The following is a 216823-nucleotide window of genomic DNA, read 5'->3' as shown; positions in this document are numbered from 1 at the left end:
TACAACGAATCAAGAAGACAATGGAATCTAAAAAAGATGACTCCGATTGAATATCGAAGCCATCTTATAGCTGCCTAAAAAGCAGCCGGTCTTTTATTAAACTGTCCGAAATTTAGGGCGCAGTTCAGTGAGGGGTGGATTTTTTAGATAGCTATTCAAGAAACTTACATTCGTTTATCATTCTGAAAGTTTAGGTAGAAATGATTGGCTTCATCGTAGACGACGAACTTATAGCCTTGTTTTTTGTAAAACTTAATGATTTCCGGCAGTGCTGCCAAGGTTTGTGGCTTTTCGTGCATCAACACAACTTCTGTGTCAGCATTTGTTCCTTTTTTAATGTTCTCTGTAATTTGGGCTGGATTATCTTTTAACGCCCAGTCACTCGAATCGATGGTCCAATCCCAAACATACATGCCTGCGTCTACAATTTGGTTGCGAATCTGTTCGCTTTTCAATCCTGGTGCAGAACCATAAGGTGGGCGAACTAAATTTGGGTTCGTACCTGTAATCTCATGAATGAGTGCTAATGTTTCATTCATCTCAGGTACAAACTGATACTCCTTATATAATGTATTGAATTCATGCGTCATGCTATGGCCACCGATATAATGTCCTTCTTTTGTTGCGCGCTTGACGCTATCTTGTAGATGCTCTTTTTTCAAGTTACTGCCTTGCATGAAAAAGGTTGCTTTGACACCATGCTCGTCTAATACATCTAGAAATTGGTCTGTTAGTAAACTAGGGCCATCGTCAAAAGTTAAGTAGACGACTTTTTCTAAGGGCTCTTCTTCCTTTTCTGCTAGTGTTTCAGTTTTTTCCTTCTCTTGGTTGACGGGGACTTCTACCTCGTCTGTCGAATCTTCTTGGGTGCTTTTGTTTTCTTCAGAACCTGGATGCTCTATAGGTTCTTCCTTTACATTTTCTCGTTCTTTGTCTTCGCTAATAGAAGGCTTTACTTTTTCAATGACACCTTGCTGGCTATTTTTTTCATTGGCGGCATATGATTTCCCTACAACAAAACCAGTAAAAAAAGCAGGGATTAGCGCCACCAATATAACAATCAAAACTTTTACTTTTAATTTTATTCTTCTTTTGGGATTCATATTTTGTCGTACTTTCATGATTATAAAATCCTCCTGCTGTAATTTTGGATGTTACTTATGTAGAAGTAGCAGACATATGACTATGTTTGCTACTTGGATTGTAATGAAATTATTTTATATAGGTGTTACTTACCAATAAATCACTTAGGATTTCCGACGGGATCTCGAACGTTACAACCCCCATGCTACCAGGCGCCACTTCATATTTGTCGAATGAAATCACTAGCTTATGATTCGAAGTAATATAGAAGTTTTGATAGGATTTAATGCCTTCGAAGTTATCTGTAAAAGGATCATCTAAGAAATAAGAAACCTCTTCATCTTCCGCCATCTGCCGTTTCATTTCACCTACTATATATGAACTAATGACATCGATATATTGATCATCTTTGAATAGAATTGGTAATGTGATTAATATATTTTCCTGTTTATCGATTGTGTCGTACTTCATAGTTGTTGAAGAGGAGCCCGCGGTATTTACCTTGAAACGTGCAATCGATAGAATACGGTCGGTTTCTGTCATGACTTCGTAGCCGGTATCAATTCCAAGGTGACCGCCTCCTGCTTTTTTCATTTCATCAACTTCTTCTTCGAATTGCTCGAATTGGGTTTTGTTTTCTTCAATATACTTTTCATTTAATGAAGCTTGTAGTTCTTCATTCTCCAGACCCTCAATTGCTGGGGTGGCAAGATCGGCTTGATATGTCTTTTCATCCAAGGTCAACTTTTGAACAGTCAAAACTTCTACAATGGCGCCTAATACGGGAATATTCACCATCGATTGTGCCATAGCTGGGCTCATGTTGATGCTACCGATAAACAATGCAGCTGCCGCAGCGGCGCCAATCGACCATTGTTTTAGGAAGGGACGTTTTTTCTTAGTTGCTGTTGCCTGTCGAATTGAATCCTTTACGACGTCTTCCAACTCTGACGGAATTTCTATCGCTTCATAATCTTTTTTTAACTTGTTCAACTTTTTCATAATCTAAAATCCTCTCCAACTTCAATGCGTAGTCTTTTTAAGGCCCTATACAACCTTGTTTTAGTCGTATTGATATTCTCATCAGTTATCGCAGCTATTTCTTCAATTTTTAAATCCTCAAAAAAACGAAGAATAATAAGTGTTTTATCTGTTGAAGGTAGTTGGTCAATCGCGTCTTGCAAATCCATATCGGTCATTTCATCTTCTAACTGTGGCAAATGCACACTTAGAATCTCATCATCCATTACCGTGACTCGTTGATGTTTTCGAATAAAATCAATGGATGTGTTGACGATGATTCGATAAAACCACGTTTTCATATAAGCGATTTCGTCAAGACGATCAATAGAGTTGAGCGCTTTTAATATAGACTCTTGTACAATGTCGAGCGCGGTGTCTTTATTTCTAACGTAGCTGTATGCTAGGCGATAATGCGCTTCCCGATTTTCAAGAATAAATTTTTCTACGAGTTTAAATTTTTCTTTTTTTGTCATGACAAACTATTCACCTTTTCTAAATTTCAACATGTCGCGAACATGTACTAATTATTTGACGGACTAGGTACTTAAAAAGTTTTGATAAGTGATCAATAAAATGATTGGAGGATAGGAAAGTTAATTCCACTTGTGTATATAAGCATATGGTTATATGATGATGGAGGAATGGAGGGATCATTTATGATTAAAACAACAATTGATTTGCAACGGGCCTCACAACTATTAAAGTTGCTTGGCGATCCTACGCGATTGACAATGATGAAGTTACTCAAGTCACATGAATGTTGTGTATGTGAATTTGTTGAAATTTTTAAGATGAGTCAGCCGGCAATCAGTCAGCACTTACGTAAACTTAGAGATATTGAATTAGTAAAAGAAGAACGCAGAGGGCAATGGATTTTCTTCTCGATAAATGAAAATCATGGAGACTATCCATTCATTAAAAGTATCCTTGAGCATCTTCCAGAGCAGAATGAGTCAATCACTGAACTGGAGGCACAAGGACTTCGTGTTTGTTGTCAATAAGGAGGAGAAGGAATTTTGGTTTCAGTTATTACCGCATCATTGATTTTCATTGTTACGCTTATTTTTGTTATTTGGCAACCTAAAAATTTATCGATTGGTTGGTCGGCTTGTATTGGTGCGGTGGTCGCTTTATTAGTAGGCGTCGTTAATTTTCAAGACGTGATCGATGTTACAGGGATTGTCTGGAATGCTACACTGGCTTTTATTGCTATTATAATTATTTCACTCATCTTAGATGAAATTGGGTTCTTCGAGTGGTCTGCGCTACATATGGCGAGATTGGCTAAAGGTAGCGGACTACGCATGTTTGTTTACGTCAGTCTTTTAGGGGCTATCGTAGCGGCTTTATTTGCTAACGATGGTGCTGCACTCATACTGACACCGATTGTGTTGGCCATGGTACGAAATTTGAATTTCAATGAGAAGATGATTTTTCCATTTATTATTGCCAGTGGATTTATAGCAGATACCACTTCGTTACCATTAGTCGTAAGTAACTTGGTTAATATTGTGTCGGCAGACTTTTTTGGCATAGGATTTGTTGAGTATGCCTCTAGGATGATTGTACCGAATTTGTTTGCGCTAGTCGCAAGTATTTTAGTATTGTTGCTATTTTTCCGTAAGAGTATTCCCAAAAACTATGAAGTCTCAGATTTAAAAGAACCCAAGGATGCGATTAAAGACATCAAGTTGTTTCGCCTGGCATGGGTGATTTTAAGTATATTACTCGTAGGGTATTTCACGAGTGGATTCACAGGATTGCCGGTTTCTATTATTGCTGGAATTACAGCCATATTCTTTATGCTTATGGCACAAAGAAGTCCTGCCGTCCACACGAAGCAAGTACTTAAAGGGGCACCATGGGCAATTGTATTCTTTTCAATTGGGATGTACGTGGTCGTTTATGGACTCCGTAATGCAGGGTTGACAAGTGTCTTGGCAGATGTGATTCAAATGGCGGCCAATCAAGGACTTTTTGTTGCAACGATTTCAATGGGCTTTATTGCGGCGCTATTATCATCCATTATGAATAATATGCCGACTGTAATGATTAACGCCCTTGCAATATCAGAAACGAATACAACAGAACCGATTCGCGAAGCTTTGATATATGCGAATGTCATTGGATCAGATTTAGGGCCGAAAATCACGCCAATAGGATCTTTAGCGACGTTATTATGGTTGCATGTTTTGTCTCAAAAAGGTGTAAAAATATCGTGGGGAACCTATTTTAAAGTCGGCATCATCTTAACAATTCCTACACTCTTGATCACGCTCATCGGACTTTATGTATGGCTTACCTTCCTACACTAAGGTGGAATTATTCTAGCTGATAAAAACACTTAAAAGGAGCTTTTCAATATGTCGAAAAAAACATTATATTTCTTATGTACGGGTAACTCATGTCGTAGCCAAATGGCTGAAGGTTGGGGCAAAAAATATCTTGGTGAAGAATGGGAAGTTTACAGTGCAGGAATTGAAGCGCATGGCGTTAATCCAAGTGCTGTGAAAGTAATGGAGGAGGCTGGAGTCGATATTACGGATCAAACTTCGGATATTATTGATACTGAAATCTTGAATCATGCTGATTTTGTTGTAACGTTATGTGGAGATGCAGCGGATAAGTGCCCGATGACACCACCTCATGTCAAACGTGCTCATTGGGGCTTTGATGACCCTGCCAAAGCAGAAGGAACGGATGAGGAAAAGTGGGCATTCTTCGAACGTGTTCGCGATGAAATTGGATCTAGGATTGAACGCTTCGCTAAAACTGGTGAATAAGTATCATGCAACGATCATTTTATAAGGAGTTATCATATTGGCTACATTATTAAATATACTTGATTATTCACCAATAGATGAGGGATCGAATGCGCGGCAAGCGTTACTGGAAACAACAGAATTGGTGAAGCGTGCGGAAGAACTGGGTTACCATCGATTTTGGGTAGCAGAACATCATCATGTATTATCTGTCGCAGGCAGTAGCCCGGAGATGCTGATGATGCATTTAGCTGCATCGACGAAGCGCATACGAATTGGTTCTGGCGGCGTCATGCTTCCACATTACAGTCCTTATAAAGTGGCGGAAAACTTTCGCACGCTTGAAGCGCTTCACCCGAATCGAATTGACCTTGGAATAGGTAGATCACCTAGCTACCGAATCGTGAATCGCGCGTTAAATGAAACAAAGGGAAAACAATTATCCTATGAACAGCAAGTACAGGATGTCTATAAATTTTTAACTGATGGTACTTCGGAAGATCACCGATTCAATCGCTTGATTGCGACGCCGGTCATAGAGACTGTGCCTGAAATGTGGATGTTGGGAACTGGTACGGGCAGCGCTAAAATTGCTGCTGCTAATGGGACTGCGTATGCATTTGCGCATTTCGCTAAACCATCTTCGGAAGGTTTAGATGCCGTAGCCCTTTACCGAAAACATTTTGAGCCTTCATTAGTACTGGATAAACCAAGAGTCATGATTGCAGTTTTTGCGATTGTCGCGGAAACAGCTGAAAAAGCAGAGGAACTCGCAAAGGCATTTGACTTATGGTTATTATTTGTTGAATCTGACAACCCACCACCTTATTATCCATCCGTGCAAACCGCAATAAAACGGGGATTTAGTTCTGTTGAAAAAGAAACAGTCATAAAAAACCGAAAGCGTATGATTATTGGAGACGCGGAGCAGGTCGGTGAGGAAATTAAACGGGTAGCTGAGTTGTATGAGGCAGATGAGGTTACGATTATTCCTAATTTCTTCGGGGCTGATAATCGAATCGAAGGAATAGAGTTATTGGCACAGGCTTTTGGAATGCATTGAAATAAATAGTTAGGGGCTGTCCAAAAGAATCAAAAACCGCCAGAACAGCTCCCTTCCCACGCTGCGCTCAGTCCAGGGTCTGGGCTTTATCGCTTTCCCGCGGGAGTGTCGCTTTTTCTGTCCTGTCTATCAAAATCCTACTGGCACAAAAATGTCTTTGGAACGTCGTAAGAGAATATTGGAATTATCGTCAAAGTACGGTATTCCCATAATAAAGGATGATCCTAATAATTTGACGTCATTCAATGGACGATAATGAAAATGTTGTATACATTAATTCTTTCGGATTACGCATTGGTTGGGTTATTGGACCAGAAAAAGTGATTAATTGTTTGTCAGATGGCAAACAGCAATTTGACTTTGGTCACAGTGTTTTTCCCCTAAGACTCGATAAAAACATGTGCTTTTTCACTGGTTCGGAACCGGCCTCTGTTGTTAGTAAAATATAAATATAGCTATAAGTGTCACTATAACAATAAATGGGATTGATAAAACATAAATCCACAGCATATTAGAAAGGCTTTTTTCACTACTGTAATTTTTATTCATAGAATTAGCAGCGGATATTGTCAAAATAACTCCGATAGCTAAAACAATGACCACGAAAATCATTGATACAATAAGGGCTATTCCCATGCCTTCCTCCTTTTTAAAAATAAATATCTTCATACTATACGTTATAATTCTATAATATAAAACATTTTTCGGTATCAATTATTCACTATGTGTTAATAGTGTCTGATTGGATAATTGTATAAACCCGATATACGGGGAAGCCTAAATCTATACCCCTGTATAGATTTATAAGGGGATATATATTGTTTAACGAGAAAAGAAGCAACTTAATCGCAACTTAATCTCTGTCTCTAGCTATCTGGGTATCTCTAACATTCTTCTGAACTGTTATCGCAGCAAATATACTTAGAACATAAGCCATGCCGTAAAATCCTTTTTCGCTTAAACTAATACTGCCCGCGTTGTATAAACCGATGCCCATTAATAAAATTGCTATCATTAGTGCAAACCAGCTAATACCATAGTAAATATTCGTAACGGGTATACCTTCATCTTTGTCTCTGACCGCTTTTTGTAAAGATACAGATGCATAGAGTCCGAATATTAGAATCGCAAAATAATACCCTTTTTCATTCAGTTCCATCGCTGCATTGAACAAACCGATGAGATAAGCTGAGACGCCTATTAGCAATGCTGCCAAAGAAGCTCCTTTGAAAGCTGGAGTAGGTTCTCCATCTTTTCTATCCATTTTCGTCTTTAAATCAATTTGATTATCTCTATTAAATAAACCTTCATTATCACTAGTCATTGGTATTCTCCTCCCCTTTTAACAATCATATCCAAGTGAGTGTAAATCAGCAATATTTTTAAATAATCTGTCTACTAATAATGATAAAGTCATTATGGTTTGGTAGGTTCACGAAGATGACTTCTTTTCACTTTCGCAGCAATATCCGGTTTATCGGTGAATATACCATCAGCGCCCATATTCAAAAGTGCTTGAATATCGTCTGCGTCGTTTACGACGAACGGGTGAATTGCGAGCCCTTTATCATGTAATCGGTTGACAAAGTCAATCGTAACTAGGCTATGATTTACCCCGACCCCTGATGCATACTTTTCTAAGTCGCGAATTTCGCCTTTGGAAATAGAAGTTGTATCTTGACTATAAAGTTTAACGAGAGGGATCGATGGTGCTAATTCAAACACTTTTTTTAGGCTATCCGCATTGTAAGATTGAATAATTACTTTCGGAAACCGATCAGATCTATTTAGTAACTGATATGACTCAAGTTGATGAATAAGTTCTTTTTCAATACCAGGTGTAGCTGTTGGCGATTTAATTTCAATATAGTAATTCACTTGATCTTTAAAATGTAAGAAAATATCTTCGAGTGTGGGTACGAATAGTGATTCGAAGGATTTCGATGCCATGACGGGTAGCTGCTCATTAAAAATTCTACCAGGTAAAAAGTTTTGAAGTTCCTTGAGTGTTAAGTTGGCAATTGCATGTTCTTCTCCTTCTAAGATGATTGATCTGTCATGAAAAGCGACGAGTTGTCTATCTCTTGTCATGTGTAAATCAATTTCAATGTAGTCTGCGCCCATTGCTACCGCAAGTTCATAAGATGGAAATGTGTGATCCGGCGCGTAAGCAGATGCGCCGCGATGAGCGATGATAAGAAAATCATTTCCAGGAAGGGATGCCCGTTCTACAGTTTTCATTGAACAACCTCCTAGTATAAATATGAGCGTAATTAAAATAAACTTTTTTATCATCTAAATCTCCTTCCTTCATAAATAGTAATGTTAAATGTTAAGTAATTGTAAAATTTCATAAATAGAAGGGAATTGCGGGCTCGTTCACGAACAAGTTTAACAGAGTATTATAAAATATGGAAAAATTGCAACTAGAAGAGGAGTGTGAAAGATGAAGAGAGTAGAATTGATTGATCTATCGAAATCCTATGATAAACAGGTTAATGTCATTTCGAATATTAACGTCACGATTGAACCTGGCGAGTTTTTTGTTCTTGTCGGACCATCGGGATGCGGTAAGAGTACGATGCTCCGGATGATTGCAGGATTGGAAGAAATCACGAGTGGAACACTTAAAATTGGTGACGACATAGCCAATCATTTTCCACCGAGTAAACGTGAACTGTCCATGGTCTTTCAAAACTATGCCCTCTATCCGCATTTGACGGTTGAGCAAAATATCGCCTTTGGACTCAATGTTAAAAAGATAAAAAAGAATGTTCAACAGCAACGTGTGAAAGATGTTGCGGCCATGCTTGGTTTATCTGATTTCTTAAAAAGAAAGCCTAGAGAATTATCGGGTGGGCAGCGACAGCGTGTTGCATTAGCTAGGGCCATTGTTAGTGAAGCGCCTATTTGTTTAATGGATGAACCGCTTTCTAACTTAGACGCGAAATTGCGCACGCAGATGCGCTCAGAAATCAGACGTATCCAGCGAGAGCTTAATATTACGATGATTTACGTAACCCATGATCAAGTCGAGGCAATGACAATGGGAGATCGGATTATGATTTTACATGAAGGTAAAATCCAGCAAATTGGAAAACCCATCGACATATATAATAATCCGGCCAACCCATTCGTTGCGACATTTATCGGAGCACCCGCTATGAATCTAGCAGATGCGAGAATTGACCAGGAGACATCTGAGTTGGTCATTGGAGAAACGATTCGTTTGCCGGTTCCGACAATCGAGCGCATAGATTTGGCGGATCACTCACTGATTGTAGGAATTCGTCCAGAACATTTACGTATTGCGAAAAAAGAAACAGTAGAGGCGCAAAGGATTTATGTGAACGTAACGAATGTTGAAGTTTTGGGGAATGAAACCATCTTTTCTTTCATGATTAATAACGCTGAGTGGTTGGTGAAGTGGAGTGGTCAATGGCATATTGAAATAGGTGACACGGTTCCGCTTGAACTTGATTTCGCATCGCTTTGCATCTTCAGTGGTGATACGGAACAGTTGATTAAAAAGCCGACAAATATAGGTAGTTTTGTATTACATAAAGAGGTGCTTTTATGATTCCAAAAGTCGGACTATGGAGAAGAACAATTAATGGTAGAACCGCGATACTTTATTTATTGCCTTCTGTTATCTTATTTTCAGTCTTCGTCTTTTATCCGATGTTTCGAACGATTTATTTAAGTTTCTACTTAACTGATCAGACTGGAAATGCGGCTTTAAACGTTGGCTTTGAAAACTATAGTTATTTACTCCAGTCCTCAGAGTTTTTAAATAGTATGAAGGCAACGGTGCTGTTTGTTTTATATACAGTACCCATTGGCATTATCATTGCACTGTCATTAGCGCTAATGGCGAATGAAAAGTTGCGGGGAATCGGCTTTTTCCGGACAATTTATTCATCGACTATGGGTATATCTGTCGCGGCCTCATCGGTTATCTGGCTTTTTCTATTTCATCCGAGCGTTGGGATGTTTAACCGATTGTTAAGCATCGTAAATTTACCTCAAGTTCAGTGGTTACTTGATCCGGAATGGGCTTTACTATCTGTTTCGATGTCTACTGTGTGGATGAATATTGGCTTTTCCTTTTTAATATTGCTTGGCGGTTTACAAAATATCGACGAGCATCTTTATGAGAGTGCGCGTATTGACGGTGCGGGTTATTTTCACAGACTACGGAGAATCACGATTCCGATGCTGTCGCCAACGCTGTTCTTTATTATTACGATTTCGCTCATTAATGCATTTCAATCTTTTGGTCAAATTGATATTTTAACGAAAGGTGGACCGTCTCAATCGACGAACTTAATTGTTTACTCTATTTATCGTGAGGCGTTTATTAACTATCAATTTGGTACGGCAAGTGCCCAGGCGGTCTTTCTCTTCATTGTCATTTTAATTGTAACAATTCTACAATTTAAATTAGGAGAAAAGAAGGTGCATTATCAATGACAATGAGTCGACTGAAAAAGATAGGATTGTACTTTCTTTTAATAACGACTTCGTTTTTCGTGTTTTTTCCGGTTCTGTACGCTTTCCTGATTTCCTTTATGACAGGATCAGAAGTTATGCAAGGCAATTTCTTACCGAGTGCACTCCGATTAGATAACTATATTAAAGTGTTTGATCGCTTACCTTTAATGAAGTATTTATTGAATAGCTTCATCGTTTCAGGGGGGGTAATGGTAGGTCAGCTCATTGTTTGTAGTCTAGCCGCTTATGCTTTCGTTTTTCTTCCATTTAGGGGAAGCAACTTTGTGTTCTATTTATTCATATCAACAATGATGATTCCATGGGAAGCGACGATGATTCCGAACTTCTTTATTATTCAAAAGTTGGATTGGCTCAATACGTATCAGGGACTTACGTTTCCGTTTTTCGCCCTTGCATTTGGAACTTTTCTTTTGCGCCAACATTTTAAAACGATTCCGAATGAGTTACACGAAGCTTCGAGAATCGCGGGATTAAGTAGGTTTGCTTTTTTCTGGCGCGTCATTTTGCCAGTTTCCAAAACAAGCCTTGTTACATTGGGCGCTTATGGTTTCTTAACAACTTGGAATATGTACCTATGGCCACTACTCATCACGACGAATAGTTCTGTCCGAACGGTTCAAATTGGCTTGAAACAGTTGCAATCACAAGAAACTGCAACAGATTGGGGGGTGGTCATGGCCGGGGTTATCGTTGTTATTATTCCAACGCTGCTATTGCTTTTTATTGGGCAGAAGCAGTTGCAAAAGGGTCTTTCGCAAGGTGCATTAAAGTAAAAAAACTACTAAGGGGTGTCGGAAGAATGAAGAAAATATTGAGGTTTTCTCTATTGTTACTCTTAATGTTTAGTTTAGTTGCTCTTGCTGCTTGTACTAATAGTGATAGTTCAAAAGAAGAGGAGAAACCGGACACAGATGCAACTGACGATGAGAAAAGTGATGATGGTAAAGTTGAAATTGAATTTTGGCACGCGATGTCTGGTTCAGGCCAGGAATCATTGGATTCAATTGTGAATGGTTTTAACGAATCGCAGGATAAGTATACGGTAAACGCAGAATTCCAAGGGACATATGAAGAATCATTAACGAAGTTGCGAAGTGTTGGTGGAACGAAAGATGCACCGGCTATAACACAAGTTTTTGAAGTCGGGACGAAATATATGATTGATAGTGGCTTTGTCGAGCCAATGAACACATTTATCGATAAATACGACTATGATTTATCACAACTGGAGGAAAACATTTTAAATTATTATAAAGTGGATGGTGAGCTTTATTCTATGCCATTTAACTCCTCAACACCTGTCATGATTTATAATAAGGATGCTTTTAAAGAAGCGGGACTTGATCCTAAAAAGGCACCTGAGACATTCCAAGAAGTAATCGATGCAGCAGCGAAATTAAAGACAGATACGATGGCTGGATTTTCAATATTAACTTATGGCTGGTTCTTTGAACAACTCGTTGCGACACAAGGCGGGCTTTACGTGAACGAAGACAATGGTCGTTCGGGCGATGCGACAGAAGCGCTTTTTAATGGAAAAGAAGGATTGAAAGTTTTTAACTTCTTAGACACGATGAATAAAGCGGGGACGTTCGGAAACTTTGGAACGAATTGGGACGACATTCGTGCTGCATTCTCAACAGAGAAAGTGGCGATGTATTTGGATTCATCTGCCGGCGTTGCAGATATGATTGCAAATTCCCCATTTGAAGTAGGGGTTGCTTATATTCCATACGCAGACGATGTTGATCGCAATGGCGTAGTCATCGGTGGGGCATCGCTTTGGATGTCTAAAGGGATTGCTGAAAAAGAACAAGAAGCAGCTTGGGAGTTTATGAAATACTTAACAACGCCGGAAATTCAAGCCAAGTGGCATCTTGAAACTGGATACTTTGCCATCAATCCAGCTGCTTATGAAGAAGAAAGTGTGAAAAAGGCGTGGGATGAAACACCTCAAATCAAAGTAACAGTTGATCAGCTCCAAGATACTGTGCCGGGACTTGCGACCCAAGGCGCACTGATTTCTGTATTTCCGGAATCCCGTCAGCAAGTTGTCACGGCGTTGGAGGAACTTTATCAAGGGAAAGATCCGCAAAAAGCACTTGATGAAGCAGTCAAAGGTACAAATCGTGCCATCGAAATTGCGAATAAAACGAAGTAAATACTAAGGTAACATTAAACACCTCCATAAATGTCCCGTTGGAAAAGGACATTTATGGAGGTGTTTTTGAATGGATAAAAGCGACAGAACATTGCTAAGTTAGTATACTTACTAAGCTTTTCTATCATGCGATTTATTTGTTAAATATCACCAAGGATGTTGCTTAAGTGACTCAATCATTTAAAACAAGAACTTTATGTACTTGTTGCTTTTAACAGTTAATGGTTATCTAACTCATCGGAATATTCATTAATTGAGAAACTTGATACGTCAAACGAGAATTGAATGATGTATTGTAAAGCATAACTCTTTATTTTTTGAGCTGTAAGGATAGAATTAGGTTAAGGGTTTCTTAGTTGTAGTGAGCGCCACGACGGTGAGTCGAAGTGTTATGGTTGACAAACAGCAACACTTATATGATAATTAGTACTTAATTAGAATTATTATCGTTTGGCGGTAGTAATTTAATTATTACTTCGGTTTAGGTTTTGATTATCTAGCCTAAACTAACTGTAATAAAATATCTTTAGGAGGAATTTATCTATGTCACAAATCGGTAAAACAGTAGAAGCATTCAAAGCTTCAGCTTACAATGCGGGTAACGGGGAGTTCATCGACGTTACAGATGAAAATATGAAAGGTCAGTGGAGCGTTGTTTGCTTCTATCCAGCAGACTTTACATTCGTTTGCCCAACTGAACTTGAAGACCTTCAAAATCAATATGCAACATTAAAAGAGCTAGGCGTAGAAGTGTATTCTGTTTCAACAGACACGCACTTTACACATAAAGCATGGCACGACCATTCAGACGCGATCAGCAGCATTCGTTATATCATGATTGGTGACCCTTCACAAAGAATTTCACGTAACTTCGATGTGTTGGATGAAGAATCAGGTCTTGCACAACGCGGTACGTTCATCATTGATCCAGATGGTGTAATCCAAGCAGCAGAAATCAATGCGGATGGCATCGGTCGTGACGCAAGCACGCTTGTAGGAAAAGTTAAAGCAGCTCAATATGTTCGTAACAATCCAGGCGAGGTTTGCCCAGCGAAATGGGAAGAAGGCTCAGCAACACTTAAGCCAAGCCTTGACCTAGTAGGTAAAATTTAATTTGGAATAGCGGGGGTGACTCCGCTATTTTTTTAAAGCCCTTCGGGGGATGCTTCAGATTTTGAGTTGGAAAATGAATTCAAAATCTGGCGCAATCTCGCCGAAATATATATGTTGAAGAATAGTTAAGGAGTATGATAAATCTTGTTAGAACCAGATATAAAAGCACAATTAGCCCAGTATCTTGAAATGATGGAGAACGATGTGCTGCTAAAAGTTAGCACGGGATCTGATAATGTTTCGAATGTCATGAACGGATTAATGGACGAGTTATCCAGCATGTCACCACGCATTAAAGTTGAAAAAACTGAATTAGAAAGAACACCAAGTTTTAGTGTAAACCGTATCGGCGAGGATACCGGCGTCACTTTTGCTGGAATTCCACTCGGACATGAATTTACATCATTAGTACTTGCTTTGTTACAAGTAAGTGGTCGCGCTCCGAAAGTCGATCAAAATCTTATCGACCAAGTGAAAAATCTTGAAGGCGAATATCATTTTGAATCATACATCAGCTTAAGCTGTCAAAACTGTCCTGAAGTTGTCCAAGCACTTAACGTGATGAGTGTTCTTAACCCAAACATTACGCATACGATGATTGATGGGGCGGCATTTAAAGAAGAAGTCGAAAGTAAAAAGATCATGGCTGTTCCAACAGTATTTTTAAATGGCGAAGAATTCTCAGGTGGTCGTATATCACTGGCAGAAATCCTAGCTAAAATGGGAAGTGCGCCAGATGCTTCGGAATTTGAAAATAAAGAACCATATGACGTCCTCGTTGTCGGCGGAGGACCTGCAGGTGCAAGTGCGGCAATTTATGCAGCACGTAAAGGCATCCGTACAGGAATTGTTGCAGATCGTTTTGGTGGACAGATTTTAGATACAGCTACAATTGAAAACTTTATCAGTGTGAATCGCACGGAAGGTCCTAAATTGGCTGCAAACCTAGAAGAACACGTGAAAGAGTATGACGTCGATGTGATGAACTTACAGCGTGCGAAACGTTTGGAAAAGAATGACATGATTGAAATCGAATTGGAAAACGGTGCTGTTTTAAAGAGTAAATCCGTTATTCTATCAACAGGTGCACGTTGGAGAGATATTGGCGTCCCTGGCGAAGCTGAATTTAGAAACAAAGGCGTCGCATACTGTCCGCACTGTGATGGGCCGTTGTTTGAAGGCAAAGATATTGCTGTCGTTGGTGGCGGTAACTCTGGTATTGAAGCAGCGATTGACCTTGCTGGAATTGTAAAACATGTGACTGTTCTTGAGTTTGCGTCTGAGTTGAAAGCCGATTCTGTACTACAAGATCGTCTTCACAGCCTGCCAAACGTCACTGTTTTGAAAAATGTTCAAACGAAAGAAATTACGGGTACGGATAGTGTGAATGGTGTGACGTATATTGACCGTGAAACAAACGAAGAACATCATATCGAAATATCGGGTATATTTATCCAAATCGGTCTTGTACCAAATACAGACTGGTTAGGCGACTCAGTTGAACGCAATAAATTCGGTGAGATTGTTGCCGATAAACGCGGTGCAACAAATGTCCCTGGCGTATTTGCGGCAGGAGATTGCTCGGATAGTGCCCACAAACAAATCATTATTTCTATGGGGTCAGGTGCAACAGCTGCTTTGAGTGCGTTTGATTATCTTGTACGCAACTAAATAAATGAATCTAGTCTAGTCTAACTGTTGATCAAACAGTTAGACTAGATTTTTTTGTTTGAATGACTATTATTGGTGGTATAATATTTATATTTGATATACTTTGTATACCTGTGTATACTTAAATTAATCGTTGGAGGTGGTCACTATTAAAGTATGTCCCTATTTAGAATCTTGCTTTGAGATATTAGGAAGACGGTGGAACGGACTTATCATTCATTATTTATCGAATTGTTCCGACTATACCGCTCACTTTTCAGACATGAAGCGCGATCTGAATGCTATAACGCCCCGGTCGCTTTCGTTGAAATTGACCGAACTTGCAGCGTATGACTTGGTCGAAAAAAAGGTGTCAAAAGGAACGCCCATCACAATAACTTATCATCTATCCGAAAAAGGACAGCAACTAGCCTCGGCTTTACAACCAATACAAGCGTGGGCGCAACAACATATAGAAATAGATTTAGCCAACCATAAATAATGAAAAGAGGAATTAATATGGAATCAAAGAATAATATGATTTGTGATTTAGAAACAGGCGTCTGTGGTCCAGCTGAAGACAATGCCAATACAATGGAGTTCATCGATTTTTCAGCACGGAAAAAATCAGTCGAGCTTTATTATGTAACTGATCCAATTTGTTCGCATTGCTGGGCATTAGAACCAGTTCTTCGGAAGTTTGTCGATCAATACGGGCAATACTTTAATATGCATACGTTAATGGGGGGCCTACTTGAAAAATGGGATGGCTTCGCAGACGTAAGCAACGGCATTTCTAGTCCTGCGGATGTTGCGGGTCACTGGAGAGAAGTTGGCGAACATTCGCGCATGCCAATCGACGGGACGGTTTGGTACGATAATCCAATCGAATCCTCTTTTATTCCATCTCGCGTTTATAAAGTCATTCAAGAAAAAAGTCCTGAACTGGCCAATACATTTTTACGCCGTGCTCGAGAAGAACTTTTCGCTTTCAATCAAAACATTGCACAAGATGATATATTGATCGATCTTGTCAATCAGGTTGGACTTAACGGAGAAGAAATTGTTCATCAATCAATGCTTCCTGAAGCAAATACTTCATTACACGAAGACTTTCAACTTGTGCGTGAGTTAGGTGTTCGCGGATTCCCAACAATCGTCATGGTCAACAAAGAACAAAAAGGGGTTCGGATTGTTGGTGCACTAACTTTAGAAGATTACACGAATGCACTTCAACAATTACTACCAGGTGAAACGTTAAAATCAAAGAAACTTTCCGACTTAGAACCATTACTGCAACAGGAAAGGTTATTATTTTCACGTGAAATTGAAGAATACTTTTCAATCGAAAAAGATGGGGTAGACGAATTTATACAGAAAAAATTACCGCAAGATGCTTACGAAGTCAAAAGCATACTTGGTGAAAAATATATTCAGGTAAAATAATTGATAACAAACATCGACTTTCTCTTGTAAAGTCGATTTTGTTATAAAGGGAGTGTTTGTCTTGATAAAAAAACTTGAAGCTAGCAATCATGCACAACCATTCAGGGGTCCATTCACAATTACACGCATCCAACCAGGTGAAATCTTAGGGGATGAAACCGAAGATACTGCATTCGGACCGCTAGCGATCATTGATCATGCGGTTATGAAAAAAGGGCTAACGATTAAAATGCATGAACATGTCAACGATGAAATTTTAAGCTATATCTCCTCAGGGGTGACACACCATAAGGATTCTGCAGGTTTTGAAGCGCCGATTGCACGCGGAAAGTTAATGATGATGAATGCAGGAGAAAGTTTTTGGCATGAGGAAAAAGTAAAAGAAGATGAGGTAGAGATGCTTCAAATTTTCGTCCGTCCAAGTGAAACAAATCTTCCACCCAAAATTCAATTCCATGACAAGCCGACAAAGAACCAAGATTGGTATGTCATGGTGGGGCCTGTTGGAAGTCATGCACCACTTTCCGTTAGACAAAATGTCTTTATTTTGGACGCGCACCCTAAAATCGGAGAAGCGTTGGAAATCCCAACGTATGATGGCTTTGCCCCTTTTTTATATGTGATGAACGGAGAAATTAGAATCCAGAATCTCACAGTTGGTAAACAAGAAGCTGTAACCGATTTAGTCAATCCACTACCACCATTAGTTGCAAACGAAGACACGACACTTGTCTTGTTTTTTGTCAATCTGGAAGCAACAATGTCGATGGATGGGACAATTAGTGGACTTAAGAAATGAAAAAAACGGATTAAACATGGAATGTCAAACCCCGTGTCTAATCCGTTTTTTATTCGTTCATATCGTGATTTCAGCCGTTATTCTTTTGGAATTGAGTCATAAACTCGCTTAGTGCAAGACATGCCTCAACAGGCACGGAGTTATAAGTAGATGCTCTGCATCCGCCAACAGAACGATGTCCATTTAAACCGACAAAGCCTGCTTCTTTAGCTTCTTCTAAGAACTTCTTTTCCAACAACTCATCAGCGAGTTTGAAAGTGATGTTCATGAGTGAACGGCTTTCAGGTTCTGCGTGACCGCGGTAGAAGCCATCGCTGCCATCAATCACATCATAAATTAGTTGTGCTTTATCCTCATTTCGTTTCGCTACAGCCTCTAATCCGCCAATTTCTTCAATCCAAGCGAGCACTTCGCCTAACATATAGATGCCGAAAGTGGGTGGTGTGTGGTAGAGCGAATTGCTTTTAGCGTGCGTGTTATAGTTCAATATGGTTGGAATTTCTGTATTGGACTTTACGAGCAAATCCTTGCGAATAATGACGACGGTTACCCCGGAAGGTCCAAGGTTCTTTTGGGCTCCTGCGTAAATTAAGTCGAACTTAGCCACGTCAATTGGTTTGGACATAATATCACTGGACATATCGGAAATGAGTGGAACGTTTCCAGTGTCAGGGAACTCTTTCCACTGCGTGCCGTAAATCGTGTTGTTTGAAGTGAGATGGACATAAGCATCATCTTCATTAAATTGCAGGTCGTTTAGCTTAGGTATTGTGCTGTGATTATACTCTTTAGTATTCGCAACATGGTAAGGTTCACCAAATAGTTTCGCTTCATCGAATGCCTTATCTGACCAAACGCCGGTCGTGAGATAGCCCGCTCTTTGTCCAGGGTTTAAAAAGTTCATCGGAATCATTGAAAATTGAAGACTCGCACCACCTTGCAGGAAGAGCACCTCATAGTTTTCAGGAATCGAAAATAGTCTTTTTAAACGTGCAATCGCTTCGTTATGTACATCGTCATAAGCTTTACTGCGGTGACTAAGCTCCATGATCGACATGCCAGTGCCGCGGAAATTGACCAGTTCTTGTTGCGCTTTCTCTAGAACTGGTAGCGGCAGCGCGGATGGACCGGCATTAAAGTTATAGACAGGTTGAATATTTCGTTTCAAATTAACCACACCTTTCAATCGAAATTGACCTCACGAACTCTTGTGATTTCCGGAATTGCTTCTAATTCCTCGACAACTGTTTTGGAAGCTTTATTATCGACTTCTAAAATCATGACTGCCGATCCACCTATTTCTTGGCGACCTACTTGCATACTCGCAATATTTACGTCGTTAACCCCAAGTGTGGTTCCAACACGCCCGATTAAGCCAGGTTTGTCCGTATGTGAGATTAACAATATTAGTCCTTTTGGCTCGATATCTACAGGATAAGGTCCGACTTTAATGAGACGTTCTCCTATGCCCGAAACCGCAGATCCAGTTACCCAACGTTCTTCCTCCGTTGTTTTCAAGCGAATTGTAATCTTGCTAGAAGCATTTTGGTTGAAAAGTGACTTTTGAAAAACGAGTTGGATGTCACGTTGTTTAGCCAAATGAATCGCATTTACAATATTGACTTGTTCTGCACCTAGGTGGTGAGACAGTATGCCTTTGAGTACATATGGACTTAATGGAGAAGTATCTAAATCCGCCAATTCGCCTTCGCACTCGATTGTAATTTGTCGCACTGCACCGTCAGTCATCTGTGCTAGTGATTTTCCAAGATGTTCACATAACTTGAAGTATGGTTGTAATTTATTTAATAATTCAGGTGAAATCGAAGGCATATTCACTGCGTTTTTGAATGGTTCATTTCTTAGAATATGGATGACTTGCTCAGAAACGTCAATTGCTACATTCTCTTGTGCCTCCATTGTAGATGCACCTAAGTGTGGTGTGACGATAATCTTCGGATGTCCAAAGAAAGGATGATCCGATGCTGGTGGTTCATTTTCGAATACATCAAATGCTGCACCTGCCACAATGCCTTCATCAATTGCTTCGATGAGTGCCATTTCGTCGATGATACCGCCGCGTGCACAGTTTACGATGCGCATACCTGGTTTCATCATTTCGAATTGTGGCTTACTAATCATATGATGTGTTTCGCTTGTAAGTGGCGTATGGACAGTCATAAAATCTGCTGTTCGTACAATTTCGTCACGACTTGCCAACTTGATGCCCAATTGTTTCGCGCGTTCTTCGGACATGAACGGGTCATATCCTAGAATCGTCATGCCAAACGCCATTGCTCGTTTTGCAACTTCAATCCCAATGCGGCCAAGTCCGAATACTCCAAGTGTCTTGTTGCGTAATTCAACGCCAATAAATGATTTACGATCCCATTCGCCGTCAATTGTTTTCGCGTAAGCTTGCGGGATATGTCGTGCTAATGACATCATCATTGCAAAAGTATGCTCGCATGTAGTGATTGTGTTTCCGTCTGGTGCATTTATCACAACAATTCCTTGGTTCGTTGCGGCATTTAAATCGATATTGTCAACGCCGACGCCCGCACGACCGATTACTTTCAGTTTAACAGCGGCTTCCATTATTCGTTCAGTTACTTTTGTTTGAGAACGGACAAGCAGTGCATCGAAATCACCAATAATCGAAACCAGTTCATCTTCGCTTAATCCTGTTTGTTTAATTACTTCCACATCATCAGCATTCATCAGCTGTTGCAGTCCAAAATCACTAATCGGATCCGACACTAAAACTTTAAACACAAGCATTCCTCCTCATTTATGTAAAGGGCGATAATTGCAGGTTTTGCCACTACTATCTTATCAGCGACAGATTAATTACTTTACGTTTGGTATGTATTATCCAATCGTATATTCTTTACATATTAACACTTATCGCTTCAGCGAGTCAATTTCAAAACAGAGAAATTAGTAGTTAAATCCGAACAAACTTCATTTCGCGTATAATTGGCAGAACTAAAACGGCTGTATTTACGAATAATGGATACCCATTACATATAAATGTTCGGTAAAGTCGATATCCGACAGTTCTGAGGTTATATTCGACGATACGAGATGTATATCCGCAAAACAGGACTTTTTGGTTAGGTAGTATTCGATAGCCTATCTTCATTATGTTAAAATTAGGGGATTATAGGGTCGTGGATTGATTTTTTGTATGTTTTTTATACAAATTATCATCCGGTAAACGGAGGTGCTTGATTGATTGTATCTGTAAATAAATTCAAAAAAATCTTTTTGTACATCCTATTAGCGCTTTGTTTTGTCATATCTCTACTTTTTGTAAATCACAATCACTCATTTTATGACCGTACAATTGCTGAAGTTATCGAAACGAATCTTGAAGACACGGCCAAAGTGGTGGACATGCATAATAATGAAGACCAATTATTCACACAGTATTTAACAGCAGAAATAAAAAACGGAGAAGAAAAAGGGCAGCTAATTCATCTCATAAACGAATATTCAACTTCCGGGGCTTACGATCAACAATACCATGTTGGAAATGAATTATTTGTATCGATTGATGCGAATGAGAAAACAGGTTTAACGGGAACTATAAAGGATGTAAAACGCGATAAAAGTATTTTAATCGTCACATGGATTTTCATCTTTGTTTTACTAATTGTTGGGAAAAAACAGGGGTTGTTTTCGATAATCAGTTTGGCGGTAAATGCTGTCATATTATCCTATGCACTCGATATTTATATAAAAAACCCACATATAAGTTTGTTATGGATCTGCGGTGTCTGCGTGATTTTATTTACAGTACTTTCCTTGTTGCTTGTTAACGGCAATAATGAAAAAACCTATGCGGCAATTGTTGCGACTTTACTCGGAACTTTTATTTCGCTATTCATCGCGTACGTTGTTTTGTTGTTGACTGCTGAGAATGGCCTTCGTTACGAGGAGATGCAATTTCTGACGCATCCTTATCGAATGGTGTTTATGGCCGGGTTATTCATCGGGTCATTGGGGGCTGTCATGGATGTTGCCATTACAATGTCTTCGTCTATTTTCGAGCTATATGAAAAGAATAATGATATTCCAGTAAAAGCACTCAAAAAGTCAGGGTTAGATATCGGAAAAGATATTATGGGAACGATGACAAACATTTTGTTCTTTGCTTATATTAGTGGGTCGATTCCAGTTATTATTTTGTATTTGAAGAATATCACGCCAATGTCGTTTGTACTTTCCATCAATCTTTCATTGGAATTAGCGCGCGCTTTGGCTGGGGGAATTGGAATTGTATTAGCGATTCCCATCGGTTTGTATACGTCTATTTTCTTCGTTAACAGAAAGAAGGCGAAGTTATGAATGTATTGCTATGGTTGGCGGCTATTTTATTGATATTGATGGTTCTGATCGGCGGAAAAAAAGGTGCGCGGTCATTTATTTCCTTGTTTTTCAACTTCGGAGTCATCATGCTTACGATCTTTTTCATGATGGATCCGCATGCGAATCCGATTATAATTACATTGATCGCATGTACATTGATTAGTTGTATCAATCTCTTTTTCATAAATGAAGTAAATAGTAAAACGAAAACTGCATTTTTGGCTTCAATGATTACGATTGCGGTTATGTTATTATTCATTGCGATTGTTACGAAAAAGGCGATGATACAAGGATTTGGGGAGGAGGAAATTGACGAGCTAACTATATTTTCCCTTTATATTGGTGTCGACTTTGTTAAGATTGGCGCTTCCGTCATTATTATGAGTACAGTCGGTGCCATAACGGATGTAGCGATATCGATTACTTCGCCTATGCGTGAAGTTCTTAATCATCATCCATCCATTAGCCGTAAAGATTTATTTGCCTCTGGTATTAGTATTGGGAAGGACATTTTGGGATCTAATACAAATACGTTATTTTTCGCCTTTATCGGCGGTTATCTGGCACTTCTTTTATGGTTTAAAGACTTATCCTATTCGTTCGGGGAAATCATTAATTCAAAAGTGTTTGGCGCAGAGATGATTGTTATACTATGTGCGGGTATCGGTATCGCGCTTGTCATACCAATTGCCTCCGGGATTAATGCTTATTTTCTCGTGAGAAAAAACATCGAAAAATCATAACATCAAGGGAGCCGTTTAGGTTTCCTTTTTTATTTGGAAACAGATAAATTGCACGATTAAAATAAAAAGCGCTATAATAGGGGTACAGGGTATATGTATGTGCGAAGGAGGGAAAGTTATGGAGGAAACAACAAAAACAACAGTCCAGCCGAATAAACAACAGCTTTTAAACCGGTTAAAGCGGGTTGAAGGGCAGGTTCGCGGTGTTCATCAAATGGTTGAGAATGATCGTTATTGTGTAGATATATTACATCAAATCAGCGCCATTCAGTCAGCGATGAATAAAGTTTCCCTTGCTTTACTAGAAGATCATACCCACCATTGTGTCGTGAAAGCGATTAAAGGGCAAGATGGTGAAGAGGCGATTAAAGAATTAATGAGCGTCATGAAAACCATGACGAAGTAAATTGTATCCATTATTGAACAAACAATCATACAACTGGAGGTTTTAGACATGAAAGAAGTTTTAAAAGTAGAAGGTATGTCGTGCAATCATTGTGTAAATTCAATCGAAACAAGCGTTGGTGCACTAACGGGTGTTTCAGCCGTCCAAGTAGATCTTGGGAAAAATGAGGTTGCAGTGGAATATAGTAACGAAGCGACATTAGCTAAGGTGAAAGAAACAATTGAAGACCAAGGATTTGACCTTGCTTAAATAAAAGGGTTTATATGATGGGACGATTATGCTTACAAGTGTAATCTCCCTTTATGGAATAAATATACCCCCCACACGTATCGGAGGAGATACAAATGTCAACAAAAGAACAAACGTTAAAAATTAGTGGCATGACATGTTCTGCTTGTGCAAACCGAATTGAGAAAGGTCTTTCCAGAATCGAAGGGGTCGAGAAGGCGAACGTAAACTATGCTTTGGAAAGTTCTTCGATTGTTTATGATCCCACGAAAACAAATGTAAATGAGTTCAGAGAAAGAGTTGAAAGGCTTGGTTTCGGTGTTGTCCTAGAAAAAGTAGATTTTGACATAACGGGAATGACTTGCGCAGCATGTGCGACAAGAATTGAGAAAAGAATTAACAAAGTGGAAGGCGTTACCAAAGCAAATGTAAATTTTGCGCTTGAATCGATTGCGGTTGAGTATGACAATAGCCAGGTCGAAACGAGCGATATGGTGAATGTGGTTAAAAAAATGGGTTACGAATTAATTCCGAAGCAAGATGGCGAAGAAAAGATGGATCATAAAGAACAAGAGATTAAGAAGCAACAAAGAAAGTTCATCTTTTCGCTAATTTTAACCCTACCATTGTTATGGACGATGGTCGCGCATTTTAGTTTTTTATCGTTTATTTACTTGCCGGCTATTTTTATGAATCCGTGGCTGCAATTAGCGCTTGCGACGCCAGTTCAATTCATTGTAGGAGCGCAATTTTATAAAGGGGCATTCAATGCGCTTAGAAATAAAAGTGCCAATATGGATGTCTTGGTGGCACTGGGCACCAGTGCGGCCTATTTCTACAGTCTCTATTTGTCGATTGAATGGTTGAATGCGGGTAGTGTAGGGAGCCCTGAATTATACTTTGAGGCTTCAGCGGTTATTATTACGCTAATTGTTCTCGGAAAACTATTTGAGGTTCGCGCGAAAGGGAAAACAAGTCAGGCGATTCAAAAACTGCTTGGTTTACAAGCGAAAACTGCGCGTATTCTACAAGACGGGATTGAAAAAGAAGTTCCGATTGAACAAGTGGTTGCAGGGGATGTCATCGTTGTGAAGCCGGGTGAAAAAATTCCGGTAGATGGTAAAATTATCGATGGACGTTCTGCGATTGATGAATCGATGATTACGGGAGAAAGTATTCCGATTGATAAAGTTGCAGGTGATGTGGTCATCGGTGCAACGATCAATAAAAATGGTTCTTTGCAAATTGAAGCGACAAAAGTTGGAAAAGATACAGCGTTAGCACAAATTGTTAAAGTTGTTGAAGAGGCGCAAGGGTCGAAAGCGGATATTCAACGATTAGCAGATAGAATTTCAGGCGTATTCGTGCCGGTTGTTGTGGTAATTGCGGTTGTGACGTTTTTCATCTGGTATTTGGCTGTTACACCTGGTGATTTCCGTTCGGCATTGATCCCAACGATTTCGATATTGGTCATTGCTTGTCCTTGTGCACTGGGATTGGCTACACCGACATCGATTATGGCAGGGTCGGGAAGAGCTGCTGAAATGGGCATGCTCTTTAAAGGTGGAGAGCATTTGGAAAATACACGTGCCGTTGATACAGTTGTTTTGGATAAAACAGGAACGGTTACAAAAGGTGAACCGGCTTTAACAGATATTACTGTGACAGAAGGCTATTCTGAAGATGAAGTTTTACAACTAATTGCGACAGCGGAAAACCAATCGGAGCATCCGTTGGCCAGGGCGATTGTTCGTGGGGGAGAAGAAAAAGGTCTAACCCTACTTGATGTCACTGATTTCGAAGCTCTACCGGGTTACGGCATTCAAGCGAACGTTCGTGGTAAAAACGTGTTAGTTGGTACAAGAAAACTGATGAGAGAACGCGAAGTTTCAATTTTGGATTCCGAAGTTGCGATGGAAAAACTGGAGGCTGAGGGGAAAACTGCGATGCTGATTGCGGTGGACCAGAAGCTTGCAGGTGTCGTGGCAGTTGCGGATACGGTTAAAGAAACGTCTAAAGAAGCGGTTGCCCGTATGCTGGAATTAGGTCTTGATGTGATTATGTTGACAGGTGACAACCAACGAACGGCAGAGGCAATTGCCAAACAAGTCGGTATAGCTCATGTTATAGCGGAAGTCTTACCGGAACAGAAAAGTGAAGAAGTGAAAAAGTTACAAGATCAAGGCAAGAAAGTCGCCATGGTCGGCGATGGGATTAATGATGCTCCTGCACTTGCGACAGCTGATATCGGGATGGCAGTGGGAACGGGAACGGATATTGCGATTGAAGCGGCAGATATTACACTGATGCGCGGCGATTTGAACAGTGTTGCGGATGCGATCATCATGAGTCGAAAAACGATGCGCAATATTAAGCAAAACTTGTTTTTCGCTTTCTTCTACAACACAATCGGCATTCCAATTGCAGCAATTGGTTTGTTAGCGCCTTGGGTTGCAGGCACAGCGATGGCATTTAGTTCAGTTTCAGTTGTTTTGAATGCATTGCGGTTACAAAAAGTTAAACTTTAATAGGATTGGAAAAGGTATTTCATTCGCAGCTAAATTGGCGGGTGAAATGCCTTTTTTTATTGGAATTAAACCGTAAGTATTTGTTGTAGTTTTCGAATGTTGGGTTAAATTAGAAGGTTGAGGTAACGATAATGGTATGATATACTTTTTTCCAAGTAACCGGTTTCTCGAACTCTTCATATTGTGTAACCGGTTTCATAGAGCGAGGAGGCATAGGGAATATGAAGGTAACGATCATGGATGTGGCAAATCATGCAAATGTTTCAAAAGCAACCGTATCTCGAGTTATCAACGATAATCCAAAAGTTGCAAATGAAATTCGGCAAAGGGTTCTTCTATCCATTAAGGAACTAGGTTATCGTCCTAATGCCTTTGCTAGAAATTTAGCTAATAACAGCTCTAATGTGATTGGGCTGATTTTGCCTGACATTACGAATCCATACTTTCCTGTCATTGCGAGAGGAATTGAGGATGCTGCACATCAGGAAGGCTTTTCGTTGTTTATTAGTAACACGGATAATAGCTCGAGTATTGAACAAGAATATATCCAGAAAATGGTGGGGCAGCAAGTTGGCGGTATTATATTAATCGCCTCCATTTTGGACGAGGATAAAGTAAACGAATTAGATAAATTAAACATTCCTTTTGTTCTATGCGATCGATTTTTAACAAATACGCCATTTGATACGGTATCGATTGACCATTATAAAGCTTCGTATGAGGCAGTTTTGCACTTAATTGAGAAAGGGCATCGAAAGATTTGTCATCTTTCAGGACCGGGTCTCGTTCAGTCAGCAGAAATGCGGAGGCAGGCGTATAGCGATGCCATGCAGGCGCATAATCTCGAACCGTGCATTCGGATTGGAGACTTCAGTTATGCGTCTGGTTATCAGCTGATGACCTCGATTTTGAAGGAATCAATGCCGACAGCAGTATTTGCGGCAAATGACCTAATCGCATTGGGCGCCATGAATGCCATTCAAGAACAAAATTTGAAGATTCCACAAGATATTTCTGTGATTGGTTGCGATGATATTTTATTCGCACAAATGAGCACGCCTAAGTTAAGCACTATTTCTGTTCCGGCCTATCAAATCGGTGTCACAGCTGTTGATATGCTCGTTGAGCGGATTTTGGGAGACAGATCCGTAGCCAAGAACTTGATTATGGCGCATGAGTTTATACAAAGAGAATCATAGTCGGGAGGGCTAAATGTAATGAGTTCAGATATTGTCGTTGTAGGAAGTATAAATATGGATATGGTAGTGACTGTTAGTCGGCAACCTAAGTGGGGAGAAACCATACTGGGTAGTAATTCATTTATGAGTCCGGGTGGAAAAGGTGGAAACCAAGCGTATGCTGCGGGCAAACTAGGGGCATCGGTCGCAATGATTGGTCGGGTTGGAAACGATATTTTTGCCGATCAGCTCCTCCAAAACTTGGAGCAAGTCGGAGTAGATGTCGCTTGTGTTGAACGAGTTGAAGACGAATCCACAGGAATGGCATTGATCAATATTAACGCAGACGGTGATAACAGTATCGTTGTAGCTCCGGGGGCTAATACACTTGTAACGCCTGACTTTATCAGAAAGCATGAGGGAGTTATCAGTCAGGCGAAGCTTGTTATGGCGCAGCTGGAAATTCCATTGGAATCTGTGCTAGAGGTTGCGAAGATTGCAAAGAAATATGACATTCCATTCATGCTTGATCCAGCGCCGTCTATGGAATTGCCAGATGAGCTTTATGAATTGGTGCAATATATTGTGCCGAACGAAAGTGAAATCGCTGAGCTAACGGGTATCGGAGTTTCCGATAAGCGTTCGGCAAGAGTTGCTAGCGTAGCGCTTTTAAACAAAGGGGTTCACACGGTATTTTCAAAGCTCGGTGCTGGGGGTGTTGTCGTGACTAATAAAAACAGGACCTTCCTAATCGAGGGATATGATGTCGATGTTGTGGATACAACCGCTGCAGGCGACGCATTTGCTGGTGCTTTAGCGACTGCGCTTGTAGGCGGCAAAGATTTATGGTCAGCAACCGGTTTTGCGAATGCGGTTGGCGCTTTAACTGTGACGCGTTCAGGCGCTCAAGTATCTATGCCAGATATGGATGAAACAGAACAATTTATAACAAGTTCAACAAAGTAAAATACAGAGAAAAAGGATGGTATCATAAAATGCTAGAAAATAAGAAACGTAAAATTATTCTTGATTGTGACCCGGGACATGATGACGCGATTGCCATTTTACTTGCAGCAGGAAATCCAAACATTGAATTAGTTGGAATTACAACTGTAGCCGGAAATGCAGAAATTGAAAAAACAACGACGAATGCGCTACAGGTGTGTGAAATCGCAGGCGTTTATGATATTCCAGTTTTACAAGGTGCTGGCCAACCACTGGTTAGAAAACGTGAAACGGCGCCTGATATTCACGGGGATTCGGGAATGGATGGTCCGGAACTGCCAGCGCCTACTAGAACAATAGGGGAAGAGCATGCAGTTGATTTTATTATTCGAGAGCTGATGGAATCAGATGGGGATATTACACTTGTTCCGACGGGTCCATTAACGAACATTGCGATGGCAATGAGACGTGAGCCAGCTATTTTATCTAAAATCCAAGAAATTGTCATTATGGGCGGCGGCACTTTCGGTAACTGGACACCAGCGGCTGAATTCAATATTTACGTTGATGCAGACGCGGCGAAGGTTGTTTTTGAAAGTGGCGTGCCGATTACAATGATGGGCCTTGACTTAACTCATCAAGCTTTGGCAACAGAAGAGGTTTGCGCGCGTATTGAAACTATTGAGAATCCCGCTGCGAAATTTGTAAGCGAATTACTGGTGTTTTTCCGTAAAACCTATTTAGAGTTTTTCGGATTTGAACATCCGCCAGTTCATGATGTTTGTTGTGTCGCTTATTGTATCGATCCATCAGTTGTTGAAACGCAGAAAGTAAGAGTAGACGTGGAAACAAAAGGAGAGCTCACATACGGAATGACGCTTGTGGATGTACACGGCGTAACGGGACTTGAACCGAATGTAAATGTGGCGATGCAATTAGACCACGCCAAGTTTTGGGATATGGTGGTCAATGCACTCGAAAGTTATCAAGACGTTTACAACGCAAAATAATGATGATGAATTGAGACGGAGTGAAACGATTTGAAACCGATTATATTTGACGTAGATACAGGAATTGATGACGCTTTGGCGATGGCTTATGCATTAAATTCTCCGGAGCTAGAGGTGCTTGGCTTTACGACTTGTTTCGGAAATGTACCTGTAGTGGATGCTACGCGAAATACGCTGACAGTGTTAGAAAAAGTAGCGAAGCCTATTCCGGTTTACCAGGGCGCGGCTCAAACATTCTTGGGCCGTGATAAGAAAACTTGGCCGAAACAAGTCCACGGAGAAGGTGGTTTAGGAGATCGCTTTATGAGTGACCCGATTACCGAGGCAGAAAGTCAATTCGCACCCGATTTCATCATCGAACAGGTGAAAAAACGTCCGCATGAAATAACAGTGATTGCGGTTGGTCCGTTGACGAACTTGGCGCTCGCAATTAAAAAGTCTCCGGAAATCATCCCGCTTGTTAAAGAAGTTATTGTGATGGGCGGAGCTGTAAACGTTCCAGGCAATGTGAATGAATACAGTGAAGCTAACATCATAGCCGATCCTGAAGCCGCTGAATATGTTCTTTCTTCGGGTATAGCGCTAACGCTTGTCGGACTTGATGTCACGATGCAAACATTATTGCCAAAATCAAAGCTTGAAAAATGGCGCACCGATGGCAACGAAAAAGGACAATTCTTTGCAGATATGACCGAGTTTTATATTGGGTATTATGAAAAAGTATCTCCTGGAATTGAAGGCTGTGCGCTTCATGATCCACTAGCGGTTGGTGTTGCCATCGATTCAGGTTTTGTGAAAACCGAGACGATGAACGTTAAAGTTGTGACAAAAGGGGAAGAGGCTGGAAGGACGGTCGGTACCCATGATGAAAAGGCGACAACCCGTGTATGTACAGAAGTCGATGCGAATCGTTTTTTAGAACATTTTCTAAATAGGGTTATATAAGTTTTGTTGCTAAAAAGGAAGCACAGTACATAGATTTGTATTGTGCTTCCTTTTGATACTTAAAGCACACGTGCATAATGATGCAACTTTTCTTGATCAATTTCCATGCCAAATCCGGGTCCATTCGGTATGATGACTTCAAAGTTTTCATATTGAATGTGATTCACTGTAATCGTGTCTTTGAATAATAATGGACCAAATATCTCTGTTCCGAATTTCATTTCTGGAATGGTGGCGTATAGTTGCGCACAAATTGCCGTTCCAAGACTGGATTCAATCATCGTTCCGCCGTACAAACCGATTCCGGCAGCCTCCGCGATGGCCGCAACTTTCTTTGTTTGTGTTAAACCGCCAGCTTTACAAGGTTTTAAAGCAATGCAATTACCTGCCCGGTGCTTTGAAATTTGGAAGACGTCTTGAATGCTATTTGCAGCTTCATCTGCCATGATAGGCACTTTGAATCTGGCTGTCAGTCTGGACATGCCTTCATAATTCCATATTGGGAGCGGTTGCTCAATCATTGAAACCCCACCGTCCTCTAAAGCTTCGATGCAATAGTTGGCTGTGTCTTCATCCCATGCCTGATTGACATCAACGGTGATTCTTGCTTGATCGCCCACCGCTTTTTTAATCTGCCGAACATGTTCCACATTCTTTAAGGGATCGCCAGCGCCGATTTTTAACTTGAAGATATTATGCCGTTTTTGATGTAAAAGCGCTTTAGCTTCTTCAATATCTTTTTCTGTATTTCCGCTAGCGAGCGTCCAAGCAATGGGGAGTGAAGTATGGATTTGTCCGCCGAATAACTCATAGGCGGGGACGCCTTTGCTTCTCGCAGCCAGATCGATAATGGCTGCTTCAACTACGGTTTTAGCGAAATGATTTCCGCGTACTAACTGCGACACTTCAAACATGATCTTGTCGAAATGAATCGGATTTTTACCGATAACCAATGGCGTAATATAGGTGTCAATATTGACCTTAATCGCTTCTGGTGTTGACTCCCCATAAGACGCGCCTCCGATTGTTGCCACTTCGGACCAACCTTCACGTCCTTCTTCATCCGTGACACAGCCAACAACAATCGTTTGTGAAACAATGGTATGCATGGCCAGTTGATGCGGACGAATGGTCGGCAAATCTATAATATATACATCAAAGGAACGTATTTTCATGGTTGTCCCTCAATAAAATCGGCTTCTGTTTTCTCTCTAACTTCTTCGATAGTGACACCTGGCATGAGTTCTACAAGTTCTAATTGTTTATCTTCAATCTTAAAAACTGCTAATTCGGTAAAAATCATATCCACACTTCTGGTAGAAGTAATCGGATAGGTGCATTCCTTTACGAGTTTGCTACGGCCATCTTTAGAGGTGTGGCTCATCGTCGCAAATACTTTTTTCGCGCCGACCAATAAATCCATCGCGCCGCCGACCCCCATAATATTTTTTCCGGGCACTGCCCAGTTTGCGATAATGCCGTTTTCATCGACTTGGAGTGCGCCTAAGATCGCGACATCGACATGACCTCCGCGAATCATAGCGAACGAATCTGAGCTATTAAAGTAGGCAGCTCCGATTGCTTCTCCAACCGGTAATTTTCCGGCGTTAACCAGGTTCGGATCCACGTCCGCATCTTCCACATCTGTCACACCAAGCAAGCCGTTTTCCGTATGCAAATAAATATTATCTGCGGCTAAGTACTCTGCCACTAGAGTAGGGATTCCAATGCCTAAGTTCACGACACAGGGTCCCTCTAATTCCTGGGCCACCCGCTTCGCAATCGTATGCTGCATATTCTCTCTGTTTACCTTTATAGTCATTTGGCCACAACCCCTTCCTTCGTCAACACTAGGTTTGCCTCGACAATGACATCGACGAATAGAAATGGCGTTACGATTTCTTCTGGGTTCAACATGCCCGGTTCCACAATTTCATCCACTTCTACAATTACTTTTTTTGCAGCTGTCGCCATCAATGGATTAAAGTTACGCGCTGTTTTGTAATAGGCGAGATTCCCAAGGGTATCGGCCTTATGCGCCCGAATAAGTGCCACATCAGCACGAATAGCTTTTTCCAATATATACTTCACACCATCAATCTCGCGTTCTTCTTTCCCTTTTGCGAGATCCGTTCCAACACCAGTCGTCGTATAATAACCGCCAAGTCCAGCTCCTCCCGCACGTAACGACTCTGCTAATGTCCCTTGAGGAAGCAGTTCCAACTCAATTTCACCTTTTTGATATTTATCACCTACATCGCGATTACTGGTAAAATAAGAGCCGATACCTTTTTTGATTTTGTTTTGATTCAATAAAATCCCGAGTCCTTTTCCTGATTCCCCAAGATTATTACTGACAATCGTTAGATTCTTAACGTCTATTTCTGTTAATCCATCAATTAACGAAAGGGGAGCGCCTATCAAACCGAAGCCGCCGACTAGAACGGTGTGCCCACTTTTTACAAAAGAGAGAGCATCTTGAATGTTATTCATAACCTTTGTCATCTATGATTCTCCTTATTCACGCTATTTCGCCCAGAAAAACTTCTATATATTTATTAATATCATCGCGGTTTTCAAAGACCATCGTGTAGTGATTGCAGTCGGATATCACTGTCTCAATGAATTTAGTAGATTGTCTAGTTTGCTCATAATCCGTTAAATAAAATAATGGCGGCATTGAGCCAATATCGCCTTTAGCATAAACAAGCAAGACGGGGCAGTCGATTTGTGAACAAATTTCCTCAGGATCAAACGTAAAGAAACTCTCAAAGTCAGCTATAATACGGGACTCTGTAGATTTATTTTCCCAGTGGTCACCGACAAACTCTACTTCGTATTCAACTGTCTTTTGCAACACATTATTCCATTCAATGCCTAAGTTCGTGTAAATTTTTTGTATCTCACTTACATAATGTTCCTTTGACGTAAACTCTTTGCTAAGTCTGCTTAAAGAAGGCTTTACAATGCTTCTTTGATGATCAGATGCTTTCGCTGCACCATCTAATAAAATGACAGCTTTTGTAGATGTTAATTTACTAGCTACAATCGCTGCGATAAAAGCACCCATCGAGTAGCCCAATAGAATAGGATTGTCGATTTTGAGTGCTTTAATTAATCCCAGAATGTCTTCTGCATGCTTAAAAATCGATGGTTCAGCATCTGTTTCGGCACTGTTTCCTCGACCACGCAAATCGACTGCTAAAAATCGGTAGTTTCCTTTGAACTTTTCCGCATAGTAATGCATATTTTTATGTGTTCCAGTTAACCCGTGCATGGCGATAATCGTTCCATTTACCCCAGGATAGTCTGCTATTTGAATGTCATGACCATTGATATTCATCTTATAAAAATCCAATTACACCACTCCTTTGAACGCTTTGCGTACAGATGGTGATTTTTCGTACAAGACCATCATAGCATAATACACAATATGTTTGTCTATGTGGAATATTATAAATAATTTAAATTCTAGTCTTGGCAAATAAAAAAATCCTGTCAATAAATAGACAGGATTCTTAAGAAATTCAACTTATAATACGGGTTGCATTTGGTTCATTAATAATTGTTCGATGTGCAATTTAACCATAGGCCATTCTGGACGAATAACGCTAAAGATTACAGTGTTTCGAGGGGTGCCGTCTTTACGCACCATATGATCACGTAAAATTCCTTCTTGTGTGGCACCAATACGAGCAATTGCATTTCTTGAGCGTTCGTTTCTTTCATCCGCCTGGATCTGAATGCGGTTAAGATTGAGCACTTCGAAGCAATATTGCATTAACAGATACTTGCAATTTGAGTTGATTGGGCTTCGCCAATAAGTGGGAGAGAGCCATGAAAAACCAATTTCAATTCGATTATGATAGGGATCGGGATTCATAAGTTTTGTACTCCCGATAATGCGATTTGTTTTATTGTCGATAATGACAAATGGATGTTCTTTACCTAATTCTTGATTCAACAATGATTGTTCTACGAATCTCGCAGCATCGTCACGACTTTGAATCGTCACCACCAAATGCGTCCATATTTCACTATAATTACCGGCTTCGAAAATCGCATCGATATCAGTAAGTTGCATGGATCGAATTGTAACAATGTCATTCACAAGCTCAATATTTTTCATCACAGGGCCCCTTTTTGTGTTCTGTATTTTTAAATCTATCCCAATCAGTTATCGAACCTCTGGATTAACATCTAGAGGGGAATGGGCTTCATCATAACGTGCACCAACAATCTATCTTGTTGTATATTATGTTGAATTATTTTTAGTGTAATGTAATTATAAGCGGTATCGACGAAAAAATGAAGTGAAACTTTTCGTATTATATATATATTCTTTCTACGTCATATTTGACCGTGAAAAAGCAAAAAAAGTCATGCAAATAATTACATTTTGCATGACTCTTTTTTTGGAATACTACTTAAAATCATTTTGCGGTTAGGCCGCCGTCGACAGGAAGTTCAATACCTGAAATATGGTTTGCTTCGTCTGATGCTAGGAATAGGATAGCCGATGCTACATCTTCTGCAATTCCTAATTCTGGCGTAGCGACTTGTGATAGGAAGTAATCTTTATACTGATCCATATGCGGTGCACTCATTGGCGTGATGATATAGCCTGGGTGTATCGAGTTCACACGAATCCCTCTTTTACCATAGTCAACTGCTGCTGCCTTCGTAATAGAGCGAACAGCCCCTTTGGAAGCCGTGTAACCACCAGCGCCTGCCATGCCCGTTAATGCAGCAGTCGATGAAATATTGACGATTGAACCGCCATTATTTTCTATCATTAAAGGAATTGCTAGTTGCATGCCGAACATGACGCTGTTTACGTTGATCTCGTATAGGCGCGCCCAATCAGCTTCTGTTTGCTCAAGGAAATCTTTTGCAAATGAAATACCCGCGTTGTTGACAAGGATATCAAGTTTATTAAATTTTTCTGTTGTTTGTGCATATACTGTTTCCCAATCTTCTTTCTTCGCTACGTTTTGTTTAACTGCAATTGCTTCACCACCGGCATCTATAATCTTAGCAACGACAGCTTGGACAGCTTCCTCATTGATATCAGTTGCGACTACTTTCGCTCCCTGACGTGCAAATAATAATGCTGTTGCTTCTCCCATTCCACTTCCGGCACCAGTTACGACAGCTACTTTATCTTGAAGTCTCATTTGAAAATCCCTCCAGTTCACATTATGATAGTTGGACTATCACTTTATTTAATTTTAACTGAATGAAAGAAAGATTGCAAAGAAAAGCGACGCGCTATAAAACTGTTATAATAAAAACGAACGGAGGTAGAACGATGACGGGGATTCAGCAAAAAAATAAAAATAAACGCTTTAGGAGTATTATCCAAACAGCAGAGGCGTTATTTATCGAACACGGACTTGATCACGTGCAAATGCAGCATATCGCAGATGCGGAAGGGATAGGCATTGCCACGTTATTCCGTTATTTTCCAAAGAAAAACAAACTCATCGTAGCTGTTGCCATTCACAATTTAGAACGCAGTATTCCTTATTTTGAAGATATTGCTTCGGCAGATCATCCGGCATATGAACGATTGAAGATGGTGCTTGATCAGTTAACGGTGAAAGATACGTCAGAACTAAAACATTCGACGAAGTTCCGTGAAGCATTTGAAAGCTATGCTTCCTTTGCGAAAGAACCATTAGATGATATTGAAGACTACATAAATGTTCAAAAAAGAATTGCGGACATCCTGCTACGTATTGTAGAAGATGGAAAAGTGGATGGTTCGATACGCACAGATATCCCGGTTAAGGAAGCGATTATTACGATTATTAATGTCTATGGCACATTTGGGGGCAATATCGCTTTAAAGTCGTCCATTTCCTATTTAGAAGATGATATCGCGCCAAATATTCAACAGCGAATGCTAATGGAGATGCTTCTCTCTTTCATTCGTCCGTGAAATGTATTGAAGGACAGTAAAAACTCTGCCCTAAAGCTGGGTTATCAACTTTAGGGCAGAGTTTAGTATTTGTATTTATAGTTTCTTAACAAATTCAGTTTTCAACTGCATCGCGCCAATACCATCAATTTTACAATTAATATCATGGTCTTCATCGACTAATTGGATGTCCTTAACCTTCGTACCTTTTTTTACGACAGCTGAGCTACCTTTTACTTTCAGGTCTTTGATGACAGTAACGGCATCTCCATCATTTAAAATATTTCCATGCGCATCTTTGTAAACTTTTTCTACTTCTATTTCTTCGGATTCTGATTCTAACGTCCATTCATGTGCACATTCCGGGCAAACAAAAAGATTCCCGTCTTCATACGTGTATTCAGAATTACATTTTGGACAATTCGGCAATTCATTCATTAAATAAGTCCCTCCAAGTCTTCATGATTACCACCACTTAAATTGATCGGATTGCAATAGCTGATTCGCTGCTTCTGGACCAGTTGAGCCCGCAGTATAAGGGTGTAAAGGTAGCATGTCCGCCTCAAAAGCTTCTAGTAACGGTTGAATCCATTTCCACGAAAGTTCGACTTCTTCCCAATGCGCAAAGAATGTCGCATTCCCTAGCATCGCGTCAAACAGCAGGAGTTCATAGGCTTCTGATTGGTCATCCGAATCAGTCGTGAAGTTAATGCAGGCAGGTTCGAAACGATTGCTTGATGGATCTTTTATATTCAGTCTTAAAGAAATCCCTTCATTTGGATTAATGTCGAGTATCAATAAGTTCGGGATAATCCCTTCATCCGGAAGCACATCAATTTGCTTTGCCTTATTTTTAAATTCAATAACAATGCGTGTAGATTTTTTATTGAGCCGTTTCCCCGTGCGAATATAGAAGGGGATACCTTGCCATAACGGATTATCAATATATAAGCGTGCTGCAAAATAAGTGTCGATATTTGAACCAGCCTTTACACCAGGTTCCTCTTGATAACCTTCAACGGGTGTTCCAAGGACTTCACCTGTTTCGTATTGACCACGGACCACGTCGCGGTGTGCATCTTCTTTTGAGATGGGACGGAGCGCATCGATAACTTCAATTTTTTTAAGGCTAACTTCTTTTGCAGTTACTTTTTCAGGCATATGCAAGGCAGTCATCATCACCAATTGGAGCAGGTGATTCTGAACCATATCGCGTATAGCTCCAGCTTGGTCGTAATAGGCGGCGCGGGTTTCAACACCCACTGTTTCACTTGCGGTGATTTGAACATTGGCAATTTGTTTAAGATCCAATAAGGATCCTAAAGCCGGATTGGCATATACTAATGACTCTAGATTTTGGACCATCGGTTTACCAAGATAATGGTCGATTCGATAAATTTCTACTTCGTTGAAGGCTTCACTCAATTTCTTATTTAATTGTTGAGCTGACGCTAGATCGCTGCCAAATGGTTTTTCAACGACTAATCGTCTCCAGCCTTTGGTTCGGTTAATTCCATTTTTGTTAAGATTTGTTGTAATGACATCGACTAACTGAGGCGCAACGGATAAATAGAAAAGGCGGTTTCCCGGTATGCCTAGTTCGCTTTCTCTGTTTTCAATGAGTTCATGCAAAAGTCGATAGGAATTTTGGTCTGTCGCATCGAATATACAGTATTGAAAACAGGTTAAAAAGTCTTGCAAACCGTCTGATTGAACAGCCCTCCTTGAATGGGCTCTAATCGATTCTTCTACTTTGGATTGGAAAAATTCGTTAGACCACTCTCGCCTTCCTAACCCGATCACAGAGAATGACTCTGGTAATTTTCCTTCTAGAAAGAGATTATACATCGCAGGAAATAACTTGCGCTGCGCTAAGTCTCCTGTCGCTCCAAATAAAACAAAAGTCAGGTCTTCCATAATCCGATTTTCTTGGACATCTATTAAAGAACTTTTCGTGTTGAATTCGTCCAAAAGGCTTTCGTTCTCCATCTTTAATTCGCTCCTATTTTTTACATTCAGTATTTTTATGCCAGGTATAATAATAAGGATAACCCTTAGTATACTATTGTCTGGCATAATGAAAAAGAAATGATGACTAATTTGTAAAAAGTAATTAATTTCAAAGGATGAAAAAATCATCTTTTCGAACAATTAGCTTTCAACTAAAGTAGCTATACTAGACAAAAACACAGCTAACATGCGAACATAGTGTGTATAAGCATATATTTAATACTTAATGAATGGGATGATAATATGAAAATGTATGATGTCACAGGAACAGTTTACGAAGGCATGACAGTTTATAAGGATAACCCCAAAAAACAACCGAAATTTAATACAGTAACGAATGGTTACGTCACTGAAACACGGGTGGAGTTAGATGTACATACGGGAACGCATATTGATGCGCCGCGCCACATGGTTGTAGATGGTGACACGTTTGAATCTGTTCCAATGGATGATCTAGTAGGTCAATGTAAACTATTCGATTTAACAAAAGTTGAAGACGGCATAACGAAAAAGGACTTAGAACAATTTGATATTCAAAAAGGCGACTTTGTCTTTTTGAAAACGAAAAACTCATATGAAGATGCTTTTAACTTTAAATTTATTTATCTTGCTAAAGACGGCGCAGAGTATCTTGCTGAATTAGGTGTTAGAGGTGTTGGAATCGACACACTCGGTATCGAACGGGATCAAGAGGGCCATCCTACGCATAAAACATTATTTGCAGAAAAAATCATTATTATTGAAGGACTTCGTTTGAAGGAAGTTGAGCAAGGAGAGTACTTCATGGTTGCAGCACCACTTAAATTAACGGGTACAGATGGATCGCCTGCAAGAGTGTTATTGTTTGAAGGGTTAAAATAATCTAAGCAAGTAAATAGAGGCTGTCATAGATAATCAGTATTTTACTGACTTTCTTGACAGCTTTTTTAATACCGTTAAATTCATTTCAAGTTTTGTCATTCAGAAAAAATTTAGTCAAACACTGCATAATGAAACCTTAATCGTCCATACTCTTAACGATAGAACTTTGCAAAATATCAACAGGAGGAATGTTAGTTATGGGCATTATGGATGGAAATCCGAAAAAGGATCCAATGCATTACGGCGAAGTGATTGGCGTATGGGCATATATTGGGGCAAGTAATGGTTTAATCAGCGGTTATGAAGCATTCGTTAACCACGCAGCGGATAAAGATCTAATAAAACTTCTGGAAGAAGCAATTGAAACGATGAAATCAGAAGTTAAAGAGCTTGAAGGTGTTTTACAAGAGAACGGAATTACGCCTCCTCCCGCATTACCTGGTCGAGCAAAAGCCAATGCAGAAGACATTCCAGTTGGCGCAAGATTTATGGATCCAGAAATTAGTGGCGCTATATCGATAAATGTCGGGCAAGGAATGGTGTCGATTTGTCAGGTAATGGGGCAGTGCCTAAGAGAAGATATTGCTGCGATGTTCGCTAAATATCTGAAGGATAAAATCATGTTTGGCGCAAAATTATTGCGCATGAATAAGGAAAAGGGATGGATTATTCCACCGCCGCTTCATACCTCAAGTTAGCAATTGAATCGAAGAGTTGTTATAATTGTGGAAAATCTTAGAAGTGGCCAAGTAAATAAGAAATGTGAAACAGAAAGTATAGCGAAAGATGAGAGCTATATCACCGAATCTTATCGAAACCTACCACTGAGATGTTATGCCAACATAACCGATTCGTTTTCGTTACCAAACGTTTAGAGGGCTTTAACGTTAAGCTAAACTAAGGTGGTACCACGTCTATCCAGCACAAAGACGTCCTTTCATTAGGACAACTTTGTGCTTTTTATTATTTAAGGAGGGGAATTCTATGACCAATCTACAGAAAAATGATTTTTCAAAGTGGTATATCGATACGATTCAAAAAGCGGACTTAATGGATTACACGCCAGTTCGCGGGTGTATTGCTTTTAAACCGGACGGCTATGAAATATGGGAACATATTCAGGCCGAAATGGACCGACGCTTTAAAGAAACGGGGCATCGTAATGCGTATTTTCCGATGTTAATACCGGAGTCCTTTTTTGAAAAAGAAAAGGATCATATCGAAGGTTTCTCACCAGAGCTTCCTTGGGTGACTGAGGCAGCCGGGGAGAAGTTGGAGGAACGATTGGCACTTCGACCAACATCTGAAACAATGATTGGCTATCTGTATTCAGATTGGATCAAAAGCTATCGTGACCTACCCGTCCTAATTAATCAATGGGCGAACGTCTTCCGCTGGGAGAAGAAAACACTTCCTTTCATTCGCACTTCTGAGTTTTTATGGCAGGAAGGACATACCGCGCATGTAGATGAGGAAGAAGCTCGCGCGGAAACGATGCAAATGCTGAACATTTATAAAGAAGTGGTGGAGGAGCTACTGGCAGTACCGGTTTACGATGGACAAAAAACCCCTTCCGAACGTTTTGCGGGTGCGGTTGATACATATTCGATTGAAGCGATGATGAAGGACGGGAAAGCAGTTCAAGCGGGCACTTCGCATTATTTGGGGACGAAATTTGCCGAGGCCTTTGATATTAAATATTTAACGAAAGAGAATAAGCATGAATTCGTTCATACAACTTCTTGGGGGACGTCGACCCGTTTAATCGGTTCGGTCATTATGACACATGGTGACGAACAAGGTCTTGTCTTACCACCACGGATTGCGCCGACACAAGTGGTTTTAATACCAGTTGGACCGTGGAAGAAAAACCCTGAAATCATGGAAAAATTAGATGAAGTTTTTGTAGAATTAAAAGGCCGAGGAATTCGCGTACGCCTAGATGATTCCGATCAATCACCAGGCTACAAATTCAATGAATGGGAGTTGAAAGGTGTTCCGATTCGAGTCGAATTAGGGCCACGTGATTTAGCGAAAAGCGAAGCACTGATTAAAGCACGTGATGAAGAAGAGAAAGTTGCTGCCCCGCTTTCAACAATAGCGGATTACGTTGAATGTGCATTAAATACGATGCAAACTCGTTTACTTGAAAAGGCACGCGCATTCCGTGAAAAACATTCCCATACGCATGTCGATTCACTCGAACAATTAGCGAAACATATTGCTGAGTCTGCGGAAAATGGAGAAATCCCTGGATGGGTGCTTGCTGGTTGGTGCGGGAAAGATGCGTGTGAAGAACAAGTAAAAGAAGAAACGAAATTTACAACACGTAATATCCCGTTTAATCCACCGACGACTAAATCGACTTGCATTAATTGTGAGAAAGAGTCGAAGCATACTGTTTGGTTTGCCAGAGCTTATTAATGATGATTATAAAAGTGGGGCTGTCTCAAAAAAACGAAAATCGCCAGAACGGCTCGCTTTCCACGGGCATCGCCTCAGTCTCCTCGTCGCAAGCTCCTGCGGGGCCTTCGGTCGACGCTATTCCCGTAGGAGTCTCGCCTTTTCTGGCAATTTTCTAGAGATTTCATATGAAATAAAGAGTAGTAAAAAAGGTTGAGGAAATAATGACAATTTCCTTAACCTTTTTTTAGGTGCTAATTAAACGGCTCTTTTTTGTTTATCAATATGTTAGTTTTTTATTCTCTAGTGTGTAAACGCCGTCTACTCTAGTTGAAAGAATTAGATTTAACATCCCCATGAAGAAAACCCCTTTTAAAGTAGTATAACTAATATTCTATTCCGGCTACTTTGAACGGTGGAAATAAAGTTTAAAGTTTATGTTGTGAAACATCCCACGTCGTCTATCCGTGTAAGCAATAGAAATGTATTTGGGGGAGAGAGTTCTATGCCTACGATAAAAATAGAAGGATTAAATAAATCTTACCGTAAAACTCAAGTATTAAAAGATGTTCATCTTGAAATTGATACAGGGTTATTTGGGTTACTGGGACCGAATGGTGCAGGGAAGACCACTTTAATGAAAGTGCTGAGTACGATTCTACCTTGGGAAGATGGAGACGTAACGATATATGATCAAAACCTTTTAAAAGAAGGAGACAAAGTTCGGGAATTGCTTGGTTATTTACCGCAACATTTCCATGCGCCAGGGCAATTTACCGGTAAAGAATTTTTACATTATGTTGGGTCGATGAAAGGTGTTATTGATAAAAAAGAACGAGCCGAACAAGTCGAACGGCTTTTGGATGAGGTGAATCTTCAACTGCATGCGAATAAGAAAATCAAAAGCTATTCAGGCGGCATGAAACGGCGTCTTGGCATTGCGCAAGCATTGTTGGGCAATCCCAAATTAATCATTCTTGACGAACCGACTGCGGGACTAGATCCATCCGAGCGTATTCGATTTCGTAATGTCATTGAAAAATTGAGTAAAAATCATACCATTATTTTATCCACTCATATTATTAGCGATATTGAATCGAGCTGTGAAAAAGTTGCTGTGTTGAATAATGGGGAAGTGCTTTTTCATGGTACGACCGAATCACTAGCGACCCAAGCTGTAAACTATGTTTGGGAGTTATCCGTGCCTTATTCCGACTACGACATTGTGGAAAAAGAATACGCCATTATTTCAAGTCGAAGGGAAAAAAGTAATGTTGTTTTTAGGATAATTGCAGAAACCTCGCCGAATGAGCATGCCGTAGCGGTGCAGCCGACGATTGAAGATGGGTATATGGCGGTTATTAATGGGGTGAATAAATGAGTGTGTTAAAAACGATTTTCTGCACTGAATTATTGCTGCTACTCCGTAATAAATTTATCGCCCTACCTTTGATTGTAAATTTATTGGGTTGGGGATACATCGTAGTTTCTTATGAAATTCAAGGGTTGCATTTTAGGGAGCGAGCAGCAGCATTTTATAGTGGATTTATCTGGATGACCATGTTGAATTTATTAATCATAGGCTTACTAGCTGTTTATATGGCGGGGAAAGATCGGGAAAGTGAATTTGAACATTTAGTCGCAACTTATCAGGTGAAAAATGTCGAATGGATATTGGGGAAATGGTTGGTTGCGCAATTGTATGGTCTTTCTATTACACTCATCACCATACTTATTCAAGCGGGTTGGTTTTTGAGTGGAAAGATGGCAGTCGGTGATTTAGCTAAAAATGTCTTCTATTTATTTGTTCAAATGGAAGGTGCATTCTTTTTATTGATTTCATTTGGTTTTTTATTTGGAATCTTCATGAAAAACATGTTTGCTTATCTCGCTATTCCAGCTATTTTAGTCCTCTCTTTGGGGCTACCTTTTGATTATACTGGCGTTGCTTTAACGTTTGATAATCCAAGGTTACACTTATTGACACCGTTTGACTATATGTTTATCGAGTCGCCTTATGAAGGAATTTGGGGAATTGATCGGGTGTTTGGAAGTGCGATATTGCATCAAGCCGTCGTTTTACTTTTTGGAGTTATCCTAATTCTTTTGACATTATTGATCTTCCGTTCAAACCGGAGGATACAGAAGGAAAAAAAGGTCGTTCCTATTTTAATAATAATCCTTGTGATTCCGACACTTCTGTTAGGCGGTATTCGCTATGGGCAATACAATCAAGCGTTGGAACAGTTTATCACCACTGGCCAGAAGTATGCGAAAGAGTTTGAAGGGGATGAAGAAGATTATTGGAAGTGGGCGAATTCCTATTATGATGCCTATCTTGATCATACGAAATATGAATTTTCAATGAAGCGTACTGATTTAGCTATTCAACTACAACCTGATAATCAAATCGATGTGAAGAGCAATTTGACTATCAAGCATAATGGCGATGAACCAACAAATGAGGTCTACCTGACTTTGTATCATGAACTTGAAGTGTCAAACTGCAGTAGTGAATTTGCAGAAGTTACATGTTCACGTGAAGGGGATTTGGTTACTGTACATCATGAAAAATTGCTTGAACCAGGCGATGAATTCAATTTAAGTTTAAATTATCACGGGAACATACTGCAATACCGTGACGATGGCTACATTGAACATTCATTTATTCAAAACAATAGAGTGTACCTTCCGAAAGAAGCGGGCTGGTATCCACTTATTGGAGAACGGCAATTGGTGATTGCGCATGAGCATGATAAGCGCTTTGTGCAATTTGAACAAAGGAATGGAAGACTTGTAGAGGGTTTTCCTACAGAATTCACTGTAGAAATTATAAATGAGAATCATGAAATTCCGCTTTCTTTATCAATTCCAAATGTTGAAGCTGGCCTCTATCAAGGAACTTCTCAATATGGTTTGTCTTTAGTCGGTGGAAATATAAAAGAAACGATGGTCGACCAAATTCGAGTTGTTGGACACCCGGAAATAGTAAGAGGTGCTAGAGAAACAATCCGTGAATATCAAAAAACTTGGAAGTTTGTTGAGGATTGGTTGGAAGTTCCAATCACTCCTGAAGTGATTTATATTTTAAATGATGGGCATTCCCATCTTGCGCAGTATACGCCTAGTCAGGAATTTCTTGTGTGGGGAACTGATTTCCTTGGGGATATGAGGGAGTCGACGATTGCCTATCAGGCACTCGAATATCTTATGAAAGAAAATTTGAGATGGGATAGAAGCACTGATTTACATCTACTGAATGAACTAGTTGAATGGTCCATTTTAAGTTCAATTTCAGATGAGGGCAGTTTTAAGAAGTGGTACAGCCCGATGGTTACGCCGATGGAAGAGACGGAGCTGGTGGAAGCTCTGGCTAATTATGATGAACGAGGGAAATTGAACGATGTCATTAAATTTTTGTATCGCCAATATGCCCAATTAGAAGACAAAACCGAATTCGACATCGAAAAAGCTTTGCGATTATACGAAAGAGATTCAAGTTTATGAGCGGGGGCTTGATTCGACTTCGACTGATTTTGAAGCTATGGTTTACATCAGTATATTCAATTTGTGTGATGCTACTGATTCCAATTGTAGCGATAGTGATTTATAATCAAGGGTCCTATACAGTTGAAGACTTATTGAGTATTTTTTATGAAGAGGCGGCACCGATTTGGTTCGTGGTCATTTTACAGTGGTGCTTGTCGATTGATTTTGATTCGAAGTTTCATATGCAGGTAATTACTTATCCAATTGCTAGGTGGAAGTTTCTTTTAGAAAGGCTCCTATTTTCAACGGTTATTTTTATCGGTTTACTAATTGTCGTAACATTAAGTTTGACTTCAATCATGGGGTTTTTTATTTGGCAGAGCCTGGCGTTTACAATTCCCATTTATATCGCAGTTGCTGGATTAGTAGTTGCAGGCACAGTCATTGCCAATCATTCAGTTGGTGGTTTATTGGCGGGGATTCTATTTTGGATGTTTTATGAATTTGGTGGGCTGTTTTTAGGGGATTTAAATGTGATATTAATTAAGTATGGTAGTGTTTATACGTTTGTGAAGGGTGAAACTGGATTTTTCGCGAATGAAAATCATTGGATTCTTTACAATCGATTATTTTATATGGGGATTGGCGTTTTATTAACGGGGATCGCAATACTACAATTTAATCGGAAGACGGTATAAGAATACGGAGGGATAGGAATGCAAGATGAAGATTATATGCGCCAATTATCATTCGGGAATGACACGGCATTAGACACGCTTGTTTTCCGGTATCATAAACCTCTGTATGGCTATGTGTACCGATTGCTGAAGGATGAAAAACTAGCCGAAGACATTGTTCAGGATACGTTTATGAAGATTTATCAGCAGGGGCAAAAAGGGTATATTCCTGATTCCTTTAAACCTTGGATGTATAAAATCGCGACAAATTGTTGTCGGGATTATTGGCGTAAAGCTTCTACAAAAAAAGAGTATTCTACAGATAGAATCGTGGAAGGACATGGGAAGATTCATCATATTATTGATCGTCAGCTTGAACGTCAATGGATGATTGACTCTTTGGAACAATTGTCGCCTGATTATCGAATGGTTTTGTATTTACGCTTTTACCAAGACTTGCAGTACGCGGAAATTGCTTTAGCGTTGGAAATCCCTCTGGGTACGGTGAAAACTTGGATCTCAAGGGGTTTAAAACAACTCGAGAAAATATTGCTAGAAGATGAGCGGAAGGGGGCGGGCGTCAATGAATGAAGACCATGAATTATCACGTTTAGAAAAAGAATGGAAAAACAGTTTCGAACGTTTTACCGCCCCTGAACCTTCAAGAGAACAAACGCTGAATTTAATTCAAAAAATAAAGGCAGCAGATGAAAGTAAGCCAGTTGATATGCGGGCAGCGCTGGAGGCGCAACAAGAAACGCAAACAATTTCATCCAAAGTGGCCAGTTTGTTTTTATCCCAATGGAATTTTCACGGCGCACGTAGCTGGCTTCTTACAGGCATTGTACTACTCATTTTGACGATTACGATTAGCCAAAACGGCGGGAACACGGCAACTGATTTCCTAATATGGATTAAGTGGATCACATTAATCATAATCGCGGGGATGGGCTATGCATTTCGTTCGAAAAATGAGGGCAATGAAATCATTGAAACGTTAAGTTATTATCCATTGGGCCAACAGATGTTTACGCGATTTATGATAGTAATGGCCATACAATTGGCGATTACATTGCCACTTAGCTTTATCGTACTAGGTAGTGTAAGCTCGGTTTTGTATTTATTGAGTTCATTTACGCCGATTCTATTCTTCGGAGTCGTTGGATTTGTTGCAACTATGTGGCTCGGTCAAAAAGTCGGCATACTCCTTGCGCTTTTTGTTTGGTTTGCTCAAGTTCTTTTGGGGAAGCAATTAAAATTCGCGGCATTATTTCAGTTGCCAGGAAATGATTACTTTGTACTGACGAATATTGTTGTAATCGGAATTTCTGTCCTTTTACTTTGCAGTGTTCCTTTGAAAAACCGTCAGGGGAAATTGGCATGAGAATTGCACTTAATAACGTAGGAGCGACAATTCATAATGTCAAAGTTCTAAATGAAATCACTTGCTCATTTAAATCAGGAATTACGTACGTTGTCGGAAAAAATGGGGCGGGAAAAAGTACACTTCTAAAACTGATTGCTACCGCCACATCACCAAATAATGGAACGATAAACTATACAAGATTAATGCGCGATGAAAAAGTAGGAACACATCGCTTGCCGTTAAGGATTGAAGAAGTAAGAAGAGTCATCGGTTTTATGCCCCAGGACTTTACGGGTCATGCTGAAATGACGATTGAAAGATATTTAACGTATATGGCTTTTCATAAAGGAATTCCGCATACACGGGTTAAGGATTTACTGAATGCATGGTTAAATGATGCGAACTTATTAAAGCTTAAACGAAAAACACTTCGAAACCTTTCAGGCGGGCAACTACAAAAAGTGGGGTTGATACAAGCGCTTCTTAATCAACCGCGAATTTGTGTTTTGGATGAACCTTTTGAGGGTCTAGACACCGAGGAAAAAATGTTTTTTAAACGGGTCCTCCAACGGCTTTCATTTCATAGTGTTATCATCATTAGTACGCATTTACTTGAAGAAATTGATCCATCCGAAGATAACAGCGTCCTTTACATCGAAGAAGGTGAACTGTGTTTTTACGGCGGTGTAGATGAACTTGATAAAGTAGTAAAAGAAATATTGTTACTAAAAGAAAAATAACGCTCCCTCCATTATCGAAGAGGAGCGTTTTTTATTTGTATTTACACCAAAGAATTTTCCATAATCTGTAGCAACTCAGTCCCTGTCATACTGCGTTGTCCTCCACCTTGGACGAATGCATCGCTGCCACCGCCTTTTCCTTCAATGAAGGGAAGTGTTACAGCCGCCGAAACTTGTTTCATACTCTTTTCCACAGAAGCCCCACGTGCCGCGACAAATTGTAACCGATCTTCATTTTCAGCGACTAGGAGTACGGCGGTATCCTCAGCTTCCGCGACAAGCAATCGAGCCATTTTCTGCAACTCTTGAACAGTCCGTCCGGAATACACGGCCTTTACGAGTCCTTGACTTTTAGTTTGTAATAAACCTTTTACCTCAAATGTCAATAACTGTTCTTCTTTCTCATTCAATGACTTGACTAGCGTGTGATTTGCGTCGAGCAGCTTTTTAGTTGCGTCAATCACACCTTCTTCAGGCGCACTTAGTAATTTAGATGCTTCGGATAATATATGATTTTTCTGATGCAATTGCTGTAATATCCGACCGCCACAAACGAAATGGACGCGAACTTTCCCGCGATGTTTTTCCGTTGATAAAACTTTTATTCCAAGAACTTGTCCAGTCGAACTCGGATGGGTCCCTCCGCAGCCGTTATAGTCAAAATCAGGGATAATAACAAGACGAATTTCACCTGTCACTGCCAATTGCTTGCGAAGTGAATAATGATCTAGTTCATCTTCCGTAACCCATTTGGTTTCAATTAGTCGATTTTCCAAAATGATGTCATTCGCTAATTTTTCAACTGCTTCCAATTGCTTTGGTGAAACATCATCCGTGTCTAAATCAATCGTCAAAATTTCTTTCCCTAGGTGAAAACTCATAGTCGCAAATCCATATAGTTCAACGAATGACGCTGAAAGAATATGTTGACCTGCGTGTTGTTGCATATGATCAAAACGACGTGACCAATCAATAATTCCTGTTACCTCAAGCGGGGATCCGAGACTTTCCGCCAGGGTATGACGAATTTCGCCATCTACTTCTTCCACATTTAGTACCGGAACATCGTTCAAAGTTCCCGTGTCATACGGCTGGCCTCCGCCAGTTGGATAAAAGGCGGTGTTTTCTAATACAGCGTAAAACTGTCCTTCTGAATTCACTGATTCTTTACGCACGCGAGTGTTAAAAGTTTTACAATACGGATCTGAATAATAAAGGCGCTCACTTAACATTCCGGCAACTCCTAATACTTATTTTCCCCATCTTACCACGAAAAATATGTGAAAAGAAAAAACTTCTGATAGGTTTTTAATGCGCCCAGTCTTACAAAACAACTATGATTAGATAAACATTATTTTTGTGTTTTTATAGGGATAACACTTTAATTACGACCGATATTGGTTCCGTGTGACCATGAGTAAAGTAACGTAATTTAGTCTTTGTGCTTAATCCATGCGTGACTATATTCTTTCGATTGATATTATAGTCTCATTTTATTGATATATATGCCAATTTGTTATTAAAAAAATGATGTATCTAATATTTGATGCTTAAAGCATAGAACCAAATGACTGTTTACTAGCTTATGTCATAATGTTCGTTGACGGTGGAAAATTTATCATTTACTATAATGGTGAATAATGGAATGAGATAATTGTGTAAAATGGATAAGAAATTAATAAGAAAAGTTAAAAGGAGATGGGGAAACATGTCAGGACAAATTCGTATGAGTCCAGCTGAATTAGCGGACAAAGCAAAACGCTACGGACGTAGTGGGGACCAAATTGATCAAATCTTAAAGGATCTAACAATCCTGCAATCTGATTTGCAAAGTCAGTGGGAAGGTAAAGCATTTACGCAATTTCAAGCTCAGTTTGATGAACTATCCCCTAAAGTGCAAAACTTCTCTCACCTTATGCGTGAAATTGAAGGGCAATTAACGAAGACAGCAGATGCAGTAGCTCGACAAGACGAAGAGTTATCACGTAACTTTGGGCTTCGCTAAGTAAATTTAGGTAGAAAAATATACGAAGATTTAAAGGCATTTTACGAAGTTAGTCTAACAACGAGCCACGCAACTATTGTTGTGTGGCTTTTGTTCATTATAATCCAAGAAAAAGAAGAATAAGCGGGGGTAAATTGGAAATGAAAAGAATTGAGCGTAAGGTTTTATTGTTTCTTGTTATGGTGCTCGTCCTCTCCGGAGGAATTACATACTTAGCTCTCCACCAATCAACTGCCGGTAAAGCTGACAATGAGGTTTTGAAAATGACCGTGGCCATTGTCAATGAAGATCAAGGCGCAACATTCGATGGTGAAGCAGTTGATTTTGGTCGTGAATTCATTAAAAGTATCGAAAGTGATCCAACACACGATTGGTATGTCGTGAGCCGGGGCGTTGCTGAAAACGGTTTTGGGAATAATGCCTATAATATGATGATTGTTATTCCAAAAGACTTCTCCGAAAAGGCCTTATCAATAGAAGATGAATTTCCTGAAAAAATCAATCTAAATTATAAAATTAACGCAACTGGAAATAAAGATGTCGTAGCAGAAGCGGAAAAAACCGCAGGCGCTATTTTAGGGGACTTTAACCGTCGTATTATTGATGTCTATTTTGCTAGTGTCATTGGTAATTTACAAGATGCGCAGAAAAATATTGGTACAATCGTGGAGAAAGAAGCAGTTTATACGAGTACTTATAAAAAAGCGGTACATAGTCCTCTAATGCAATATACTTCGCAATTTGAAAACATCCAAGATAATACACAAGTATCAAAAGACAGTTTTGATGGTCTAAAAGAAATCTTGCTTGCATTTGAAGATGCCTTACAGGATGACGTGAATTCAAATGAAGACTATTTGACTGTTTTTAATGACTTATCGAACATGCATGAACTAAATACGGTTTCACTAAAAGATTTTTCAAATCAACTTCACAGCTTGGATAGTGGCATGCATAATCATGAACTTCTTCAACAACTACAAAACTTGGAACTAGCGAATAAAGCGATTTATGATCAATTTCAAAAAAGAAATGAAGAGAGCGGAAAAGCTACTATCCTTTCAGAAGCTTCCGCAATTCAACAATATTTTAAAGCGACAAATGAAAAGTTAAGTGGATTTAATGCAGATTTAAAAGAGACGCTAGAGTCTGAGTTAGATAAAAAAGTAGCTGGACGTTTAAAAACTGCCTTTGCCGATTCATTTGATGGCAAGGATATAAATTTAACTAATCTTTTTCAGCAACCCGATAATAATTTGCATGAAACTTTGAGGCGGCAAATCGCTAAATTGCCAACGCTAACTCCTAAAGACCTTGAAGGCTTAGGTTTATCTGAAACAAGCTTGACGCAATTGAATAACGTTATTGCTGTCACAAATAAGTATAATAAAGAATTTGTCGAGACACCGGTTCAACCTAAAAATAGTGTGCCGCTTGCCAATCAAATACAAGAAATCAAAAAACATTTGATGGAAAAGGGCGTAGTGGTGACGGACTCCGTTCAAATACCAGCAACCAAAAAATGGGGACAAGAATTTACACTAGCCATTCCTGACGCCTATGAAGTTGCAGGCGTATTTTTAACATTACCCGGTAAAAGTGAACGTAACTATACGAGAACCTATCAAAAATATAAAAGAATTAGGCTACAAGCCACCTCCGCAGATAAATTTGCTGTTCGAGTCGTTCTTAAATTAAAGGGAGATGCGGGCAGTGACATTGATGTTTTCCAACCGGTTACATGGAGTTGGAAGTTGCATCAAATGGATACTGGAGAGCTCGACCTGCCAGAGCCAGAGCCGGAACCCGAGCCAGAACCCGAACCAGATCCTGAGGACCCAGTAGAGCCAGGGGATCCAATAAAACCGGAAGAACCTGTAACTCCGGCTCCGGACTCTACCGAAGAAACGGCCGGCACTGAAAATAATGACGAAGGTCAAATCGAAGAAAATATTGTTCCGGAAAATAAAGATACTGATGAAAGTATTGGAACGGATTCAGCGGATCAGGAGGTTTTAACGGAAACAGAGGAACCAGCAGTTCCGTTAGTTCCATTAGTTCCAGCAACGCCAATAAAACCGGAGCCAGTAACAATCAAAGACAACTACATCACCCATAAAGTTCTGTCGCCACTTACAGATGATGCTACTAAAAAAGTGATTGGGGCTACTGCAAATACAGTTAGGGAATATCAAAAAACGCTCATGTTATATGGTGTTTACTTTGGTCTTGATATGGAAAGTCCAAAACTGATTCAGGACCTGGCAGAAAATAGTTTAGAGAAATTAGCAGCGAATAAAGATGCGTCACTCTATTATTTGTTCAATAAAAAAGACATCGTTGAATTATTAACAGATTACGTAGTAGGAAATATTAAAGGACACATCACAGCTCAAGTTCGCGAACAAGTAGAAGGACTACAAAGTGGAATTAACGCGTATAGCGCTCTCGTAGCGGATGCCGATCGTAATTCGCAAGAGATGACAGCTATTTTAAATGACACGACAGAACAGGCGCATGTGATGAATGGCGCGTTGGAAAAAACACTAGGTGAATTGATGGAATGGCGTGAAGCAAGTATTGCGTTGCTAGAAGAACAAGAAGCCATTGCTTCAAATAAAAACGAAGAGCAGGCGACACTTATTTCATTAGATGGCCAGTTCTCGTCCTTATTATCAGGAAGCCAATCGCTAGCCGAACAAGCAAAAGGTAATCTACAATCTGCGGATGGGGTATACCAAACATTTGACACGATTGATAATCAGGCAAAACTTATCCAAGAGAGCGGTGCGACTTTGGTTACCGAAGCCGACACATTGGCTACGAATATGACGGATAAGTTAATCGAAAATCAGAGCTTTGCAGATAACTTTGCAGGCGTGCTTGAAAACAGCCGAATCGGGGACAGGCCAAACGAAAATCTTTATAGCTTTTTGTCAAACCCTGTTGAATCAAAAAATGCCGGGGTGATTTCGACCGGGAATTCATTACCACCCTACTTCCTCGTCTTAATTTGCTTTATCGTGTCGTTATTTACTGCGTATGCAATTTCGACGAATGATAGAAAACGTATGCAAAAGGATTCATTTGAAGGGGAAAACACGTTAGTTGGCGGGAACATGCCAATCACTTTGATTACCGCAAGTATTGGCCTTGTGGAAGGTTTAGTCATAGGGATTGTATCAGGTAACTTATTAAATATTGCTTCGGATAAGTTTTTATTGTGGGTTGCGATCGTCGTACTGGCTATGCTTGCAATGCTCTTAGTAGCGACTTATCTATTAAGACAATTAAAAATGGTTGGGATGTTCTTGTTATTAATCGTGCTGAGTTTGTATTTGTTTTCAACAGAAGCACTTGGATCCGACTTTAATAAGTTATCGTTAGCATCCACAATACGTAAGTATTCACCACTGCAATATATTGAATCGCTATTCACAGGTCTGACTGAATACCAGGGAATTATTTTCATCCTCATTGCTTTGGCCGTACTGGCACTAGTTGCTAATTTATTTGTTGTGCGCTTTGCAAAGAAAGAGGGGATTATTGATGAGGGAGTTGCTGAAGGACTGTAGTATGTTCGTCGTTCTACTTGTAGGGTTCTTTGTGATGTTGCCGATCAGTTCTCCTGCCGAGGAGCCGTCCAGTCCTAGTGGTAAATTACGGTTTCAAACCGAGCGCATCGGGAAAGATGGAAAGTCGAAATCGCAGGTGGATAAAATGACGGAACTTGAGAAAAGTCTTCCTCACTTGTTTAGTGAAGAAACACAAACAGTGATTGAAGAAAGGCAAAAAGAATTAGATCAGGAAGCTGATGACTTAAGGCAAATGATTTTTGCTACTGAGCAAGAGCCCGACATCTCGACGCAAGAAATAATGAAAACATTATTCGCCAGTGATTACACAGTCCCTAAGGCGTCTGTGGCTAATGGCGATCTACATGAAAGTGACAGTGGAATAATGGGTAACACATTGTTTTCTTCATTAATCGGGATGGTCGTTCTCCTATGCGGCGGCATATTTGCTGTTATGAGAAAAATGGTGGAGTGAAAGGGAGTTAAACATGCCAAACGATACGCATATAAATGTGACTGTTGATTTTGGCAATTGGGGCGAGCCGGAATACGATTTACGTATTCCGGTGCACCAACCAATCAAACAGTTATTGATGAATTTAGTTGATACATTAAAGCTGGACCCTGCAAAGGCCTCGCTATGTGCCATTAAAATACCAACAAAAAACTTACTATTAACGGATGATGATCGGTTATTAGACTATCAAGTGACAGACGGCGATATATTAATCGTTTTATAACTGCTTAATTATCATAAAGGGGTTTTGGAAATGAACGAAAAAACAATCGAACTTGAGTCGATGACTTATCAGTTTGAAATAGAAAAAGATATTTGGAAGTTACGTCTCGCGAAATCGCAGACGTCTATTAAGGATTTTCGACAACTAGCGCTAATGACAGAACGAACAGATTTTTTTGTGCCTGCTGCAGTAGAAGAAGAACAGGATTCATATGTTTTTTCATATACAGTAAATGAAAAACTGAAGAAGTGGGCAGATATAGAAAAGCTTGGGCGCAACGACAAATTGCGTGCATTATGCAATGTAGGTAGATTTCAAGAATGTTTGCCTACGCGAACGACATTTTTTCTTCACCCAGAAAATCTAGTATTTAATGATAATCTTATTCCCTCTATCATTTATCGGGGCATTCGCGATTTAGTGCCGCCGTATACAAATGACTCTTCAAAATTTCTTCATCAGTATAAATGTCTGGCGATTGCACTTTTTTCAAAAAAGTATACTTTTGACGAACTGTACAATGGCTCAATAAGCAATGCGATTGAAACTGAATTCGAGCGCAAAGTTGTTGGAATTGCAGATGTTTCCGCACTTATAAGGTTTTTAGAAGAAAATTATGAAATTGAACAAAAGACAACCGAACAAACCATGCAACTTGTGCCGAAAAAACAGTTTCGTCTTTTTAAGCAACTTTCAATTATGATGATTGCATTATCGCTCATACTTACCGCTCCACTCGCTTATTTCAGCTTTGTTAAAATGCCATATCAAAACAAACTATTAGCCGCGCATCATGATTTTCTTGCATCGGATTATGGAAAAGTAATTAGTGATTTAGAAGGGCAAAAAGCTGAGAAATTACCGAACTCTACAAAATACATACTTGCTTATTCCTACATTGATGTAGAGGATTTAAATGATGCTGAAAAGTCAGTCATTATGAAAAATATTAGTTTGAAGAGCGACAGTAATTATTTATTGTACTGGATTTACAATGGTCGCGGAAAACTTGAAGAATCCATGGATTTGGCAAAATATATGGATGATCCAGTCTTGATTATATATGGTCTATTCAAACAAACCGAGCAAGTCAATAGTAATCCGAATATAACGGGTTCTGAACGTGAAGAGCAGGTTAAAGCATTAAAAGAGCAACGTGAAAATTACCAAGAACAATATAATCTGAAACCTGAAGAAAACTTAGCTAATCCAGAGTCTGACTATGAACCGGGGGATGTTGAAGAAGAAACTGAACCAGACAAGCCTGAATCAGACGATATAGACAAGACAGATGAGTAATGATTTGGTTGAGGAGGAAGAGCAAGATGGCACAACACATATTAATGCTTAACTATAAAAAAGAACTTCATAAAATCCAACTGCCATCAGGCGAATCAAAGTCGGTGACAGTTGGCGGTAATTGGTCCGACACTGTGACCTTTTTAGGTATGGAAACTCAACTTTCGATAAAATGGGACGGGGAATCTTGTTTTCTTGGAGAAGAACTATTGAAGCCGAACGACCAGGTAACAAAAGATGTTTCAAGTTATGATATGAACTTTTATTTACTTGAAGCAAATGAGTGGGCAATTTATGACATTGCTTCAACTTATAATTTAACGTTCGGTCCAAATGATTATGATGAAGTGAAAATCCAGAACAGCACTGTCGATTTCTTATTCAGTCGTACACAACTTGAAGAGGCATATGAACTAAAAGTATTCAGCGGCCGAGTATATCATAACCACTCTCTTGTAATTGGAAGTGTGATGCTTGAACCAGGCGACCAGCTTTATGTAGATGGTGTGCTCATTCAAATCGGTAGCGATGACATACAATTTCTTGCAGGCGAAAATCACGTGACAACAAAATTAGCCCGACTGATGGAAAAAGCAAACGAGTTTGGTGAGGATTATCCCGATTTTCATCGCTCTCCGCGGATTATATACCGTGAGCCTGAAGAGAAAATCGCTATTGCAAAACCGTCTAGCAAGCCGTCCAAGCCGAGTGAACAGCTTGGACGCATGATTGTTCCGCCACTTGTTATGATCGCTGCAATGATACTTGTGTCGTTTTTTAGAGCGAATGGAATTTTTATACTGGTTATGCTTTCGATGACGGTCGTTACGGTCATTTATTCAATAATGGCCTATGTGAAAAGTTTGAAACAATACCGTATCGATACAAAGGAACGCGATGTTAAATACCGTGAATATATAAAGACAAAAACAAAGGAATTATATAGCGCGAGTGAAGAGCAACGTCACGCGCTGAACTATCACTATCCTAAAATCGAAAAAATACGAGACATGGCATTAAGCGTCCATGCGCGAACGTATGAAAAGACAATGTTTCATCATGATTTTTTAACGTATCGTGTGGGTTTAGGTCAAATCGATTCGAGTTTTGAACTCGATTTCAGTGATGAGGAATTTACGCTAGAAAAAGATGAACTGGTGGATGCGGCACGTGATCTTCGTTCGCAATATTTGAGATTAGTAGATGTTCCCATCGTGACGGATTTAGTGAATGGTCCGGTTGGTTATATCGGCCAACGCGGTCTTGTATTGGAACAATTACAATTATTGGTTATGCAAACGGCGTTATTCCATAGTTACCACGACCTACAATTCATCACGATATTTCCAGAAGAAGAGAAGGCGGAATGGGATTGGATGCGCTGGTTGCCTCATGCAAGCATTCAGGCGACTAATGTTCGAGGATTTGTTTACCATGAACGTTCCCGTGATCAAGTACTAAACTCATTCTATCAAATCCTGAAAGAACGAAAGCAAGGCATTGATGAAAAAGGGAATAAAAACGAAAAAATGTATTTTTCACCTCATTATGTAGTCTTGATAACAGATGAAAAAATGATATTAGATCATATTGTCATGGAGTTTTTCAATGAAGACCCGACCGAACTTGGTGTTTCACTGGTGTTTGTTCAAGAAGTAATGCAATCACTGCCGGAGCATGTGAAGACCGTGATCGATATTCGTGATGCGAAAAACGGGAATATCATTTTAGAACAAGCCGAACTCGTCAATCGTAATTTCACGCTCGACCATTTTCCTACAGGTTTCAATAAAGAAGACGTTTCAAGAGCATTAGCACCGCTGAATCATTTACAAAGCCTGAAAAACTCGATTCCAGAAAGCGTGACATTCCTTGAAATGTACGGCGTAGAAAAAGTAGAAGAACTTGGACTAGCCGTGCGCTGGGCACGAAACGAAACCTATAAAAGTCTAGCGGTTCCATTAGGGTTACGCGGAAAAAATGATCTTGTCAACTTGAATTTACACGAAAAAGCCCATGGACCACATGGTTTGGTGGCAGGGACAACTGGATCCGGTAAATCAGAAATCATTCAAAGTTATATTATTTCTCTCGCGGTGAACTTCCACCCTTATGAAGTCGGGTTTCTCCTTATTGACTATAAAGGCGGCGGAATGGCGAACTTATTTAAAGATTTACCGCATTTAATGGGAACGATTACGAACCTGGACGGCGCACAATCGATGCGTGCATTAGCGTCTATTAAAGCGGAATTGCAAAAGCGACAACGCCTATTTGGAGAACATGACGTCAACCATATCAATCAATACCAGAAGCTCTTTAAACAAGGCGAAGCGAGCGAACCAATGCCGCATTTATTTTTAATCTCCGATGAATTCGCCGAACTTAAATCAGAGCAACCCGATTTCATGAAAGAGCTTGTCTCAACAGCCCGTATTGGTCGTTCACTTGGGATTCACTTAATTCTAGCGACACAAAAGCCAAGCGGTGTCGTCGATGACCAAATATGGTCGAACTCTAAGTTCAAACTGGCACTTAAAGTTCAAGACGCGAGCGACTCCAATGAAATATTAAAAACACCCGATGCAGCAGAAATTACATTGCCTGGCCGGGCCTATTTACAAGTCGGGAATAACGAAATCTATGAACTATTTCAAAGCGCATGGAGCGGGGCAGATTATATTCCTGAAAAAGAAGACCAAGAGTTAGTAGATACAACTGTCTACGCCATTAATGATTTGGGTCAATATGATATTTTGTCAGAAGACTTAAGTGGTTTTGGGAATAAAAAAGAAATTGAAATGATTCCAACAGAGCTTGATGCTGTCATTGACTATATCGACCAATATACAACGGCACAGAAAATTGAGCAGCTACCGAAACCTTGGTTACCTCCATTGGAAGAAAAAATCTTTCTTCCAGACTTGCACGAGGTCAGTTATGTGACGGCTTGGTACGAGGAGAAAAAACCGCTTGATGCAACAATAGGATTACTAGACATACCGGAAATGCAAGCACAAGAACCACTTTCCATAAACTTTTCTAAAGACGGTCATTTGGCGGTATTTGCAAGCCCAGGATTCGGAAAGTCAACCTTCCTTCAGTCAATTACGATGGATTTAGCAAGACAACACAGCCCAGAGAGATTACATATTTATTTAATCGATTTAGGCACAAACGGATTGCTTCCGTTAAAAGATTTACCGCATGTTGCTGATACGATAATGGTAGATGAAGAAGTTAAATTGAGAAAACTGATTCGTCGCTTAGGAAAAGATTTAAAAGAACGGAAGCAAAAACTAAGTCAATATGGTGTAGCAAACATTCATATGTATGAGCGTGCAAGTGGAGAAGAAGTTCCGACCATATTGTTAATCATCGATACGATAGATTCAGCGAGAGATGCCTCGTTTAATGAAGAATTCGAACAAATTACCGCTCAAATCGCTAGAGAAGGTGGAAGTGTCGGCATCCATTTGTCAATTAGTGCAGGTCGTCAAAATGCGATGCGACTCCCATTGCTTTCAAATATAAAAAATCAAATTTCACTCTACATGATTGATGAAACGGAACCGAGAAGCATAGTTGGTAGAACCTCATTAACGATTGAAGAAGTACCGGGACGGGGATTAGTAAAAATCGAACAACCGACAGTTTTTCAAACAGCATTACCTGTAAAAGGCGAGGAAACTTTAGAAATTATTGAAGAAATTCAACGCGAAAGCAGGGAGATGGTAAGCGCTTGGAAAGGCAAATTACCATTACCAATTCCGATGGTACCTGAGATTATCTCCTTCACTGAATTTATGGAAAAGCAGAAGACAAAAGCGATGATTGCAAGTGGTGGAATCCCATTTGCGGTGGATATGGAAGATGTAGAGCCGGTCGAGCTAAGTGTTGTAAAAGATCAAACTACATTAATATTAGGCGATTTACTCGATACTGTTGAAAACACTTTTGTAACACTCATTGGAAGTATCGCCAGTAACGAACTTATTGACATAGGCCTGATTGATAATGCATCAACAAGATTTGGCGCATTTAAAGAGAATGTGGATTTATATGCAAAAGATAGTGGAGAAATAGATGTTTTCTTAGAACGGTTACAAAATCTTTTTGAAACGAGAGAAGATGCATTTCGCGAAGTTCAGGCAGCAACTGACGGTCACGCAACCATCAATGATTTTCTAAAAGAAGTACGCCCAATGATTACTTTTATTACGGATGTCTCGTTTGTCATTGACGAAGTCTCACTTACAAGTCAAGAAACATTAGCGAAGTTAATTGAAGGTGGAGCAAGAATGGGCATTTACTTTGTTATAGGTGCTGCGCATGGTGCAATCGATAGACTATACGATGATATTTCAACGGTGTTGAAAAAACAAAAAGTTGGTGTGTTAATTGGTAGAATTGCGGATCAAAACATACTAGAAGTGATGAATCGATCGTACAAAGAGAAACACTTAGAACCATATGAAGCCTATTACATTAAACATGGAAATGCAGAGGAAATTAAAATTGTAGCGCCATTTTAATTTGAAAGAAAGAAGTGAGCACTTGTGTTCAGTTGGCTTTTTAGAACGGAAACTGAGAAGAAAAGAGATAACTATTACGATTTATACAAAAGCTTGCAAGATGCGTTAAAGGAACATAATAAAAAGGTTGCTCAAGCTGAATCCTCCTATTCAAGTTATATTAGCTCTGTTCCAAGTCTATCTAATTTCAAAATACCATCGAATGATTTTGATCCAAAACGCGAGGAATTGAATAGAAAGTTAAATAAACACTTTAGCGAAGAAAAACAAAAAAGAAGTGAACTAAATAGTGCTAGTAACCAAGCCTATCAGCGGTATGTATATTATAAGAATCTAGCTATCAGAGAAGCCGAAGCAAAGGCGGAAAAAGAACGTAAAGAAAGAGAGGAGCGACGCGATGGAGGCCGTTAAAATAGATGGCGCTAAATTAAATGAAGCACAGGTTGCGGCGAAAGCAATAGAAGCCTCTGTGAAAAAGACTTATGAAAGTTGTGAAAAACTTGCTGGTTACGTCCACTCCGCCAAATGGAGCGGAAAATCCAGGGATAATTTTTTAACTTACCTAGAAATTATTCAACTGTATCATAAGGACATAACTTCCGCAGTTGAAAAACAAACAAAAGCATTAAATAACTTAGAGCGCTATGTCGACGATTTTAAACGGGATAGTGCCGTACAGGAAGTGAGAAATTTATAATGCAAACGTCAACGGATACGTTTAACGTAGTTGAATTATATTTACTCGCTGCAGCATTTGGGGGGAATGTACTTTTCGGATTGCCTGAGAAACAAGTATTTCAATTAAAAGGTGAAGAGGTATTCGAAGAAGCGCATAACCGATTAATAGAAAAAGGAATATTATCCGCGGATGGAAAAATAACAGACGGCGGGGCACCAGTTATTCAGGCAATTGAGTATTACCATCAAAGCAAAAAATATGTGCGGATTAATAACTTAATGTTTGCGTTTCGAGAACAGGATGTTGATGAGTTGATTGTTTTATTAGAATTAGAGGAAAACAGAACTTATCAATTATTCGTTGTCTCAAAAGCACTTGTGTTAAGCATGTTGGGTGAAAAGTTTCCTGTTGTACTTAGAGAACCTGAAGAAGTAGAAAAGTCTTTTTTGAAAGAAAAGCTGTCCAATCATGAAAGGCGAGAAATAGAGAAATTTGAACCGGAAAGTATGTTCATGAATCTGGAGTATTTTCATTTAGACGAGGAACCTAGAGACATCTCCAATCCAGCTTATTATCAGCAATGGCTTATCTTCACGAAAAATGAAAAGTTAATTATGGTAGATCCCGTTAATAAAAACTATTATCATGCAAGTCAGTATTGGTTTTTGAAAATATTATTTGATGAGATGGAATTCCCTTACAAGGAGGCACGATAATATGGCTAATGCAATGGTTATGAGTAACGGAGGCGGCTCATCCTCATTAATTAACATCAATTCTGATGAGATGATTACAATCTTTAATTATCTGCAAGAGATTATTACTGAATTGGAAAGTAATGTGACACCTAATACAGAAAAATTAGGACAGATAAAATATTATTCTGAGGGAAAAGCTAAAAAAGCTATGGAAGTATACGCAGAAGCAAATGCAAAAGTGATGGATCTTCAAGATAATTATGTTCGTGCCCAGACATTGGTCATTGATATATTGAATACGATGATGGAGGCTGACGCCGCTATAGCCCAACAAATCTTCGCTAAACTGGAGCTGTGATGTGATGGATGTAAAATATGTCCCGGCAGACTGGGAAAAGATGAAATCAAGTATCGGTAATCTTATTGGGCTAGGCGTGTATGGAAAAGGTATGATTGACGATTTAAAAGATATTAGTTCCAATTTAGAGGACGCTGAATCGGCGATCGCAAAATATGACAGTGACGGCGTCATATCATTCAAACATACGGATAGGGCAAAAACCTATCAAAGTTTATTTGAAGATTTTAAGGTCCTGCATCGGTTTACCGGGAAGGTCGGCGATATCGTTGACCGGACAATTGATCAGCCGTTCTATGAAGATATTGACGCGTTCGTTGCAGAAGTGCAGCAATTATCCATTTCGAATTACAAGACAAAAAATCGAATTGGTGTCACGAAAATCGTTCATCTTCCAGGCTCGTATGAATCAACGGAAGTACTCAAAACAGAGGTTGGTTTGGATGATTTGTTTAGTGGTGATAGCTTTTACGCTGAACAAATGAAATTGGAATACGAAGCGTGGAAACAACTGAATGCTGATCAGGATATCACGCGAGAAGAGTACCAAATGGGAATATTAAACACGCGAGCTTTTGGCTATGAATCAATTCGGGACACACAAGAAAACAAAGAGTTTTGGGTAAATATTGCGGCACTCGTAGTCATTGTAGGCGTCGCAATCGTTTGTCCGCCAGCTGGATTGGCTTTGGGCGCAGTGTATGGTTCATTAGAATTGAAATCCGCCATATCCGGGGAAGACTGGGTATCTGGTCGAGAGTTAGGAACAACAGAACGTTGGTTAAGGGGTGCGCTCAGTCCGTTAGATCTTGTTCCCGGGGCTGTGGGAATTAAACGATTTAGTGGTGCAGTTAGAACCGCCAACCTAGGTGGAGACCTTGGACAGCTGGGGGTAAAGTCCAGTGTGAAAGCCAGTCTCCAAACTAGCCTGAAACATGTGGATGACATGGTCGTAACTGCGGGGAAACAAGCGACTACACGTTTGAAAAGTGCGGGAGCAGCGATAAAAGATACATCCAAAGAAGTGCAAGTCCAATTGTTAAAACGTGGGGTAGATGCTGGAAAACTAGCAGATACCAGCGTAACCGCTGTCAAAAACATTTTCCCGAACCGCCAAATGGGACTAGCAACAGACCAACTCGGTACCGTGCATATTCCCGCTGAGAACACGCATTTCTTGGAGAATGCCATAAAGGATAAGTTACGCAAGATTGAGGGCTTGAATGTTGATGGTAAGGTAGGAAGCGGAACTGGGAGGCATTTGGATGATCTGTTGAAACAAACAAAATGCTCTAGTACGGACTTGCATAACTATTTAAAGAATATTGACGCTAAATTAGCAGATGAATATGTAAAAACAGGAAAATGGCCTGTCGAAGTACAAGTTCCGAAGGATTCGAGAGTTTTAACATCTGATGGTAAAATAGATTGGTCTCAAGTGCCTAACGACGGGTTTAAACTAGATAAATTAAGTGAACCAATTAAGGATTCATACGTTCCAAAAGTTGGGGAAGTTATTGATAGATATGGTCCATCTGATGGCAGATTTACCTCACCAGTTGATGGTGGTACTCCATTTTCATATGACCAGCGCTCCTTGCCATATATAGAAGACGCTTCTAAATACCATCAATATGAAATTACAGGAGATTTTAGCAACATAAAAAGTTATTATGATGCGAGTCCGAGGATTGAACTTCGGAATGACATTGATGACTATATGAATTTTTGGGGTTTATCATTCGATGACCTGAAGATACAAAAAGGAGAAATTGCACCAGGGTTCGGTGCTGTAGGTGGAGGAATTCAATATCAATTACCTTTACCAACAAGTATGTTAGAGGGTCTGGGGTTATTAAAATCACTTTAGGAGGACATTCAATGAAATACGAAGAAGTGAAAAGAATTCTTGTTGAAAAAGGACTAACAAATTATAAACTTTTTGAAGCACCAAATTATGAGCCGAATAATGTTGGAATTATAAAAAATGGATCTGATTACGAAGTGTTTGCGACATCGGAGCGTGGAACTCCAGCGGGGATTAAGAAGTTTAAAACTCAAGAAGAAGCATTAGATAATTTCATTTCAAGAGTAGAATCATTAAATAGGTTAATAGCAAAAAATCCAAACTTATTTTTGTAGGTATTATCTTGGTGGATATTCATTTATTTTTTTCGATTATTTGATTATATGGTTCATTGTATTTTATAAGTCAATTAGGTAGTTCGATTTATTAAAAGAAATCGTATATAGATTTTTAGGAAAGAACCAACAAAGCCGCAACAAATAGTATGGGATTGTTGGGATTTATTTACTTTTTTATATTTTAGTTCTTAGGATTGTTGAAACATTGTTAATCACAAACCAAGAATGTTTACTGTTGACACTAAAGGATACTTTCGATTGCAAAGTAAGGGGTTCGAAATAATAAAAGATGAGGTCAAAAATGCACTTAAAGGACATTTTCAGGATAGAGTAGGAAGTTTTTCAGTCTTCGGACAAACGGATACTTCTTATACGATGTTTAGTATGCAATTTACATTGTATAACTACTTCAATATTATTCTAAATTATAATAGAGGGGCATTCGGCTGTTCAATTATCAATGGTGACGTAGGAATTAGTTTGGAAAATAGCCAAGAGTGGTACGATAAGGCGGATTTGGATGTATTTTTAAAAGAACTCGAACAGCAAATCGAATTAAGAATACCAGATAAATTTCTAGAGTTTAATGGTTGGAAATAACTTTTTGAATACAGGCATTAAAATTAAGGTGTTAGAGTCTTTGTTTTAATGCCTTTATACTTGGAAATTGAAATTGTTGGGAAATTTGTTATTACTACAGAAAATACAAAGGGGGAGCAAAATGAGTATACGTGTAAAGAGATCGACAGGAATGATGGGGGGAACTACCAAAGTAGCCTTAGAGGTGGATAATCAACTAGTGAAGAAATTGAAAAATAATGAGGAATATACCATTACTTCAGATGCGGAACAAGTAACGATGAAAGCAAAACAATTGATTTTTGGTAGCGAAGATAGGCAAGTAGAACGAGGGAGTACAGTTAATATTAAAATTAACAATAATGCTGTACTTCTTTACATCGTCTCTCTACTAGCGATGTTATTCGGTACAATGATTACACCCGTCATTACTATAATTGGTTTAATAGGAGCCGTAGTGACGGTCGTCTATTCAACTAAAAGATGGTTTAAATTAGAGGTCGAGTAATTATAGTTCGTAAATTTCAAAAGGAGATGCCTACAAAATGAAGAAAGTACTAATTTCCCTTATGTTAATTGCTTTATCACTCGCCATTGTGGCCTGTAGCAATAAAGAAGGCGTAGTTACAGAGGAAAAGTTCAATGCATTGGAAGATGGGATGACGAAAGACGAAGTTATTGAGTTGTTTGGTGAGCCATTAGAAGAAAAGGGTAATCAGTGGACTTACGATCTTTTGAAGGATGATAGAACTAGTGCGTTGAACATCTTTTTTAATGGAGATGAGCTAGCGGGATATACCACTGGATCAAAATAACAGGGAAATATCCAGGTTTACATCTAGCTTATGTTTTTTGGTTAGACCTACTCAGAGTAGTACCTACGGTGAGTGGCGCAAACGCCATCATCACCGAACAAATCATCGCGAAACTGGAGCTGTGATGTAATGGATGTAAAATATGTCCCGGCAGACTGGGAAAAGATGAAATCAGGTATCGGTAACCTTATTGGGCTAGGTGTGTATGGAAAAGGTATGATTGACGATTTAAAAGACATTAGTTCCAATCTAGAAGACGCTGAATCGGCGGTCGAAAGATATGATAGTGACGGCGTCATCTCATTTAAACATACGGACAGGAAAAACACCTATCAAAATTTGTTTGAAGACTTTAAAGTCCTACATAGGTTTACTGGGAAGGTCGGCGATATCGTTGACCGGACAATTGATCAGCCGTTCTATGAAGATATTGACGCATTCGTGGCAGAAGTGCAGCAATTATCCATTTCGAATTACAAGACAAAAAATCGAATTGGTGTTACAAGAATCGTACATCTTCCCGGCTCGTATGAATCAACGGAAGTACTCAAAACAGAGGTTGGTTTGGATGATTTGTTTAGCGGAGATAGTTTCTACGCAGAACAGATGAAATTGGAATTCGAAGCGTGGAAACAACTGAATGCTGATCAGGATATCACGCGAGAAGAATACCAAATGGGAATATTAAACACGCGAGCTTTTGGTTATGAATCGATTCGAAATCAACAAGAAAACAAAGAGTTTTGGGTAAATATTGCGGCACTCGTAGTCATTGTAGGCGTCGCAATCGTTTGTCCGCCAGCTGGATTGGCTTTGGGCGCAGTGTATGGTTCATTAGAATTGAAATCCGCCATATCCGGGGAAGACTGGGTATCTGGTCGAGAGTTAGGAACAACAGAACGTTGGTTAAGGGGTGCGCTCAGTCCGTTAGATCTCGTTCCCGGGGCTGTGGGAATTAAACGATTTAGTGGTGCAGTTAGAACCGCCAACCTAGGTGGAGACCTTGGACAGCTGGGGGTAAAGTCCAGTGTGAAAGCCAGTCTCCAAACTAGCCTGAAACATGTGGATGACATGGTCGTAACTGCGGGGAAACAAGCGACTACACGGTTGAAAAGTGCGGGAGCAGCGGTAAAAGATACATCCAAAGAAGTGCAAATCCAATTGTTAAAACGTGGAGTAGAAGCTGGAAAACTAGCAGACACCACTATAACCGCAGCCAAAAACATTCTCCCAAGCCGACAAATGGGATTGGCGACAGACCAACTCGGTACTGTGCATATTCCCGCAGAGAATACGCATTTCTATGGGAATGCCATGAAGGATAGGTTAAGCAAGATTGAGGGCCTTAATGTTGGTGGTAAGGGTGTTGGGACTGTTGGAGGTGCCGGATCAAAGTATAAAGATACACTTAAATACGAATATAATATGATTGAAAATCCCGGACCTTTAGCTAAGCTAGATAGCAAACCAATAAATAATTTTTATGGTGGTAAATATAATGCTAAAGAATTGCAAGAAGATCTAATTCTGTATCGCGCTGGAGAGAGTGGAGGTTTGACTATTGCGGGTAAAGAAAAAAATGCACTTGGACAGTGGTTTACAAATGATCGGGCAGAATCAGTAGCGAAGGTTCGTATTGATTTAGCGGTTAAATCCCAATGGGTTGATCCAAAAACGGGAGTGCTGACGGGCACTTCGCCGCTTAATGCGACTTATAAGATAAAAATACCTAAAGGGACGACGATATATGAGGGGCCTGTTGGATTTCAAGGGGGAGCATTCTCGGGTGGAATGGATATTAATCAAACATTTGTACATGAACCTTGGAAAATAAAAGGATTAGAGGTTTTAGAGGAAATACCATTGAAATAGGAGTGATTTGGATGGCGAATAAATTTGAGGATTTAAAAAGGTTGTATTTAAATTTACTTGAAATACTTGAAAAGTATGGAAGGGGTGAAATTGATATACAAATTCGACAAGTAAAGCAGATACTTGATTTTTTAATCAATCTTCCTTCTGTTGAAATTGAAGAGAAGTATATTAGTGAAGTAAGAAAAATGCACGAATCCCTGTTTCCACCAAGAGGCGGGTTATCAGACTTTTTCATTTGGTCTAATGACTATGACGAAAGAATTCGACTTAACGAACCATTGGAAAATGTAAGAAAAGAAATTTACGACATATTAAATCATTAATGATTACTTAAGAAAAGTGGGGATAAACGTTATCATCCCTGAACAAATCATCGCTAAAGCTGGTTTGTTGGCATTCTTTGTTTATTTTAAGCTCATTCCTACAATCGATGATCCTGGTAACCATATGCTGCGATTTATTTTTCTAGATCCGTTCATATGGTTCACCATAGGGATTATTAATATGTATATCATGCGAATATTTGGTTCAGGTTTTCGCAATAAACTGCTTACATACATCCCTAAAAAGAATGACGTTGTTATTAATAGAATAGCAACTTCTTGGGTTATTGATTTGGCGGGTATCGCCGCTACGATTTGGGGATGGTCCTATCTTCCTTGGTTTGTCACGATTATATTTTCATGGAATCCCTTTAATCCGACAATTACACAGGCATTTTTCCTTCTATGGACACTTTTGCCCATCATTCATTACTTTTCTCGATATTTTATGTAATGACGTTGGATCAAGACAATAATAGTTAGCTAGGCAGGGTTATGTTACTTTAGTTCTGGATTTAGTTTATATGATAATTAGTAGGGGAATTTTATTCGATGAAAATAACTTCAAGGACTATGGTGCCGTATTACTACCAATAGGATTGTCGAAAGACGGATATAAATTATTTGATGCAACTGATATTGAGATAGTTAAATTCCGTGGTTATGTAAATCGAACAGAGTCAGAATTCGAAGAGAAGTTCAAGATTTGGAGAAATGACTTTGCAAAAAGAGTGGACGAAGTAAGAGAGAATAGCCCCGAATAAAATAATATAGAGGTGGAAAAGTATGCAAGATTTTTTAAAAAGATATGATGCTTTAAGTTATATTTTGTTGGTAGTTAATGTTGTGGTATATCTTTTCCTTCCTTTTATTCTTTACGAAATGAATCTCGTATTGGTTGGAGTAGCTAGTGTCATATTTTTCACTAGCTTTATTTTGTCTATGGTAGGGCTTTTTAAAACGAAAAGAAAAAAAGAATTGTTATGGATATCTTTAGCAATTAGCGGAATATACATATTTTTCTTTTTTGCGATGTTGCTAGTTATTTTATTTATATACCTAATTAATAGCTAACGTTTTGGTAGCTTGGAGGTTGAAAAGTGGAAAGAAATAGTAAGGTTGCAAGTATACTTGCCTTAATTGGTGGCGTCATATCAATACTGTGGACTTTATTTGGTTTAATTTGGATGTTGTTAATGGGTGAGTCTGATTCCGTACTGCTTCTCATCTGGGGAGTCGGCGCTGTATTCCAATTTGCTTTTGCAATTATAGCAATCCTTTTAAGTATTAGAATCAAGAAGAAAGCAACGAAGTTACAGGGGATAATCCTTTTAGTCATGGGCATAACGACCATTATATTTCAATTTTTTATTAGCATATTATTTATTATTGCGGGGATTTTTGTTCTAATGCCTGATAAAAACGAGGTCAAATAAAATAATGATAGGTGCGGGTTGGCATAAGAAAAACCTTTCTAACGTTTTACAAGCAGTAGAAACAAAAAGCCTTATATGAACGCATAAGTAATTGAGAAGAAATATACATAAATGGGATATTAAAAGATAGTTGGAGGGGATATGTTACCTGAATTTTGGATTTCAAAATTAGGTTCAACATATCCCTGTCTTGTTTAAGCAGTAATAGATGGAATTAGTTAGCATCACTCATAATCGAGGTGAAATTAATGGGTAAATTAACGGAAGAAAGTTTTTCCGCCATCAAAGGAGAATTAATAGATGGTAGATTGACGATGTCTGGGATGAGGAGCTATCTTATTGGTCTTTTTTTTATGTCGGCTTTTTTTGTAGGGGTGTCATTAGCTGTAGCCAATGCGAATACAGTCGGCTGGGATACACTGTCTACTGGTTGGCATAGGATTTACTACGCTGAAGCGGTTTTATTCGGTATCCATTTGCTTGTACTCTTACTTTGTTGGTGGAATAACGCTTTTAGCCAAAAGCTGTTGAGTGTTGGTATGGTGATTTTCACGTATAAGGCAGCATTGGATCCTTATCTTACGTTCTTAATGTTCAGTAAAGATGAAGGTAATTATCATTTATACTTGCCGTTTATTCTTATTATTTTAGTTAGTGGATTGATACTACATATAGTTGTTTTAGTTAAATGGATCAACAGCTTAAGACCGAAAAATGGGCATGGAAGAAAGTCAAATGTGAAAAAAGGTTCGAAGCATCTCATATTATTTCCAGTAATCTTTCTATTAACCTCACTAACAACTCTGGTCATCAAAAACGGTATACTAGGGGATTACGAACTTGTTTTTGGTGTGTTTATAGTCACTGTAGTGTATCTGGGCCTGCTAATCGGCGCTTGTGAATTTATTATTGCGATGTATTGCGTTTTTAGATATCCCTCGTTTTCTGTGAAAAACTTTAATCTTAAGGAGTGAGTGATAAAGGGAAAGATACATAGGTTACAACTGTTCAGTTTTAAAGGAATGTAATGTTAGGTGGTTAACTTTCATTTGGTTTTCCGTAGGAGTTATTAATATGTATATCATGCGAGTATTTGGTTCAGGTTTTCGCAACAAACTCCTTTCATACATCCCTGAAAAGAATGACGTGGTTGTTAATAGAATAGCAACTTCCTGGATTATTGATTTGGCGGGTATCGCCATTACGATTTGGGGATGGTCCTATCTTCCTTGGTTTGTCTTGATAATATTTTCATGGGATCCACTTAATCCGACAATTACACAGGCTTTTTTCCTCCTATTAACAGTTTTTCCCATCATTCATTACTTATTACAAATGTACTTTCATCTTCATAATCACTTAAGAAATGTTCCAATTATAGTGCTTTCAGATGATAAGCTCAGAACGGATAATGCCGCGTACTCTTGGAAGGATATCGGAGAAATTAATCGACCAAGTAGGGAATATTTAGAAGTCAATCTTAAAGAAGAGGCTATGGAAAAATACAATACACAATTTTCTCCTATTATTTCATTGCATCAAGAAGAGATTTCAGAACATATATTTGATTTGTTTAAAAAGATTGAAGCCTTAAAGCAAGGAAAGCCAAAAAGCTAGATATAATGGCGCTAATAGTAGGGCAGGAAAAAATACATAAATTAAGAAATGACAGAGTTAATTTAGGAAATTGACAGAGACGATGATTATAGTGATTCTAGCAATGCTCGTCTTAACAGGATGCAACACTTTAAGAGACGCAGAGGCTGAATCTAAGGTAGAAAAGAAAGGTCCGCAACCATTAACGCTTCAAGTATTAAAAATGGATGAAGAAGAAGGCATCACGCTGGATAATAATGATGTCTATAAAGAAATTAATGGAATCGACACGGAAAACCCTGATTTCAGTATTCAAACTGGGGATATGTTACCTTGAATTTGGATTTCACTCGAAATTAGGTGGGCATATCCCTGTTTATCGGTAAAGAATTCAATTGCAGGGGGATTGATTGACATGAAAATTTTAAACGGTTCATTTTCGCAAGTTAAAGATGCGATCAGTGAAAACTTTGCAACGATTGCTTATAAAGAGGTGCAAAACTCGAATTTTGGTAGGGTACTATTATCAGGCGGATTTTTTATTGGCAGCATGTATGTATTATTTGCTTTTGGCTGGTTCTTGTCGGGTGATTTTGAAGAGCCGGCTGTTCCGTTAGACGTTAATAATGAATTCAGAGATATAGCATCGAGCATTTGGTATATTCACGCCATAGCTATATTTCTAATCATTGGTTTCCTTACATCTTTAGGCTATAGACGAAAAAATAATATAAAAAGTTATTTTGTTATAAATATTACACTTACGACCTTAACTTTCTTCTTTGTTCTTTACGCTTTCAAACTTAGTCAATTAATTGTTTATAACTTTTCCCTTCGGATTATTTACAATGTGATTTTTATAGCAACGCTCACATTTGTGATCAATAAAATCTACCGCAACGGAATGGAAATGGTTTATGGGACTAAGAAAAAAAGATCTTTACTAGTAGAGTGGGCGAGTGCTAATCAAAAGATGATAATTGGATTGTTAGTTGGAATATGGGGAATTAATGCGGCCTTCGGATCAACTAACAGTGACTTTGAAACGAGAATGATTGGTGCAATGATTGATTTCATGCCGCTCATTGTGTGCGGAATTAGTTTTGTTTTACTCTATATGTTCGGAAATTTGATTAGAAGTTATTATCTTTATAAATATTCCGAGGAATTTAGGTTAATGTTCGGTGTTGAAAAGGATAGCTGGTATGGAAGATTGATTTCGGGATCGTAGAAATAGAAAGCATGAGGTACCTAGAATGGTTAATTCCAAGTCTGTTTCATTTGTAAATACCTTATCGCTTGAAGATTTCTGCACTAGTTACTAATAACTAATCCTGTGCCTGCCGTCTAACTATTCTACCTATTTTGCACGTTTAAAAGAGTTTTTTCGTTGAATAAATGCCAATACTATCCATTTGTACTAATATAGTGAGTAAAGAATAATCCATTGGAGGATTTTTATGAGCCATCTAAAGGGACTTGCGGTATTGACGCTTTGCACTTCATTGATACTAGGGGGTTGTTCAATTTTGAATTCCGCAGAAGAGGAACAAGATTATAAGTTGGTTGACGGGAAAAACGGTGCAAAGGAAATTAGAATTTCGGAAAAAGAAAAGGAAAGACTAAAAAAAGTAGGGGAAGCATATCGGGAAGAGAATTTTGTGCCTGTTCAAGAATACATTGGCGAAGGATTTACATTAGCACCCGATAACGGCACGGATGCCATTGCAGAAAGCCATAGAGATGAAGTGGAACAGGCAGTTAAGAAGTTTTTTAAAGAAAACTACAAGACTGACATTAAAGTTCATAACATCGTCGGAACTGCAGACGCAGCTTCCGTTTTTGTAGAATCAGTTGGGGAACCTCATTTTTATACGTTGGCAATTATTCCTGTAGATGGAGAGAATGAAACGGTTGAGACTGATGGCGTTTGGTCTTTAGAAGGTGAAATCGAACAGGCAATTGTTACGGGTTTGTTTGCGATGATTTTTGATAAAGAATTTGCTGTGCTAGATGATTATTTAAAGAGGATTGTAAATAAATATCCAATCACGGGTAATAGGGGGGAAGCGTTAGCGAATGTGGGAGCGAATAATTATGCTACATCATATTATCGTCTTAGCGCAATTACAGACCCATTCCAAATGATACTTGATGCATATCTAGAGAATCCAGACATAAGTAAAGAGGATTTGCAGACATTCGAGAAGAACTTATCTTATGATCCAGAGGAATTTATTGTTGCAATCGAATTATTTATGTCAGGGGACGATATGGAACCTGATGAAGAGTTAATTGACCAAATTGCCTTAGATATTGAAAATATAGAAGGGCTTCCAAGGGCTAAATATGCTATTTATATGCATGATAACCTTATTGACAAAACGTCGGGGAGAGGTAGTAAAGAAAACTCAATTAAACGGGGAAATCCTGAATTAATTATTAAGGAATGAGAGTTGATAGCGATGGTCCAAAAAGATAATGAAAAGTCTTAAAATAATCAGCAGTTGAATGATATTGATCTAGTTGAGCTTGCAGGGTTTCATGCATATAGAATTGTAGTCGAATCTAGATTCATTCCTGTCAATGGAAAGAAATTTGAGGTAATCAACGTAATTAAAGACTCGGAAACCGGACTTGATGCGTTTACTGTTCAAAACACAATTACCAAAGACTACACTGTTGTCTATGTAGGAACGGATACTGGTAGTATTGTGGACATTAAGACGGACCTAAAGCTACTTAGAGATACAATTAAAAGAGTCACCCTACCTTGTGCTGACACTGCGAATGAAGGAAATTCAAGTGAATACAGGCTATGGTGCACTTCAAGTTGCTGCGAATACTTATTAATGCGAGTCTAAAAGGCCAGTCGGGGTCAATAAATAAAATAATAAACAAAGAAAAAATTGTGTTTTTATCGGATATTCTGTTTTCTAAAGACTTGTTCCCATTAGCTACTTTGCCATAGATTAAGAACAAAATGATTAGAATAATACCGAGAAAAAATATAGAAGAAGGTCATCTTTGTAGTAGGATAATATTAAGATGCCGCCAACTAAAATGAATAAGATCTCCGTGAATAAAAGATAGGGAATTACTTTCCTGATAATGGTCATCCCCATTAACTTCTCCTAGTTATTCTTAAATTATAGTAATTAACTTTCCAGCATTATTCTTAAAAAATGCCGGACCCTACAATGGGGAATCCGGCAAAACTCATTCAGTTTTCTTCCACAATCTCAAAGCTCTCTAGCATATAGTGGAACCTAGCGCCGTGACCTTCCGCTGCCTCAAGGAAATAGTCTTCCCTAATAACATAACTTCCTTCGTTTCCGTTGCTAATCACATACAAATGAACAACATTTGAGTCCCATTCACTGCCGTTTATGCCGTGGAGTAAATAGCCCTCGACTGGTTCGGTTACATGTTCAATTTCCCGTAGTTCAGGAAAATCTACTTTCAATTCGGCTTCGATTTTCTCAACAAGGTCTTCCGGTTTTTCATCTGACAGTTGTGTAATTTCCATTTTAACTTCTGGAAAATCTTCTGGAAGAGGATCGATTGTCGTAATCACATCCGAATTTTCACCTTTTACCATCTTATAGCGGGTTTCGTCGATATAGATAATGTACTTGGAATCTATGCCTTCCTTTAAATGGACTTCGGTTTCTTCGTCTTGCCCTTCAATCCCTTGCGTAATTTCTTTTTCGGGTACGAACATATCTTTCACGCTTTGGATAAATGCGCTACCCGTGTCAGTTTGCAAACTAAATGCAATCAGAAGGCCAGCTGCAATGAGGCCGATCACTGAAATAATACGACCTTTCTTTTTCAATTTCTGCACGTCTCCTCTATCTTCATTAAATAATTCCTGTTCAAGCTCATTCCATATTTCATCCTGCAATCCGTGTGACTCTTCTGCAGTCCGTTTATGGAGTTCATCTTTTACTCGCTTTTCAAAATCGCTCATTGCATCGAGTCCTCCTTTCCGGTTGGGTTCAACTGTTCTTTTAGTCGTTTCCTGCCCTTAAACAGCCGTGATTTTACTGTGTTTTGATTCAACGAAAGAATCTCTGCGATTTCTTTTTCACTGAATCCTTTAATATATTTTAAGATGAGTGGGATTCGGTGTGCATCATCTAGCGATTGGATTATGGCGTATAAATCGGATAGATGATCAAAGGATTCTTCCGACAATGCCGGATTATTTTCTAAGTCTGGATGTTCGTATTTTGAAAGAGGTGACTCTTTCTTCAACAACCGCAGACATTCATTGGTCAATATCCGATAAAACCAGGGATCGAATGGCAATTTCGAATTATAGCTTCTGATCTGACGATAGACGCGTATGAAAGTCTCTTGTACAGCATCTTTAGCCATTTCGCGATTGCGTGTAATGGCGGTGGCTATACGGATGGCAGATTCCGAATATGCGTTATAAAAATGGCGGAATGATTCCTTGTCGCCTTTTTTTATCATGACAATCCATTCGTCTTTTTCCATGCGATACGCACTCCTTTCGGAACAACCGAACTTTGTTGCTCTTACTATATATACCCTTGGAAAGCCTGAAAAGTTTTCGGTAATAAATATTATTTTTACTACACCAATGAATTATTGTACATACTGATGTTAAATCGGGTGAAAAAGGAGATAGGTTATGAAGATTGTAGCACTTGTTGGAAGCCTGCGAAAAGATTCATTCAATATGCAGTTGGTGAAGACGATTAAAGAAAGATATAGCACGCTCTTTGATCTTGATATTGCGGATATTGGTATTCTGCCTTATTACAATGAGGATACTGAAGTCGCTCCGCCCAGGGAAGTCGAACAATTTAAGAAGGCAATCGAAAAAGCGGATGCGGTACTTATAAGTACACCCGAATATAATTGGTCCACTTCTGGTGTTTTAAAAAATGCGTTGGAATGGTTATCTAGGATGGAAAAGCCGATTGCAGGGAAGCCGGTAATTCCGATGGGGGTCACTCAAGGCGGGCTCGGAACCGTTCGAGCGCAATTGCATTTGAGACAAGTGCTATTAAGTGTGGAAGCCAAAACATTGCCTCCCGCGGGAAATGAAATCCTGATTGGGTTTGCCAATAAGAAATTTGAAAACGGTGAACTTAAACATGAAGTAACGCTACAGTTTTTGGATGAAGTAATGGAGCGCTTTGTTTATTTTGTGAAGGAGCTAAGTGATAAAGAGGAATGACAAGTAAAAAAACCACACATTTGTGTGGTTTTTTTATTGAACAATCTTCACCATATGATGAAACGGTTCACCGATAATTGTCCATGGCGAGACGATTTCATAGCCACTTCGCTTATACAGTCGGATAGCTGCTTCTTTTTCCGTTTCTACGTTTAAAGATAGTTTTGCAATGTTTTCCTGCTTGGCAATGTCTTCGGCAAATGTGAGCAATTGTGAACCAATCCCTTTTCCACGAAAGTTCGGATCGACACAAATTGTATTGACATATAGTTCGTCAGGAAGTGATTCAGGGTCAATCTCTGAAACCTTAGCACCTTTTTCGCTTAGCCATTTACTCAAGTTCCTGTCGAGTTGGGGTGCGATTTCTCCCGAATACAACACCATTGTTCCTGCAATATTGCCGTCGATTTCCGCAACATACGTATATAGATAGGAATGTGGATTGTCATCGCGTCTAAATAGTTCACATAAACTTTGTTCGATGGCTAAAGGTTCAGCTTCGCCCGTCATCCGCTCAGCGATATCACCAATCGCATCGATGATCAGCGGTACTACTTTTTCTGCATCCGCTGGGGTTGAATTTCTAATAACTACCACTTCGTTCACCTACAATCTTATTTCTTTTACGTCTATGAATAAATGTGGGCAATGTCATCCCGATTAGAATAATGATAATCCCAATAACTTGAAGGAAACTCAATGGTTCGCTCAATAATATGACTGAAACTGTCACAGCAACTGGTAGTTCCGCTGCGCTCAATATCGATGCAGTGGCTGTTCCGACTTTCGGAACGGCGATTGAGAATAAGTAAATAGGAATAACAATTCCGAATACACCTAAGATCAGGCCGTAAATCCAGAGTCCACTGCCAATTAGTGTTCCATTCCAAACAATTTCAGGTGATTGGAAGAAGAAGATTGCGACCGCTGCAAAAAATGATGTAAATAATAAGCGCGTTGTTGTATCCATGCCCTTCACTTGTTTTTGATTGATCAAAACGAATAGTGAAAAACTTAACGCAGATGCCATCCCCCACGCCCAACCTTGCCATGGAATCCCACTAATATCTGCATCTATGACGCCTGCTGCAAAAATCGTTCCACCGAATAGCAGAACAAGTGAAATGACTTCAATTCTTTTCGGTAAACGGCGACTCACGATGCAATCCAATAACATGCCAATCCAAGTGAATTGAAAGAGCATGACGACTGCAATCGATGCAGGCATATACGTGACGGCTTGTCCGTAAACGGTCCCAGTCGTCGCAGTAAATAATCCAGCGAGAAGTAATGTCATGCCACCGCTAAATTTAGGGATTGAACGATTTACTATTATATAGATTAGGGCCGCTAGAATAAAACCCGTAAAGTATTGACTAGTTACCGCCTCAGATGCCGTAAATCCATCATGAATGGCTAGCTTAATAATTGTTGAAAGAATCCCGTAAGAGCTCGCCGCAAAGATAATCATAAACGGATACATCCATTGTTTCATTTGAAAAACCTCCTGTTCCATCATGACAGTATACCACGAAATATAAACAATGACTTACTGGATGTTTTGAATCTCATCATTTACCAACCATAGCGCTTGTAGTCACTTCCCAAAGGGGTGGGGGAAATTGGGAATTTTGTTTTCTTTAAAATAATGATAGGTTTTAAAATAAATCACCACAGTTTGTTATACTTCCTCTAGAACAGTGGTGATAGCTATCGAGCATAAATCTACTCTTGGAACTGCAAGCAGAAACAACAATTCTCTATTCCACACATATACTAAATGACGCGGAAGAGATGACTGACCAATTTCTGTTTTTACGCCAAGGAACACTTGTTGAACAGGGCTCGCTCGAAGACGTCCGTACACGCTATGAAAAATCAAGAATCCTTATTGAATTTGAAAATCTTGCTGAAAAAAGAATGTCTATAGCAGACGAGAAACTTTAAATTATTATGGATTCCGCTTGTCTTTACTATTTTGGTGGAGTATTTGTGTCTCCGTTATTACCGTTTTAATCTTGGGATTCATTGGCGTCAGGATGTCTAATAGGAACGCAGCCAAAACGACTGTCTAAAATATTCTAATCTATACCAATTCTTAACCTTCAGTTGTTATGGTTGTGAAAGGAACTTTAGTTTACTTGATTGGGGGTGTAGGTTATGGAAGCGGTCGAGCAGGTCAACAATACACGTGTGTCAAAGCAAATTGCCCCTCAAATGTCCATCGGAAGTTGGATTATTACATTCATATTACTAGCCATTCCACTTGTCAATCTTATTATGCTATTCATCTGGGCTTTTGATGCGCTGAGTGAGCGGCGGAACTTTGCGCGCGCGTATTTAATTATCCTTGGAATTGTATTGGTGTTATGGATTCTCATTGTTATTCTGATGCTTATTCTGGGAGCTTCATCCGGGCTATTCTCGAATTTTGTTCATCTATTTTAAAGCTTTTTCAATTGAAAAACTACAACCCATAATTCTAAGTGGGTTGTAGTTTTTTGATTAGCGATCATCTTTTTCAGATCCGGGTGACATTTCTTCACTAGAAGAATTACTTTTTGTATCCCGGTGAGCTTCTTCCTCTTGCCACTCCATTCGCGCATCTTCTAATGGAATCGCGTCAACGAACTTCATATCTTCGTGCATATCGTAAATGCTCTCTTTATCTGTTTTTAGGTGTTCTGGATTGTCCATAAACGAGCCATCTGCATCTTTTCGGTCACGTTCAGTAAAGGGTTTCTTTTTTGTCATACAAGTCATCCTCCTTACTTATATGATTCACGCTTATTGGCAAGGCTAAACATGCAAAACCTACAACATGTTTCCAATAATCTTTTAAGGGGTAAAATAATAGAAACAATAGTCATTAGGAGGAGTGGTTGTGACGATGTTACATAGGAAGTTTATCGGGATATTCCATTCAATCGATACTGTCCTTTATAAACTAACGGAGATGAAAGCGAACGGCTATGAAGAAGATAGTATCCATGTATTTTCATGTGAACAAGATAATATTTCAATGCTTGAGGGCCAGACAAAGATGGATTTAACCGGATCGTACGGAGAGGATTGGAGAAAAGGTTTTAATACGTTTTTGGGATTTGAAGAATCCGTTTTCAATGCTTTCAATTCAATGGGATTTTCAGATCAAGAAGCGCAGCATTACTTTGATGAAGTTGAAAATGGTGGAATTGCGATGTTTGTTGATACCGCTTTTGGTAATGATACGACCGAAGGAGATAGTAGCGCGGATATTACCGAAAGTGGAGAAGTGCTGGATGGTCGAGGGAACGATGAACAATTACTCCATAGTGAAGGAACCACTCCCCGCATGAACACAGAGAATCTGTAAAACATGTAAAAGAAAGAGCTACTTCTCAATGAGAAATAGCTCTTTCACTGTTTTTAACGATCTCGATTAGAAAACTTATCTTTTGTTTCTCCAATTTTTTCTTGCACTTCACCTTTAGCCTTGTCAAATTTACCTTCGGCTTGTAACTTCGCGTTATCCGTTGCTTTACCAAATTCATCTTTTACTTCGCCTTTGGCTTTATTCCCTGCACCTTTTAATTTGTCCGAAAATCCTTTGTCTGTCATTGAAAAGCCCTCCTTTGTAATGTGTTTATTGTATACCCGCATCTAAAAAGATATAAACAATAGTAGGTAATACCTGGTGAGTTGATTGAAAAATGAAACAAAATAGATGTATCTTTTATACTGCTATCTATGTATACTTATAACCAAGGATATGAAAAGTATGGGAGGGGTTATCGTGTTAAAGAAAGGACGCTTTGCCCTATCAAATGGTAAGGAATATGAACTTGTCTCATACCAGGGACGGTATTACTTAAAGTCTAATGATCCCGAAGATTTGAAAAATGGATTCATAAAGATGCAAAACGGTGACGGGAAATTCATGAAGACTATTGACATTGGCGAATTGGAGCTTGCTTATGAAGTTTTTCCATTTGCAATGATTAAAGGGCATCGGTTTTCGGTAGAAGCCTATAATAAAAGCACTGGGATGGTTTCGCTCGTGACGAATAATCCATTTGTTAAAGACAAATTACCGGTTCGTCCCTATGGTAAATCAGAATACATAATTGAGATTCCGTATACTGCTCTTGAAATTAAAGATGATCGAATACCAATCCTCGGATTTGAAAATGATCATTATGAAAGAATTTAGAAGCAGACCACATAAGAAAAGATGAAAAAGGTAGTCCGCCATGGATTACCTTTTTTGCAATAGATTTAATTTATCGTTAGTTGGTACAAGACATCATCGTCATTCGCAGGATTTCCACGTCCATCGGTATTATTCGATATAAAAAACAAAGATTCGTCGTCCGAAAAAACATCACGAACGCGGCCAAAACCTTTGATCGTGTCAACAACTTGACGATTTTCGGGATTAATAACAAGTATTTCTTGACCGCGAAGCGACGCCACGTATAAAAAGTTTTTATGGAAAGCCATTCCTGATGGTGCCCATGTATTTACGGCGCCAGAAGTTAAAATAGGTGTTTCTATGCCTTCGGCGGTTTGATCACCTTCAATGATTGGCCATCCATAATTATTCCCTTCGATAATCAAATTTATTTCATCATTTGCAGATTGTCCATGTTCAGATGCGTACAGTACACCTTGTGAATCCCAAGCAAGTCCTTGTGGATTTCGATGACCGTACGTAAAAATATGGAATTTATCATCTTCACCGTATGACAAGATCTTACCGTTCAATAAGTTTAAATCCTGGGCAGCTTCTGGATTAGCGCCGTCCCCAATCGTTGCAAAAAGAACACCATCAGGGGAAATTGCCAAACGGCCTCCGTGATGAACGGAACCAGAAGAGACCCCGTCTAGAAGAATCTCATTTTCAACCCAAGATGAACCGTCATATTGAAGACTACTAATCCGATTCACAGGCGTGCCATCGAGATCATAGACGTAATAAGCATAAGCCTCGCTTGATTGTTTGAAATCCTCTTTTAAAACAAATCCTAATAGCCCTGATTCGGAAGCGTTTGACAAAGGTTTAGACAACTTTACGTTTTCCCGAACTTGGTTGCCATCAGGAGAAACTTTGACGATGGTACCGCTTCGTTCTGAAATAAAAATAGTACCGCCACTCTTTTCAATTGACCACGGAGATTCAAGATTTGTAGCAACTTTTTTAGCGGACATTGTATTGACTTCGTTTTGTTGCAAAATAGAATCCGAACACCCGCCAATTACTAATAGCAATAATAATAGGATGAATTTTCTCATGTAATACCCCCCCTCCACAGGATACAGAATACCCATTCAATTATACAAGCAATCTTGGTTTAGATAAAAACTCAATATTGTATGAAAAAGGTTGAAAATTGGCATGCTTTATTAAGAGTGAAATTTTAAGCAAAGGAGAATGAAGATGACGAAAGACAATAATGGTTTATCGAGACGTGAATTTCTTAAGACAACCGGGATTGCAACTGGTGCACTAGTAGGCGGAGGCGTACTTGGAAGTCTTATCACGCATAACGTTACCAAGGATAATGTCGCAGGCACTGGAAAAAATGAAGCGGGCGGCGAGCATGTCGGCGATGTATTTCGAGGACGAATGTTCTTTACAAATGTAAACGAGTTCAATGTATTGTCGGAAGCAGTCGAGCGAATTTTCCCGGAAGATGATCTTGGACCTGGGGCAATCGGACTTGGTGTTCCGTACTTCATCGACAACCAATTAGCCGGAAATTACGGAAGCAACGCGAAAGAGTATATGAAAGGGCCATTTTTTGCAGGCGAATCAACCCAAGGATATCAAAGTAGACTTACCCGTGCGGAGATTTTTAAGCAAGGTCTGGCTAAAATGGATGAGGAAGCAAAAAAGAGGTTCGACACGGGTTTTGCATCCCTGGAAGGCAACCAAATGGATGAAATCCTAACCGCATTTCAAAAGAATGAAGTCGAAATGAAAGGCGTCGCTTCAGAATTTTATTTTAAATTACTAAGACAAGCCACGCTTGAAGGAGCATATGCGGATCCAATCTATAACGGAAATATTAATATGGCTGGATGGCGCATGAAGGGTTTCCCGGGTCATCAGATGGCCTATATAAAAGAAATTGAAAATGAAAAGTACATGAAAATTGAACCAAAATCGATTAGCAGTATGGAACATTAAAGGAGTGAAATGCAGATGGTAAAGACATTGGATAAAGTGGATGTAGTGACTGTCGGGGTAGGATGGTTAGGCGGTATTATTGGTGCTGAGTGCGCAAAAGCTGGGATGAAGGTTGTTGGAATTGAGCGCGGAAAAGAAAGAAGTACAGCGGATTATTTAATGGTGCATGACGAGTATCGCTACGCAATCCGTTATGAATTAATGCAGGATCTATCAAAAGAAACAATCACATTCAGAAATAATCGTAAGATGCGAGCGCTTCCGATGCGCCAAATGGGATCTTTCCTTCTTGGGGAGGGGCTCGGGGGCTCTGGCACCCATTGGAATGGGCATACATGGCGTTTCCTGCCATATGATTTTGAGATTAAAACGCAAACAGAGAAAAAGTACGGAAAAGACAAACTTTCTGCTGATTATCTTCTCCAAGACTGGGGCATTACATATGACGAGTTGGAGCCTTATTTCGATCAATTTGAAAAAACAGCCGGCATATCGGGAGAAAACAAAAATCCGTTCGCTGGGAAGCGTGCAAATGATTTTCCGACGCCTCCGATGAAAAAGACTCCGATTTTAAGAAAGTTCGAGAAAGCGACTAGCAATCTTGGTTATACTCCATTTATGCTGCCTTCAGCTAACTTGTCGGAGACTTATGAAAATCCCGACGGTCAAACAATTGCTGCATGCCAATATTGCGGTTTTTGTGAGCGGTTTGGGTGCGAATACGGGGCAAAAACATCACCGGAAATTACGGTTATTCCAACGGCGCTTAAAACGGGGAATTATCAGGTTCGCTTTCACGGTAATGTCGTAGAGGTGTTGAAAGAAGGCGGTAAAGCGACAGGTGTTCGATATATCGACACGCAAACTGGTGAAGAATTCATACAGCCAGCGGATGTCGTTGTACTGACAAGTTATGTCATGAATAATGCAAAGCTTCTCATGGTATCAGGCATTGGAGAAATGTACGACCCCGATACAGGAAGAGGAACGCTGGGCAAAAACTATGCTTATCAAATCCTTCCGGGCGCAACCGGATTTTTTGATGAACAGATGAATGTGTTCATGGGAGCGGGTTCTCTTGGAATGACAATTGATGATCTCAACGGGGATAACTACGATCATAGCGAGTTAAATTTCATACACGGTGCGAGCATGTCGATTACTCAGACAGGCGTCCGTCCAATCCAAACAAATCCAGTCCCGCCCGACACGCCTGCATGGGGACCGGAGTTTAAGAAAGCATCGATTCATAATTATTCAAGAACACTTAGTGTAGGCGGTCAAGGTGCGTCAATTCCGCATAAGGAAAACTTCTTGTCGCTGGACCCAGATTATAAAGATGCATACGGCGTGCCGTTGCTTCAATTGACGTATAACTTTACGGAACAAGATCGTAATTTACACAAGTATTTAACGGATAAAGCAAAAGCCATTATGGATGAGATGGGCGCAAAGACGACTGTACCTGGAAATCCGCTTTCAGATTATGACATAGTTCCGTACCAAACGACACATAATACGGGTGGGACAATTATGGGGGCAAGTCCCGACGACAGTGTTGTAAATAATTACTTGCAACATTGGGAAGTCGATAATCTGTTCGTGGTTGGCGCAGGAAACTTTCCGCATAACGGTGGTTATAATCCAACCGGCACAGTGGGTGCGCTAGCGTATCGAGCTGCGGAAGGAATTATTAAATACAGTAAAGCCGGCGGTTCGCTAGTTTGAATATGAAGTTGAGAGGAGGCTTATCTAATGGGTGGAATAGCAGCAATTGGTGTTCCGGGCTTAATCATTATTTTGGTGATTGTGCTGATTTTATTCGGGCCGAGAAAATTGCCCGAGGTTGGTTCCGCAGTCGGAAAAACACTTTCTGAATTCAAAAAATCGGCAAAGGGTATTATGGAAGATGACGATGAAACAGTATTGAAGGAACCGAAGAAATCAGATCAATGATAAGCAGGTGATATTATGGACCCATATGGTGATCATAATCGTAAAATAATGAGCCCGCTGGATAAACCAATCGAAAAAGTAGCAGTTGCGACAACAGAAGTTAATGAAATTCATTCTGAACAGGGAAAAAGTGACGCTAAGAATGACTCTTCTCTTGTCGGTCATCTCACGGAATTAAGAAAGCAGCTAATTAAAAGCATATTCACTTTTCTACTCTTTTTTATCATCGTTTTTGTGACCATTAATCTATGGTTTCCTTATGTGACACGTGGTCATGAGTTGATCGTTCTCGGTCCTTTGGAAGTAGTAAAATTCTATATGTCGATTTCGACGGCACTTGCGGTGGGTCTTGCCTTGCCTTTTTTATGCCATTTCCTCTGGCAATTTGTGAAGCCCGGATTGAATGAACGTGAAAGCCAATTCTTAAGTTTATATTCACCAATTATGTTTTTACTCTTTTTGGGCGGTATAGCGTTTGGTTACTTTGTCGTGAATCCGCTAAGCTATAACTTTTTGGTTTCCTTGGGGGCGATGAACTTCAATGTCATGGTGTCTGCCCAGGAATACGCTAGTTTCCTTCTAATGACGACGGTGCCATTGGGCTTATTATTTGAGTTGCCCATCGTTGCAATGTTTCTAGCGACAATTGGATTGTTAACAGCGGATTCGATGAAGAAGGTACGAAAATGGTCATACTTATCATTGGCTGTTATTTCGGCGCTCATTACGCCGCCTGATTTCATTAGCCAAATAATTGTGCTCATTCCAATGGCGTTGCTATATGAGATTAGCATCTATATTGTGAGTCGTTCCGAGCAACGAGCTACAACTCCAGTTGAAAATTAAAAATTGAAAATCGGCACCCGTTTAAGGGATGCCGATTTCTTTGTTGATCGAAAAATGGTCAGAGGTGTTGGCTATGTTTTATGAAGAACTTGAGTTTTTGTTCGTTCCCATTGACATGCCTGTGAACGATTCTACCTGTTTCATCAGTTTCTCTCGTGCGTTTTTGTTTCTCATCAAGTATGCCGCACCGGCACCGAGCGCTGTAAGAGCCCATTTTCCATTCACATATATTCCTCCTCATTCACAATAGTTTCGATCAATGATTATTTTCCCCTATTTCGATCATCTTATCCTAAGCGAAAGTAAAAAAGTTGTGGAGATTTGCGAACTCATAGACATTGCGTGCATGGTAAGATTATAATTAAAATAGATGAAAATTTGAATTTTGGGAGGCAATTATGTTTAGAAATAAATTGAACTTATTCACAATATTTCTAGTGATTTTATTATTATTATCAAGTTGCGGGAGTAAAGACGCTAGTGGCCCTAAAACAAATGAAAACAGGCTAGTCTATGCATCAGAATCAGAATTTGACGGACTGAATCCAATTCTCGAGGAGACGAATCTCGATGCATTGCTATTTCGCGGATTAATGCGTTTTAATGAGAAAAATGAACCCATTACTGATATTGCAGATTCAATTGATATCTCAGATGACGGCCTGTTATATACGATTAAATTAAAAAAAGGTATCAAGTTTCACGACGGTGAGGAACTTACAGCTGAAGATGTGATTTTCACGATTGAAAGCATTTTGGATGATAAAAATGCATCATTTTTGAAGTCGGACTTTACGGAAGTGGATTCGATAATAAAATTGGCTGATTACGAACTCAAGTTAAAACTAAAACATCAATTCACGCCGATACTGGATAAGCTGACGGTGCCGATTCTTCCGAAGCATGCATTCGAAGGAAAAGAGATGCGAACGGCTGAATTTAATAGCCAACCTATTGGCGCTGGTCCATATATGTTCGATAGTTGGGACCGTGGAAACAGTCTTACGCTGAAAGCTTATCAAAACTTCCATGGAACAAAACCATCAATTGAAAAGGTGATTTTTAAATTTATTCTAGATAGTAATGTTCGTGCATTGCAGTTGAAATCCGGCGAAGTTGATATCGCGCTATTGGATCCTGTGCAAGTAGCAGAAATGGAAAAGGTGGAAAGTCTTAAGATTTACGATGTCGATTCAGCCGATTACCGTGCTGTTTTATTTAATATGAACAAAGACCTTTGGAAAGATACAGATGTCAGGCGTGCATTTAGTTATGCGACAGACCGTGCCCAAATCGTTAACGGTATTTTAAAAGGTTTCGGAACCGAAGCCTATTCACCGCTTCAAAAACATGCTTTTAAAAATGAACAAATCGAGAAGTATGAATATAATGTCGAAAAAGCTAAACAGTTGCTTGACGAAGCAGGCTGGAAAGAAACCAATGACGGTTTCCGTTATAAAAACGGGGAAAAACTGGCGTTTACGATTACTTCGCCTGCCTCGGATGCAGTGCGTGTGAACATGGCAAACTATGTCGCGGAAGGATTTAAGAAAATCGGTGCGGATGTGAAAGTCGCTGCGCTTGATTGGAGCGCTATCACTATTGAAGATGCAGATGCATTTATGATTGGCTGGGGAAGTCCTTATGACGCCGACCATCACACGCATATTTTATTCCACTCAGAGGAATCAAGTTTGACGAGCACGGGTTATAACTACGGAAGTTATTCAAATCCAAAAGTTGATAAACTTCTTGAACAAGGCCGTTTGGAGATGAATCCTGAAAATCGCCGAAAGATATATATGGCGTTTCAAGAAGAGCTTGCGGAAGATCCACCTTATGACTTCATCGCCTATGTAAATGCCGTTTATGGCATTAATAAAAATATCGGCGGCGTGAAAGAACGAGTTCTTGGCCATCACGGTTCGGGTTTCCTTTGGAATGTCGAGGAGTGGACGTGGAATGACCGTTAAATGGATTGGGAAGCGGATGATGATGGGGTTAGGTGTTCTCCTTGTCGTCAGCTTCCTTTCTTTTTTTATCATGCATGCCGCGCCAGGTGACCCTGCGACAGCGTTTTACGGTGGCAATGCACAAACATTGAACACGGCTGAAAAGGAAAGAATCAGTCGTGTTTTTTCACTTGATCGTCCCCTTACTGCACAGTATGGCTCGTGGCTCGTTGAAACGTTGAAAGGAAATTTAGGGATTTCCTATAAAGAAGGCCGACCTGTCACAACCATTCTGCTGGAACGGTTGCCGAATACATTGCTGCTTTTTGGCGTAACGATGTTTTTCATCATTGTCGGTTCAACTTGGCTCGGTATAATAGCGGGGATGAAAGCAGGATCTATTTGGGATAGGGGTTTATCAACCATAAGCATCGCAACGTCTTCAATCCCTGCTTTTTGGCTCGGCATTTTATTTATTTCATTTTTCGCTGTTAAACTCGGTGTGCTTCCTTCATCGGGAACAGGGGATATTGGAGGCGAAGGTGGCTTTTGGGATAAACTGCGCTATCTCATTTTACCGGCAACCGTTATTATCGTCACTCATGTAGGCATTTACGCCCGTTTTCTGCAAGAAAGCATTAAAGAAGAAAATCGTAAATACTATGCGACTGTCGCACGTGCTAATGGGGTAAAGGAACAGGTAATTCGAAAGGGCATATTACGTAATGCTTCCTTTCCATACTTGAATTATATTGGAATGACGATTCCTTCATTCTTTGGAGGGTCGATTATCGTTGAATCCCTTTTTTCATGGAATGGACTTGGGCAGTTAACGGTTAAATCTGTCGTTACGAAAGACTTTCCACTTCTAATGGGCAGCATTATTTTTATTGGCATGCTCGTGGTTATTAGTCTCTTTATCATCGATCTTATTATGTATTCATTGAACCCCAAGCTTCGAACAGGGGGCGTACAGTAAATGAAATCTCGAAAAATGTTTATTTTTTGGAGCATTATCCTTGGAATTATTGTATTATCAACTGTTTTTTCTGGTATTCTCGCACCTTATGAACCGAACGATATGAATCTTGATGAAGTCTATTTATCTCCGGGGGACGGTCACTTATTAGGCACGGATCATCTTGGGCGTGATGTTTTTTCTCGTTTGTTGGAAGGCGGTAAAGTCACGCTTACGGTCGCGACTTTATCTGTACTATTCTCGCTACTGCTTGGTGTGTTATACGGTGGACTTAGTGGTTATGTTGGCGGATTTGTCGATACTACGATGATGCGGCTTCTAGAAGTATTCATTACAATCCCGTCACTTGTCATCATCCTCGCATTTCAAGCATTTATGCAAGGCGGCATGTGGAGTATGGCGCTAATTATCGGGATAACCGGTTGGCTGACGACTGCACGGATTGTCCGTTCCGAATTCATGCGGTTAAAAGACGCTGAATTTGTTCAAATGGCCAAAATGTTCGGCACGCCGATTTGGAAAATCATTTTCGGTCATTTACTTCGAAACAGTGTCTCCGCAATATTTGTCGTAACCTTGTTTAACTTCGCCGGTGCAATCTTTATTGAGGTATCGTTAAGCTTTCTCGGCATCGGTGTTCCACCAGCTATTCCGTCATGGGGAAATATGTTGTACTACGCGCAAAATGATATATTAATTGGCGCTTGGTGGATTGGGTTGTTTCCAGGAATTCTAATTTTTGTTACAATCCTAGCGATTAACTTCATAGGGGAAGGTTTGAAAGACCCGGAACGGAGGCGATTTGGTGCTTGAAGTAAATCAGCTGTCAATTGAAATCAACGGAAAGAGAATTGTCGAAGCGAGTTCGTTTTTTGTTCCACGTGGAAGAATAACATCGATAATTGGCGAAAGCGGCAGTGGGAAAAGCATGACCATTGCCGCACTGCTAGATATCTTACCCGCAGGATCAGAAGCGACGGGACAAGCCTTGTTTGCCGATAAAGATTTGCTAACGATGTCGAATAAAGAACTGTCAACGATACGGGGGTCTCAGCTATTCACGATCTTTCAAGACGCAGCCAATAGTTTTAATCCTTCTATAAAAATGGGAAAGCAATTATACGAGTTTTCGGGTAGGAAGATGAAACACAGCGTTGCGGAATTTCAAGAGAAGATGGACGAAATATTGAACGACCTTGGATTACCAAAAGAAATCATGGAACAGTACTCATTTGAATTATCGGGCGGGATGTTGCAACGATGCATGATTGCATGTGCACTATACGTCGAACCGAAGTTACTAATCGCCGACGAGCCGACATCGGCCCTCGACACAGTTTTACAAAAAGAATTCATCGAGCTATTGAAAGAGCTAAATAAAAAACATGGGACGACCATTCTTTTAATCACGCATGATTTAGACATCGTTTCGGAAGTTTCCGATGAAATGGTTGTCATGCATAAAGGGAAAGTCGTCGAAACTGGCAGTGTAACGGAAATATTTGAACGACCAAAAAATGGGTATACAATACGATTGTTGGAAAGTCGATTCTGAGAAAGCGAGGAGAAGCCATTGCTGACAGTGGAAAATGTTTCAAAAACATATCGAGGTCATGGCAATACGAAACAGGCTCTCAAGGGTGTCGATTTAATGGTTGGCAATGGCGAAATCGTTGGGCTCGTCGGTGAAAGTGGAAGCGGAAAGAGTACGCTAGCGCGAATCATTATGCAGTTGGAAAAACGGGACAACGGATCCATATTTTTGAATGAAGAGCCCGCGATAAAGTCCAAAGCTTTTTACACAGAATGCCAACTCATTTTCCAAAACGCATCAGTAGCGCTTAATCCATCGTGGACTGTTCGAGAAATTTTGCTGGAGCCACTTCGAAAAATGAAAGAAGACCGCGGTGCATATATCCTGAACATGCTTGAAAAAGTTAAATTGACAAAAGAGCATTTAAACAAACTCCCTTCTGAACTAAGTGGCGGCGAAAGACAACGGGTGAACTTGCTCAGATCGATTCTCGTTCGCCCAAAACTATTAATATGCGACGAAATCGTCTCCAACCTCGACCGACTCATTCAAAAAGAAATTATTGATTTATTAATCGACATTAACCGAGAAACCGGCATGGCGATTCTGTTCATCGCACATGATTTAAAAGTGGTGACTTATATGTGTGACCGAATTTACGTCATGAAAAACGGAGAAATCATTGATGAAAGTTCGAAAGTGAATGATAAATTCACCTTTTCACATCCGTATTCAAATAAACTTTTTCAGGCGATGTTAGGCAAGCAAAATAATGGATTGAACTGAAAGCCTGGAGAATATTCTCTAGGCTTTTTTTAGTGTTCGGTTAGAATTAAGTTAAGACCTGAGGGAGGGCGATAAGATGATGGATTACTTTGAGCGGGTTCTAAGATCCAAAGATTTAGAAGTGTGGGATATTCGATTTGGAAACGATATTTATCGAATGATTATTTTAGATGAAAATCGTCAAGCGAAAACTGAAGATTTGAACTTACCTCATGGAACAGAAATTAGTGAGGATGAGTTAAGAACAAACTTAATAACTGTGAAAGTTTATTCGGAAAACAGGGTGAAAGATGAACATATTGAACCTTTAGATCAATTTGCGAAACAGCTGACAGACCATGTTGCATTAGCGCATTGTCATGTGATTGTTACTTTTCATACTGGAGCAATCGAGGATGTTTTAGAGCGTTTATTAATTGAAAGTTTTAATATGGAATCTGATGAAATTCCTTTAAGTAAGTTGTGGCATTTGAATCAAAACTAAAAGTTTTCTATTGGTTTAAAAGGTTTTTAGGATAAATCGGAGAAGACAACAGTATATGAAATTAACAACTTTAGAAAGGGGAGATTATACTAAGTACGAATTAAAAACAAAAGAAACCGACAAAAGTGTTATCGAATTTATTGAGAATGTCGATAGCCCCCAAAAACGTGAAGACGCTTATAAGTTGTTGGACATTTTTACAGAAACAACGGGTTTGCAGGCAAAGATGTGGGGCCCGAGTATTATCGGATTCGGTTCTTATCATTATAAATATGCATCCGGTCACGAAGGGGATGCGCCGCTAGTTGGTTTCTCGCCACGAAAAGCAAAAATTAGCTTATATTTAACGACAAATGAGAAGGTACGGGAAAATTTATTAAAGGAATTAGGAAAACATACAACAGGGAAAATGTGCGTATATGTTAATAAAGTGGCGGATATAGATGTTGAAGTGTTAAAAGAGTTTATTGTCGAGACTGTAAAATATTTGAAAGAAGTCTATCCGGACGTTGCTAAATGAAATGCGTAATTCATTTTACGACCGGTATTGCTTGGCTAGAAGGGCAACCACATTGGAAACAGGGTCTTATTCCGCATAGGGAATATGTTAGAGAGGCTTTGGCGAAGGGGATCTTAATCGCAGGTGGCCCTTTTATGGATCATACGGGCGGGTTGATTATTTTAGAAGTTGATAATTTGGAGGAGGCCAAGCGCTTTGCGGATAATGATCCGGCCGTCATTGATGGGAAGTTTGAAGCTAAAGTTTATCCGTGGGAACCGCTAGAGGGGATTTTCAACGAGTAAGAGGTTGACTATAAATTTCTTATATTAAAGGATTCTGAGGCACTAATCTCGAATCCTTTTTTATTCGCAAAAATTTAAGGAGAGATAATGTAATGGGTTATGTCAGGGAATTACGTAAATTAGTTGGAAATCGACCGCTTATTTTACCGGGGGCAGTTGTGATTATACTAAACGAACAGAATGAAATTCTTCTACAGCATAGATCAGACGGCGGGTGGGGGCTACCTGGTGGGATAATGGAACTTGGAGAAAGTATGGAGGAAACGGGCAGGCGTGAGGTGCAAGAAGAAACAGGACTTAAGGTAGGAGAGTTGGAGCTCATGGGCATATTCTCCGGTGAGGATTATTTTCTTAAAGTAGCAAATGGTGATGAATTGTATTCTGTTACGGCTGTTTATGCAACACGGGATGTAACAGGGGATATTGTAATTGACGGGGTTGAATCCCTGGATGTTCAGTACTTTCCGCTTGCAGCACTTCCGGAAAATTTGGCGTCTGGGTCTAGAAGTTATATTGAGCCGTACTTGTCTAAATTAAAGGATTGGTAAATAACTTTTATAAAGGGGAAATGTAGCATGGAAGTGAATGGGATAAATCCTACTATAAATTCAACGGCAACAAAGCCATTTTATCGTTCGCCAATTGGCGTGATTTTTGATAAATTCGCCAGATATAAGGATGTTTCATTGGTGTACGGGGAACCGATTGAACTTGAAAATAAAAAAGTACTTCCTGTAGCAAAAGTCGATTATTATGTAGGTGGCGGTGGCGGTTATTCTGGTGAAAGTAAAAACTCATCAGCAACGCAAGGAGAAGGAGGCGGGGGGTATATTTCTGTTAAACCTTTAGGGGTTTATGAGATTACTTCCGACAAAGTAAAGTTTAAACCTGTAATTGATATGAAATTTATTCTGGCGATTATTACTTTACTTACGTTGGGATTAACACTATTAATGAGGCTTGGTAAAAAGAAATAGGTTGCTGACAATTGGGATCGTTTAAGTGAATTGTTTTCTGATCTATGAAATACATAATAACGAGTGGTAAGGAAGTTGAAACAAATGACGATTACAATAACACCTCCAATTGATATAGAGGAACTTGCCTTTTTTTTAGCAGAGGCGAACAAAGTACCGAGTAAACATATTGGCTATTGCGGTAGCGATAAAGAATCGATTTTACATGACTTGACGCATGACTTTTCGGATTTAGATTTAGCTAAATCTTTTACAGTTGCGTATGAAAACGAGATAATTATAGGTGCAATGGGCTTGGACATTGATGAAGATGACTTAAGCGCAGAGGTATGGGGTCCATTTTTGAGAGGTGAAAGCATGATTGTTCTTGCAGAAAATCTCTTTAAAAAGGTACTTTCTTATTCAGATTCAGAGATTTCCTTAAGGAAGTTCTTCTTTTTTCTAAACCAGGAAAATAAAATCGGGAAAGAATTTGTTTTGAATCTTGGTGGAATCGAAAAGGGAAACCATTATATCTTACAAGCAAAACGTGATGGATTTAAAGAATCTAATCATAAAGAAATTGAAAAATATGAGACAGGTTTTGAAGGTTCTTTTTCAAAAATTCACCAATTAGAGTTTCCAACGACATATTATAATGCGAAGAATATCATAAGTCGTTTAAATGAACATAATCAATTGTTAATAATAAAAAATGATAGTACAGAAATTAAAGGATATGTCTATGTAGAAGCCGAACCAGAGCAGGGGCAAGGTTCGATTGAATATGTTGCGGTTTCTGATAAATTTAGAAAACAAGGGATCGGGACAAAGCTGATTCAATCTGCTTTAAACCATCTATTTTCATATGAATCGATCAAGGGTGTTACGCTCTCAGTTGAGAAAGAAAATGAAAAAGCGATTCATCTTTATGAAGCAGCGGGGTTTAATAGAAAGCATGAACTTATCGATTTGAGAATGGAGAGAACACCGTGCAACTAACAATCAAAGCAACGGGTGAAAACGTGAAAGTCATTTCACATTTACTCGCTAAAAATCCCGATAATATTTACGAGAGAAAAAACAAGGGGCACTTCATTCGCCTATTTTATAGTACATTTACTGAAACGGAACTGGAGGTTACGATTTTTGTAACGCCTGATCCGTTGGCGCTAATCAAACATTCGTCGAATATATACGATATCGTGCATTATATTAACGACCGTGAATTTGCGGTAAGTAGTATTTTTACGTCACTTATACGATCTGCATTGGGAACAGCTTTGAATGGTCAGCCAAAAGAGGAATATATTGAATGGGTAGATCATCCGTTTTCATTTGAATTCAGCTTTGGTCCAGTTGTTTCAGACTTATCTGACGCGGAAATTCAAGGTCTTTTTGAACCGCTTGGCTACCGAGTAGACATCGAATATGGTGAAACAGATTATTCATTTCAGTTAAAAACTAGAAGTTCAGCTCGTTTCTTAATGATTTCTGGGACAGTTACACTCCAAAAAGCACTTCAACAACTATATGTACTTATTCCAGTTATGGATAATTATAAACATTACTTTATTGACGAAGCTGAAATTGAAAAGATTAAACGCTACGGGGATGGGTGGCTCGATGACCATCCGGAAAGAGAGTTTATCATTCGAAAAGCGCTTCGATTCAAAGAACTCTATAGCCAGATGGAAGAGAATATAGCGGAAGAAAAGTCACCCAAATCACCACGTCTGAATGAACTGCGTTACGATAAAATTATTGAAACAATAAACGATTTACCTTCTAAAAAATCGGTTGTTGATTTCGGTTCTGGTGAGGGGAAATTATCTGCTAGGTTAGGGTTTGTAGATGGCGTCCAGGAAATACTGGCGGTTGAACCATCGGAAAGAGAAACATTGAAAGCTGTAAAACGATTTGAAAAGATAAAAAGTAAAGAAGGATTCGTTGAACCGAAAACGATTTGGGGATCGTTATTTTATTATGATGAAAGGTTAGAGGATAAAGATGTCATCATTTTATGTGAAGTAATTGAACATATCGACGAAGAGCGACTGGCGAAAGCAATGCGTTTAATCGTTGATGACTATAAACCGCAAACCCTTATTATCACGACGCCAAATCAAGAATATAATTCGGTCTATGAAATGACGGATGCGAAACGGCATTTCGATCATCGGTTTGAATGGACAAGGGAAGAGTTTGAGAAGTCTTGCGCAGATTGGAATCGTTTAGGAAGCTATAAACTCGAGTTTGAAGGCATCGGAGAAGTGCATGAAGTGTATGGTCATCCAACACAAATGTGCAAGTTTGTCAGGAAGGGGGATGCATCATGAGAATTACGATTCCTTATTCCGGACTTGTTTTGCTTGTCGGTGCTTCCAATAGCGGTAAATCAACATTATTGAATAAGTGGATTGAAGAAGAGAAAATACTGTCTTCCGAAGTCATTAGTTCGGACGACTATCGGGAAATTGTTGGAGATACGAATTACATTAGTTGGGCGAATCGGCCGAAAGATGAAGCGGATGGTCTTTACGATGAATATCAGGCTATTTCCAAAGAAGCTTTCAATATGATGGACAATGTTGTCGAGGCAAGATGCCGTTTGAATAAAGTAACGTTTATCGATGCAACTCATTTGCACCCCGATGACCGAAAAAAATACGTTAAATTAGCCGAGAAACACAATGTCCCAGCGGTGGCGATTTTTATGGACGTAGCGCAAAGCGTCTTACTCGAACGGAATGCCGGGCGCGAAAATCCAAGAGAAACAAGACGCGTGAAGCAACAATTTCAAACGCTTAAGAGAGAAAAGCGGTTTATCAAGAAAGATGGTTTTAAATCCATCTTTTTTACAGATTCAGTGGAAGCGATTGAACTGGTTAGACGGGAAAATCCGTTGATGATTGATGTTGGGCAAGGACTCGATGTGATAGGCGACATTCACGGGTGTTACGATGAGATGATTCAGCTTCTACTTAAGCTTGGATATGTGGAGAATGAGGACGGTCTTTTTATTCACCCTGAAGGCCGGCGTTTTCTATCCCTTGGCGATGTCATGAGCAGGGGACCTAAATCCCTGAAGACGATGCTGTTTATGCAGAAGCATGTTGAACAAAGACTGGCTTATATGATAGATAGTAACCACGGATGGAAGGTTGCTCGTTGGCTTGAGGGCCGTGATGTGACGATGAATCACGGTGATGAAAAAGTTGTTGCTGAATTTCTGGACTACGAAGCGCGGTACGGTGAGGATCAAACGATTGAAACGAAGCAGTTGTTAAAGGATTTTCTTATGCAGGCACCGTCTCATTACGTAATCATGCAAAATGGGGTTTCGGTTGCGGTCTGTACACACGCTGGCATTCGAGATGAATATATCGGCAAGCAGTCACTGGAAATTCAGGATTTCTGCCGATACGGTGACACGGACGGATTTAATGAGATTGGCAAACCCGTACGAAAAGATTGGACAATCCACCATGAGGGAAGTGCGGTAATTATTTGGGGACATGACCCAAAACCACAACCGCTTCTGATCAATAATACGGTCAATATTGATCAAGGTGTTGTGTTTGGCGGAAAATTGACCGCATATCGTTATCCAGAAAAAGAATTTTTGGCCGTGAAAGCTGCGAGGGATTATTCTGACGCTGCCGATAATCCATTAATCGAATGGGAAGAAAATCGACTAAATCCACCGAATATCGGGAAATTCATTAATGGCTTTTCGGTCTTGACGGAACAACTGGGCGAAGTGAAAATACATTCGGATATTGTGAAATCGGCAATTGACACCGTTTCCCATTACGCGCTTCCACTAGAGCAATTGGTTTACATTCCACCGACAATGAGCCCGACGCCTGTCACCTCGTCGGAACCTGACTATTTGGAACATCCGAAAGAAGCAATCGCCTATTATAGGAGCCACGGCGTTCATACGATGATTGCTGAGAAAAAACATATGGGCAGTCGAGCGGTTTTGTTAGTATTCATGGACGTGGAATCAGCGAAACATACGATTGGTTCTGAGGTGTTGGGTGCTATTTATACAAGAACGGGAAGGCGTTTCTTCGATGAAGAGACAGAAACTGAAATCCTATCGAGGCTAAATGAAGAACTTACCTCTAAAAGCTATTTCGAAAAACATGAGACGAATTATGTTCTACTGGATGCAGAAATCATGCCTTGGAATTTAAAGGCGAAGGCGTTAATCAGTGAGCAATATGCGCACGTCTCGGAAAATGCCATTCTTGATCGCATGAAGTTAAAAGAAAAGTTGGTATCCGCAGCTGAAAAGAATGAGGACTTGACGCGTTTTTTAGTAGAAAACGAAGAGAAACTTGAACATGCCCAGACCTTCAAAGAAGTGTTTCAAAAGTATTGTTGGGACGCGGAAGAAACAGTCGATATTCAAATCGCCCCGTTCCATGTATTAGCCCATAGCGGTGAAACTTTTTTTGAAAAGCCTCATGTGTGGCATATGGAAATGAATAAAGAATTTGCGGAAGGATCCTCTCTGTTTGTTGAGACAGCATACAAGGTCATTTCAGATGAAAGTAGCGAACAGGAAGTTATCGCCTGGTGGCAAGAAATGACTGAGGATGGACACGAAGGGATCGTGATCAAACCGGAGTTCTTCATTGCTCGAAGCAAAGGAAAATTGTTACAGCCAGCGATCAAGGTTAGAGGGAGAAAATACTTGAATATTATATACGGAATGGATTATTTAATCCCGGAAAATCTTGAGCGCTTGAAAAAGCGGAGCGCTGGAAAAAAACAAAAACTGGCACTTAGGGAATTTGCTTTAGGTATTGAAGGGGTCCAAAGATTTGTCGACGGTGAGTCCCTAGAACGAGTCCATGAATGCGTTCTTGCTACATTGGCATTGGAATCAGATCCAGTTGATCCTAGATTATAATGAAAACAGCCGTAAACTCAAATGAGTATGCGGCTGTTTTTAGTTTTGAATTCTATGAAGAGTGATGACGAGATGGTATAATGATATACTTCTGTGCGTTTATTAAACAAAAAACAATCGCCTACGTGATTGTTTTTCTGATAAAGGAGTTGTCGACTATGGAAACATTAAAAGGATCTAAACGCTTACGATTTGCGATTCTCTTGGGAACGTTAGCTGCAATGGGTCCGTTCACAATTGATATGTATTTACCATCATTTCCAACGATTGTTGAAGCATTTGATACGACGGCATCCTTTGTACAAGTGAGTTTAACTGCGACTCTTTTAGGAATTGGTTTAGGTCAACTCATCCTTGGACCAATGAGTGATGTGCATGGCCGTAAAAAACCATTGCTAATTGCGCTGGTTGTGTATTTTATCGCGTCGTTATTATGTGTTTTTTCACCGAGTATCGGATTTTTTATCGCTGCTCGTTTTATACAAGGATTTGCTGCGTCTTCAGGAATCGTTATTTCAAGAGCGATTGTTCGGGATCTATATAGCGGAAGGGAATTGACGAAGTTTTTCGCTCTTCTCATGCTTATTTTTAATTTAGCGCCAATCCTAGCGCCTGTCTTTGGCGGGGCCGTTCTGTCGTTTACGGATTGGAAAGGAATATTTGCGGTATTGAGCGTGATTGGCTTATTACTATTTGCGGTCGTCATGTGGAGAATGGACGAGACATTGCCGGCACAGTCTCGTGTGCCTAGTAATTTTTCAAATACACTTAAGAACTTTTTATCATTATTGAAAAACCGAGAGTTTATGGGTTATGCGCTAGCGCAAGGATTCATCATGGCCGGAATTTTTGCGTATGTTGCTGGTACGCCATTTGTTTACCAAAACATTTACGAGGTTTCGCCGCAAATGTTTAGTTTGTTATTTGGAATGAATGGAATCGGGCTTATTATCGGAACGCATACCGTTGGACGGCTAACAGGCGTATTAACGGAAAAACAAATTTTGGAAAGCGGTTTGTTGCTATCTATTATCTCAGGAGCGGTGTTACTCATTGTTGTATTGGTAAATGGTCCACTTCTAGCTATTGTTATTCCGATATTCTTTTTCGTGATGTCCATTGCTGTTATTTCCACGTCATCCTTTTCATTGGCCATGGAGTCACAAGGACATATTGCAGGGAGTGCATCGGCTTTACTCGGCTTATTGCCTTTCATTTTAGGGGCAATTACAGCACCGCTTGTTGGAATCGCGGGTGAAGAAACGGCAATCCCAATGGGTGCCATTATCTTTGTATCAGCATTGATCGCTGTTCTATCGTATTGGGGCCTTGCGAGAACTAAAAAAGAAGTAATATAGAATGTGAAACGCTGCTACTAAGAGCGTTTCACGTTTTTTATTGTTTTAAGTGAATTTCGATAGGTTGAAAGTCCCGACTTGCAAGCAAAAATGTTTAAGTGCAAGGAAATTCTTGATGAATGCAACCAAACAGGCTAAGCGTGCAAGGAAATCCCTAATGACTGCAAGCAAACTCTAAAACAGAGGGAATTTCATTGAAACTATGTGATAGCGATAAATGGGGCGACGGTTGACACAAAATGAAAAGCTTTCACATGCCATTCGGCACGTGAAAGCTTTTTCCGTTGGTTAAAATAATATAAAATCACGAACTGTAGAATCGGAGCTAAGTTGTGCCTTCCGTAAAAAATTCACTTTGGAATATGGAAACTAACAGTCGTACCGGAATCTACTTCGCTTTTGATCGTCAATCCGTTACCGTACAGCTTTTTTAATCGTCGATTTGTATTGGATATGCCAACACCACCGATATGACTTGGGTGTTCGCTAAGAATCTGTAATACTTTTTCCTGACTCATACCGACACCGTCATCAGTAATGGCCAGTTCATAATACTCCTTTTGGCTGGTTATTTGTATGCAAACTGTACCTCCATTTCTTTGTTTTAGAACGCCATGTCGAACGGCATTTTCAACAATCGTTTGGAGGGATAACGGTGGGATTTGAAAGTTTAATTTATCTTCTAACTGCCATTTAACCCGCAATTTTTCCCCGAATCGTTCTTTTTCTATAAATAGATACGAGCGTATTAAGTCGAGCTCGTGATCGAGCGGAATAACGGATTCTGTGTTGTGTGTATCGAAGCTTCTCCTTAAGTAATTTGAGAATTCATCGAGTAATTTGCGCATTCTATTTGTATCTATTTCACCTAAAGCGGCGATAGTGTTTAAAGTGTTAAATAAGAAATGCGGCTGTATTTGGGCTTGAAGCCATGCAGCTTCCAATCGAAATTGCTCATTAATCGATTGCTTTAATGTCGTTAAAGCTTTTACGCGCGCTTTCAATTCTATCGCATCCATTGGCTTTGACACATAATCATTGGCACCTACAAGGAATCCAGTATAGATATCCTCAACCTGATGCCGGGCAGTTAATAGTAAAACGGGTAATTCAGAAATGGTGAATTGCTTGCGAATGGTTTTTGTTAATTCATAACCGGACATTTTTGGCATCATTACATCAGAAATGACTAGATCCCATTCGACTCGATTAATATGTGTTAGGGCCTCTTCTGCACTTGTTGCCGTCTCAATGTTGTAATCAGTAGCCAGTAGATTTCCTAAGATTCTAAGGTTTACTGGATTATCGTCAACAATTAAGACCATTGGATTTTTCAAGTCTATCTTCATTAATTCATCCTGATGCAGATGGTGCTTACTGTCCTCCATTGGACTCAAAGTTTCATCGAGGCTCATGGTGGCCGCAATTTCCACTTCTCTATTAGACTTTATGCTAGATTTCTCAGCTAATGGAATTGTAAATGAGAAAATAGAACCTTTGCCAAGTACAGACTCAACAAAAATTTCTCCGCCATGTAATTCGACCAATTGCCGACAAATATTCAATCCTAGTCCGATGCCGCTTCCATTGGATGTTGTACTAGAATTCTCCTGTCGATATGGTTGGAAAATGACCTGTTGAAACTTTTCATCCATCCCAATTCCAGTATCCGTGACCCTGATCATTGCCATGTCAGCATTGTGTGTGGCACTTATTGTAATAATCCCCTCATCCGTAAATTTAACCGCATTATGGATCAAATTGAATAATATTTGTATCAGTCGGTTCTTATCCGCAGTTATTTCAGGGAATGATGAAGGGATTGTTACATTCAACTGTAAGTTTTTCTCGACCGTCATATAGCGAACCATATCCAGTACTCCCGTAGTCACTGCATATAATTTCACACTTTTTTTATCTAGGCGAATCTGTTGATCCTTTAGACGTGTAATGTCCAGAATGTCATTAAGCGTAAATGACATCTGCTTACCTAGTCGAACGAGTAGCTCCAAGTTTTCCTGATTCTTTTTTGTTAGTGACGCTTCTTTATCATTCAAAACCGTTTCCGTAATATTAATAATTCCGTGAAGTGGGTTCCGTAACTCATGGGAAGTATTGGCCAAAAAGTCATCTTTCATCTTATCGGCTCTTTGTAACTCCATTGTTTGTTTCGCATTCAGACTCATGACACGAAAATGGCGTATAAATAAAAATCCGGAAAATGCTGCAATTGCTAGTAGATAATCAAACGGGTAATAAGGAATCTCAATCATGTTGGCATTAATTGCAATACCCCATAAAACATTAAAGAGATTAATAACATTCGCAAGAAGTATGAAAATAGCATCTGTATTTCCTTTTTTTATAAGTCTTACCACATGTACAAAGATAAATGAATAGGAAAATGCATTTAATAGCATGATACTATTGCCGACAAATTCAATGTACTGAAATGGTAATATGAACAACGAAACACTTAAGATTCCATACAAAGTAAATAACACTCGAAAATGGGAACTGTTTATCGTGAAAGCGTGTTTGATAAACTTCAAAACAAAATAGACTGTGCCGGCAAATGATACGTATAATAATTTAAAAGCCCATTTTGCATCAATGGGGAATAAACCAAGTAATAGTTTATCTTCATCAACGAGTATTGAGAAAGCAGCAAATATCAGTAGTAAAGAAAAATAAAGAAGTTCTTTTTGAGGTTTGTTTTTGCTGGCCAAATATAAACCGCCAGCATAGAAACTATGTACAATTAGAATACTTGCGACTAGTACCTGTAGCAATTGTGAAAAGTTGACCGATTGTTCAATAGCTTTTCCAGTACCGAAATTGATAGATTTCGTAATACCGCCAACATGCGGTGTTTCGTAATTCGCGACTTCAATTACCAAGTCTATCTCTTTGTTATCTGTATGAAAAAGGGTTTTATATGTACCTAATTTACTTTTGTAGTCCTTGGCAGACGTAGATGGTTGACCAATTTCGCTAATGAGCACGCCATCTACATAAATACGAGCGGATGACGAAATATCCTGGATACGTATGCCGTAATACTGACTATCTTGCTTAGGAAGTAGAATTTTTAACTTGTATGTCCCATAATTCACTGGTGTATCATCAATCGAGGCTTCATCCCAGTTTCCCGGTAGAGAAATATCCTGTACTTGATCAGTTTCTGATGGTTCCTTGAAGTTAGGCGTTAATAACTGGTTAGGATAAAATATCCACTCCCCGTCTAATTTAAGTGTTTTTTTGTCATTCACTTCATAATTCCTTAAATCAATTACCCCTTTTTCCGCAATTGGATGTACGGGTGTTTTGTAGTGGATTATCCAAATAATTCGAAAGCCGGTAAGTAATAGTAACACTAAACTAATCAGTAGAAAGAGCTTCCTTTTAGATACGGATTTAGTATTTGCCATCATTGATTTCAGTCCTTCAGCATTTTTGAAAAAGATTTAGAGTTGTCTATAATACTACCACAAAAGGGTAATGTTTTAGGTGTGAGGAAGAAGGTGAAGGCACACGTATGCACGAAGATTCGGGGAGTTGGCGGGAATTGAAGTCAAGTCGAATAATAATTGGGACTGCCTAATAGTGGTGGTCTTTTTATAATCGTAAGTATTTTGAAACTTTCTTCGACGTTAGACGTATAACAGCGTATACTTATTTAAAACGCATGTTTAGTTGTGTGAAAGGAGTTGTATGATTAGTTGATCAAGAAGTTATGGTTTCAAGTCGGTATTGGTATTTTACTCGCAATTCTTATTATCCGTTACTTTTTAGACATCAAAGGAATTTTTTCACCTATCTTCATTATCGGGAAAACGATTTTCCTGCCGCTACTGCTTGGAGGCGTTCTCTACTATATGACTGAACCGATTCAGCGATTTCTTGAGAACAGAAAATTTCCTAGATGGGCAAGTATTTTAACGATATTTGCAGGTCTCATCGGGGTCATATGGATTTTTGCAGCGATTATCGGCCCGCCGGTTACGAAACAGGTGAATGAATTAGTTGAGAACTCACCTACGATCACCGCAGAAATTAATGAAATGACAAATTATGTTTTAAAGCAAAAACATGAACTGCCTAAAAATCTAGAAGAATCGATAGATAGTGCAGCAGCCTCAATCCAATCGATTGCGGTAAAGTTTGGGAAATGGATTGTCCAATTCATTCAATCATTTCTGCAAGCGATGTTCTTATTAGTGCTTGTGCCGTTTTTCTTTATATTTATGTTGAAAGATCACGAAAAATTTGCACCGTTTATCTATGGATTTTTTACGGGAAAACAAAGGCAATGGGTTAAAAAAACACTATCGGATATCGATAACGTTTTACGTTCTTATATTCAAGGTCAATTTTTAATTAGTTTTCTTTTAGCCATTCTGCTACTCATCGGATACTGGGCAATTGGTCTGAAATATGCATTATTACTTGCGATTTTTGGACTTTTTATGAACTTGATCCCGTTTATCGGTCCATGGATAGCCGTGACACCGGCTGTTATTATTGCATTCGTTCAAGATCCAACACTGGTGATTTGGGTTGGCGTAATCACAGTTGTTGCCCAACAAATTGAAAGTAACTTAATCACACCGAATGTGATGGGGAAATCGCTCGATATTCACCCGCTCACAGTCATCACAGTTATTTTGGCAGCAGGTAATATTGCAGGCTTCCTAGGTATTATCATTGCAATTCCAACGTACGCAGTCGGTAAAGCGATTGTGTCAAATATTTACGAAGCGCGGCGGGAAATACGAAAAACCGCTACGAAAACAGTTTAAAAAAAGTGCATTCCTGGAAAAAAGGGGATGCACTTTTTATATTTCAAAATATAAATGCCGATGCAAATTGCAGCCGGGATTAAAGGTTGCAGCACATATTGGGCATTCTGATTTACAGTCCAAGTATTCCGAGATAGTCAGCTCATGCCCACAAGCACCGCAAAGAATCGCTTTCTCGTTAAACTGAACTTTAGGCCACACGCTTGGCTTGCCACAACCGCTTTCCTCGTGGCAAGCGTAGCAAGGAAAGTAAGTATCACAACAATAAAACTTGATCGCAATTCGATCAATTTCTGAATAATAATGTGCGCATCGTGTTTCTTCATCAAGAACAGCGCCTTTTACCAGGTGTCCTTTAATGAGCAACGTCATTCCTCCTTAATGTATGGAAACATAAATACGGGGCAACCTTTTCAGTAAAAAAGGACTGAGTCTATGTTGACTGAATTTCCGGTGATCCACACAAATATTTGGGATGCCATTTGGGCGATTCCAGTAATCGTTGTTGCCATCATTTTGATCAAAGTGTTCTTAAAAGTCCCCTCGAGCTGGTTGTCGACCGTTGCAGTTATCATCGGACTGGCCATATCCATCTTCATCAGCCATTCAGGAAACTTGTCGGCTGGAATTTTCATGGGCTTTTTTTACGGTGGTGCAGCAATCGGTTCAATTTATTCGATGAAGGCATCATTTAGGGCATATCGCGAGGGTTAACTCTTTATTAGCGGGCAAAATCCGCATTGCATGAGGCCTGGGACATCTTTTGATAAACAACATGTTGTCCGAACGACTGTATTTAATAATGCAGCCGGCTCAAGCCCTTTTAAATAAACGGCGAATAAAGAGCGCGGTGCGATTCCTTCCCAAAGCGCTTCGTCTTTAAGTAGATTTAAATCAGCGCGTGCTTCATCAGCCGTTCCGGGATTTTCCAATAAAACATGGTAATGCCAGAGTAGAAATCCAAAGACGCTTTCCCATAATGTTAGTGACGAAATATTAGCTACAGTTCGAGTTTGACGAATGACCGCGTCGCATTGTTTCAATATATATCGAATAACTTCACTGCGCTCGTCAATTTTCACGCTTCGCCAATCCTCAGAATTTGCGAACATGCTGACGGTCAAGTTCCCAAACTCTTTTTTCGCACCAAAAGTTAGTCGCTCAATTTCTCCATCCCAAACCTCATCATACATCGCTAAATTATAAAACTGCATGGCGATGAACATACCGAATCGGCGCATGAAATAAGAAGCGGTGACTGTTTTATTGGGACTGCGACTAATCGCTAGAGTTGCAGTAAGTGCTTCCTCAGTTTGATCGCCAAGAAAGTCCGCAAGCGAAAATAGCTTGCGCTGAGGTGTATCTGTATAGATACTGTACATATTCAATTGTTTGAGTTGATCAGCTGTAAGTTTTGTCATGATTTTAGTATATCGTTTCTCAGGATAAACTAAAACTGAACTGAATTACATTGAGCGAGCGCTCAGTCTGGTATATACTATGGGTTGAACTGAATATTGCGGGGAGTGAGACTTTTTGATAAAACACCTAGATGAACAAGAAGTTATTGAGTTGATTGACAAAGAAGCAGATATTATCATCCCTATTGGCAATGGAGAACCCCATAGATTACTAGATATATTGGAAGGAAATTATTTAAAATTAGAGAATGTTACTGTGCATCAAATGTTGGCGCTTACAAAACGGAATTATATATCAGGGGAAATGAAAGGGCATCTTACGCATAAGTCCTATTTTTTAAGTGGCGCAACACGAGAGGCGTATTATGATGGACATGTTGAATTGGTTCCAAACGTCTTTCATGATGTGCCGAGACTGTTGAAAAAGACAACGAAGATGTCTATGATTATGGCGGTTGCATCGCCGATGGATGAGCATGGTTATTTTTCGTTGGGGACGGGTGCAGACTATATCGCAGAATTTATTGGCCATGTTCCATTTATGCTGGAAGTCAATGCACATATGCCAAGGACATTTGGTAAAAACCAAATTCATATTAGTCAAATTGTAGGTTATGTGGAAAATGATTTAGCATTGGCTGAAGTAAAATCACCGCCAGTGACAGAAAAAGACTTAGCGATTGCTAAGTTTGTAATAGATGAAATCGAAGACGGGGATACACTTCAAGTTGGTATTGGTTCAGTTCCAAATGCGGTCATGGCTATGTTGAAAGATCATCGAAATCTCGGTATTCATACTGAAATGCTCACTGATAGCATAGTCGATTTAGTTGCAGCAGGTGCTGTTACTGGTACAAATAAACTTACGCATAAAGGAAAAATTATTGCAACCTTTGCCTATGGAACGCAGTGCCTTTATGATTTCGTCCATCAAAATCCTGCAGTTGAATTTTTGCCAGTCAGCGAAGTGAATGATCCCCGAGAAATTGCCAAAGAAGAACGAATTGTTTCAATAAATGCCACGACAGAAATTGATCTGTACGGTCAATGTGCCTCTGAAACAGTCGCGGGACGGTATTATTCATCAACTGGTGGACAAGCTGATTTTGCGCAAGGCGTTCGCTTCGCAAAGCACGGAAAAGGATTTATTTGTATGTATTCAACCGCGAAGGACGACACAATTTCCCGTATCCAAACACAACTTACACCAGGTTCTGTCGTGACCACGTCGAAAAATGCTGTCGACAATATTGTTACGGAATATGGTATTGCAAAATTGTACGGAAAGTCACTAAAAGAACGTGCCAATGCACTTATCGATATTGCACATCCGAAATTTCGGGAAGAGTTACGATTTAATGCACAGAAATATGGCATTCTATAATGAAATTGCTGGACACTCTCAAGTTTGGGAGTGTTTTTTGTGTCGAAATGTTGTTTAGACGGCATTCGCCCAACACACATTTTTAGGCGTTCACATATATTTATAGAAGAGGTGGTGAACGTTGGAAGAGACAAAAAGTCACTATAGTCCGTTCGAAATTGAACAGCGTGAATGGAAGAAGAGGCAAAGAAATGAGCGATTCAAACAGATGCTGACGATTGCGTCACCTGTTTTTCTACTACTATTATGGGAGTTTCTGTCGAGAACAGGGTTAATTGATATTCGTTTTTTTCCGCCCCCCTCTGCCATCGTCAGCACATTTTTCTCCTTAATCGCAAGTGGTGAAATCGCAAGTCATATCGGAATTTCGATGTATCGGATTTTTGCCGGGTTTTTACTAGGTGTTATACCCGGTGTCGTCATCGGACTTTTAATGGGCCTTTATTCACCGATCAGGCATTTTGTATCGCCAATCGTGATGGCGCTCATGCCAATTCCTACACTTGCCCTGCTTCCAATCATTATTATTATTTTTGGCATCGGTGATTTATCCAAAGTGGTGACAATCGCAGGAAGTGTATTTTTCCCGGTTGTCATTAATACTGTTGCGGGTGTCATTAATATCGACAAAATTTATTTAGATGTAGCTAAAAACTATGGTGCTGGTCGGGTAAACTTTTTTATGAAAATTGCTTTACCGGGAGCGCTACCCGTTATGTTGGAAGGCATCCAAATGGGGCAGGCGATTGCGCTCTTGACGATTGTTGCAGCGGAAATGATGGGGGCAACTTCTGGAATAGGCTATCTAATCTGGACATCGTATAAAGCATTCTTATTGCAAGAAATGTACGTGGGGCTCATTCTTATCTCATTTTTTGGTTATCTGTTCTCCATCATGCTTCGTGGAATACAAAAGAAAATGTTGCCGTGGAGGTGAACAGATGCGTAATAAACCGAAAATTGAAGTCACTAATTTAACAAAAGCATTTTATAAAAAGCAAGGAAGCGTTACTGCACTTGATGACATTACGCTCACAATCAATGAAGGCGAATTTGTTTGTATTGTAGGACCAAGCGGATGTGGAAAAACGACGCTGCTACGAATATTGGCGGAGCTTGAAAATCCTAGTATTGGTGATTTCACGATTGCGACAGACAAAGAGGATCGACCGTTACAATCCATGGTATTTCAAGAAAGAGGCATTATTCCGTGGTTAACTGTAGAAGAAAATGTGGCATTTGGTCTTAAAATGCGACATATGCCGAAAAAAGTAATAAAAGAACGGACCGCTTATTATTTAAAGAAAACAGGGCTCGATAAATTTTCATCCCTTTATCCGAAAGAATTATCCGGGGGGATGAAACAGCGGGTGAGTATTGCAAGGGCTTTTGCAAACGATCCTGAAATCCTTCTGATGGATGAACCATTTGCCGCGCTCGATGAGCAGAACAAATTTATATTACAAGCGGAACTTCTATCCATTTGGGAGGAAACAGGAAAGACTGTACTTTTCATCACCCACAGTATCGACGAAGCATTACTACTCGCCGATCGAATTCTGTTAATGAGCTCCCAACCAGGGAAAATCATCCGTGAAATAAAAGTTGAAATGCCACGACCGCGAAGAATCGAGGATATTCGCGAGGACTCAACCATGGCCGCGCAGTTTGTTGAAATATGGCACCATTTGCAAGAAGAAGTTCAACGGTCAAGACGAGAAGAGGATTGAAAAGGAGAGATTCAATGGCAAAATGGATTAAAAGCGGATGGTTGATTCCGCTTTTCTTGTTTATGTTAATCATCAGTGCCTGTTCAGCAAAGGAGACGGTGAAGACCGACCCACCCAAAGGTGTAGATGATGAAATCAGTGCGGAAAATCCTTCAGGAGACTTAAGCCCTCTTGAGAAGAAGACCAAAGTTGTCATTGCGGAAGACGGGGCCGCATCCGGAGCAGGTTTCTACATCGCGAAAGAAAAAGGCTATTTTGAAGACTATAATATCGAGGTCGAATTTGCACAATTCGCCAACAGTGATGATATGCTTCCCGCGTTAGCAGCAGGAGAAGTGGACATTGCGGGTGGCGTCTCAACTGCATCTTTCTTCAACGCAATTGCACAAGGGATTGATGTTAAGATTATTGCGGATAAAGGGCATAATAATCCAGGGAAATCGTATTTCACTTTTGTTATCGGAAATCATATGGTCGATGAAATCAAAGATTACGCGGATATGAAAGGCAAGAAAATTGCCGTGTCATCGCTTTACTCGATTGACTGGTATATCTATCAAGAGATGTTAAAGCATGCCGGATTAACTGAAGATGACGTCGAATTTGTGCTTATGGGGGATTTTGGAAGTATGTTAGGGGCAATCGATGCAGGGACGATTGATGTCGCATTAAATATCGAGCCGCTCATCACTCAAGGTATCGAAAATGGATTCCATAAACGTTTCCTAGATGCGACAGATTATGCACCAGAGTCACAAATTGCGATGGTACTCGGTTCACCACAATTCATGGCAGAGGAACAAGATATTTCGTTGCGGTTTATGGCAGCTTACTTAAAAGGCGTCCGAGACTATAACGATGCATTTATTAAAGGAATTGAAAAAGATGAAATCATCAAGATTATGACAAAGCATACAGCACTGAAAGACCCTGAACTATGGGAGAAAGTAAATGTAACGGGTCTAGATCCCGATGGCAAGATGTTTATTGACGATATTGAAAAGCAATTCAATGTTTATAAAGAAAACGATGCAATCCGCGGCGATGTCGATTTAGATAAAGCGATTGACACGTCAATCACTGAGAAAGCCGTTGAAGTTATTGGGAAATATGACCGCGATTAATGTGTTGTAAGGCGGTTCTAAAGTCTTGTTTTGCGGATATAATCGTGTGAGTGTCGGATATAATAGATTATCTGTCGGATATCCGCAAATCAAACATGAGAAAGGGTCGACTCGCTCTAGGAGTTGACCCTTTTTCAATTCAAAATGCATGCATTTGTCTTTTTTTCACAAGTGCCGAATGAAAAACTATGCATTGCCATTCCGGCAATAATGACCGCAATACCAACAAGGGCAATTGGACCAGGAACAGCGATACCAAGAATCGCCATCTCACCAAGAATGACGAAAATGAGCTGTGTTGACTGTGTAGCTTCGACCGCAGCCAATTTACTTTGGTCGTCTCGAACCCGGTCTGTTGCCATGAAAAATAATGTCGTGGCAATAACACCTGAGCTAACGCCGACGATGAACGATTGCATGAGTTGATTCATAGAAGGGGGGCCAACCGTGACGAAAGCGTAAATTGAAATTCCAATCCAAACGGGTACTGTCATTAGTGTCATGGCTAGAACCCGTTGAAATGTATCAAGCCGACCTCCAAGAAGTTCCATCGTTTTTCGATTGCCGAGCGGATAAGCAAATGCAGCAAATAAAATCGGAATGATGCCGAATAAAAGGGTGCGTACTTCAACACTCTGCGCATGTGGAATTTGAATGAGGATAACACCCGCTATGATGATCAATGTTATGCCGAACGAAATAGCAGGTATCCTCTGTCTGACCTTTCTTTCATTCATAACCAATGTGAAAAAAGGGGCCAGCAAGACCCCAGCGACTATTGTTAATTGCCAAGTACCTGCAAGTAACCAACCTGGACTGTATGCAGCTGCGTATGTAAGCGGTGCGTAGAAAAATACAAAAGCGACAACACTCCAGATGAAGAAAGGAAAGGAGTTTGCCTTCATTTCTTTCTTCATCGGTGCAAAGCCTTTACGATACGCAACGATGGCAATCAAAAATGGAATCATAAAGAAATATCGAAGAGAGGAACTCCAAAGCCAGCTTCCTCCAGACAATTCCATTGATCTGTTCAAGATGAATGTCACCGCAAAAAACACTGAAGAGAGGATCCCAATCCAGATTTCCTTCAATAGAATTCCTACTTACGCGCGTTCCTCAAACAATTTGACGGCTTCAATAATGACATTTGTTGCTTTCACCATATTATCGACGGAAATGTATTCGTATTTTCCGTGATAGTTTTCGCCACCCGTGAAAATATTCGGCGTCGGCATGCCCATATAGGATAGTTGTGAACCATCTGTACCACCGCGAACGGGGACAATATTCGGTTCAATATCAAGGTTTTTGAAAGCATCGGAAATGATTTCAACGATTTCCATGACCGGTTCAATTTTTTCGCGCATATTAAAGTACTGATCTTCAATTTCTAATGAGATTGCATTTTCACCGTACTCTTCCTTCAGTTTGTCAGCAGTTTCAACCATTAGTTGTTTTCGTGCTTCGAATGTTTCGCGGTCAAAATAGCGAATGATATAGCCGAGAGTCGTCTTCTCGGTAGAACCGTCGAACTGCATAAGATGGATAAACCCTTCATAATCCGCTGTTTTTTCAGGAACTTCATCGGCAGGCATTGCCGCTTGAAATCTACTCGCGACTAAAATCGAATTCACCATTTTATCTTTCGCGGAACCTGGATGTACACTTGTACCATGGAATGTTATTGTTGCGCCCGCGGCATTGAAACTTTCATATTGCAGTTCGCCAAGTGGACCGCCGTCCATTGTATAAGCGTATTTCGCGCCAAATTTCTCGACATCAAATTTATGTGGACCACGCCCGATTTCTTCGTCTGGCGTAAACGCGATTCGAAGTTTCCCGTGTTTAATTTCGGGATTATCAATCAAATATTCCATTGCAGTTACGATTTCAGCAATACCCGCTTTATTGTCCGCTCCCAAGAGGGTCGTGCCGTCTGTCGTAATCAGTGTGTGGCCGACGTAATTTTTCAGTTCTGGAAAATCATTAACCGCCATAACAGTATTGTCGTTCAGCTGCACGTCTTTTCCATCATAATCATCGAAACGTTGCGGTTTAACATTTTTCCCCGTATAATCGGTCGCCGTGTCAACATGCGCAAGAAACCCGATGACCGGAACATCGCGATGGGTATTCGATGGAAGCGTCGCAAACAAATAGCCGTTGTCATCTAGCGTAATTTCCTTCATCCCAATGTCCTCAAGTTCTTTTTGTAGAACATGCAGCAAGTCCCATTGCCCGGGAGTTGTGGGACATTCCGTACTGTTAAAATCAGACTGTGTATCGATTTTTGCATAGCGTACAAGTCGTTCGATCAATTTTTCTTTCATTATAAAAATACCTCCTAAAATAAATTCCTGATAATAATTCTATCTTATCAGACTTTTTGGATTTACGGAAAATTTGATGGCACGACTTCCAACGCTTGCCGCGATGAAAACTTGTGCCGCGTAGTATGTAATCATGACAAACGCATCACGGTACGGAATATCGTAGACGAACCGGTCAAGCGCTAGCACTGAATCTGAAAATATAAAGAGCAATGCACCCATAATTACTAACGGAAGGTGCGTACGAATCGCCATCCAGCCCATCAGTAAAATGATTGAGATGTAAGCGATAATCGCAATGCCAAGAAAATGTTCACCAATGCGGAATTGTGAACCAGCTATCCAATAAGCCATCCCGACACCATATAATAGGAGAAGGGTTGCTGCCCATTTAGGAATTGCCTTGCGCGGGATTTTGCGGAAAGCAAAAATATAAAAAAGATGCGCAATAAAAAAAGTAACAAGACCGGCAAGGAACCAGTAAATAACACCATCTGCAATCATACTGACGAACAGACCGATAATGATCATTCGTTTGTACATACGAGGAAGGAAGGACCTAGTTCCAATCGCGAATAAAATAACGAGCGCCATGGGAATTAATTTCATGAAAATTTTAAAACCAACCGCTTCAGGAGGAATGAAAAATATATAGATAATCCCCATTATCGTAATAGCGGCAACGAACAGTGTACGAATCATAGTTTTTATCCCCTTTCATGAAGTATCCTTCAATGAAAGGGAGCTAGAATCCTGCAAAAATAAAAAAAGGCATCGCCAGTAGTTAGCGATGTCTTCTTATATAAATCAATCAACAGAATAGTTTTTGTGTGAAACAACAGTAAGATTTGAGGCCGCACCGATTAAATCTGCATCTTCATTTGAAATTTGTACGATAACAGAGTTTTCAAGAATCTTATAAATAGTCCCGTAAACCTTATAGTCGTTCCGAACAAATGAAATCTCTTCATCGACCTTGCGCGCTGCTACAAAGTCCGATACTGGTCTTTCCTTACGTGGAAAAGCCATGTGAACCCCTCCTATTGATACGATTATCTTCGACACTATTAAAAAAAGCTTAGGCAATGCCCTAAGCATCGAAAGTTGAAAAAACGGTAAACGATTAGACGAAGAATGTCTACTACTAGTATACCATATTTGGACGAACTTTGCAGGTTTCTAACTATGAGGCATTTATTGACAACTTTTACATTCTAGAAAAATGTGCTGGAATCAGGGGTTGATGCAAACTTCGACTGAGAACGATTAGTGGGAAATGCTGGTATCCCCGAGATCGACGGTCGCTGAAAGCTAAATTATTTACGTAAAGTATAAAATAAGAAGAAGCGATTTAACACTATGTCAAAAGATTGTTATTAATTTTTGTAATAGACTTTATATTATGCATTATATAACATTTCATTGTGATGTCGATTGTGATTTTTTTACACGTTAGTAGAATATTAAATTTATATCTAGATGAGGAGGATAATTATGAAAGCGTTAACAATTAATGCGGAGCGCTTAAATACTCGTATTTTTGAACTATCTAAAATTGGAAAGCTAGGAAGTACTGGGGTTTCTAGACTGGCTCATTCGCCAGAGGATAAAGAAGCTGTTCTAAAAGTGAAAAGCTGGATGGAAGAAGTAGGACTTGAAACAAGAATTGATAACTTTGGTAATTTAATTGGAAGATGGAACGGTGAATGCTCTGATGAAAAAATACTAATGGTTGGATCCCATATTGATTCACAACCTTATGGGGGAAGATACGACGGTGTTCTTGGTGTGTTGGGTGCACTAGAGGCAATACAAACTATGAAAGAACAAAATATAACCCCATCGCTTCCAATTGAACTGGTAGCTTTTTCGGATGAAGAAGGAAGTCGATTTAATAAAGGGCTTTTTGGCGTAAGGGGGATTCTTGGGAAATTGGAAGAAGGGGAGCTAGATAGAAAAGATAAAAACGGCATGACAAGGAGAGAATCATTAATTGAATTCGGTTGTGATCCTAATGGATTCCTAGATTCAGAGTATGACCCAACAACAATAGCCGCTTTTTTAGAGCTTCATATTGAACAAGGTCCCGTGCTAGAAGCGCAAGGGGAAGCGGTTGGTATTGTAACAGGAATTTCAGGACCACTTTGGCAGACGGTAGAATTTACTGGACTTGCTGGACATGCAGGATCTGTTCCGATGCCGATGCGACAAGATGCACTTGTTGGAGCAGCAAAGATTATTATTAAGTTGAACGAGCTGGCCGCCAAAGTCCCTGGGGCACCCACGGTTGGAACGATTGGTAGCTTGGAGGTATTCCCGGATTCAAGGAATATCATTCCTGAAAAGGTGAGGTTTACAATGGACTTACGAGATATAGATGAACGAAGAAGAGATGAAATTGAAAAAGAGCTATTAATTGAGTTTGAAAAAGTTGCAGAAACGCATGGTTTAACCTACACAATATCGGAAGACACGAGGAATGAACCGCGATTTTGTAGTGAAAAAATAAAGAATGTGATGAGGATTGAAAGCAAGAATATGGGACTCAATCCTCCGGAGCTAATGAGTGGTCCATTTCACGACTCACTCGCGATGTCTTACGTTTGTGACTACGGAATGATTTTTGTTCGCTCAAAGGACGGAATTAGTCATAATCCGAAAGAATATTCTTCACCAGAAGATATTTCGCTCGGAACAGAACTGTTTTACCGGACAATGGTTAATATGGCAACGGAAAAAGACATCGTGTTAATAAGTAATAGAATTCAAGAAACTGTGTGATTATCGAAGGTGGCTAAACTTTTGATTGAAAAAATTTGAAGGAAAGGTTGGATATCATGTCTAAGACTAAAGTTCCGGGCAAAAAGGTGCTGCTTTATAGTTTAATTATTCTTTGCTTTATTATGATGGAATCGCCAGTGATTTTGTTGGCAAATAAGGTTGAACCTATCATTTTAGGAATACCTTTTCTAATTTTCTGGAGTTTGATTTGGTGGTTTGTCTTAACGGTTTTATTTTTAATTGGTTATTTAACTAATTGGGGAAGTAAGCTCAAAGCAGATTAAATGCAGAGAAGATAGGAGAGGGGAATTTAGATGACAGCTGGTCTATTAATTATTGCTGCGTTTATGATTATACCGCTGCTCGTTGGTTTTTTAGCGGCTAATAAATCTACTAATACAAGTGAGGATTTCTTCATTCAAGGTCGGGGTATGGGAAGTATTGCAGTATTCTTTACGGTTTCAGCCACATGGTGGAGTGCTTTTGCTTTTTTAGGGTCAAATGCTACTTTTTATGTACATGGTCCAGTCTATTTGACGGCTTTGGCTTGGAATCTTTTATTCGGTTATATGTACTTCTCAGTAGGAAAGCGCGTATGGTTTTTAGGTAAGAAGTTTAATTATATCACCGCTTCGGACTTGCTAGGAGATTTTTATAATAATGAAGTACTGCGAATAATTGTTGCAGGAATAATGCTGATTTTTACTATTCCCTACTTACAGATCCAATTGATGGGAGGGGCGTATTTAATTGAAATCGCATCAGGTGGTTTAATTCCTTTTTGGTTATCTGCTTTCTTATTCTATTTGGTAATCGTTATTTATGTCTGGGTTGGAGGAATTCGAGCAGTTGCTTGGACGGATATTATATATGGGGCATTATTGTTTTTTGGAATGATCTTTGCAGGTTTTTATATTGCCCAAAAGCTTGGTGGGCCTGTCGCTATGTTTGGACAATTGATTAGTGAGCATTCCAGTCATTTAACGATGCCCGGACCGCTCGGTAGTATGGGGTATTCAATGTGGTTTTCTTTATTTGTAATTACGGCAATCGGTGCATTTATGGGACCACAAATTTGGCTGAGAATGTATTCTGTTAAAAGCGGTCAATTATTCAACTTAATGCCATTTTTACTTGGTTTGGCGGCAATTGCTTATATCGGTTCAGTCTTGACGGGATATTCTGGTGTGATATTAGAACCGGGTTTAGAAAATCCAGATCATATTTTACCAATAATGTTAACGAAGCACGCACCATTTGCATTAGCTTCACTTATATTAGCAGCCGGTGCGGCAGCAGCTATGTCTACAGCTAATTCACAAATTCATGCAGTATCAACGATTGTGACGTTAGATATTTATCAGCGCTATATGAATCCCAAGGCTAGTCAGCAAAGTATTATGAAAGTTGGCCGCTGGTCGCTTGTATTGTTTTCATTAATTGCTTACTTTATGGCGCTGGTCGTCCCAGGTGTACTAATTACGATAGGTATAGCAGCTTTAGCCGGTACTGCTCAATTAATTGTACCCACAATCGGTGCTATCAGTTGGAAGAAATCTCACCCGACTGCAGCAATCTGGGGTCTATCGGTAGGCGTATTAACTGTTGTAGCATTGACGTTTATTCCAGCATTTACATCTGCGCCATTTGGATTTCATGCAGGCGTTTGGGCTTTATTGGTAAATGTGATTATTTTCGTTTCACTTAGTTTATTGTTAAAGAGAAAAGATACGGATGTTGTCAATCGTTTTGTGGAAGCACGTAATACTTACAACGCGGAGTATCACCCAGAGGCGGCTCCTAAATAAATCATAATAAAAATACTTATTTTAGGGGGGACCAAAATTAAGGCGACAGTTGTATTTATAAATGGTGAAGTGATTACTTCTAATGATGACAATCAAATTCAAGAAGCCGTGGCTATTAAAGGAAATAAGATTGTGGCAGTTGGATCAAGTGAAGAGATTATGCTTTTTGTTGGTGCTGAAACGAGGGTTATCGACTTAGAAGGGAAATCGTTACTTCCAGGTTTTATCGACGCCCATTTGCATTTGACAATATACGGTACAAATCTACTCGGTGTGAGCTGTGTAGATCCGCATATCAAATCACTTGAAGATATATTCAAAGATATTAAGAAAAAAGTATCGAATACCAAAAGTGGTGAATGGGTCAGAGCTTGGGGGTTCGATGAAAATAATGTAGTTGAAAATAGATATCCTACAAAAGAAGAACTCGACCTAATTTCAACGGATCATCCAATCGTAATTATTCGAACCTGTAACCATACATCGATCGCCAATAGCAAGGCGTTGGAACTAGCTGGATATTCGAAGCGGACAAAAAGTCCAAAGGGTGGAATCGTTGAGAAGGACAATTCAGGTGAATTAACGGGAAGGCTTATTGAGAATGCCCATATGGAACTCTTCAATGTAGCCGCCTATACTGATGAAGAATTGAAAAAAGCGATGAAGCTAGCTTCGGACACTTTCATTGCAGCGGGTATTACAAGTATTCATGATGCCGGTGGATACGGTTCAGGACCGGATATACTCCGAGTCATGCAACAAAGTGTTTCGTCGGGAGATGTTAAGGTTCGAGTTTATGCGATGATCGGTTCCTTAACAAATTCTAAGTCGTTTATTAGATCTATGATTGATGCAGGTATTGTCACGGGGCTTGGTGACGAAAAGTTTAAAATTGGTCCTGCAAAAATTTTTACGGATGGGAGTAGTACAGGCCCAACAATTGCTACCCGTACACCATACGATAGCGGCCGGGCGGATACCGGAATTCTATATTATAGTCAGGAAGAAATTAATGAGATTTTAGGCGAAGCTCATGAAAAAGGATTTCAAATAACCGCACATGCTCAAGGTGACCGTGCAATTGAAATGCTTCTGAATTGTATTGAAGATGCTTTGCAAAAGCACCCACGTGACAACCATCGACATCGGATTGAGCATGCTGGCATTGCGCCTCCTGACCTATTAAAGCGAATGAAGGAATTAGATGTGGTAATCGTTCCAAATCCAGTATTCATGTATGTAAATGGTGATTCGTATATTACCAATTATGGAAGTCGCGTCGAGATGATGTATCCAGCGAGAGACTATATTGATAAATCGATACCAGCAGCTTTTGCATCAGACTCTCCCGTCACCTATTTCAATCCATTATTAGGAATACATGCGTCGGTTAATCGGAAGAGTAGAACTGGCGTAGATGTTGGAAGTAATCAGCAGATTGAGGTATTAGAAGCAATCAAAGCATATACGTTAAATGGAGCATATGCTAGTTTCGATGAAAATGTAAAAGGAAGCATAGAAGTAGGGAAGTTAGCAGACTTTGTCGTGTTGAGTGATAGTATTTTGGGTAGCGCCAAGGATAAAATAAAAGATTTGCAAGTCGAACTAACAATGATTGATGGTGAGATTTTATACGAGAAAGTTCGTTCTAAAATTATGTAAAGAAAAACCGCCATTGTTCATATCGAGCAATGGCGGTTTTTCTTCCTAGTTTCTGCGGAGGCGCATTTATCGAGTTTTTATGGATTTATTCCTACTATAACTTTTCCCTAAAAGCTCATAAGCCTTTATCGCGACCTCGAAAGCCAAACGATTCGATGGTTCCATAAAGTCTTTGCCCAACAGTGTTTCTAATCTATCTAGTCGGTGGTACAGTGTTTGCCTCACAATAAATAAGCGATCCGATGTTTCTTTTTTAGATCCACTGCATTTAAGATAAACGCTGAGTGTTTCGAAAAGGTTGCCGTCTGTCTCTTGGTCGTAATCGAGTACGGGCGACAAGTATTCATTTACGTATTTTTCAAGATAGTTACTTTCCTTTAAAAATAATAAGAGTCTATATATTCCTAAGCTCTCGTAAAAGTTGGTTTTGGTTATCTGAGATTCATGCAGTTCCAGAACTTTACTGGCTTCTTCATACCCTTTCATCGCGTCAGAAATATCATGATATACTGCGCTAACGCCAAAAGTACATTGACTACCGACAAGAAAATTATTTTCGTCCATATTGGAAATGTTTGTTATGATTTGCGAGAATCTATCGGTCTCCTTTTTCAAATGGTCGGCAGCAATAAAAGAAGCAATTACCGCAATCTCATTTTTTCGCGTTGAAACCGCTGGAAAGAATCCGTTCCGTTTAAAAAGAGAGCGAATCATCATAGATCTCTGAAGCTTAATTTCTTCCCAGTCCTCTTCACTTAGATTTGTTTCTGGAAAGTCTACATGAATGACAAATACTCTGAAATGCATATTGCGACTTGGGGTAGGTAAGTAAGAATGCACGTCCTCCTGTTCATATTCACGGCCGCTCAATAAATTTCGAACAAGCTCATCCTCCAAGTTTTGTTTACGTTCTTCAATTGTTCGGTTTCGTAATAAGATTTGTGCGATTGCAAGAGCAGCACGATCTAGAAGTAAAAATAAAAAATCCTCAGCCATGGGTTGTTTGATTTGCAAACATAAATATCCCCAAGTTTGTCCTAATCCACGAACAGGCATGAGTGCAAATGTACGGTCACTTAATGTAATAATTCCTTGTTCTCTAGTAGTCATTGGCGCCATTTCAATCGTGTCACGTATGGAAACTTCCATATCCTTACATTCGGATGGGTAATAATAAGGTTTCATATTATCACTTATGAAAAAGGTGTTTTGTTGGAAAAGTTCGTGTAATTCTTGAAGGATTTTCAAAATCCCGTTATGTGTTAGTGATAATGAAATGAACTTTCTAGAAAGCGTATCAAGTTGAGAGAGCATCTGATGATGTTGATTGATGATAAATGTATGAAGGTCTTGGGTGATGTCAACAAACTTCACGATTTTCTCGAACACAATGATGGGAAAGTTGAACTCATCGGCTAATGCGATTATTTCTTTCGGGACTTTCTTGAAACTTGATCCTTTCTCGATACAAATACCGGCGACGCCTTTTTCTATCAGTCTCTTTATATATTTTGTCTGAGAGGCGAGGTCGAGTTGTAAACCTACTCCAGTCGTTAAGATTAATTCCCCGCCGTTGATTAACGACTCAAATTCTGTTGTTTCCAGTATGTGAGACCACTTTACTTGTCTGTCTAAACCTTTAGCACCCGCAATCACTTTTGCACAATTGAATGTTTCGCGGGCGAGGACACCTCTGACAGTTAGTTTTAATTCATTCATATCTAAACGCCTCCAAAACGTTAAAATTAAAAACAAATGATTTTACGTTATGTAAAATGACAATAATCCGAATTATTTGTAATATATACTATGAAGTGTATCGAAGACTGTGAAAACTAGCAAGAAAAATAGAATAGGAGGAATAGAAATGAGTATAGTAGCAATAGAAAAGAAAACGCTTACAAATTTTATCAATGGACAATGGGTAAAATCGACGACAGATAAATATGAAGAGGTGCCAAACCCAGCTACAGGCGAAATATTGGCGGAAGTACCAATTTCAACACAAGAAGATTTGGAGCAAGCGGTTCAAGCAGCGAAAAAAGCATTCGCTTCTTGGAAAAAAGTTGCGGTTCCACAGCGCTCTCGAATTTTATTTAACTATCAGCAATTATTAACTGAAAACTGGGATGAGTTGGCGAAGCTGATTACAATTGAAAACGGAAAAAATTATACCGAAGCATATGGGGAGGTCCTTCGTGGCATTGAATGTGTCGAGTTCGCTGCCGGCACGCCAACACTGATGATGGGGCAACAGCTTCCAGATATCGCTACGAATATCGAATCAGGTATGTACCGTTATCCAATCGGAGTGATTGGAGGGATTACGCCATTTAACTTCCCGATGATGGTGCCTTGCTGGATGTTCCCGCTTGCCATTGCTAGTGGAAATACATTTATCCTTAAACCATCGGAAAGAACACCGCTTTTAGCCAACCGACTTGCAGAATTGCTGAAAGAAGCGGGACTTCCAGACGGCGTTTTCAATATTGTGCACGGAGCACATGATGTCGTGAACGGCATTCTTAGCCATCCGGATATTCCGGCAGTGTCATTTGTTGGATCGCAGCCAGTCGCGGAATACGTTTATAAAACAGGTACTTCCAACGGCAAAAGAGTTCAAGCGTTGGCTGGCGCTAAAAACCATACAATTGTTATGCCGGATGCGGATATGGACTTGACGGTGACAAACATTATTAACGCGGCATTTGGCTCCGCAGGGGAAAGATGTATGGCGTGTGCAGTTGTCGTCGCAGTTGGTGATATTGCGGATGAACTGGTTGAAAGGTTGGTAGATGAGTCGAATAAATTGACGATTGGGAACGGATTAGAGGAAGGGGTTTTCCTTGGACCGGTTATCAGGGATTCACATAAAGACAAAACGCTGAGTTATATCGAATCAGGTGTTGAAGAAGGTGCCAAGCTTCTGCGTGATGGACGCAGGGATGAATCGACATCTGAAGGCGGATATTTTGTCGGTCCAACAATCTTTGACAATGTGACATCGGAAATGAAGATTTGGAAAGAGGAAATCTTTGCACCCGTTCTTTCTATTGTCAGAGTGGAAACTTTGCAGGAAGCTATCGAACTCGCGAATGAGTCTGAATTTGCGAACGGGGCCTGTTTATTTACAGATAGTGCAAAAGCCATTCGTCAATTTAGAGAAGACATCGATGCGGGGATGTTAGGCGTAAATCTGGGTGTTCCAGCGCCGATGGCATTCTTCCCATTCTCCGGTTATAAAAAATCATTCTATGGTGACCTTCATGCAAACGGTCGCGATGGAATTGAATTTTACACAAGAAAGAAAATGTTGACAGCGCGTCACTAAAAAAGTATTTATTGAAGGGAGTAGAAGGAATGACGACAGTTAAAAGTGAAAAAAAATCATTAGTTGAAAAGGATCGGGAAAATGTTTGGCATCATATATCCGCCTACAATAAAAAGAGTCCACCAATGGTATGGGAAAGTGGAGAAGGGGCTTGGATAACTGATCATGAAGGCAATCGTTATCTTGACGGAATGGCTGGGCTTTGGGCTGTTAACGTAGGGTATGGTCGTGAAGTATTAGCAAAAGCGGCATACGATCAAATGTTAAAGATGGCGTATGCGCCGATGACGCAAAGCCATGAACCGGCCATTAAGCTAGCTGAAAAGTTAAATGAAATGCTCGGCGATGATTACCAAATCATTTATTCGAACAGTGGATCGGATGCCAACGAGGTAGCTTTTAAGATAGCGCGTCAATACCATCAGCAAAACGGGGATCCATCTCGCTATAAGTTCATTTCACGCTACCGGGCCTACCACGGAAGTTCGATGGGGGCATTAGCGGCAACGGGTCAGGCGTTGCGTAAATACAAATACGAACCGCTTGCACCTGGATTTCTACACGTTGCGCCACCAGATAATTACCGTCGTCCAAAAGGGCAATCAGTTGAGGAGTATAATATTCAACGTGCAGAAGAGTTTGAAGAGAAAATCATTTGGGAGCAAAAAGAAACGATTGCAGGGATCATTATGGAACCACTAATAACAGGGGGCGGCGTACTAATTCCGCATCCAGTTTACCTTGAAAAGGTTCAAGAGATATGCGATCGTCACGGTGTTTTGCTCATTATTGACGAAGTCATTTGTGGTTTTGGACGAACTGGAAAGGCATTTGGACATCAACATTTTAAACTGAAGCCGGATATCATTACAATGGCAAAAGGACTGACGAGCGCTTACTTACCGTTGTCTGTCACGGCTGTTCGTAAAGATATTTATGACAAGTTCGATACAGGTGAGGAAAATAGCCATCTACGACATATAAATACATTTGGCGGGAATCCAGCGGCTTGTGCCGTGGCATTAAAGAATATCGAGATTATGGAGGATGAAAATCTTTTTGAACGTTCAGCTGAACTTGGCGAACGACTTCAAAAAGAGTTGGCTCACTTGAAAGATCATCCTTTTGTTGGAGATATCAGAGGACTTGGTTTTCTATTAGGCATCGAACTTGTTGAAGACAAAGAAACGAGGGAGCCAGCGACGAATGAGCGTGTCGCAAAGATTATCGGGGATTGTAAGGCAAATGGACTCATTGTTGGAAGGAACGGTGATACGGTTGCTGGATTCAACAATATTGTTGCGCTTAGCCCGCCACTATCCTGTACCGATGAGGATTTCGATTTTATTGTTACGGTGATCAAAAAGGTGTTTGCAGAGAATAAATAAGTTGAAAGAGGTGGATGTCCACCTCTTTTTTCTGCGAAAAATCTTCAATGCGAGTGAAAGTAGAAGCACTAGGGAATGAATAAGAAGTTAACAATACAATCTGAAACTTATTTTTAAAAATCACTTGACTTTTCTGTATAGTCAGTTCTATACTGTGTAACAAGATGGAAAACAGAATCATCATACTCTTATCTAGAGCGGCGGAGGGATTAGGCCCTGCGATGCCCGGCAACCAGCAAGTGTCCAACTTGCAAAGGTGCTACTTCCTACAGATTCGTGCAAACGATCTGAAAGATGAGAGGAGGAATTAGCGAAAGCATAACCCTCTTCTTACACGAAGGGGGTTATTTTTATATTTAAATTTCCCCAATCGTCACTGCACTTCCATCAAATAAAAAAACTTGGAGGTAATGAAAAATGACAAACTTAAAACCAGAAACTCAACTACTACACGGTGGCCAAGAGCCAGATCCAGTAACCGGTTCACGCGCTGTACCGATTCATAGAACGACTTCATTTGTTTTTCCGGATACGGAACATGCCCAAGGTGTCTTTGGATTAACAAAAGCGGGGAATATTTATTCGCGTATTACGAATCCAACTGTTGATGTATTTGAACAGCGCGTTGCTTTGTTAGAAGGTGGAACGGCAGCGGTCGCGCTTTCTTCAGGAATGGCTGCAATTGCGTTCTCCATAATGAATATTGCAGAAGCCGGGGATGAAATTATAGCCGCTGAAAACTTATACGGTGGAACGTTTAATTTATTCGCTGTGACACTTCCACGATATGGCATCAATGTGAAATTTGTAGATTCGACTGACCCAGAAAACTTCCGTAACGCAATTACTGAGAAAACAAAAGGGTTTTTTGCGGAAACAATCGGCAACCCAAGTCTGAATGTATTGGATATCGAAGCAGTTGCAAATATTGCACATAAAAATGGGATTCCGCTTCTAATCGACAATACTTTTCCTTCGCCATACGGATCAAATCCAATAGAGTTTGGCGCAGATGTCGTCATTCATTCGGCTACGAAATGGATTGGTGGACACGGAACGACAATTGGCGGGATTGCAGTAGATGCCGGAACATTTGACTGGACACAAGGGAGGTTCCCTGGTTTTACAGAGCCAGATACGACGTATCACGGTTTACGTTATGGAATTGATACAGCAGGGGCTGCATTTGCGACGAAGCTTCGAGTTCAACTATTACGCGATTTCGGTCCATGTTTAAATCCGGATAGCGCATTTAACTTTTTACAAGGACTAGAGACACTTCACTTACGTGTGCCAAAACATAATGAAAATGCACTTAAAGTCGTGAAATACTTAAAAGAACATCCTTCTGTTGAATGGGTTACGTACAACGGCCTGGAAGAACATCCCTCATATGAATTAGGGAAGAAATATTTGAAAAACGGTTTTGGTTCTATCGTCAACTTCGGTATTAAAGGCGGTCGCGAAGCGGGACGTAAAGTCATTGACAACGTCAATATTTGGTCGCATGTTGCAAACGTCGGGGACGCTAAATCATTAATTATCCACCCGGCTTCAACAACGCATCAACAACTTGGGCCTGAAGACTTGAAAAAATCAGGCGTTACTGAAGAATTAATACGACTGGCAGTAGGGCTTGAATCCGTGGAAGATATTATTGCAGATCTTGCGCAAGCAATTGAAAAAGCTGTTCCTGTTACTGCAGGATAATTTGAAATTAGTAAACGGGGTGAGACCATGGTAGAGACTGGAATTGTGAAGATTGGAAATTTGATGTTAGCGTCTGGTGTTGTACTCGACCAAGTCCATCTCGCTTACGAATGGGCAAAAATTGATCATGCACCAACCGTGCTCGTCTGTCATGCATTGACTGGTAATCATAAAGTTATCGGTACGGTGGATGAGCCCGGGTGGTGGAATGGATTAGTAGGCGACGGAAAAAGCATCGATACGAATGAGTTTTCCGTCATTTCGTTTAATGTACTTGGTGGTTGTGATGGTTCTACCGGGCCATTATCTATAAACCCGAAAACCAATAGACCCTATCGCCAAACATTTCCGGAAATCTCAATACGAGATATGGTGCATGCGGAGCGAAAGGCGTTATCGGTTCTTGGAATCGATAAATTGCATACAGTCATTGGCGGTTCGCTTGGTGGTATGCGCGCTTTGGAGTGGGGGCTTCTCTATCCAGATGATATGGATCTTTTGTTGCCACTTGCCGTAACGCCATCTCTAAGCGCTTATGGCATTGCTTTTAACTGCATTGGCTTACATGCAATTGAAAGCGATGATGATTTTGCGAATGGAAATTATGGAGATTCGGCTGACGTAAAGGGATTCGAAACAGCTCGAATGGCTGGAATGGTGACGTATCGATCCAGTCAATTGTTCAATGAGCGTTTTGCACGCGATGAATCGAATAGTGGCGAGTACGAAGTTGAGTCGTATCTTCATCACGTCGGAAAAAAGATCACGACGCATTTTGACCCGAATAGTTACTGCACACTACTGCGAGCGATGAATACGCATGATATTGGACGGGGCAGAGGTGGAATTCGAGAAGCGGCAAAACAAATTAAAGCAAAGACAGTCATGATGGGATTCACGCATGATTTAATCTATCCGCCAGAATCAATTCGGGCATTTTGCCATCAATTGAAGAATTCTAACTTTTGTTTAATAAATACGGAATTTGGTCATGACGGGTTTTTAACGGAATATAATAAATGGGGACTTTTCATCAAACAGTCCATGGAGGTGGCAACTTGTCGACAATCAAAGTCGCTATACTTGGCTTCGGTACTGTAGGTGAAGGCATATACCGAATATTAAAAGAAAAGAAGAATGAAATTAAGTCGCAAACGGGTTTTACAATTGAAATTTCTTCAATTGTAGTTCGTGACGTCACAAAAAAAAGAATCGAAACGCCAGGCGTCAAAATTACAGATTCCATTCACGACGTTTTCGAAAACCCGGATATAGGCCTCATATTCGAAGCGATTATCGGAGAAGATCCGGCATTCACGTATCTATCGAAAGCAATCTCGAAAGGGATAAATGTAATTACTGCAAACAAAGCGATGTTTGCCAAGCATGGTCCGGCTCTTATAAAACTAGCCAAAAGTCATCATGTGAAAATCGGGTTCGAAGCCACAACAGCAGGCGGGGTACCGATTATTCGCACGCTTGAGAACTTATTGAAAGCAGATCAGGTTCGACGTATTCAAGGAATCTTGAACGGCACTTCAAACTTTATCTTAACGAAAATGAGGCAAGATAACGTACCATTCGAAGTCGCGCTTGAGGAAGCGCAGTCTAAAGGGTATGCAGAAGCAGATCCATCGGATGATATCGGCGGGAAAGATGCATTTCGAAAACTGATGATTTTGAGTGATTTAGCATTCGGACGTCAACCGAAATGGGATGACATTGCCGTTAATGGTATTGATAAAATCCACGCGTCTGATGTATTAACTGCAACGGAAAAAGGTCTACGTTATCGCCATATTGCAGACATTTCAATAGACGAGGACGGAACTCCTTCAGGAAGTGTTGGTCCAGTAGTGATTGGTTCGGATCATCCGCTATACGGGGTTGACGGCGTGGATAATGCAATCATCGTGGATACCGAATACCTCGGAGCGTTAACGCTCATTGGCCCAGGAGCGGGCATGTACCCAACAGCAAGCGCAATGGTTAGTGACTTTCTCCACATTGTGGGAAAACGCGAAAAAATACTTATTCCAAGCTAAGAACAAAAGCGCAAGGCGCCTGGAGCTAGATAAAAAACCGACTTACATTTTAAGAAACTAAATGTAAGTCGGTTTTGTTATTTTCTTCTCTTGATTAACAGCATCTCCGCTTTTAACCCTTTAAGTAATGCGACGACCATTAGTAATATAATGAACGAGAAAGGTAAAGCCGCTATAATGATTGTGTTCTGCAAAGCGGTTAAGCCATTTACGGATAATAAGATGACAGCAATCGTCGATTGGATAGCACCCCAGCCAAGTTTTACAACATTTGGAGGTGTTAACGAGCCATTTGTTGATAGCATACCAAGAACGAATGTCGCAGAATCCGCTGAAGTAATAAAGAATGATGATATCAACAAGACGGCTACGATTGACAGTACCCATGGCCAAGGCATCGCGCTAAACATTTCAAAAATAGTGAGCTCTGTCGATGTGCTAGCTAAATCACGAACGCCAACCTTTTGCATATTCACAGCGGTTGTACCAAATGTCGCCAACCAGAACGCTCCTAAAATTGTCGGCGCAAGTAGAACGCCTATTAAAAACTCTCGAATTGTACGTCCTTTTGATACACGGGCGATGAACATACTCACAAATGGTGCCCAAGCAATCCACCATGCCCAGTAGAATATCGTCCAACCATTTAGCCATTCTCGATTACCTTCATCGAGTGGCGCTGTTCGAAAACTCATATCAACAATGTTTGCCAAATAACCACCAAATGAATCCGTGAACATATTCAAAATCAGCAATGTCGGTCCAAGAATTAGAACAAATAAGAGTAGAACAACAGCTAATACAAGATTCATATTTGATAAATATTTAATCCCTCGGCTAAGTCCTGACCAAGCTGATATAACAAACAAAACAGTGACGATTGCTATAATAATGAGTTGAGGGAAAATCCCAATTTCAATACCAAACAGATAATTCAACCCGGCATTAATTTGAACAGCGCCGAAGCCGAGCGAAGTTGCGACTCCGAACGTTGTAGCGAAAACGGCAAGAACATCAACGAAAATACCCCATGGACCTTCCATTTTCTTACCGAAAATCGGCTTCAATGTTGCTGAAATTAAACCTGGTTCTCCTTTACGGAACTGAAAGAATGCTAGCGATAGGGCAACAATTGCATACATAGCCCAAACGTGGAATCCCCAATGGAAAAATGACTGACGTAATCCTTCTTTAAACGCTGCCGCTGTATTTGGATCCGCTGTCGCTGGACTGATTGCGTAGTGTGATAATGGTTCCGCAGCCCCGTAAAAGACAAGACCTATACCCATACCAGCAGAAAACAGCATTGCAATCCAAGTGACCGTCGAAAATTGTGGCCGATCGGAATCTTTACCAAGCCGGATTTTCCCATACGGACTTAATATAATAAATACACAAAACGCCAACATGAATGACATAAGTACCATGTAATACCAACCGAATGTTGAGGCAACAAAGTCCTTGATGGTTGTTGTAACGGCTTCAAAGCTGTCCGGTGCCAAAGCTCCATAGCCAACTGCTAAAATAATCAGTGCCATAGTTATATAAAATACATTTGATATTTTTCTCATAGACCCTCCTATAGAATTACGATTTCGATATAATTTTCAACTATATCATATCCATTATTAAATACAACCGCTACGCTAGCGAACGATTCTAATGCGTATTTTAGTCCTCGTTATTTATATCTATATCACGTGGAAGTGGTCAATTCTTAAGTTTTTTCGCTGATCCGTACATATAACAATCCCTTCTAAACAAAATACCCACCTTTTCAATTGTATAAACTGAAATGGTGGGTATTAAATAATGATTATATTTTTAAAATATAATCGACTTCACATTACTTTCCTTTTTTGATTAATATAGCTTCCGCTTTTAGTGCTTTCATTAATGCAACAACCATGAGCAACATGATGAAGGAAAACGGTAAAGCTGCGATCGTTATGGTGTTTTGTAAAGCGGTTAACCCGTTCACTGATAGCAATATGACGGCAATTGTTGACTGAATCAGTCCCCAGATGAGCTTCACAGTGTTCGGCGGCGTCAATGATCCGTTCGTAGATTGGATACCCAACACGAATGTTGCAGAGTCTGCCGACGTAATGAAAAACGAAGCGATTAAGATAACAGCAGTAATCGAAAGGAATAATGATCCAGGCATTGCGTCAAACATCGCAAAAATCGTCAGTTCCGTACTAAACTTTGTTAAATCGGAAAGGCCACTCATTTGGATATCATTTGCGGTTGCGCCGAATGCGGCGAACCAAAATGTGACCAAAATAGTGGGTGCAATGAGTACGCCAACTAAAAATTCACGAATTGTCCGGCCTTTTGAAACACGGGCAATAAACATGCTGACAAACGGCGCCCATGAGATCCACCAAGCCCAATAGAAAATTGTCCAACCATCAAGCCATGCCCGATTATCGCTATCCAACGGGGCTGTACGAAAGCTCATCTCAATGAGGTGTGCAAGGTAGCCTCCAAACGAATCTGTAAACATATTTAAAATAAGTAAAGTCGGTCCCAGAATGACAACCAAGCCTAGAAGCACAAGGGCAACGACTAAGTTGGTGTTTGATAAATACTTAATCCCTTTGCTTAAGCCTGTCCATGATGATGCGATGAATAAAACTGTCACGACAGCAACGATGAAGAATTGTGAAGTAATGCCAATCTCAATTCCGAATAAGTGATTGAGGCCTGCGTTAATTTGAACAGCACCGAAGCCGAGTGAAGTGGCGACGCCAAATGCAGTCGCGAATACGGCTAGAACGTCAACAAGAATACCCCATGGACCTTCCATTTTTTTGCCGAAAATCGGCTTCAATGTTGCTGAAATTAAGCCCGGTTCGTCTTTTCTGAACTGAAAGAAAGCTAAAGATAAGGCAATAATGCCATACATCGCCCATACATGAAATCCCCAGTGAAAATAAGTTTGTCGCAAACTTTCTTTAAAAGCTGCCGCAGTATTTGGATCTTCTGTCGCTGGATTGATTGCAAAGTGCGATAACGGTTCTGCAGCGCCGTAAAATACAAGTCCGATTCCCATTCCTGCAGAAAATAGCATGGCAATCCATGTAACTGTTGAAAATTGCGGACGGTCCGTGTCTTTACCTAAACGAATTTTTCCATATGGACTTAAAAGAAGAAAAATTGCTAAGGCAACCATAAATGACATCAACATCATATAATACCAACCAAATGTTGACGCAACAAGGTTTTTAATGTTTGTTGTAATGGCCTCAAAACTTTCCGGTGCAATGGCACCATAGCCAACAGCTATGATAATCAGTGCGATTGTTATAAAAAATACATTTGATATTTTCTTCATTTTTCCCCCTACTAATATTTGGTTTTTTGCACATGATTTTCTACTATAACAGAATCGATTTTTTAGGCAAATCAAGTTTTAAGGGTAGTATTCCGAATTTCAAAGCTTTTATGCATGGTTTTATCGTCACTTGTATTGCTACAGAATTGAGTTTCGATAGAGGAGGAAGAGTACTAAATTAGCTTTTCATTTTTGTTGAAAATAAATCATAAATGAATAAAAAGACTTGGTATAGATCGAAGAACATTCAAGACTTTAAACCTATTAATCCTCGTCTTTTATATCTCGGTCAGGTGGAAGCGGCTCATTCAACCATTCAGTCAATTGCTGTTTTGCGATTTCAAGTTGATCAAAATACAGTTCGAACTGGTCTTGGTTAATCATAAACTGTTCTCCGTCATGAACCGCACGAATGCGTCCTTCCAGTACGTATTTAGTGACTTGTTCGACAGGCATACCAAGTTGCTCAGCAGCCTTTGGGATTGTAATATACATCGTTTCGCACGCCTCCTTAGTAAAATACCCACCATTTCAGACTGAAATGGTGGGTATTAAAGATTAAATAAGTTTTTTGAAATCTAATCGTTTATTCAATGCATACATAATTGGCACGCCAATCGCCATAATTATGAATTCACCAAGTGCAAGGATTAGATACACGGATAGAAACGGGATTCCATTGTAATCTGGTATATCTGCAAAAATTTTAAGTTGATAAGCGATGATAATCATTAAAATTGTGAAAACTGCGGTGTTAACCAACATTCTTTTAATAATGCCTTTAATGAATTTCGCTGAAATAATCGTAATGGAAAGAGCAAGTAAAGAATGAAACACGCCAAAAACGACATCAACTAAAATCGGTGAGAAAAGAAAGTTGGCAACGAGGACGCCAATTACAATCCCGAATATATACTTTTTATTAAAAACAACGAGATGATTAAATATCTCTGAAACTCGAAATTGAACGAGCATAAATCCGAAAGGGACGATCAAAAATGTAACAGCCACATACAAAGCGGCAATAACACCACTCGTAGCCATAGTTCTAACGTTCATTATTCATTTCTCCTTAGTTTTTTTCCGTGGGATGGTTACGAACCACGTATTCATATAGCATAACTTTATCCATTATACACATCCCGTGGAAAATGTGAAGCGGTTTTATTATGAAGCGCACCCGGTAATTGGAAGACTTGAGGATGTTCCTTAGTCTGCAAACAATGAAAAGGAGATAGTGTGTTCTTGATACATGGTGTGTTTATAGGTACAAAGAATGGTATTCTAATAGTAAAGCGATTGGAGGGGAAGCTTTGTCACAACGTCTTTCATATTGTCTAGTTTTGTTAGGGGCTGTGCTTTGGGGGACAACGGGAACAGCTCAAACGTTCATGCCGCAAACAATTCATCCACTAGCGGTAGGGGCCTCAAGACTCGCGGTGGGTGGTTTCACATTATTAGCTATTTTACTGATCATGCGAAAAATAGATTTTCGAAACTGGCCGTGGCGTCCCACGATATATGCTGCAATTTCGATGGCTGTCTTCCAGTATTTGTTTTTCTCTTCTGTAAGACTAACTGGAATTGCGATTGGGACGGTTGTGATCATTGGAAGCGCACCCGTTTTTTCAGGATTTATAGAATGGCTTGTATTGAAACGTCGCCCAAATGGCGTATGGATGATTGCGACGTTACTCGCAATTGTTGGATGCGCCTTGCTCTTTATAAAAAATGATGGAATCGCCGTCAATCCAATTGGCGTGACAATGTCGCTCGGCGCTGGACTATTATTTGCGTTTTATGCACTTGTCAATAAAGAAGTCCTTGAAAAAACGGAAGCTATTCCCGCCGTTGCAGTCATCTTTTCAATGAGTGCACTTATGTTACTGCCATTTCTTTTACGATTTGACACGGAGGGGCTGCTGACTGGAAGCGGAATTGCAGTGGTCATCTACCTTGGAATCGCAACGACGAGCGTTGCCTATATTCTATTTTCAACGGGGCTGAAACGCATACCTTCCTCATCTGCCGTAACGCTTTCACTTGCAGAACCGCTCACAGCGGCTTTGCTAAGTGTTTTTATTGTAGGAGAGCGCTTAATTTTAACCTCATGGATTGGAATTGTCATGCTGCTCGGCGGGATTTTGGTTTTAACAATGAGTAGACGAAAAACAAAAGAAAGCCATGTCGCGTGTGAATGACATGGCTTAGTTTATGGGTGCATCTATTATAGGTTCCGCATGAACGGGCTCGGCATTTCGAATTGCCCGTATTAAAACAATAAATATGATTTCCATAATAAATGTGAGTATCGCAACAACTGCAAGCCATGAATGACTTGGCATATTCATTGAAAAAGACAAGAAAGCTAATGAAAGTAGATTGAATGTCATATAAAAAGTAAAGACAGTGTTCGTCCGATTAATTAATGCTGTATGTTCGTAATCTTCCACTATCCTTTTCAAAATCAAGAAAACAGCGTAAGCAAGAATTAATTTTAAAAAAAGCAATCCAGCTGAATAGATGCCCCAGCCAAAAGAAATTACCCCGTCTAGATTAACAAAAGTAGTTGGAATGGACACGAAAATCATTCCGACAGCAAAAATTCCTGCTTTTTGTGCGATTGGATAATGTTCTCGAAGTCCAAAACAGCCCGATGCGATTAAACAATAACCAATAGGATCGGGAAGTATGTCAATCATCTCAATATTAAATTGTAGTAGTACAAAGAGGTATCCCCAAAAAATTAAATTCAAAGCACTTTTCATTTTGAAGCACCTCTTTCATGAATCAGCCTGTCAACATCTTCTTGATTTAAATTAGGTAACTGGCTATTAAATGTGCTATTGGATGTAAATGGTTTTCCGTTTTCAGTTGATCCAGTAAATAGGAAAGAAGATTGCAAGGAACCAAAAAAGTTCGGTGAAGTCTGCGTGTAAAGTGTAATATATTCGTCCTCTTGCAACTCAAGCGGGAACTTTAAATCCCGAATATCGATACCAGGAACGTCACGCCAATTTGTGTTCGCAAGAATATCATGCGTTTCTTCATGAAGGGTTGCAGTGTTTGTAGAGTCGAATTTCACAAAGAACTGGTCTTGTAAAACATCTGCAAAATCGAATGTTATGCTGTCAATGGTTAGCGCTTCATAGGCCCTGTACGTAAGTATATTCCAATTATCTCCACTAGATGAACCCCATTGGCCAAGAGCATCTCCAAATTCGTAGGGTTTACGAAGCACAATTTCGCCGATGGGGACAGTGATCTCCCGCCCATCGTAAAAGAACACTTTCATTTCGTGGGTGATCAGTTCATCTTCCTCTTTTAATAATTCCTCTAAATCGTATGAGGCTAATGCAATCTGAATTTCGCGCAATGAATAATGCGTAAATGTTTGTAAATCGGGCGTAACTTCATCTGTATAGAAGCCGAGGTCATAGAAATTGTCATCCTGAGCCGGATAACCGTTGATGCCTTCGAAAGTTACATGAGAGACATGGGAATCATCATTGATATTTGTTAAATAGTAAAGCGTGAGATAGTTTAAACCTTCCTCATCCACTGAATGTTCAATGTAATGATCCAGAAATATCGGCTCATTAAGTTGTTTGGAATATGCATAATAAGAATTCAAAATCCAACTAAGGCCTATTATAAACAATGCAGGCCAAAAGATACGACCTTTCAAATGGCTCCCCCCTCCAATGAATAAGAACAATCATTGAATTCAGTATACTATATAAAAAACATATTCACTATACATATTTTTCCTGCCAATCTGTAGATTGTTCATGAACAAAAAGATAAAATCACATCTTAAGAAAGTCTTCATAATTTGTATGCCTGAAAGTTAAGATTTACCGAGTAGAATTGGTATCATAGAAGAAAGCGAGGTGCGGATGATGGCTAAATTTACAATCCTTGTCGCGGATGACGACCAAGAGATTCGAGATGGCATTGAAATATATTTGAAAAATGAAGGGTATGAGGTGCTGAAGGCAGCAGATGGCAAAGAGGCGCTTGAACTTCTAGGTTCACAAACAGTACATCTACTTATTCTTGATATTATGATGCCGAATATGGATGGGATTACAGCAACATTCAAAATAAGGGAAGAGAAAAATATCCCGATTATAATGTTAAGTGCCAAGGCGGAAGACTCCGATAAAATACACGGTTTATCAGTAGGTGCCGATGATTACGTAACAAAACCTTTCCATCCAATGGAATTAATGGCCCGTGTCAAATCGCAATTACGTCGTTATGTTCAATTTGGCACATACGAAGGTTCTCAAAAGACGATTGTCATTGATGGACTTTCACTTGATGAAGAAGCAAAAGAAATCACGGTTGATGGGGTTGGTGTAAAACTAACGCCGATTGAATATAAAATAACTGAATTACTGATGAAAAATGCAGGACGTGTTTTTTCGATCAATGAAATTTACGAACGCGTTTGGAACGAACAGGCATACAATGCTGAAAATATCGTTGCGGTTCATATTCGGAAAATCCGTGAAAAGATTGAGGCAGATCCAAAAAATCCGCGATATGTGAAAGTGGTGTGGGGTATTGGCTACAAAATCGAGAAGTAAAAGCGCATTTATCTGGTCAATTATTGCCCTCATCATAGCAACCGTTAGCATCGGTTATTGTTTTACACATATTTTCGAACTGTATTACGGAGAAATATTCCGGTCCAACCGGATGATTGTCCAACTTACAAGAATGTTTAGCGGAGGCTTATCGTCATGAAGAATAATAAAATCCAGCTTTTTATCTGGGCACTACTCGCGGCCTTGCTATTAATAGCCATACCCTCGGCAGTGCAATTTTCGCCCGCTTATATTGGGAAAACCTATTTCGATACAGAAGACTTTCAAAGGGAAATGGATAGTTTTTATAATATGCTGGGGCCTGCGGTTTTAAACCCACTTGATGTTGAAGAAGCCAAAAAGAAAATTCCAGTTACAAGTGATGAAATAGAGGAACATCGCAATTATTATGGTACTCTTTCCGATCAACTGACCAATCTTCATGACCAGTACGAGGAACAAGTGAATGAAGCTAAGTCATCGGGGAATAAAAAACTTGAAGCCGCATTAATCAAAGAACGAGATATGAAAGTCGCTGATGTTGAGAAGAATTTCGAAAGTGATGAGCATGTTGAAGCCAAAATTCGAGCAGAAAAAGAAATTGTTTTAGAAAAATATATAAATGAACTTAAGGGTACTGAACTGTCACTTTTTCCGATAGCCTATCATCTAACGGACGCGGAAACTGGTGAAATATTTTCATCCGGTAGTGTAACTGTGAAATCAGTATACAAAAAGGTGTTTAATCAAGAGGAAGGATTATTCAAAGCGAATTCCATTCCACGTAATCACTACACCGAAGGGCCGCCCGCTATTTTAGATGGGCTCGATGAAATGACGAATGGCAATCCGTCCTTATTTAACAACCAAGTGAAGACATTCGAAGGGGAAGTTATTGTCCCAAATACTGCATTAGCTTCTGGTTATTTGAATAGCCAAGTGACAGAATTTAATAAAAGGAAATATGCATCCTATGCAATGTGGATAGTAGGATTACTAACAGCGGTCGTTTTATTTACCCTAGTTAAGTTTAGAAAAGAATGGGTAACAAACACAAGTTTCGATGCGCGCTACGATAACTTGAAAATAGACATGAAAGCTGGTTTGTTCTTCTTGTCTATCCTAATTACGACCGAAATTATTTATCGGAAAGCACAACCTAGCCATTACTTCCAAATCTATTCTGGAAATTTACTTGTACATGGTAGTTGGCTCGTCATTTTCGCAATCGCAATCGCGGCCATTGCGTTTCAGTTTGTCAATTGTGTTGATCGATGGAAGCATAAAGAGGTACTAGAAACAGATATAGCAAGCAGTTACGTTGTGAAGTTTTTTAGGTCCCTACAGGAAATCTTCCTGGAAAAAACCATTGGCATTCAAACGTTTATCTTGCTCATTGGATTTTTTCTAGCAGGCATTGGTTTCACTTTTATGTTTTTTGATCCAATATTTCTTGTCATTTACGCAATATGTGTCATGTTTTTTGGTTTACCAGTACTCTATATTTTCATGAGACGCTCAGCTTACTTAAACCGAATTATTATTGCGACAGAAAAAATGGCGCAAGGACGCCTACAAGATGAAATTAGGATTGAAGGAAAGTCACCTCTTTCCAATCACGCAAAAAATCTGAACAACCTGCGCGAAGGCGTAAAAGTATCGATGACAGAGCAAGCGAAAAGTGAACGGTTAAAAACCGAACTCATCACCAACGTGAGTCATGATTTACGCACACCGCTTACATCGATCATTACGTACACGGATTTATTGAAATCACCGCAATTAACAGAGGAAGAACGTCATAAATATGTAGATATCCTTGATAAAAAATCACAACGATTGAAAACATTAATCGAAGACTTGTTTGAAGTATCGAAAATGGCCAGCGGAAACTTAGAACTTCATAAACAACGAGTCGATTTGACGCAATTACTCCAACAGGCACTAGCGGAACATGCGGATGATATTTTAGCAACCGGCCTTGATTTCCGGGTGAACTTACCGGACACTGAAATTGTTGCAAATGTTGATGGCCAAAGATGGTGGCGTGTTCTAGATAATTTAATCGTCAATGCGATCAAATATTCGATGCCCGGTACTCGCGTTTACATTACGCTAAAATCAGCGGGAGACTTAGCAAAGTTCGAACTGAAAAACATCTCCAAGTATGAATTAAATGAGAACGGTGATGAACTATTCGAACGCTTTAAACGTGCAGATACATCGCGTCATACAGACGGCTCAGGTCTCGGTCTTGCAATCGCCCAATCCATTGTCGATATGCATGAAGGTGAAATGAAAATCGATGTAGATGGGGATTTATTTAAAGTAACTGTATTCGTTCCACTCATTTAATAGTAAAACTGTACAACATGCTAATCTAGCGTTGTTGTACAGTTTTTTTATGTAGTATTTCCAGAGATTAGTAGAATGTTTATCAAAAATATGTTTATTTTGAAGCATTAGTAGGAATAGAACAATATGGAAGAAACAAAATGATGGGAGGAAATTTAATGTCAGACTTTACAATGCAAGGATATTTAAGTTGGTTGCCTGATTTATTAATTGGCTTACTAATTTTACTTGTTGGATTCATTGTTGCGAAGGTTGTCCAAGGAGCGGTTTACAAGCTTCTGCGTAAATTTCGCATGAATGAACGTCTTGGAACCACAGAATCGAAATGGAATATCGAAAAGATTATTAGTAAAGTTGTATTTTGGGGTATCATGCTACTCGCATTGATTATGTTCTTTAATGTTATGAATATGAGCCTAATTGCAACACCGTTTGTTTCAATTTATTCAGGGTTTGCGGGTGCTATTCTGGGTATTTTAAAAGCAGCACTCATTTTATTTATTGCTTGGATTCTCGCACTTGTCGTGAAGAAATTCATCCTCATGGCGGGGAACAAGTTAAATCTTAATAAGTATTTTGTGAAAGCCGGTGTATCTGCTGAGGAAGCAAATAAGTCGAAATGGATTGATAATGCCTCCAATATTGCATTTTATCTAATACTGCTCTTATTCATGCCAGCTGTCTTGCATGCGTTGGGATTAAGCGGTGTGAGTGGTCCATTTGAAGGATTACTACAAGGATTTTTAAACTTTATACCAAAATTGGTCGGAGCAGCAATTATTTTTGCAGTAGGGTTTATCGTTGCAAAGATTATCCGCGTTGTTTTAACGAAATTCTTGGAATCAATTGGAACAGATCGCTTTGCAAATAAATTAAAGCTATCTTCATTTTTAAAAGGAACAAGCCTTTCACAATTAGTTGGAACGATTGTGTTCATACTCATCATGATTCCGGTTACGATTTCCTCACTTGAAGCACTTGACTTACGAGGGATTTCAGAACCAGCCATTGGCATGTTACATGATGTTGTTGGTATGATACCGAAAATCATAATTGCAGTCGTACTTGTGTTGGTTGGCGTATTGCTTGCGAAATGGATTAAAGGTGTTGTTGTATCACTGCTTGAAAATTTAGGTGTCAATTCATTGTTCGGCAAAATGGGCGTTCGTTCTGTAAAACCTTCTATGCCGTCGCTAGCAGAGATTATAGGAACAATTGTACAAATTGTCGTCATTTTGTTGTTCGTTGTTGAAGCATTGCAAGTTGTAAATTTACACTTCATGGTGACATTAGCTACCGGCATATTTGCATACTTGCCGCTGGTTTTAGCAGCAGTCGTGATTCTAGCTGTTGGCTTCTGGTTAGCGAATCTTGCTGAACGTTTTGTTGGTAGTGTGATGACAAAACCATCCGGTGCACCGCATGTTCTACGATATGTTGCGAAATATGCAATTCTAGCATTTGCCTTCTTCATGGCACTAAGTCAGCTTGGAATTGCACCAGCGATTATCAATGCGGCGTTTATTCTCATACTCGGAGGCGTTGCACTCGCATTTGGTCTTGCATTTGGTCTAGGCGGCCGAGAGCATGCTTCACGATACTTATCAGAAATGGAAACTAGCTTATCGGGTGCTGAAGTTTCAAAAGAAAAATGGGAACAAGAAAAAGCCGAAGCTAAAAACGAGATTAAAGATGTTGTAAATAAAGCGGAAGTTGACCCGAAAAACTCAACTCCAAGACAAGACGCTTCATATAATGAACCGAAACCGGGCGAGAGATACCCGTTTGAAGGCGAAGGAAACAATGACGATCCACTAATACCATAAACGTAATGAAAGTACGGGACTGCTAATTTATTAGCAGTCCCATCTTTTAATAGAAATAAAATATATAAACCCCAACTAATAGAACGCCGATATCCGCAAACATATGAATGATCCATGAGGGTAAGATGGTTCCGCTCCGCTCATTCACCCATTGGAATATGAAACCGCCAACCCATAAACCGATTACAGCAAGTAGGAGAATTGGTAAGCTGAACCAAGGTAAAAAGATTGCGATATGATAGACTGCGAAAAGTAGGGAAGGGATTAACAACCTGTAAAACTTATGCTTAAAGAAGCTCGGCAACAATCCGCGAAAGAAAAACTCTTCTAAAAGTGAATTCCCGATTAGAATGTAAAGTGCAACAAAAGGAAATACAGAGGCAGTCACACCTGCTCGTTCATTTAAGTCTAAAAGTAGCGAATCAATATCAATAGAAGGCATGAGTAAAATAAAGGCTGCGATAATTACGAACATGATAACAAGACCGGAAAAAAATGCGATCCGTAAGCTTGTCCGGCCTGTCTTTTTTAATTCCAGAAAAGTTAGTTTTGTTTTCCTGAATACGATTAGTGGAATAACAAGAAAAAGAATAATTTTTGCCATCGTTTTCCAAACATACGAAACTTCTATTCCTTGTTCAATCCAAAGTAAAAATAGAGTACTAGCCAAAGCGAATATAAGTCCCTTTATCATTTCACACCTCCACTGTCTTTGTTAATACTATATGTCGGGAAATGGGCTGTGTAAAGAGTAAATTTCTAAATAGTCTTTATACTCGAAATCGGGTATAATAATAGTAAGGCTAAGTAATAATCTTAGTAGAAGGAGACGATAAACAATGAAAACACATAAAAATTATCCAAACAAAGCTGATTTTGAACCTAAAGTTGGTAAACATGGGGAGAAAGACGCTGACCTACCTCTTTCGGATCCAGCCGAATCGAATGAAACGGAAGTTTTCCGAGAAAATGAATTTAAAGAAACAGAACAAGACGAACATAAACAATCCGCTTACGGTGACCATAAAAAAAGAACATAGAACCAGAAATGAGTGTGTTGGTAATCGAAATCCTAAATCAGTTGAATTTCGCGCGTTTGTATACGTTAGGTCGTCTGGAACAATCAGTTGATGCTGAGTGGGATACGCAACCGACTGGATTTAGTAATACAATACGGTGGAACGCCGGACATATCTGTGTGACGTTAGAGTATTTTGTACATCTAGTAGATGCAGAATATGAGATTGTAAATGCCGACTGGATTCCGCTTTTTGTAAGAGGGTCTTCGCCTGCAATATGGGAAGGGGATATTCCTTCAAACGAAGAAGTCATTGCTGCATTGACAGCACAAACCCCACGTCTAACGAAAGTACTTGCGGGGACACTCGAAGAACCATTAGAAAATCCGATAAATTTTGGTCAACATACGATCAAGACAATCGATTCGTTAATCTTATTTACGATTTGGCATGAAGGTCTGCACACAGGAATAATCGATGGATTAAATCGTGCCACAGTCATATAAAACGACTAAAAGTCAGCGCCCATAATTGAGGGGAGCTGACTTTTATTTTACTAAATCATGTTGAAACGCATAGATTACCGCTTGCGTTCGATCTTGCACTTCTAATTTGGATAATAAATTACTCACATGCGTTTTTACTGTTTTAACAGCGATGAATAACTCATCTGCGATTTCTTGGTTTGTTTTTCCTTTTGAAATATGAAGCAATACTTCAAGTTCCCGTTCCGTTAACTGCTCATGTGGCGACGATTGATGGCCAACGCGCATTCGCTTCATCATTTTTGTTGTGACTTCCGGCTCCAACACAGTCTGGCCTTTAAGTGTTTCACGAATGGCTTCTGCAATCCGTTTTGCATTCGATGTTTTTAAAATGTAGCTAATTGCACCTGCTTCCAGTGCGGGATACACTTTATCATCGTCCAAAAAGCTAGTAACAATCATAATTTTCGCTTCTGGCCATTGATCAATAATCACTTTGGTCGCCTCGGCCCCGTTCATGCCAGGCATGACCATATCCATTAATATAATGTCTGGTCGTAATTCAAGCGCTTTTTCGACCGCCTCAACTCCATTAACAGCCTCCCCGACAACTTCCATATCAGGTTGAATTTTCAAGTATGCGGAAACACCGATACGAACCATTTCATGATCATCGACCAATAAAATCTTAATCAATCGATTCATCTCCTTTCAAAATGGGTAATTTCACTTCAATAATTGTACCTTGCGAAGGAACAGAGACAATTTTACAAGTTGCCCCAACTTCAACTGCTCGTTCTTTTACATTTTGCAAGCCGTAAGAACCTGCTTTTTCGTCAACTTCTTTAAAGCCGATGCCGTTATCTTGCACGCGTAAAATCGCTAGATCATCACGTTCTACTAAAAGAATTTCAACTTCAGTTGCTTGCGCATGGCGCAATGTATTGGACAATGTCTCTTGGGCAATTCGGAATAGGTGATCCTCGGCCCCTTTAGAAAGATGTACTTCTTCCAAACGGTAACGAATATCAAATAATACTTTCTCTTTCAATTCGACTAACAGCTCTTCAAGTCCTTCTGCAAGGGACTTGTTTTTAAGCGCGGCTGGACGGAGATGGAGGAGTAAGGCCCTCATTTCCAATTGAGCTTGTTGGACCATTCGTTCGACTTGGTGAAGGGGTACTTTTGCGTCATCGTCTTCTTCGCCCTCTGTAATTGCGGACAATAGCATAGAAGCGGCGAATAACTGTTGAGAAACAGAATCATGTAATTCCCGCGCAAGTCTTTGACGTTCCTGTACGATACGTTCTTGAATAAGTTGGTCTTGAGTTTCAGCTCTTTCGTCGGTAATTCGCTTCAAGCTCTTTCGTTGCGAATGAATTAAATCCGAAACTGTTTCAATTGTCCGGTCCATACGAGGTGTGAATTTATCTTTCGGATAGGTATCGCCGTCGGTCGCAAGTAAGTTAGTGAGTCTTTCTTCAATGACTTTTTCTTTTGAGCGTTCCAAATTATGCGTCCAGATAGCAATGGCCCATCCTAGGAGGAGGGCGGTATTCAGTATCCACCATCCGATCGGGACAGAGGAAACTGTTAACTCATAAAATGCGCGCCAACTTTCTTCTAATGGCAAGCCAATTAGGAAATAGAGGTAGAGTGCAGCAATCGTGGTAAATAGGAATGTCAGGAAAAAACCGCGCGCAATCACTTTTCTCATTTACGTGTCACCTCTACATCCCCAGCCCAAGTAGATAGCGTGATAATGAGTTCCGGGCCATTATTCGTCGACTCCGAATAACCGTCTTTCATATGAAGAAATTCATTGATTAGCCTCTTTTTATGAACGCCAAAAAGTTTTGCTTCGCCGAAAAGAGTGGTGTAATGGACGCGAACCGGAATCTCATAGGGTAATTCGATTTTAATTTTCCCGATTCCTTGTCTGACTGAGATGAGGGAAGTTCCTTTCGGAAGAACCGTCTCCGTGACATCGATTGTAATATCACCAAAGAAACCTTGAATGTGAATGTCTTCCCACTCGTAAGATGAAAATGGCGATGACTGGACTGAAAATAAATTATTCTTCCAGATGCCGTTCGGCGTTTCTTTTTTATATTCATGGAGTGGCCGCATAATTGTTTCTGCGGGAACACCTTTCCATAATTTATAGAGAATATTAATGACAAAGAGTAAAGCTAAAAGACGTAAACTCCATAAAGTGAATAAGGCAAGAATAATAAAAATAAACCCTGTAATGACAAGAAACTTCGATTGTTTTCGAATTCCAAAATAAAGGAGAAATGAACCGATAATCACAAAAGCGATACTACCCGTGCGTAGAAAAACCGTTTCAAAAAGAACGAGGAGTAAAAATGCAAAGCCCCAAAACGTAATCTTGCTAGTATTAAATTGCTCATTCATTTTATCTCCTCCTCTTCTGTGTGGATCTTGGTGGTGTAACGGTCTAGAAAATGATAAGTAAAGTATAGATGAAACTATAGCGATATCGTGTACCTAAATGCTTCGTTGTTCAAGTGCTTGCCGTTTCTATATCAAAGGTGAAAGTTCTAAATAACGTCCCCTGTTTATTGAAATTAGTTGATTGGAGTGGAAGGCGGCGACTCCAGCGGGATAAGCGGAGCAGGTGAGACCCCGCAGGAGCTTTGCGACGAGGAGGCTCACCGTCCGCCCCGTGGAAAGCGTCCGCCTGGAACGGAAATCAACGGTAACGAATAGCCACTTCTTCATACTTTATAGTTTACACAAGTTCGACATTTTTTTCAGTAGTTGTTTCGAGTGATTCGAGTCGGCGTTCCATTGATGACGTTTCGTAATCACGGTCAATTTTGCCCCCAAGGCTTTCGATGTACTGATTCATCTCCGCGACTGACGATATCTTTTCATCCGCTGTCTCTGGAGAAATTACTTTGTCCATTTGGTGATGAGCACGTGTAACATTTTCTTTGCCCATTAATTGTAACTGACGTACTTTCATATCTTTAACTTTATGTTTCATTTCTTCAAATTTACGTTCTAAAGTTGTTAATTCGTCAGCCACATGAATAATGGTTTGAGTTAGATCATTCGCGCGCTTTTCGTAAGTACTCACTTCTTGTTCCGCGAATGCGACTAAATCTTCTTCGCCGACAGATTGTGCGAGTTTAAGTTGGTTTCTACGCTTGTCTACCATTGTTTCAGCTTCAGTAAGTTCTTTTTGAAGTTCAGTTTTTAGTTTAAATTGACGTTCAAGCAATTTTCCGACTGAATTGGTTTGTTTTTCTGCTTCACGAATGTACTGGTTAAGCATAGCAATTGGATTTTTACTTTCTTTCTTATCAAAGGCATTATGTAAATCTGCCTGTACTGTGTATTTCAATCGATTCCAAAGTGAATTCATAATAAATACCTCCTCATTATTTTGTGATTTCTTCCCATTGTCTTTCGAAATTAACGAACGGGTCGCTTACTGGTCCGTGTTCGATAATGTTGTTATCCACTGGTGCGCTATTCCATTTGCGCCATGCATATAACACACCGATAATCGCGATGATTCCGATAAAAGCTGGTACATTAGAAATTGCTGTGATCAAGCCGATTAGAAGAACTCCTCCCCAGAATAACTTTGCGATTGTTGAGTCGCTTTTTCTGAAGTAATGGAATCCTGCATAAGCGATGAGCGCTGACAAAGCTAATGCCAGTAATGATCCTAAATTTGCGATCGCGACAATTCCTGCGATGATGCCAAGTAGTACAAGTCCGAATTTTTTCATTTTCCTCGCCTCCTTTATTTGTATCTTAATCTTATAATGGAATCGTGTTTATCCCTACAGGCGCAAAGCGGATTTCCATCTAAGACCTAAGGCTGAATTATTTCAGCTTTACTTTATACCCCTATGGATATTGACCTCGCATTCGTGTAAACTATAATTGGACAAAGAATCTATTAATTTAGACAATTGTAAGGGTTGGTTGGTAGAAAAAGGGGGGACTGGCGCATATATATAGGGAGAATTGCATATAATCATTCGGTATCGATGTTGGACAGGCGTTAAGTACTTAATAATCTAATACCTAATAAAGGGAGATGGATCATTATGATGCAAACACCGCTATTATTATCGTCATTTGTTAAACGGGCAGAACAATTTTTTCCGGACAAGTTAATTATTTCTCGTACAGGCGAAGATAAGATCCACCGTATTCCGTATCGTGAATTTGCAAAACGAACGCGAAAGCTTGCCGATGCACTGACAAAGCTTGGCATGAAGCAGGGTACAAAAGTCGGTTCATTTGGTTGGAACCATCATCGGCATTTGGAAGCTTATTTCGGAGTGCCTGGTACCGGTGCGATCCTCCATATGATTAACATCAGGCTGTCGCCAGAACATATCGCATATGTCATCAATCATGCAGAGGATGAAATCCTGCTTGTCGACGATAATTTATTTCCACATCTCCAACAGCTTGCGCCTATGTTAAAAACGGTAAAACATTATGTCATCATGGGTGACAGTAAAGTTATACCCGAAACAACGCTTGAAAATGTTCATTCCTATGAAGCCCTACTTGAAGCGGCTTCCGATACGTTTGAGTTCCCGGATGATCTTGATGAAAACACGCCAGCAGGAATGTGTTACACATCTGCAACGACGGGAAATCCAAAAGGCGTCGTGTATACGCATCGCGGACTTGTGTTGCACAGCTATGCGCTAGGTTTAACGGATGCGATGGGTATGTCTGAGCGTGACGTTACATTGGCGATTGTTCCGATGTTCCATGCAAATGCATGGGGAATGCCATTCGCTGCCGTGTTTTTTGGAGCAACGCAAGTTCTGCCGGGACCTGGATTTAATCCTGCTTTAATTCTCGATCTTATTGAAAGAGAAAAAGTAACGGTAACTGCGGGGGTACCAACAATTTGGTTGGCGGTCTTAAACGAACTTGAAAAGAATCCGCGAGATATCTCATCGCTCCGTGTGATTATAAGCGGTGGGTCAGCATCCCCAAAAGGGCTGATTCGTGCATTTGAAGAAAAGCATAAAGTTCCATTCGTTGTCGGCTATGGACTCACAGAAACCTCGCCACTTGTAAGTTTATCGGTATTTACATCTAAAATGGAAAACTATTCAATGGATGAGAAAATCAATATTCGAGCACTCCAAGGGTTAACCATGCCAGGACTAGAAGTTCGCATTGTCAATGAAAACGGAGAAGTGCCGTGGGATGGAAAAACGATGGGTGAATTAACCATCAAAGGTCCTTGGATTGCAAGCGAATATTATAAAGACGAACGAACGGCGAATGCATTTAAAGACGGTTGGCTTTATACGGGGGATATTGCAGTCATGACAGAAGACGGCTATCTAAAACTGATGGACAGAACCGCAGATTTAATAAAAAGCGGCGGAGAGTGGATTTCATCCGTAGATCTTGAAAATGCATTAATGACTCATGACACTGTTTTTGAAGCAGCGGTAATCGCAGTTCCGCATGAAAAATGGTTGGAGCGTCCGCTGGCTTGCGTAGTGTTGCATGAGGGTCATGTGCCTGATGAAGCTATGAAGCAAAAATTATTGTCTTATATGGAAGGGCAATTTGCAAAATGGTGGGTTCCGGACGATATTGTGTTTTTAACTGAAATTCCGAAAACCTCTGTAGGAAAATTTCTTAAGAGAGCGCTTCGGGAAAAACTAGCCGAACAGCTAGAGGAAGTATAAGACTAAGCCGCCCTTTCAAAAAGGGCGGCTTAGTTTTTGTGGATGAAATAGCATGGCTGTTTTTACTACCATCTTATGCACAATATTAATAAAGAGAAAAGCATAATATGGGTAAAAAAAAGCATAGTTACGTATTATAAAGGTAATTTTCAGAATCTATTCACATATTCAACAAGTTACCCACGTCCAATGTGGATAACTATGCAGGAAAATGGATATCCACATGTTGAAAGAATTGTCGGGGCAATCGAACCGAAAGATAGCTATCATGAAAACTTCTTGTCTTGCATAAATTACTAATAAATTATGGAACTAACCTCATTCATTAACGTCCCATTCATATGGAAATTCAATTTGCGCGGCAGTACTAATTTTAGTAGACTTGGTATCGGTGGGGATAACGCATGGAAAATTGGATTACCGATTTTATGAGCGAGTTTGGCTATATTGGTGTATTATTGTTAATTATGCTTGAAAATATTTTTCCACCAATTCCATCAGAAGTGATCTTAACGTTTGGTGGTTTTATGACGACAATGTCGGATATGACACAAATCGGCGTCATCCTTGCCGCGACGATTGGATCAGTTATTGGGGCAATGATTTTGTATAGCATTGGTCTGCTCATTGATATTAGTCGTTTAGAAAAACTTGTTGATCGTTGGGGACATCTTTTACGGTTGAACAGGAAAGATATTCATAAGGCAGATGCGTGGTTTGATAAATATGGCCCATGGACTGTGTTTTTTTGCCGTTTAGTGCCACTTATCCGAAGCTTGATTTCAGTTCCAGCAGGCATGTCCAATATGAACTTTCCATTATTCATATTATTGACGACGCTAGGTAGTTTACTATGGAACGGGATTCTTGTTTCACTCGGTGTCGCGGTTGGGGACAATTGGGAATCGATTGTTTATTATATGGATATTTATTCGAACATTGCGTATGTATTAATCGGAATGAGCGGAATAGCGGCGATCATATGGTATATGCGCTTCCGCAGAAAGAGGGCTTAGGTATAATATGGACTTTTTTGAATTATTAAAGGCATTAATCTTAGGATTTGTAGAAGGTATGACAGAATTTGCACCGGTTTCTTCAACGGGGCACTTGATCATTGTCGATGATATGTGGTTGAAATCTCAAGAATTTCTTGGGAAGTATCCTGCGAATACATTTAAAATTGTGATTCAGTTGGGATCGATACTGGCAGTCGTCGTTGTGTTTTGGAAAAGATTATTCAGTTTGGTCGGACTTTATAAAATTGACGGTAAGAAAATGAATAATCGTTTCAATTTAATGCATGTCATTATTGGGATGTTACCGGCAGTTGTTATTGGGTTTGCGCTTAAAGACTATATCGATGATAATTTATTTGGCGTTAAAACGGTCATTTATGCACTTGTTGCAGGTGCAATATTGATGATTGCAGCTGACAAACTCGGACCTAAAAAGCCGTGGGTAAACTCATTAGATGAAATTAATTATCGACAAGCATTTGTTGTGGGTCTCGTTCAATGTCTATCATTATGGCCAGGGTTTTCCCGTTCAGGTGCGACAATTTCCGGTGGTGTTTTGTTCGGTATGAATCACAGGACAGCAGCGGATTTCACATTCATCATGGCTGTTCCAATTATGATAGGGGCAAGTCTTGTTTCGGTCTTAAAGAATTGGGAACATATGTCGATGGATTATTTATCTTTTTATGTTGTTGGTTTCGTGAGTGCATTTGTGTTCGCACTCATTTCGATTCGTTTCTTCTTGAAGTTAATTTCGAAAGTGAAACTCATGCCATTCGCGATTTATAGACTTATTCTAGCAGCGATTCTGGCGATTATCGTATTTACATGAAAAAATGACCCGTGCATATTTATAAGCACGGGTCATTTTGTATTAATTAGCGAACTTTGCTAAGTTCTTCATGAATCAATTTCATATTGTATTCCAAGTATTTTACATACGTATCGATATCGTCGCCTGGGTTACCAATTTCATCAGAATAGATTGGTTTATCGGCGATCGGAATACCACTTTCCTTAGAAACGGTTTCCATCGGTCGTGTATCGACATTCGATTCTACGAACAGGATGGGTACATTATGTTCATGGAGATATTTCACAAGATCTTTGATTTGTTTCGGAGACCCATTTTCTTCCGTATCAACTTCCCAAATGAATGCTTCTTTTAAACCGTAGTGGTCATTCATGTATTGAAATGCTCGTTCACTAGTGACGAGGACGCGGTTTTCTTCTGGGATACTATTGATACGTTCTTCAAACTCTTTATCAAGATCTTTTAGGCGTTGGACATATGCATCACCTTGTTCTTTTATTTTATCGCTATCTGTGGGATGCTTTGCTATCAACGCATCGCGTAAATCTTCAGCCATCTTGACACCAACACCCGGGTCGATGAATGAATGCGGGTTAACTTCTTCCTCGCCATCACCACTGGACAAATATTGCGGTTCTACCCGATCATTTAAACTATAAATATTTTCCTCTTTTTGATTGACCGCATGCATCATTTTCATGAACCAGCCATGTTCTCCGCCCTCAAGATTTAATCCGTTGTAGAAAAGGATATCCGCGTCGGTAGCTGCTTTGATATCATTTGGTAACGGCTCATATTCATGAGGGTCCGTTCCACTTGGGACAAGGTTATATACTTCGACATAGTCTCCGCCGATTTGTCTTGCCATATCGGCGATGATTGTGAAGGATGTAACGACCTTCATCTTTCCATTCGCCTCTGTCTCTGTATTACCGCCGTCATCGTTTCCGCATGCTGCTAATGTAAATACAGCAAGGAAAGAGAGCGTAAGCAATTTCATTAAAGTTTTCATGTGACTGATCCTACCCCTTTTATTTTTTGTTAAATTCCATTCTTGACTGTTGCTTCTTTTCGTTTTCCTAGCAATCGAATCTTTTTAGACACAATACCTTGTTTCGGCGCGAATAAAAAAGCGACTAAAAATATCGAAGTTGTGGCAAGTGCGATTACTGGCCCCGATGGTAAATTGTACAAGAAACTAAAGTAGAGACCGATGACAGAAGATAAAGCTCCGAAAAATGCGGCCAATACGACCATGACCGATAATCTATTCGTTAGAAGATAGGCAGTAGAGGCAGGTGTGATCAACATTGACACGACCAAGATAACACCTACTGTCTGTAACGAAGCCACCGTGACTAACGTAAGCAAAAACATAATCGTATAGTGGATCAAGCGCGTTTTCAAACCGTACGCAGCAGCCATAGTCTCATCAAAACTAGAGACGAGCAATTCTTTAAAGAATAAAACGACAACCATAATAACAAATGCACCTATAATCAGGGTCAACCACATATCTGAAGACCGAACCGATAACACGTTTCCAAATAAAATTTGGGTCAAGTCGGTCGCGCTACCCGCGCGCGTAATCAATATAATCCCCAGTGCAAAAAATGCCGAGAATACCAATCCAATGGCCGCATCGTTTTTAATGCGGCTATTTTGCGAGATGGCACCAATACCGAATGCTGTTAAAACACCGGTCGCAACAGCGCCGTAGAAAAAGTTGATGCCAAGCATATAAGAAATAGCTACACCGGGCAGGACCGCATGCGAAATGGCATCTCCCATTAGGGCCATGCCGCGTAAGACGATGAAGCAACCGATGACGCCGCATATGATGCCCACCATGATTGACGTGGCAAAAGCTTTTTGCAAAAAGCCGTAGGTCATTAAATCATGTATAAAATCCATTACATTGAAACCTCCAAACCATCTAGCATGAGTTCGCGTTGGTATGCCTTTGCCATATTGTCCCGTTGAAATACTTTGTTCACAGGACCCGCATCTATAAGTTCCTTATTTATCAAGACAAGTTCATCAAAATAGCTTCTTACTTTCGATAAATCATGATGCACGACGAAGACAATCTTTCCGGAATTCCTCAATTGTCGTAAAATATCGATGATGACTTCTTCGCTTGAAACGTCAATCCCCACAAACGGCTCGTCGAGGAAGAAGTAATCTGCCTTCTGCGCTAGCGCCCTTGCCAGGAAGACTCTCTGTTGTTGGCCACCCGATAACTCGCCGATTTGACGCTTTGCGAATTCTTCCATGCCCACCTGTTTTAAGCATTCCATCGCCCACTCTTTATCTGCTTTTTTCGGTCGTCGAAGCAAACCGACTTTCGGATATGTCCCAAGCAACACTGTATCTCTAACGATAATTGGAAAACTCCAATCGATATTCGAACGTTGAGGAACATAAGCAATTTTCTTGCGCATTTTATCTATTGAGTGCGTTCCAAGTCGGACATCCCCGTGATCTCGGGGAATTAATCCAAGCATCGCTTGAAGTAGTGATGACTTGCCAGCGCCGTTTGGACCAAGCACGCCAATCAAACTTCCGGGTTCAAACGAAAAGGAAACGTCTTTTACTACCTCGTTGTCGTCATATGAAACACTTATATTTTTCACTGTTATCGGATCGACCATTCAATGTACCTCCTAGTTGTTTTGTATATAAAAATAAAAAAGTTTCCCCTGGGCAACTTTTTGGGCGAAGTCGTGCTTTCCAAAAAGAAAGGGTTGGGGATGCTAATGATAAGTTTCCCGAACGCAACTTCTATAATATAGAGTATATAATAAAAGTTTCCCTCGTGCAACACTTTTCTTTATATCTATAATATTGCTGAAATCCGTCTAGCGTTAGGCAATTGGTTAGTAAGGGGTTGACCATTTTTAGATCGCAACCATTTGACGGGGTATAACCGGAGAATTAGTATTAAATCATATATACTTAAGTCAAGCGAATAAACACCAAAACACCATAAAATTCATTCGAAAAGGGAGGAGAATGATGTGAAGGAACGCATTCTCATCATTGAAGATGAAGAAAGTATAGCCCGTGTGCTGCAATTAGAACTTGAATTTGAAGGCTATGAAATAGATGTTGCCTATACTGGTCCAGATGGACTAATAAAATACCGCGAACAGCACTGGAATTTAATTTTACTCGATTTAATGCTTCCAGGTCTGAACGGACTCGATGTACTGAAAAGAATTCGAGCAACGGAAGCGAATACTCCGGTTATTTTATTGACGGCCAAAGATGATGTGGAAGATAAAGTGGCTGGGCTTGATCTCGGCGCGAATGATTATGTGACGAAACCATTTGAAATTGAAGAACTGCTAGCTAGAATTCGTACGGCGCTTCGATTTTCACCAACGAGTCAGTCTGAATCCGTAGAAGATGAATATTTACATGAATTCGCCGGTCTTTCAATACATGAACAAACCCGCGAAGTAAAAAGGAACGACCGCCTGATTGAATTAACACCGCGTGAGTATGATCTTCTACTCCATTTACTCCGGCACCCTAACCAAGTGTTATCGCGTGAACAGTTGTTAAATGCTGTTTGGGGATATGACTATTTTGGCGATACGAATGTCGTTGATGTATATATTCGTTACGTCCGGAAGAAAATTGAAATCGAAGGGGAGAGTACCTTAATTCAAACAGTACGTGGCGTCGGATATGTATTGAAGGAGCAACCGAAATGAAGTTGAAAACAAAGATACATCTATTTTCTACACTTCTCATGCTCGTCATCCTATCTCTTACTAACATAGGGATTTATTTCGTATTTGAAAAAATGGCTTATGACACGGAATATAACCAACTCCAACTTCGATCAAACGAAATTACAAAATCTTTCAGTAAGGTCAATGAGAAAATTGATATAGGGACAGTCGTCGGCGCCTATATGCCACCTAATGGCGCAATCCGAGTTTATGATGCTACGGGTAAAGAGATTAGAAAATTTGATACTGTTGGTACAATAAAAAAGTACAAACCTCAATTTGAAAAAAATGCCAACTTTTCAATTGAAAAATTTGAAGGAATTCCGGTGCTAACAATTCGAACACCTGTCATTTGGACAAATGGTGAAGTTGTTGAACTCCAAATGATTCAACAACTAATCGATGTGAAGGAAAGTTTGCGGACGCTTACCTTAATCCTTGTAGGCGTAACGGCCATCGCCATGATTCCAATCATCATTTCGAGTATTGCACTCGGTAGAATACTTACGCATCCTATTGTAAAGCTTATTGAAACGATGTCGCAAAGTAGAAAAACAGGAACATATGAAAAGATAAGCATCCCTTCAAATGGTAAAGATGAAATGGGACAAATGGCGAAAACATTTAATGATTTGATGGAAAAACTAGAAACAAATTATAACCAGCAAGAACAATTCGTATCCAACGCTTCCCACGAATTACGAACGCCGTTAACCGTCATTGAAAGTTATGCGCGCTTGCTGACGAGACGTGGATTTGATAATCGGGACGTTGCGGAGGAAGCAGTTGGTGCTATTTTAGGCGAATCAGTTCGGATGAAAGAAATGATTGAACAACTCTTACAATTGGCAAGAAATCATGAACAAATGAAGTATGATTTTGCTGAGACGGACATTTATGAACAGATTGAAAAGACCTTGCAGCCGATGCGTCAAGCGTATTCGCGAGACTTTTTATTGGAAGGGGTACGTCCTGCAATCGCCAATACGGACGGGAAAAAACTGCGTCAACTTTTGTTTATCTTACTCGATAATGCAAGGAAATACAGTGATGACTTGATTAAAACAACTATCGAAGAAAGTGTCGAGGGTTTTATAATTTCCGTTATCGATTATGGAAATGGAATTCCTGAAGATGCATTACCGAATATATTTAATCGTTTTTACCGTGTTGAAGAGGACCGCAGTCGGAAAACAGGCGGCACCGGACTTGGACTTGCGATTGCGAAAGAACTTGCAAATGGACTTGGTGCAAGGTTAAAGGTCGAAAGTATTTACGGCATGGGCACGACGATAAGAATTTTTATCCCAAAAGAGCGAATTCTCACCGAGTTTTAATAATGGACGAGTAAGATAGGGGGTAGGAGGCGATATTATGAAAAACTTAAGGAAGCCATGGGTACTCCCACTTATCTTTACGATTATCATTTTAGTCGCGGGTGGACTCTTTATAGGGAATTTAATGAAAAACAAAACGCCATTATCCAGTGAAGAAATCCAGATGCATCTAGAATCTATATATGACGGAAAGGTTGAGACATTGAGACTTGAAAATGGTGTTTATCTTGCGGAAATTATGCGTACAGACGCACTTTATTCAGCTGAAATAGATGCTGTAAGCGGCAAAGTTTTGGTGCTTAACCAGTTAAGTAAAGTGGAAGAAGCGCAACCACGAATTCTTTCTGAAAAAGAAGTGCGCGAAGAAATCACAAAAAAGTACACCGGTGAAATCGAACGCCTTTCGTTGAATAAAAACAAAGAACAACCAGTTTATGACGCGGAGGTTGTTAAAGAAAAGGCGCTTGTAGAACTTCAAGTTGATGCGCTCACGGGTGAAATAATATCTGAGAAAATGAAAGAAACGACAACGAAAGATGTACTCATAACAAGAGAACAAGCGATAAAAATTGCACTTGGTCAGTTGAAAGGCGAAGTGGAGTACGTCGTCTTCGAAAAAACAGATGACGGTGGATACTATTTAGTGGAAATCGAACAAGATAATGAGGATGCAGATGATCTCGAAGCTGTATTCCATATCCATGCCATTACAGGAGAAATCTTATTCGTAGAATGGGATGATTAATTTCTCATCGAATTCTAATAATCCTCACAAGAAGCTCTCATCTTCGGCAGGTAATATGAAGGTAAGATCAAAAGGAGGAAGATGAAGATGAAAAAATGGATGGCAATTCCGGCATTGGCTGGAGCAGTGGTAATCGGCGGCGTGGCAATGGTCGCAAACGCTGATAAAAGTGATAACCGAACAACAGGTGTTTTAGCAGTAGAAGCTGCAGGAAATGATAACACGTCAAAATTAACAGTTGAAGAAGTAGAAACAAAAGCGGTTGAAACAGTTGGTGGAACTGTAACCGAGATTGACTATGATTCTTCAGACGACGAGTATGAAGTTGAAGTCGAAAGTGGATCCGTTACGTATGAATTAGATATTAACGCCACATCTGGTGAAGTCATTAAAAAAGAAATAGACGACAAGAAGGTAGCCGTTGTGAAATCAGATGGAAAAACAACTGCAAATAACAAAAACTTTATTACCGCTAAAGAAGCAATCGCAATTGCGTTAAAACATTCACCGGGAACTGTAAAAGAGGTTGAATTAGATGACGACGACAAACGTGCACACTTCGAAATTGAAATTGAAGACGGTAAATATGAATACGAATTTGAAATCGACGCGATGACAGGTAAAATTCTAGACTTTGAAAAAGACCGCGATGATGATTGAGGAAAAGGGCTGTTCCTAAAACAGCCCATTTTTTATTTCAATCGTTACAATCGCTCTTCAATCGGTTGATTCTTACTCACATTTGGGCGAACTTTATGTTCTTTGTCCATAAGTTGTGCACCAAGAATTGCCGATATACAGATTGCACCCACAATCCAAAATGCCGCAGAATTTACCCCGCTAAACACTTGTTGATAAAATAGAGCACCAAATGCGCCCCCGAGTAATGGACCTACAATCGGTATCCAAGCGTAACCCCAATCAGATGAACCTTTTCCAGCTATCGGTAAGAAGAAGTGTGCAATTCTTGGCCCTAAATCACGCGCAGGATTAATGGCGAAACCCGTTGTTCCTCCAAGTGATAACCCAATAGAAAGGATTAGAAATCCAATGATTAGCGGATTTAGCCCCTGTGTGAATTCATTTGCGCCAATCGCTAATATTCCCAGGACAAGAACGAATGTACCAATCATCTCACTTATTAAATTGGAAATCGGTTTTCTAATTGCTGGGCTGGTTGAAAAAACAACTAATTTCTCCTCTTTACTTTCAGTTTCCTCCCAATGCGGTAAATAATTAAAGTAAACAATGACAGCTCCGATAGTAGCGCCTATAAGTTGAGCTAAAATATACGCAGGAACATTGGCCCAAGGAAAAGCGCCGATGATAGCTAACCCAACTGTAACTGCTGGATTAATATGAGCCCCACTAATCCCACCAACTGCATATATGGCAACAGCTACAGCGAGCCCAAAACCCATCGTGATAACAATCCAACCTGAGTTTTGCGATTTTGTTTTGTTGAGGACTACGCCTCCAACAACACCGCAACCCAAGGTCACTAAAATCATCGTTCCAATTAATTCACCTAAAAATGCTGACATAGGAATCCCCCTTAAATGAGCAGCGAAGAAGGCTTACTCCCTCGATGGAAGGAAGACCAGTCGAAAGTGCCCATAAGTGGCTCATGACTTGTGCACGAGCGAGTGAAAAACATATCGACTCTCCAAATCCACGAAATAGAATGAAAAACATCCACAGCTTGCTTCCAAGTATTCGAAGTCCAGGCCGTGGATGACATTATCGTCGTGAAGCTATTTACCTTTTAATCATTCCGTGTGGATCAATAACGAATTTTTTCGCCGCACCCTTATCGAAAACTTGATAACCGTTCGGTGCTTCATCTAGGTTAATAATTGTCGCATTAACTGCTTTTGCAATTTGGGCTTTACCGCTCAGAATCGATTTCATTAGGAAGTTATGGTATTTCATGACAGGTGTTTGTCCAGTGACGAAATGATGTGCTTTAGCCCATCCTAATCCCATTCGGATTTTCAATGTACCGAATTTTGCATCCTCATCAACCGCACCTGGGTCGCCTGTTACATACAATCCAGGGATTCCAAGTTTTCCACCAGCACGCGTTACCTCCATAATTGAGTTAAGAACTGAGGCAGGCGCTTCTCCTGCACCTTTATGGCCATGTGCTTCGAACCCGACACAGTCAACTGCGCAGTCTACTTCAGGAGTTCCAAGAATCTGTGCAATTTGTTCGCCAATATCATCATGTTCTGAAAGATTGATTGTTTCGCACCCAAAGCTTCTAGCTTGTGCTAATCGCTCTTCAATCATATCGCCTACAATGACACAAGAGGCACCGAGCAGTTGTGCTGAGTGTGCTGCCGCTAATCCTACAGGTCCAGCACCGGCAATATAGACAGTGGATCCAATTGTAACACCTGCGCTATATGCCCCGTGAAATCCTGTTGGGAAAATATCTGATAACATGGCTAAATCAAGAATTTTGTCCATCGCTTGATCTTTATCCGGAAATTTTAACAGTTGGAAGTCGGCGTAAGGAACCATCACGTATTCTGATTGGCCGCCAACCCATCCACCCATATCAACATATCCGTATGCAGATCCTGGACGATCAGGATTCACGTTTTCGCAAATATGTGTGTCTTGTTCTTTACAATTACGACAGCGGCCACAAGCAATATTGAAAGGTACAGAGACGAGATCTCCTACTTTCATATACTCAACATCACGACCGACTTCAATGACTTCGCCAGTAATTTCATGCCCTAATGCTAAGCCGCTTGGTGCAGTTGTTCTCCCGCGCACCATATGCTGGTCACTTCCACAAATATTTGTGGCGACAACCTTTAGAATAACTCCGTGTTCACATTTACGACCAACATTCAGTGGATTTACCCCAGGTCCATCTCTTAACACTAGGTCTGGAAAACCAATATCAACAACAGCTACTTTTCCAGGTTCTTTGTATACAACTGCCCGATTTCCCGCTTTTTTGTAATCAATGGAGCTTTTCTCAACTTCCTTGTCAACAACAGCACGATTTCCTGACATAAATAATACCCCCTATAAATAGTTTGTCCTTGCACGCTAGTAATATGCAAGTTCCATGCCAAGTTCATAGTTTGAACTATATCAACATCCAAGGAGGACTCTAAATCAGAATTGTTACATTTTCGGACAATTCAGTGTATAATTTTGAGACAGTGGGGGAGTACAATCATTCAATTGAAACATCAGCCGTCTGATTAACTATAATATAGGTGTAAGAGGTGAGTTTCTTGTCGAGGGAGAATGTTGTTGAGAAGAAAATGATTCAGGATTCATGGAAACGTTGTGAAGAATATGGGTTTAAACCGACGGATCCAGTGGATAGCACCGTTTTAGACCATTATCAAATTACTGAAGTTCTTAACAGAAATCAAGAATTGACTCATTCTGCAATCGCAAGTTTAAAGAACTTATATCCAACTTTTGGGAAGATGGGTCATATTGTTTCGATTGTTGACCGTCACGGGATTATTATTTACACAGTAGGGGATGAAAACTTAGCAAGTGAAGTGCAAATGCTAGTTGGAACGAATTGGCTTGAGGATAAAAGAGGAACAAATGCGATGGGTGTTGCATTGCTGGAGAAAAATCCTGTTAGGGTTCATGGAAGCCAGCATTTTAACGCTTCTGCGCATTTTTTAACCTGTGCTGCATCACCCATTTTCTCTCCATCAGGAGAGATTCTTGGAGCGGTTAATATTAGTGGCAAAAAAGAACAGTATCATCCCTATATTTTTACACTGACTCAAATTATTGCAGGTGACATTGGAAATCGAATCTTGCTCAGCCAGATGAATCTAGAACACCAACTCACGATTAAAGAATTTGAACATAGCATGAATAAATATATTACAGTACCATTCCTTTCGTTAGATGAAGAAAATCGTATCATCCGAGCGAATAATCGAGCTAAAGCCATTATCGGACAAAATAATATTGGTCAAAAGTTAATGAATAGAAGTCAATTCATTATTGATACATTTACAAGTAATTGCAAGAAATCGATAAGGTCAGTTGCGATCCATCAAACATCTAAGAAAGAAAAACGTTTATATACATTTTCGGATATTTTTGGGAATTGTCCATCTGTCATACGCACAAAGAAAATGGCTGAAAAAGCGGCCGCTACCGATATACCAATTTTACTTATCGGCGAAACGGGGACAGGTAAAGAGCTATTCGCCCAATCAATACACTCCGCAAGTATGCGAAGTCATTCGCCATTTGTTGCGGTCAATTGTGGGGCAATATCTGAATCCCTGATCGAAAGCGAGTTATTCGGTTATATTGGTGGATCCTTTACAGGTGCAAATCAAGAAGGCAGGAAAGGGAAATTTGAAGCAGCCCAAAATGGCACACTCTTTCTGGATGAAATTGGTGATATGTCTTTGCGGGCTCAAGTGACGTTGCTGAGAGCATTGCAAGAGAAGGAAATTACGCCTGTTGGGAGTACAACTACAAAGAAAATAGATGTGAGAATTATCGCCGCAACGAATAAAGATTTAGTAAAAGAAATTGAAGCAAAACGTTTTCGTGCAGATTTATATTACCGCTTAAAGGGAATACAAATCACACTTCCTTCACTGCGGGTACGAACAGACCTAATCCAACTGGTGAGTAGCTTATTGGAAGAGAAAGGGTATTCGGATTTTACGTTATCAGAGGGAGCGAAGCAAAAGATTTTAACCCATAAGTGGCCCGGTAATATCCGAGAGCTTATGAGTGTTCTCATAGAAGCGACCTTTCTATCCGACGGGAAAGTAATTGGTCCTGAAGAAATCCAAATTGATACTAGTGGTACAAGCATCGAAATTACGGATGATATGGATCCCTTAAAAGGTGCGGAAAAATCCGTAATGGAAAAACATATCCGAATGGCTGAAGGGAATATTAGCGTAGCGGCAGAACGACTAAAAATTAGCCGGAATACGCTTTATCGTAAAATGAAAGAATATAATATACAGATAAGTTGAAGGGAAAATAGACGAAAGCCGTTCATTACTTTTTTTCGAGTAATGAACGGTTTTTCTTTTCTACGAACTTAAAATGTTTTTTAATTTTCTTCGCAAGTAACCGTAGAAAGTGTGAATAGACTGCCGCTTTCATAGAAAAAAGTACCCGTTTGATCCATACATTTTTCGGCCTTAATCATAATTGCATCTGAATTATTTTTGATTAGTAATATACGTCCTGTGGAAACGGTTAGAATCATTACGATAAACACAATTGAAAATACTTTCATTCCTTTTTGGAACTTTTGTGTTTTTAAATCATTTTTGCTCTTTTCACTCTGGCTAATTTCCTGGCTTAAGCTATACTTTCCATTTATATACTGATTGATTTCACGATAGTAAAGTGCTTGATGAAGTATCATAATAATTAATAAACAGACGATGAAAATATAGCGATTAAACGGTAGAAACATGAAGAATATTAGGAATGGCAAAACTTGAGCATAAAGGATGTACACTTTCTTGGTTGCATTTTGAGTCACTTGACGCAACATTTCATCGTCTTCCATGAATTCTCCGAGCTTCAGGAATGTGAAAGTTGGTATTTGTTTATGAGGGTTTTCCTTATTATAGCGGTTAAGTTTTATGAAATAAGCAAAAGTAAACGCGACAAATAAGGAAAAACCAATTAAAAATGATACAACCGCCGGTATATTCCAATTAATAAGTACCTCATTACTTCCAATAACAAATACATCATCAAAAGTATAAAATTCCATATCAAATGCGCAGACGGCGCCGTAACTCCAAATCATTAAGCTGACCAATAAAGCAATGTTCCACAATGGAATCTGTACGCGAAAATCTTTTTTATTCATCAAGATCCTCCCCCTCTAACCAAAATAGTTCACCAATATCAACTTGCAAATGCTTAGCGAGACGTAATGACAATGCAATCGAAGGAGAAAAGTCTCCCTTTTCGATGAAGCCAATTGTCTGTCTGGTAACGCCTACTCGTTTCGCCAATTCTGTTTGTGAAAAATCATGTCTTGCTCTCAATTCTCTTACTCGATTTCTAAGCATTTCAAATTCCTTTCGTTAACTAATCTATTCATAATGTATAGTATTATTAACATGTCGTCAAGTATTGTTAACAAAAAAAGAGCCCAATTCAGTTTAGGATTAGGCTCCATTTCAACTATTAAACCCTATAAACTTTCCCGACTTCCGCAATTTCAGTGGTTCCATTGAAATTGCTAGTGGCAGCTTCCAGAATATCCTCGTTGTTTCCGTGTAACGGCAAATGAGTTAAAACAAGTCGCTTTACATCCGCCAACTGCGCTAACTTGCCCGCTTCACTTCCACCCATATGACCGGGTGCAATACCGATATGTTCTTCGTATAAATTGGCTTCACTTATTAATAAATCTGTCTCACCTGCAAAATCGACGAGCTCATCGCGCCACTCAGTGTCAGCTGTTAAAACAACTGAACGATTATCCACTGAAAACTTCATAGCGAGACAATAAACTGGATGATCAGTTCGACAAAAAGATACTGTGAAAGGACCGATTTTTGTGATTTTATCCTCAAAGATTGCAATACCTACTGTTTGCTCTTTATAAGATAGTTTTGCGTAGTTTTCCGCATCCTGTTCATGCCCATAAATCGGCAAGGGTGGTGACGGATTATTTAAATAAAATTGAATGAGTCGGCTATATTGAAGACTGCCTAAGTCGGCAATATGATCTGCATGGTAATGACTAATCACAACAGCATCTATTTTTTCCAAGGGCAAAAAGTTTTGTAAAGAAGCGAGAACACCACTTCCGCAATCAACGAGACAATGAAATCCTTCATGTTCAATCAAAAATGAAGATGTCGCCTCATTCGCTTTTGGGTATCCGCCCCAAATTCCAATTGGTATTACTTTCATACTAGAACCCCCATTCGTTATTGCAAACCTTGTAGTGAGTGTATCTTGAAATGACTAATTTGAAAAGCGTGAAGGTGAGGATAGTTCTTCATAGTTAGACTTATCGTTTACCTATTTAAGTTTATATAAAATTCTTATATACTGAATCATATTAAAAAAGACAAACGCTTCATTTTCTGAATTTTTGATAATGAATGGCTAGTTGGAAGGAGTATTACATTGAAGACGAAGAAGACAAGTCTCTTTCAAAGGTTTTTGAATATGGTAGAGACGACAGGAAACAGGCTGCCGCATCCAGTAACATTATTCGCAGCTTTGGCTTTATTAGTTTTAATTTTGTCATGGATTGTATCGTCATTTGGCGTTAGCGTTGAGCATCCCGGAAAAGCCGGTGAAATGATCACCGTTAACAACTTGCTGAGTGCTGAAGGTATTAAATATATATTTACACAAATGACTGCTAACTTTGTTGGCTTCGCGCCGCTAGGTGTAGTACTTGTCACGATGTTGGGAATTGGATTAGCGGAAGGATCAGGTTTAATTAGTGCTGTACTACGTGGATTTGTTTTATCTGTTCCACAAAGACTGATTACTCTTGGACTCGTATTCGCAGGAGTTATGTCCAGTGTTGCTTCTGACGCGGGATATGTTGTCTTGCCACCATTAGGAGCTGTCATATTTGCAGCGATTGGTAGACATCCACTTGCTGGACTAGCTGCCGCATTCGCCGGAGTTTCTGGCGGCTTTAGTGCGAACCTGTTCCTGTCGGGAACCGATGCACTACTTGGGGAGTTAACCATTGCAGCAGCAGCAATTATCGACCCGACTTATGCTGAAAATATGAATATCGCTATGAACTATTATTTCATCGCGGCATCCGTAATTGTTTTAACAGTAGTCGGTGCCTGGGTGACAGAGAAAGTCGTAGAGCCGCGCCTTGGTGAATACACAGGTGAGTTCCGCGAGAAATTAGAGAAGTTGAAACCGATTGAGAAAAAAGGTTTGACTTGGGCTGGACTTTCTATTGTTGTCGCAGGTATTCTAATTTCACTGCTAATATTACCTTCATGGGGACCGCTTCGCGGAGTAGAAGGCGATATGCCGATTATTCGTTCGCCATTTATGAGCTCTTTAGTGCCAATTATTGCAATTCTTTTCTTTGTGCCAGGTTTGATTTATGGAAAAGTAACGAAAGGCATTCGAGACGACAAAGACGTTGCAGCGATGATGTCAGCTACAATGGCATCAATGGGAATGTTTATCGTGCTATCCTTTACAGCCGGACAGTTCGTCGCGTTCTTCTCAGAATCAAATATGGGACTTGTTATCGGTGTGTACGGTGCACAATTCCTGGATAGCATTAACCTAACAGGTATTCCGCTTATCTTGATGTTCATTTTAATATCAGCGTTTATCAACTTATTCATCGGAAGCGCTTCAGCAAAATGGGCGATGATGGCGCCTGTATTCGTTCCAATTATGATGCAACTCGGCTATTCACCAGAATTAACACAAATGGCCTACCGTGTTGCGGATTCAGCAACGAATATCATTTCGCCGTTAATGACCTATTTCGCAATTATTATCGCATTTGCACAAAAATACGATAGAAAAATGGGTATCGGAACGCTAATCTCAGTTATGTTCCCATACAGTATGTTTTTCCTTCTATTCTGGGCACTTACGCTTGTCGTTTGGATGTTGTTCGGAATCGACCTTGGACCTGGTTCAGGGATTTACTATAATAAATAAGTTTTAACTTAACCGCCTTGAGTGATAGTCATTCAAGGCGGTTTTATTAAACTGATAACAATATTCAAAATACACTTGACATTCCGTGAATGGGTGTGTAAAGTGTTATTCAATAACTAAATAGTAAAACTTTCTTATCCAGAGAGGTGGAGGGACTGGCCCTTTGAAGCCTCAGCAACAGACTTTTAAAGTACTGTGCTAATTCCAGTAGCGTAAGCTTGGAGATGAGAAGAGTGAACAGCGTTAAAATGCCAACCTCTTCTTATTAAATGAAGAGGTTTTTCTTATTCTAGTTATTAATATAATTGGAAAGAAGGAATGGCAAAATGACAAAAACATTGACGGAGACACTGACAAAAGCACCATTTAAGGCGGATCATGTAGGGAGTTTACTACGACCAGAAAGTTTACACAATGCACGGAAGAAGTTTCAAGAAGGCGATATTACAGCCGAACAACTACGTGAAGTAGAAACTAGGGAAATTAAACGAGTGGTCGATAAACAGATTGAAATTGGACTAGAATTAGTAACTGACGGAGAATTTAGACGCCGGTTTTGGCATACGGATTTTCTGGAGAATTTAAATGGCGTGGAAGGATATGTCCCAGAAGTAGGATTCGTATTTAACGGTGACGAAGAAACAGAAAGATATAATATCCGTAACACTGGGAAAATCTCATTCAATCCGAATCATCCCCATATTACAGACTTTATTGAATTCAATGAAATCGTCGGTGGGCGTGCGGTGGCCAAACAAACCATTCCAAGCCCGAACCAATTATTTAATGTGGGAATTAGAGATAAAAATATCTATCCAGATATTGAAGAATATGCAAAGGATGTTATTCAAACTTACCGCGAAGCTTTTAAAGCATTCTATGATGCAGGCGTTCGTTATTTACAACTCGATGACGTGTATATTGCTGGGCTTTCTTCACCAGATATTCCATGGAATGATGGCGAATTCTCAAGAGAGTTTTTGATAGACTTGGCTCTTCGAGTAGCAAACGGCGTATTGGAAGGTAAACCAGAAGATTTAATCGTTTCAACACATTTATGCCGTGGAAACTACCGCTCTAACTGGGCCTTTGAAGGTAGCTATGACTTAATCGCTCCGACACTGCTTGCAAAAGAAAACGTGGATGGTTTCTTCTTGGAGTATGATGATGAACGTTCAGGGGACTTTAAACCACTTAAGCATATTCCAAGTGGCGGTGCACAAGTTGTACTCGGCGTGGTGACTTCGAAAAATGGCGAGTTAGAAGACAAAGAACTGATCAAATCTAGAATAGAAGAAGCGTCCAAATATGTTCCACTTGAACAACTATGCCTAAGCCCGCAATGCGGTTTTGCTTCGACGCATCATGGAAATAACCTAACAGAAGACGAGCAATGGGAAAAGTTGAAATTCATAGTTGACATTTCAAAAGAAATTTGGGAAAAGGATTAACGATTAATCAGTTATAAAATTTAAAAGTGAAAGCACACCCTTGTTGATTACAAGTGGTGTGCTTTTTTGTGCGATTAACGAGGAATAAAGACCATGGACAAGTGAATAGACTGCTAGAAGAATCATCATAAAAGTCAGCGCCATATACAAATACGCTGTTTGGAGGAGACGTAGATGGATAGTAAAGAATTAAGAAACTGTTTCGGACATTTCGCGACAGGTGTAACTGTCGTCACTTGTGAGACGGATGCCGGGAAACATGGGTTTACGGCGAACTCATTTACTTCAGTATCATTAGATCCGCCGTTACTGCTCGTATCTGTAGATCGAAAAACGAAGGCATTTCAATTTTTGAAAGATAACCATTTCACAATCAATATATTAAAAGAAACGCAGCAAGATACTGCGATGCATTTCGCCGGAAGACCGCTTGAAAATGAACCTTTTAGCTGGGAAAAGGGGACACGCTGTCATCGATTAAAAGATTCACTAGCATATTTAGAGTGTGAACCATGGGCCGAATATGACGGTGGAGATCATGTTTTATACATTGGAAAGGTGATCAGATTTAATTATTCCGAAGGAAAGCCATTGAGTTATTACAAAGGTAAATTTACATCCATTACGACCTGAAACGTAAACATATAAACATAACTTACTAGTTATTTATGAATAAACCCAGGTGCGCCTAAATACAATAGATTATGGACAACTCTTCATTCCAATTTAGAACGAAAAGAATTGAGGTTTTGAGCCGTTTGTAATGAACCGTGTAATTAAAAGGAGGAAAGAAATAATGAAAGTAGATGAAGAGAAAAAGACAACGATTCCATTGACTGGACAAGAGTACTTAGAAAGTCTAAAAGATGGACGGGAAATTTGGCTACATGGCGAGAAAGTGAAAGATGTTACGACACATCCAGCTTTTCGAAATGCAGCCCGTTCAATCGCAAGGCTCTACGATGCGCTACATGATGAAAAAACGAAAGATGTTCTGACAACCGAGACGGACACAGGAAACGGCGGGTTCACGCAAAAGTACTTCAGAGTGGACAAGAACTCCAAGGAACTCCTCGAATCCAGAGACGCGATTGCTGAATGGGCGAAGTTGACATTTGGGCAAATGGGAAGATCTCCGGATTACAAAGCAGCATTCCTTGGGACACTTGGAGCAGACCCAGATTACTATGGAAAGTACGCGGATAACGCACGGCGATGGTATAAGGAAGCGCAAGAGCGAAATTGGTATTTCAATCATGCCATTATCAATCCGCCTGTGGATCGACATACACCGCTCGAAGCCGTAAAAGATATCTTTATCAGAACGGAAGGCGAAACGGATGAAGGCATTATCGTCAGTGGCGCTAAAATGGTTGCAACGGGATCGGCTTTAACAAACTTCAACTTCGTAGCGCATTACGGCGCAGCACCAATTACAGATGAGAATTATGCACTAGTATTTATCGCGTCGATGGATACCCCAGGTGTGAAGTTGATCAGCAGGGCGTCATATGAAATGACGGCAGCTGTAATGGGAAGTCCATTCGATTATCCACTTAGCAGTCGATTTGACGAAAATGATTCTGTTCTCGTTTTTGATAAAGCGGTCATTCCTTGGGAGAATGTCATCATTTACAAAGATATTGAAAAAGCGAATAACTTTTTCGCGGAAAGTGGCTTCTTGAACAGGTTCACCTTTCATGGTGTAACGAGACTCGCAGTGAAGCTCGATTTTGTTTCAGGGTTATTATTGAAAGCTGTAAAAATGAATGGGACAGACCAATTCCGCGGCGTTCAAGTGAACGTAGGCGAAGTTATTGCGTGGAAAAACATGTTTTGGGCAATCAGTGACGCGATGGCGCTGAATCCGGATGAGGGACGAAACGGCACGGTTCTACCGAATTTGAATTACGGTCTTGCTTACCGGATGTTCATGTCTGAAGGATGGCCAAAAGTAAAAGAAATTATCGAAAATGTGGTCGCTGGAAGTCTAATTGCGCAACCATCAAGTGCCAAAGACTTTAAAAATCCTGAGTTAAGACCGTATTTAGATAAATTATATAGAGGCTCTTACGGCGTTAAAGCGGAAGAGAAAATAAAACTTATCAAATTACTATGGGATGTAATCGGAACTGAGTACGGCGGCAGGCATGAATTATACGAGCGCAATTACTCCGGAAACCACGAAAATATTCGTCTTGAAAATCTCGTTGTTGCCAATATGAGTGGACAGGCAGACGAGTTCGAGAAGTTTGCAGAAGCGTGCATGAATGATTACAACTTAGATGGTTGGACGAACGATACGTGGATTAATCCGGACGATGTGAGTTATTTTAAAAAATAAATGCGTAAAGTCTTTTTTGGATAGGGTGAATGGGAATGAGTGATGGGTTAGCTTATTTCAAAAAAATATATGACGTTGTGCCAGATTGGGTGCAGAAAATGCATGATTATCATGCCGATGCACTCGGACATTACACGGCATTGCGCAGCGACATAATGAAAGACGGTAGTCTGTCGACAAAGGAAAAAGATCTTCTTCTCATCGGCATGAATGCCGCTAGACTATATGAACGCAGCATGGTTTATCATACAAAAAGCGCTATGAACCAGGGAGCGACAATTCCTGAACTCGTCGAATATCTACTCATTCCATATGTGTATAACGGCGAGGAAGCGCTGAAAATGGCGTTTAAATCATTGGATTGCGCACTTTCTTTTCAAGATTCATCAATTGAAGATGACGGTTCTTTAGAGGAGATTCTCATTAGAATGATTCAGTTAATGAGAAACGAAGACACAAGTTTCATTGAAAAATTGCTAGAATGTGTCCGCGCCGGTGATCCAATGTTTGTGGAAAACTTATTTAAAGAAGGATTTGTCTCCTCAAAGCTAAAATACATTTTGATGGCGGGCATATACACAGTCGAACTTCAAGGCGTAGCGGCTGGAAAGTGGATTGATGCGGGCCGAGAAATCGGTGTTTCTGAAGAAGAGCTCGTTGAAATGGGTTTGATCAGTATGTTAACTGCGGGGATTCCGGCTTGGTTCGAAACGAGCGATTCACTTTTATAAATAGCGTGTAAATTAATTTATACTGGGAGGAATGAAACGAATGAATCAAAAAGTTGTCGATGTTTATAACGGTTTGGTCACCAAATTTAAGGAGTTAATAAGCGAACATGAATTGGACCATAATGATTATGAAGCATTGGTTGGTTGGCTGAATAAGTTGGGGCAAGCAGGTGAAGTTCCGCTATTCATGGATGTGTTTTTCGAAACGCATGCACTCCAAGAGATGTACAAAAATGTAAAAGGGACAGAACCCACAATTCTTGGCCCCTATTATTTAGAAAATGCCACGAAACTAACGGCACCTTATGCGCTGCCGATGCGTTCCGATGAGCCTGGGGACGTCCTGTTCTTTAGTGGAACAATTAAGGATGTCGATGGAAACCCACTGGCCAATACAACTGTAGATATGTGGCAAGCTGATGCGAGCGGGGAGTACTCTGGTTTTGCTGAGGGCATTCCAAATGAAAATTTACGTGGTATTCTTCAAACCGATGCGGATGGAAACTTCGAAGTGAAAACAGTCGTACCGGGGGATTATTCGATTCCGACAAATGGACCCACTGGACAATTTTTGGAGTGGATCGATTCTCATCCAACGCGACCAGCACACTTACATTTCTTGTTTAAACCGGAAAACGGAGATCCGCTCATTTCTCAAGTATTCTTTGAAGGAAATAAATACTTGGACAATGACGTGGCTAAAGGCGTCCGAGGCACGCTCATTACAAAGCTTACAAAACATGATGGCGCTGAAAAAGGATTGGCCAAAGACTTCTATAAAGCACACCTAGATTTCGCACTACGACTGCAAGATCAACCGGTATATAGCTAATTGTAAATTAAAAAGTAGAAAGGAGTTTTTAAAACTCCTTTCTACTTTTTATTTTTTAACGCAACGTACAAATAATGGTATATTGAATGAGTCAAAGGTCATGACTTGCAAGCAAAATGATTTGAGCGCAAGCAAACCACGTTACACTGCAAGCAAACAGAGGTCGAGTGCAAGCAAACCATGAATAAGTGCAAGCAAACTACACGCAAACCACGAATAAGTGCAAGCAAACTACACCCGCAACTGAATATCAACGATTTTGGCGTAAAAAAACCGAGTACTTGAATAACTAATTCAAGCACCCGGTATAATTACCATCTTATTCTTTCTCAATCAGTCCTGCTTCAATAAGAAATTCTTTTGCAACGCGTTCGACCATCATGCCGTCATTATCAACTTTACCGTTCATAATTTGCATCGCTTCTTCATCGATTTTCCCTTCAAGAAGCGTCAAGACTTCTTCAAGTTCAGGGTATCTTTCAAGCGTTTCTTGTCGAACGAGTGGAAGGGCATGATACGGCGGGAAGTATGATTTATCATCTTCCAACACGCGTAAATCATACACTTGTAGTTGTCCGTCCGTCGTGTAAGAGTTAATCACGTCGACTTCACCCGCACTAATCGAGCGGTACATCATGCCGTGGTCCATCCCTTTGACGTTCTTGAAATCGAGGTTATATTCCTTTTGGAAACCAGGTAACCCATCCGGTCGGTCAATAAATTCAAACACCGCACCCAATGTAAAGTCTCCTGAGTGTTTAGCGAAATCACTGAATGTGTGAATATCAAGATCTTCCGCAATCGTTTCATCAAGTGCAAGTGTATACGTATTATTAAACCCGAATGTGTTAAACGCGTAAATGCCGTCACCATTCACAAGTTCCTTCGTCATTTTAAGCGTTTCTTCAGCGGTACCAGGTTCTTGATGATAATACGTTACGACAATCGTTCCCGTATAGTCAGGAATGACATCAATATGTCCATTCGTCATAGCGTTCCAGACAACAGACGATCCACCAAGGTTTTCTTTATAAATAACTTCGATATCTGTTTTATCTTCGATTAATTGCCCCATCACATGCGACAATATAATACTTTCCGTATTGTTACGGGAGCCGAGTCTAAGCGAATCTTTTTCGATAAAGATACAACCCGATAACATACTTACCAGTAAGGCAGTTAATGTTGCGAGTATCAATTTCTTTTTCATGATTACTTCAATCCTTCCGGCGTTGTCCAACGTTCAACTGCACTAAAGAACGTTTCCAGGATAAGCGCAAGAAGTGCGGCTGGGATAGCCCCGAGTAATATCAATCCATCAATGCCTCGTGTAATACCAAGGAAAATGAAGTCTCCGAGTCCGCCTGCTCCGATAAATGCTGCAAGTGTCGCGTTTCCGACGTTAATAACAGCAGCCGTACGAATTCCGGCCATAATGACTGGAACTGCTAAAGGCAATTCGACTTTGAATAAAATTTGCATGCTCGTCATGCCCATCCCTCTAGCTGCTTCAATCGTTGCGGGATCGACATCTTTAATGCCTGTATACGTATTTCTCATAATTGGAAGCAACGAGTAAAGAAATAGGGCTGCAATGGCAGTCTTTACGCCGATTCCGAAAATGGGAATCATAAACCCAAGCAACGCCAAACTTGGTACCGTCTGAAGAATACCAGTTCCGCCGAGTACAATTGTTTTAAGCTTTGGTACGCGCGTCACGACAATTCCGAGTGTTACGGCAAGTGTAGTGGCGATGATCATCGAAAAGAATACGAGTTGAATATGAACAGAGGTGGCGCTTAGCACTTCACCCCAACGTAATTGAGTTTGTTCAACGAGTTGTTGCCATATATTTAAATTATTCATTTGTTTTTTCCTCCGTATCCGTCCACGGGCTGGACATGGCGGAGAGCAAGGAGCCGCGTGTGACAAGTCCTACGATTTTGCGATTTTTATCCACAACTGGAATCATTCCGTGCGGTGCTTCATCAATCATAATAATTGCATCTTTTGCTGTGTCCGAGTCAAATAAAACCGGATCTGCAGGGAGCATAATTTCATCAACCGTTTGGATGTTATTAAATTCCTTGATTAAATCATAAGCAGATACAATTCCTAGTATTTGTTTATCGTCATCGGCGATAATTAGATGCGTGATTTTCCGTTGGCGAATAAGCGATATCGCTCTTTCAGGAGAACGATGTGGAAGAGAAGTTACAATTGATTCTGACATAATCTCAGTAACCGGCATAAGTTCTGGGTTTTGAATAATTCGATGCTTCCCTATAAACTCCTCAACAAAGCCGTGAGCAGGTTCATGTAGTATTTTTTCTGGAGTGTCTAGTTGAAGTAAGCTGCCATCTTTCATAATCGCTATACGGTCACCCATCTTGAGTGCCTCATCCATATCATGCGTAACAAACACAATCGTCTTTTTCAACTTCTTGTGTAGTGTAATTAATTCGGCTTGTAATTGTTCACGTGTGATAGGATCAAGCGCACTAAAAGGTTCATCCATTAATATAATATCTGGATCGGCTGCAAGCGCTCTTGCAATACCGACGCGTTGCTGTTGTCCACCCGAAAGTTCTTTTGGATAACGAGTTGCATGAATCTCAGGATCTAGTCCAACGAGCAGTAATAGTTCGTTAACGCGTGATTTTATATCTTTTTCATTCCAGCCTTTAAGTTGGGGCACAACTGCGATGTTTTTCTCAATTGTATAATGAGGAAAGAGCCCGACTTGCTGAATGACATAGCCAATGTTTCGGCGGAGTTCGGCAGCGTCGTATGATTTGACGTCTTTGCCGTCGATGGAGATTGTGCCGCTTGTGTGGGGGATGATGCGGTTAATCATTTTCATTGTTGTTGATTTACCCGAACCACTTGGACCGATTAGAACAAGTAATTCGCCGTCTTGAATTTCAAATTCGACAGATTTCACTGCTTGAAATCCACCGTCGTACGTTTTTGTTACATTTTCAAACTTAATCATAGGTACCTCCTGTGTTTTTTAAAAAAAGCCCTGTATTTTCGATAAGAACCTAACCAAATCGAAGGGGGCCATGAGGACGTATTGTATCCCTGAAGACTATAGCAATCACGTCGCATTCATATAGTATAACATATTGAACGGAATTTTGCAGGAATTGAAATTGGACTTATTTGAAAATTGAGTGAGAATACGCGGGAAATGACGCCTATAATTGCGTCTCGCGCATCATCTTGGTTATAGTGTAAATAAGTAAAGGAAGTGACCGTATTGGATATGAATATTTTCATTGTAGAAGACGATCTGGCTATTTTTGAATCATTAAAATTTCGACTTGAACAATGGTCATTTACTGTGACAGGTCCAGATGACTTCGAAGATGTGCTGACTTCATTTTTAATCCAAGAACCGCACCTTGTCATACTCGACATTCAACTTCCCGCATTTGACGGGTTTTATTGGTGTCGAGAAATACGTGCAGTATCTAAAGTTCCTATCGTTTTTCTATCATCCCGCGATCATCCGATGGACATGGTCATGGCGATGAATATGGGGGCAGATGATTATATTCAAAAACCTTTTGACACGGATGTGTTACTCGCTAAATTGCAAGCCCTCCTTAGAAGAACGTATTCTTATGGAGAAGAAAAACCTGATGTCCTTGAATGGAATCGTGCCATGATTGACATGAAGCGCGGCGTTATTCGCATGGATGGAATTGAAGTTGAATTGACGAAAAACGAATTTTTTATCCTGGCAGTACTCGTTGAATCAAGTAACGAGATTGTTTCCCGCGATGAGCTGATTCGAAAGTTATGGGATGACGAACGATTTGTAAATGATAATACGCTTACCGTGAACGTGACAAGGCTTCGCCACAAGCTTGCGGAAATCGGACTGGGTGAAGCAGTTGTAACGAAAAAAGGGCTAGGCTATGTCGCTATTACACTGTAGAAATGGGGTATCCTTATGTTTATTCGCTACATAAATGACCGGAAAAGTTGGATACTCTTTTTCATAGCGGCAGTTGGATTTATTAACCTAATTGTATGGCTTGATCAAGGAATCGCAGTGGAATTTACGTCAGTGCTCTATTTTAATATGTTACTAGTGGTCTCTTTTATCGCATTTTTAATTTGGCGTTATCGAGTGGAGACGAGGTTCACCAAAGCACTTTCTTCGCTAATGGAGGCGGGAATAGATGGGTGGTATATTGCATTGCCTGACACAACTTTTTCTTATGACGAAATAACGAAGGCAATGCTTCTTCAAGCGGCAGAGAACTGGTCGAAAGAATCCTCTGAAATGAAAAAAGTAACTATCCATGAAGGGGATTACATCGCTTCCTGGGTGCATGAAGTGAAAACGCCGCTTACCGCGATGAAACTCACAATAGACGAGCATCGCGGTAATCCTGCATTTCGGAAAATCGAGTCAGAGTGGTTGCGTCTACATTTACTCGTGGACCAGCAGTTGTCAATTTCACGACTGGCGTCGATAGAAGCAGACTATGTAATTGAGAATACAAATTTGCAAAAGCTTGCTTCGGCAGAAGTGCGGGAGCTTGCTTCATGGTGCATGGATAAAAATATTGCGGTCGAGTTTGAAGGGGAAGGTGTGGAAGTGTTAACGGACGTTAAATGGTGCAGGTTTATCATGCGCCAATTATTAACGAATGCTGTTAAATACAGTCCAGCTGGCGGAACAATCACGATCTCGACAAGCATAAAACCATCGGGGATTGCAAGTTTGTCCATTACAGACGATGGCCCGGGAATAAAACCGCATGATCTTCCACGTGTTTTTGATAAAGGATTTACGGGAGGCACAGGTAGAATACATAATGCAGCGACGGGACTCGGACTCTATCTGGCTCAAACAGTCGCGGCGAAAATGGGGATTACATTAACTGTTAAATCAACAACTGGTAATGGAACAACAATGGAAATCGTGTTTCCGACTGAAAATGAGTTCGATCAAATGGTGCTTAAACGATGAAATAAATATATCCGCACGTTTTGTGCACATATCCGTGTATTGAGGATATATATCCGTCTGTTTTCAAGTTATATCCGCAGGTTTGAGACAGATATCCGTACATTCGAACAATATATCCGCAAAAAGGGACTTTTGGACCACCTGAGATTCACCAATATTTGACGAACGTGACAACAATGTCACATTGGACAGCCTCTTTGTCATCACAATCAAGCGACCACACATAAATTTCACGATATGATAAATGCAGGATTGAAATAAGGAGGCATTCGTGGTGAATAAAACACATACATCGCAAGAAACTGTATTACACGCACAAAACGTTCGTAAATCATTTGGTACAAGAGGGAATGTGCAGGAAGTATTGAAAGGAATCGATCTTCGCGTGAACAAAGGGGAATTCGTCGGCATAATGGGACCTTCGGGAGCTGGGAAAACTACGCTGTTGAATGTTCTAGCCACAATCGATCGTGCGACAGACGGTGCGATTTTGATTGACGGAGATGATATATCGAAGATGAAAGATGCTGGTTTATCGGCATTCCGTCGCGACAAACTCGGGTTCATTTTTCAAGATTATAATCTCTTGGATACATTAACCGCGAAGGAAAATATCCTTCTGCCAATTTCACTTGGAAAAGTGAAGAAAATAGAAGCAGAAGCAAGATTCAACGACATCGCAACGATTTTGGGAATTACCGACATCGCACATAAATACCCGCATGAAATATCCGGTGGCCAAAAGCAACGGACTTCGGCAGCACGCGCACTGATTAATGAACCTTCTATGGTATTTGCGGATGAGCCAACAGGAGCACTTGATTCGAAATCGGCTTCGTCGCTTTTAGGTACGATGGAAAATGTTAATAAAAAGCGTGGCGTCACGATCATGATGGTAACGCATGATGCGGTTGCTTCTAGTTACGCGAGCCGTGTTGTTTTCTTGAAAGATGGACAGATTTATTCGGAATTATACCGCGGCGACAAAACGAGACAGGCCTTTTTCCAGGACATCTTAAAAGTCCAGGGTGTTCTCGGGGGTGACAGCGTTGACACTATTTGACCTGGTCATTCGTAGCATGCGGAAAAATATTAAACATTATTATTTATATTTCTTCGCACTCATTTTTAGTGTCGTTCTGTATTTCGTTTTTGCTACTTTGCAATATGACTCCTCGATTGTCGATCGAGCTGGACAATCAATGAAGTTTGATTCCGCTTTTAAAGTGGCTGGTGGTTTACTCATTTTTATCGCAGGGATATTTATTGTTTATGCAAATGCAATTTTTCTTAAACGACGCAGCCGTGAGATTGGTTTATATCAATTGATCGGTTTGAATAAAGCTGCCGTTTCACGCCTTCTAATTATTGAAAATACGATTCTGAGTGCGGGGGCACTCGTTATTGGAATAGGTGTAGGCATACTCGTATCGCGTGTGTTTTTACTATTGCTGATGAAGTTGGTTGGTTATGAAGGATTCATAGCCTTATCATTTTCAACAGAGGCCATTCTGCAAACAATAATTGTGTTCGTTGCGATTATTTTACTAACAACGATACAAATGATATTCGCAGTTTATCGAAACACATTGCTTAGTTTATTTAATGCAGATAAAAAAGGAGAGAATCCAAAGAAACCGAAAACAGTCGTATCAGCAATCTTGGCTCTTTTAGGAATTGGTCTAATCGTTTTTGGTTACTGGTTATCAGGGAATATGTTGAACGAATGGCTGTTGTTCAATATGGTTGCTGTCCTAGTATCGACCATTTTAGGAACGTATCTGTTGTTTCGCATCACAATTAGTTGGTTGTTTTATAAGTTTCGTGCTAGAAAACAAGGTCATCTTGGATTGAACAATAGTTTGTCAATTGCATCACTTATGCACCGCATGAAAGGAAATGCCAATTCATTAACGATCATTACTGTTTTATCTGCAATGACGCTTGCGATGTTGGCGGGTTGTTATTCACTTTATTATTCGACGGAAAAAGAGTCACGCTATTCCATGCCGCATGATTTTATGTTTGAAAGTAACGGGGAATTAGCGGCGCAATTTGGGGAAGAGCTAAAAGAGAACGGAATTGGCTTTACGAGTAATAAAATTGAGTTACTTACTGTTTGGGGTACATTCGAAAAAAAAGTTTTCCCAGAGTGGGATGGACCGATGGACGGTACGTACGGATTTTCTATTGTGAGTGATCAACAACTTGAAAAAGCCGGTTTTCAAGTTAAGGCACCTACGAAAGGAAAAGCCGTTATGCATGATATGATGTATGCGATGTCGATGAAAAATATGAAATTGCCGTTTGACGTCAACATTACTAGTGGAGATACCGACAGGCAATTTCGTGTAACGGAGTTGGGCAGTGGAAACGTTGTGAATTACGTTTCTGTAGGTTTTCAATTAGTCATCGGTGATGCGTATTTTGAAGAGTTAAAAGAACAATTGCCCTCAGAAAATGAAGATAGTAAAATTCTAGATGTATTTGCAGTTAATTTACTTGATAAAGATCAGCTCAAAGCTGCATCTAAAATATTTTTCCAATCAAAGTATATAGATCATGCCGAAGGGGAGAATTACGCCTACGCTAAAGATTACTATTCGATGTATGAGAATGGAATTCAAACTAATGGGTTACTAATCTTTATCGCTGGTTTCCTGGGCTTGGTGTTCTTAATATCCACAGGGAGCATCCTGTACTTCAAACAAATGACGGAAGCTGAACAGGAAAAACAAAGTTACGCGACGCTTCGTCAGCTTGGATTTACGGTGAAGGATATTATGAAAGGAATTATTCGTAAGCAAATGTTTGTTTTCGGATTGCCGCTTGCAATCGGTTTGTTGCATTCTGTCTTTGCGATAAAAGCAGCGTCATTCTTGTTCATGTCTGATATTACAGTACCAACGACCATTGCGATGGGATTATACGCAATCATTTACATCGTCTTTGCATTCTTGACTATAGGTTACTACCGGAAAACAGTAAAGGCAGCACTATAAGAAAAAATAAGTCGTACTGATTGGAATGAAATTAACCAATCAGTACGACTTTTATAACTAATAAAAAAACCTATAAAAAAAGTGTTTTTTGTATCTTTTGAGGGAATGTGTGTATTAAGATGTCTAAGTAGAAGTTTTGGTTGAAAGGATTTGTTGCATATGGTAATGGACGCGCTTAACTGGTTAGTCGGTCCTGCAAATGATTTTTTATGGACGTATGTACTCATTGGTTTTTTATTGATAATTGGTGTTTATTTCACGATTCGCACCAAATTTGTCCAGATTCGATTATTTAAAGAGATGTTCCGACTGATCTTTGAGAAAAAGGAAAGTAACGATGGGGTTTCCCCTTTTCAAGCGTTTACCATTAGTGCCGCTTCCAGAGTAGGCACTGGAAATGTGACGGGCGTAGCGCTTGCAATTGGAATTGGCGGCCCTGGGGCGGTATTTTGGATGTGGATGATTGCAATTATCGGAATGGCCACTGCTTTTGTAGAAAGTACGCTAGCACAAGTGTATAAGGTGAAGGACGGCGATACATTCCGCGGTGGACCAGCATACTACATGCAGAAAGCACTTGGATATCGCAAACTAGGAATAGTCTTTGCAGTTTTATTAACGCTATGTTTTGGATTTATCTTTAATGCGGTTCAATCGAATACGATTAGCCAATCGTTTATGGATGTTTTCGGTCTACCAGACTGGTTAGTCGGCCTTGCATTAGTTATATTAACAGCGGTTATTATTTTTGGCGGCGTGAAACGAATTGTTAAAGTCACAGAGTTAATTGTCCCAATCATGGCGATATTTTACTTATTAGTCGCCTTCTATGTTGTCATCGTAAATATTACGGAAATTCCCGCCGTCTTTATGTTGATCATTGAACATGCTTTTGGCATTAAGGAAGTCGTCGGTGGTGGTATCGGTGTAGCCATGATGCAAGGGGTGCGTCGAGGATTATTTTCTAACGAAGCTGGAATGGGAAGTGTGCCGAATGCGGCAGCTACGGCGAATGTCTCCCACCCGGCGAAACAAGGACTTGTACAAAGTTTAGGTGTGTTTTTTGATACAATGATGATTTGTTCGGCCACTGCTTTTATTATCATATTGGCTGGACTTTATTCGACTGGAGAACAAAGTGGTATTATATTAACGCAAGCCTCCATGGCAGTTCATGTTGGTTCGTGGGCGCCATATTTCGTTGCGATTGCGATCATGTTCTTCGCTTTCAGTTCGATTGTCGGAAATTATTATTACGGCGAGACGAATATTGAATTCATTAAAGCACATAAATCATGGATGACGATTTACCGCGTTTTGGTACTCGGCATGGTTATGTTCGGCGCGATGGCGAAAGTGAGCGTCGTTTGGAACATGGCGGATTTGTTCATGGGGATCATGGCTGTCATGAACTTGATTGTAATTGCGATACTTGGAAGAGTTGCATTTAAAGTGTTGGATGACTTCTCTGCGCAAAGACGTAAAGGTTTGAATCCAGTGTTTAAAGCAAGTTCCATTCCTGGCTTGAAAAACGCCGAATGCTGGGAAGATTCCAAAGTGAAAGACAGAATTTCAAAACTATAATTAGCCTTAGCAAAAAACATTTTTTTATTCGAATAAAACACCTTCACAGGAAAAGTATATTTTTTGCATTCAAGCAAAACATATCAAAGACTTGTGGAGGTGTTTTTTGTAGGGCATGAAATTGTAAATGAATAGTAAAAAGTACGTCGAAAAATAGGTTAAACTTGGAAGCTGAAAAAGCGGATTTTTTTTCAACTTGGGGACATGATATAAATTGTAGGTGGGGCATTCACTTAACAAACTTTAAAGGGGTGAAACCATTCATGGACAACAACAATCGTAATCGCCAAGATCAAAACGACCGCAATAACCGAAATAACCGTAACAACCAGAACAATAATCAAGACAAAAACTTAGAGTTTGGTGATGATTTTCTTGATCTAAACCCTAACAACAATAACAACAACAATAACAATGATAAAAACAACCGTAACAATAACCGAAATAACAACAACAATAACAACAGATAATTTGAAATCAAACCTGTATCGCAACTTAAAAATTGCGATACAGGTTTTTTAGATTTAATTCACATCTTTTCGGGTGCTTTCATTCCCAACAGTCGAAGCGCTTCCTTTAGGACAATCGTCGTACTTGTGATAAGTGCGATTCTATATGGTTTGTTTTTCGAATCGGTTAGTACATGAACATTCGCGTAAAATGAGTTAAAAGCCTGTGCCAGATTAACCGCGTACTTCGCGATGATTGAAGGATCTAGTTCTTTAGCGGATTGTTGGATGATTTCAGGGAACTGTTCTAGCTCTTTTACGATTTTCCACTCGAAATCATTCACTTCATCCACTGTATAAGAGTTTGTTTCCCCGGCCTTTCTTAACACCGAATTAGCACGGGCGAAAGTATATTGAACGTAGGGACCAGTTTCTCCTTCAGTCTGAAGCATTGTTTCTAGATCAAACTCAATATCATGTTTTCGGTGCTGTTTCAAATCGCTGAAAATAATAGCGCCAACACCAATAGCTTCAGCAATTTCTATCTTATTTTCCAGATTCGGATTTTTTTCTTCAATCGTTGATTGTGCAAGCGAGATTGCATCTTTTAAAACTTCCTCCAACAAGACGATTTTGCCTTTACGCGTCGACATCTTTTTTCCGTCTTTCAAAATAAGCCCGAAAGGTACATGTTCGATATCCTGCGCCCATTCATAACTCATCTTTTCGAGGACTTTTTTGAATTGTGTAAAGTGTAGACTTTGTTCATTCCCGACGACATAGATGGATTTCTCGAAATCATATGTCTTTTTTCTGTCGATTGCAGCAGTTAAATCGCGAGTCGCATACAGTGTCGCTCCGTCTGATTTTTTAATCAGGCAAGGCGGCATTTTATCTCCTAATTCGACGACCAAAGCGCCGTCCGATTCCTTCAACAATCCCTTTTCATTCAACAAATCGACGATAGGTTCCATTTTATCGTTGTAATAAGCCTCGCCGTTATAAGAATCGAATTTCACGCCGAGTAAATCATAAATGCGTTGAAACTCCTTCAATGATTCTGATTTAAACCAATCCCATAAGGCAAGCGCTTCGGTATCCCCGTCTTCTAATGCCTTAAAAGCTGCTCTTCCTTCATCATTCAATGCTTCATCCTGCTCTGCATCTTCATGGAACTGGATATAGAGCTTTAATAGAGTCTGGATCGGGTTTGTTCTTACTTCTTGTTCGTTGCCCCATTTTCGATAGGCTGTTAGTAGCTTGCCAAACTGTGTCCCCCAATCACCGATATAGTTGATTTTCACAGTTTTGTAGCCGTTCTTTTCAAGCAATAAAGAAATTGAATTTCCGATGACCGTGGAGCGCAAATGTCCCATGGAAAACGGTTTTGCAATGTTAGGGGAAGACATATCAATTGTCCCGACCCCGTTATTTCCAACATCGGATGACCCGTAGGATTTAGTTTGCTCACGGATTCTATCGAGCAGGGAACTAGTGATTTGAGAACGGTTCAGAAAGATATTCACATAACCGTTTACGGCTTCGGCTTTGTGGATAAGTGGATGACGGATTGCATCTGCAATTTCATCCGCAATCATAACAGGCGATTTTTTTAAATTCTTTGCAAACGGAAAGCAGGGCAATGCTAAATCGCCCATATGTGTGTGAGCGGGTTGTTCTAACATATTTATATTCAAGGGAATCGGACTAAATTGTTGCAACACATGCATGACCTCTGTTTTCATCTCATATTCCTCCTTTTTGTCAATAAAGTGAAACTTCAATCCGTGGGGTGTTCTTCCCCACGGATTGTTAGTTGAACCAATCGGGCATTTACGGGCAGTTGACTCCCACCTATTCTTATCGTTTATCTCAAGTCTTGAGGTGGGAGTCTCACTGCCCGTTAATGCGGGACAAAAAAAGCCCCCGCCTCAAATAAATGAGGCGAAAGCATAACTTCCGCGGTACCACTCAACTTGCCCGTGATCGGGCCGCTTACTCATAACGGCGAGACACCGACTTTTCCTACTTAAATCAGAAAAGTATCTCCGAAGTGCGCTTCACAAGCATTCTTTACTAGGCTTTCACTGTCCCCAGTTCGCTGAAAAAGAAAAGTTTGTTACTCTCTTCATCCAAGATGTTGTAGATGACTATAGCAAGCATTTGCAATGGCGTCAATATGATTATTGGTCTTTTCTATAAATTCACTACTAAAACATATTTTATAGGAATTAGTGTGTTTTGGCACCTTCACGGTGGTAAATCATATACATGATGAACCACAGTGCACCGACTACCAAGATTGCGACGTATTGTGGGCTAGATGCGATAGAGACAAAAAATAGGGTAAGGAGTGTAGCGGGAAAGAGGAAGTTCATGGCATAAAAGGATTTATACGCAACACGATATTGCTCAAACTTTTCTCCTTCATCCAGATTTTCAAAAATTTCTTTGTATCCGTCTATTCGTTTCAGATTTACGAATGCAGCAGGACTGTATTTATTATGGAAACTAATCGCTTTCATTTGAGCATAGATCGCAAAAATAAAAATCGCAAAATATAAAATAACAATTACGGTTGCAAGTAAGTCATAGCCAAAGTCCCATTCTATTCCGACGATGAAAGAACTGGTAGCCCCAATGATAAACAATAAAGAAGTAGAGCCGACAAATTTATGGGCAACTTTTTCTTTTCTTGCCTCAAGCTCATCGATGTTGATCTCTGGCGTGTCCTTTTTATCAGCCTGATTCCAAATCAATCCAATACGAATGGACATGACAAGTAAGATAGCGAGCATTCCAAAAGCTATCAACTCTTTTCCATAAGGTACGCTGGGGCTGAACCCATCCCATAATATAACAATCAAACCGAAAGTAAACGCGAACCCAACAGCCATAAAGAGGCTAAGTGAACCTTTCTTTTTCTTCATTTCTCTTCCTCCTTTATTGAAAATACTTCGTCCACAGGCAGTTGAAATACTTTCGCGATTTTCATCGCAATTAAAATAGATGGTAAATAATCGCCTCGTTCAATTAAACTAATTGTTTGTCTTGAGGAATCGGTTAATTTAGCTAACTCAGTTTGACTGAGTCCGTCTCTAGCACGTAATTCTTTTAAACGATTAAGTAATATCGCCATCGTATTTCCTCCTCTTCATACCTAGTGTATATCTTTATAGTCATAGTGACAACTATTGTTGTCATTATGACTATTTTAATTGTCGACACGAGAAAATAATGATGAAAAATTCCTCTATGCATAAAAAGTAATATGAACAGTTTTATTCAGAACTGTTCATAACTTTTCCTTCTGGAACATGAAAGAGTATGATAGCAATTAACATGTTGTGGATAAATTACTTGTGGATATGTGGATAAGCGAGTGATTCTCGCATGAAAAACTTTTTACCTATTTACGATTAAAACACCATATGTTAGGGTATAGGAAGTGAACAAGGCACTATATATAGTATTGAATGATGGAATGGTACCGGAGGAAGAATGGAGTTCAGTTCTTCCTGTAGGAAGAATGAAGTTCAATTCTTCTTTAATCGGTTTAATAGGGAATCCGGATAATCCGGAGCTGTCCCCGCAACTGTAAACGCGGACGACCGCCTCAGAATGCCACTGTGGAAAAATCCATGGGAAGGTTTTGGTGGAAGATCGATGCGTAAGCCAGGAGACCTGCCTTTCATCATCAAGCGACACTTTCTTCGGGGGTTGAGAGGTGGAAGCGAGCGGGTTTCTTCCGTCTATCTTCTAACTTTAGAAGAATATTCAAGGACGCCCATTCTGTTTCCAACTTAAAAAATCCATGAGCGATAGCTCTGCCGAAGAGGCAGACCTATCGCTTTTTCATGTCGAAAATCGATTTACATAATTGGGAGGAGACGGAATAACATGACGACTAAAATTAAAACACCAAAAATTGATCAGCTATTACATAAATTACAAAACGAGTTTGGCGAACAGAAAATAGCACCGTTACTTAAAGTGAGCGCACGTTGGATAGAAAGGCATCCTGACGGGCAACGTTCTGAATGGGCGAAGGCAATGGTGCTCGAGGCAATCAGTTTTGTCGCAGAAGACGAAACTTACTGGACGTTTGTTGCTGCAAGAATTTATCTTGAAGAAGTCTATGCGCACGAAGAAAAGCAACGCGGTAAATCGGTCTATGCTGATTTTGCTGGCCATGTGGAAAGTTTAGTGCAAAAGGGTTTATACACACCCGTATTAACCGAAAAATACTCAAAAGCAGATTTGGATTATCTGGGAAGTGTCATTGAACCCGAACGAGACAAGTTATTTACCTATATTGGATTAAAAACGTTAATAGATCGTTATGTTGCAGTTGATTTCACTAAAAAGCCAGTGGAACTTCCGCAAGAACGTTGGCTCGTCATTGCCATGACGCTAATGCAGGACGAAACGGAAAATCGTCTAGAAAAAGTAGCTGAATCCTATTGGGCGATGAGCAATTTATATATGACCGTTGCAACACCTACATTGTCGAATGCAGGAAAACCACATGGCCAATTATCAAGTTGTTTTATCGACACGGTAGACGATTCTTTGCAAGGCATTTACGACAGCAATACAGATATCGCCAATTTGTCGAAATACGGCGGCGGAATCGGTGTTTATATGGGGAAAGTTAGAAGTCGTGGCTCCTCGATTCGTGGATTTAAAGGTGCATCAAGCGGTGTTCTACCATGGATTAAACAATTAAATAATACAGCGGTTAGTGTCGATCAGCTTGGTCAAAGACAAGGTGCGATTGCTGTATACCTAGATGTTTTCCACAAAGATATTTTCACATTCCTCGATTTGAAATTAAACAACGGGGACGAGCGCATGCGGGCGCATGATATTTTTACAGGCGTCTGTTTACCGGATATTTATATGGAGGCAGTCGAAGCACGTGGAGATTGGCATCTGTTTGATCCGCATGAAGTTCGGGAAGTGATGGGCTATTCACTGGAAGATTCCTACGATGAAAAACGGGGCGAGGGTTCATTCCGTGAAAAGTATGCGGAATGCGTCAATCATCCAGAACTTAGCCGAGAAACAATGCCGGCGATTGACTTAATGAAGCGAATTTTACGAAGCCAACTAGAAACAGGCGTGCCGTTCATGTTTTACCGCGACGAAGTGAACCGTGCCAATGCGAATAAACATGAAGGAATGATTTACTCATCGAATTTGTGTTCAGAAATTGCTCAAAACATGAGTGCGACGGAATTTGAATCTGTCACACTCGAAGATGATATTGTTGTTACCCGTTCAAAACCAGGCGACTTTGTTGTTTGTAATCTGTCTTCCATTAACCTTGGAAAAGCAGTTCCAGCGAACGTGTTAGAACGACTAATTAAAATTCAAGTACGCATGCTCGATAACGTCATTGATTTGAATAAAATCCCTGTCGTACAAGCGGCTCGAACAAATTCTAGATACCGTGGAATTGGACTAGGGACATTCGGTTGGCATCATTTACTTGCACTGAAAAATATACAATGGGAATCAGACGAAGCAGTAGAGTACGCTGATACATTATATGAACGGATTGCTTACCTTACTATTTCCGCTTCGATGGAAATATCAAAAGAAAAAGGGGCCTATCCTTTATTCGAAGGATCCGACTGGCAGACTGGAGACTATTTCGATAACAAAGGATACGATTCAAAAGAATGGCGTGAACTGCGCTTTGAAGTGGCAATGAATGGGATGCGAAATGGCTATTTGATGGCTGTTGCACCGAATTCTTCCACATCGGTAATTGCAGGTTCAACTGCTTCCATCGATCCGATTTTCAAACCGTTTTTCCATGAGGAGAAAAAGGATTATAAATTGCCAACAGTGGCACCGGACTTGGATCATAATACGTATGACATTTATCGCCGTTCCGCCTATATTGTCGATCAACGTTGGTCCGTCAAACAAAATGCGGCTCGGCAGCGCCATATTGACCAAGCAATTTCTTTCAATATTTACGTCCCGAATACGATTCGTGCTTCCGTTTTACTCGACTTGCATATTCAAGCATGGAAGTCAGGCATGAAAACAACTTATTACACGCGTTCAAGCGCCACGGATATTGCGGAGTGTGAATGGTGTCATTCTTAATCGCTTATGCAACTTGGAGCGGAAACACAGAGGAAGTTGCGGAGCTTATTGAAGAGGTTGTCTTGAAATCGGATATCGACGTAACAAAATACAGAATCGGTACGGGGCTACTTCCCGACGTACGTGCGTTTGATGCACTCATTATTGGATCGTTTACATGGGACAAAGGCGCAACGCCTGATGAAGTGAAAGATTTCGTGGCGGAAGTAGGCTATAAACCTTCGAATGTTTACGTTTTTGGAACTGGCGACACGCAATTCGGCGGAGATGCATTATTTTGCAGTGCTGCAGTAAAGTTAGCGCGATTTTACGAGTCGAAATATGCACCGCTGAAAATCGAACAAAGTCCAAGAGGAACACAAGAAATCGATGTAATTAATTGGACGGAAGGGGTTATCAAACAATGGTCACACTAAACAGAGTAAAAGTATTAAATCCAGCAAACCCAAACAAATCAACCGCTATTTTCGGCGGAAAAGCCAGCGGAATTCTAAATTGGAATGATCTTGCACACCCGCACTTTTATAAACTAAGGCAACAAATACGTTCCTTGTTTTGGACAGCAAATGAAGTTGATATGACACAAGACGTCAAGCAATTTTCAACGCTGACCCAACCTGAACAAGACGCATTCTTGAAAATCATTGGTTTATTAGCAACGCTGGACGGTCCGCAAACGGATATTGCGTTAAAGATTTCTCATTTTACAACCGATCCCTCCGTCAAATCATTAATGGCGACAATTGCGGATCAGGAAAGCGAACATAATCATAGTTATGCCTATGTGCTTTCATCTGTAACGACGTTAGATAAGCAAATCGCTTCATTCGAAATGGGTCGAACCGATGAGGTTTTAATGCGCAGGAATGAACGCATTGTCAACGTGTACAATGAATTTGCAGAAAGACCGACGATTGATTCTGCGTTAAAAGCAATGGTCTATACGACTTTACTGGAAGGGCTATTTTTTTACAGCGGTTTCGCGTTCTTCTACAATTTGGCGCGCAACCAGAAGATGGTCGGAACATCGACAATGGTGTCGTATATTAACCGCGATGAGTTACAGCACGGAAAAGCAATTAGCGACATATTCCGCGCAGCCTTAGCAGAAAATCCAGAATACAATACAGATGAGTTCACAGAATGGATTTACGATCAATTCCGCCACTCCGTCGAACAAGAAGTCGCGTGGAGCCAGTATGTGTTGGCAGATATTGACGGCATCGATCTTGAAGAAATGGAAGGCTACATTAAATACCGGGCCAATAAAATGCTGCGGATGCTCGGACTCGATGAAATCTATCCAGAGTTCACCAACAATCCTATGAGATGGATTAAAGCCTACGTGGATAGTTTCGATGATACGAAAACAGATTTCTTCGAACAAGCCTCTAGGCAATATGTCAAAACGAGTGATTTGAATGGGTTTGATGATTTATAGGTTTTGATTGTTTTCACACCGCTGGAACGGGAGAGGGAGAGGACTTCGAACTCAATTGCGCGGACTTCAATCGCAGGTATTGCAATAATTTAAACATAAGGATATAACTACGCATCGCCACGCTGGTGCGTAGTTTTTTTATTCATTAAATCCTCGAAATTGTGATTTATATCATATCCAGTCATAATAATCTCTTCTATTATATAGACAACGGGTTAATCCTAAAGGGTACTTCTCGGTAGACCATGTTTTACGTTTATTGGGTAGATTCCCTAATGGGGTAGAGCCCGCCTATAAATTTAACGAAATGATATGCATACAATAGAGGAGGAATTAATGATGGGAACAATTTCAATGGAAATGAATGTAGCTGATATTGTTACTGCGGTTCCATGGTCTGCAGATGTTTTCAGGAAACACCGGATTGACTATTGTTGTGGTGGAAAAGTGTCGTTACTAGAAGCAGCTTTGGAAAAAGGAATTCAACCCGATGTCGTCTTTGAAGAGATTACTACTGTGAAAAAGACACAGGATAATCGTGGTAACACGCATCCGTCTAGTTTTGGAAACAAAACATTGATCGCCTACATCCAAGAAAACTATCATCAAAACTTACGTCAAGAATTGCCTTCATTAGCACCCTATATAACAAGAGTTTCCCGTGTACACGGAGAAAATCACCCACATCTGCGAAGGTTGCAGGATTTATTTAAAGAGTTGCGAATTGAACTGCTGGATCATACGGAAGATGAAGACCGAATTGTATTTCCGCTTATGATAGAATTTCTAGACAAACCGACAGACAGATTGAAAGAAAAGTTGAAACCGCATGTTTTCGAACTCGAAGAAGAACATGAAAATGCCGGAAAGTTGTTGCGCGAACTGAGGGAAATCACGAATGACTTCACGCCGCCAGAAGGTGCTTGCGGCACATATCGTCTCGTTTATGCACGCTTGGAGAAATTAGAAAAAGAGACGTTCGACCATGTACATCTTGAAAATAATATCTTATTTGAACGAGTTCGAGCTGAATTATAAATGAATTAAAATTGCCTATCTACTGTACGAGTGGATAGGCAATTTTAATTTATTTCTATATAAACTGTATATTCTTTCAGGTTGAGGGTATTCCCTATAAGAAATAGGACAAACCCTAATAGGAAGATGCACGATTACCTATTTATAATGAAGAGTAGATGAATGGGCTGAATGTTCCTGTCATAGAGTAGTCATTCAAAAAGGAGTTGTTAGTTCGATGCAAAAACAGAAAAAGAAAAGTTTCGGATTGAAGTATTTTAAGCCGATTGAACGGTTCTCTGGAAACTGGTCTGTCCTGGAAGAAAAAAGTCGTGACTGGGAAAACATGTACCGTCAACGTTGGTCTCATGACAAAGTAGTACGAACAACACACGGCGTTAACTGTACAGGGTCTTGTAGCTGGAAGGTTTTCGTGAAAAACGGGATTATTACATGGGAGAATCAGCAAATCGACTACCCTTCATGCGGACCCGATATGCCGGAATTCGAACCGCGTGGCTGTCCTCGTGGCGCATCCTTTTCATGGTACGAATACAGTCCGCTTAGAGTGAAGTATCCATACATACGAGGAAAACTATGGCGTATGTGGGGCCAAGCTTTATCAGAATTAAAAGATCCTATAAAAGCATGGGCAAGCATCGTCGAAGATCCAGAAAAAGCAGTTGAATATAAAAAAGCGCGCGGTAAAGGCGGTCATGTTCGCGTTAATTGGCGTGATGCAACGATGCTGATATCTGCACAACTCATCTACACAATTCAAAAGTATGGACCAGATCGAATTGCTGGTTTCACACCGATTCCTGCGATGTCAATGGTTAGTTACGCGTCAGGGGCAAGGTTTCTATCATTACTCGGTGGAGAAATGCTCAGCTTCTATGACTGGTATGCAGATTTACCGCCGTCATCGCCGCAAATTTGGGGTGAACAGACGGATGTTCCAGAATCAAGTGACTGGTACAACTCCGGTTATATCATTATGTGGGGTTCAAACGTACCACTAACCAGAACGCCGGATGCTCATTTCCTAACTGAAGTCCGCTATAAAGGAACGAAAGTTGTTTCTGTCGCACCGGACTATGCGGAAAGTGTTGTTCACGCAGATGACTGGATTGCAGCAGATCCAGGCTCAGATGCCGCAATTGCGCAAGCAATGACGCATGTTATTTTGGATGAATTTTATCAAAAACGACAAGAGCCAATGTTCCTTAATTATGCGAAGCAATATACGGATATGCCATTCTTAATCACATTAGATAGATATGAAGATTCTTATAAGGCCGGTCGTTTTCTACGCGCAAGTGATCTTGGAAGTGATTCGGAACATGCAGAATGGAAACCGGTCATTTACGACGAAACGACGAATGAAATCATTGTACCGAACGGAACGATGGGGCAACGTTGGGAAGAAGACGCGAAATGGAATCTGATTCTTGACAATGAAGACGGAACACGCGTTGAACCAGCCTTGTCAATTGCTGAACACGGGGCAGACTGGGAGGAAATTGTATTTCCATTCTTTGATAATGTTGCGAATGGAACATTCAAACGCCCAATCCCGACGAAAAAAGTATTGATGGCTGACGGTACAGAACGTCTCGTGACAACTGTTCACGATTTAATGTTAAGTCAATATGGTGTGAATCGCATTGGAAGCAAACTTGAAGCATCAGGCTACGATGATGCAACGTCATTCTATACGCCTGCATGGCAAGAAAAAATCACGAATGTGAAACCTGAACTTGTTACGCAAATCGCACGTGAGTTCGCGCAAAATGCGCTAGATACTGGCGGGCGATCTATGATTATCATGGGTGCAGGGATTAACCATTGGTTTAATAGTGATACCATTTACCGGGCTATTTTAAATCTGGTGACATTGACCGCATCTCAAGGCGTAAACGGCGGCGGTTGGGCGCATTATGTCGGCCAAGAAAAATGTCGTCCGATTGAAGGCTGGAGCACGATTGCATTTGCTCGTGATTGGCAAGCGCCACCTCGACTCCAAAACGCGACGTCTTATTTCTATTTCGCAACTGATCAATGGAAATACGAGGAAATGGGGGCAGATCTTTTAATGTCGCCGACGGAGGGCAAACCGCGTTATGAACATCCGGCGGATTATAACGTTTTAGCCGCACGACTCGGTTGGTTACCATCCTATCCTCAATTTAATAAAAACAGTCTTGTATTCGCCGAAGAAGCAGCGAAAGATGGGAAGACAACAACTGAAGAAATCGTCGCGCATACATTGGAGCAACTAAAATCCGGTGAAACAGAATTTGCGGTAGAAGACCCAGGTGCACCTGAAAACTTCCCGCGCTCCCTGTTCGTCTGGCGTTCGAACTTAGTTTCGAGTTCTGCGAAAGGGCAAGAGTATTTCATGAAGCATTTATTCGGCGCTTCAGACGGCCTGCTTGCGACGGTGAATGATGAATTGAAACCGGAAGAAATGGCATGGCGAGATGAAGTAGAAGGGAAATTGGATTTACTTGTTGCGCTTGATTTCCGAATGACGGCAACACCGATGTATGCCGACGTTGTTCTACCGGCGGCAACTTGGTATGAAAAACACGACCTATCATCAACCGATATGCACCCATTCGTCCATCCATTCAATCCGGCGGTAGATCCATTATGGGAGTCGAGATCTGACTGGGATATTTACAGATCACTAGCAGAAACTTTCTCAGAAATGGCAAAAGTACATCTGCCAGGTGTTTACAAAGACTTAGTCACAACGCCACTTGCGCATGACTCGATACAAGAAATTGCACAACCGTACGGCGAAGTGAAAGACTGGAAAAAGGGCGAGGTCGAAGCGATTCCAGGTAAAACAATGCCAGCAATGACGATTGTCGAACGTGATTACACGAAAATTTATGATAAATATGTCACGCTTGGGCCTTTACTTTCAACAGGTAAAGTCGGCGCGCATGGTGTAAGTTTCTCTGTTGCAGATGAATATGAACAAATGAAAGGTATTAACGGGACTTATTTCGACGAGTCCATTAAAAACGGCTTACCGAAGCTTCACACTGCAAAACATGCGGCCGAAGCGATGCTGACATTATCATCTGCTACGAATGGTCGGGTTTCACAAAAAGCATTTACTGCAGCTGAAGAAGATACAGGCGTCGAGTTAATGGATATCTCTGCTGACCGAGCTGCTGAACGATTTACGTTCGCGAGTATAACCGCACAGCCGCGTGAAGTAATTCCAACGCCAGTATTTTCAGGGTCGAATAAACTCGGCCGTCGTTATTCACCATTTACAACGAATATCGAACGGCTTGTTCCGTTCAGAACGTTGACAGGTCGACAACATTTCTATATCGACCACGAGTTATTCCTAGATTTCGGAGAAGCGTTACCAGTTTACAAGCCGACGCTTCCACCAATGGTATTTGGACCACGCGACAAGCAAATTATCGGTGGACAGGACTCGCTCGTATTGAGGTATTTAACGCCGCACGGAAAGTGGAACATCCACTCAACGTATCAAGATAACCAGCATATGCTCACATTATTTCGCGGTGGGCCAACAGTTTGGATTTCAGATGTAGATGCAGCTGAACATGATATTGATGACAACCAATGGCTTGAAGTATACAACCGAAACGGTGTTGTCACAGCGCGTGCCGTTGTCAGTCACAGAATGCCGAAAGGAACAATGTTTATGTATCACGCGCAAGATAAACATATTCAAGTTCCTGGATCAGAAATTACAGACGAACGAGGCGGAAGTCATAACGCACCAACCCGGATTCACATGAAACCGACACAAATGGTCGGTGGATATGCGCAACTTAGTTATGGATTCAACTATTATGGACCAATCGGAAATCAGCGAGATGTTTACGTTGCAGTTCGCAAGATGAAGGAGGTAAACTGGCTTGAAAATTAAAGCGCAAGTAGCAATGGTCATGAATCTAGACAAATGTATTGGATGTCACACATGCAGCGTCACATGTAAAACGACATGGACGAACCGTGAAGGCGCGGAATACATGTGGTTCAACAACGTCGAAACGAAGCCGGGTATTGGCTATCCGAAGCGATGGGAAGATCAAGAACTTTACAAAGGTGGTTGGCAAGTCAATAAAAAAGGGAAACTCGAATTGAAATCGGGTTCGAAATTGTCCAAAATAGCCCTGGGGAAGATCTTTTACAACCCGGATATGCCTGAAATGAAGGACTACTATGAACCTTGGACATACGATTATGAGAAACTCACAATGGCAGGCGATAGCGAGCATACACCTGTAGCGCGTGCAAAGTCTGTCGTCACGGGCGAATATATGGATTTGGAATGGGGTCCAAACTGGGAAGACCAACTTGCCGGTGCACATATCACAGGTCCGAAAGATCCGAATATCGAAAAAATCGAAGAAGAAATCAAGTTCAACTTTGAACAAGCATTTATGATGTATTTGCCAAGACTGTGCGAACACTGCCTCAATCCGAGCTGTGTTGCATCATGTCCATCGGGTGCGATGTACAAACGTGAGGAAGACGGCATTGTCCTTGTTGACCAGGAAGCGTGCCGGGGGTGGCGTTATTGCATGACCGGTTGCCCGTACAAAAAAGTATACTTTAACTGGAAAACGAACAAAGCGGAAAAGTGCACATTCTGTTTCCCGCGTATTGAATCAGGTTTGCCAACAGTTTGTTCCGAGACATGTACAGGACGAATTCGTTATCTGGGCGTCCTTTTATATGATGCGGATCGTGTGCTAGAAGCGGCGTCAACGCCAGATCCAAAAGATTTATACAAAGCGCAATGTGATTTATTCCTTGATCCAAGTGATCCTGAAGTGATCGAACAAGCGAGAAAAGATGGGATATCGGAAGAGTGGATTGAAGCGGCACAAAATTCGCCTGTTTACAAACTGGCAATCGAGTACAAGCTTGCGTTTCCGTTACACCCAGAATACCGTACGCTTCCAATGGTTTGGTATGTTCCGCCGCTAAGTCCAATTATGAATTACTTTGAAGGAAGAGACTCGATAAAAAATCCAGACATGATATTCCCGGCTATTGAGGAAATGCGGATACCAATTCAATACTTGGCCAATATGCTGACGGCAGGAGATACCGAAACTGTGAAGAAAGCATTGCAAAAAATGGCCATGATGCGGTCTTATATGAGAGCCGTTTCATCAGGGAAAGACTTTGATGAATCGCGTCTTGATCGCGTTGGTTTATCGGCGCACCAGACGAAACAGATGTATCGTTTGCTTGCAATTGCGAAATACGAAGATCGTTTCGTCATCCCGACATCCCATAAAGAAGGCCATATGAATGCCTACCGTTCACAAGGTACGACGGGGTATGAAGAAATGGGCGATTATAGTATGGGTAAAACGCAAAGTCCATACAGTTATGCTGCGCCAATTAGTATTGAAGACGGTAGTTGTGATGGATGCGGGCCGGTAGAGCCAGCAAAAACAGGCAAACAAATATATGAAGAGAACTTCTACGGGGGGATTTGGCGTGATTGATCTAGAGAAGCTGTATGAAGAAAAACAAGCATTCGGCTTCTTCGCAAATCAACTTACGTACCCCGATAAATCAACTTATCATCCGTCGGTTTTGGAAGAGTCAATTGACTCTTCCCATCCGGCATATAAGGATGTAAGGAAGTATTGGGATTTAATGCATGAGTTCAGTTTCGATGAGATTCAGGAAATGTATACATACACATTTGATTTCCAGAAGGAAACGACACTGTTCATGACCTATGTAAAATATGAAGATGCGAAAGACCGAGGACAAATGCTTGCAAAGTTGAAGGTTCTTTATGAAATGTTCGGACTCGATATGCCCGCAGGAGAATTATCCGACTTTTTACCGCTTATGTGTGAATTCATCTATGCGGCTGAGTGGATTGGTGATGACAGAGCACCCCAAAGTTTCGGAATGCTTCTTGCTGTGATGGAAGACGGTTCGTATCATTTATTAAAAGCGCTTGAGAAACATAATAGTCCCTATTTTTATTTAATCAAAGGAATGAGGGAAACTTTCAAGTCTTGTATTCGTCAGGAGGCACAGGCTAATGAGTGATCAATTTTTATGGGTTATTTTCCCCTATGTTTGTATGGTGGTATTTATTGTCGGTCATATATTCAGATGGCGAAATGATCAGTTTGGATGGACAGCAAAATCAAGTGAATTTATTGAAAAGAAACAGTTGATGATTGGTAGTTTGTTATTTCATATCGGGATAATTCCTGTTATTGCAGGACATGTCGCCGGTCTGGGGATTCCGAAAGAATGGACGCGCGCTGTCGGAATAAGTGACCATTTGTATCATATGGGAGCCATTTGGGGCGGCGGTTTTTTTGGGGTAGTCACTTTCCTAGGTATGCTTATTTTAACATGGAGACGCTTTGCGATTAGCAATGTCCGTAAGTTATCAACAGCATCCGATTTAATCGTTAACTCGTTGCTTCTTTTTATTGTCTTTATTGGCATGTACAGCGTGATTGGCACAAGCGTCACGCAACCTGATTTCGATTATCGTGATTCGATTTCCATTTGGTTCCGCTCGTTGCTCATTTTTCGACCAGAGGCTGGTTTTATGTCAAATGTCCCGTTAGCATTTCAGTTGCACGTCTTATCAGGCTTTCTAATCTTCGCGATGTGGCCATTTACAAGACTCGTTCACGTGTGGAGCGTACCTTTGAATTACGTTGGAAGAAGCTATATCATATATAGAAGAGACACCAAGAAGTAATTACAATGGAAAAAGGGCATAACTGCTTTTTTTCTCATAGGGAGTAAAGTTATGACCGAACAGCAGAAATTCAACTTTCAACTGGAAATAGAAAAGATTAAAGAGGCTTTCAACTTTGATCTTGTCGCATTGGCACTTGTTCATCCTTCAGATGGACGTTTTACAAGCAGATGGGAATATGTAACAGGTAATAAGAGTAATCGCTATAAACGAATTATTTTACAAACAGGAAAAGGTGTCGCGGGCGTCGTGCTGAAAACAGGTAAGCCGCTGCTCATGAGCGATGTGAAAACTTTGATTTCTGAAGGGGACATGTTTAATTATCCAATTATTGTTGCCGAAGAGTTAACAAGTTTCGGCGCAATTCCCCTATATAAATATAACCGCGTCAAAGGCGTACTTTTAGTTGCTTTTCGTGATGATAATGTTTTATCAGAAGAATTATTTAAGGATTTCAAATACGCTGTAGGGTCAAATTTCGGCCCGTACTATAATAAGGAGATGGTGAAGCATTGATGCAACTCGGGAGTTTTCAGTTAACGGATTTGTTGATGAAAATGTACGATAATTCTGCTGAAGCCATCTTCTTTTTTAATTCTGAAGGTCAGGTCATTGCAATGAATGAATCTGCGAAACTCATTTTAGATTCAGATGTCCTAAGTCGAATGGTTGAAGGCGAGACAAATGCTTTTTGCATGTCTTGTCAAGGATATACAAATGAGCAGGATTTAATCACCTGCAAGTCTTGCTATTTAGTAAGCCCGAAAAATGATTTTAGTTCTTTTCAAGTATATTTGAATACGCGCGGCAAAGGTATTATGCCGTACACAGCAAGTTTCCAGACAATCGACGAAGAAAATGGGATTCGTGTATTTATGCTTCGGGATTTAACAAAACAGTTTAAGACGCAAGTCGAACTGAATGAAAAGACGATGACGCAAAGCGTGATTAAAGCACAAGAAGATGAGCGGAAACGTATTTCGCGAGAACTGCATGACAGCGTGGCGCAGGAAATGCTGAGTACGCTTGTCGACTTAAGAGTTCTCAAGTACATGGATATTAATGAAGAAGTACTAAAGAAAATTCAACAAACGGAAGGTTCACTTATGCGATTACTCGAAGATATTCGGTTTTTGTCCGTCGAGTTGCGGCCTGCTACCTTAGACGATCTTGGTCTGGAGGCTGCCTTTAGAACGCACTTTAAATGGATTGAAAAAAACTATGGTGCAGTCATCGAATTTACAGCAGAACTTCAGGCGAAGAGGTATGAAGATGAACTTGAAACGGTCGTTTATCGTGTCTGCCAGGAAGCTGTATTCAATGCTGTGAAATATGCTGGAGTCGATGTAATTACAGTGCGACTATTTGAAGAGTCGGGCCAACTTAATTTGAGCGTTTCGGATAATGGGGCCGGCTTTGAATTAAATTCGCGAACTGCATCCGGAACAGGGCTTGGTCTTTATGGAATGCGCGAACGTGCTGAACTAGTCGACGGCCAATTATCCATTCAAACAGAAGTTGGAAGAGGAACGACCGTTTATTTGAAAATACCACTTAAAACAACAGTGGTGAAAGAAGGAGAGTAAGCGTGAAAATAATTATCGCGGATGACCATGCAGTTGTTCGTAGCGGCTTTATGCACATCTTAAACTTCCAAAACGATATGGAAGTTGTCGCGACCGCGGCGGATGGGCTTGAAGCCTATGCAAAAGTAGCGAAACATCGTCCTGATGTGTTGTTGATGGATTTGAGTATGCCTCCTGGTGAAAGCGGCCTCATTGCGACTGGAAAAATACATGAGGATTTCCCTGATACCAAAATTCTTATTTTGACGATGCATGACGACGAGGAGTATTTATTTCACGTTCTGAAAAACGGTGCTTCGGGTTACATCTTAAAAAACGCGCCAGATGAAGAGTTATTATCGGCGGTACGCACGGTTTACAATGGGGATACGTATATTCATCCTTCTATGGCGACATCGCTCGTTCGTGAATTTATTAAACATGACACGATTGGCCCCGAAGACGATCCATTTAAGATATTAACGAAACGTGAACTTGAAGTACTTCCTCTTGCAGCAAAAGGGTACGGGAATAAAGATATTGCTGAAAAGCTATATATTTCCGTTAAAACGGTAGAAGCGCATAAGTCTCGGATTATGGAAAAGCTTAATTTGAAAAGTCGACCTGAACTAATTGAATACGCCTTAAGAAAAAAACTGTTGGACTTTTAAGAGAAAGAAAGGTGCATTTTTCATGGCTGAAATAAAAAAGTTTAAATTTGACCTTCCTGCACTGCGTGTGTTGGAAAATGAGCATCAGTACTTATCCTATTTAATGGATGGTTGGCACACGATTGTTCTGGCATTTCAGCGGGATATTTACACTGTTGAAGAAGGTCATGAAGCATTGCAGTCATTAAGAAAACTGATTATTGACTTTATCGAACCGTTAAAAAATCATACGGATAAAGAGGAAACGTATTTGTTTCCGATGCTAGAAAAGTACGTTGGCAGTGAGCAGGGACCTGTAACGGCGACAGAAGAAGAGCATGAAGAAATTGACGCATACATTGGGCACTTTCTCCATCATACACTTGGAGATGTCAGTCATTTCACACTAGAAGAAATGAAAAAAGTGGTGAATGATGCAGCAGAAGCTTTTGAAGTGATTACTGTTCATTTCGTAAAAGAAGAGTCGATTTTATTTCCTATGGTCGATAATGTTTTGGGAATTGAAGAGCAAGATGAATTGTATGAAAAATTGTACACACCGATTATCTAAGTAAGGCATTTCCCTTATAGGTTTAGGGATATCCCCTATTAATAAAAACATGGTGACGGCTTTATACTCAATATAGGCAATCAGTCAATCCGGATCGCTCAATACTTATAGATAGAGTAGGTGGTTTGTTTGATAAAAAAAGTGCAATTACCATTACAAACTTTAAACTGTATGGTCGGCTTCATGGTTTGGGTACTCATTTCTTCTTTACTGCCGTTTATAGTGGAAGACATAACGATTCCGGCAGAAAAACTAGCATTGGTGACTGCAGTTCCGATTGTACTTGGATCGGTTCTAAGAATTCCGTTTGGTTATTATGCCAATCTGGTCGGTGCTAGATTAATATTTTTAATTAGCTTCATTCTTTTATTATTCCCTGTCTTTTATATAAGTGCAGCATCTTCTATGCTAGATCTTATAATTGGGGGAACTTTCCTTGGAATCGGGGGCGCAGTGTTTTCGGTCGGAGTTACTTCTTTGCCGAAGTATTATCCAAAAGAGAAACACGGACTTGTCAACGGGGTATACGGAATTGGTAACTTAGGAACTGCTGTTTCGACGTTTGCCGCGCCTGTAATTGCAACGCAAGTCGGTTGGTCGATGACGGTTAAACTTTACATGATCTTACTGCTAATTTTCGCAGCTTTGAACTTCTTTTTTGGTGATAAACAAGAAGTAAAAGTAGTAACCCCAATCGGTGAGCAAATAAAAAGCGTTTATAAAAATGAAAAACTTTGGTTTTTCTCGTTGTTTTATTTCATAACATTCGGTGCATTCGTTGCATTTACAGTTTTCTTGCCGAACTTTCTGGTTACGTATTTTGGCATCGAAAAAGTAGATGCGGGTATGCGGACAGCAGGTTTTATCGCGGTTGCAACATTCTGCCGTCCTATTGGCGGATGGCTCGGGGATAAGTTCTCACCGTTAAAATTATTAATGGTCGCTTTCGCTGGGTTGACGGGTGCAGCAGTTGTTCTCGCATTTTCACCGTCTATCGGTTTGTATACGGTGGGAAGCCTGATTATCGCAGTTTGTGCGGGAACTGGAAACGGGTTAATTTTCAAATTAGTACCTATGTATTTTAATAAGCAAGCGGGTATTGTCAACGGGATTGTTTCGATGATGGGCGGCTTAGGCGGATTTTTCCCGCCACTTCTTTTATCAGCTGTCTATTCAATGACGGGATCCTACTCAATCGGTTTTATGGCATTTTCACAAGTCGCGCTAGTCAGCTTTGTGCTCGTGATTTGGTTGTATTACATGGAGAGACTACATGTCGCAGCGGATGTATTCGATTCAACGGGTCAAGGAGTAGTTGTAACGGATTCAACTGGTACGATTGAAAAAGTGAACCCTGCGTTTACAAGATTGACAGGATTTACAGAAGAAGAAGTTGTTGGTAGAAACCCTAAATTCCGAAGTACAGGCAGGCAATCCGCGGAATTTTACACAACGATGTGGGGTCAAATTGGACGGGAAGGATTGTGGCAAGGCAAGCTTTGGAATAAACGCAAAAATGGCGAAGAATATTTGGAGCTGTTGTCGATTAGCGCAGTGAAAGATGATTCGGGGGATGTTATACGGTATGTCGGGACGTTTACTGATGTGACGCCGGAGTGAGGATTGGAATAGGAAGGAATTTCTTCGGTAGGCCGTTGATTTCCGTTCCGGGCTATGAAAGAGTGAACTCCTCTTTCGCACTTTGACGCTTTCCTGCGGGCGGCCGGTGATTCCGCTGAAGTCGCCGCCCTACATTCCAATCAACTATAAATTTCACTAAATGAAGATAGTTGTTTGGTAGCCTTCATTAATACAGGGTTCTAAAGTGAGCCTCTTAATTACGAGTATTTGATTTTCTAGAAAGGGGTGAGCCTACAATGCAAAACCGGTATTCGAGACAGACGTTATTTAGTCCGATAGGTGAAAAAGGGCAAACAAAAATTAGCCAATCGACTGCGTTGCTGATTGGTTGTGGGGCGCTGGGGACGGCGATTGCAGAAACGCTCACTCGTGCAGGCGTTGGGAAACTCATTATCGCGGACCGGGACTATGTGGAGCCTTCAAATTTGCAGCGGCAGCAACTGTTTACGGAACAAGATGCAATTGAAGGCACACCGAAAGTAGTTGCGGCTAAACGCCAGTTGAAAATGATACGAAATGATGTAGAAATTGATACGGTTCTGAATCATATCGATGGACCTATTTTGGAAGAACTTGCGGGAAGTGTCGACATCATTCTGGATGCGACCGACAACTTTGAAACAAGATTAGTCATAAATGATATTGCTTGGAAATTGAATATCCCTTGGGTATACGGTGCCTGTGTGGGTAGTTCAAGTACTATATTTCCTTATATTCCCGGTGTAACAGCCTGTTTTCGATGCCTTTTACCAGTTATGCCGGCAGTGAATGAAACTTGCGATACTACTGGAATTATTGCACCGGCTGTTCAAATCACGGCTGCGCATCAAAGTGCAGAAGCCTTAAAATGGCTTTCGGGCAATAAAGAGACGATGCGTAAAAAAATGCTTACATACGATGTTTGGAACAACACAAATATCGAGGCGGGGATCGGGCGGATGAAAAATGAATCTTGCAAAACATGCGGACCCAATCCGACATTCCCGTCATTAACACCGGAAATCGGTACGAACTTCGCGGTGCTTTGCGGACGAGACACGGTTCAAGTTATACCCGAGCAAGACCGTGTTTTGTCATTAGTCGACGCCGAACGAGTGGCGAAACAGCTGGGTAAACCCTATAAGAAGACCCCTTATTTCATTGAAATGAACTCGGATGGCTATCGCTGTATTTTATTTGCCAATGGTCGGCTTTTAATCCATGGATTAAAAGATATTCAGAGGGGGCGGAAAATGTATCATCAATTATTCGGGTGAAGAGGAGAGGTTTTTTTGTCAAAGGAACATGAGTATGATCAAAAGAAACAGCTTGTATTTTGCGTGTTAACGACAAGCGACACGAGAAATGTTTCAAACGACCGCGGTGGTTGGACGATTCGACAAAAACTTGAAGATGCGGGCCATAAGATTTTTGAAACATGGATTTGTCAAGATGACAAAATGGAAATTGAATCGATTATTGAAGAATGGTTGCGTAATCCGAATGTCAATGGAATTATTACGACGGGTGGAACAGGTCTGGGATTTCGAGATGTTACACCAGAAACCATCGAACCTTATTTCACGAAGAAGATGGATGGATTCGGAGAACTTTTCCGCATGATTAGTTATACGGAAGACGTTGGATCAAAGGCATTATTAAGCCGGGCAGAAGCCGGGATTATCAAAGATAAAGTTGTCTATATGCTTCCAGGTTCAGTTAAAGCAGTAGCGCTTGCAATGGATCGATTAGTCATTCCCGAATTGCATCATGTTGTACATGAAATTACGAAACATTTACAAGATGATTAAAAAGGGAAAATTAATTAAAGTCGCTCGCTTCAACTGCATTAAAAAGCTTTCTTTTTATAGTGGAATCTATAGTTGATTGGAGTGGAGGGTGGCGACTCCCGCGGAAATAGCGAGACAGACGAGACCCCGCAGAAGCGTAGCGACGAGGAGGCTCGGCGCTCGCCCGCAGGAAAGCGTCCGCCCGCAACGGAAATCGACGGTCTTTTCATCGATTTACTATTAAAAAGATATCATATGACTTACGTTCTCAATCATCCAAACGCTTATAATCCCCGTTTTTCCCACCCATTTTTTCGAGTAGCATCGTCGGTCCGATTACCATTTCTTTACCAGCGGCTTTGCACATATCATAAATTGTTAGTGCAGCGGCTGAGGCGGCGGTCAATGCTTCCATTTCGACACCCGTAACCCCTTTAGTTTTCACTTCCGCATAGATGATCACCTCATAATGGGATGTTAGCTCGTCGATGATCCATTCGAACTGAACATCAATCCCGGTTAGTGGAAGAGGATGGCACATCGGGATGATGGTGGACGTGTTTTTTGCGGCCATGACGGCGGCAATTTGTGCAACTCCCAATACATCACCTTTTTTATTCGTGCCTTCTGTAATTTGGCTATGAATGGTTTCATTTAACATAATGGATGATTTTGCAATCGCGGTCCTGATTGTAATTGACTTATCCGAAACATCAACCATTCTAGCGCGACCTTGTTCGTTGAAATGTGTTAGTTTAGACAAAATGATCATTCCTTTCACCATAACTTAATTTTAGTATACCAGATGATAAATAGGGAGGACTTAGTAATGAGAAAACCAATTCCTGTAGCGAAAGCTGTTGAACTCGTTATGGAACATGCACAACCAATCGGGGTAGAAAAAATTGCTCTTGAACATACATATGGTCGGATTTTAGCCGAACCAATCACTGCAAAGCATGATGTACCACCTTTTGATCGGTCACCTTATGACGGATTCGCGGTCAGATCCGCGGATACATACGGCGCTTCAGGAGATAACCGGATTGCTTTCAACGTTATAGGTGAAATCGGAGCAGGACATGTAGCAACGCAAGAAATTGGCGAAGGTGAAGCGTATCGAATCATGACAGGCGCTCCAATTCCTAAAAATGCGGATGCCGTTGTCATGCTAGAACAAACTGTGGAACGGCCAGATAATTTCACGCTCCGCAAACCATTTACTTCAGGCGAAAATATTTCGTTTCAAGGCGAAGACGCAAAAGACGGAGAAATGCTCATTGAAAAAGGGGCATTTATCCATCCGGGAACAACCGCACTACTTGCGACCTTTGGCTATGCAGAAGTTCAAGTTGCAAAGCGTCCAATAGCCAGTATATTATCAACTGGAACCGAGCTGTTGCGCGTTGATGAAGAGCTTGCGCCCGGTAAAATCCGAAACTCCAACGGTCCGATGATTGCAGCACAACTAACAAGGATGGGAATTGACTACAAATCCTATGGTATGCTCGAAGATAACTTGGATGCTTGCACGGAAATGGTTGAAAAAGCGCTTGCTGAAACGGACATTTTAATCACGACAGGCGGTGTTTCCGTCGGAGATTATGATTATTTACCGGCAATCTATGAGCGATTAGGCGCTAAGGTTTTATTCAACAAAGTGGCGATGCGTCCGGGTAGTGTAACAACGGTGGCTGTTCTTGATGGGAAACTGTTATTCGGGCTTTCCGGAAACCCATCCGCTTGTTTCACTGGCTTTGAATTATTCACTCGACCAGCAATCCTTCGAATGATGGGGGCAGAAAAACCGTATATGCCACGCATGAAGGCCGTCCTCGGTGAAGACTTTACAAAGCCGAACCCATTTACACGGTTCGTTCGCGCGGTATGGGAAATGACTGAAAAAGGACCGGTTGCGGTACCAGCTGGGTTTAATAAATCCAGTGCAGTATCATCGATTGCACGCGGAAACTGCATCATTGTCTTGCCAAGCGGAACGCGAGGATTTGGTGCTGGTATGGAAGTCGACGTCTTATTATTAGGTGCTGAACAAGGCGTCAGTGATTGGGTACTATGAAAACATTACATGTTGTCGGATTCAAAAATAGCGGAAAAACAACATTGATTTCGCGCTGGATTCATTTAGTTAAAAAACAAGGGCTTTCGGTTGCGGTGTTAAAACATCACGGACATAAGAGCCCGCTCGATATGCCGGATGCGAATACTGATTCTATGCAATTCCTAAACAGCGGCGCAAACGTTTCAGCTGTTTGTGGCGGCGGTGCCGTTCAGTTTCATATGAATGAAGAACTCAGGTTTATGCAAATGAAAGAAATCGCGTCTATTGGGAATCCAGATATTTTACTAATAGAAGGGTATAAAGAAGAAACAGGTGAAAAAGTCGTTCTTCTACGAAGTCAAAAAGACTGGGATGAATTGAAGGGTTTGGGAGATATCCAACTTGTTGTCGAACAGAGCGACAATCGCGTTGATTTTCAACCGAGCATTTCTCGATCACATGAAGAACAACTTGACAGTTGGTTTTTAAGCTGGCTGGGGGAGGGGGTACAAAGTGAAACCATTTGAAATTGTTGAGACACCAATTGATACACAAAAGTATGCAGATTACGTCCTTCATGCGGGCGCCGGTGCCGTTACAATCTTTACTGGCAATGTTCGGGAATGGACGCATGGTGTTCGAACTTTGTATTTAGCTTATGAAGCGTATATTCCAATGGCTGAGAAAAAGCTTGCAGAAATTGGCGCGGAGATGGAAGAAAAGTGGCCTGGTGTAAAAGTAGCCATCGTACACCGCATCGGCGAACTGCAAATTTCGGATATCGCCGTACTAATCGCGGTTTCATCTTCGCATCGAAAAGCGGCCTATGAGGCGAATGAATACGCCATCGAACGAATTAAAGAAGTCGTTCCGATTTGGAAAAAAGAGATTTGGGAAGACGGGGAAGAGTGGATTGGCGCTCAGAAAAGATATCCTGGAGAAGGGAAGCTGTCAAATTGATAAAAGTACATTATTTTGCACGTCTTCGAGAACTAACAGGAAAATCCGAGGAGATAATCGATCAGGAATCGTTGACTGTTCAACAATTACTCGATTGGGCTGAGGACACATATCCTGGTTTTGGAAAAGATATGATTCACGTTGCGGTCAATGAGGAATACGCCTTAAAAGAGGATGTTGTTGAATCCGGCGATGTGTGCGCATTTATTCCGCCAGTGAGTGGGGGATGAAAACAGCAGGCATTGTGCTGGCAGGCGGATTATCGAGGCGCTTTGGTTCACCGAAGGCATTCGCCCGGTATGATTCCAGTTATTTTTATGAACGAGCAATCGAAGCGCTAGAATCTATTTGTGATGAAGTCGTTGTCGTGACTAGGGAGGAACTACTTGAACGTTTTCCGGACGATGTAAATACGATAACTGACTTGCCAAAAGTCGCTGGATTAGGCCCGCTTGCCGGAATATATTCAGCGATGGAAGCCGTCGACGCAGATGCCTACGCAGTACTTCCATGCGACATGCCCTATGTGAATGCTACTATTATGAATAAAGTAAGGCAGCACCATAAGGGGAGCGTCACGGCAGTCACGGTGGCGGGTAAATATCATCCACTCGTATCAGTTTGGCATACAGATACGAAGAAACCGATTATGGATGCACTCCTAAGCGAACAGCTTAGTGTCATGAAATTATTGCATGAACTGGATGTTACTTGGCTGAATGGAAGTTCCCTTACAAATAATGAAGAGCGTATATTTACAAATATCAATAAGCCAATCGACTTGGAAAGGAGCTGAGAAGATGGAAGCAATTCTTGATAAGCTTGGTCGACCGATTCGAGATCTTAGAATATCAGTTACAGACCGCTGTAATTTCAGGTGCGCGTATTGCATGCCAAAGGAAGTCTTCGGTGATGATTATGTTTTTTTACCGAAAGATGAACTATTGTCATTCGAAGAAATTGAACGCTTCGCGAAACTATTCGCATCGCTCGGCGTGGAGAAACTTCGTTTAACGGGCGGCGAACCTTTAATGCGCAGAGATTTACCGAATTTAGTTGAAAAGCTATTGAAAATCGATGGCATTGAAGATATCGGCTTGACGACAAACGGGGTACTGCTTCGCCAATATGCACAGCCACTTTATGACGCAGGACTGCGAAGATTGAATATGAGTCTGGATGCATTGGATCCAGAAATTTTTGGTAAAATGAATGGGCGCGGCATCAAACCGGACTTCATCTTAGCGAATATTGAACATGCGCAAAAAATCGGATTCGAAATAAAAGTTAATATGGTCGTGCAAAAAGGCGTGAATGAAAGTGAAATACTTCCAATGGCGGCTTATTTCAAAGAACGCGGCATCATGCTTAGGTACATCGAGTTTATGGATGTTGGAAATGACAACGGATGGAGTTTCGAACAAGTTGTCACTAAAAAAGAAATATATGAAATGCTAAAAGAAGTCTATGAAATTGAACCGACCGACCCACATTACTACGGTGAAGTTGCCAAACGTTATCGTTATCAAGATAATTATGCAGAGGTCGGCTTTATCACGTCCGTTTCGGAATCATTTTGTTCATCATGTACACGCGCGCGCCTTTCTTCAGACGGCAAATTCTTTACTTGTTTATTTGCATCTGAAGGATTCGACCTTCGTGAATTAATCAGAAGTGGTCTGTCAGATGACGAATTGCTTGAGAAGATTACAAATGTGTGGGAACGTAGAGTAGATCGTTATTCCGACGAGCGGACCGAGCAAACCGCGAAAAACCGCAAAAAAATCGGAATGAGTTATATAGGCGGATAAGGATTACTTTTTATAGGGGGAAGTTTTTTTGAAACCAGTTATTTACATCACGCGAAAATTACCAGAAGAAGCAGTTGCACCGTTACTTGAAAAATATGAGGTTCGTATGTGGGAATCAGCAAGCGATTCTGTACCACGTGATATCTTATTAAGAGAAGTAGCGGATGCTGAGGCACTATGGTCTGTATTGGCAGATCAAATTGACAAAGAAGTATTTAAAGCGGCAACCAAACTAAAGGTAGTTTCAAATTTGGCTGTCGGATTTAATAATATCGATATTGAAGTTGCGAAAGAAAAAGGCGTTATCGTCACGAATACGCCGGATGTTTTAACGGAAACGACAGCAGATTTAGCGTTTGCGCTAATTTTAGCAACGGCGCGTCGAATTAACGAAGCGGAAAATGAATTGCGAAAAGGCAATTGGAAATCGTGGTCTGTCATGGATTTCACGGGCATGGACGTTGGTGGTTCCACTTTAGGTATCATCGGTATGGGAAGAATCGGCGAAGCTGCTGCGCGCCGTGCTAAAGGTTTTAATATGCGTGTGCTGTATCAAAACCGAACGCGCAAAGTAGAAGCTGAAGAAGCACATGGCTTTGAGTATGCAGATTTGGACACGTTATTAGCGGAGTCCGATATCGTTCTCATTTTTGCGCCACTAACGCCAGAAACTAAAAACATGATCGGTGAAAAAGAGCTTGCAAAAATGAAGAAAACAGCCATACTCGTCAACGTCGCACGCGGCGGCATCGTCAATGAAGATGCGCTTTATCATGCGTTAAAGGATGGCACGATTTGGGGAGCGGGACTCGATGTCTTCGAAGTCGAACCGGTTCCAATGGACAATCCGTTACTGTCCCTTCCGAATGTGACAGTCTTACCACATATCGGAAGCGCGAGCATTCGCACCCGCCATGCAATGATGAAAATGAACTTGCAAGCAATTACGGATGTATTAGAAGGACGAGACCCGGAAAATAGGGTTGTTTGATCGTAATTTTAACCGCGTATCTGAACTTTATTGTTCAGGTGCGCGGTATTTTTATTTACACCTACTTGCTGGGAGGGGGGGCTAAAGTTGTGTTTTGCGGATATAATCATTTGAGTGACGGATATAAGTGATTATGTGACGGATATGCGAGACCAAGTGTCTGATATCTATGTGCAAATGACGGATATAACAAGTTATCTGTCGGATATCTGCAAAAAAAGAACACTTATCTTCAACACAGGATTTCCTTGTCACAAACAGTTCACAAATTGCCCAAACAATTCACAATGAACAAATTTCATGGGCTATCTCCGACAAAAAATCGAAAAAGTTATAAAAAAGTTGAAAATTTATAATGTTATAGTATCAACGATGAAAGCGGATACACGCGGTTTCATTATTTTAAATTCACGCGCAATTATAAAGAATCTGTTGACGTAATGGAAAATACGCGGTAAGATAACATCAATCCAATCGAGTTAGTGATTCAATTCACAAACAATCTGGAGTCGGCAATATGAATCACCTAATTGAATAGAGAACCCAAATCGTTGATGAGGTTAAAGGAAATAGACCAATGTATTACTAGAGAGTCGGTACTGGTGGAAGCCGGCAATACATCTATTTGCGACATCCCCTCGGAGAGAACGGCTGAAAAGGAAACTGATTAGGTTGTTCCGGGCGTAAGTATTACGCTCGTTATGAATGAATAGCTACGGCTATTCAAGAGGTAGCGTAATCGCTACGAACAAGGGTGGTACCATGAAAAGCTTTTTCATCCCTCGTAAAGAACATAGTTTCTTTGCGCGGGATGAGAAAGCTTTTTTATATTTAAATAAATTAGGTCAGGAGGAGTTTGGTAAATGAATACTGGAGGTCAAGCAATGCGAGAGCTTACTAAAATGCCAGCGGAAACGGAAGTACAGCCAAAACAATTGAATGATGGGTCTGCAGTACTCATTCAAGCTTTGAAAGATCAAGGTGTAGAAGTGATTTTTGGTTATCCGGGTGGAGCCGTTTTACCAATATACGACGCCTTATACAAAAACCCGATTAAACATATTCTTGCTAGGCACGAACAAGGCGCAATCCACGCAGCGGAAGGTTATGCGCGCGTATCCGGAAGAACCGGTGTCGTGATTGCGACATCAGGGCCGGGGGCAACCAACTTAGTGACAGGGATTACAGACGCGTATTTGGATTCATTACCGTTAGTCGTTTTCACTGGGCAAGTCGGACAGGAAGTTATCGGAACAGACGCCTTTCAAGAAGCGGACATTATCGGAATCACACAACCGATTACAAAACATAATTACCAAGTAAACGATATAAAAGATTTTCCGAGAATCATAAAAGAGGCTTTTCATATCGCGTCAACAGGAAGAAAAGGGCCGGTGGTTGTCGATATTCCTAAAAACATCGCAGCCGGATTATTCGATGAAGAAAAGCATGTAGACGAAGAAGTGAACTTGCCGGGTTATCAGCCAACGACAAGACCGAACTTCTTACAAATTCAGAAAGCGGCGCAGGCCATCTCGAATGCGAAGCAACCACTAATCTTAGCGGGAGCAGGAATTCTTCACGCTGGAGCAATGGACGAATTGAAAGATCTTGTTGAAAAACATCGCATCCCTGTTACGAATACATTGCTCGGTTTGGGAAGCATTCACGGAGAACATGAACTGTTTCTGGGAATGGCAGGCATGCACGGAACATACACGGCAAATATGGCCATCACCGAATGTGACTTGCTTGTAAATATTGGTGCACGATTCGATGACCGGCTTACTGGAAATCTAAATTTATTTGCACCGAATGCTAAAGTCATTCATATCGACATTGATCCAGCTGAAATCGGGAAAAACGTCCCAACGGAAATCCCGATTGTAGCCGATGCAAAAGAAGCGCTGAAAGAATTATTGAAACAAGAATTTGCATCACCGGTATCTGAAGATTGGATTACGCACTTAAAAGAAGCGCATAAAGAGTATCCACTTTGGTATGTAGAAGACAAAGAACATCTTCTGCCGCAGCAAGCGATTCAAATCATTCACCAAGTGACAGGCGGCGATGCGATTGTCACGACAGACGTCGGTCAACATCAAATGTGGGCGGCGCAATATTATTCATTAAACAACCCGGATCACTGGGTAACATCAGGCGGTTTGGGAACGATGGGCTTCGGATTTCCAGCGGCAATCGGTGCTCAGCTAGCAAAACCGAAAGAAAGAGTCGTAGCGATTGTCGGTGATGCAGGGTTCCAAATGACTGCACAAGAACTATCTTTGCTCCAAGAACTCAGAATACCCGTTAAAGTCGTAATATTAAATAATGAAGGATTAGGCATGGTTCGCCAATGGCAAGAAACGTTTTACGAAGAGCGGTATTCCCAGTCATTAATTCCGGTTCAACCGGATTTTGTGAAACTTGCGGAAGCATATGATCTGAAAGGGTATCGCATCAACACATTAGAAGAAGCGGAATCAGTTTTCCGTGAAGCGTTATTATCCGATGAACCGGTTCTTATCGATTGTCGAGTGAAGCAATTAGAAAATGTATACCCGATGGTAGTTCCAGGAACGGGCTTGCATGAAATGATTGGAGTGAGCGGTAAATGAAAAGAGTCATTACTGTAACGGTTATCAACCAAAGCGGCGTATTGAATCGTGTGACTGGGCTGCTCATGAAGCGACAATTCAATATTGAAAGCATCACAGTCGGTCATACCGAACAAGTAGGAATGTCGAAAATGACCTTTATCGTGAATGTTGAAGACGAACGAAAAATCGAACAACTTGTTAAACAACTTCAAAAACAAATCGATGTCATTAAAGTGGATGATATAACGGACAAATCAATCGTTATGCGAGAACTCGCACTTGTCAAAGTCATATCGCCGCCACATATTCGAAGCGAAATGAACAGCATTATTGAACCGTTTCGAGCGACTGCCATCGACATTGGAAAAAACGTAGTGACTTATCAAGTGACAGGAAATCCCGAAAAGATTGAGGCATTTATCGATTTAATTAAACCATATGGCATTAAGGAACTAACGCGAACAGGTGCAACCGCATTTGTGCGGGAAACGCAAAAGGTTCAATCACCTCAGTTATCAATATTAAAATAAAAATAGAAAACAACCTACTAGGAGGAAATTAAAAATGGCTAAAATGTATTATAACAACGATATCGATGAGAGTGTTTTAGAAGAAAAGAAAATTGCAGTAATCGGATACGGTTCACAAGGTCACGCACACGCACGTAACTTGAAAGATTCAGGATTTGACGTAGTCGTTGGTGTACGCCCGGGAAAATCATTTGATCAAGCTAAAGAAGATGGCTTGGATGTCGCATCAGTGAAGGAAGCAGCTGAACAAGCAGATCTTGTCATGGTTTTACTGCCAGATGAAAGACAGAAGCAAGTATACGTAGAAGAAATTGAACCTGCACTAAAAGCAGGAAAATCACTCGTCTTCGCTCATGGATTTAACGTTCACTTTGATGAGATTAAACCACCAGCAGACGTTGACGTATTCCTTGTAGCACCAAAAGGTCCAGGTCACCTTGTACGCAGAACATTTGAAGCGGGCGCTGGTGTTCCGGCATTGTTCGCAGTCTATCAAGATGCGTCAGGGAAAGCGCAAGAAGTTGCACTTGCATATGCAAAAGGAATTGGTTCAGCAAGAGCTGGCGTTCTTGAAACGACATTTAAAGAAGAAACTGAAACGGATCTATTTGGAGAACAAGCAGTACTTTGCGGTGGTACAACTGCACTTGTAAAAGCTGGCTTTGAAATCCTTGTCGAAGCGGGTTACCAACCAGAACTTGCTTACTTTGAAACACTCCATGAACTGAAGCTAATCGTTGACCTTATGTATGAGGGTGGACTTTCAGGAATGCGTTATTCGATTTCTGATACAGCGCAGTGGGGAGACTATGTTGCAGGTGACCGGATTATCGATGCAGGGACGAAAGATCGTATGAGAGAACTTCTTTCCGAAATCCAATCAGGCGAGTTCGCAAAAGGATGGATTGAAGAAAACGAAACAGGACGTCCAAACTTTAACGCAATCACTGAAAGTGAAGAAAAACATAGCATTGAGGTAGTCGGTCAAAAACTACGTGAAATGATGCCATTTGTAAACGCAGGTAAGAAAGAGAAAGAAGTGGTGACGAGTGCGAAAGATTGACATTTTCGACACGACGCTACGAGACGGTGAACAAGCTGCAGGTATTAATTTAAACACAGCTGAAAAACTTGAAATTGCGCGTCAGCTCGAAAAACTAGGGGTTACCATTATTGAAGCAGGATTTCCTGCTTCATCCCCCGGTGATTTCCAGGCAGTTCAGAAAATTGCAAACACGGTGAAGGACTCCACTGTAACCGGGCTTGCACGCACGATTAAAAGTGACATAGATACGACGTGGGAAGCGCTAAAAGGTGCGGAACAACCCCATATTCATACATTTTTAGCGACATCACCTATCCATATGCAATATAAGCTCATGAAAACGCCAGATGAAGTGGTAGAGCTTGCGGTTGATGCTGTGAAATATGCGAAGAAGAAATTCTCGCTTGTCCAATGGTCAGCAGAAGATGCTTTTAGGTCGGATCCGGAATTTCTCGTGCGCATTGTCAATCAAGTAATTGCGGCGGGTGCAACAACCATTAATATTCCTGATACTGTCGGTTATGCTTCGCCAATGGAATATGGTGCACTGTTTAAATACTTGAAAGAAAATGTAACGGGGATTGACAAAGTAAAACTATCAGCGCATTGCCATAATGACTTAGGCATGGCGACCGCCAATACAATCGCTGCGATTGAAAATGGAGCGGATCAAGTCGAAGGAACGATTAACGGAATCGGCGAACGTGCTGGTAACGTCGCATTAGAAGAAATTGCCGTCGCACTTCACATTCGAAAAGACTTTTATGGCTATGAAACAGATATTAACTTAAAAGAAATTAAACGAACGAGCCAGCTTGTCAGCCAATTAACAGGTGTCGTCATTCAACCGAACAAAGCAGTTGTCGGGAAAAATGCTTTTGCGCATGAATCCGGTATTCACCAAGACGGCATGTTGAAAAATCCAGAAACCTATGAAATTATCACACCTGCGTTAATCGGAGAAAGCGAAATTCCATTAGCACTTGGAAAACATTCAGGAAGACACGCGTTCAAGGATCGTTCGATTAAAATGGGCTTTGTATTAAGCGATGAAAAATTAAATGATGCGTTTATCGAGTTCAAAAAACTTGCGGACCGTAAAAAAGAAATTACGGAAGATGATCTATTCATCCTTTTCACAGATCAACAAATCCAAAGTTCAGATACGCCAGTTTACAAATTAACGAATGTTCAAGTGCAGTACGGCACGGCAAATGTCCCGACGGCAATGGTTTCAGCCATCACGCCTAGCGGTGAAGAAGTGAATAAAGCGGCGACTGGCTCAGGTTCAGTGGAAGCGATATTCAATACGTTGGAAGAACTTGTTCAAGGCGAGGTTCACATCCTCGATTACCGTGTAACTTCAATCGGTAAAGGACGGGACGCGCTCGGAGAGGCAGTCGTGAATTTAAGCTTGAATGGCCATGTGTCTACAGGGCGTGATGTGGCGCAGGATGTTCTTGAAGCATCTGCAAAAGCATACTTGAATGCGATTAACCGCCAACTGATTAACGCGGATGTCCGGGAGAAGAAAGTAGCAGTTTCAACACCTTAAGAAGTCAAATAATAGAAAAACTATAAGGAGGAGAGCTTGATATGAAAAAGAGAGTAGCAGTTCTACCAGGTGATGGAATCGGTCCAGAAGTAACAGAAGCGGCAGTGAAGGTATTGCAAGTAATTGGAAGACGATTCAATCATACTTTTGAAATCGGCTATGGCTTAATCGGCGGCGCTGCGGTCGATGAGCACAACAACCCGTTTCCAAATGAGACTATCGAACTTTGTCAGACGAGTGATGCGGTTCTTCTTGGTGCAGTAGGTGGTCCGAAATGGGATCAGCACCCAACACATTTAAGACCGGAAAAGGGTTTGCTTGCGATTCGTAAGCACTTTGATTTATACGCGAATCTACGACCTGTAATGGCTGTTCCGTCTTTGCTTCATGCATCTCCTCTTAAAGAAGAAGTAGCTAAAGATGTCGATATGCTAATTGTGCGTGAATTAACGGGTGGCTTATACTTCGGCGAACCAAGTAGGCGCACTGAAAAGTCTGCTTTCGACACGCTCGTTTACACTCGAGAAGAAATTGAACGCATTGTGGAGAAGTCATTTGAGTTAGCTCGGCTACGACGCGGCAAAGTGACTTCTGTCGATAAAGAAAATGTATTGGAATCGAGCAAACTATGGCGTGAAGTTGTTGAGGAAAAGAAAAAACTTTATCCGGATATCGAAGTCGATCATATGTTAGTCGATTCAGCGGCCATGCAACTTGTCACAAACCCAGGCGTGTTTGATGTAATCGTCACGGAAAATATGTTTGGCGATATTTTAAGCGATGAAGCATCTGTCATCACGGGTTCATTGGGCGTTCTTCCATCGGCAAGCCTTGGTCGTGACGGTTTCGGTTTATACGAGCCTGTGCACGGAACGGCGCCTTCCATTGCGGGGCAAGGGAAAGCAAATCCAGCAGCGACAATATTGTCAGTTGCCATGATGTTAAAGTATTCATTTGGAATGGAAGACGAAGCCGTTGCAGTTGAAGAAGCAGTAAATGCCGTTTTTGAAGACGGATTCTTTACAGCTGATTTAGCTTCACCGAGCGACCGTGTCTTATCGACGGATGATTGGGCGAATAAAGTTGTAGATGAACTGGACTTACAATCCGTTTGTAACAGTATCATGTTTACGTACAATTAATATAGAGGGGGAGCAAGATGGCTAAAACAATTATCGAAAAAGTTTGGGATCAGCACGTCGTTTATGAAGAAAGTGGTAAGCCGGATCTGCTCTATATCGACCTTCATCTATTGCATGAAGTTACGTCTCCCCAAGCTTTTGAAGGATTGCGTATTGCGAATCGAAAAGTGCGTCGTCCTGATTTATGTTTTGCGACGATGGATCATAATATTCCAACGAGAAATTTGCCGACGATTAAAGACCCGATAGCTAGAAAGCAAGTGAATACGCTACAAGAAAACTGTGATGAGTTCGGCGTTCCGCTTGCGAATATGGATCATCCAGATCAAGGAATCGTTCATATTATCGGTCCGGAACTCGGTCTTACGCAACCTGGGAAAACGATTGTTTGCGGGGATAGCCATACATCAACACATGGTGCATTTGGAGCCATTGCTTTCGGTATTGGCACGAGTGAAGTTGAACACGTTTTGTCGACACAGACACTTTGGCAAGCGCGTCCGAAAACAATGGAAATGCGGATTTCCGGAGAACTCGGTTTTGGCGTTACGGCCAAAGATATTATACTAGCAATCATCGCGAAATTCGGTATTGATATGGGAAATGGCCATATTATCGAATTCACGGGCGAAGCCATTCGTAATTTAACGATGGAAGAGCGAATGACGGTTTGTAATATGTCCATCGAAGCAGGTGCGAAAGCTGGATTAATCAGTCCAGATGAGACAACAGTAGCTTATTTAAAAGGTCGTAAATACGTCCCAACTGGTGAAGCGTTTGAAAAGGCTACAGCAGAGTGGCTGTCATATGCAACAGATGAAGGTGCACAGTACGACAAAGTTGTTGAAATAGATGCGAATGACATCGAGCCTTTCGTGACTTGGGGAACGAACCCTTCAATGGGGGCAGGTATTTCAAGCCATGTTCCATACGAATCAGATTTTAGCTCGGAATCGGATAAAGAGTCATTGAAAAATGCACTTGAATATATGGGACTAGAAGAAGGGATGCCGTTAACCGAAATCGAGATCCAAAACGTGTTTATCGGATCATGCACGAATGCTAGGCTAAGTGATTTACGCGCCGCGGCAAAAGTGATAGAAGGTCAAAAGGTTCATCAATCAGTGACCGCAATTGTCGTACCAGGATCCCGCACGGTAAAAAAACAAGCTGAAGATGAGGGATTAGACAAAGTATTCCTAGAAGCAGGCTTCGAATGGCGCGAATCTGGTTGCAGCATGTGTTTAGCGATGAATGATGATGTTGTCCCTGCAGGTGAGCGATGTGCTTCAACATCCAACCGTAACTTTGAAGGTAGACAAGGCGCGGGTTCACGAACTCACTTGATGAGTCCGGCAATGGCTGCCGCAGCTGCAGTTAAAGGCCGTTTCGTAGATGTGCGTGAAATGAATGCGGTTCATGCTTAAGTGTTAAAGGGGGTTAATCAAATGGAACCAATTAATAAAGTGGAAAGTGTCATTACGCCGCTTGATCGAACCAACGTCGATACGGACCAAATTATTTCTAAAGAATTCTTAAGGCGTATCGAGCGAACCGGATTCGGAAAGTATTTATTTTACCACTGGCGTTTCGATGCGGAAGGCAATGAAAGAAAAGGTTTTGTATTGAATGACAAACGGTTTAAAGACTCCAAAGTCCTAGTTGCCCATGAAAACTTCGGTTGCGGATCATCTAGAGAGCATGCGCCGTGGTCACTATTGGATTATGGATTTAACGTTGTCATCGCACCAAGTTTTGCGGATATTTTTTATAACAACTGCATGAAAAATGGTTTGCTTCCGATTCCATTAGCGGTAGCCGAGGTTGAACACATCCTTGAAAAAGGTCAGCAAGCACCTTATTCTGTTCAAGTGAATTTGGAAAAACAAACGGTTACGACCGAAGATGGTAAAACTTATTCGTTTTCGATTGATCCCTACTATAAACAAATGTTGTTAAACGGTTGGGATGAAATTGAATTAACTTTCCAATATGAAGATAAAATAAAAGCATTTGAAGATAAACAAAAACAATTGGTTTAAATTAGACCAATACCCCTATTAATAAAGGAGATGGTGTCGTTGGGGATTATAGCACAGCAGGTTTATTCGAAGCATTTGAAACATTAACAGATGTTGTTCACAGAACGCCTTGCAAAGAGTCCAGGACAATAAATGAATGGACGGACTCAACCGTTTATTTAAAACTGGAAAACCTCCAAAGAACCGGTTCATTTAAAATTCGAGGCGCTTTTAATAAGGTTTCGAAACTGAGTGATGAAGAGTGTTCACGTGGATTAATTGCGGCATCGGCCGGAAACCATGCGCAGGGCGTCGCGCTTGCGGGCCGTGAAAGAGGTATTCCGGTAACGATATACATGCCTAAAACAACGCCGGATACGAAGATTAATGCAACCCGAAAATACGGTGCCACCGTAAAATTGGTCGGGCAAAACTTTGACGAAGCATACATTGCGGCGCGCGAAGAACAATTTGTATCCGGTGCAAGCTTCATTCACCCTTTCGATGATCTAGCAATTGTAGAAGGGCAGGCGACCGTTGCCATGGAGATGTTGCAACAGCGACCTGAAATGGATACGATTGTCGTTCCGGCAGGGGGCGGAGGTTTGCTCGCGGGAACTGCGCTTGCAGTCAAAACAATTCGTCCAAGTGTGAAAGTCATTGGAGTTCAAGCATCGAATTCACCAGCAATTGCGCATGCATTTAAAGGGGTTCGAAACAAAAACCTCCCATTCTTACCGACAATTGCAGAGGGGATTTGTGTGAAAGAACCTGGAAAGTTAACTGTGGATATTATCCGCAATTATGTGGATGATATTGTTACAGTGACAGAACAGGAAATCACTTCAACAATCCTCTTTATGCTAGAAAGAGAAAAGTTGCTCGTTGAAGGCGCCGCAGCAGCAGCAATTGCAGCTGTGGTGAATAAAAGACTCCCGTTTTCATCTGAAAAAACGGGCGTAATCGTGAGCGGTGGCAATTTTGATCTGCGAAAGTTAAGCGAGTGCATGGGACAAAATACAAAAAATGTTCAAAACTTTTAACAAAATAACTACCTGACCTGTAATAGGGTTGGGTAGTTTTTATCTATTGGCGGCAAACTTTACACATAGACAATATGATATAATAGATACAGACTATTGTTAATATGTGGGATTCAGGGGTGTGTGAATTGAAAATCGGGTTAATCGGTTGTGGATCGATTGGGAAGTTTTTATTGGAAAAGCTGAACGAAGAAAAACTGTTGCCGAATTATCAAGTTTGTTCGGTTTTTGATGAACGGGCTAGTCGCAGGATGAAATTACAAAGTCTGTCGGAAATCTACGGATTCAAGACTTATCAAGATTTAAATCAGTTCCTGCAATCGGGTATAGACTTGGTAGTAGAATGCGCCAATATCCAAACGGTGAATGAGTATGCGATTCGGATTGTTGAGCAAAAAGATTTACTGCTAATCAGCATCGGTGCTTTAGCGAACCTAACCTTATATCAAGAACTGCAATCCGCATCAAAGGTCAATGGTACGAAAATTTTTCTGCCTTCAGGCGCAATCGGTGGATTAGACGTGATCAAGACTGCGAATATTATGGGCGGATTAAATACAGTTTCCTTAGTATCGAGAAAACCTTTCACGGCTTTCTCCAATGAACAATACAATAAAGAAACCGTTTTATTTGAAGGGTCTGCTAAAGATGCGATTCAAAAATACCCGCAAAATGCGAATGTAGCTATCGTTCTTTCCTTGGCAGGGATTGGAATTGAAAAAACTTCAGTGGAAATTATTGCAGATCCAGCAGTAAATAAAAACATCATGAAATCTATGCTGAAGGTGTTTTTGGGGAAGTTTCTATAACAGTCCAAAACAATCCATCTGAAGGTAATGCGAAAACGAGTTATTTAACGGCATTAAGTATTTTATCCGCACTTAAGTCAATAAACGAACAGGTAACAATAGGGTAATTCATAGGTGAAGCGGGAATCGGGCAAGGGTGCGCCTTGTTTTCACCGTTAGGAAAACATGGGGGGGTTGCGATTTGGAAAAACTAGTGGATCTAATAAGAGAAGCGCTTCAATTGCCGGATGCAAAAATAGAAAATATCCAAACAACAGGCGGGATGACAAATTTAAATTACTTAGTCACAATCGATTCGACTAATTTCATCGTCCGAATACCAGGGAATGGCACAGAGGAATTCATCGATAGAAGAATTGAAAAAGAGAATCTGGAATATGCATCTTCGCTCGGCATAAATCCAGCACTACGTTACTTCAATTTAGAAAATGGATTAAAAATTACGAAGAAAATTGTAAACGCTTCCACACTGACACCTGAAATTGCCAGTGAGGAAAAAATGTTAATAAAGGTCGCGGATGTCTTCAGAACTGTGCATAATTCAAATCGGAAAATGAGTAATCGATTTGAACTGTTCGAGATGATGGCGAATTTCGAAAAACTTGCGCTTGAAGCAGGGGCGGAATTATTTAATGGATTTGATGAAGTGAAAAGTGAAGTCATTTCACTGCAGGCGTACTTTAATAACCAAAACATAGTGGAAACTCCTTGCCATATAGATCCGGCTTGTTCCAATTTCATCATGAGCGATGAAGAAGATAAAGTGTACTTGATTGACTGGGAATATAGTGGGATGTTTGATCCAATGTGGGATATTGCCGCACACGCATTAGGCGCTAAACTTTCGGAAACAGAGGAAGCGTTTTTTGTCCGACAGTATTTTCAGAGAGAAGCGACTGTATCAGAAAAGGAAAGAATGCTGTTACATAAAATATTCCAAGACTATCTATGGAGCTTATGGACTCTTTTCAAAGAAGAAATAGGTGACGACTTCGGCTCCTACGGAAAAAACTGTTTTGAACGCGCAAAAAAGAATATTGACGTTTTTAATCAAGCTAAATAAATGTTTATACACCTTACATATGTAGGGTGTATTTTTTATTTGGGTGAAACGACCAAAGAGGCTGTTGAAACGACTAAAGAGACGTTGGATTCGTCCATAGTAGAAGCTCAAACGACTATGCCGTCTACCGAAAAGACTAAACCAGTCTCTCAAACGACCAAACCACAGTTTCCTACAGTTTTTCGCCTTTTTTTCTATAAAACTCAAATAATACCTTCAACTTAACCGATTCTTAACCTTCATTGAATAGAGTATGGAGGAATAGAATTTTGGGGGTGCAAGTATTGAAGAAAATGAGTATATTATTGGGTGTTTTATTTTTAAGTATATTATTGGCGGGTTGCATATCGATTCCGCTTGGTGACGGCGGGAAGTTGGAAGTATCGAAGGACGGCGGCAATATTGATACAGGTGAAGAAGATGTGGCAGAGGGCGTAGATGGTACAGAAGATGAAACAAACGGAGACGATGCAACAGATGAAGATGTGGGAACAGTGGATGATGAGTCTGAAGAAGTGGTGAACGGCCCAACTAGTTGCGTTGAGCCTATAGAAGATACTAGAGGGAATGAAAGAGCACTCAAACAACTAGCAGAATTAGCACCACCGAATTTTCCATTGCCCGACTGTACGAAAATCGAAACCGTGACAGATGGATATTATGACGGTTATAAAGCAGCGACATTAGATGCTACTTTTATAGTTGAAGGCTACTGGGCAGACACCTCTGATTTATACAAAGATTATTTGGAGAACGTTGGATTTGGCCCGCTTAATAAGAGCGAAAAAGCAGAACGATTGTCTGCAAGGATAGAAGGAAAAACGTCGGAATATGATGTGACAATATATATTGAACAAATGGACAGAGATGATGATGCAGAGTTAGTAGAGGTTAGGTTGGTTCTTTATCACTACGACGAACCGCGGGATGAATAATGAAGGAATGGAGACGAAGTAAATGAAAAGAATACTGACGTTAATGTCGACATTTCTAGCCATTCTGTTGATATCAGGTTGTGTGTCAATTCCGTT

The 216823-nt window shown here is 40.4% G+C and carries 217 protein-coding genes, 2 pseudogenes, 4 riboswitches and 2 other annotated features (1 of these 225 running past the window's edge); of the genes and pseudogenes, 159 read left to right on the top strand and 60 right to left on the bottom strand.

Translation table 11 applies throughout. From position 1 onward, the window contains the following. Nucleotides 1–164 precede the first annotated feature (164 nt). The 3 genes from J4G36_RS12970 to J4G36_RS12960 all read right to left on the bottom strand — a co-directional run bounded on the left by J4G36_RS12970 (nt 165) and on the right by J4G36_RS12960 (nt 2579). Nucleotides 165–1121 (bottom strand): polysaccharide deacetylase family protein, encoded by a 957-nt coding sequence (locus tag J4G36_RS12970; RefSeq protein ID WP_483315901.1) that lies wholly within the window; start codon nt 1119–1121, stop codon nt 165–167. 91 nt (nt 1122–1212) lie between these two features. Further along, nucleotides 1213–2085 carry an anti-sigma-V factor RsiV gene (gene rsiV, locus J4G36_RS12965; RefSeq protein WP_210470812.1) on the bottom strand — a complete coding sequence of 291 codons (873 nt, stop codon included), beginning with the start codon at nt 2083–2085 and terminating at the stop codon, nt 1213–1215. After that, on the bottom strand, nt 2082–2579 hold the full coding sequence (locus J4G36_RS12960) for an RNA polymerase sigma factor SigV (protein ID WP_210470811.1): 498 nt from the start codon (nt 2577–2579) through the stop codon (nt 2082–2084). Before J4G36_RS12960 ends, rsiV begins: the two co-directional genes overlap by 4 nt. Nucleotides 2580–2762: 183 nt before the next feature. On the opposite strand from J4G36_RS12960, the gene J4G36_RS12955 reads away from it, so the two are divergent. The 5 genes and pseudogenes from J4G36_RS12955 to J4G36_RS12935 form a co-directional block, all read left to right on the top strand. Then, nucleotides 2763–3107 (top strand): ArsR/SmtB family transcription factor, encoded by a 345-nt coding sequence (locus J4G36_RS12955; RefSeq protein ID WP_210470810.1) that lies wholly within the window; start codon nt 2763–2765, stop codon nt 3105–3107. Between the two features lie 15 nt (nt 3108–3122). Further along, nucleotides 3123–4421, top strand: a complete 1299-nt coding sequence (locus J4G36_RS12950; RefSeq protein ID WP_210470809.1) for an arsenic transporter — start codon at nt 3123–3125, stop codon at nt 4419–4421. 48 nt (nt 4422–4469) lie between these two features. Next, the gene (arsC, locus tag J4G36_RS12945; RefSeq protein ID WP_210470808.1) at nt 4470–4889 is read left to right on the top strand and encodes an arsenate reductase (thioredoxin); all 420 of its coding nucleotides are present in this window, start codon (nt 4470–4472) and stop codon (nt 4887–4889) included. A gap of 37 nt (nt 4890–4926) precedes the next feature. Further along, nucleotides 4927–5931, top strand: a complete 1005-nt coding sequence (locus tag J4G36_RS12940; RefSeq protein WP_210470807.1) for an LLM class flavin-dependent oxidoreductase — start codon at nt 4927–4929, stop codon at nt 5929–5931. Nucleotides 5932–6043: 112 nt separating this feature from the next. Then, nucleotides 6044–6308, top strand: a pseudogene (locus tag J4G36_RS12935) (PLP-dependent aminotransferase family protein); the annotation flags it as partial. 58 nt (nt 6309–6366) lie between these two features. Here the strand turns inward: J4G36_RS12935 and J4G36_RS12930 are convergent. From J4G36_RS12930 to J4G36_RS12920, 3 genes are all read right to left on the bottom strand, one after another. Next, nucleotides 6367–6600 carry a hypothetical protein gene (locus J4G36_RS12930; protein WP_210470806.1) on the bottom strand — a complete coding sequence of 78 codons (234 nt, stop codon included), beginning with the start codon at nt 6598–6600 and terminating at the stop codon, nt 6367–6369. 184 nt (nt 6601–6784) lie between these two features. Then, on the bottom strand, nt 6785–7255 hold the full coding sequence (yiaA, locus tag J4G36_RS12925) for an inner membrane protein YiaA (RefSeq protein WP_210470805.1): 471 nt from the start codon (nt 7253–7255) through the stop codon (nt 6785–6787). Between the two features lie 92 nt (nt 7256–7347). After that, nucleotides 7348–8172 carry a glycerophosphodiester phosphodiesterase family protein gene (locus J4G36_RS12920; RefSeq protein WP_246880603.1) on the bottom strand — a complete coding sequence of 275 codons (825 nt, stop codon included), beginning with the start codon at nt 8170–8172 and terminating at the stop codon, nt 7348–7350. A gap of 205 nt (nt 8173–8377) precedes the next feature. Here J4G36_RS12920 and J4G36_RS12915 point away from each other — a divergent pair, with 205 nt between their 5' ends. From J4G36_RS12915 to J4G36_RS12875, 9 genes are all read left to right on the top strand, one after another. Beyond that, a complete protein-coding gene (locus tag J4G36_RS12915) occupies nt 8378–9511 on the top strand; it encodes an ABC transporter ATP-binding protein (RefSeq protein ID WP_210470804.1) in 1134 nt (377 codons plus the stop codon). Next, entirely contained in the window at nt 9508–10404 is an 897-nt protein-coding gene (locus J4G36_RS12910) for a carbohydrate ABC transporter permease (RefSeq protein WP_210470803.1), read from the top strand. The genes J4G36_RS12915 and J4G36_RS12910 overlap by 4 nt, the downstream gene beginning before the upstream one ends. A gap of 2 nt (nt 10405–10406) precedes the next feature. Beyond that, nucleotides 10407–11219: a carbohydrate ABC transporter permease gene (locus J4G36_RS12905; RefSeq protein ID WP_210470802.1), complete on the top strand. Its 813-nt coding sequence runs from the start codon at nt 10407–10409 to the stop codon at nt 11217–11219. 26 nt (nt 11220–11245) lie between these two features. Next, a complete protein-coding gene (locus tag J4G36_RS12900; RefSeq protein WP_210470801.1) occupies nt 11246–12607 on the top strand; it encodes an ABC transporter substrate-binding protein in 1362 nt (453 codons plus the stop codon). Nucleotides 12608–13150: 543 nt separating this feature from the next. Further along, entirely contained in the window at nt 13151–13720 is a 570-nt protein-coding gene (gene ahpC, locus J4G36_RS12895; RefSeq protein ID WP_210470800.1) for an alkyl hydroperoxide reductase subunit C, read from the top strand. Nucleotides 13721–13861: 141 nt separating this feature from the next. Then, on the top strand, nt 13862–15391 hold the full coding sequence (gene ahpF / locus J4G36_RS12890) for an alkyl hydroperoxide reductase subunit F (RefSeq protein WP_210470832.1): 1530 nt from the start codon (nt 13862–13864) through the stop codon (nt 15389–15391). 148 nt (nt 15392–15539) lie between these two features. Next, entirely contained in the window at nt 15540–15872 is a 333-nt protein-coding gene (locus J4G36_RS12885; protein WP_210470831.1) for a winged helix-turn-helix transcriptional regulator, read from the top strand. A gap of 17 nt (nt 15873–15889) precedes the next feature. Beyond that, nucleotides 15890–16816, top strand: coding sequence for a DsbA family protein (locus J4G36_RS12880; protein ID WP_210470799.1), 927 nt, complete (start codon nt 15890–15892; stop codon nt 16814–16816). Between the two features lie 61 nt (nt 16817–16877). Then, a complete protein-coding gene (locus J4G36_RS12875) occupies nt 16878–17615 on the top strand; it encodes a pirin family protein (RefSeq protein ID WP_210470798.1) in 738 nt (245 codons plus the stop codon). A gap of 70 nt (nt 17616–17685) precedes the next feature. On the opposite strand, the gene serC is transcribed toward J4G36_RS12875, so the two are convergent. Continuing rightward, nucleotides 17686–18783, bottom strand: a complete 1098-nt coding sequence (serC, locus tag J4G36_RS12870) for a 3-phosphoserine/phosphohydroxythreonine transaminase (RefSeq protein WP_246880601.1) — start codon at nt 18781–18783, stop codon at nt 17686–17688. 14 nt (nt 18784–18797) lie between these two features. Further along, complete coding sequence (gene serA, locus J4G36_RS12865; RefSeq protein WP_210470797.1) at nt 18798–20390, bottom strand: phosphoglycerate dehydrogenase; 1593 nt, start codon at nt 20388–20390, stop codon at nt 18798–18800. A gap of 459 nt (nt 20391–20849) precedes the next feature. Between serA and J4G36_RS12860 the strand changes: the two genes are divergently transcribed. From J4G36_RS12860 to J4G36_RS12820, 9 genes are all read left to right on the top strand, one after another. Then, nucleotides 20850–21968 (top strand): YibE/F family protein, encoded by a 1119-nt coding sequence (locus J4G36_RS12860; RefSeq protein WP_210470796.1) that lies wholly within the window; start codon nt 20850–20852, stop codon nt 21966–21968. Then, complete coding sequence (locus J4G36_RS12855; protein ID WP_210470795.1) at nt 21965–22732, top strand: YibE/F family protein; 768 nt, start codon at nt 21965–21967, stop codon at nt 22730–22732. The genes J4G36_RS12860 and J4G36_RS12855 overlap by 4 nt, the downstream gene beginning before the upstream one ends. 118 nt (nt 22733–22850) lie before the next feature. Beyond that, a complete protein-coding gene (locus J4G36_RS12850; protein WP_210470794.1) occupies nt 22851–23138 on the top strand; it encodes a metal-sensitive transcriptional regulator in 288 nt (95 codons plus the stop codon). Between the two features lie 48 nt (nt 23139–23186). Further along, nucleotides 23187–23387: a copper chaperone CopZ gene (gene copZ, locus J4G36_RS12845; RefSeq protein ID WP_210470793.1), complete on the top strand. Its 201-nt coding sequence runs from the start codon at nt 23187–23189 to the stop codon at nt 23385–23387. 95 nt (nt 23388–23482) lie between these two features. Next, nucleotides 23483–25894, top strand: a complete 2412-nt coding sequence (locus J4G36_RS12840) for a heavy metal translocating P-type ATPase (RefSeq protein WP_210470792.1) — start codon at nt 23483–23485, stop codon at nt 25892–25894. A 221-nt stretch (nt 25895–26115) separates the two neighbouring features. After that, on the top strand, nt 26116–27093 hold the full coding sequence (locus J4G36_RS12835) for a LacI family DNA-binding transcriptional regulator (protein ID WP_210470791.1): 978 nt from the start codon (nt 26116–26118) through the stop codon (nt 27091–27093). An 18-nt stretch (nt 27094–27111) separates the two neighbouring features. Then, entirely contained in the window at nt 27112–28038 is a 927-nt protein-coding gene (gene rbsK / locus J4G36_RS12830) for a ribokinase (RefSeq protein WP_210470790.1), read from the top strand. A gap of 29 nt (nt 28039–28067) precedes the next feature. Next, nucleotides 28068–29027, top strand: coding sequence for a nucleoside hydrolase (locus J4G36_RS12825; RefSeq protein ID WP_210470789.1), 960 nt, complete (start codon nt 28068–28070; stop codon nt 29025–29027). A 30-nt stretch (nt 29028–29057) separates the two neighbouring features. Beyond that, nucleotides 29058–29972, top strand: a complete 915-nt coding sequence (locus J4G36_RS12820) for a nucleoside hydrolase (protein ID WP_210470788.1) — start codon at nt 29058–29060, stop codon at nt 29970–29972. A 59-nt stretch (nt 29973–30031) separates the two neighbouring features. Here J4G36_RS12820 and J4G36_RS12815 read toward each other — a convergent pair whose 3' ends face one another. The 6 genes from J4G36_RS12815 to J4G36_RS12790 form a co-directional block, all read right to left on the bottom strand. After that, nucleotides 30032–31147, bottom strand: a complete 1116-nt coding sequence (locus J4G36_RS12815) for a muconate/chloromuconate family cycloisomerase (protein ID WP_210470787.1) — start codon at nt 31145–31147, stop codon at nt 30032–30034. After that, nucleotides 31144–31794, bottom strand: coding sequence for a 3-oxoacid CoA-transferase subunit B (locus tag J4G36_RS12810; protein WP_210470786.1), 651 nt, complete (start codon nt 31792–31794; stop codon nt 31144–31146). The genes J4G36_RS12815 and J4G36_RS12810 overlap by 4 nt, the downstream gene beginning before the upstream one ends. Next, complete coding sequence (locus tag J4G36_RS12805; protein ID WP_210470785.1) at nt 31791–32477, bottom strand: CoA transferase subunit A; 687 nt, start codon at nt 32475–32477, stop codon at nt 31791–31793. Before J4G36_RS12805 ends, J4G36_RS12810 begins: the two co-directional genes overlap by 4 nt. A gap of 16 nt (nt 32478–32493) precedes the next feature. Continuing rightward, nucleotides 32494–33330 carry an alpha/beta fold hydrolase gene (locus tag J4G36_RS12800; protein WP_210470784.1) on the bottom strand — a complete coding sequence of 279 codons (837 nt, stop codon included), beginning with the start codon at nt 33328–33330 and terminating at the stop codon, nt 32494–32496. Between the two features lie 174 nt (nt 33331–33504). Next, on the bottom strand, nt 33505–34101 hold the full coding sequence (locus J4G36_RS12795) for a GNAT family N-acetyltransferase (protein ID WP_210470783.1): 597 nt from the start codon (nt 34099–34101) through the stop codon (nt 33505–33507). 304 nt (nt 34102–34405) lie between these two features. Then, a complete protein-coding gene (locus J4G36_RS12790) occupies nt 34406–35149 on the bottom strand; it encodes an SDR family NAD(P)-dependent oxidoreductase (RefSeq protein ID WP_210470782.1) in 744 nt (247 codons plus the stop codon). 62 nt (nt 35150–35211) lie between these two features. Here J4G36_RS12790 and J4G36_RS12785 point away from each other — a divergent pair, with 62 nt between their 5' ends. After that, on the top strand, nt 35212–35916 hold the full coding sequence (locus J4G36_RS12785; RefSeq protein WP_246880599.1) for a TetR/AcrR family transcriptional regulator: 705 nt from the start codon (nt 35212–35214) through the stop codon (nt 35914–35916). 75 nt (nt 35917–35991) lie between these two features. On the opposite strand, the gene J4G36_RS12780 is transcribed toward J4G36_RS12785, so the two are convergent. Together J4G36_RS12780 and zwf are read right to left on the bottom strand one after the other, a co-directional pair. Further along, complete coding sequence (locus J4G36_RS12780; protein ID WP_210470781.1) at nt 35992–36333, bottom strand: zinc ribbon domain-containing protein YjdM; 342 nt, start codon at nt 36331–36333, stop codon at nt 35992–35994. A 27-nt stretch (nt 36334–36360) separates the two neighbouring features. Continuing rightward, nucleotides 36361–37812, bottom strand: coding sequence for a glucose-6-phosphate dehydrogenase (gene zwf, locus J4G36_RS12775; protein ID WP_210470828.1), 1452 nt, complete (start codon nt 37810–37812; stop codon nt 36361–36363). 336 nt (nt 37813–38148) lie between these two features. Here zwf and J4G36_RS12770 point away from each other — a divergent pair, with 336 nt between their 5' ends. The 9 genes from J4G36_RS12770 to J4G36_RS12730 all read left to right on the top strand — a co-directional run bounded on the left by J4G36_RS12770 (nt 38149) and on the right by J4G36_RS12730 (nt 47441). Beyond that, the gene (locus J4G36_RS12770; RefSeq protein WP_210470780.1) at nt 38149–38766 is read left to right on the top strand and encodes a cyclase family protein; all 618 of its coding nucleotides are present in this window, start codon (nt 38149–38151) and stop codon (nt 38764–38766) included. A gap of 197 nt (nt 38767–38963) precedes the next feature. Further along, nucleotides 38964–39464: a DUF3231 family protein gene (locus J4G36_RS12765; RefSeq protein WP_210470779.1), complete on the top strand. Its 501-nt coding sequence runs from the start codon at nt 38964–38966 to the stop codon at nt 39462–39464. A gap of 29 nt (nt 39465–39493) precedes the next feature. Next, nucleotides 39494–39706 (top strand) — a binding site (T-box leader). 44 nt (nt 39707–39750) lie between these two features. Further along, complete coding sequence (gene proS, locus J4G36_RS12760) at nt 39751–41190, top strand: proline--tRNA ligase (RefSeq protein ID WP_210470778.1); 1440 nt, start codon at nt 39751–39753, stop codon at nt 41188–41190. A 484-nt stretch (nt 41191–41674) separates the two neighbouring features. Then, complete coding sequence (locus tag J4G36_RS12755) at nt 41675–42550, top strand: ABC transporter ATP-binding protein (protein ID WP_210470777.1); 876 nt, start codon at nt 41675–41677, stop codon at nt 42548–42550. Beyond that, nucleotides 42547–44676 (top strand): ABC transporter permease, encoded by a 2130-nt coding sequence (locus tag J4G36_RS12750; protein ID WP_210470776.1) that lies wholly within the window; start codon nt 42547–42549, stop codon nt 44674–44676. The genes J4G36_RS12755 and J4G36_RS12750 overlap by 4 nt, the downstream gene beginning before the upstream one ends. Next, nucleotides 44673–45356, top strand: a complete 684-nt coding sequence (locus J4G36_RS12745; RefSeq protein ID WP_210470775.1) for a hypothetical protein — start codon at nt 44673–44675, stop codon at nt 45354–45356. Before J4G36_RS12750 ends, J4G36_RS12745 begins: the two co-directional genes overlap by 4 nt. A gap of 18 nt (nt 45357–45374) precedes the next feature. After that, nucleotides 45375–45926: an RNA polymerase sigma factor gene (locus J4G36_RS12740; protein WP_210470774.1), complete on the top strand. Its 552-nt coding sequence runs from the start codon at nt 45375–45377 to the stop codon at nt 45924–45926. Further along, nucleotides 45919–46719, top strand: a complete 801-nt coding sequence (locus tag J4G36_RS12735; protein WP_210470773.1) for a hypothetical protein — start codon at nt 45919–45921, stop codon at nt 46717–46719. The genes J4G36_RS12740 and J4G36_RS12735 overlap by 8 nt, the downstream gene beginning before the upstream one ends. Then, nucleotides 46716–47441, top strand: a complete 726-nt coding sequence (locus J4G36_RS12730) for an ATP-binding cassette domain-containing protein (protein WP_210470772.1) — start codon at nt 46716–46718, stop codon at nt 47439–47441. The genes J4G36_RS12735 and J4G36_RS12730 overlap by 4 nt, the downstream gene beginning before the upstream one ends. A gap of 41 nt (nt 47442–47482) precedes the next feature. On the opposite strand, the gene J4G36_RS12725 is transcribed toward J4G36_RS12730, so the two are convergent. Continuing rightward, nucleotides 47483–48673 carry an alanyl-tRNA editing protein gene (locus J4G36_RS12725; protein WP_210470771.1) on the bottom strand — a complete coding sequence of 397 codons (1191 nt, stop codon included), beginning with the start codon at nt 48671–48673 and terminating at the stop codon, nt 47483–47485. A 476-nt stretch (nt 48674–49149) separates the two neighbouring features. On the opposite strand from J4G36_RS12725, the gene J4G36_RS12720 reads away from it, so the two are divergent. From J4G36_RS12720 to J4G36_RS12590, 27 genes are all read left to right on the top strand, one after another. Continuing rightward, the gene (locus tag J4G36_RS12720; RefSeq protein ID WP_210470770.1) at nt 49150–49446 is read left to right on the top strand and encodes a WXG100 family type VII secretion target; all 297 of its coding nucleotides are present in this window, start codon (nt 49150–49152) and stop codon (nt 49444–49446) included. A gap of 140 nt (nt 49447–49586) precedes the next feature. After that, complete coding sequence (gene esaA / locus J4G36_RS12715) at nt 49587–53021, top strand: type VII secretion protein EsaA (RefSeq protein WP_210470769.1); 3435 nt, start codon at nt 49587–49589, stop codon at nt 53019–53021. Next, nucleotides 52996–53496, top strand: a complete 501-nt coding sequence (gene essA / locus J4G36_RS12710) for a type VII secretion protein EssA (protein ID WP_210470768.1) — start codon at nt 52996–52998, stop codon at nt 53494–53496. The genes esaA and essA overlap by 26 nt, the downstream gene beginning before the upstream one ends. Before the next feature lie 13 nt (nt 53497–53509). Then, nucleotides 53510–53761, top strand: a complete 252-nt coding sequence (locus tag J4G36_RS12705) for an EsaB/YukD family protein (RefSeq protein WP_210470767.1) — start codon at nt 53510–53512, stop codon at nt 53759–53761. A 30-nt stretch (nt 53762–53791) separates the two neighbouring features. Further along, on the top strand, nt 53792–55060 hold the full coding sequence (essB, locus tag J4G36_RS12700; protein WP_210470766.1) for a type VII secretion protein EssB: 1269 nt from the start codon (nt 53792–53794) through the stop codon (nt 55058–55060). A 26-nt stretch (nt 55061–55086) separates the two neighbouring features. Continuing rightward, nucleotides 55087–59595, top strand: a complete 4509-nt coding sequence (gene essC, locus J4G36_RS12695; RefSeq protein ID WP_210470765.1) for a type VII secretion protein EssC — start codon at nt 55087–55089, stop codon at nt 59593–59595. A gap of 24 nt (nt 59596–59619) precedes the next feature. Continuing rightward, on the top strand, nt 59620–60006 hold the full coding sequence (locus J4G36_RS12690) for a chorismate synthase (protein ID WP_210470764.1): 387 nt from the start codon (nt 59620–59622) through the stop codon (nt 60004–60006). Beyond that, nucleotides 59993–60292: a WXG100 family type VII secretion target gene (locus tag J4G36_RS12685; RefSeq protein ID WP_210470763.1), complete on the top strand. Its 300-nt coding sequence runs from the start codon at nt 59993–59995 to the stop codon at nt 60290–60292. Before J4G36_RS12690 ends, J4G36_RS12685 begins: the two co-directional genes overlap by 14 nt. Next, nucleotides 60292–60990 carry a DUF5081 family protein gene (locus J4G36_RS12680; RefSeq protein WP_210470762.1) on the top strand — a complete coding sequence of 233 codons (699 nt, stop codon included), beginning with the start codon at nt 60292–60294 and terminating at the stop codon, nt 60988–60990. The genes J4G36_RS12685 and J4G36_RS12680 overlap by 1 nt, the downstream gene beginning before the upstream one ends. 1 nt (nt 60991) lies before the next feature. Continuing rightward, nucleotides 60992–61330 carry a hypothetical protein gene (locus J4G36_RS12675; protein ID WP_210470761.1) on the top strand — a complete coding sequence of 113 codons (339 nt, stop codon included), beginning with the start codon at nt 60992–60994 and terminating at the stop codon, nt 61328–61330. 4 nt (nt 61331–61334) lie between these two features. Then, on the top strand, nt 61335–63200 hold the full coding sequence (locus J4G36_RS12670) for a TNT domain-containing protein (RefSeq protein WP_210470760.1): 1866 nt from the start codon (nt 61335–61337) through the stop codon (nt 63198–63200). 11 nt (nt 63201–63211) lie between these two features. After that, nucleotides 63212–63472 carry an Imm59 family immunity protein gene (locus J4G36_RS12665; RefSeq protein ID WP_210470759.1) on the top strand — a complete coding sequence of 87 codons (261 nt, stop codon included), beginning with the start codon at nt 63212–63214 and terminating at the stop codon, nt 63470–63472. Between the two features lie 228 nt (nt 63473–63700). Then, nucleotides 63701–64075 (top strand): hypothetical protein, encoded by a 375-nt coding sequence (locus tag J4G36_RS12660; RefSeq protein ID WP_210470758.1) that lies wholly within the window; start codon nt 63701–63703, stop codon nt 64073–64075. 121 nt (nt 64076–64196) lie between these two features. Continuing rightward, nucleotides 64197–64562, top strand: coding sequence for a hypothetical protein (locus J4G36_RS12655; protein WP_210470757.1), 366 nt, complete (start codon nt 64197–64199; stop codon nt 64560–64562). A 37-nt stretch (nt 64563–64599) separates the two neighbouring features. Further along, nucleotides 64600–64869, top strand: coding sequence for an outer membrane protein assembly factor BamE domain-containing protein (gene bamE / locus J4G36_RS12650; RefSeq protein ID WP_210470756.1), 270 nt, complete (start codon nt 64600–64602; stop codon nt 64867–64869). A gap of 129 nt (nt 64870–64998) precedes the next feature. Further along, complete coding sequence (locus J4G36_RS12645) at nt 64999–66741, top strand: hypothetical protein (RefSeq protein WP_210470755.1); 1743 nt, start codon at nt 64999–65001, stop codon at nt 66739–66741. Nucleotides 66742–66752: 11 nt separating this feature from the next. Next, complete coding sequence (locus tag J4G36_RS12640; RefSeq protein WP_210470754.1) at nt 66753–67067, top strand: hypothetical protein; 315 nt, start codon at nt 66753–66755, stop codon at nt 67065–67067. Between the two features lie 16 nt (nt 67068–67083). Further along, nucleotides 67084–67521 (top strand): hypothetical protein, encoded by a 438-nt coding sequence (locus J4G36_RS12635; RefSeq protein ID WP_210470753.1) that lies wholly within the window; start codon nt 67084–67086, stop codon nt 67519–67521. Between the two features lie 70 nt (nt 67522–67591). Further along, nucleotides 67592–67831 (top strand): DUF4176 domain-containing protein, encoded by a 240-nt coding sequence (locus J4G36_RS12630; protein ID WP_210470752.1) that lies wholly within the window; start codon nt 67592–67594, stop codon nt 67829–67831. Between the two features lie 22 nt (nt 67832–67853). Beyond that, a complete protein-coding gene (locus tag J4G36_RS12625) occupies nt 67854–68141 on the top strand; it encodes a hypothetical protein (protein WP_210470751.1) in 288 nt (95 codons plus the stop codon). 26 nt (nt 68142–68167) lie between these two features. After that, nucleotides 68168–68503 carry a hypothetical protein gene (locus tag J4G36_RS12620; protein ID WP_210470750.1) on the top strand — a complete coding sequence of 112 codons (336 nt, stop codon included), beginning with the start codon at nt 68168–68170 and terminating at the stop codon, nt 68501–68503. Between the two features lie 248 nt (nt 68504–68751). Continuing rightward, nucleotides 68752–69477, top strand: a complete 726-nt coding sequence (locus J4G36_RS12615) for a hypothetical protein (protein ID WP_210470749.1) — start codon at nt 68752–68754, stop codon at nt 69475–69477. A 100-nt stretch (nt 69478–69577) separates the two neighbouring features. Continuing rightward, the gene (locus J4G36_RS12610; protein ID WP_210470748.1) at nt 69578–70120 is read left to right on the top strand and encodes a hypothetical protein; all 543 of its coding nucleotides are present in this window, start codon (nt 69578–69580) and stop codon (nt 70118–70120) included. Between the two features lie 82 nt (nt 70121–70202). Next, nucleotides 70203–70436, top strand: a complete 234-nt coding sequence (locus J4G36_RS12605) for a hypothetical protein (protein WP_210470747.1) — start codon at nt 70203–70205, stop codon at nt 70434–70436. Nucleotides 70437–70514: 78 nt separating this feature from the next. Next, nucleotides 70515–71330, top strand: coding sequence for a hypothetical protein (locus J4G36_RS12600; protein WP_210470746.1), 816 nt, complete (start codon nt 70515–70517; stop codon nt 71328–71330). 229 nt (nt 71331–71559) lie between these two features. Then, a complete protein-coding gene (locus J4G36_RS12595) occupies nt 71560–72552 on the top strand; it encodes a DUF1672 family protein (protein ID WP_210470745.1) in 993 nt (330 codons plus the stop codon). A 54-nt stretch (nt 72553–72606) separates the two neighbouring features. Next, nucleotides 72607–72963: a hypothetical protein gene (locus J4G36_RS12590; protein ID WP_210470744.1), complete on the top strand. Its 357-nt coding sequence runs from the start codon at nt 72607–72609 to the stop codon at nt 72961–72963. Nucleotides 72964–73322: 359 nt separating this feature from the next. On the opposite strand, the gene J4G36_RS12585 is transcribed toward J4G36_RS12590, so the two are convergent. Further along, the gene (locus J4G36_RS12585; protein ID WP_210470743.1) at nt 73323–74072 is read right to left on the bottom strand and encodes a hypothetical protein; all 750 of its coding nucleotides are present in this window, start codon (nt 74070–74072) and stop codon (nt 73323–73325) included. Continuing rightward, nucleotides 74069–74605 carry an RNA polymerase sigma factor gene (locus J4G36_RS12580; RefSeq protein WP_246880598.1) on the bottom strand — a complete coding sequence of 179 codons (537 nt, stop codon included), beginning with the start codon at nt 74603–74605 and terminating at the stop codon, nt 74069–74071. Before J4G36_RS12580 ends, J4G36_RS12585 begins: the two co-directional genes overlap by 4 nt. A gap of 157 nt (nt 74606–74762) precedes the next feature. Here J4G36_RS12580 and J4G36_RS12575 point away from each other — a divergent pair, with 157 nt between their 5' ends. Continuing rightward, complete coding sequence (locus tag J4G36_RS12575; protein WP_210470742.1) at nt 74763–75314, top strand: NADPH-dependent FMN reductase; 552 nt, start codon at nt 74763–74765, stop codon at nt 75312–75314. A 33-nt stretch (nt 75315–75347) separates the two neighbouring features. Here J4G36_RS12575 and J4G36_RS12570 read toward each other — a convergent pair whose 3' ends face one another. Further along, nucleotides 75348–75911 carry a GNAT family N-acetyltransferase gene (locus J4G36_RS12570; RefSeq protein WP_368668776.1) on the bottom strand — a complete coding sequence of 188 codons (564 nt, stop codon included), beginning with the start codon at nt 75909–75911 and terminating at the stop codon, nt 75348–75350. Further along, the gene (locus tag J4G36_RS12565; protein ID WP_210470741.1) at nt 75898–76809 is read right to left on the bottom strand and encodes an EamA family transporter; all 912 of its coding nucleotides are present in this window, start codon (nt 76807–76809) and stop codon (nt 75898–75900) included. Before J4G36_RS12565 ends, J4G36_RS12570 begins: the two co-directional genes overlap by 14 nt. 236 nt (nt 76810–77045) lie before the next feature. Between J4G36_RS12565 and J4G36_RS12560 the strand changes: the two genes are divergently transcribed. Further along, nucleotides 77046–77261: an ATP-binding cassette domain-containing protein gene (locus J4G36_RS12560; RefSeq protein WP_210470740.1), complete on the top strand. Its 216-nt coding sequence runs from the start codon at nt 77046–77048 to the stop codon at nt 77259–77261. A gap of 213 nt (nt 77262–77474) precedes the next feature. Continuing rightward, entirely contained in the window at nt 77475–77762 is a 288-nt protein-coding gene (locus tag J4G36_RS12555; protein ID WP_210470739.1) for a hypothetical protein, read from the top strand. A 57-nt stretch (nt 77763–77819) separates the two neighbouring features. Here the strand turns inward: J4G36_RS12555 and J4G36_RS12550 are convergent, their stop codons facing one another. Next, the gene (locus J4G36_RS12550; RefSeq protein WP_210470738.1) at nt 77820–78068 is read right to left on the bottom strand and encodes a hypothetical protein; all 249 of its coding nucleotides are present in this window, start codon (nt 78066–78068) and stop codon (nt 77820–77822) included. A 136-nt stretch (nt 78069–78204) separates the two neighbouring features. On the opposite strand from J4G36_RS12550, the gene J4G36_RS12545 reads away from it, so the two are divergent. Beyond that, nucleotides 78205–78669, top strand: a complete 465-nt coding sequence (locus J4G36_RS12545; protein WP_246880611.1) for a general stress protein — start codon at nt 78205–78207, stop codon at nt 78667–78669. Nucleotides 78670–78722: 53 nt separating this feature from the next. Here the strand turns inward: J4G36_RS12545 and J4G36_RS12540 are convergent, their stop codons facing one another. After that, entirely contained in the window at nt 78723–78914 is a 192-nt protein-coding gene (locus J4G36_RS12540; protein ID WP_210470736.1) for a CsbD family protein, read from the bottom strand. Between the two features lie 175 nt (nt 78915–79089). Between J4G36_RS12540 and J4G36_RS12535 the strand changes: the two genes are divergently transcribed. Next, on the top strand, nt 79090–79506 hold the full coding sequence (locus tag J4G36_RS12535) for a hypothetical protein (protein ID WP_210470735.1): 417 nt from the start codon (nt 79090–79092) through the stop codon (nt 79504–79506). 65 nt (nt 79507–79571) lie between these two features. On the opposite strand, the gene J4G36_RS12530 is transcribed toward J4G36_RS12535, so the two are convergent. Continuing rightward, nucleotides 79572–80588: a PQQ-dependent sugar dehydrogenase gene (locus J4G36_RS12530; protein WP_210470734.1), complete on the bottom strand. Its 1017-nt coding sequence runs from the start codon at nt 80586–80588 to the stop codon at nt 79572–79574. A gap of 145 nt (nt 80589–80733) precedes the next feature. On the opposite strand from J4G36_RS12530, the gene J4G36_RS12525 reads away from it, so the two are divergent. From J4G36_RS12525 to tatC, 4 genes are read left to right on the top strand one after another with little or no spacing between them, the layout of a single operon-like run. After that, entirely contained in the window at nt 80734–81486 is a 753-nt protein-coding gene (locus J4G36_RS12525) for a gluconate 2-dehydrogenase subunit 3 family protein (protein WP_210470733.1), read from the top strand. A 15-nt stretch (nt 81487–81501) separates the two neighbouring features. Next, the gene (locus tag J4G36_RS12520) at nt 81502–83214 is read left to right on the top strand and encodes a GMC family oxidoreductase (RefSeq protein WP_210470732.1); all 1713 of its coding nucleotides are present in this window, start codon (nt 81502–81504) and stop codon (nt 83212–83214) included. Between the two features lie 27 nt (nt 83215–83241). Then, a complete protein-coding gene (gene tatA / locus J4G36_RS12515) occupies nt 83242–83442 on the top strand; it encodes a twin-arginine translocase TatA/TatE family subunit (protein ID WP_210470731.1) in 201 nt (66 codons plus the stop codon). Nucleotides 83443–83457: 15 nt separating this feature from the next. Beyond that, nucleotides 83458–84288: a twin-arginine translocase subunit TatC gene (gene tatC, locus J4G36_RS12510; RefSeq protein ID WP_210470730.1), complete on the top strand. Its 831-nt coding sequence runs from the start codon at nt 83458–83460 to the stop codon at nt 84286–84288. Between the two features lie 78 nt (nt 84289–84366). On the opposite strand, the gene J4G36_RS12505 is transcribed toward tatC, so the two are convergent. Next, on the bottom strand, nt 84367–84513 hold the full coding sequence (locus tag J4G36_RS12505) for a hypothetical protein (protein WP_210470728.1): 147 nt from the start codon (nt 84511–84513) through the stop codon (nt 84367–84369). A gap of 173 nt (nt 84514–84686) precedes the next feature. Here J4G36_RS12505 and J4G36_RS12500 point away from each other — a divergent pair, with 173 nt between their 5' ends. The 14 genes from J4G36_RS12500 to J4G36_RS12435 all read left to right on the top strand — a co-directional run bounded on the left by J4G36_RS12500 (nt 84687) and on the right by J4G36_RS12435 (nt 98068). After that, on the top strand, nt 84687–86261 hold the full coding sequence (locus tag J4G36_RS12500; protein ID WP_210470727.1) for an ABC transporter substrate-binding protein: 1575 nt from the start codon (nt 84687–84689) through the stop codon (nt 86259–86261). Further along, complete coding sequence (locus J4G36_RS12495) at nt 86251–87219, top strand: ABC transporter permease (protein ID WP_210470726.1); 969 nt, start codon at nt 86251–86253, stop codon at nt 87217–87219. Before J4G36_RS12500 ends, J4G36_RS12495 begins: the two co-directional genes overlap by 11 nt. Then, on the top strand, nt 87220–88032 hold the full coding sequence (locus tag J4G36_RS12490; RefSeq protein ID WP_210470725.1) for an ABC transporter permease: 813 nt from the start codon (nt 87220–87222) through the stop codon (nt 88030–88032). Continuing rightward, the gene (locus J4G36_RS12485; RefSeq protein WP_210470723.1) at nt 88025–88774 is read left to right on the top strand and encodes an ABC transporter ATP-binding protein; all 750 of its coding nucleotides are present in this window, start codon (nt 88025–88027) and stop codon (nt 88772–88774) included. Before J4G36_RS12490 ends, J4G36_RS12485 begins: the two co-directional genes overlap by 8 nt. Nucleotides 88775–88801: 27 nt before the next feature. Further along, a complete protein-coding gene (locus tag J4G36_RS12480) occupies nt 88802–89539 on the top strand; it encodes an ABC transporter ATP-binding protein (protein ID WP_368668778.1) in 738 nt (245 codons plus the stop codon). A gap of 76 nt (nt 89540–89615) precedes the next feature. After that, a complete protein-coding gene (locus J4G36_RS12475) occupies nt 89616–90023 on the top strand; it encodes a hypothetical protein (protein ID WP_210470722.1) in 408 nt (135 codons plus the stop codon). A gap of 55 nt (nt 90024–90078) precedes the next feature. Beyond that, nucleotides 90079–90543, top strand: coding sequence for a DUF1801 domain-containing protein (locus tag J4G36_RS12470; RefSeq protein WP_210470720.1), 465 nt, complete (start codon nt 90079–90081; stop codon nt 90541–90543). Beyond that, nucleotides 90540–90827, top strand: a complete 288-nt coding sequence (locus tag J4G36_RS12465) for a YciI family protein (RefSeq protein ID WP_210470713.1) — start codon at nt 90540–90542, stop codon at nt 90825–90827. Before J4G36_RS12470 ends, J4G36_RS12465 begins: the two co-directional genes overlap by 4 nt. Before the next feature lie 92 nt (nt 90828–90919). Beyond that, nucleotides 90920–91375, top strand: a complete 456-nt coding sequence (locus tag J4G36_RS12460) for an NUDIX hydrolase (protein WP_210470711.1) — start codon at nt 90920–90922, stop codon at nt 91373–91375. Nucleotides 91376–91402: 27 nt separating this feature from the next. Next, nucleotides 91403–91804 carry a spore germination protein GerW family protein gene (locus J4G36_RS12455; RefSeq protein ID WP_210470709.1) on the top strand — a complete coding sequence of 134 codons (402 nt, stop codon included), beginning with the start codon at nt 91403–91405 and terminating at the stop codon, nt 91802–91804. Between the two features lie 84 nt (nt 91805–91888). Continuing rightward, nucleotides 91889–92785 carry a GNAT family N-acetyltransferase gene (locus J4G36_RS12450; protein WP_210470707.1) on the top strand — a complete coding sequence of 299 codons (897 nt, stop codon included), beginning with the start codon at nt 91889–91891 and terminating at the stop codon, nt 92783–92785. After that, entirely contained in the window at nt 92776–94122 is a 1347-nt protein-coding gene (locus tag J4G36_RS12445) for a methyltransferase domain-containing protein (protein ID WP_210470705.1), read from the top strand. The genes J4G36_RS12450 and J4G36_RS12445 overlap by 10 nt, the downstream gene beginning before the upstream one ends. Next, nucleotides 94119–96710 carry a polynucleotide kinase-phosphatase gene (locus J4G36_RS12440; protein ID WP_210470698.1) on the top strand — a complete coding sequence of 864 codons (2592 nt, stop codon included), beginning with the start codon at nt 94119–94121 and terminating at the stop codon, nt 96708–96710. The genes J4G36_RS12445 and J4G36_RS12440 overlap by 4 nt, the downstream gene beginning before the upstream one ends. Nucleotides 96711–96868: 158 nt before the next feature. Continuing rightward, nucleotides 96869–98068 (top strand): Bcr/CflA family multidrug efflux MFS transporter, encoded by a 1200-nt coding sequence (locus J4G36_RS12435; protein ID WP_210470696.1) that lies wholly within the window; start codon nt 96869–96871, stop codon nt 98066–98068. A gap of 350 nt (nt 98069–98418) precedes the next feature. Here the strand turns inward: J4G36_RS12435 and J4G36_RS12430 are convergent, their stop codons facing one another. Next, nucleotides 98419–101445 carry an ATP-binding protein gene (locus J4G36_RS12430; RefSeq protein ID WP_210470694.1) on the bottom strand — a complete coding sequence of 1009 codons (3027 nt, stop codon included), beginning with the start codon at nt 101443–101445 and terminating at the stop codon, nt 98419–98421. A 345-nt stretch (nt 101446–101790) separates the two neighbouring features. Between J4G36_RS12430 and J4G36_RS12425 the strand changes: the two genes are divergently transcribed. Continuing rightward, entirely contained in the window at nt 101791–102870 is a 1080-nt protein-coding gene (locus J4G36_RS12425) for an AI-2E family transporter (RefSeq protein ID WP_210470685.1), read from the top strand. 36 nt (nt 102871–102906) lie between these two features. Here the strand turns inward: J4G36_RS12425 and J4G36_RS12420 are convergent, their stop codons facing one another. Then, complete coding sequence (locus J4G36_RS12420; protein ID WP_246880596.1) at nt 102907–103236, bottom strand: CHY zinc finger protein; 330 nt, start codon at nt 103234–103236, stop codon at nt 102907–102909. A 69-nt stretch (nt 103237–103305) separates the two neighbouring features. Here J4G36_RS12420 and J4G36_RS12415 point away from each other — a divergent pair, with 69 nt between their 5' ends. After that, nucleotides 103306–103584: a holin gene (locus tag J4G36_RS12415; RefSeq protein WP_210470682.1), complete on the top strand. Its 279-nt coding sequence runs from the start codon at nt 103306–103308 to the stop codon at nt 103582–103584. On the opposite strand, the gene J4G36_RS12410 is transcribed toward J4G36_RS12415, so the two are convergent. Next, nucleotides 103581–104291, bottom strand: a complete 711-nt coding sequence (locus J4G36_RS12410) for a hypothetical protein (protein WP_210470680.1) — start codon at nt 104289–104291, stop codon at nt 103581–103583. The two genes, J4G36_RS12415 and J4G36_RS12410, sit on opposite strands and share 4 nt — an antisense overlap. A 115-nt stretch (nt 104292–104406) precedes the next feature. Between J4G36_RS12410 and J4G36_RS12405 the strand changes: the two genes are divergently transcribed. The 4 genes from J4G36_RS12405 to J4G36_RS12390 all read left to right on the top strand — a co-directional run bounded on the left by J4G36_RS12405 (nt 104407) and on the right by J4G36_RS12390 (nt 108529). Continuing rightward, the gene (locus J4G36_RS12405; RefSeq protein WP_210470677.1) at nt 104407–105675 is read left to right on the top strand and encodes an acetyl-CoA hydrolase/transferase family protein; all 1269 of its coding nucleotides are present in this window, start codon (nt 104407–104409) and stop codon (nt 105673–105675) included. A 208-nt stretch (nt 105676–105883) separates the two neighbouring features. Then, nucleotides 105884–106612, top strand: coding sequence for an ABC transporter permease (locus tag J4G36_RS12400; protein WP_246880607.1), 729 nt, complete (start codon nt 105884–105886; stop codon nt 106610–106612). Between the two features lie 4 nt (nt 106613–106616). Further along, nucleotides 106617–107405, top strand: a complete 789-nt coding sequence (locus J4G36_RS12395) for an ABC transporter ATP-binding protein (protein ID WP_210470675.1) — start codon at nt 106617–106619, stop codon at nt 107403–107405. 14 nt (nt 107406–107419) lie between these two features. Further along, nucleotides 107420–108529 carry an ABC transporter substrate-binding protein gene (locus tag J4G36_RS12390; RefSeq protein ID WP_210470674.1) on the top strand — a complete coding sequence of 370 codons (1110 nt, stop codon included), beginning with the start codon at nt 107420–107422 and terminating at the stop codon, nt 108527–108529. A gap of 134 nt (nt 108530–108663) precedes the next feature. Here the strand turns inward: J4G36_RS12390 and J4G36_RS12385 are convergent, their stop codons facing one another. The 4 genes from J4G36_RS12385 to J4G36_RS12370 all read right to left on the bottom strand — a co-directional run bounded on the left by J4G36_RS12385 (nt 108664) and on the right by J4G36_RS12370 (nt 111888). Next, complete coding sequence (locus J4G36_RS12385) at nt 108664–109620, bottom strand: DMT family transporter (RefSeq protein ID WP_210470673.1); 957 nt, start codon at nt 109618–109620, stop codon at nt 108664–108666. Between the two features lie 12 nt (nt 109621–109632). Next, nucleotides 109633–110859: a peptidase T gene (gene pepT / locus J4G36_RS12380; RefSeq protein ID WP_210470672.1), complete on the bottom strand. Its 1227-nt coding sequence runs from the start codon at nt 110857–110859 to the stop codon at nt 109633–109635. Nucleotides 110860–110898: 39 nt separating this feature from the next. Beyond that, the gene (locus J4G36_RS12375) at nt 110899–111561 is read right to left on the bottom strand and encodes a lysoplasmalogenase (RefSeq protein ID WP_210470671.1); all 663 of its coding nucleotides are present in this window, start codon (nt 111559–111561) and stop codon (nt 110899–110901) included. A 105-nt stretch (nt 111562–111666) separates the two neighbouring features. After that, nucleotides 111667–111888: a DUF2187 family protein gene (locus tag J4G36_RS12370; RefSeq protein ID WP_210470670.1), complete on the bottom strand. Its 222-nt coding sequence runs from the start codon at nt 111886–111888 to the stop codon at nt 111667–111669. A 465-nt stretch (nt 111889–112353) separates the two neighbouring features. Here J4G36_RS12370 and J4G36_RS12365 point away from each other — a divergent pair, with 465 nt between their 5' ends. The 4 genes from J4G36_RS12365 to J4G36_RS12350 are packed head-to-tail and all read left to right on the top strand — an operon-like array spanning nt 112354 to nt 117110. Then, on the top strand, nt 112354–113640 hold the full coding sequence (locus J4G36_RS12365) for a M20 family metallo-hydrolase (RefSeq protein ID WP_210470669.1): 1287 nt from the start codon (nt 112354–112356) through the stop codon (nt 113638–113640). 56 nt (nt 113641–113696) lie between these two features. Continuing rightward, the gene (locus J4G36_RS12360; protein ID WP_210470668.1) at nt 113697–113924 is read left to right on the top strand and encodes a DUF3311 domain-containing protein; all 228 of its coding nucleotides are present in this window, start codon (nt 113697–113699) and stop codon (nt 113922–113924) included. A 30-nt stretch (nt 113925–113954) separates the two neighbouring features. Beyond that, a complete protein-coding gene (locus J4G36_RS12355; protein ID WP_210470667.1) occupies nt 113955–115448 on the top strand; it encodes a sodium:solute symporter family protein in 1494 nt (497 codons plus the stop codon). A gap of 36 nt (nt 115449–115484) precedes the next feature. Further along, entirely contained in the window at nt 115485–117110 is a 1626-nt protein-coding gene (locus J4G36_RS12350) for an amidohydrolase (protein WP_210470824.1), read from the top strand. 66 nt (nt 117111–117176) lie between these two features. On the opposite strand, the gene J4G36_RS12345 is transcribed toward J4G36_RS12350, so the two are convergent. Then, on the bottom strand, nt 117177–118829 hold the full coding sequence (locus J4G36_RS12345) for a PucR family transcriptional regulator (protein WP_210470666.1): 1653 nt from the start codon (nt 118827–118829) through the stop codon (nt 117177–117179). Between the two features lie 148 nt (nt 118830–118977). Here J4G36_RS12345 and J4G36_RS12340 point away from each other — a divergent pair, with 148 nt between their 5' ends. From J4G36_RS12340 to J4G36_RS12320, 5 genes are all read left to right on the top strand, one after another. Continuing rightward, a complete protein-coding gene (locus tag J4G36_RS12340; RefSeq protein WP_210470665.1) occupies nt 118978–120441 on the top strand; it encodes a CoA-acylating methylmalonate-semialdehyde dehydrogenase in 1464 nt (487 codons plus the stop codon). A gap of 29 nt (nt 120442–120470) precedes the next feature. Beyond that, on the top strand, nt 120471–121829 hold the full coding sequence (locus J4G36_RS12335; protein ID WP_210470664.1) for an aspartate aminotransferase family protein: 1359 nt from the start codon (nt 120471–120473) through the stop codon (nt 121827–121829). 185 nt (nt 121830–122014) lie between these two features. Next, a riboswitch (SAM riboswitch) is annotated at nt 122015–122130 on the top strand. 116 nt (nt 122131–122246) lie between these two features. Continuing rightward, on the top strand, nt 122247–123539 hold the full coding sequence (locus J4G36_RS12330) for an O-acetylhomoserine aminocarboxypropyltransferase/cysteine synthase family protein (RefSeq protein WP_210470663.1): 1293 nt from the start codon (nt 122247–122249) through the stop codon (nt 123537–123539). Between the two features lie 27 nt (nt 123540–123566). Next, nucleotides 123567–124640, top strand: a complete 1074-nt coding sequence (gene metX / locus J4G36_RS12325) for a homoserine O-acetyltransferase MetX (RefSeq protein WP_210470662.1) — start codon at nt 123567–123569, stop codon at nt 124638–124640. Next, complete coding sequence (locus J4G36_RS12320; protein WP_210470661.1) at nt 124598–125584, top strand: homoserine dehydrogenase; 987 nt, start codon at nt 124598–124600, stop codon at nt 125582–125584. The genes metX and J4G36_RS12320 overlap by 43 nt, the downstream gene beginning before the upstream one ends. Nucleotides 125585–125661: 77 nt before the next feature. Here J4G36_RS12320 and J4G36_RS12315 read toward each other — a convergent pair whose 3' ends face one another. The 4 genes from J4G36_RS12315 to J4G36_RS12300 all read right to left on the bottom strand — a co-directional run bounded on the left by J4G36_RS12315 (nt 125662) and on the right by J4G36_RS12300 (nt 129983). Beyond that, nucleotides 125662–127155 carry a glycine betaine uptake BCCT transporter gene (locus tag J4G36_RS12315; protein WP_210470660.1) on the bottom strand — a complete coding sequence of 498 codons (1494 nt, stop codon included), beginning with the start codon at nt 127153–127155 and terminating at the stop codon, nt 125662–125664. Nucleotides 127156–127430: 275 nt separating this feature from the next. Beyond that, the gene (locus J4G36_RS12310) at nt 127431–128924 is read right to left on the bottom strand and encodes a BCCT family transporter (protein WP_210470659.1); all 1494 of its coding nucleotides are present in this window, start codon (nt 128922–128924) and stop codon (nt 127431–127433) included. A 264-nt stretch (nt 128925–129188) separates the two neighbouring features. Beyond that, entirely contained in the window at nt 129189–129419 is a 231-nt protein-coding gene (locus J4G36_RS12305; protein WP_210470658.1) for a MerR family transcriptional regulator, read from the bottom strand. A gap of 63 nt (nt 129420–129482) precedes the next feature. Continuing rightward, nucleotides 129483–129983 (bottom strand): QueT transporter family protein, encoded by a 501-nt coding sequence (locus tag J4G36_RS12300; protein ID WP_210470657.1) that lies wholly within the window; start codon nt 129981–129983, stop codon nt 129483–129485. Nucleotides 129984–129990: 7 nt separating this feature from the next. Next, nucleotides 129991–130035: riboswitch (PreQ1 riboswitch) on the bottom strand. A gap of 202 nt (nt 130036–130237) precedes the next feature. Here J4G36_RS12300 and J4G36_RS12295 point away from each other — a divergent pair. Continuing rightward, nucleotides 130238–131125 carry an EamA family transporter gene (locus tag J4G36_RS12295; RefSeq protein WP_210470656.1) on the top strand — a complete coding sequence of 296 codons (888 nt, stop codon included), beginning with the start codon at nt 130238–130240 and terminating at the stop codon, nt 131123–131125. 6 nt (nt 131126–131131) lie between these two features. Here the strand turns inward: J4G36_RS12295 and J4G36_RS12290 are convergent, their stop codons facing one another. Both J4G36_RS12290 and J4G36_RS12285 read right to left on the bottom strand, forming a co-directional pair. Next, complete coding sequence (locus tag J4G36_RS12290; RefSeq protein ID WP_210470655.1) at nt 131132–131680, bottom strand: hypothetical protein; 549 nt, start codon at nt 131678–131680, stop codon at nt 131132–131134. Between the two features lie 8 nt (nt 131681–131688). Continuing rightward, a complete protein-coding gene (locus J4G36_RS12285) occupies nt 131689–132612 on the bottom strand; it encodes a hypothetical protein (protein WP_210470654.1) in 924 nt (307 codons plus the stop codon). 214 nt (nt 132613–132826) lie between these two features. Between J4G36_RS12285 and J4G36_RS12280 the strand changes: the two genes are divergently transcribed. The 3 genes from J4G36_RS12280 to J4G36_RS12270 all read left to right on the top strand — a co-directional run bounded on the left by J4G36_RS12280 (nt 132827) and on the right by J4G36_RS12270 (nt 137700). Beyond that, nucleotides 132827–133519, top strand: coding sequence for a response regulator transcription factor (locus J4G36_RS12280; protein ID WP_210470653.1), 693 nt, complete (start codon nt 132827–132829; stop codon nt 133517–133519). 156 nt (nt 133520–133675) lie between these two features. After that, complete coding sequence (locus J4G36_RS12275; protein WP_210470652.1) at nt 133676–135874, top strand: sensor histidine kinase; 2199 nt, start codon at nt 133676–133678, stop codon at nt 135872–135874. Nucleotides 135875–136032: 158 nt separating this feature from the next. Further along, complete coding sequence (locus J4G36_RS12270; protein WP_210470651.1) at nt 136033–137700, top strand: mechanosensitive ion channel; 1668 nt, start codon at nt 136033–136035, stop codon at nt 137698–137700. A gap of 46 nt (nt 137701–137746) precedes the next feature. Here J4G36_RS12270 and J4G36_RS12265 read toward each other — a convergent pair whose 3' ends face one another. Continuing rightward, nucleotides 137747–138394 carry a CPBP family intramembrane glutamic endopeptidase gene (locus J4G36_RS12265; protein WP_210470650.1) on the bottom strand — a complete coding sequence of 216 codons (648 nt, stop codon included), beginning with the start codon at nt 138392–138394 and terminating at the stop codon, nt 137747–137749. 145 nt (nt 138395–138539) lie between these two features. On the opposite strand from J4G36_RS12265, the gene J4G36_RS12260 reads away from it, so the two are divergent. Together J4G36_RS12260 and J4G36_RS12255 are read left to right on the top strand one after the other, a co-directional pair. Then, complete coding sequence (locus J4G36_RS12260; RefSeq protein ID WP_210470649.1) at nt 138540–138740, top strand: hypothetical protein; 201 nt, start codon at nt 138540–138542, stop codon at nt 138738–138740. Nucleotides 138741–138781: 41 nt separating this feature from the next. Further along, entirely contained in the window at nt 138782–139225 is a 444-nt protein-coding gene (locus J4G36_RS12255) for a DinB family protein (RefSeq protein ID WP_210470648.1), read from the top strand. Nucleotides 139226–139267: 42 nt separating this feature from the next. On the opposite strand, the gene J4G36_RS12250 is transcribed toward J4G36_RS12255, so the two are convergent. The 5 genes from J4G36_RS12250 to J4G36_RS12230 form a co-directional block, all read right to left on the bottom strand. Then, nucleotides 139268–139900: a response regulator gene (locus tag J4G36_RS12250; RefSeq protein WP_210470647.1), complete on the bottom strand. Its 633-nt coding sequence runs from the start codon at nt 139898–139900 to the stop codon at nt 139268–139270. Further along, entirely contained in the window at nt 139893–140921 is a 1029-nt protein-coding gene (locus tag J4G36_RS12245) for a sensor histidine kinase (RefSeq protein WP_210470646.1), read from the bottom strand. Before J4G36_RS12245 ends, J4G36_RS12250 begins: the two co-directional genes overlap by 8 nt. Further along, nucleotides 140918–141622 carry a cell wall-active antibiotics response protein LiaF gene (gene liaF, locus J4G36_RS12240; RefSeq protein WP_210470645.1) on the bottom strand — a complete coding sequence of 235 codons (705 nt, stop codon included), beginning with the start codon at nt 141620–141622 and terminating at the stop codon, nt 140918–140920. The genes J4G36_RS12245 and liaF overlap by 4 nt, the downstream gene beginning before the upstream one ends. Nucleotides 141623–141959: 337 nt before the next feature. Then, nucleotides 141960–142598, bottom strand: coding sequence for a PspA/IM30 family protein (locus tag J4G36_RS12235; RefSeq protein ID WP_210470644.1), 639 nt, complete (start codon nt 142596–142598; stop codon nt 141960–141962). A gap of 16 nt (nt 142599–142614) precedes the next feature. Further along, complete coding sequence (locus tag J4G36_RS12230; protein ID WP_210470643.1) at nt 142615–142971, bottom strand: lmo0954 family membrane protein; 357 nt, start codon at nt 142969–142971, stop codon at nt 142615–142617. Nucleotides 142972–143295: 324 nt separating this feature from the next. Between J4G36_RS12230 and J4G36_RS12225 the strand changes: the two genes are divergently transcribed. The 3 genes from J4G36_RS12225 (at nt 143296) to J4G36_RS12215 (ending at nt 146769) form a co-directional block, all read left to right on the top strand. Further along, nucleotides 143296–144918, top strand: a complete 1623-nt coding sequence (locus J4G36_RS12225) for a long-chain fatty acid--CoA ligase (RefSeq protein WP_210470642.1) — start codon at nt 143296–143298, stop codon at nt 144916–144918. 404 nt (nt 144919–145322) lie between these two features. After that, entirely contained in the window at nt 145323–145934 is a 612-nt protein-coding gene (locus J4G36_RS12220; RefSeq protein WP_210470641.1) for a DedA family protein, read from the top strand. Nucleotides 145935–145941: 7 nt separating this feature from the next. Further along, nucleotides 145942–146769, top strand: a complete 828-nt coding sequence (locus J4G36_RS12215; protein WP_210470640.1) for an undecaprenyl-diphosphate phosphatase — start codon at nt 145942–145944, stop codon at nt 146767–146769. Between the two features lie 46 nt (nt 146770–146815). Here the strand turns inward: J4G36_RS12215 and J4G36_RS12210 are convergent, their stop codons facing one another. Genes J4G36_RS12210 through J4G36_RS12200 form a run of 3 tightly spaced genes read right to left on the bottom strand, consistent with a single transcriptional unit; the run spans nt 146816 to nt 149405 of the window. Next, nucleotides 146816–147751: a metal ABC transporter solute-binding protein, Zn/Mn family gene (locus tag J4G36_RS12210; protein ID WP_210470639.1), complete on the bottom strand. Its 936-nt coding sequence runs from the start codon at nt 147749–147751 to the stop codon at nt 146816–146818. Nucleotides 147752–147792: 41 nt separating this feature from the next. Further along, complete coding sequence (locus J4G36_RS12205) at nt 147793–148665, bottom strand: metal ABC transporter permease (RefSeq protein WP_210470638.1); 873 nt, start codon at nt 148663–148665, stop codon at nt 147793–147795. Then, nucleotides 148665–149405 carry a metal ABC transporter ATP-binding protein gene (locus J4G36_RS12200; protein ID WP_210470637.1) on the bottom strand — a complete coding sequence of 247 codons (741 nt, stop codon included), beginning with the start codon at nt 149403–149405 and terminating at the stop codon, nt 148665–148667. The genes J4G36_RS12205 and J4G36_RS12200 overlap by 1 nt, the downstream gene beginning before the upstream one ends. A 366-nt stretch (nt 149406–149771) precedes the next feature. Between J4G36_RS12200 and J4G36_RS12195 the strand changes: the two genes are divergently transcribed. The 4 genes from J4G36_RS12195 to J4G36_RS12180 all read left to right on the top strand — a co-directional run bounded on the left by J4G36_RS12195 (nt 149772) and on the right by J4G36_RS12180 (nt 153236). Then, entirely contained in the window at nt 149772–150473 is a 702-nt protein-coding gene (locus J4G36_RS12195) for a response regulator transcription factor (protein ID WP_210470636.1), read from the top strand. Continuing rightward, entirely contained in the window at nt 150470–151831 is a 1362-nt protein-coding gene (locus J4G36_RS12190; RefSeq protein WP_210470635.1) for a HAMP domain-containing sensor histidine kinase, read from the top strand. The genes J4G36_RS12195 and J4G36_RS12190 overlap by 4 nt, the downstream gene beginning before the upstream one ends. Before the next feature lie 37 nt (nt 151832–151868). Then, nucleotides 151869–152576, top strand: coding sequence for a PepSY domain-containing protein (locus J4G36_RS12185; protein WP_210470634.1), 708 nt, complete (start codon nt 151869–151871; stop codon nt 152574–152576). An 87-nt stretch (nt 152577–152663) separates the two neighbouring features. Continuing rightward, nucleotides 152664–153236 (top strand): PepSY domain-containing protein, encoded by a 573-nt coding sequence (locus J4G36_RS12180; protein ID WP_210470633.1) that lies wholly within the window; start codon nt 152664–152666, stop codon nt 153234–153236. Nucleotides 153237–153280: 44 nt separating this feature from the next. Here J4G36_RS12180 and J4G36_RS12175 read toward each other — a convergent pair whose 3' ends face one another. After that, nucleotides 153281–154120: an MIP/aquaporin family protein gene (locus J4G36_RS12175; RefSeq protein WP_210470632.1), complete on the bottom strand. Its 840-nt coding sequence runs from the start codon at nt 154118–154120 to the stop codon at nt 153281–153283. A gap of 44 nt (nt 154121–154164) precedes the next feature. Between J4G36_RS12175 and J4G36_RS12170 the strand changes: the two genes are divergently transcribed. After that, nucleotides 154165–154314 (top strand): hypothetical protein, encoded by a 150-nt coding sequence (locus J4G36_RS12170; protein ID WP_210470631.1) that lies wholly within the window; start codon nt 154165–154167, stop codon nt 154312–154314. A gap of 20 nt (nt 154315–154334) precedes the next feature. Here the strand turns inward: J4G36_RS12170 and fdhA are convergent, their stop codons facing one another. Beyond that, the gene (gene fdhA, locus J4G36_RS12165; RefSeq protein WP_210470630.1) at nt 154335–155609 is read right to left on the bottom strand and encodes a formaldehyde dehydrogenase, glutathione-independent; all 1275 of its coding nucleotides are present in this window, start codon (nt 155607–155609) and stop codon (nt 154335–154337) included. A 227-nt stretch (nt 155610–155836) separates the two neighbouring features. Between fdhA and J4G36_RS12160 the strand changes: the two genes are divergently transcribed. Continuing rightward, nucleotides 155837–157579: a sigma-54-dependent Fis family transcriptional regulator gene (locus tag J4G36_RS12160; protein ID WP_246880595.1), complete on the top strand. Its 1743-nt coding sequence runs from the start codon at nt 155837–155839 to the stop codon at nt 157577–157579. An 80-nt stretch (nt 157580–157659) separates the two neighbouring features. Here the strand turns inward: J4G36_RS12160 and J4G36_RS12155 are convergent, their stop codons facing one another. The 3 genes from J4G36_RS12155 to J4G36_RS12145 form a co-directional block, all read right to left on the bottom strand. Next, the gene (locus J4G36_RS12155; RefSeq protein WP_210470629.1) at nt 157660–158436 is read right to left on the bottom strand and encodes a hypothetical protein; all 777 of its coding nucleotides are present in this window, start codon (nt 158434–158436) and stop codon (nt 157660–157662) included. After that, a complete protein-coding gene (locus tag J4G36_RS12150) occupies nt 158429–158641 on the bottom strand; it encodes a helix-turn-helix transcriptional regulator (protein WP_210470628.1) in 213 nt (70 codons plus the stop codon). The genes J4G36_RS12155 and J4G36_RS12150 overlap by 8 nt, the downstream gene beginning before the upstream one ends. A 118-nt stretch (nt 158642–158759) precedes the next feature. After that, complete coding sequence (locus J4G36_RS12145; RefSeq protein ID WP_210470627.1) at nt 158760–159494, bottom strand: MBL fold metallo-hydrolase; 735 nt, start codon at nt 159492–159494, stop codon at nt 158760–158762. 261 nt (nt 159495–159755) lie between these two features. Between J4G36_RS12145 and J4G36_RS12140 the strand changes: the two genes are divergently transcribed. From J4G36_RS12140 to J4G36_RS12115, 6 genes are all read left to right on the top strand, one after another. Beyond that, entirely contained in the window at nt 159756–161246 is a 1491-nt protein-coding gene (locus J4G36_RS12140; protein ID WP_483315903.1) for an AbgT family transporter, read from the top strand. A 131-nt stretch (nt 161247–161377) separates the two neighbouring features. After that, nucleotides 161378–161477: riboswitch (SAM riboswitch) on the top strand. A 107-nt stretch (nt 161478–161584) separates the two neighbouring features. Further along, nucleotides 161585–162697: a 5-methyltetrahydropteroyltriglutamate--homocysteine S-methyltransferase gene (locus J4G36_RS12135; RefSeq protein ID WP_210470822.1), complete on the top strand. Its 1113-nt coding sequence runs from the start codon at nt 161585–161587 to the stop codon at nt 162695–162697. A gap of 174 nt (nt 162698–162871) precedes the next feature. Further along, entirely contained in the window at nt 162872–163330 is a 459-nt protein-coding gene (locus tag J4G36_RS12130) for a flavin reductase family protein (RefSeq protein WP_210470625.1), read from the top strand. A gap of 163 nt (nt 163331–163493) precedes the next feature. Continuing rightward, nucleotides 163494–165041, top strand: coding sequence for a 4-hydroxyphenylacetate 3-hydroxylase N-terminal domain-containing protein (locus J4G36_RS12125; protein WP_210470624.1), 1548 nt, complete (start codon nt 163494–163496; stop codon nt 165039–165041). A 35-nt stretch (nt 165042–165076) separates the two neighbouring features. Beyond that, nucleotides 165077–165772, top strand: coding sequence for a carboxymuconolactone decarboxylase family protein (locus tag J4G36_RS12120; RefSeq protein ID WP_210470623.1), 696 nt, complete (start codon nt 165077–165079; stop codon nt 165770–165772). A 40-nt stretch (nt 165773–165812) separates the two neighbouring features. After that, entirely contained in the window at nt 165813–166604 is a 792-nt protein-coding gene (locus J4G36_RS12115; RefSeq protein WP_210470622.1) for a dioxygenase family protein, read from the top strand. A 319-nt stretch (nt 166605–166923) separates the two neighbouring features. Here the strand turns inward: J4G36_RS12115 and J4G36_RS12110 are convergent, their stop codons facing one another. From J4G36_RS12110 to J4G36_RS12100, 3 genes are read right to left on the bottom strand one after another with little or no spacing between them, the layout of a single operon-like run. Next, nucleotides 166924–167814 carry a glycine betaine ABC transporter substrate-binding protein gene (locus J4G36_RS12110; RefSeq protein ID WP_210470621.1) on the bottom strand — a complete coding sequence of 297 codons (891 nt, stop codon included), beginning with the start codon at nt 167812–167814 and terminating at the stop codon, nt 166924–166926. A gap of 2 nt (nt 167815–167816) precedes the next feature. Beyond that, a complete protein-coding gene (locus tag J4G36_RS12105) occupies nt 167817–168470 on the bottom strand; it encodes an ABC transporter permease (protein ID WP_210470620.1) in 654 nt (217 codons plus the stop codon). After that, the gene (locus J4G36_RS12100; protein WP_210470619.1) at nt 168463–169599 is read right to left on the bottom strand and encodes a betaine/proline/choline family ABC transporter ATP-binding protein; all 1137 of its coding nucleotides are present in this window, start codon (nt 169597–169599) and stop codon (nt 168463–168465) included. Before J4G36_RS12100 ends, J4G36_RS12105 begins: the two co-directional genes overlap by 8 nt. A gap of 273 nt (nt 169600–169872) precedes the next feature. Between J4G36_RS12100 and J4G36_RS12095 the strand changes: the two genes are divergently transcribed. The 6 genes from J4G36_RS12095 to J4G36_RS12070 all read left to right on the top strand — a co-directional run bounded on the left by J4G36_RS12095 (nt 169873) and on the right by J4G36_RS12070 (nt 176650). Beyond that, complete coding sequence (locus tag J4G36_RS12095) at nt 169873–170550, top strand: response regulator transcription factor (RefSeq protein WP_210470821.1); 678 nt, start codon at nt 169873–169875, stop codon at nt 170548–170550. 15 nt (nt 170551–170565) lie between these two features. Beyond that, nucleotides 170566–171594: a sensor histidine kinase gene (locus J4G36_RS12090; RefSeq protein ID WP_210470618.1), complete on the top strand. Its 1029-nt coding sequence runs from the start codon at nt 170566–170568 to the stop codon at nt 171592–171594. 274 nt (nt 171595–171868) lie between these two features. After that, nucleotides 171869–172657 carry an ABC transporter ATP-binding protein gene (locus tag J4G36_RS12085; protein WP_210470617.1) on the top strand — a complete coding sequence of 263 codons (789 nt, stop codon included), beginning with the start codon at nt 171869–171871 and terminating at the stop codon, nt 172655–172657. After that, the gene (locus tag J4G36_RS12080) at nt 172635–174596 is read left to right on the top strand and encodes an ABC transporter permease (protein WP_368668775.1); all 1962 of its coding nucleotides are present in this window, start codon (nt 172635–172637) and stop codon (nt 174594–174596) included. Before J4G36_RS12085 ends, J4G36_RS12080 begins: the two co-directional genes overlap by 23 nt. Before the next feature lie 159 nt (nt 174597–174755). Continuing rightward, nucleotides 174756–176180 carry an alanine/glycine:cation symporter family protein gene (locus J4G36_RS12075; protein WP_483315900.1) on the top strand — a complete coding sequence of 475 codons (1425 nt, stop codon included), beginning with the start codon at nt 174756–174758 and terminating at the stop codon, nt 176178–176180. 164 nt (nt 176181–176344) lie between these two features. Continuing rightward, nucleotides 176345–176650 (top strand): hypothetical protein, encoded by a 306-nt coding sequence (locus tag J4G36_RS12070; protein ID WP_210470614.1) that lies wholly within the window; start codon nt 176345–176347, stop codon nt 176648–176650. A gap of 59 nt (nt 176651–176709) precedes the next feature. On the opposite strand, the gene argS is transcribed toward J4G36_RS12070, so the two are convergent. The 3 genes from argS to J4G36_RS12055 form a co-directional block, all read right to left on the bottom strand. After that, a complete protein-coding gene (argS, locus tag J4G36_RS12065; protein ID WP_210470613.1) occupies nt 176710–178374 on the bottom strand; it encodes an arginine--tRNA ligase in 1665 nt (554 codons plus the stop codon). Between the two features lie 192 nt (nt 178375–178566). Continuing rightward, nucleotides 178567–178773, bottom strand: a binding site (T-box leader). Between the two features lie 87 nt (nt 178774–178860). Further along, on the bottom strand, nt 178861–179559 hold the full coding sequence (locus J4G36_RS12060) for a DUF3169 family protein (protein ID WP_210470612.1): 699 nt from the start codon (nt 179557–179559) through the stop codon (nt 178861–178863). Next, nucleotides 179556–179768 carry a helix-turn-helix transcriptional regulator gene (locus tag J4G36_RS12055; protein WP_210470611.1) on the bottom strand — a complete coding sequence of 71 codons (213 nt, stop codon included), beginning with the start codon at nt 179766–179768 and terminating at the stop codon, nt 179556–179558. The genes J4G36_RS12060 and J4G36_RS12055 overlap by 4 nt, the downstream gene beginning before the upstream one ends. A 377-nt stretch (nt 179769–180145) precedes the next feature. Then, a riboswitch (cobalamin riboswitch) is annotated at nt 180146–180335 on the top strand. Between the two features lie 194 nt (nt 180336–180529). Between J4G36_RS12055 and J4G36_RS12050 the strand changes: the two genes are divergently transcribed. From J4G36_RS12050 to J4G36_RS11980, 15 genes are all read left to right on the top strand, one after another. Next, nucleotides 180530–182752 carry a ribonucleoside-diphosphate reductase subunit alpha gene (locus J4G36_RS12050; protein WP_210470610.1) on the top strand — a complete coding sequence of 741 codons (2223 nt, stop codon included), beginning with the start codon at nt 180530–180532 and terminating at the stop codon, nt 182750–182752. Further along, nucleotides 182740–183168, top strand: a complete 429-nt coding sequence (locus tag J4G36_RS12045) for a flavodoxin (RefSeq protein ID WP_483315902.1) — start codon at nt 182740–182742, stop codon at nt 183166–183168. Before J4G36_RS12050 ends, J4G36_RS12045 begins: the two co-directional genes overlap by 13 nt. After that, entirely contained in the window at nt 183156–184193 is a 1038-nt protein-coding gene (locus J4G36_RS12040) for a ribonucleotide-diphosphate reductase subunit beta (RefSeq protein ID WP_210470608.1), read from the top strand. Before J4G36_RS12045 ends, J4G36_RS12040 begins: the two co-directional genes overlap by 13 nt. A gap of 339 nt (nt 184194–184532) precedes the next feature. After that, nucleotides 184533–185231, top strand: coding sequence for an iron-sulfur cluster repair di-iron protein (gene ric, locus J4G36_RS12035; RefSeq protein WP_210470607.1), 699 nt, complete (start codon nt 184533–184535; stop codon nt 185229–185231). A 217-nt stretch (nt 185232–185448) separates the two neighbouring features. Beyond that, complete coding sequence (locus J4G36_RS12030) at nt 185449–189135, top strand: nitrate reductase subunit alpha (protein WP_210470606.1); 3687 nt, start codon at nt 185449–185451, stop codon at nt 189133–189135. Further along, nucleotides 189125–190732, top strand: a complete 1608-nt coding sequence (gene narH, locus J4G36_RS12025) for a nitrate reductase subunit beta (protein WP_210470605.1) — start codon at nt 189125–189127, stop codon at nt 190730–190732. Before J4G36_RS12030 ends, narH begins: the two co-directional genes overlap by 11 nt. Then, nucleotides 190725–191294, top strand: a complete 570-nt coding sequence (locus tag J4G36_RS12020; protein WP_210470604.1) for a nitrate reductase molybdenum cofactor assembly chaperone — start codon at nt 190725–190727, stop codon at nt 191292–191294. Before narH ends, J4G36_RS12020 begins: the two co-directional genes overlap by 8 nt. Continuing rightward, nucleotides 191287–191967: a respiratory nitrate reductase subunit gamma gene (gene narI, locus J4G36_RS12015; protein ID WP_210470603.1), complete on the top strand. Its 681-nt coding sequence runs from the start codon at nt 191287–191289 to the stop codon at nt 191965–191967. Before J4G36_RS12020 ends, narI begins: the two co-directional genes overlap by 8 nt. 51 nt (nt 191968–192018) lie before the next feature. Continuing rightward, entirely contained in the window at nt 192019–192483 is a 465-nt protein-coding gene (locus J4G36_RS12010; RefSeq protein WP_210470602.1) for a GAF domain-containing protein, read from the top strand. Further along, a complete protein-coding gene (locus J4G36_RS12005; RefSeq protein ID WP_210470820.1) occupies nt 192483–193553 on the top strand; it encodes a sensor histidine kinase in 1071 nt (356 codons plus the stop codon). Before J4G36_RS12010 ends, J4G36_RS12005 begins: the two co-directional genes overlap by 1 nt. A gap of 2 nt (nt 193554–193555) precedes the next feature. Next, nucleotides 193556–194203: a response regulator gene (locus J4G36_RS12000; RefSeq protein ID WP_210470601.1), complete on the top strand. Its 648-nt coding sequence runs from the start codon at nt 193556–193558 to the stop codon at nt 194201–194203. Between the two features lie 22 nt (nt 194204–194225). After that, on the top strand, nt 194226–194753 hold the full coding sequence (locus J4G36_RS11995; protein WP_210470600.1) for a hemerythrin domain-containing protein: 528 nt from the start codon (nt 194226–194228) through the stop codon (nt 194751–194753). A 129-nt stretch (nt 194754–194882) separates the two neighbouring features. Then, the gene (locus tag J4G36_RS11990) at nt 194883–196373 is read left to right on the top strand and encodes a nitrate/nitrite transporter (protein WP_210470599.1); all 1491 of its coding nucleotides are present in this window, start codon (nt 194883–194885) and stop codon (nt 196371–196373) included. Nucleotides 196374–196630: 257 nt separating this feature from the next. Continuing rightward, nucleotides 196631–197650 carry a ThiF family adenylyltransferase gene (locus tag J4G36_RS11985; protein WP_210470598.1) on the top strand — a complete coding sequence of 340 codons (1020 nt, stop codon included), beginning with the start codon at nt 196631–196633 and terminating at the stop codon, nt 197648–197650. Between the two features lie 15 nt (nt 197651–197665). After that, nucleotides 197666–198184, top strand: coding sequence for a MogA/MoaB family molybdenum cofactor biosynthesis protein (locus J4G36_RS11980; protein ID WP_210470597.1), 519 nt, complete (start codon nt 197666–197668; stop codon nt 198182–198184). A gap of 247 nt (nt 198185–198431) precedes the next feature. On the opposite strand, the gene moaC is transcribed toward J4G36_RS11980, so the two are convergent. After that, a complete protein-coding gene (gene moaC / locus J4G36_RS11975; protein ID WP_210470596.1) occupies nt 198432–198926 on the bottom strand; it encodes a cyclic pyranopterin monophosphate synthase MoaC in 495 nt (164 codons plus the stop codon). Nucleotides 198927–198992: 66 nt separating this feature from the next. On the opposite strand from moaC, the gene J4G36_RS11970 reads away from it, so the two are divergent. The 19 genes and pseudogenes from J4G36_RS11970 to J4G36_RS11875 all read left to right on the top strand — a co-directional run. Next, entirely contained in the window at nt 198993–200240 is a 1248-nt protein-coding gene (locus tag J4G36_RS11970) for a molybdopterin molybdotransferase MoeA (RefSeq protein ID WP_246880593.1), read from the top strand. Beyond that, nucleotides 200237–200749: a molybdopterin-guanine dinucleotide biosynthesis protein B gene (gene mobB / locus J4G36_RS11965; protein ID WP_210470594.1), complete on the top strand. Its 513-nt coding sequence runs from the start codon at nt 200237–200239 to the stop codon at nt 200747–200749. Before J4G36_RS11970 ends, mobB begins: the two co-directional genes overlap by 4 nt. Next, nucleotides 200736–201182, top strand: a complete 447-nt coding sequence (locus J4G36_RS11960; RefSeq protein ID WP_210470593.1) for a molybdenum cofactor biosynthesis protein MoaE — start codon at nt 200736–200738, stop codon at nt 201180–201182. Before mobB ends, J4G36_RS11960 begins: the two co-directional genes overlap by 14 nt. Next, nucleotides 201179–201412 carry a molybdopterin converting factor subunit 1 gene (gene moaD, locus J4G36_RS11955; RefSeq protein WP_210470592.1) on the top strand — a complete coding sequence of 78 codons (234 nt, stop codon included), beginning with the start codon at nt 201179–201181 and terminating at the stop codon, nt 201410–201412. The genes J4G36_RS11960 and moaD overlap by 4 nt, the downstream gene beginning before the upstream one ends. Further along, entirely contained in the window at nt 201379–201978 is a 600-nt protein-coding gene (locus tag J4G36_RS11950; protein ID WP_368668774.1) for a molybdenum cofactor guanylyltransferase, read from the top strand. Before moaD ends, J4G36_RS11950 begins: the two co-directional genes overlap by 34 nt. A 4-nt stretch (nt 201979–201982) precedes the next feature. Then, nucleotides 201983–202993, top strand: coding sequence for a GTP 3',8-cyclase MoaA (gene moaA, locus J4G36_RS11945; RefSeq protein ID WP_210470591.1), 1011 nt, complete (start codon nt 201983–201985; stop codon nt 202991–202993). Nucleotides 202994–203021: 28 nt separating this feature from the next. Then, on the top strand, nt 203022–203984 hold the full coding sequence (locus J4G36_RS11940; protein ID WP_210470590.1) for a 2-hydroxyacid dehydrogenase: 963 nt from the start codon (nt 203022–203024) through the stop codon (nt 203982–203984). 902 nt (nt 203985–204886) lie between these two features. After that, nucleotides 204887–206602 carry a biosynthetic-type acetolactate synthase large subunit gene (ilvB, locus tag J4G36_RS11935; RefSeq protein ID WP_210470818.1) on the top strand — a complete coding sequence of 572 codons (1716 nt, stop codon included), beginning with the start codon at nt 204887–204889 and terminating at the stop codon, nt 206600–206602. Beyond that, nucleotides 206599–207114, top strand: coding sequence for an acetolactate synthase small subunit (gene ilvN, locus J4G36_RS11930; protein WP_210470589.1), 516 nt, complete (start codon nt 206599–206601; stop codon nt 207112–207114). The genes ilvB and ilvN overlap by 4 nt, the downstream gene beginning before the upstream one ends. Before the next feature lie 34 nt (nt 207115–207148). Further along, the gene (gene ilvC, locus J4G36_RS11925) at nt 207149–208177 is read left to right on the top strand and encodes a ketol-acid reductoisomerase (protein WP_210470588.1); all 1029 of its coding nucleotides are present in this window, start codon (nt 207149–207151) and stop codon (nt 208175–208177) included. Beyond that, the gene (locus J4G36_RS11920; protein WP_210470587.1) at nt 208164–209714 is read left to right on the top strand and encodes a 2-isopropylmalate synthase; all 1551 of its coding nucleotides are present in this window, start codon (nt 208164–208166) and stop codon (nt 209712–209714) included. The genes ilvC and J4G36_RS11920 overlap by 14 nt, the downstream gene beginning before the upstream one ends. 41 nt (nt 209715–209755) lie before the next feature. Beyond that, complete coding sequence (gene leuB, locus J4G36_RS11915) at nt 209756–210856, top strand: 3-isopropylmalate dehydrogenase (protein WP_210470586.1); 1101 nt, start codon at nt 209756–209758, stop codon at nt 210854–210856. Nucleotides 210857–210873: 17 nt separating this feature from the next. After that, nucleotides 210874–212283, top strand: coding sequence for a 3-isopropylmalate dehydratase large subunit (gene leuC, locus J4G36_RS11910; RefSeq protein WP_210470585.1), 1410 nt, complete (start codon nt 210874–210876; stop codon nt 212281–212283). Nucleotides 212284–212304: 21 nt separating this feature from the next. Further along, nucleotides 212305–212898 (top strand): 3-isopropylmalate dehydratase small subunit, encoded by a 594-nt coding sequence (gene leuD / locus J4G36_RS11905; protein ID WP_210470584.1) that lies wholly within the window; start codon nt 212305–212307, stop codon nt 212896–212898. Nucleotides 212899–212915: 17 nt separating this feature from the next. Further along, nucleotides 212916–213920 carry a threonine ammonia-lyase gene (locus J4G36_RS11900; protein WP_210470817.1) on the top strand — a complete coding sequence of 335 codons (1005 nt, stop codon included), beginning with the start codon at nt 212916–212918 and terminating at the stop codon, nt 213918–213920. 104 nt (nt 213921–214024) lie between these two features. Further along, a pseudogene (gene nadX, locus J4G36_RS11895) lies at nt 214025–214836 on the top strand (aspartate dehydrogenase). 74 nt (nt 214837–214910) lie between these two features. After that, nucleotides 214911–215792 carry a choline/ethanolamine kinase family protein gene (locus J4G36_RS11885; RefSeq protein WP_210470582.1) on the top strand — a complete coding sequence of 294 codons (882 nt, stop codon included), beginning with the start codon at nt 214911–214913 and terminating at the stop codon, nt 215790–215792. A 269-nt stretch (nt 215793–216061) separates the two neighbouring features. Further along, nucleotides 216062–216727, top strand: a complete 666-nt coding sequence (locus J4G36_RS11880; RefSeq protein WP_210470581.1) for a hypothetical protein — start codon at nt 216062–216064, stop codon at nt 216725–216727. 22 nt (nt 216728–216749) lie between these two features. Then, nucleotides 216750–216823, top strand: partial view of a hypothetical protein gene (locus J4G36_RS11875; RefSeq protein WP_210470580.1) — the 5' end (the start) only. Its footprint extends 955 nt past the window's final position; 74 of the gene's 1029 nt are visible here — the first part of the coding sequence; the start codon lies at nt 216750–216752; the stop codon falls past the right edge of the window.

It is taken from the genome of Sporosarcina sp. 6E9 (genome assembly GCF_017921835.1).
In the GTDB taxonomy this organism is placed as follows: Bacteria; Bacillota; Bacilli; order Bacillales_A; family Planococcaceae; genus Sporosarcina.
The sequence above is the reverse complement of the archived record's forward strand: the minus strand, read 5'-3'. Positions and strand labels throughout refer to the sequence as shown.

Coding starts and splice junctions, on each gene's coding strand:
- J4G36_RS12585 (WP_210470743.1), bottom strand. CDS start 74,072: ATGAGCGATTTTGAAAAGCGAGTAAAAGATGAACTCCATAAACGGACT.
- J4G36_RS12465 (WP_210470713.1), top strand. CDS start 90,540: ATGAAATGCGTAATTCATTTTACGACCGGTATTGCTTGGCTAGAAGGG.
- J4G36_RS12745 (WP_210470775.1), top strand. CDS start 44,673: ATGAGCGGGGGCTTGATTCGACTTCGACTGATTTTGAAGCTATGGTTT.
- zwf (WP_210470828.1), bottom strand. CDS start 37,812: ATGGAAGACCTGACTTTTGTTTTATTTGGAGCGACAGGAGACTTAGCG.
- J4G36_RS12805 (WP_210470785.1), bottom strand. CDS start 32,477: ATGACAAAGGTTATGAATAACATTCAAGATGCTCTCTCTTTTGTAAAA.
- argS (WP_210470613.1), bottom strand. CDS start 178,374: ATGAAAACAGAGGTCATGCATGTGTTGCAACAATTTAGTCCGATTCCC.
- leuC (WP_210470585.1), top strand. CDS start 210,874: ATGGCTAAAACAATTATCGAAAAAGTTTGGGATCAGCACGTCGTTTAT.
- J4G36_RS12660 (WP_210470758.1), top strand. CDS start 63,701: ATGTTTACTGTTGACACTAAAGGATACTTTCGATTGCAAAGTAAGGGG.
- J4G36_RS12060 (WP_210470612.1), bottom strand. CDS start 179,559: ATGAAGAAAAAGAAAGGTTCACTTAGCCTCTTTATGGCTGTTGGGTTC.
- J4G36_RS12040 (WP_210470608.1), top strand. CDS start 183,156: ATGGTCACACTAAACAGAGTAAAAGTATTAAATCCAGCAAACCCAAAC.
- J4G36_RS12410 (WP_210470680.1), bottom strand. CDS start 104,291: ATGACAAAACTTACAGCTGATCAACTCAAACAATTGAATATGTACAGT.
- J4G36_RS12840 (WP_210470792.1), top strand. CDS start 23,483: ATGTCAACAAAAGAACAAACGTTAAAAATTAGTGGCATGACATGTTCT.
- J4G36_RS12680 (WP_210470762.1), top strand. CDS start 60,292: ATGCAAACGTCAACGGATACGTTTAACGTAGTTGAATTATATTTACTC.
- J4G36_RS12155 (WP_210470629.1), bottom strand. CDS start 158,436: ATGAATAAAAAAGATTTTCGCGTACAGATTCCATTGTGGAACATTGCT.
- J4G36_RS12175 (WP_210470632.1), bottom strand. CDS start 154,120: ATGTCAGCATTTTTAGGTGAATTAATTGGAACGATGATTTTAGTGACC.
- J4G36_RS12470 (WP_210470720.1), top strand. CDS start 90,079: ATGAAATTAACAACTTTAGAAAGGGGAGATTATACTAAGTACGAATTA.
- J4G36_RS12825 (WP_210470789.1), top strand. CDS start 28,068: ATGCTAGAAAATAAGAAACGTAAAATTATTCTTGATTGTGACCCGGGA.
- J4G36_RS12880 (WP_210470799.1), top strand. CDS start 15,890: ATGGAATCAAAGAATAATATGATTTGTGATTTAGAAACAGGCGTCTGT.
- J4G36_RS12545 (WP_246880611.1), top strand. CDS start 78,205: ATGTTACATAGGAAGTTTATCGGGATATTCCATTCAATCGATACTGTC.
- J4G36_RS12705 (WP_210470767.1), top strand. CDS start 53,510: ATGCCAAACGATACGCATATAAATGTGACTGTTGATTTTGGCAATTGG.
- J4G36_RS12130 (WP_210470625.1), top strand. CDS start 162,872: ATGGATAGTAAAGAATTAAGAAACTGTTTCGGACATTTCGCGACAGGT.
- J4G36_RS12900 (WP_210470801.1), top strand. CDS start 11,246: ATGAAGAAAATATTGAGGTTTTCTCTATTGTTACTCTTAATGTTTAGT.
- metX (WP_210470662.1), top strand. CDS start 123,567: ATGGTAGAGACTGGAATTGTGAAGATTGGAAATTTGATGTTAGCGTCT.
- J4G36_RS12220 (WP_210470641.1), top strand. CDS start 145,323: ATGGAAAATTGGATTACCGATTTTATGAGCGAGTTTGGCTATATTGGT.
- proS (WP_210470778.1), top strand. CDS start 39,751: ATGACCAATCTACAGAAAAATGATTTTTCAAAGTGGTATATCGATACG.
- J4G36_RS12170 (WP_210470631.1), top strand. CDS start 154,165: ATGGAAGGAAGACCAGTCGAAAGTGCCCATAAGTGGCTCATGACTTGT.
- J4G36_RS12075 (WP_483315900.1), top strand. CDS start 174,756: ATGGTAATGGACGCGCTTAACTGGTTAGTCGGTCCTGCAAATGATTTT.
- esaA (WP_210470769.1), top strand. CDS start 49,587: ATGAAAAGAATTGAGCGTAAGGTTTTATTGTTTCTTGTTATGGTGCTC.
- J4G36_RS12280 (WP_210470653.1), top strand. CDS start 132,827: ATGGCTAAATTTACAATCCTTGTCGCGGATGACGACCAAGAGATTCGA.
- J4G36_RS12625 (WP_210470751.1), top strand. CDS start 67,854: ATGCAAGATTTTTTAAAAAGATATGATGCTTTAAGTTATATTTTGTTG.
- J4G36_RS12145 (WP_210470627.1), bottom strand. CDS start 159,494: ATGAAAGTAATACCAATTGGAATTTGGGGCGGATACCCAAAAGCGAAT.
- J4G36_RS12655 (WP_210470757.1), top strand. CDS start 64,197: ATGAGTATACGTGTAAAGAGATCGACAGGAATGATGGGGGGAACTACC.
- J4G36_RS12675 (WP_210470761.1), top strand. CDS start 60,992: ATGGCTAATGCAATGGTTATGAGTAACGGAGGCGGCTCATCCTCATTA.
- tatA (WP_210470731.1), top strand. CDS start 83,242: ATGGGTGGAATAGCAGCAATTGGTGTTCCGGGCTTAATCATTATTTTG.
- J4G36_RS12755 (WP_210470777.1), top strand. CDS start 41,675: ATGCCTACGATAAAAATAGAAGGATTAAATAAATCTTACCGTAAAACT.
- J4G36_RS12200 (WP_210470637.1), bottom strand. CDS start 149,405: ATGGTCGATCCGATAACAGTGAAAAATATAAGTGTTTCATATGACGAC.
- liaF (WP_210470645.1), bottom strand. CDS start 141,622: ATGAATGAGCAATTTAATACTAGCAAGATTACGTTTTGGGGCTTTGCA.
- J4G36_RS11970 (WP_246880593.1), top strand. CDS start 198,993: ATGAGAAAACCAATTCCTGTAGCGAAAGCTGTTGAACTCGTTATGGAA.
- J4G36_RS12920 (WP_246880603.1), bottom strand. CDS start 8,172: ATGAAAACTGTAGAACGGGCATCCCTTCCTGGAAATGATTTTCTTATC.
- J4G36_RS12345 (WP_210470666.1), bottom strand. CDS start 118,829: ATGAATGAATTAAAACTAACTGTCAGAGGTGTCCTCGCCCGCGAAACA.
- J4G36_RS12330 (WP_210470663.1), top strand. CDS start 122,247: ATGACAAACTTAAAACCAGAAACTCAACTACTACACGGTGGCCAAGAG.
- J4G36_RS12180 (WP_210470633.1), top strand. CDS start 152,664: ATGAAAAAATGGATGGCAATTCCGGCATTGGCTGGAGCAGTGGTAATC.
- J4G36_RS12415 (WP_210470682.1), top strand. CDS start 103,306: ATGTTGACTGAATTTCCGGTGATCCACACAAATATTTGGGATGCCATT.
- J4G36_RS12305 (WP_210470658.1), bottom strand. CDS start 129,419: ATGTATATTACAATCCCAAAGGCTGCTGAGCAACTTGGTATGCCTGTC.
- J4G36_RS12665 (WP_210470759.1), top strand. CDS start 63,212: ATGAAATACGAAGAAGTGAAAAGAATTCTTGTTGAAAAAGGACTAACA.
- tatC (WP_210470730.1), top strand. CDS start 83,458: ATGGACCCATATGGTGATCATAATCGTAAAATAATGAGCCCGCTGGAT.
- J4G36_RS12910 (WP_210470803.1), top strand. CDS start 9,508: ATGATTCCAAAAGTCGGACTATGGAGAAGAACAATTAATGGTAGAACC.
- J4G36_RS12260 (WP_210470649.1), top strand. CDS start 138,540: ATGAAAACACATAAAAATTATCCAAACAAAGCTGATTTTGAACCTAAA.
- J4G36_RS12580 (WP_246880598.1), bottom strand. CDS start 74,605: ATGGAAAAAGACGAATGGATTGTCATGATAAAAAAAGGCGACAAGGAA.
- J4G36_RS12395 (WP_210470675.1), top strand. CDS start 106,617: ATGCGTAATAAACCGAAAATTGAAGTCACTAATTTAACAAAAGCATTT.
- J4G36_RS12460 (WP_210470711.1), top strand. CDS start 90,920: ATGGGTTATGTCAGGGAATTACGTAAATTAGTTGGAAATCGACCGCTT.
- J4G36_RS12275 (WP_210470652.1), top strand. CDS start 133,676: ATGAAGAATAATAAAATCCAGCTTTTTATCTGGGCACTACTCGCGGCC.
- J4G36_RS12365 (WP_210470669.1), top strand. CDS start 112,354: ATGAAAGCGTTAACAATTAATGCGGAGCGCTTAAATACTCGTATTTTT.
- J4G36_RS12930 (WP_210470806.1), bottom strand. CDS start 6,600: ATGAAGATATTTATTTTTAAAAAGGAGGAAGGCATGGGAATAGCCCTT.
- bamE (WP_210470756.1), top strand. CDS start 64,600: ATGAAGAAAGTACTAATTTCCCTTATGTTAATTGCTTTATCACTCGCC.
- copZ (WP_210470793.1), top strand. CDS start 23,187: ATGAAAGAAGTTTTAAAAGTAGAAGGTATGTCGTGCAATCATTGTGTA.
- J4G36_RS12360 (WP_210470668.1), top strand. CDS start 113,697: ATGTCTAAGACTAAAGTTCCGGGCAAAAAGGTGCTGCTTTATAGTTTA.
- J4G36_RS12780 (WP_210470781.1), bottom strand. CDS start 36,333: ATGAATGAATTGCCGAATTGTCCAAAATGTAATTCTGAATACACGTAT.
- J4G36_RS11985 (WP_210470598.1), top strand. CDS start 196,631: ATGCAAAACCGGTATTCGAGACAGACGTTATTTAGTCCGATAGGTGAA.
- J4G36_RS12495 (WP_210470726.1), top strand. CDS start 86,251: ATGACCGTTAAATGGATTGGGAAGCGGATGATGATGGGGTTAGGTGTT.
- J4G36_RS12610 (WP_210470748.1), top strand. CDS start 69,578: ATGTATATCATGCGAGTATTTGGTTCAGGTTTTCGCAACAAACTCCTT.
- ilvB (WP_210470818.1), top strand. CDS start 204,887: ATGCCAGCGGAAACGGAAGTACAGCCAAAACAATTGAATGATGGGTCT.
- arsC (WP_210470808.1), top strand. CDS start 4,470: ATGTCGAAAAAAACATTATATTTCTTATGTACGGGTAACTCATGTCGT.
- J4G36_RS12630 (WP_210470752.1), top strand. CDS start 67,592: ATGATAATTAGTAGGGGAATTTTATTCGATGAAAATAACTTCAAGGAC.
- essA (WP_210470768.1), top strand. CDS start 52,996: ATGAGGGAGTTGCTGAAGGACTGTAGTATGTTCGTCGTTCTACTTGTA.
- J4G36_RS12185 (WP_210470634.1), top strand. CDS start 151,869: ATGAAAAACTTAAGGAAGCCATGGGTACTCCCACTTATCTTTACGATT.
- J4G36_RS12370 (WP_210470670.1), bottom strand. CDS start 111,888: ATGGCTTTTCCACGTAAGGAAAGACCAGTATCGGACTTTGTAGCAGCG.
- J4G36_RS12645 (WP_210470755.1), top strand. CDS start 64,999: ATGGATGTAAAATATGTCCCGGCAGACTGGGAAAAGATGAAATCAGGT.
- J4G36_RS12225 (WP_210470642.1), top strand. CDS start 143,296: ATGATGCAAACACCGCTATTATTATCGTCATTTGTTAAACGGGCAGAA.
- J4G36_RS12105 (WP_210470620.1), bottom strand. CDS start 168,470: ATGAATAATTTAAATATATGGCAACAACTCGTTGAACAAACTCAATTA.
- ric (WP_210470607.1), top strand. CDS start 184,533: ATGGGAACAATTTCAATGGAAATGAATGTAGCTGATATTGTTACTGCG.
- J4G36_RS12050 (WP_210470610.1), top strand. CDS start 180,530: ATGACGACTAAAATTAAAACACCAAAAATTGATCAGCTATTACATAAA.
- rsiV (WP_210470812.1), bottom strand. CDS start 2,085: ATGAAAAAGTTGAACAAGTTAAAAAAAGATTATGAAGCGATAGAAATT.
- J4G36_RS12835 (WP_210470791.1), top strand. CDS start 26,116: ATGAAGGTAACGATCATGGATGTGGCAAATCATGCAAATGTTTCAAAA.
- J4G36_RS12735 (WP_210470773.1), top strand. CDS start 45,919: ATGAATGAAGACCATGAATTATCACGTTTAGAAAAAGAATGGAAAAAC.
- J4G36_RS12790 (WP_210470782.1), bottom strand. CDS start 35,149: ATGAGACTTCAAGATAAAGTAGCTGTCGTAACTGGTGCCGGAAGTGGA.
- J4G36_RS12730 (WP_210470772.1), top strand. CDS start 46,716: ATGAGAATTGCACTTAATAACGTAGGAGCGACAATTCATAATGTCAAA.
- J4G36_RS12110 (WP_210470621.1), bottom strand. CDS start 167,814: ATGAAAAAGAAATTGATACTCGCAACATTAACTGCCTTACTGGTAAGT.
- J4G36_RS12770 (WP_210470780.1), top strand. CDS start 38,149: ATGAAAATGTATGATGTCACAGGAACAGTTTACGAAGGCATGACAGTT.
- J4G36_RS12595 (WP_210470745.1), top strand. CDS start 71,560: ATGAGCCATCTAAAGGGACTTGCGGTATTGACGCTTTGCACTTCATTG.
- J4G36_RS12435 (WP_210470696.1), top strand. CDS start 96,869: ATGGAAACATTAAAAGGATCTAAACGCTTACGATTTGCGATTCTCTTG.
- mobB (WP_210470594.1), top strand. CDS start 200,237: ATGAAAACATTACATGTTGTCGGATTCAAAAATAGCGGAAAAACAACA.
- J4G36_RS12010 (WP_210470602.1), top strand. CDS start 192,019: ATGACCGAACAGCAGAAATTCAACTTTCAACTGGAAATAGAAAAGATT.
- J4G36_RS12310 (WP_210470659.1), bottom strand. CDS start 128,924: ATGAAGAAAATATCAAATGTATTTTTTATAACAATCGCACTGATTATC.
- J4G36_RS12490 (WP_210470725.1), top strand. CDS start 87,220: ATGAAATCTCGAAAAATGTTTATTTTTTGGAGCATTATCCTTGGAATT.
- J4G36_RS12375 (WP_210470671.1), bottom strand. CDS start 111,561: ATGATTCGTACACTGTTCGTTGCCGCTATTACGATAATGGGGATTATC.
- J4G36_RS12120 (WP_210470623.1), top strand. CDS start 165,077: ATGAGTGATGGGTTAGCTTATTTCAAAAAAATATATGACGTTGTGCCA.
- J4G36_RS12670 (WP_210470760.1), top strand. CDS start 61,335: ATGGATGTAAAATATGTCCCGGCAGACTGGGAAAAGATGAAATCAAGT.
- J4G36_RS12055 (WP_210470611.1), bottom strand. CDS start 179,768: ATGGCGATATTACTTAATCGTTTAAAAGAATTACGTGCTAGAGACGGA.
- J4G36_RS12550 (WP_210470738.1), bottom strand. CDS start 78,068: ATGACAAAAAAGAAACCCTTTACTGAACGTGACCGAAAAGATGCAGAT.
- J4G36_RS12125 (WP_210470624.1), top strand. CDS start 163,494: ATGAAAGTAGATGAAGAGAAAAAGACAACGATTCCATTGACTGGACAA.
- pepT (WP_210470672.1), bottom strand. CDS start 110,859: ATGAAAGAAAAATTGATCGAACGACTTGTACGCTATGCAAAAATCGAT.
- ilvN (WP_210470589.1), top strand. CDS start 206,599: ATGAAAAGAGTCATTACTGTAACGGTTATCAACCAAAGCGGCGTATTG.
- narI (WP_210470603.1), top strand. CDS start 191,287: ATGAGTGATCAATTTTTATGGGTTATTTTCCCCTATGTTTGTATGGTG.
- J4G36_RS12315 (WP_210470660.1), bottom strand. CDS start 127,155: ATGAGAAAAATATCAAATGTATTTTATATAACTATGGCACTGATTATT.
- leuB (WP_210470586.1), top strand. CDS start 209,756: ATGAAAAAGAGAGTAGCAGTTCTACCAGGTGATGGAATCGGTCCAGAA.
- J4G36_RS12720 (WP_210470770.1), top strand. CDS start 49,150: ATGTCAGGACAAATTCGTATGAGTCCAGCTGAATTAGCGGACAAAGCA.
- J4G36_RS12850 (WP_210470794.1), top strand. CDS start 22,851: ATGGAGGAAACAACAAAAACAACAGTCCAGCCGAATAAACAACAGCTT.
- J4G36_RS12530 (WP_210470734.1), bottom strand. CDS start 80,588: ATGAGAAAATTCATCCTATTATTATTGCTATTAGTAATTGGCGGGTGT.
- J4G36_RS12030 (WP_210470606.1), top strand. CDS start 185,449: ATGCAAAAACAGAAAAAGAAAAGTTTCGGATTGAAGTATTTTAAGCCG.
- fdhA (WP_210470630.1), bottom strand. CDS start 155,609: ATGTCAGGAAATCGTGCTGTTGTTGACAAGGAAGTTGAGAAAAGCTCC.
- J4G36_RS12725 (WP_210470771.1), bottom strand. CDS start 48,673: ATGTTAAGTGAGCGCCTTTATTATTCAGATCCGTATTGTAAAACTTTT.
- yiaA (WP_210470805.1), bottom strand. CDS start 7,255: ATGACTAGTGATAATGAAGGTTTATTTAATAGAGATAATCAAATTGAT.
- moaA (WP_210470591.1), top strand. CDS start 201,983: ATGGAAGCAATTCTTGATAAGCTTGGTCGACCGATTCGAGATCTTAGA.
- J4G36_RS12640 (WP_210470754.1), top strand. CDS start 66,753: ATGGCGAATAAATTTGAGGATTTAAAAAGGTTGTATTTAAATTTACTT.
- J4G36_RS12815 (WP_210470787.1), bottom strand. CDS start 31,147: ATGAAAATACGTTCCTTTGATGTATATATTATAGATTTGCCGACCATT.
- J4G36_RS12005 (WP_210470820.1), top strand. CDS start 192,483: ATGCAACTCGGGAGTTTTCAGTTAACGGATTTGTTGATGAAAATGTAC.
- J4G36_RS12245 (WP_210470646.1), bottom strand. CDS start 140,921: ATGAGAAAAGTGATTGCGCGCGGTTTTTTCCTGACATTCCTATTTACC.
- J4G36_RS12400 (WP_246880607.1), top strand. CDS start 105,884: ATGCTGACGATTGCGTCACCTGTTTTTCTACTACTATTATGGGAGTTT.
- J4G36_RS12750 (WP_210470776.1), top strand. CDS start 42,547: ATGAGTGTGTTAAAAACGATTTTCTGCACTGAATTATTGCTGCTACTC.
- J4G36_RS12235 (WP_210470644.1), bottom strand. CDS start 142,598: ATGAATTCACTTTGGAATCGATTGAAATACACAGTACAGGCAGATTTA.
- J4G36_RS12140 (WP_483315903.1), top strand. CDS start 159,756: ATGGTAGAGACGACAGGAAACAGGCTGCCGCATCCAGTAACATTATTC.
- J4G36_RS12475 (WP_210470722.1), top strand. CDS start 89,616: ATGATGGATTACTTTGAGCGGGTTCTAAGATCCAAAGATTTAGAAGTG.
- J4G36_RS12450 (WP_210470707.1), top strand. CDS start 91,889: ATGACGATTACAATAACACCTCCAATTGATATAGAGGAACTTGCCTTT.
- J4G36_RS12190 (WP_210470635.1), top strand. CDS start 150,470: ATGAAGTTGAAAACAAAGATACATCTATTTTCTACACTTCTCATGCTC.
- J4G36_RS12210 (WP_210470639.1), bottom strand. CDS start 147,751: ATGAAATTGCTTACGCTCTCTTTCCTTGCTGTATTTACATTAGCAGCA.
- leuD (WP_210470584.1), top strand. CDS start 212,305: ATGGAACCAATTAATAAAGTGGAAAGTGTCATTACGCCGCTTGATCGA.
- J4G36_RS12265 (WP_210470650.1), bottom strand. CDS start 138,394: ATGATAAAGGGACTTATATTCGCTTTGGCTAGTACTCTATTTTTACTT.
- J4G36_RS12915 (WP_210470804.1), top strand. CDS start 8,378: ATGAAGAGAGTAGAATTGATTGATCTATCGAAATCCTATGATAAACAG.
- J4G36_RS12970 (WP_483315901.1), bottom strand. CDS start 1,121: ATGAAAGTACGACAAAATATGAATCCCAAAAGAAGAATAAAATTAAAA.
- J4G36_RS12520 (WP_210470732.1), top strand. CDS start 81,502: ATGGTAAAGACATTGGATAAAGTGGATGTAGTGACTGTCGGGGTAGGA.
- J4G36_RS12525 (WP_210470733.1), top strand. CDS start 80,734: ATGACGAAAGACAATAATGGTTTATCGAGACGTGAATTTCTTAAGACA.
- J4G36_RS12765 (WP_210470779.1), top strand. CDS start 38,964: ATGGGCATTATGGATGGAAATCCGAAAAAGGATCCAATGCATTACGGC.
- J4G36_RS12905 (WP_210470802.1), top strand. CDS start 10,407: ATGAGTCGACTGAAAAAGATAGGATTGTACTTTCTTTTAATAACGACT.
- J4G36_RS12150 (WP_210470628.1), bottom strand. CDS start 158,641: ATGCTTAGAAATCGAGTAAGAGAATTGAGAGCAAGACATGATTTTTCA.
- J4G36_RS11995 (WP_210470600.1), top strand. CDS start 194,226: ATGGCTGAAATAAAAAAGTTTAAATTTGACCTTCCTGCACTGCGTGTG.
- J4G36_RS12615 (WP_210470749.1), top strand. CDS start 68,752: ATGGGTAAATTAACGGAAGAAAGTTTTTCCGCCATCAAAGGAGAATTA.
- ahpC (WP_210470800.1), top strand. CDS start 13,151: ATGTCACAAATCGGTAAAACAGTAGAAGCATTCAAAGCTTCAGCTTAC.
- J4G36_RS12095 (WP_210470821.1), top strand. CDS start 169,873: ATGAATATTTTCATTGTAGAAGACGATCTGGCTATTTTTGAATCATTA.
- J4G36_RS12600 (WP_210470746.1), top strand. CDS start 70,515: ATGAAAATTTTAAACGGTTCATTTTCGCAAGTTAAAGATGCGATCAGT.
- J4G36_RS12810 (WP_210470786.1), bottom strand. CDS start 31,794: ATGACTATAAAGGTAAACAGAGAGAATATGCAGCATACGATTGCGAAG.
- J4G36_RS12300 (WP_210470657.1), bottom strand. CDS start 129,983: ATGAACGTTAGAACTATGGCTACGAGTGGTGTTATTGCCGCTTTGTAT.
- J4G36_RS12455 (WP_210470709.1), top strand. CDS start 91,403: ATGGAAGTGAATGGGATAAATCCTACTATAAATTCAACGGCAACAAAG.
- J4G36_RS12565 (WP_210470741.1), bottom strand. CDS start 76,809: ATGAAACAATGGATGTATCCGTTTATGATTATCTTTGCGGCGAGCTCT.
- essB (WP_210470766.1), top strand. CDS start 53,792: ATGAACGAAAAAACAATCGAACTTGAGTCGATGACTTATCAGTTTGAA.
- J4G36_RS12795 (WP_210470783.1), bottom strand. CDS start 34,101: ATGAAAAATATTGAGCTTGTGAATGACATTGTTACAATTCGATCCATG.
- J4G36_RS12215 (WP_210470640.1), top strand. CDS start 145,942: ATGGACTTTTTTGAATTATTAAAGGCATTAATCTTAGGATTTGTAGAA.
- J4G36_RS12960 (WP_210470811.1), bottom strand. CDS start 2,579: ATGACAAAAAAAGAAAAATTTAAACTCGTAGAAAAATTTATTCTTGAA.
- J4G36_RS12555 (WP_210470739.1), top strand. CDS start 77,475: ATGGAAGCGGTCGAGCAGGTCAACAATACACGTGTGTCAAAGCAAATT.
- J4G36_RS12355 (WP_210470667.1), top strand. CDS start 113,955: ATGACAGCTGGTCTATTAATTATTGCTGCGTTTATGATTATACCGCTG.
- rbsK (WP_210470790.1), top strand. CDS start 27,112: ATGAGTTCAGATATTGTCGTTGTAGGAAGTATAAATATGGATATGGTA.
- J4G36_RS12205 (WP_210470638.1), bottom strand. CDS start 148,665: ATGGATTTTATACATGATTTAATGACCTACGGCTTTTTGCAAAAAGCT.
- essC (WP_210470765.1), top strand. CDS start 55,087: ATGGCACAACACATATTAATGCTTAACTATAAAAAAGAACTTCATAAA.
- J4G36_RS12785 (WP_246880599.1), top strand. CDS start 35,212: ATGAAAGAAAGATTGCAAAGAAAAGCGACGCGCTATAAAACTGTTATA.
- J4G36_RS12955 (WP_210470810.1), top strand. CDS start 2,763: ATGATTAAAACAACAATTGATTTGCAACGGGCCTCACAACTATTAAAG.
- J4G36_RS12500 (WP_210470727.1), top strand. CDS start 84,687: ATGTTTAGAAATAAATTGAACTTATTCACAATATTTCTAGTGATTTTA.
- J4G36_RS12605 (WP_210470747.1), top strand. CDS start 70,203: ATGATTATAGTGATTCTAGCAATGCTCGTCTTAACAGGATGCAACACT.
- J4G36_RS12740 (WP_210470774.1), top strand. CDS start 45,375: ATGCAAGATGAAGATTATATGCGCCAATTATCATTCGGGAATGACACG.
- J4G36_RS12335 (WP_210470664.1), top strand. CDS start 120,471: ATGACGACAGTTAAAAGTGAAAAAAAATCATTAGTTGAAAAGGATCGG.
- J4G36_RS12340 (WP_210470665.1), top strand. CDS start 118,978: ATGAGTATAGTAGCAATAGAAAAGAAAACGCTTACAAATTTTATCAAT.
- J4G36_RS12090 (WP_210470618.1), top strand. CDS start 170,566: ATGTTTATTCGCTACATAAATGACCGGAAAAGTTGGATACTCTTTTTC.
- J4G36_RS12575 (WP_210470742.1), top strand. CDS start 74,763: ATGAAGATTGTAGCACTTGTTGGAAGCCTGCGAAAAGATTCATTCAAT.
- J4G36_RS12440 (WP_210470698.1), top strand. CDS start 94,119: ATGAGAATTACGATTCCTTATTCCGGACTTGTTTTGCTTGTCGGTGCT.
- J4G36_RS12115 (WP_210470622.1), top strand. CDS start 165,813: ATGAATCAAAAAGTTGTCGATGTTTATAACGGTTTGGTCACCAAATTT.
- J4G36_RS12855 (WP_210470795.1), top strand. CDS start 21,965: ATGAATGTATTGCTATGGTTGGCGGCTATTTTATTGATATTGATGGTT.
- J4G36_RS12685 (WP_210470763.1), top strand. CDS start 59,993: ATGGAGGCCGTTAAAATAGATGGCGCTAAATTAAATGAAGCACAGGTT.
- J4G36_RS12390 (WP_210470674.1), top strand. CDS start 107,420: ATGGCAAAATGGATTAAAAGCGGATGGTTGATTCCGCTTTTCTTGTTT.
- J4G36_RS12270 (WP_210470651.1), top strand. CDS start 136,033: ATGTCAGACTTTACAATGCAAGGATATTTAAGTTGGTTGCCTGATTTA.
- J4G36_RS12100 (WP_210470619.1), bottom strand. CDS start 169,599: ATGATTAAGTTTGAAAATGTAACAAAAACGTACGACGGTGGATTTCAA.
- J4G36_RS12540 (WP_210470736.1), bottom strand. CDS start 78,914: ATGACAGACAAAGGATTTTCGGACAAATTAAAAGGTGCAGGGAATAAA.
- ilvC (WP_210470588.1), top strand. CDS start 207,149: ATGGCTAAAATGTATTATAACAACGATATCGATGAGAGTGTTTTAGAA.
- J4G36_RS12230 (WP_210470643.1), bottom strand. CDS start 142,971: ATGAAAAAATTCGGACTTGTACTACTTGGCATCATCGCAGGAATTGTC.